This window comes from Streptomyces sp. bgisy130 (assembly GCF_057708345.1).
The window spans coordinates 1-187,517 of record NZ_JBYISA010000015.1; the positions used below are offsets into that span (position 1 = coordinate 1).

Here is a 187,517-nt window from a genome sequence, read left to right on the forward strand (position 1 = left end):
CCCCCCCCCCCCCCCCCCCCCCCCCCCCCCCCCCCCCCCCCCCCCCCCCCCCCCCCGCGTCCCATCGGAGTCAACGCTGGTGCCGGGCCAGCACCTTGGCCCGCACATCGGCGGGGTAGGCGTGCTCGAAATCGGAGGTCACCTGACGCTCTCCGGGTGCGGGGAGGAGCGCCTCGTGTACCACCTTGGTGCCATGTGCGGCATGCCGCTCTTCCTCGGTGTAGCAGGCGAGCAGCGGCAGGATCGGACCGCCTTCGAAGTAGACCTTGCGGTCCACGGGGTGGACCCGGGTGGCCAGTGCCCACATCAAGACATGCTCGTCGGCGGGATCGATGTCGGCGTCGAGCAGGAACACCTGCGGCAGGCAGTGGCCGAACCTGGCCGAGAAGAGGGTCTCGCCGACCCGGCGGGCGAACTCCTCAGGTGTGCTGCCGGGCAGTTGGTCGCGCCAGTCGGCGGGCACGGTCACCGCATACCAGTGGCCGGCGCTGTACATCGAGCCCCAGACGGTGGTGACCGGAAGGTCTGCTGCGCGCAGCGCGGCCACTGCGCCGACGGCCATGCCGATGGTCTGCGAGGTGTGGCACTCGTCGACGGGTGTGCCTTCCGCGACCAGGGGCCAGATCGGGTCGTCGCGGTAGGTGATCGCCTCCACGCTGTAAACCGGCTGGAGACTGGTTTCCGTCGGAATGTAGCCTGCGTATTCGCCGAACGGCCCCTCCACGCCGGATCGTTCGATGGAGAGATGGCCCTCGATGACGATCTCGGCACTGGCGGGGACCAGCAGATCCGACAGTTCGGCCTTGACCACCTTGAGCGGTTCATCGATCAGTGCGCCAATGTAGTCGGCCTCGTTGACATTGTCGGGCAGCGGGACACCGCCGATGAACGGAATGGCCGGGTCGCCGCCCTGCACCAGGGCGTACGGCATGGGCTTGCCGAGGTCGACCCACTGCTGCCAGACCTGGGCGATGTGCTGAGGGTGCAGGACCAGACCGGTCATGTGCTTGCCGTCGACCATCATGATCCGGGCGATGGACCAGTTGGTCCACGAACCGTCCGGGGTCTGGGCGATGATCACGCCGTAGGTGTTGGCGTAGCGGTTGCCGTCCCCGTGGTGCACGAACGGCACCGGGAAACGGGTCAGGTCCGCGTCGTCACCGAGCAGCACGTTCTGCTTGACCTCGGCCTCTTCGCGGCTGACTGACTTCGGCGGGATGCCGGGGCGGCTCCAGGTGGCGACCAGGTGGTCCACCACCTCTCGGCCGGTGGCCTCCGGCGGAAGGCCGATGCTCACCGCGACGCGGGCGAACGGCTTGTCCGGGGCGGCGCTCAGCGCGGCCGGCGAGCCGAGCAGGCGAAAGCCTTCCTCGACACCGCTCACCTTCTGAAACAGCGGTGCGGGAAGACGGCGCTCAACGCTGTAGCGCGTGTGCGCGGCGGCTTCCAGATTCCAGTCGACCTCCGTCTCGATGCGGTCGAGGTCGCCAAGGGCTTCCAGTACCGCAATGTGTTCGCGCAAATCCGAAGGGTGACGCATAGAGGGCTCCTCCCAAAGGTCGGCGGACGGGATGTCCGTGTACTGACTATCAGTGTACGCACAATGATTGCCCCGGGAAACCTGATGCGTGTCGGGCAGCGTGCGGATGCCGCATGTCAGCGCGCGGTAAGCGGCGCATCAGCCCGCCGGTGAAGCATTGCTCGTGTCCGCATCCAAGGAGCACGAGTACCGGGAGGCGGGGGAGATGAGTAACACGGTGAACACAGCACTTCGCGCGAGTGACGCGGTGAAGACAGCACTTCGCGTGGACGAGTCCGGGCTCGATGCCCTCCGCTGGGAGAGCGGCCCGGCGTCGCCCCCGGTACAGCGCGCTCCGGCCCAGCCGAGGCGGGCCTTGGATCACGCCGGGAAGACGGCTCCCCGGGCCGTGCTCGCCGTGCCCTCGCGCGAGCCGTTCGTGCGCACCTGCCGCGCCTTCGCGACGCAGGTGCTCAGCCGCTGGGGCGTTTCCGGAGCGGCGCGGGACTCCGCCGTGCTGGTCATCGACGAGCTCGCGGTCAATGCCGTCCAGCACGGCCACGCCGACACCACGGTTGTCCTGAGCCGGGTCGGGGACATCCTCTTGATCTCGGTCACCGACTCCGGGGCCGCGGTGCCCCATTCCAGGGACGGCACGGACAGCGATGAGCACGGGCGCGGTCTGGCGATCATCGATTTCCTCGTGGAGTGGACCGAGGTGCACCACACCACGGCAGGGCGTCAGGTGCGCGCGGGTCTGCGTCTCCAGCGGGACCTGTGACGGCCGGGTCGAGCCCGTCGACCGGCGGATACCGCTCGTCAGTCACATGTCAGTGCCACGTCAGCGCTTCCTCAGGCCGGTCCTGACGATGGGTGTATCAGGTCCCGCTCGCCCCGCACCGGTCTCCGGTGCGTCGGCGGGCCGCTGAACCGAGAGAGAGGTCGAATATGGCGGTAACTCCGGTCATTCTCAATCTGCGGCGCTGGATAAGCGACAACGTCGAGCACTTTCAGCCGCCTGTGGGAAACAGGGAGTTGTGGAAGGAGGGGTCCCAATTCATTTTCATGGTGTCCCGCGGTCCCAACTCGCGCAATGACTTCCACATCAGCCCGAGCGATGAAATCTTCTATCAGCTCACCGGCGACATCCGCGTCGACTATCGGGACGAGAACGGACACATGGAGAGTGTGACCGTCCGCGAGGGCGATGTCTTTCTGATGCCCGCGATGGTCCCGCACTGCCCGCTGCGGCCCGCCGGGACCTGGGGAGCGGTGATCCAGCGGGTGCGCACCGAGCAGGAGCCCGATTGCATCCTCTGGTACTGCAAAGGCTGCGGTGACCGGCTCAACGAGACATGGTTCGGGCTGTCGGACATCGAGGTCCAGGTCAAGGCCGCCATCGACCGGTTCAACGGCAGTGCGGAACTGCGGACCTGTGCGAACTGCGGCGCCGTACACGATGTCGCCGGGCCCTTCGTGATGCCTCGGAGTGCCGCAGCAGGCGGCCGTAGCCGGAAGGGAGAGCGTGGCGATGACGCGTAGTCAGGGAGGTCAGGGCGTCGTCGCCGACCAAGCGGTACCGCGTGGCAGGTATCCGCACGTCCGGCGGGCCGGCGACTTCGTCTTCGTCTCGGGAATCAGTTCACGACGTGCGGACAACACTCATATCGGCGCGGAGGCCGATGAGTTCGGCACGGTGCGGCTGGATATCCGCGCACAGACCCGCGCGGTGATCGAGAACATCGCACGGATCCTGGCCACCACCGGCTCGGGTCTCGGCGACATCGTCGATGTCACCAGTTTCCTCGTCAGCATGAATGACTTCGCCGGATACAACGAGACCTATGCGGAGTTCTTCGACTTCGACGGCCCCACGCGTACCACCGTGGCCGTCCATCAACTCCCGCACCCGCACCTCCTGATCGAGATGAAGGTCATCGCCTTCAGCCCGGCCGAGGGTTCGCGGTAACACAACTGGCTCATCAACGAAGGAGGATCGACCACATGGGTGCGCGCACTGCACAGGAGTACCTTGAGGGCCTCAATGACGGCAGAGAGGTCTGGCTCGGCGGGGAATCCGTAAAAGACGTCACTTCCCACCCCGCCCTGCGCCGCGGAGCGAGTTCGATCGGCGCCTGGCTCGACCGGCAGCACGAAGCGGAGCTGCGGGACGTTCTCACCTTTCCCTCACCCGAGTCCGGCGATCGCGTCGCCACGTCCTTTCTGCGCCCCGTGACCCAGGAAGACCTGGGCAAGCGTTCCGCGGCCTTTCTCGAAGCCGCACGGTGGAGCGGCGGAATGCTGGGGCGTACGCCGGACTATCTCAACTCGTCGTTCATGGCGCTGGCTTCCGCCTCGGAGTTCTTCACCGCGGTCAACCCCGAGTTCGGCCGGAATATCGAGGCGTACTTCCGCCATCTGCGGGAGAACGATGTCGTGCTCACCCACACCTTGGTCAATCCGTCGGTCAACCGACGGCTCACCGATCAGGGAATCCCCAGCGCACAGGTGGCCCTGCACATCGTCCGGCACACCGACCGCGGCATCGTGGTGCGTGGGGCGCGGCTCCTTGCCACGCTCGGTCCGCTGGCCGACGAGCTGGTGGTGTTCCCCTCCACCTCGCTCAAGGACGACCCGTCGTCGACCCGTTACGCCTTCGCGTTCGCCATACCCTGTGCCACCAGGGGCCTGCGTTTTCTGTGCCGGGACAGCTACGACACGGGCCGGCCGGTCTTCGACGCCCCGCTCTCCGCCCGGTTCGAGGAGATGGACGCTGTCGTCGTGTTCGACGATGTCGAGGTCCCCTGGGAGCGGATCTTCCTGCTGGAGGACCCGTCCTCGTGCAACGCGGTGCATTCCGCGACGAATTCACTGATCCACATGATGCACCAGGTCGTCTGCAAGAACATCGCGAAAGCCGAGTTCATGGTCGGGCTGCTGTGCGCGATGACCGGCGCCAATCAGCGTGACCGCGCCCCGCAGACACAGGCACAGATCGCCGAGGCGATGTGTGTGGTGGAAATGATGAAGGCCTGCCTGACCGCGAGCGAGGCCCACGCCAGGGCCGACGAGTGGGGCACGATGACGCCCGACCGGATGCCGCTGGACGCCGCCCGCAACGTCTTCCCGCAGCAGTACCAGCGGCTGGTCGAACTGGTCCAGCTCCTCGGCTCCAGTTCGCTGATGGCCACCCCCGCCCAGGCCGACCTGACCTCGGCGATCGCCGGTGACATCGACACCTACTTCGCGTTGGAGAACCTCGAATCCCCGCAGCGCATCGGGCTGTTCCGGCTCGCCCAGGACGCCGCCGTATCGGGCTTCGGCGCACGGCAGGCGCTCTACGAGCGCTTCTTCTTCGGCGCACCGGAACGGGTGGCGGGCATGCTGTTCCAGGCGTACGACAAGGAACCCCTCACCAAGAGGATCTTCGACTTCCTCGGCCGTCCGGACGGCCTCGCCGGCCTCACCGACGGTTCGGGACAGCGGGACACGGCATCGGAGGCCGATGATGGACGCTGACTCCTTCCGCCGGGCGCTGGGCAGCTTCCCCAGCGGCGTGACGATCGTGACCACCGCCGATGCGGACGGCGAGGCATGGGGCATCACGGTCAGCGCCTTCTGTTCGGTGTCCCTGTCGCCGCCACTGGTGCTGTTCTGCCCGGCGGTGTCCGCACGCTCCCACCACGTGTTGCGGCGGGCCGAGCGGTACGCGATCAACGTGCTGCGGCCCGAGCACCGCACGCTGGCCCTGCGGTGCGCGAAGGCCGGCGCCGACAAGTTCGCCCGGGCCGGATTCCGTACCGAGGGCGGAGTTCCCGTCCTGCCCAGCGCGCTGGCCAGCCTGGTCTGCCGGGCATCCGCCCGGTACGACGCCGGTGACCACAGCATCCTCGTCGGCGAGGTCGAAAGCGTCCGGGTGAGCGAGGGGCCGCCCCTGGTGTACTTCGACCGCGAGTTCCGCGAGCTGTCACCCGCGCCGCTCCTCGCACCACCCGGCATGGTCGACCGCTACCGCGACCGGCCGCTGTACGAAACGGACGGTGCCGACGGAAGCAATGCGGCGTGACAAAGTGGCCGCTGACCGGGGATGTTACCCTTCTCACATGCGAGTTCAGCTGCTCGGACGGCTGGAAGTGCGCGAGGCGGAACAGCTGGTTCCTCTTGAGGGGCCCCGGCAGCGGACCTTGCTGGCCCTGCTCGCGCTGCACAGCGGAATGGTGGTCTCGACCGACCGTATCCTCGCCGAGGTCTGGGATGAGGACGTGCCCTCGCACCCGGCGAACACGATCCAGGCTCAGATCTCGCGGCTCCGGGCGCTGCTGGGCAGCAAGCGGATCGCCACCGCAAGCGGCGGCTACACGCTGGACGTGGACCGCGAAGACGTAGACGTCTACCGGTTCGAGGCCCTGGTGGCGGCCGGACGCACGGCGCAGAAGTCCGGTGAGCCGGAGGCCGCTGCCGCCACCCTGTCCGAGGCGCTCGCCCTGTGGCGCGGGCCCGCCCTCGCCGACGTCCTGGACATGGACTTCGCCCGGACCGAAGCCGGTCGCCTCGACGAATTGCGGCTCATCGCCCTGGAGAGCCGCATCGAGGCAGACCTCGCCGTCGGCCGCCATGCCGAGGTCATCCCGGAGCTGTCCGCGCTCACCGAGGCACACCCGCTCCGGGAGCACTTCTTCGCCCTGCTCATGACCAGTCTCTACCGCGCCGGCCGCCAGGCCGAAGCCCTGCGGGTGTTCCGCAAGGCCCGCGCCCAGCTCGTCGACGAGCTGGGAGTCGACCCGAGCGAGGAACTTCAGCAGCTGGAGCAGCGGATCCTGATCCACGACGCGGGCCTGCTCGGACCCGCTTCCGCGCCGGTCCCCCAGGCAACGCCCGCGGCCTCGCGCGCCACGGGCAATCTGCGCACCCCCTTGACCAGCTTCGTCGGACGCCATGACCTCCTCGGCCAGGTGCGGCAGTTCATCCGTTCATGGCGGCTGGTCACCCTGACCGGGGCCGGCGGGACCGGGAAGACCCGCCTTGCCCTGGAAGCGGCCGGCGCCGCCGACCTGCCGCTGCCCGACGGCGTATGGGTGGTGGAGCTGGCCCCGGTCTCCGAACCGGACCGGGTCGCCGGCGCCATCCTTCAGGCTCTCGACGTCAGGTCGCAGCCGCCCCCCACCATGCAGGCGGCGCCCGCTCCGGGTACCGTCCGGCCCGCCGTCGACCGTCTGCGGCAGTACCTCCAGGAAAAGCAGCTGCTGCTGGTGCTGGACAACTGCGAACACCTCGTCGAGGCCGTCGCCGAGCTGGCGGAAGCGCTGCTGCGGGACTGCGGACGGCTGCGCATCGTCACCACCAGCCGGGAGCCGCTCGGCGTCCCCGGGGAGATGCAGCTGCCCGTACCGCCCATGCGCTACCCGGGTCCGGCCGAGCAGGACCCCGAGGCCATCGCCGGCCACGAAGCGGTGCAGCTCTTCGTGGAGCGTGCCCGGGCTGTCAGTCCCGGCTTCTGTCTGTCCGAAGGGAACGCCGTACAGGCCGGGGAGATCTGCCGTCGGCTGGACGGTATTCCGCTGGCGATCGAACTCGCCGCCGTCCGTACCAAAACGATGTCGCCCATGGAGATCACCCGCGACCTGGCCGACCGCTTCAGTCTGCTGACGGGCGGCTCCCGCACCGCGACAGCGCGCCACCGCACCCTGGCGGCGATGGTCGACTGGAGCTACGAGCTGCTGTCCGCGGCGGAGCGAGCGGTCTTCGACCGGCTGTCGGTGTTCTCGGGCGGTTTCACCGTGGACGCGGCAGCGGCCGTCTGCGCCGACCTGCCGGAGATGGCCGCGGCGGCCGTGCGGGACTGCCTCGACCGGCTGGTCAACAAGTCCCTGGTCACCGTTGAGGTGGGAAAGGGCGACCGCGCGCGTTACGAGATGCTGGAGACGATCCGGGAGTACGGCACCGCACGGCTGCACGCCACCGACGACTACGGAACGGTACGCGACCGGCACGCCGCGTACTTCCTCGCGGTCGGTGAAGAGGGCGGCAGACAGGTACGCGGGCCCGACCAGCCCGCATGGCTGGACACCCTGCAACAGGAGACGGGCAATCTCGATACCGCCCTGGACTGGCTGCTCGGACGAGGGGAGGCCGAGCCGGCGCAGCGGATGGCGGGCGCGCTCGCCTGGTACTGGTGGATCCGCGCCGAGCACCAGAGCGGTACCCGGCGGCTCCTCGCCGCTCTCGAGCTGGACGGCCGCGCATGCTCGCCCACCGTCCATGCGCTCGCGCTCGCCTGGGCGTCCCACCTCGCGCAGAACGCACACGACCTCGACGCCGCCGTACGCCTCGGCCGCAAGGCGCTGGACGTCGGGACCGCGGCCGGCAGCTCGGACTCCGATCTCGCCCTGGCCTCGGCCTTTCTGGCGCACGCGCTGATGCGCCAAGGGGAGCACGCCGAAGCCGCCCCTCATATCGCCCGCGCCTTCGACGGGCTGGACGAGGCCACCGACCATTGGGTACTGGCGAGTTCCTACCTCGTTGCCGGACTCGGTGCTTTCTGGCAGGGCGATGTCGAACGCGCCACGGAGCTGTTCACTCACGCCCTGACGCATTACCGCCGCAGCGGCGACCAGTGGGGAGTCCTGCGCGCCCTGTTCCGCCTCGGTGCGGTCAGCGAAAGCCGCGGCCGCTACCGTGAAGCGACGGCGCTCGCCGACGAGGGGCTCGGCCTGGCCCGGCACCTCGGGCTGGCCGAGATGGTCGCGGCACGGCTGGCCGACCTGGGGCGGCTGGCCATCCTCCGCGGCGAACCGGACGCCGCCCGTGACCTGTTGCACGAGTCGTTGAACACCGCTGCCTGGATCGGCGCCGAAGAGCCCGCCGCCAGTGCCCGCAACAGTCTTGGCATCCTCGTGCGTGCCGAGAAGGACCTGGAACGGGCCAGTGCCCTGCACACCAGCGCCCTGGAGTCCTATGAACGCATGGCCCTGTCCAGGGAAGCGGGGATGTCCCGGGTCTGCCTGGGCCTGGTGCTGGTCGACCTCGGCAAGACGGCGGAGGCACGGGAGTGCTTCGAGCGCGCCGTCGCCGCCGGCGAGTCGGTGCACGACCCGTGGCTGCTGACCATGGGCCTCGAAGCCCTGGCCGGGGCGGTCTGCCGGACCGAACGGCAGCGCGCCGCCGACCTGCTGGGCCGGGCACGGCAGATCCGCGAGGAGACGGGAATGCCCACTCCGACCTGGCTGGCCGACGACGTGAACCGCACCGCTAAGGCCGTGCAGAGCTCGGCGCCACCGTCACCGACGCCGAACCGAGCGACTCGACCACCGCACGCACCTGCGCCCCCGGACGCAGCGGAACCGCCGCGGTAGCACCGCCGGCGAGCACCACCCACCCCGCGCGCAGCGGCATCCCGGCCCGCCCGGTCAGCCGTGCCGCGGCCGCCAGCGAACGCCACGGGTCCCCGAGGATCGACGCGGTGGCCCCGACCTCGGCGGTCCGGCCGTCCACCTCCAGGAGCACGCCGAGGCAGTCCAGCGACGGCGGCACGGCCTGCCAGGCGCCGAGGACGAATCCGGCGGCGGACGCGTTGTCGGCCACCACATCCGCCAGCGTGAAGCGGAAGTCCGCATAGCGGGAGTCGATGATCTCCAGGGCGGGGGCGACGGCAGTCACCGCCGCGGTGATCGTCTCCGGCGGTGCGCCGGCAGGTATGTCACGTCCGATCAGGAACGCGACCTCGGGCTCGACCCGCGGATGGATGTAGTGGTCCGGTGCGATCCGGTCGCCTTCCGGGATCAGCATGGCGCTGGTCAGGCGTCCCCAGATGACCTCGTCCACGCCCATCTGCGCCATCTTCTGACGACTGGTGAAGCCCATCTTCACCCCCACCAGACGTTCGCCGCGGTCCAGCCGCCGGGCGACGGCCAGCTCCTGTACCGCGTAGGCGTCCGCGACACTCAGCGGAGCTGCTTGTGAGGGCTGCGAAGTGACCTCACCCCGCCGCGCCGCCTCGTCGAGCCGCGCGGCCAGCCTCTCCTCGGGAGTCAATCCACTCATGGCGACCTCTCAGGCGTCGTCTGCGGTGTGTGCCCAGCGTGCGCGGTCGCGCGCCAGTGCTTTCCCTTCGCGAACGCCGCCCGTACCGAACCGAGCCCGGAGACCTGTGCTTCGTAGACGGTCCCGGGCGCCACGCGGACCATGGGGCCGAGGGCACCGGAGAGCACCACATCGCCGGCGGCGAGCGGGTGGTCGGTCCTGGCCAGTCGGCGGGCGAGCCAGGTCACGGCGTTCACCGGGTGTCCCAGGCACACCGCGCCGGCTCCGACGGACAGGAGTTCGCCACCGGCCGTCAGGACCGCTCCGCTCTCCCGCAGATCCAGTCCCTCCAGACGCCGTGGAGTCCCGCCCAGAAGGAACAGGCCACTGGAGGCGTTGTCGGCGACCGTGTCGACGATCTCGATGTCCCAGGCGGCTATCCGCGAATCGACCACTTCGATCGCCGGCACCACATACGCGGTCGCCCGCAGCACATCGGCCGTCGTCGTCCACTCCTCGGCGAGGCCGCTTTCCAGGACGAAGGCGACCTCCACCTCGATACGCGGGTCGATCAACCCCGTGAGGTCGATTTCCTCGGCGTCGCACACCGCCATATCGCCGAACAGCACCCCGAAATCCGGTTGATCGACACCCATCTGCTGCTGAACTGCCGGTGAGGTCAGCCCGATCTTGCGGCCGACGAGCCGTCGTCCCTCGGACAGCGCGCGTCGCGTGTTCACTTCCTGAACCTCATACGCGGCCTCGACATCTCCAGCGCCCAGCAATGTGCGGATGGGTGCACAGGGCAGATTGCTCATACGCGCATTCCAGAGCCGTTGTGCCGCTTCCGCGATGCCGTCGCTTTCTACGCTCGGAAGCATGCTGAGGGCTCCTTTCGGGATTTCCTTGGCTTGCCCGGATTCACGGAACGGACGCCGGACAGCCACACCCTGCTCCCCGGCTCTGCTGCCGGCCTGACATGGCGCTGACACGGCGGCCCGACTGCGTGCCCGGGGGCGTCAGCCCGTCGTCAGGTGCACCTCAGCCGGCGGGCCGACCATTGTCGCCACTCTCGACGCGCACCAAGGCCACGGATGAATTCCGACAACGTGGTCGCGGACCCTCGTGTCAAGAGGAAGAAAGAAGAAGGAGGAGATGTGCACCAGTTGCTTCGCCTGAGTGATGAGGTCGAACAGGCCCTTCGGGAAGGACAGCCGGTGGTGGCATTGGAGACCACCGTCATCAACCACGGACCGCCGTACCCGGGAAATCTTGAATTGGCGTTCGCCATCGGCCAGGCGGTGCGCGAAGGGGGCGCCATACCCGCCACGATCGGTATTGCCGACGGGCACTTCGTGGTCGGGATGAGCGAAAGCGAACTTGAGCGGTTCGCCGGCACCGAGCACATTCCCAAGGCCACTACGCGGGACGTCGGGTTGATCCTGGCCTCCGGCGGCCTCGGGGCCACCACCGTGGCCTCTTCCCTGTTCATCGCCGACCACGCCGGGATTCCGGTGCTCTCGACCGGAGGCATCGGAGGAGTGCACCGCAACGCCTCGGTCTCCTTCGACATCTCCGCCGATCTACCGGAATTGACACGCCGTCAGGTCGCCGTGGTGTGTTCGGGTGCCAAGAACATTCTCGACGTGGGGCTCACGCTGGAATATCTGGAGACGCTGGGGGTGCCGGTCATCGGCTATCGGTGTGCCGACTTCCCGGCGTACTACTGCACCTCCAGCGGGTTCCCCAATCCGCAGCGGGCCGATGAGCTCACGACCTTGGCCGCGGCCATCGACCTGCACTGGGAGGCCGGGGCGACCGGATCGGTGGTCGTCACCTCGCCCATCGAAGCCGAGGACGCGCTGGACAGCGACCGCATCGAGCAGGCGGTCCAAGGCGCCGTGCAGGAAGCCGAACGCGACGGTGTGCACGGTGCAGCAATCACCCCGTACCTGCTGAAGGCCGTATCCGCGGCGACCCGGGGACGGAGTGCGGCGGCAAGCCGTGCGGTGCTGATCAGCACCGCGAAGCTGGCCGGACAGATGGCCCGCGCTCTCGCGGACCGCCAGGCAGCCGAGCGCGACTCCGGCCGTGCTCCGGGACCGGGACGGCAGGCCGGCCGGGCCGGCGACATATGGAAGCGAGTGAGACGATGACCAACCCCAGAACCAGCCCCGGCACCAGCTCCGGCGCCCGCCCGGGAACCAAGGCCGTTGTGGACCACCGCCGGCGACTCCGGCACACCGGCTCCGCCCGTACGGGAACGCTGATCACCAGCTGCCTGGCGGTGTGTCTCGCCCAGATCGCGCTGGCCATGCCCGCGACCCTGAACGGCCTGTTCCAGGAGAGTCTGCACCCGGTCGGGTCCCAACTCACCTGGATCTCCGACGCGTTCCTGTTGCCCGTGACGGTACTGGAGCTGACCTTCGGCGTACTGGGCGACCTCTTCGGCCGCAAGCGGCTGCTGGTCGGCGGCGCGGGACTGCTGGCCGTCGGCGAGGTGGTGGCGGCGACCGCCGGGGGTGTCCCCCAGTTGTGGGCGGGCCAGCTCCTCGGCGGCCTCGGCGCCGCGGCGCTGTTCCCCACCACGCTCGCCATGGTCGCGGCCGGCACCCACACACCGCGCGACCGGGCCCGGGGCATCGCGGTCTGGACCGCCTCGCTCTCCACCGGCGGCTTCGTCGCCCCCGTTCTCGGCGGCATCTCCGGAACCTACGGTTCGTGGAGGCTTTCCTTTGTGATCGTCGCCGCCTTGGGCGTGATCACCGCGCTGGTCTGCCGGCTGCTCGCCGAGGACTCCAGCTCGCCGGAGGGCCGCTCACTGGACCCGGGTGGCCAGATCACCATCCTCATTGGCCTGTTCGCCCTGCTCTACGCGGTGATCCAGGGGCCGACCGACGGCTGGGGCTCCCCGTTGGTGATCGGTGCCTTCGTCGTTGCCGCGGTGTTCCTCGTACTGTTCGTCTTCGCGGAGCACCGGGCCCGCACGCCGCTGCTGCGCCTCGACCTGTTCCGCAACCGCGCCTTCACCATCGTCTCGATCATCACCGTCGTCGGGATGTTCAGCTTCCTCGGCACCGCCTATGCGACCAGCATCCGCATCGGGGTGATCCAGCACCAGAGCCCCCTGCGGACCTCGGTGGCCTTTGTCCTGCTCGGCGGGTTCTCGCTGCTGCTCACTCCGCTCATCTCACGGCTGCTGGAGCGGGCGAACCCGCGCTGGCTGCTCTCCGGCGGCCTGCTGCTGATGGCCGCGGGCGACTTCTGGATGGCGACCCTGGACATACGGGAGACCTCACTCGGCGCGTACCTCGCCCCCCTGGGCCTGGCGGGCATCGGCTACGCGTTCAGCATCGCCTCGGTCACCGCCGTCGCCGTGAACACGGTGCCGATCCGGTACGCCGGTATGGCCAGCGCGTCGAACAGCCTGCTCCGGGACTTCGGTTTCACGCTCGGCCCGGCACTCATCGGCGCGGTCGCCCTCGGCCATGCCGCCTCGGCGTTCCAGTCCCACCTGTCGACCTCCTCGCTTGACCCGACGGCGAAGTCCGCTGCCGCAGAGGTGGCCCAGGCCGGCGGCCCGCTGGCGGTGAACTCGGTTCCGCCGGACTCTGCACCAGGCCAGGCGGTATCCCTTGCCCGGGACGCACTCGGCCAGGGCTACTCCCTCGGCTACGTGGTCTGCGGGACGGCCGCGTTGCTGTCGTGCCTGCTGGCCGTGTCGGCCCTGCGGGTGGCGGGAAGGCCACCCCGCACACCGGGGAATCGCCGGCGACGGACACCCCAGCGGCCCCGGCCCCGGGGCCGCTGTAGCCCAGTGGTGCGGGGCGGATAGCGCATCCAGCCGGGCAGCAGGCCATCCCCGCCACCGGGCGGCCCGGTGTCACTGGTCGCGGAGCGCAGCGCCTTGGTGCTGCCTGGTCAGCGCGCGGGGCAAGGCCGGCGAGGGTGCATGCGGCCACTGGCTCGGGGGATCTCGCAAGCGCTCATCCCGGTGCGAACGTTCGGCCGGCTTAAGCCACAGTCGACGCCGGGGCGGGCGTAGCGCTCCAGGGAGCGGACGGAGGCGTGGCGGGAGCGGGCCAGCAGCATCGGGGGGGAGGTGCCGTCCTCCGCGTCGTGCGTCAGGGCACTGTGACGGAGCCGGTGGAGCGTCCAGCCGTCCAGGTCCTCGATATCGTCGGGTGAGGTGAGGGGTTTGGCCAGCAGCCGAAAGACGGGCGGTTTCGCGCCTCGGCGGGCGGGTCCGGTCGGCGGCGGTTCGCCGGCGAGCATCCATCCCCACGTCGTGAGGGAGATCCGGTAGATCCGCGCGGAGGACTTCGCGATGCCCGCGCCGGTGAGGTACCGCTCGACCGCCGCGGTGTACGACGACGGCGGGGCGGACAGAGGTACGACCCGAGCGCGCGGCAACCGAAGTGCGCTTCCGCTCCCGAGTTCGGTCCCCCAGGTTCGATCGTCACGCCGTCCCGCCCTTCCAGCACGGCCGCAGTCAATGCGTACACCTCGCCCCGGCGGCCGGAATGGCCCGCCGCAGGTCGCGGTGATCACGGTAGGGGCTCTGCCGCAGTAAATCCGGTATTTACTGCGGTAGTTGTGAATACGTCTCCGCGATCGAGTAACCGCCCGAATGCGTTTCTACTGTGCGGACTTGAGGGGAGTGGACTGTCAGTGCCCGAGGCCAGCATGCTTACCTGGGTCATGCCCCAGATCCTCCGTCACGGGCAGGCACTCGGCGAGCAGGTCGACGACGTCGCGCCAGGCTCGCTGCGCGTGTTGTGGGTGGTAGCCGACGCCGGGGCGCACGGTGTGGTCGACCGGTGGGTGGTGGAAGGCGTGCAGGGCTCCGCCGTAGACCGCGAGGCGCCAGTCGACGCCCGCGGCCTGCATCTCGGCGGTGAACGCGTCCCGTTGCGCGGGCGGCATGATCGGGTCTTCCGACCCGACCCCGGCCCATACCGGGCAGCGGATGCGTGCCGCCTCGCCCGGTCGGCCCGTAGTCAGTGCGTTGACCGTCCCGATCGCGCGCAGGCTGACGCCGTCGCGCCCGAGTTCCAGCCCGATGGCGCCCCCGGTGCCGTAGCCGATGGCGGCGATCCGGTCGGGGTCGCTCCGCGGTTCGGCGCGCAACACGTCGAGCGCCGCATGGCCGATGCCCCGCATCCGGTCGGGATCAGCGAGCAGCGGCATGCAACGGGCCAGCATCTCCTCGGGGTCGTCCAGATAGCGCCCGCCGTGGAGGTCGAAGGCCAGCGCCACGTATCCCAGCTCGGCCAGGGCATCGGCCCGGCGGCGCTCGACGTCGCTGAGCCCCGTCCCCTCGGGCCCGATCAGGACCGCGGGCCGGCGGTCGGCACCGGCCGGGAGCGCGAGGTGCCCGATCATCGTCAAACCGTCGGCCGGATACTCGACCGTACGCGTCGTAATCGTCGTCATGAGACGGGACTGTAGTGATCGTCGAGCCCGGTCCGGCCGGTGTTCTGCTGCCGGCAGAACAGCGGGGGTATCCCTCTGAAATACGGCGAGGGCTCACGAGAACGGTCACAAACCCCGTCCCCACGGCAGCGCTATCGGATCACCTGCCCGGGCCACGGTGTTGGAGGCTGACCCTCGCAGCAGGATTCTGGGGTATACCGGCGCGCTCCCGTGAAGGGTGTCACCAGCTGGTTCCCTCACGGTTCAGGCGGCCTGGCCGAGGCCGGCGGCGGTCAGGTCCTGCTCGCGGAGCGGGGTGACGCCGACGTCGAGTTTCGGGTCGTACTCGTACGCCTCGGGCTGGATGCCGAGTTCGTGGGTGCTGCACTCGCCGAACCGGCTGATGTGTTCGGTCAAGTACGGCGAGATGTGCGCCAGGTCTTCCGGGTCGGACTCTGTCGGGAATCTTGAGGACGGACAGTCAACGATCGTGACGTTGCATCAGGCTTGTGGGAGCGTTCTGCCCATGTCCCCCAGGAGCCTGACATGTCCCTCCAGCCCCGTCCCGGAGTCGAGATCCCGGCGCTGACCGTGCGGGTCGCCCGGGCCGGCAGCCCCCACGGCACCACTGGAAGACCCCGGCTTCCACCACAGCGTGCGGTCCGACTTCCGCGACCGGCTCGCCGAGGGCGACCGCGCCGACCGGCTGCTGGGCCTGGCACTGACCCGGATCCGGCGGGCCGGCCTGCTCAAGGGGCGCGCCGCCAGCGCCAGTCGACCATTTCCATAAACCATGAATATAAAACTGCTATGCTTCGAGCATGAGTCGTCAAGACACCGCTCCTGGCGCGTCCGCCGCCATCGGGGCAGCCCTCTACGGCCTGGCCACCAGGGCCGCGAGACGCCTGCCCCGGGACATGAGCCTGACGTCCGCCGCCACCCTGGCCACCCTGGACCGGACCGGCCCGCGGCGCATCACCGATCTGGCCGCGGTCGAGGGCGTCACCCAGCCCGCGATGACCGCCCTGGTCCGGGTGATAGAGGAGTCCGGCCTGGTCGAGCGGCGGGGCGACGCGTCCGACAAGCGGGTCACGCTGGTGTGCCTGACCGAGGCCGGCGCCTCCTATGTCCGGACGCGGCGCCAGGCGGGCGTCCACGCGTTCGAGCGGTTGATCGGCGAGCTCACCGGCGACGAGGTCGAGGCGCTGGTGGCGGCCCTTCCGGCGCTGAAGCATCTGGCAGAGCTCGAAAGCCAGGACCGCGAAGGGCCGAAGCAGTGACCGGGCAGCCGGTCGGCGGGGTCGCGGTGAAGGCGTTCCCGGTGGCGCGTTCCGAGGCGCGGCTGCTGGTCCCCGCGCTGATGTTCATCGCTCTGGTCGTGGCGGCGGTCGCCAGCCTCGGGACGCCGCTCATCACCAGCGTGGCGACCTCGTTCCACGTCTCGCTCGGCAGCGCGCAGTGGACGCTGACCGTCGCGCTGCTCAGCGGCGCCGTCGCCACGCCGGTCCTGGGCCGGCTCGGAGCCGGCCCGCACCGGCGGGCCACGATCCTCGCCACGCTGGCGGTCGTCGTCGCCGGCGGCGCGCTCACCGTGCTGCCGCTGCCGTTCGCGTGGCTGCTGGCCGGCAGGGCGGCCCAGGGCGTCGGGCTCGGGCTGACGGCGCTGATGATGGGCGTGGCCCGGGACCACCTCTCCGAGGAGCGCAGCGCGGCCGTGATCGCCCTGATCTCGGTGATCTCGATCATCGGGGCAGGCGTCGGCTACCCGCTGGCCGCACTGCTCGCCGAGCTCGGCGGGGTACGGGCCGCCTACGGCCTCGGCCTGGTCGTCACCGCCGCCGCCCTCCTGACCGCGTGGCGCTCCATGCCCGAAGCCCCCGAAGGCCGCTCCGCCCACGTGGACGTGGCAGGCGCGGTCGTCCTGGCCGCTGCGCTGCTCCTGGTGCTGTTCCTCGCCGGCGAACGGAATCTGTGGAGCCGGCACCTCGCCGTGGCGGCGGGCCTCGCCGTCGTCGCGGTGGTGCTGCTCTGCGTCTGGACCTTCATCGAGCTGCGCAGCACGACGCCCCTGGTCGATGTGCGGGCGGTGCGGCACCCGGCGGTCGCCGGGGCGAACCTCGCCATGTTCGTCGGCGGGATCGGCATGTACCTCCTGCTCACGCTCATCACCCGGTACGCGCAGACGCCGCACGGCGCCGGCTACGGCTTCGGGCTGACGACCTTCGTCGCCGGGCTGGTCCTCATCCCGTTCTCGGTGCTGGGGTTCGTCGCCGGCAAGCTCACGCCGCGGGTCCGGACGCGGATCGCCGACCCCCTGCTCCTGGCCGGCAGCGCCGTCGTGGTCGGCGGCGGGTTCGCCCTGTTCGCGGCGGCCCGGTCGGACCTGGCCGAACTGTTCGCAGCGATGGGCGTGCTCGGCTTCGGCGTCGGCGGCTTCTCGGCCGCGATGCCCGGCGTCATCCTGGCCGTCACCCCCAAGAGCGAGACGTCGAGCGCCATGAGCTTCAACTACGTGGTCCGCAGCGTCGGGTACTCCCTGGGCAGCGCCATCGGCGGCCTGATCCTCGCCGCGGGCACCGGCCCCGGCCACCTCTTCCCCGACGACAGCGCCTACACCACCGCGGCGCTGGTCGGCATCGGCGCCATGGCGATCACGACGCTGACAAGCCTCGCTCTCGTCCGCCGACGCTCGTCCGAGACCAACCCGTAAGTCCCGTAAGTCAGATGCACGCATCCCAACACTGGAGGTTCCATGCCCAAGGGCTACTGGGTCAGCGTCTACCGCACCATTTCCGACCCTGAGAAGCTGGCTGCCTACAACAAGCTGGCCCGTCAGGCCGTCGAGCCCTGGGGCGGTCGGACCCTCGTCCGTGGCGGTCGGGTCGTGGCGTATGACGCCGGAATCGCCGAGCGCACCGTCCTGGTCGAGTTCGACAGCTTCGAGCAGGCCGTCGCGGCGCGCGAGAGTGCGGCCTACCAGGAGGCGCTGGTCGCCCTCTCCGACGGCGTCGAGCGCGACTTCCGCATCGTCGAAGGCCTCGACTGACCGAGGTCCCGTCGGATCTTCACTGAAGAGCAGCAGGATTCTGGGCTATACCGGCCCGCTCCCGTGAAGGGCGTCACCAGCTGGTTCCCTCACGGCTCAGGCAGCCTGGCCGAGGCCGGCGGCGGTCAGGTCCTGCTCGCGCAGCGGGGTGAAGTCGACGTCGAGTTCCGGGTCGTACGCCTCGGGCTGGATGCCGGGTTCGTGGGCAATGACACCGAGGTTGCCGAAGCCAATCCACTGGGAGAACCGGTTGAACGGCTCGACCTTGTTGGTCGCCGCGGTCACTCGTCGGCGAAGCGGCGCGTCCGAGAGGCAGCGCAGGAGCTGGACGGTGCGGATCACGCGGCCGACCTCGCGGAAGGCGGCGTAGGTGGCGTTCTTCCTCGACCCCGAGCGCAGGCGCTTGAGCAGTGTGGAGGAGGAGATGCTGAACATCACCACCAACGACACTGAGCCGAATGGCGACGGCCGACGGATGCTCAGGGCTTCAAGATCATCCCGTTGCCCCTTTGGCGCGTATCTCGGTCACACCCCGTCGACGCCCGACCAGGGAGGTGGGGCGGGGCAGACCCAGTGCACCGTCGGGCAGCCTCGTATCCGACCGGTCACTCGCCGCGCAGCCTCGGGGCGTTGACCGCCGGGTGTGGTGGCGTGCGCGCTGTGCCGTCGGGATCGCGAGCTCCGGCGGCGAGAACGCTCAGGCTTCATTCACTGAGAGGTCAACTTGGGGCGGGGTCCGGGGTGTTGTGCCGGGTGAACGCCCACAGGATGAGCCCGAGGGAGCTGAACGCGGCACCCAGTGCGCATACGGCGCCCCAGCCGGCCACCGCGTAGAGGGAGGTCGCGGCGAGGGCGCCAGTGGCGCTGCCGATCGAGTAGAAGACCATGTAGCCGCCGATCAGCCTGCTGCCCGCTTCCGGGTGCAGGGCATAGATCAGGGCCTGGTTGGTGACATGGACCGCCTGCACGGCGAGGTCGAGCAGGAGCACCCCGAGGACCAGGGCCCACAGCGAGCTGCGGGTGTAGGCCAGGGGCAGCCATGAGGCGGTGAGCAGGGTCAGGGCGATGCCGGTGGTGAGGCGGGAGAGTCCGCGGTCGTTCAGGCGGCCCGCCGTGGTCGCGGCCAGGGCGCCGGCGACACCGATCAGCCCCAGCGCCCCGATCGCGCTGTGGGGCAGGCGGTAAGGGGCTTCGCTGAGCGGCAGTGCGACGCTGCTCCACAGGGTGCTGAAGGCGGCGAAGATCAGCAGACCGAACAGGGCCCGGAGCCGCAGTAGTCGTTCCCGTGCGAACAGGGTGATCGTGGAGCGCAGAAGCTGTCCGTAGCGCAGGGGTGCCGGCGGAGCGGCGCTGTGACGGGGCAGTACTCGGTGCAGAACCAGGGCGAGGAGAGCGGTGACCGACGCCGAGGCGAGGTAGACGGAGCGCCAGCCCATGAGATCGGCCATGAGGCCGGATACGGTGCGGGCGAGCAGGATGCCGATGACCACGCCGCTGGTGACCAGACCCACGACCCGTCCACGCCCGTCGGGTGGGGCCAGTGAGGCCGCGAAGGCCACCAGCGTCTGCGTGACGACCGCGAGAAGCCCTGTCGCGGCCATGCCCGCGAGCAGGAGCGCCGCGGAGTGGGCGGCGGCCACCACGCCCAGCGCTGCCACCAGGAGCAGCAACTGGGCCACGATGAGCCGTCTGCGGTCGGTCGTGTCGCCCAGCGGCACGAGGAAGAAGAGCCCCAGCCCGTATCCGATATGAGTGAGGGTGACCACGCTGCCGACGAGTGCCGGGCTCATGGCGAGGTCGCGTCCCATGGTCACCAGGAGCGGCTGGGAGAAGTACACGTTGGCCACCGCCGCTCCACAGGCGATGGCGAACAGGATGACGACGCCACGGGGCAGGGCAGGCGCGGAACCTTCCCCGCTTCGGGCCTCGGGACGGGGCGGGCGGCACCGGCGCCGTGACACCGCCTCACCTGTGCCGGGACCGTGGCCGGGTCGGTTGCCGTGCATCGGCGGTTCCCCCTGAATCTGGTTTCATCTTGCTACTAATGGTGACGGGGGTGACCGTAGGGCTTTTGGTAGCATGTTGCAACCGTTTGATGGATGAGGGTGAGGGCGCCATGGTGACCAGGACGCGTTTCGACGACAGCGAATGTCCCGTCGCCCGGTCGGTGGACGCGATTGGCGACTGGTGGTCCCTGCTGATCGTGCGGGACGCCTTCGACGGAAGCCGTCGCTTCGGCGAGTTCCAGCGCAGCCTCGGCGTGGCCAAGAACATCCTCACCGCGCGCCTGCGCACCCTGGTGGCCGGCGGTGTCCTTGAATCCGTCCCCGCCTCGGACGGCAGTGCCTACCGCGAATACGTACTCACGTCGAAGGGCGAGGCGCTCTTCCCCGTCATCGTGGCGCTGCGGCAGTGGGGTGAACAGCACTTCTTCGCCCCCGGTGAAGCGCACTCCCAGTTGGTCGACCGTCGGCAGGGGCATCGCCTCCGCGCACTTGAAGTGCTGTCCGCGGACGGGCGACGACTGAACCCGGACGACACCACCGTCCATAAGATCTCCGCCCAGTGATCTGAGCCGCGAACCAATTCGATTGAGACGGGACAGCGACACACGCAGACATCCGCCGGAGACGCGATCCAGCGATGGCCACACCTGTTGCACTCGATGCGGTGCGCTGCACCGCCGCTGCCCGAAACCCGATCCAGGCCGGTCAGATTGGTCGTAAGTTCATGCCATGACGACGACCGTTGACAAGATGGACTACGAGTTCCGCACTGCCCGGCCTGAGGACACCGAGGCCATCGATGCACTCGATGGGTCCTTCACCACCCGCACCATCTTCCGCGTGGCCGTCACCGAAGACGGGTTCGCCCTCCAGGAAATCCCGGTGGACCCGCCCCTCCACAAAGTCTTCCCGGCGGAGGACACCGACGACGGCGACAGCCCTGCGGGCGAGGAGGATCCGAACAGCCGCACCTTTGTCGCCGTCGGCGCTGACGGTTGTCTGGCGGGCTTCGCCGCTGTCTCCTACGCTCCGTGGAACGGGCGGATGACCATCGAGGACATCGAAGTCGCTCCGGTCCATCGGGGCCAGGGCGTCGGCCGTGCCCTGGTGGGCCACGCCGCCGAGTTTGCCCGTGAGTGCGGTGCCAGGCACATCTGGTTGGAGGTCACCAACATCAACGCCCCAGCGATCCACGCCTACCGGCGTATGGGATTCAGCTTCTGCGGACTGGACATGGCGCTCTACGACGGCACACCCTCATCGGGCGAGCAAGCCCTGTACATGAGCATGTCTTGCCTCTGAGCCGCCGGCAGGCCGGTGACGGCAGGAGCCGATACGTCGCCCGGCGCGACCCTCGTACGTCCTCCACGCAGGTGTCCGTCGTACCGTGCGCTGTGTCGACCAACTCCTGCTCACCGATCACGTCCCGGTCCAGCTCGTGCTCCGGTCTGCTCCAGCCGCAGGAGCACACCGCGCGCAGTGCGGCCGCCCGCGGCCCGCGCGCGACCTGGCCGTCGTAGACGCTCCACTGCGACCGACCCGGCTGCCGAGCCGGTGCTGCCCGACGGGGTCGCCGGGCCGATGCCGGACCGGGACGCGGCGGTCGCGGGCCAACCGGGCACGAGGTCGACCTGCTTGGGAGTGGCCTTTAGGTGGATGAGGAGCTTGGTCTTCTGCGGACGGCAGACAACGCGAAGTTTCCACTATCGGGATTCGCCAGCCCGCAGGCCGCTCGGAGGGCTACCGTACGGACATACTGCGCTTATTGCTGCGGACACCTGAGGAGGAGTCCTGTGTCATCACCCTGTGACCCCAAGTACGCTCCCGCCGGCGACGTGGGCGCAGCGCTCATGATGATCGACTCTCGGCTCAAGGCCGTCTACGACAACAAAACCGATACCGACCTTGAACAGCAGCAAATGATCGACCAGTTCGCCGCGTCCCTGGGGCCTACGGGGGTCGATGCGCTGCTGGACGGCGCGTGCACGTTCATTTACATGTGCATGAAGTGGCTGCGGACGGCCTGCGAGGAACACGACAAGGACGTCATCGAGTACTCGGTGCCCGCCCTTGTGGCCACGATGCGCATGATGCCCAAGACCTTCCGTCCCGAGGTCATCCCCACCATGGCCGGCCTGCTCGTCGCCGCAGGCACCGGCCTGAGCCCCAACTTGTGGCGCGCGCAGTACGGACCCTGGACCGAGGCTGAGATGAATCCCCTGGAAGCTACGGCCGTCCTGCTCGCGGAGCACATCAACCGGATCGCCGGCGACCACGACTTCGCCACCCGCTTGATCACCGAAGCCCTCTCCAGCTCGGACTGAGGCCGACGTGCAACAGCTTCGCTGCTCAAAACCTGCTCCTGACCTCCGCACCTGAAGGAAAGAAGCTTCGCTCCCCTCCCCCACGCTCTCGTCGAGCAGGCCGCGCCCGTACTGCCGGATCGTCTCCAACCAGCGCGGCCGCACTGCTGGATGGTGAGTCCAGCGGCCGTCAGCCGGCAAAGGCAATCGATCTGGGCATGGCCAACCTCTGGCATAGGCTGCCTCAGCAGCTGTACCTGGAGCTGGCCAAACTGGGGAAAGACGGCCTGATCCAGGGCCGCGCCGTGGTCCACTGCACCCCGACACGCGATACGACCACGCCCACTCGCGCCGATGGCCCCGCAAGCGCTGTGCTTCGGTCTGCCATCACCACGCAGGTCGTGTGTGACTACCCCCGCGACCGTTCTTGACGAGCTGCGGCGGCTCGCCAGGCAGTCGGGCTGGTGCCGAACTCATCGCGGAACCAGCGGGAGAAGGTGCTGGGTGCGGAGAAGCCCAGCAGGGTGGCGACCTGGGTGAGGGGGCGGGTGTGGCTGCCGACGTACTGCTGGGCGAGCTGTGCGCGAAGGGAGTTGAGCAAGGAGGAGAAGGTCTCACCGGACCGCGCGAGGTGTCGATGGATGGTCTTGCGGTCGACGCCGAGGCTGTGGGCGACCTGGTGGAGAGAGCAGCGGCCGGTGGGGAGCAGGGCCTCGACCAGCTCGCGGACGCGGTCCACGTCGGCCGTGGGTCGGGGCGCCGCAATCGCCTCGAGGTACTGACGGGCGTAGGGGCGCAGCAGCGGGTCGGAGAGCTGGTTCGGAGCGTCGAGGTCGCTTGCGTACAGGACGATGCCATTGAGGTTCTGGCCGAACCGGACCGCGGGGCCCAGGACACGGTGGTGGGTGGTCGTATCCGTCGGTGCCTCATGGGCGAACAGCACGGAGACCGGTCGCCAACTGCTGCCGACGAGGTTTTGCAGGTAGCGGTGGATGGCGCCGACGAGCAGTTCGGTGGCCTGGCGTCGGCGCGGGGTGGGCAGGTTGAGGCCGAGCTCGATCGTGGCCAGGCCATTGGTCTCGGTGATCCGGCTGTGCAGCGCCTCGTTGTGCAGATGCTGGTTTTGCATGATCACGTCGAGCGCGCTGCGGACGTCCGGCTCCTCGCGGGCGACGAGGCCCACCGGCCCCAGGACCGAGAGCCTGCGGCTCTCCGCGAGCCGTAGACCGAAGTCGTCGTGGCCGGTTGCGGCGGCCGAGAGCTCCATCAGGTCGGCGGCGGCGGCCACCGGGATCCAGGTGTTCGGGACGGCCAGATCGGAGGCGTCCAGCCCCACCGAAGCGAGCAGCGCCGAGAGGTCGCCGTCCAACGAGCGCACCAACTCGACGTAGCCGGTGAGCACGGCGTTGCGGACGAGGAACTTCACGTCTGGTGTACCTCCCGGTCGGCACCCGAAGGACCACAGGCAGTGCCACAAACTGTCAAGCATTGTGCCACGTGAGGCAAAGCATCGGCGCTCTTGCCGCCCTAGTCTTCCGTCACTCGCAGCGACACAGGGCGTGAGCCCGGAGGTGGGCAGGTGGGCATGAGGAGATGGCCGGGGCACAGTGAGCCACCGCTGGTTTTGGACGCTTCGGGATCCGTCGCGCATCTCGTGTCGCGGCGCTACGCCTGGGGCGTGGCGCTGATGGTCGTCGCGCTGGCGGTGACCGACTACATCGACCGGCAGATCGTGGTGTCGACGTTCCCCTATCTGAAGAAGGAGTGGGGGCTGTCCGACACCGCTCTGGGGGCTCTGGTCACCACCGTGTCGGTCACGATCGCCGTCTTCGCGCTGCCGGCCGCGCGGCTGGCCGACCGCTGGGGCCGGGTGAAGACGATCGCCGCGATGGGCAGTGCGTGGAGCCTGGCCGCGCTGGCGTGCGCGGTTTCCGGGAACTACGCGCAGCTCTTCGCCGCCCGGTCGCTGCTGGGGGTGGGCGAGGCGGGCTACGGCCCGGCGGGAGCGGCGCTGCTTTCCGGCTACTTCCCGCAGCGACTGCGGGCGACCGTGCTGAGCGTCTTTCAGGCGGCGGGGCCGCTGGGTGCGGTGCTCGGGGTGCTGTTCGGTGGTGTGATGGCCGGGCAGTTCGGCTGGCGGGTGACGCTCGGCGCGTTCGGCGTGCCGGGGTTGCTGCTGGCGCTGGTCTTCCTGAAGGTGCGCGACTACCGCACTCCCGACGCGTCCGGCGGCAGAGCCGACTCCGGCGCGGGCGAGGGGCTGACGGTGGATCGGGCTCCTTCCGGGCAACAGGACCTGGCGGCCACGGTGCGCGAGCTGTTCCGATCGCGGACGGCCGTGTGGTGCTACCTCGGCGGTGCCCTCAACCTGGTGGTGCTGTCCACCCTCTACACCTGGCTGCCGAGCTACCTGGGTCGTGCCTACGGCCTGTCCTCGGCGCAGGCGGGCGTGAAGGCGGCGCTGTTCATACTGGCGGGATTCGTCGGCGCGATCGTCTTCGGCCACCTCGCGGACCGGTGCGCGGTCCGACGCCCGCGGCGCAGGCTGATGGTCCCGGCGGCGCTCGCCGCAGGCGCGTGGGGGCTGCTGTTCACCGCCTTCGGCGTGCTCGGGCCGGGCGCTGGGCAGTACGCGCTGATCGTGATCGCAGGGCTTCCCGTGGCTGCGGCGCTCGGCACCGCCCCGGCGGCCGTGATCGACGTGGTCCACCCGAGCGTGCGGGCCACGGCGGTCGGAATGGCGGCGCTGGTGCAGAACCTGTTCGGGCTGGCCGTCGGTCCGGTACTCACCGGACTGCTGTCGGACGCCTTCGGTCTGGGGCCGGCACTCGCGCTGATGCCGCTGTTCTGCCTCGCCGCGGGCGCCGCGTTCTGGCTCGGCTCGCGCAGCTACGAGAAGGACCTCGCCGCCGCGTCCGGCGGCGTCCCGGAGGCCACGCCTCCGGGCACCCACGAAAGGGAGTTGCGCGCATGACCATGCATGACCCCGCCACACCTGCCCCTGCGGCGGAGCGTCCGCCGACCCCGGTCGTGGACCGGATGCGGGCCCAGGGCGCCTGGAATCCGCTCTGGGACGGCATGCGGGAGATGGATCCCGCCTGGACCGAGCAGTTCATGGCCATGGCCATGCGGCCATGGACGAGCGGCGTGCTGGAACCGAAGTTCATCGAACTGCTCTGCATCGCCGTGGACGCCTCGGCCACGCACATGTACGGGCCCGGTGTGCGGCGTCACATCCGTGCCGCGCTGGATCTCGGCGCGACCCCCGAGGAGATTCTCACGGTCCTCCAACTGACCACGCTGGTGGGCGTCCACGCCTGCAACGTCGGCGTACCGCTCCTGGTGGAGGAGCTCGCCGCACGCGAGAAGCGTGCCGACACCCCCAACTGACCCCTCATCACCATCCCCTTCACCCTCGCACGGAGGCACGACATGCACTTCCTCGACGACTCGCTGCTGCCCGAGAACCAGGAGAAGCTGGTCATCCAGGTCGCCCCCTACGGGCCCGAGTGGCTGCCGGGCGACAGCGACGACATCCCGGTGACCATGGACGAGCAGATCCAGAAGGCCGTGGACTGCTACAACGCCGGCGCGCAACTGCTCCACATCCACGTACGCGAACTGGACGGCCACGGCTCGAAGCGGCTGTCGATGTTCAACGAGATGATCGGGCGGCTGCGCGAGGCCGTGCCGGAGATGATCCTTCAGGTCGGCGGTTCCATCTCGTTCGCCCCCGAGAAGGAGGGCGACGCGGCGAAGTGGCTGGACTGGGACACCCGTCACATGCTCGCCGAGCTCGACCCGAAGCCGGACCAGGTCACCATCGCGATCAACACCGTCCAGATGAACGTGGTCGAGCTGCTGGCCCAGGAGGACATCGCCGGCACCTCCCTGCAGAACCCGCTGCTCCACACGGCATACCGCGACCTGGTGAGCGAGGCGGGCCCCGCGTTCTACCTGGAGCACCTCAAGCGGCTGACCGCCAACGGCATCCAGCCCCACTTCATGCTCGCCAACCTGCCGCAGCTGGAAACCGTCGAGCGGCTGATCCGTGCCGGCATCTACACCGGCCCGGTCAACCTCAACTACGTCGCCATCGGCGGCGGTGCCTCCGCGGTTCACCCGGCCGACCTCGTCGAGTTCGCCCGCCGCGCCCCCGACGGCGCGGTGCTCACCATCGAGAGCATCATGCGCTCCACGCTTCCGATGAACACCATCGCCCTCGCGCTGGGCCTGCACGTCCGCGTCGGCATCGAGGACAACCTCTGGTCGCCGCGCAAGGAACGCTTCACCTCCGTCCAGCAGGTCGAACAGATCGTCCGCATCGCCGACGAACTCGGCCGGGACATCGCCACCCCGCAAGAGGCCAAGCGCCTCTACCGGATCGGCGAGTACTGGACCGGCGCCGACGAGACGCTGGACCACCTGGGCCTGCCGCCCAACCGCCGCCCCGGCCGGCGCGGCGTCCCGCTGCGCCACCCGGCTCCCTCGCCGGCCGACACGCTCGTCTGACGACCACGACCGACGCCGCACCACACGGCCGGGCCGCTTCCCCGCTCCCCTCGGAACGCGGCCCGACCGCACACCACGGACATCACGGACATCACGGAGGACCGATGCTGAACCTCGCCGTCATGCTGGAGCACAGCTCCCGGACCACGCCTGACCGCGACGCCGTGGTGTCCGGCGACCGCGCCCTCAGTTACGCCCAACTCGACGCCGCCGCCAACCAGGTGGCCAACCTGCTGGTCTCCCGCGGAATCCGGCGCGGTGAGAAGGTGGCGCTGTCGTGCCCCAACATCGCGGAATTCCCGGTCGTCTACTACGGGATCCTCAAGGCGGGCGCCGTCGTGGTCCCGCTGAACACCTTGCTCAAGAGTCGGGAGATCGCCTACCACCTCCAAGACGCGGATGTCCGCGCCTACTTCTGCTTCGAGGGCACCCCGCAGCTCCCGCTGGGCCGCGAGGGCTGGGACGGCTTCTCCCAAGCCGACGAGTGCCGGGAGTTCTTCCTCATCACCGCGGAGCCGGAGGCACTGCCGGCGGACGCCCGGCCACCGGTCCCGAACTCCCCGCAGACGCTTGCGGACGCCCTCGCCGGGCAGAGCACGGACTTCAGCACCCACGTCACCGGGCCGGAGGACACCGCTGTCCTCCTCTACACCTCCGGCACCACCGGACAGCCCAAGGGCGCGCAACTCACCCACAGCAACATGGCACTCAACGCGCTGACGTGCCATAAGCTCTTCGGCAAGGCCGAGCAGGACGTCCATCTGATCACCTTGCCGCTGTTCCATTCCTTCGGCCAGACCGTGCAGATGAACGCCGGGCTGGCCACCGGTGCGACCCTGATACTGATGCCGCGGTTCGACGCCCGCGGTGCACTGGCACTGATGCGCCGCCATCAGGTCACCTTCTTCGCCGGGGTGCCGACCATGTACGGGGCGCTGCTCGACCACCCCGCTCCCGAAGCCGACACCGAGGCCATCGCCGGACAGCTGCGCATCGCCGTCTCCGGCGGCGCGTCGCTGCCCGTCGAGCTCCACCGCCGGTTCGCACGCCGCTTCGGCATCACCCTTCGGGAGGGCTACGGCCTGTCGGAGACCAGCCCGGTGGCGACCTTCACCCCGCCGGACGCCGAGGCCAGGCCGGGTTCTATCGGCACGCCCGTGTGGGGCGTCCAGGTCGAACTCGTACGCCCCGACTGGACCCTGGTCGGGCCCGGCGAGGTCGGCGAGATCGCGATCCGCGGCCATAACGTCATGAGCGGCTACTTCCGCCGCCCCGAGGCCACCGCCGAGGTGATCCGCGACGGCTGGTTCCGCACCGGCGACCTGGCCCGCCGCGACGAGGACGGCTGGCTCTACATCGTCGACCGGGCCAAGGACATGATCATCCGTGGCGGTTTCAACGTCTACCCGCGCGAGATCGAGGAAGTGCTTCTCTCCCACCCGGCGGTCAGCATGGTCGCCGTTGTCGGAGTGCCCCACCCCAGCCACGGGGAGGAGGCCAAAGCCTACGTCGTCGCCGTACCGGGGACCCGGACCACCGAGGACGACCTCGTGGCCTGGTGCCGCGCCACCATGGCCGGCTACAAATACCCGCGCCTGGTCGAGTTCCGGCAGACCCTCCCCATGAACGCCACCGGCAAGATCCTCAAGCGCGAGCTGCGCACCCAGGCCGTGCCATAAAGGTCCGCGGCAACGGCGCATGCGCCTCCTGGCGCCGCCTAGCTGCTGCCGGCCCCGCGTCGCAGTTGCGCCGAAAGGTGGTGTTGCAGCGGCTGACCGACCGCCGCGAGGTCGTGGACAAAGGTGAGAGTGTCCTCGTCGGTCAGGGTGTAGCGGCGGCGGGTGGCGTTGACCTCCTTGGCGGTGGGGGTGAGAGCGACCTCATGGGTGGTGAGGTCGACCACTCCATCGCCTGCACGGCCGACCGAGATCTCCGCGATGCCGGTGGGCTGGGTGATCAATGCCTCCACCCGCCCATCGGGCTGTAGCCGCCACCAGCCGCTTTCCCGGGCCGACGGCCGCAGCGGGGCGTCGTCCGCATCGAGCAGCCAGGAGCGCGCCTCGTAGTGGAGGAAGGGACGCCCGTCGTGGCTGAAGGTGACCTCCTGCGCGTAAACGAACTCCTCGGCCAGTGTGGGGTATCCGCCACGGCCCCGGCCGACCCAGGTGCCCAGGAGCCCGATCACCGGCGCGAGCAGTGCGTGCGGCGCGGGTGCTTCGTCCGGCCGCAAGGCGTCGGGATACGGGTGCTTCGGGGCGTGGTCGAACATGATGTGCGCTCCTGGGTAGAGGCGGGTGCCGGGTGGCAGCCTAGGGGGTCGGTCCACCGGCGCCGGGCAGCGGAGGGCGCGCCACCTGGTGACTGTGCCCGGCCGCCCCCCCTACGCTCCCCCGTTGACGGCCGCCCGCTCCACCGCGCCGTCCTCGACGTGCCACTTCTTGAGGATCTTCGCGTATTCGCCGTTCCTAATGAGGCGGTCGAGAGCTTCCCGTACGGCGTCGCGCAGGGCTGTGTTGGTCTCGGCGACCGCTACACCGTAGAGAAGGGGTTCGAACTGCTCACCGCTGAGTTCGAGGGCCGTGCCGCCTGCGCGGGTCGCGGCGGTGTGGGCCGCGACCGGGAAGTCGTCGAGGCAGGCCGTGGACCGACCCTTGGCGACATCGCCGTAGACCTTCGCCGGTGAGTCGAACTCCCGGATCTTCAACTTCTTGGGGACCTGCCTGTTCAGCTGGTCCAGGAGGTCACGGGCGGCCGTGCCACGCTGGACGGCGACCGTCCTGCCGGACAGGTCTGCGGGGGCCTTGACGCCCTCCGGGTTGCCCTTGCGGACAACGAGCACCAGCCCGGCCTTGAAATAGTCGACCAGGTCGACGCCGCTGCCGGTCTTCGTGCCGTCCGTGCGCCCCTCCTGACGGCCCTTGGTGTCGGCCATCGCCGACATGACCAGGTCGAAGCGGTTCATGTGCAGACCGGTGAGGAGGGTGTCAAAAGTGGCGTTCACGAACTTGACGCGCAGGCCCAGTTCACGGCCGAGGGCGTTCGCGAGGTCGACGTCGAGACCGGCGGGCTTGCCGTTTCTGACGAACTCCATGGGCGGGTAGGCGATGTCCGAGCCGATGGTGACGATGCCCTTGTCGCGTATCTCCTTCGGCAACCGGCCGGAGGGGGTCCCGATGGCGGAAGGGTTCCCGCCCGGCTTGACGCCGCCGGACGGATTCCTGCCGCCGCCGGGCTTGCCCCCGGCGCCCGTGCTGCCGCCGTCCCCGCTGTCCGGCTGAAGCACCCAGGCCAGTGCCCCGCCACCGACTCCGACCCCGACGACGGACAGCGCGGCGAGCACACGGCGCCGGCTCGGGCCCGGGGACGCGGGCCGGCCAGGGGACACGGTCTGCCCAGGGGAGAGCGGAAACTGGCCCGGGGGGACGGCGTGCGGCCCCGGTGACGGAGCGGGGCCGTGGCGCTCCTGCGGCGGAGTGGCGAGGGCTGGGCCGTACCCGTCCGGAGACGAAGTGGCGAGGGCTGGACCGTACTGGCCCGGGGACGGAGTGGCGGGCTGCGGAGGCGCGGGAGTGCCCGCGGGCGGCGGCACGTCGTACGACGGCGGGGGCGGCGCGCCGTCCGCCGTCGTACGGGTCGGCAGTTGGTCGTCGGGGACGTCGGCGGGCACCCCGGCCGGGGGCCGCAGCGCGAACATGTCCGGGGACCTGGGGTCACTGAGCTGCGCGGACAGACGGCGCAGCTGTGAGGCGACGGGCTCCGGCAGCCAGTCGCCGTAGGGGCCCGGTGCGCCCACCCGCGCCATGAGAGCGGGCAGAGCGGGCCGCCGCTCCGGATCCTTCGCCAGGCAGGCCGACGCCAACTCCCGTAGGGCGTCCGTGAGTTCGTCGAGCCGGGGCTCCTCGTGCACGGTGCGGTACATGAGGACCTGCGGATCGGCGTTCCCGTAAGGGCCGCCACCCGTCGCTGCGTACACGATCACCCCGCCCAGCGCGAACACGTCCGCCGCGCCCGTGACCTTGGGACCGGTCATGACGAGTTGCTCCGGCGCCATGAACCCCGGGGTGCCGAGAGCGGTGCCGGTCGTCGTCAGGGCAGTGTCCGCGGCGGAGTGCGCGATGCCGAAGTCGATCACGCGCGGGCCCTCGGCGGTGAGCAGGATGTTCGACGGCTTGAGGTCGCGGTGCACCAGCCCGTGCGCGTGCACCGCTGTCAGGGCATGCAGCAGGCCGGCCGTCAGCAGCCGCACCGCGTGCTCGGGAAGCGGTCCGCAGTCGTGCACGGCATCGGTGAGCGAGACACCCGGCACGTACTCGGTCGCCATCCAGGGCACGTCGTCGTGCGGCGCGGCGTCGACCACCGGTGCCACGAACGGTCCGCCCACCTGCTGGGCCGCGGATACCTCACGGGCGAAACGCGCACGGAAGCCCCGGTCGTCGGCGAGTTCGGAGCGCGCGGTCTTCACCGCCACCGGCCGCCCGTCCGCCGCGCGGCCGAGATAGACCCGTCCCATACCGCCGCCACCGAGCAGCCCGATGATCCGGAACGGACCGATCTGCTGCGGATCGTGCTTCGCCAGCGGTCGCACCCATACCCCCACCCGTGCCAGCAGTTGTCCGACACCATTCTGCACGGCCCGAGTGCTCGGGCGGAGGCTGTTCGGCGGTGGTGCCGAGGGTGTTGTGGCGCCGGCGCCGGTGCGGTGGCGCCGGACGCCGGTGCGGTGGACACCCGCGGGCACACAACTGGGAGTTGGCCACCCGTCCGACTGCCGGACGGATGGCCGCACCGCGGTGAGGCCCACCCGCCCCAGGCAGGGGCGGGTGGGTACACCACTGCTACTCCTGGAGCTTTTCCTGAATCGCCGTCAGAGCGGCCGACACGTGCCCCTCCGTGTTCGTCTTGTCGACGCCGAGGCCGCTGAGCACACCCTCGCCGTTCTCCTGCTCCAGCAGCGCCAGCAACAGGTGCTCCGTACCTACGTAGTTGTGGCCCAGCCGCAGCGCCTCGCGGAAAGTGAGCTCCAGGGCCTTCTTCGCATGGGCGTCGAACGGCACGAGGGCGGGCAGGGGCTCGCTGGAGGGCTCCGGCAGCGCCCCGGCAGCCGCCTCCTTGACCGCCTCCAGCTGTATGCCCTGGGCGACGAGCACCCGTGCGGCCAGCCCCTCCGGGGCGTCGACCAGGCCGAGCACGAGATGCCCCGTGCCGATCTGCGCGTGACCCCCTTCCCGGGCCTTGTTCTGCGACGCGACGACGACACTCCTGGCCCGCGGAGTGAACCTGCCGAAGTCCTGGCTCATGTCGGACGCCGGCTCATCCTTCGTCACAAACCGCTTCTGGGCGGCCTGCCGCGTAACGCCCATGGACTTGCCGATCTCAGTCCATGAAGCGCCCGACCGGCGGGCCTGATCAACGAAGTGGCCGATGAGATGGTCGGCCACCTCTCCGAGATGGTCAGCGGCCACGACAGCACTCTGGAGCTGGTCCAGGGCATCGCCGTGCACCTTCTTGATCGCCTCGATGAGGTCGTCGAGACGGACGGGATTGTTCATCTGAGTCGAATCCACCATGAGGCAACCCTAGGTTGACAGTTGAGTGAGTGTCAACCCGCAGTTGACACTCGCGTCTTCACTCACGTCTTCACTCACGTCTTGGCGCGGCCGTCGTCACCGTGACCACCGACGCCCCACTCCCCGAGGACACCGAGCACGGGCACAGCCCGGCAGCCGGATATGTGCACCGACAGATGGAACACAATCGCGCCGCCCTCAGCCGCAGCCGCCTCGACATCACCCGGCGCCAGGCCCTCCCCCAGGTCCGGCCCCAGACTGCTTCTCGGTGATCAGGGCACGCGCGGCACGCCACGACCTCACCCTCGACCTCGAACGGAGCTATCCACTTGTAATCCACCTAGGCGCAACCTTCTGTACGGCCCGTCTGTCACATGCCCGAACAATCGATCATTCCCTGCACTTCTCGGAGACACTGTTGCGCGTAAGAACCATGGCAGCGATCGCTACCGTGACGGGCCTGGCCGCCGCGGGACTGACCCTGCCGCTCGCGGGGTCCGCCGCGGCCACCCCGACCACACGTGCCGACTTCAACGGCGACGGGTACGACGACGTTGCGGTCGGCCTGCCGAAGGCGACCGTCGACGGCAAGACCAAGGCCGGGTACGTAAATGTGCTGTGGGGCAGCGCGAACGGGCCTGCCAAGTCCACCGTCATCAGCCAGTCCTCCGCCGGGGTGCCGGGCACCTCTGAGGCGGGCGACCTGTTCGGTACGGCGGTCGCCATCGCCGACCTCAACGGCGACGGCTACGCCGACCTGGCGATCTCCGCCTCAGGCGAGTCCCTCACCAGTTCCAGCACCGAGCACCACGGCACCGTCACGGTCGTGTGGGGTTCCGCATCCGGCTTCACCAAGGGCGGCCTCACCGCCGCCAAGGGCGACTCGGAGTTCTCCCGGCTCGGCGGGAAGATCGCGGCCGGCGACTTCGACCACGACGGTGACCAGGACCTGGCCCTGACCGCCTCCGGTGAGGAGGGTGGCAGCACACGGCTGCGTCCGGGCCCGTTCACCTCTGGCTCGCCGACCAACACCCAGCTCATCGACGGGTACGCCTTCGGTGGCGCCCGCGCCCTGGCCACCGGCGACTTCGACGGCAACGGCACCGACGACCTGGCGGTGACCTTCAAGGGCACCGAAAGCTCCGGTACCCGTGTCTACAGCCGGACCTCGGGTGCCTGGTCGACCACGTGGAGCACCAGCGACTACGGCAGCGCGATCGCCACCGGCGACTTCGACGGGGACCACACCTCGGACCTGGCCATCGGCCTGGTCCAGCCCAACCCGGAGGCCGACGGCACCTTGTGCGAGGACCGCCTCGGCGGTGCGATCGCGGTGGCCTACGGCAAGGAGGGCACCACCCTGGGCGGCAACGTCGCGTGCACCACGCAGGCCTCGCCGTACGTCGGCGGTACCGCCGAGGCCGGGGACGACTTCGGCGCGTCCCTGTCGGTGGCCAACCTCGACCGGGACAACATCGATGAACTCATCGTCGGTGTCGGCCACGAAGCCGTCGGCTCGAAGACGAACGCGGGCTCGTACCTGTGGCTCGCCGCGAGCCACACCGGCGTGATGACCGGCCCCGCCTTCAGCCAGGACTCGGCCGGCGTGCCCGGCACCGCGGAAGCGGGCGACCTCTTCGGCGCGGCCGTCTCGGCCGGGGACTACAACGGCGACAACTACCCGGACATCGCCATCGGCGCCCCCGGCGAGAACAGCAAGTCGGGCGGCGTCTGGATCCACCCCTCCCGTGAGGAGGGCACCCCGCCCCCGATCACCTCGGTGACCCCTGCCGGTCTGGGGCTCAATGGCGCGGTCGAGCACGGCGGCGTACTGGGCCGCTAGACGTATCGGTCACGAGCGTAGTCAACACTCGCTCAGTCTTGAACATGGCGAAGACCTCCGGTGCGGTGGAGCTGTATAGGCTGCACTGCACCGGACGTCTTCGTAACTGGCCGCCGAAACCGCCACGTTCCTTCCTGGCTCACCCAGCTCCGACCACTCGCCGGTGAACCGGTGACGACGAACGGGGGGCTCTGGCTGTCAGGGTGCGGGCCGATCAGCGCACGGTTCCGTCCCACTGCCAGTCCGTGCGCGGGGGCAGGCCGGGAAGCGGGATGCGGCCCGTGCACCACAGCAGAGTGTCGGACGGGGCGTGCCCGGGCGGAGCGTCGGGGAAGAGTCGGGCGAGGACGGCGGTGCTGAGGTCGTCGGGCAGGGTCCAGGTCAGGCCGAGGGCGCGGGTGAGGTCGTAGGTGTGGACGGCCAGTTCGGTGATCCCCATGGCGGCGAAACCGGTGGCGTCGGAGTGGCCCCAGGGGTGCCAGGCACGTGCTTCGGCGGTCGTGTCGCGGACGGTGGAGGTAAGGAGGGATGCTGCGATGCGGAGGCCCTCCAGGCAGGCGGGGATGGGGGCTTGGGGGTCGAGTGAGGCGAAGAGGGTGATGTAGCGGTCGTCGGGGCGGGCGATGAGCAGGCCCGTGTAGCCCATCAGGCCGAGGGCGAGATGGTCGAGGGTCTGGCGGCAGGTCCAGTCGAGGGCGTGGGCGGGGCGTGACCAGTCCTGATCGGCTCCCTTGAGGAGCGTGGCCAGGCAGTCGTCGGTGGCAGCGGCCAGAAGGTCCGTCCATGGCACGGTGGTGGCGGGATCCATCGGGTCCGGCACGAGATGAGTAGTAGCTGCTGGTGTCACGGTCACTTGTCGTCCGCCGGCTTCTTCAGGATCTCGATGACGCTCGCGTAGCTGTCGGAGCCGTGGCCTGCGGCCTTGGTCCGTTCCATGGCGGACTTGAGGAGTTCGGGCAGGGCATTGTCGATGCCGCGGACCGCCGCCGCGTGGATGAGGTGGTCGATGGCCGCGATCTGCACGTCAACGGTGGCGTCGTCGCCCGGGTAGCGGCCGGCGTCCACCTGGGGCGCGTAGGTGGTCAGGAAGCCGGCCACGGCGGTCAGCCAGCGGACCGCGACCGGGGTGAAGGCCGTGGCCGGTGTCTTCTCCGCGCCGACCAGCGCGGTGCCGTGCAGCCAGCCGGTCATGGTGGACCACATCAGGCCGAGCAGGGCTGCGTCGTAGAGGGAAGCCAGGCCCGGGTCGGTGCCCAGGTGCAAGGGGTCCCCCAGGGTCGCCAAGGTCGGACGGTGGGCTTCGAAGACGGCGTGTGAACCGCTGTAGAGGAACATCATCTCGGGGCTGCCGACCCCCGGCGGGGTGGTCATGATCGCGCCGTCCAGGTAGTCGGCGGCGTGTGAGCGGGCCCATGCGGCGGCCTCGTGAGCCTGCTCCGGGGAACCGGAGGTGAGGTTGACCAGGACCTTGCCCGCGAGGGAGCCGGCGACCGGGTCGAGGACGTCATGCAGCACCTCGTAGTCCAGCACGCAAGCGATGGTCAGCGGACTCGCCGCGATCGCCTCCTCGGGTGTCGCGGCCAGGCGAGCCCCCCGGTCGACCAGCGACTTGGCCCTGTGTGCCGAGCGGTTCCACACGGTGGTCTCGTGGCCCCGCTCCAGCAATGCGGCGGCCAGCGCCGAGCCCATTGAGCCCAAGCCAATGACGGTTACTCCCGGGCGATCAGAATGCATGCCACAACTCCCTGTACGTCCGCCTGCGGCGGTTGGTCACCTAAGGACCAAGATCGCAGCGTGCGACGGCCGGGAACAGTGACGCTGGTGACAGCAACCACCAAATTCCTGCCATACCCTTCGAGGCATGAATCCTGGTTCCGTCGCCGTGGTCGTGGCCGAGGACATCGGCGTCCCCTCATGGGATCTGTACGAGTTGAGCATCCCCTGCACCGTCTTCGGCAAGCCGCAGCCGGACCTGGCCGACCCCTGGTACGACCTGCGGCTGTGCAGCACGGGCGATCATCAGCAGGACAGCTCTGCGAGCGGGGCCGGGCTGACGATGCGGACCCACTACGGACTCGATGACCTTGTCGGCGCCGACACGGTCATCGTGCCCTCGGTGCCCGACCCCTGCGTCGACGAGGGCAGACCGCTGCCGTCGGCACTGATCACGGCCCTGCGCCGCGCCTACGACGCAGGCGCCCGCATGGTCTCCCTGTGCACCGGCGCCTTCGCACTCGCCGAGGCGGGTCTGCTCGACGGACGACGCGCCACCGCCCATTGGATGCACACCGCTCAACTCGCCGAGCGCTACCCGAAGGTACAGGTCGACGACTCGGTGCTGTACGTGGACGACGGCGATGTCCTCACCAGCGCCGGGCTGACCGCCGGACTCGACCTCTGCCTCCACCTGGTGCGCCGCGACCTGGGCGCACACGTCGCCAATCAGCTGGCCCGCCGCATGGTGGTGCCCGCCCACCGGCCCGGCGGCCAGGCGCAGTTCATCGACCTGTCCGTACCCACCACCGACGACGCGAGCCTGGGGCCGGTCCTGGACTGGGCCCGTAAACACCTGGACCAACCCCTGACGGTCGAGGATCTGGCTCAACGCGCAGCGATCAGCCCGCGGACCCTCCACCGGCGACTCCAGGCAGCCACCGGGACCACTCCACTTCAGTGGCTCCTCAACCAGCGTCTGGCACGCGCTCAACACCTGCTGGAATCAACAGACTTGCCCATCGAGAAGATCAGTGAGCTCAGCGGCCTCGGCACGGCGAACAACCTCCGCCACCACTTCCTCAAACAGATCGGCGTGTCGCCCAGCAACTACCGACGGGCCTTCCCCCGGACAACGCCCCAGTCATCCCCCTCCCCGCTCAAGAGCCGGGACCAGGACGGAGAGGGCCGACAGCGGACTGACCGCGGCGCATCCGATACCCGGTGACGCCAAGGGCGACGGGACCGGACAATTAATCTCCCCGAAAACAATGATCCGAACCTGGAACACGCCCTAGATGCGGTTACCCCACAGCGAGGGATCGTTGACGTTCCGCTTGGTCACCATCGGAGCGAGGAGCTTGTCCTCAAGTAGTCCGTTGGGCAGCCGGACGATGGTGCTGCCATGGCCTGTCGGCCCTGGTGAGAAGGTCTCCCCCCGCATGGCCTTCTTGATGTAGCTCATGGCGTATTTCGCGTAGAGATCGACGGGCTGGGAGACGGTGGCGTCGATCTCTCCTTTGCGGATTGCGTCGAGTTCCTGCGGGATGCCGTCGTTGGCGACGATGGCGATGTGCCTGGGGTCGCCCACGGGGAACAGGGCGTTATGGCGTTTGAGGATCGACAGGGTCGGCACCAGATATGCGCCGCCTGCCTGAAGGTAGATGCCTTTGATATCCGGATTGGCGTTGTACAGCGCATCCAGGCCGGCCGCGGCCTTGCCGGCCTGCCAGTCAGCGGGAATGTCGAGCACCTTGATGCGGGGGTAGTTCTTGGCCATACAGGTGCTGAAGGAGTTCGTGCGCTCCCGGCCGTTGACCGACGCCATGTCACCCTGGATCTGTACGACCTTGCCGGTCTTGACTGCGTTGCCGAGGTAGCGGCATGCCTTCCGGCCAAAGGCACGGTTGTCCGCGCGGACCACCATGGCGACCTTGCCGCTGTCCGGTACGGAGTCCACCGCCACCACCGGAACTCCCTCCGCCTCAGCCGCGCGCAAGCCGGGCCGGATCGCCGCCGAATCCAGTGGCCCGACAACGAGGCCCTTGACGCGCTGGACCAGAAAGGTCTGGATATCGGAGATCTGCTTGTTGATGTCGGAATTGGAATTCACCGTGGGCAGCGCTTTGACGCCGTGCGCCTTTGCCTGTCGAGGGATGGCGGCATCGTAGGCTTGCCAGAACGGCGTGGTCGTCGGAAGGACTACACCGACTGCACCCACCCCCGCACTCGCGGTGGCCGTGGGACCCTCCTCGGACGCGGTGCCGCCGCCGCAGCCCGTTGCCGCAAGCCCGCAGATGAGGGCAAGGGCGGTCGCGGCAGTGGCCATGCGCCTCGTGAGGCCCCGCCGCACCTCTCGGGTCGAGGCATGCCGGCTGGGGGCACGGAGTGCCGATCGCCTCCAGAGTTCTCGCCCGTGATGTGTGCCCATATGGAGCCGCTTCTTCGGGAAGGACGTCTTGTCCTAATTTGCCATACTATCCACGGATCTTGCGGCACTGGAGAACTTGCGTGACATTCCAGTCCTGGACACACCGCCCCGAGGCAGTCGATCCTCGGGGGCGATGGCGAGAAGTCGTGCCGAGACGCGCACCGTCGAGATCCGTGAGGCGCTCGGTCCGCTCCCCCAGTCAAGGCTTAGGTGGTGGGTCGGTACTGGAAGAGGTAGGCGCCGGCGGGTCGGGTGTAGGTGATGCCGCGGCCACGTTTGCGGAGTTCCTCGCGCGTGGGGTGGGGTGACCGTCGGGGCTGGAGGTAGCGGTCGAGAGCCTGGGCGACCAGGCGGTAGCGCCCGTGGTCGCTGTGGAGGGCGGCGGTGAGGCGGTAGGCGGGGTCGAGTGCGGCCAGACCGGCGTCGGCGTGGCTGTTGTTGGCCAGGAGCCACCCGCCGGGGCGCAGGCACCGGGTGGCGTGTTCGGAGACGGGGCCCGCGTAAAGGGAGATGACCAGGTCCCAGCCTTCAGCGGGCAGGGTGGCGAGGGTGTGGGTGTAGTCGCCGGGGTGGAAAGTGATCCGTGGGTCCTGGGGGAATCGCTTGCGGTGCACGGCCAGTTGACGGGCGTGGTCCGGGTCGGCGAAGGCTCGGCGGGCGCGCGGGTCGGAGTCGAGGTAGGTGACGTCGGGCCAGACGAAGGAGGGAGCGAGGTCCAGGTAGCTGCCGGGGTAGAGGACACGTTGGGCGCCGGTGTGGGCGGCGACGGCCTCGTACATCGTGGTGCGGTCGCCGATGTGGTCGATGTAGTCGGCGAAGGCCGCGGTGATGGGGAGGGCGGGGCGGGGCATGGGGGGCTCCGGGTCTCGGTTGGTCAGTGCAGGCCGGCGAAGTGGATGGCGCCGGCGGCCGCGGCGCCGGCCGCCGCGGCCTCGATGGCGCCCCGTTCCCACTGGGTGGTCAGGTCTCCGGCGGCGTAGAGCCCGGGAACGCTGGTCCGGCGCGTCGCGTCGACGGTGACGAAGCCGTCGTCGTCCCGCACAAGTCCGAGTGTCGTGGTCAGGCGGCGGACGAGCGGGACCTGTTCCTGGGACGGGGGCCACAGCAGGGTCTGCCGTGCGATGCGGGTGCCGTCGGCGAGTTCCACGGTGTGCAGGTCGCCGTTGTGGTGGTGCAGTCGGGCGATGTCCCCCTGGACCAGATCGCTGCCCGCCTCCTGGAGGGTGCGGCGCACTTGGTCGGCGCGGTCCATGTCGAGCGGCGCGATGGCGATCACGTCGCCGGACCAGGCGCGGAACGCGGTGCCCGCCATGACGGCGTAGTCGGGGTCATCGGCGATCACAGCCCAGCTGCGGTCGGCGTTCTCCCGGCCGATGCAGAACGGGCAGTGGATGACGGTACGGCCCCAGCACTCCTCGAAGCCCTCGACGCCCTCGGGGTGCAGGTCGCGGACTCCGGTGGCCAGCAGCACGGTGCGCGCCCAGGCGGCCGTCCCGTCCGCCAGGCGTACCCGGAAGCCGCCCTCGGGGAGCGGAACGACATCATCGGCGGTGGTGCGGCGCAGCTCGGCGAGGCCGTAGTGGTTCAGCTCCCGCCACGCCCGGTCCCGCACCTCGGCGGGCGTCGCGCAGTCCAGGCCGATCATGCCGTGGGCGCCGCGGGACGCCTGGTTCCGGGGCGGGTACGGGGATTCCACGACCAGGGACCGGTGGCGGTAGCGGGTGAGGGCCTGGGCCGCGGTGAGTCCGGCGGGGCCGCCGCCGATGATCACGGTGTCGTACTCGGGGGTGCTCGTGCTCATCACTGTCTCCTGGGCAGTTTACGGAATGAATGACCGTCGGTCACACTACTGACCAGCGGTCATTCGCGCAGTTCTCTTCCCACGGAGGCACCCTGTGAGCCCGCGGAGGGCTCCCGCGACGAAGGACACGGCACGGACGCCGCGGTGCATGTATGGGCCCGCAGGCCGCATGGCATCCTCGACAAGGACAGCTGACCGGACACCGGTCACCGCCCTGCCAGGAGAACCCCGTGCCCGCCAAGACCGCGCCCACCGGCCGCTTCCAGCCGCCCGACGTCCGCCGCCGCCAGATCCTTGATGCGGTGGCCGCCCTGCTGCTGGAGAACGGCTACGAGGCGCTGACCATCAGCAAGGTCGCCGCGCGGGCCGGGGTCGCCAAAGGCACCGTCTACCTCTACTTCGCCTCCAAGCAGGAGCTGCTGACCGCGTTGCAGGCGGAGATGTGGGAGCGGATGGCCGAGCGGCCCGCCCGGCTGCTGGAGCGGTCGGGCCTGAGCTGGGCCGAGCGTCTGGACGGCCTGGTCGCCGCCTGGGTCGCCGCCGAGCGCGACCATCACGAGCTGTATCACCTGCTCTTCCATGAGCTGGGCACGGGCGGCGAGGAGCCCATGGGCGCGCGCAACGTCCTGGTGACCCTCCTCACCGAGGGCACCAAGGCCGGTGAATTCGACGTGAGCGAAGTGGAGTTGACCGCGGACTTCCTCACCCATGCCTACGCCGGGCCCTGCCACCACGGCTCCTCCGACGATGTCACCGTGGCAGTCCAGGCGCTGTTCCGCAGGGTCGTCGGCGCGCAGGCACCGTAGGAGCCATCAGTCCCGGTCGCCGGTGCAGATCCCATCCTCGCGGCCTGGCGCTGACGGAGGGATGGCAAGGGCGGACGGGTCGACATGCCCGTCGCCCCGTCCGCCCTTGCCGACATCCGCTCAGCCGCTGTGATTACTTCTTCGCGGGGGCCAGATCGGTTCCCTCAACCTGCTTGGCGAGGCGGGGGCGCTTCTTGATCAGGTCGGCGGCGATCGGGTCCTGGAAGTACTTCTTGTACAGCTTGACGTAGGTGCCGTCGTCGATCATCGCGTCGATCTGGGCGTCGATGTCCTTGAGGAGCTTCGGGTCGCCGTTCTTGCGCAGTGGGAAGGCGCTGCCTTGAAGGCTGTCCTGCTTGACAGCTATGCGTACGGGCTGCTTCTTGACGTATGCGTCGGCGTCGGCGCCGCCGAGGACGATCGCGTCGACGCCGCCGGAGAGCAGCTGGGAGATCAGCGCCGTCTGGTCCTTGAACTTCACGAGCTTCGCCTTGGGCATCTTCTGGGCGATGAAGGCTTCCTGGACCGCGCCGCTGACGACTCCGACCCTCTTCCCGTCGAAGTCCGAGAGGTGCGTCTCCTTGCCGCTCTTCTTGGTCACCACGGCGGTGAAGCCCCAGTAGTACGGGGTGGTGAAGGAGACCTGCTCGGCGCGCTCGGGAGTGGCGCCCACGCCGGCGACGCCGATGTCGTACTGCCCTGCGGACAGTCCGGCGAGGATGCCCTGGAGGTTCGTGGTCTTGTACTGGACCTTCATATCGAGGCGCTTGGCGACCTCGTTCATCAGGCCGACGGCGAATCCGGTGGGGTTGCCGGAGGCGTCGGTCATCGCGAAGGGCGGCTGCTCGGCCTGGGTGCCGGCAGTGATCACTCCGTTCCGGACCAGCTTGTACTTGGCGGTTGAGGCGTTCGCCGAGCTGCTGTCGCCGCCGCAGGCGGTGAGGGGGAACAGCAGGGTGGCCGCGGCGCCGGCGAGAAGTGATCTGCGCAGGGTGCTGTGCATGGGAGGGGGCTCCTGTACGGGGACGGCGTTCAGAGGACCTGGGAGAGGAACTGGCGCAGCCGGGGGTGGTCGGCGCGTTCGAAGATCCGGTCGGGGGTGTCGATCTCGGCGAGGCGGCCGTCGCACATGAAGGCGACGCGGTCGGCGGCCTCCCGGGCGAAGCCCATTTCGTGGGTGACGACGGCCATGGTCATGCCCGCCGATGCGAGATCCCGCATCACGGCGAGCACGTCCTTGACCAGTTCGGGGTCGAGCGCGGAGGTGGCCTCGTCGAAGAGCATCACCTCGGGCTCCATGGCGAGCGCGCGGGCGATGGCGACGCGCTGCTGCTGGCCGCCGGACAGCTGGGCGGGCCGCCGGTCGGCGAAGGCGGCGAGGCCGACCTCCGCCAGGCGGCGCAGCGCGCTCTGCCGGGCCTGCTCACGGTCCATGCCCCTGACCGCGGTCAGGGCGAGCGTGACGTTGCGCTCGACGCTCATGTGCGGGAAGAGGTTGAAGTGCTGGAAGACCATGCCGATGCGGGCGCGGGCGGCGTCGACGTCGGCGCGCGCGGCCGTCAGACAGGTCTCGCCGAGCCAGATCTCGCCGGAGTCGGGGGTCTCCAGGAGGTTGAGGCACTTCAGCAGAGTGGACTTGCCGGAGCCGGAAGGGCCGATCAGGCAGAGGGTCTCCCCGGCGCATACGTCGATGGTGATGTCGCGCAGCACGGTGTGGCTGCCGTAGCTCTTGCTGAGTCCGGTGACCCGCAGAGCGGCGGGGGTGGCCGGGGCTTTGGTCATGGCGGTCATGCCTGCACTCCTGCGGTGGCCGATGCGGGGGTCGGGGGGACGTCCGCGGCGGCGACGGCCGGCAGGTTGCCGTCCTTCGGGCCTTCGCGCAGCCGCTTGTCGAGATGGTTGACGAAGTACGTCAGCGGGATCGTCAGGCAGAGGTAGCACAGGCCGGCGGCGATCAGCGGGGAGGAGTTGTAGGTGCGGGCGACCTCCTCCTGCGCGATGAAGTACAGCTCGCGCTGCCCGGCGGCGAGGCCGAGCAGGTACACCAGCGAACTCTCCTTGATGTCCTTGACGAACTGGCCGGCCATCGCCGGCAGCACCCGCCGGATGCCCTGCGGCACCACGACCAGGCGCATCGCCTTGAGATAGCTCAGGCCGAGGCTGCGGGCCGCCTGGAGCTGGCCGGGATCGACGCTCTGGATGCCGGAGCGGAAGATCTCCGCGGTGTACGCGCCGGAGATGATGCCGATCGCCAGGATGGCGTAGCCGAACGGGTCGGTGCCGAAAAGGCGGATGCCGGCGGCAGGCAGGCCCACGCCGACCAGCATGACCGTGATGATCACGGGCAGGCCGCGGAAGATGTCAACGTACAGGCGGGCGGGGAGCCGTATCCACCAGCGGTTCGAGAGCAGCAACATCGCCGCCAGCAGGGCGATGACAATGCCGACGACGATCGCACCGGCCGCGATGGTGAGGGTGTTGAGCAGCCCCTCGGTGATCAGCCTGGGGAAGGTCCGGGCGATCAGATCCCAGTTGAAGAACGTGTTGACCAGGGCATTGGACGCCAGGTCCGGCGGGGACGAAGGGGCCATCACGACTCCTGACAGCGATCGGGGGCACAAGCGGGCACGGTTGCGTGGAACTCCTCGCGTACCGAGGTGAGGAATTCCGGGTCGCCGAGGAGGTCAAGGACCAGGGCGGCCAGGGCGGTCGCCATCGTTTCGGTCGTGGCGTGGGCTTCCGGCGTACGGGCTGCCTCGCGCATCTGCGCGGAATGCCCGGGAGTCCCGCGGGGGCAGATCTGCACGTACGGATGGATGACGGGCATTTTCACGGACACGTTACCGATGTCCGAGGAGCCTGCCGGATTCGCCGGGGACGGCGGTTCCAGTTCCAGGCCGAGGCCGGCGGCGTGGGCGGCGAGCCGGTCGGCCATCGTCATGTTGTTGTTGCGCTCGGTGTAGCGGGGCGCGGTCTCGGCGTGTTCGACCGTGGTGCCGGTGGCCAGTGCGGCGCCCTCGGCCGCGGCGAGCACCCGGACCAGCAGCTCGTCCAGGGCTGCGGAGGTGGCCTCGCGTACGTAGAGGTCCAGTTCGGCGCGCTCGGGCACGACATTGGGGGCGTCGCCTCCGTGCGTCACGATGCCGTGGACGCGGGCGGTCGGCGGGATGAACTGCCGCATCGAGTCCACCGCCGTGAGAAACAGCTGCGCGGCGGCGGCTGCGGAGCGACCGTCCCAGGGCGCCTTGGCGGCATGGGCGGCAACGCCGTGGAAGGACAGCCGCAGGTGGCTGGCGGCCAGCGCGTGCCGGGCCCGCAGGCTGCGGTCGGCCGGATGGAACATCACCGCCGCGTCCACGCCATCGAAGGCGCCGCGCTCCAGCATGAGGATCTTGCCTCCGCCGCCCTCCTCACCCGGGGTGCCGATCACCTTGAGCATCCCGGCGTGGCCGGGCCGGACGGCGACCGCGGCGAGAGCGGCGATCAGGCCACCGGCCGCGATGAGGTTGTGGCCGCAGCCGTGACCGATGCCGGGCAGCGCGTCGTACTCCAGCAGCACCGCGATCGTCGGGCCGTCCGCCGCACCCCGGTGGGTGGCGGTGAAGGCTGTCGGCAGGTCCGCGACTCCTTTGTCCACCTCGAAGCCCGCCGCGGCGAGCCGGTCGGTGAGCTGCTCGACGGCGTAATACTCCTCGAACCGGGTCTCCGGCATGGCGTGCAGCTTGAGACTCAGCTCCTTCAGCGCAGGCCGGTGCTCGCACACGGCGGCACGCAGATCGGGGACTGGGGAATGCATGGACGCTCCGAGTGGTGCGACGTTCTGGGGTTGCCGGAACGCTAGGAGCTGCCCGTACCGCTTCGACTATGGTTACCGCACTCGCGGTAAGCGACCGAGGTGCGGCCAGGGACAGGAGGCGGCGATGAGCGTGGTCCTGATGCTCGCCGGAGCGGCCCCGTCCAGCGTTGTCGTCGGCGCCTCGCCGGTGGCCGAACTGACGGCGGCGCTCCACGCCTACACAGAAGCCGAGCACCACCCCGCGACGATCCGCTGGGCCCGCAACCTGGACGCCGAAGGGCCTGGCAGCGGTGGCCCCGCCCGGGACGAGGGATCGGTCGCGGTCCTGCCCGCGGAGCTTCGGCAGCGGATCATGGGGTGGGCCCCGCTGTGGGCCTCCTATCGCGCCCGGTACCTGCTACCCCTGCGCGCGGCGGCGGACCGCCCCCTGGACGCCGAACTGGCCGATATCGCGGACCTGCCGCTCCCACGCTTCGCCGAGCTCACCGGCTATGCGGTGCGCGGCGGCAACTCCGGAGCCCCGCTGGACCGGGTGCTGCACGACTCCACGCAGCGGGACGACCTGCTGGCCGCCGCCGAGCTGCGCTCCACAGCCCGAGCCGAACTCGCCCGGCGGCTGCTCGACGCTCCGGACGAACTCCGCTCGGACCTGCTCGCCCTGCTGTCCCAGGCAGCCCAGGCCCTGGAGCCGGACCTGACGCGGGCGGCTCGTACCATCGCCACCCATGTGCCACGGCTCCGCGCGACCATCGAACGCAGCGGCCCCGGCGAGGCGTTGGCCGGACTGGACCCCTCGGCCTCATACCGCAGCGGGCCGCCCCGGGTGGTGTTCGACAAGTTCCACCACGGCATCGTCAACGTCGCCACCACGCGGCTGCTCGTCGTGCCCTCGGTCTTCGGCCGCCCCCACGTCCTGGTCAAGCACGAGCCGGGTCCGGTAGCCGTCATCCAGTACCCGCCGCTCACGGACGGCGCCGCACAGCCCAACTACGAAGATGTCCACCGCCGGCTCGAAGTCCTCCGCGACCCCGGCCGTCAGCGCATCGCCCGGGCCATCGCACGCGAACCCCTCACCCCCTCGGAACTGGCCACCCGCAGCGGCATGACCCTCCCCCAGGTCTCCCGCCACCTCGCCCGGCTGCGCCAGGCGGGCCTGGTGACGGTCGACCGCGCCGGCCGCCGCGCGTACTACCAACTGCGCCTGGAGCCGGTGCGCCGCATCGGCGACGATCTGCTCGCCGCCCTCTTCCGCTGACCTCAAGGCAAGGGGCACCGTGACCGCCACCGCGGACCGACGTCCACGACCCCGATGTCGCAGCGCGGGTGAGCGGCAGCCGTCCTCTACCGCGGTGTGGAACCGTGTCAGGCGCGGAGCAGGTAGCCGGAGAACCAGGTGGGGAAGGCCCGTCGCAGCGTGCTCGGTCCGGTCAAAGTGACCGCTCCTGAGCGCAGGAGCGGGGCCCATGAGATCTCGCCGAGCCAGTAGCGGGTCAGTGCCTCCAGGTCGGCATCCACCCGCAGGGCCACCTCGAAGCCGCCGTCATCGGTACACAGGTCGATCTGCGGCCGGGCAATGTGCAGGAAGTACGGCCCGCCGTCGGCTCCAAGGAAGCGCAGCTCGACGACGGTCCGCCGCTCCGGCAGGCGTTCGGTCACGGTACGGCGGCGGATGTCCCACACAAGGACATCGGGGTCAAGGTGTTCGGGCCGCAGGCCGCGCCGGTCCCACTCCATGGCCCAGCCGCCCAATTCCCGCACCACCGGCGCCAGATTCTCGCCTGCCTCGGTGAGCCGGTAGCCAGCGTCCTCCCGTGACACGATCCCGGCCTTCTCCAGGGTCTTCAGACGCGTCGACAGCATGGTCCGTGAGATGCGCGGCAGGCCCCGGCGGATGTCGTTGAAATGCCGCTCGCCCAGCAGCAGTTCCCGGACGACCAGCAGCGTCCACCGCTCACCCAGAACTTCCAGCGCGCGGGCGACCGCGCAGAACTGCCCGTATCCACTCATGCAGGCCACGGTAGCGGTCCAGAATCCGTACTTGTCGCGCAGCTGAAACGATCTAGCGTTACCGCCATGAGCAGCGAAAACACCGAAACCACCGCTCCTTCCGGCCTGGACTTCCTGCGTTCGATCATCGAGGGCCGTACGCCGCAGGCACCCATCTCGCACACACTCGGCTTCACGCTCGTCGGCGCCGAGCCCGGCCGGGCGGTCTTCGAGGGCGGCACCGGCGAGCACCTGTACAACCCGATGGGCACCGTGCACGGCGGTTACCTGACCACCCTGCTGGACTCGGCGCTCGGCTCCGCGGTCTTCAGCCGCCTGCCCGCCGGTACGGGCTACACGACCGCGCAGATCAACGTGCATCTCATCCGGCCGGTGACCGCCCGGACCGGAAAGCTCCGCGCGACCGGCACCGCCGTCCACGTCGGGCGCACACTCGGTACCGCCGAGGCTCAGGTGGTCGGCGTCGACGACGGGAAGGTGTACGCACACGCCACCACCACGTGCGCGATCTTCCCCATCAAGTGAGAGCGGCTCACGAGTGATGGCCTTGAGACAGCCCGATCCGTCGCCGACCACCGCCACATACCCCGGACTGCCGTGATCGGCGCCCGGGCTGGCCCATCGCCCACTACGACCCGCGGGAAGTCCTCGCGACCGCACGCCTGCGCCGCCTGCCCAGCCGTCCCGACGCCGCTCCGGTCGTACCCGGGCAGGCACTCGATACGCTCGCCGCGCTCCATGGCATGACCACGAACCCCGCGAAGGTCGCCGGCGAGCAAGCGTCGGCAGGGCGTATCGCGCCCGGCTACCGAGCCGACCTCACCGTGTTCGGCGCAGACCCGGTGCACGCCCCCGCGGACGAACTCGCCGACGCGCCCATCGCGCTGACCATGCTCGGCGGCAACGTCACCCACCGGGCCTGACACCAGCGGGAGTATCGGACCGGCGGTCTCGCGCAAGCCGGCTACCGGCCTGCGCGTGCGCGGAGTTCGACGGCGTCGAGGAGCAGTCCGAGCGTCGTCCCGAACTGGTCGTCCTCGTCGGCCTCGGCCAGGAACGGAGCCACCGCCGCCAGGTCCGGGTACCGGGCCGGGGAGACGGTCAGGTACTCGCGACGCCAGGCCATCCGGTCCCCTTCCAGGGATGCGCTGTCGAGCGCGGTGACAGCCGCCTCGTAGGACGCCAGCGCCATGGCGGTGTCCACCAGCGACCGGTAGTAGCGGGCGGCGTCGCGGTCCTCGAAGCCGGCCTGGCGCAGCGCGCCGATCACCACGTCCGCCCCGCGGAACTCCGCCGAGCGGCGGGAGACGCGGGTGGCGACGAGCACCGCGACCTGAGGGTGCGCCAAACACGCCGCGTGCACCCGGCTCGCCATCGACTCCAGCGTCTGCCGCCAGCCCGCGGACGGGACGAAGCCGTCCATCGCTTCCTCGATCAGCCGCTCGGCGAGCCCCAGCAGGATCTCGTCCTTGCCCGCGAAGTGCCTCAGTACCGCTGTGTGGTTGGCCCCCAGTTCGGTGCCCAGGCGACGCAGCGTCAACGCGTCGGCCCCCTCGCGCTCGATGATGGCGAGCGCGGTGTCCAGGATCAGTCCCTGGTTCAGCGACCTGGAAGGCGGACGGCCCCGCCGGGGCTTCGCCTCAGGCGCGGCCTTGGTCCCGGATTCCGTCATGGCGACCATCCTATCCATCCGCTGTCACCGCGGATTCCGGGACCACGAGCGAGCTGCTCAGCCGCTCGCCTCCAGGTGCGAGACGAGGCCGGTCAGCGCCCGTACCGTCTCGGCGTCCCGGTCGAAGTCATCCGCCGTGGGCCAGGCACTGGTCTTGACCACCACCACGTCGGCCTCCGGATCGACCCAGAGGAACTGCCCGTGGATGCCCACTCCGGTGAAGGCCCGCCGCGCGTCGCCCAGCGTCCACCACTGGTTGGCGTACCCGTAGTGCGGCGGGATGTCCGGCCCGAGCGCTCCGACCTCCAGATGTGCCAGGCCCGCGCCGCGGCTGCGCTCGACCCACGCCCGGGGCACGATCTGCTGCCATCGTGGAGTAGTTGAAGACCGTACCCGGCTTGGCGACGCTCGGCACCGTGCGGAGCACCTCCAGGAGCGACCCGTCGCCCATGACCGCGTGCTCGAAGCGCGAGATCGTTGCGTCCGGGTCAGTGTATTTCTCCACGAAAGCTGCGCCGCTGCTCATGTGCAGCAGATGCTCGATGGTGCGGTCGTCGTAGGCGGTGCCCGCCAGCTCCGGAAGGTAGGAGACCGCCGTGCGGTCCAGCGAGGCGATGGCTCCTTCCTCCAGCGCGATGCCGACGAGCATCGAGGTGACCGACTTGGTCAGGGAGAAGAGCTGGAAGCGGGCCTGCGGCGAGGCGAACCACCCCGGGTAGGACTCGTGCACCAGCAGTCCGCGGTGCAGGACCGCGAACCCGGTGGTGAAGGTGCGCTTGTGCAGGTCTGCCAGCGTGCGCCGCTCGCCGGCGTACTCGTAGGTCCACCCGTCGAGGGCTATAGGCGCGTAGCGCAGCGATCGCGGCTCCACCGCACTCGGCACGGTCTCGGTCGGCATCAAGGCCGAGGTATGCGTGAAGGTCCACTCGTTGAACGGCCGTGAGGTCGCGACCTCACCCTGATGTCGCCACAGCCACCTCGCCCCGACCGCGAGGCCCACGACTGCCGCACCCGCCGTCAGCGCGCGGCCCGTTCCTCCCATGGCATCTACCGCTTCGATCCTCCAGTGATCAGACGATCCATAATTTTGAACCTATGGTGACACCATTGGCGTGTCGGCGCGCAAACATCATCGGCGTTCCGCGCCGGCACACCGCGGAACTCGAGATCCCGTCAACGACGTTGACCTGGTCGGCGAACGCACCCGCCGCGCCCCCGGATCATCAACCGATTCACTGCTTGGGTGTGCTGTTCCAGCAGGGACGGTCGACGGAGGTCACGCGCGGAACCTGGCGATGATCCAGTCCAGAGCCCGGCGGAGCAGTCCGGCAGCGAGCGCCCAGGGGAAACGCGGCACGGCCGCGGTGTGAGCACCGGATGCGACCCGGTCCATGATCTTCCTGGCCCTGAGACGGGCGTCGATGAGGAACGGCCGCCTGTCCCCCAATTCCTCGTTGATCGCAATGTCGATATAGCCCGGCAGGATGGTGGTGACGGTGATCGCACTCGTCCATGTCTCGATGCGCAGCGACTGCAAGTAGGTCGACAGTCCGGCTTCGAGGCACAGGACGGTGCAGCACCGCGCAGACCGGCGGAGGCTGCCACCGAGGAGATACCAACGATCTGGCCGCCGCCCTGCTTGCGGAGGAGGGCGGTCGCAGCGTCGATGGCGGCCATCGCGCCGATGAGGTTGACCTCAGTGACAGCGCGGTGGTCCGCAAAGCGACCGGAGCCGCTGCTGTGCCGCGACGAGGACGGGACGGTCTTCTCGTACGAGGAGATGGGCCTCGCAACGCTGCGTGAGGTCGTCCACCGCGGCAGGCAGTCCACGGCGATGGTCTATGACCAGCTGCCCATCATCGACCATTTCCGCCGGCTGACCGACAACGTTCTGCTGTGCGTGATGGACAAGAAGGAAACCCCCACGGACTTCTCCTTCCACCTCACCCGCGTACCCGCGTGAGCAAACACTCCCGACGCGTTCCCCACCACACGACCATGATCGACGATCCCCAACTCGACGTTCTTACCGCCAACCATTCAGGAGCTCGCTAGCCCACCGGTACGTCTTTGCCGGTCAGCTGTGCCCGAATGCCGTTCTTCGTCACGGAGATGTCGCGCAGCCGAATGTCGCCCGGCAGGTTGTCCGGCAGCTGAGCGGCGAACTCCATCTGCTGCGCGACCTTCGGCTCCCGGAGCTTTTGCAGGCCCTGGATGAGCGAGGGATCGATGCCGGTGGGCTTGAGCAGCGAGGGATGGTCCACGAGCGTGTCCAGCACGCCGCCCTTCATCATCTGCTGCGGAAGGACGTGCTTCCCGGTCGCCTGTTGCAGCTCGCCCTTGTCCATCTTGTCGGCGACGGGTGCAGTGAGCTGCAAGCCACCGCCCTTGCCCGGTACGTACGTGAGCAGGCCGGGCACCACCACGCGCGTGTCCTGCACGGTCATGCGCAGGCCACGCTCCCCGGTGCGCTGCAACTGCGCGCGCCCCCGGACCTGGGCCCGCTTGTCGCCCACCGGCACGTCGCCGCCGGCCAGCACTGTGTTCTTCTCGGGGCCCGGCATCAAGTGGATCTGTGACGCGCCGACTTCGCGGTTCAGGTCCTTGAAGTCCAGCAGGATGTCGCCGCGCACCCGGCTCAGCACCGCACCCTTGACGGAGGACGGCAGGCTGCCGACGATCCGGATGTCGTCCACCGTCCCCTTCACCTGAGCGACGGAGACCGGCCCGGCGTCGACATCGGGGACGTTGACCTCGACATGGCCGATGTTGCCCGCGAGCACCTCCCCGATCAACGGGAAGCTGTCGATATGCACCTCGGGCTCGGCGCGCAGCTTCAGCGCCTTCTGCACCTGCTGCGCCGCCAGGTTCTCCGCGTAGAGCACGGCCCACCGGTCCCCGAGCGCAAGAAACGCAAGCACGACGGACAGCGCGACGACCACCTTCGCGGTCCTCCGCACGATCCGACGCGACGTGCGCCGGCCGGTGCTCGTGTTGTCGGTGCCGGCGCTCGCGTCCGTGCCGTTGTCGGTGACGGCGGTGTCAGCAGCGGTGGCGCTGCCGGGGCCTGTAACGGAGTCGGGGCCGGGTGCGTTGGCCTGGGTCGACGAGGTGTCCGGCTCTTCACTGCCATGAGCCGACGGCACATCCGGGCACTGGTTCTCCGCGGCGCGGCCGTCCTGGGCAGCACGGCTCGCCGGTACCCGCGCCTTGGAGTCTGCGGAAGGTTCGTTGGAGAGCATCACCACCATGCGACCACAGCCCAGGCACTCGAACCAAGTTGTGCGCGAGTTGAGGCAGGCTCTGGCTGGTGAAGCACCTCAACCTCACGATCAAGACGGTCAGCCGTCCCCGGGACTCCCCCGGGTTCATCGTTCTGCCCGCCGCTGGGTCGTCGAACGGACGCCGGCCCGGATGATGCACACCCGTGTCAGGCCCAGGCGATGGTCCGCCAGGGGCTTTCGGCGTGGGTGGTCAGCACTTGATGGGCGTGGAGCATCTCCGTGTACCAGTGCCCGAATTGCTCGTCGTCGAAGTGCAGGCAGCGCCCGAGGATGTAGCCGGCCGCGAATTCTTCCCAGGAGTTGTAGGTCATCTTGCTCAGACGTGAGACGTGCAATACGGCTTGTTCAGCCTCCGGGATATCCGTGAAGCGGGCGCCGATTCCCCAGCGGGCCATGCAGGAAGCCCGTCCGTAGTCCCACGCCAGCGCGGACCGCACGCGACTGTTGGCGGCAAGGATGCCGTCCGCGCGAAAACGGCCTTCGTAGCGCGTAATACGGCCGATCAGTTGCTTCACCCCGGCTACCTCGGCGTCGGAGACGGTCCCGCCTCCTTCGGCAGCACTGCGGCGTAACGCCTTTTCAGCCGTCTCCCGCCACAGTGCCGGATCGACGTGGCCCCCGAACTGCTGGGACAGGGAGCTGCGAACCTCCAGTACGAACTCCCACGGGCCCCTGACACCCCGGCCTTTGAGGAGGCCGTCCAGTGCACCTTGCCAGCTGCTTTGGTCGGTCACTCCCCACCACTGTTCCAGGCTTTTGCGCTCCAGGAAGTAGCCGTTGCCGTGGGTGCCCATGGCGTTCCACAGGGCTCCGTTGGTGACGTTCATCAGCGCCCCGCACCCAAGCCCGTGGGCGACGGGTCCCTGGAGCGGGGCACCCACCCACAGGGTTCGCAGAGTGCCACGCTGCACGTCCGACCCCTTCCCCCGGTCCGCATGCGCCTTCCACAACCCCGGATTGGGCGGGAAGTACGCCTCACACGGAGTGCCCGGATTGACTGCCAGCCATCGCTCATCGTTTCCCCACGATTCGGCGAAGTCGCCCAGGGAGATGAGGCCGAACACCGGATCGGGCGCGGGGGCCGGCAGGACCCCTTCGGTCAGGACAACTTCGCACCACCGGCCGACGACCGGGCTCCAATAGGACATCGGTGGACCCGTGTCAGGCCCATCGGCCTCCCACCGGGACAGCGAGATGAAGAGGTCGCAGTCGGCGAGCACATCGAAGTATCCGACCCAGTCACCGCGCGCTCTTGCCTCGTAAAGCCTTCGCTCGATCTCGGTCGGCGCTTGCCAGGCCGCTGAAGGCTGCGGCTGGGCCACGGCCGCTGGTGGGTTCCACATCGCCATGAACATGAACCTTACAAAGCGCACAGGAGCAATAACGCAGCGGGACAGCGTCGGCATGCGGACAAGGCTTCTCTGGCGCACGCCCGGCCACGCCTGCTTCTCAACGTGGGCGATGCTCGTTCCCCAGTCGCCGTGCGCAAGTTGAGGGGTAACGAGCGAACCAGGCCCCGGTCCGCGCGCTGGGGAGGCCGACAAGCTGAAGCCGTGACGGCCCGCCCCCGGCGCGAGCCGCCCGAAGGCTCCCCGTCGCGTACGGCGACCGTCACGACAATGCTCTCCGCTCAGGCAGAGGTGAGTCGCGCTCTTTCGTCCTCGACATGGTCGATGGCGAGCGCCGACGTCGCAGGTCGCGGAGTGCCACCGATTCTCTGACTCGGGTCGCTGGGGCCTGTCCCGTGGTCCGCTACAGGCGCGGGGTGCGCGCCTCGATCCGGTGGTCGAAGGCGGCACCGCCGACGCCGACCGTGGTCACCCCACCGTCGACGTTGAGAACGGCCCCGTTGACGTAGGACGCGGCCGGCGACAGCAGCCAGTCGATCGCCTCGGCGACTTCCTCCGGGTCGCCCGGCCGCCTGGCAGGGGTCAGCCGGTTCGCCTCCTCATATGCCGCCTCGGCACCGCCCTCCAGCCCCGCCTCCGCCGCGAACCGCGCCATCCGCTGGTCGGCCATCTCCGTACGCACCCAGCCCGGACACACTGCGTTGGCCCGCAGCCCCTGCGGCCCGTAGTCGACGGCGAGGGAGCGGCAGAGGTGGAGCAAAGCAGCCTTGGACGTCGCGTAGGCGGCGTTGCCGGCGCTGTTGCGCAGCGCGGCGACCGAGGCGACCGCGACCACCGCGCCGCGGGCCGCCAGCAAATGCGGCAGCGCGGCACGCAGCAGCAGGAACGGGCCGGTGAGGTTGGTCCGCATCAGCTCTTCCCAGTCCTCGACCGAGGTGTCGCCGACCGCGCCGCCCCGCCCGATGCCGGCGTTGAGCACCACACCGTCGAGTCTCCCGTACGCCGTCACCGTCGTCTCGACGAGCTCGCGCACGGCCTCAGGGTCAGCGGCGTCGGAAGGGTGGGCCAGCGCTCCGGTCTCCTCGGCCACCCGGCGCAGTGGCTCGGGCCGCCGCCCGGAGATCACGACTTGGTGCCCGGCCGTGCACAGCAACCGGGCAGTGGCAGCCCCGATTCCCGTTCCCCCGCCCGTCACCAGGACAACACGCTGCTCTGACATGGTCGTTCGCCTCCGAAGGTGGTCAGCTTCCGGTTCCCCGCGCCGAGCATACGAAGCGCCGGCACCGCCGGGCCGACCGGGTGCCGCTCCCGTCGGCACCGCGGCCGGATGCGGGGCGAGGAACGACCGCGGGCCAAGGGCAGCGGCGAACAAAGCGGCGATGAAGCGATGGAAAGGTGTGATGGGTGTGATGGGTGTGACGATGGAGGCTTGTGGCGGAAGTACGCCGCAACGAGACGGCCCTCCTCGTTCTGACGCCTTTCTCCGCGGCGTCGGACCTGCTCGGGTCACCGGCCGGCCACGGCCGCAGAGCTGGCAATCGATGTGCTGAACCCGTCCGGCAAGCATCAAGGTTTGATCGTCAACACCTGATCCACCGAGCGTCGCGGGGTCCTGGGGCCCTGTGGGCCGTACCCCAGGCGCAGGATCATGTGCACGTAACCGGTGCCGGACTGCGGGTCGCGCAGGATCCATCGCAGGTCCGGCCATTCGACGGGCTGCGTGGCGAAGGAGCTGGCGAGCCCTTGGAGGGTGGCCAGGAGCAGGACACGCTCCAATGCCTGGCCGGCGCGTAGCCAGTCGGCCGGGGTATCGCCCATGGTGCTGAGCGCTGCCAGTTGGGGGTGTTTCTCGAAGTCGGCGTAGGCGCGGTCGGGCACGGTGCCCCGGCCGGCGAAGTCCCTGACGGGGGCCGAGCCGGTGCGCTTGCGGGGTCCGAAGGCGTAGTCCGGGATGCCGTCATCGGCGGCTGGTTCGGCCGCGGTGTCGTGGGTCCAGCGGCGCTGTTCGGCATCGCGGCCGTCGTCCATCCGGTTGTAGCCCTCGGCGTGCATGATCAGATCCAGCACGGTCTCACGGTGCGGGGTGGTGAGGAAGCTCAGCTGTGCCCCTTCTCGGGCCGCGGTCTCGGCGAGGGCGGCGCGGATGTTTTCCGGGATCTGGCGTTCCGTGAAGGGTGAGCGGCTGGTGTGACGGTCGCGGATGGCGGGATGGAGGCCGGGGAGGGACTCGTCCATGTGCTCATGAGGGTCGTCCAGTCGCACGGCGGCCAGGAGTGCCGGGGCGTGCGCGTCGGGGAGGAGGGTCGTGGAGGTGCGATGGCCGGCGTGAGATGCGGTCACTCGCAGGTTCAGCAGCGCGGCTCCGCAGCCCAGGTGCAGGCCTCGGGTCGTGGGGTCGGCGTGCGGCATCGCGCGCTCGAGGTCGGCGGAGAGCGTGAACGTGCGGCTGCCGCGGGCGTAGCTGAAGTGCCAGGGCTGGGCGTTGTGCATGGACGGCGCCATGACGGCATCGGCGACGAGCGTCTTCACCAGCGTGTCGTCGAGGGTCTGGGTGAACACCGGGGCCTCCAGGACGGGGCGGACGGCGGATCGGTGGGCTCCTTCAGCCTTGCGGGGCCGAGCTGATCGCGTCAGGGGCCATAGGTCCCTTGCCGCAGGCCACTCGGGCCTTTCGGGCCTGCCGGCGGGCCGAGGGGCTCGTGCCGGGACAGCCCCTGCTCCGACCAGATCCTCGCGGACAACGCGGTGAGTGCCGTGCCGGTACTCGACAGCCTCGGCAGGCCGGCTGGGATCGTCTCGGAGGCGGACCTGCTGCGGAAGGCGGCTGACCAGCCCGATCTCTCCGGCAGGACGCCGTTGCCCCACCTCGAGGCGTGGGAGCAGAGCACCCTCATGAAGGAGCTCATCACGGTCGGTCCGGACGTACCTGCCGGAACCTCCCCGTGACCTCCCTGGAGAAGCCCGCGTAGGGCGTAGCCACTCTTGCTCTGCTCTCTGCGTCGTGCGACCAGGTCGGCCTCCTCGGCACGGTGCTCGGCGCTCCGTTCTCCGAGTGGCGATGAGTGCGCCGGCCGGGTGATCGTCGCCGCGTGCCCCGGTGCGGAAACCGTCCGGTTCGAGCGCGACAGAAACACTGGCGAGCGGTCTGACGAGGGGAGCAGCCATGAGCATCATCGGGACCCGGAACCTGGAGATCTTCTGCCGACCGCTGCCGGGCCGCCGATCGTCCTCAAGCAGTAGCCGATCCCCCAGGCCGCCCTCATTTCTCTGCCTTGAAGGAGTGTCATGAAGACCAACAGCAAGAACGAGTTCAAGTTCGTCGTCACCGGCGTGGACCTCACTGAGGAGCAGCAGGAACATGTCAGCCGGGCGATCGCACAGGCCGGCGCGCTGGCGCTGGGCGGCCTCGTGCCGCGCGATGCCGTGGGGGTGCGGCTGCACCCGAGGATCCGCTGGTACGGCAGGCCGATTGACGGCGTGATCGAGGAGCTCCAGGAGTTCGCCTTCTCGGAGGCTGGGATCGCCCGATGAGTCGCGGTGGGGCGGCCGGGGCGGAGCCTTGCTCCGGCCCACCGCGAGCCTGTCCGAGTGCGTCGTGTGCGCCTGGTGTCTCCCTGCTCGGTGTGATGACTGATGCCGGGCGACTGGCCTATCTCCCCGTGCCGGTGACCGTCGACCAGAAGTTCGCCGACCAGCTGGAAGCATCCGGCAGACCGGAGAGCCGTTACCGGTTCACCGGGCCGTGTGTTGAGGGCGGTTGCCCTCAGTGGACAGGCAGCGCCTGTGACGTCATCGACCATCTTCTGGACGAACCGGACGAGGCCGAGCGAGCCCGCCTCCGACCGGCGACGGCGGACACGGACCGATCGCTCCCGACCTGCGGTATCCGCCGTGACTGCCGCTGGTTCTCGCAGCGGGGCGCCGCAGCATGCGCGGCCTGTCCGGCGATCGTGGCGGATGTTGGTGGCACAGCGACGTACCAATCCATCCACAACCGAGGCGCTGTCACCTCGCTGTGATCCTCGGGGAGCCGGGCCCAGTGACTTCCTGTGGGCCCGGCTCCGTGGGGCGAGTAATTCGGATGCCCGATGCTCCGGGCGGCATGTGACACGGCCGTCTGGCGCGGTGAAGGGCACCGCGTGGAGCAGAACGTGGCACGCACCGGCAGGCGGTTACGGCTCGACCGGGACCGGCTTCTCGGCACGCAGGTCGCTGACGAAGCCGCCGTTGACCACGCGCATCCAGTAGGAGTGTGTGCGGGCCGCGGGGGGAATGTCGGGGTGACGCTCCAGTTTGCGGTCCATGGAGGTGGCGCCGGCCTGGACGTTGCGTTGGAACGTGTAGGGATGCCACAGGCCGAGCTCGCTGGAGTAGAAAGGCTTGCGCTCCATCAGGATGACCTGGTCCGGGTTGCCCTGCGCGGGCTTCCACGTGACGCGTACGGTTGCCGCGTCGAGGCGGTCGACAGACGTCAGCGCCGGTGCCTTCGGGATCACCGAAGAGGCGGCGGGCTTGAGGTCGTTGCTGTGGATCATCCGCGGTACGGACGGATCGTAGTGCTCCGGGTGGTCCAGCTTGCCGGTGACACGGAGCGCGGAGGGGGCCTGGCCCCGCTCGCCCGCACACGCGTCGACCTGGACGACCTTGCGCCAGTCGTCGGAGATCCTCACGTCCTCCTCCTTCTGGGGCGTCAGCTCGCGGACGCCTCCGCCGAAGACCCCGCTCACGGTGTAGGCGTAGCGGGAGTCGTCGGAGCGGACCACCTGGTAGCTGCACCCGTCCACGGCCGCGGCGCGCGCGTTGATCGCCGGCCGGAGCGACGGTGCGTCGCCGGTGGGTCCGGCGGCGGGGGCCGGCGGGGCCGCTGTGGCGACGCCTGCGCCCGAGGCGAGGGCACCGAGACTCAGCGCGCATGTGGCGATGGCGGCAGCTATACGAGAGGTCATGCATCCTCCGGTGACGTCCAGCGGCTCACGGGGAGCCGGAGAGCAGATGACGTGCTGGGGCGGGCCGGGCCGACTGTGTGGCCTGAGCACCGATACGTCTGCGACACGGGATGCCTCGGACATTGGGCCGGCCCTGATCGGAACCCACCGATCAGGGCCGGACGCTACCGGCAATTGACGGTCAATAAGAAGCCAAGGCATGGCAAAGCGAAGGTTTTGCGTCACCTTTCTTCGGCGGACGCCGGTTGGACGGCCCGGCAGGCCGACCACCAGAGGACCGGAGCCCGACGGCACTCGACCAGGTGACGGTCGTCATGGGCTGTCGAACCGTGCTGCCAGATCCTCGGGGAGGGCATCCCGGTTCGCCCGGTTCACTTGCACGAGTTCGATGTCGGCGCGCCGCTTGAGCGCGTCGGTGAACGGGTCGCTCTTCACGTGGACCGTGGCGACGATGTCGATCTCGGACGTGAACAGGCACCGGACCACATCCTGGAACGCGGTGCATGCCAGTTCCATCCGCCCGAGCTCGTCGATCAGCACGAGCTCTCCACGAGCCGGATCCACTGACCTGAGCGGTGGCAGCGCGAGCCGCTCCATGACGCCCAGGTCGACGCCGTACCGGCCCACCCGCGGCGGACCTGGAAGGTCGACATGGGCGAGGACGGCCCGTAGACCGCTGTCCACGGTTTCCAGCGCGAACCCGGTCCGGGCGCTGCCTTGCCGGATCTCTTCCGTGGTGAAGCCCACGGCCCTGCGGTTGAGCAGCGCGGCAAGCCGGCGGACAACGGTCGATTTGCCCACTCCGGGGCGTCCCTCAAGCAGGATCCTGGTCGGCATCTTGTGCTCCGTATCGGGTGCTTCGTACAGGATTCCCGGCGCGCTGATCGGCGTACGCGGCCAATCGGGTGTTCTGTCCGCCTGGACCGGTGCCGGCCGGTCCGATCGGGGTACAGCCGCGCGCATGACGGGAATTGAGCTGAGAAGTGCGGCGTTCCACGACCACGCGGAGATCCCTCGGCGCCACAGCGGGGAGGGCAGCGATGTCTCACCGCCGCTGACCTGGTCGGCGGTGCCGGACGATGCGTCGGAGTTGGTGCTGCTCTGCGAGGACCCGGACGCGCCGGGCGGGTCGTTCCTGCACTGGCTGGTCACGGGTATCGATCCGGGGAGTTCCGGTGTGGCGGAGGGAGAGTCACCTCACGGCGGCCAGGAATGGCCCAACGGATTCGGCCGGGTGGGCTGGGGCGGTCCGATGCCTCCGCCAGGGCATGGGGTGCACCGCTACTTCTTCCGCCTGTGGGCCGTTTCGGAGCCGCCTACCCTGCATGGCAAGCCTACGGTCGACGCTGTGCATCGTGCCGTGAGGGGCCAGGAGTTGGCGAGCGGCACGCTCGTGGGCACTTACCAACGTTGACCACCGTTGCGGGCGAAGCGGCGCGCCAACCCGGCACGCCGTTTCGTCGCCCTCGTGGGCGATGTGCGGGCTTGCCTTCGTAGTGGTGGTGCAGGCGGCGGCATCCGACGACGCCGGGGCCTGCTGATCGCGGTGCTGACGAGAGCGCTCGGAGTCGCTGCTGTCGGTGCCGGCCGCTGAGGTCACCGGCGGTCCGGTGAAGAGCGCCCCTACCCGTCAGTCCTACCGAGTCGCTCCTGGGGGAAGAGCGGCGCAGGTATCAACGCAGCAAATGCGATCTGAGCCATGACCTGCCACACGATTTCGGGCGGGCCGACGTACAGGAAGGGCCAAGCACAGAGGATCAGCGGGAGGGCAAGCAGCACACGGAACAGGACCACGCCCATGCGCTTGTGGACCGATACCGCTATAACCGCGATGAGCAGGGTGGGAATGCCTATGATCGGCAGCACGTCCAGCCCCAGCGTCATGCTCTCCAGGAACCTGTCTTCGTGCCGCTCCGTCTGCGAGATAGCCACCCAGGCTGCGGTGTGGATGAGCACATACAGGAGCACGCACCACCCGATCCGCCCCAGAACGGGCCCCAGCCTCTGGGCGTCTCCCTGCTGCACTGCCATCCCCCCACGACCCAAGCCCCTGAATTTGAACGCATTCAACGTAGCCCATGGGGTTCGCCGGCAAGGCGAACGCGTCGGGGTCCGCAACGGCCACCGGCCGGGCATCGGCAGCGCGCCCCGGCTTCCCCTGATTCCGCGCCGCCGCTGAGAATCACGTGTCCGGCGAAACCCCGAACTTGGCAGGCCGGAGCCAAGAAATCGTCATGCCCTAGTTGTTCTGTGAAGGCACCGCTGCCTGCTGCATCAGCACATCGACCCGCGTGGCCAACTGGTGCAGTTGCGGGCACTCGTAGAAGGAGTTCAGCGGGACGTCGACGCCGAAGCCGGCCATGACGGCGTCTCGGACCCGAGGTATGGTCAGGGAATCGCCGCCGAGCGCGAAGAAGTCGGCGTCCTGGCCCGGCGGCTGGACGTCGAGGATCTGCGACCAGATGAGGGCCAGCTGCCTCTCGGTTGCACTGCCCACGGCGGCATCGATCCGGCCGGGTTCCCCGGCTTCGAACAGCACGGCGGGCAGCCGCTTCCGATCGATCTTTCCGGACGTCGTCAGCGGCATCTGGTCGAGCACGACGAAACGCGCCGGCACCATGTTCCGCGGCAGCCGTTGCGCGAGCGTGGCCTTGAGCTGGTCCGGCGACACCGCGGCACCGGCGCTGAGTTGGACGTAGGCCACCAACTGGGATCGTCCCTCGTCGATTTCCCGCTCCACGACCCCGGCGTGCACGATGCCCGCCACGTCCAGCAGGGCGGCCTCGACCTCGCCCAGTTCCACCCGCACCCCGCGAATCTTGATCTGGTGGTCGACCCGCCGGTGGAAGACCAGCTCGCCCTTGGCCGTCCTGCGGGCCAGATCTCCCGTCCGGTAGATCCGGACCCCGGGTTCGCCGTGCGGGTCGGGGAAGAAAGCCGCGGCGGTCAACTCAGGGTTGTTGAGGTACCCGGGTGCCAGGAACTGACTGCGCACCCACACCTCGCCGAGCTCGCCATCGGCCACCTCGTCGCCGTCGGCGGTGCGCAACACGACCTCCCGTCCCGGCAGGGCACGGCCGACCGGGACCGTCGACGCGTGCTCGTCCTCCGGGGTGACCAGGTGGAAGGTGGCCAGGATGTTCTCGGTCTGGCCGTACATGTTGTAGAGGTCGGCCCGCGGGAAGGTGGCGCGCAACTTCGCCACCAGCGCCGGCCGCAGTTCCTCGCCGGAGACGGTGAGCACCCGCACGTGGTCGAGCGCACCCGCGCCGGTGCTGTCCACGGCGTCGGCGAGCGCGCGGTAGAGGCTGGGCGCGGTCACCAGGTGAGTCAGCTCATGGCGGCGAATCCACTCGGCGACCGCGTGCACGTCCGACTTGACCTCGGACGGTGGCATCACCAGGGTTGCGCCGCTGCGGACCACGGAGAAGATCTCCACGCAGGCCGCGTCGTAGGTGAACTGCGCCCACTGGAGCTGCCTCGCACCCTGTGAGAGGCCGACCTGGTCGGCGTACCACTCGGTGAGCTGGTCGATGTTGCTCCGCGTCAGGACGATCCCCTTGGGAGTACCTGTCGAGCCGGAGGTGTAGACCACCGTCGCGGTGTCCGCGGGCAGCGTCGCCGCACCGCGGTCGCGGCTGATGCGCTCGATGTATGCCTCCGAGGAGTCGCCGATACGCAACAGACCCAGGTTCAGCTCTGCCAGATCAGCGACCAGCCGCTTGCCTCCCTGACTGCTGTCGGTCAACAGGTACCTGGCTCCGCAGTCGCGGACCATCTTTCGGTTCCTTGCGGCCGGCTGGCCGCTGTCCAGCCACACGAAGGCGGCGCCGGCCTCCAGCGTGGCGAAGATCGCGGCGACCGCGTCCGGTCCGTGCTCGATGCTGATCACCACGGCGTCGTGGGGTCGCAGGCCGATGCAGAACAACACGTCCGAGTACTGGGTGACGCGGCGGCGCAGGTCGCCGTAGGTGCACACGCCATCGGCCGTGATGATCGCTGTGCGCTCGTCGTCCTCGCGGATCCTGCTCAGGGGAGCCAGGAGGTTGGGGGTGTTCGGGTGCACGCTATTGCCCTTCAGTCTGACGGGCCGGATGGTTGTTCCGGCACCGCGCTGTGTCCGATCGAAGGAGTTCGGTGACGGTGTCGCTCAGGCCGGCGGCGTGCGCCGAGGCGATCAAGTGCGGCGCCGGCAGTTCGTCCATGGTGAAGACCGACTCCGTGTGCTGCTGCCATTGCGCCATGTCCGCCGCGCCGATCGTGCTGTCACCGGTTCCCACGATCGCGTGCACCGGGCACCTGAGCGGGGGCCGCTCGACATCCGGCAACTGGCGCAACAGCTCGAGGTCGGCCCAGACAGTGTCGAGCACGACGTCGCGGAGTTCGGCGCACTCGAGGATCTCCTGGGCGCCCGGGTCGGTGCGGAGCAGCAGATCGGGCACCTGCTCGCGGGAGATCGCGGGAAACGGCCTGAGCAGATGCGGTGGGGCGGCGGACAGCACCACCAGTGCCAGTGCGGGTCGGTCGGGTTCGAGTTGCCTGGCAACCTCGGCCGCGAGCAGACCACCGAAACTCTGTCCCAGCAACGCCATCGGCACATCAGGATCGGCGGCTGACCGGAGCGCGTCCGCGATCTGGGCAACCAGTTCCTTCAGGCCGGTCACGGCCGGCTCGCGGTAGCGGACGAACCGGCCGGGCAGTTGGGTCGCCCACAACTCCGTGTCCGGCGGAAGCGCGGTGCTCAGCGCGGAAAATGACGCCGCCGAACCGCCCGCGTGCGCGAAGCACACCAGCCGGAACCGCGGCGCCCGCCTCGGATGAGGTATCCAGAACCACGAACTTCTCGCGTCGGGGTGCATGAACAAGCACATCTCCCGGAATTGTTTGGCCACCGTCCATCGAACCCGATGACAACGGGAAAGTGGCCTCAAATTATGGCGGGACCTCGTTGCGGTCAAGCGAACTGGAAGATCGTGCTGCCGGCGGTTGTAATTTCGTCTATTCAAGCGGACACGAAAGATCGGCCCCTGTTGGCCCTTGGACTCAGGCTGTTGACGAGCGACGATCTGTGTTCATAGCTTACTTTCGCTTGGGTGCCTGCCGACTGAGGAGAATTCCCCGGTATGAACGACATGGATGAATCCGAGATATCTGCGGGAACGCTGGTCGAAGTCCTGAGAAGGCGTTCAGCCGAATCTCCGGACGACATGTTCTACGCATTCCTTTCCGGAGATGCGGAAGTCGCGGAGCAGGCGAGTTACGCGGAACTCGACCGCTCGGCCCGTGCACGCGCCGCAATGCTCCAGCAACGCGGTCTCGCCGGCGGCAACGTGGTGCTTGCCCACCCGTACGGCCTTGAGTTCGTCAACGCCTTCGCCGGCTGCCTGTACGCGGGCGTTGCCGCCGCACCTGTGAAGATGCCGCGGGGCCAACGCGACCTCGACCGGCTCCGTCGTGTCGCCGACGCGGCCGGGACGCGGATCGTACTGACCACCGGGCAGGCGTGCCGGGAACTCCGCACACGTTTTCCCGACGCGCCCGAGTTGCAGGACCTGGTCCTGATCGAAACGGACGGCATCTCGGATGCGCTGGCCGGCCAATGGACCGCGCCGGACATCGACCGGCAGCACACCGCGATGCTCCAGTTCACTTCCGGATCAACCGGGCGACCAAAAGGCGTGATGGTCTCCCATCGCAACTTCATCGCAGAGGCCGAACTCATGGGCCGGACCTGGCCCGTGCACGACGACGGGGTGGTGCTCTCCTGGGTCCCGTTCCACCACGACCTCGGTCTGGTGTACAGCGTTGTCGCCCCGTGGGTCCTCGGTGTTCCGGCGTATCTGATGTCACCGGCGTTGTTCGTCAGGCGTCCTCGGCGGCTGCTGGACGCCATATCCCGGTTCAGGGCCACGCACATCTGCGGTCCCAACTTCAGCTTCGAACTGTGCTTGCGCGATGCGGCGGATGACCTGGACCAGCTGGACCTGTCCAGCGTGCGGGTGGCGCTCAATGGTGCCGAACTGGTGCGCGAATACACCGTGCGGCGCTTTACCGAGAGGTTCAAGTCCGCCGGGTTCGATCCGACGGCGATGTGTGCGGCCTACGGACTCGCCGAGTCAACCCTCGTGGTCTGCGGCTCGCGGGACGATGAACACCCCAAGGTCCAGTGGCTGTCCACGCCGGCGCTGCACAACGGTGCCGTCACCGCGGCAGCTCAGGACGATCCCGCTGCCACGCCGATCGTGAGCTGCGGGGCGCCGCTCCCGGGCGTCACCCTCCGCATCGTCGATCCGGTCACCCTGCGCGAGCTGGCCGACGAGGAGATCGGCGAGTTGTGGGTGCAGGGTTCATGCGTCGCGAAGGGCTATTGGAACCGGCCGGACGCTACCCGGGAGACGTTCCAGGGTCGCATCGCCGGACAGGAGAGCGACGGCGAGTTCCTGCGCACCGGCGACTTGGCGTTCCGGCACGACGGGGAGTTGTACCTCACCGGCCGGTTGAAAGACCTGATCATCTTGGATGGGCAGAACTACCACCCGGAGGACATCGAGTCCATCGTCGAGGATTGCGATCCCTCGCTGGCCACCGTGTCGTGCGCCGCCTTCGCCGTCGAGCGGGATGGCACGGAGCAGGCGGCGGTGGTCGTCGAGATCACCGCGCGCACACTGGCCGAGACGACGGCCGACAGGTTCGCCGAACGCGTCCGGGACGTGGTCTGGGACCGATGCCAACTGCCGGTCGCCGAGGTGGCGGTGGTCCGCAGGGGAACACTGGCCAAGACCTCAAGCGGCAAGATCCAGCGCTCGGAAAACCGGCGCCTGCTGGAAACCGGTGGCCTCGACGGGCAGATCCTGGCTCGTCTGCGCGCCGAAGTGAGCCGGCCGGTGCAGGGCACACATGAGGCGCCGCCGGCCACTCCGGCAAGTCTGGTCCGACCGATGGTACGGCTGACGCTGTCCCGGATCGTTGGCATCCCCGCCGAGCAGATCGCCGACGACCGACCGTTTGCGCACTACGGGCTCACCTCCCTGGGCGCGCAGCAACTCGCCGCCGCGGTCGAGGCGGTCGTCGGCCGGTCGATCGACGTCACCCTGGTGCTCAACCACCCCACCGTCGAGGAGTTCACCGAGGCGCTGGGCCGTGCGGAAGAGGTGGTGTAGGCAATGGCCCCGAAGGCAGCTGCCCGCGATGACCGTGACATCGCCATCATTGGCACGGCCTGTCGCTTCCCTGGCGCAGCGAATACCGCCGAGGACCTCCTGCGGCTTTCGCTCGATGGTGTCGACGCGGTCACCGAGGTGCCGGACTCCCGGCGGCTCGGCGACCTCTACTCGCCCGACCCGACCGAGCCGGGCCGGATCAGCACCCGCTGGCTCGGCTGCGTCGACGGGATCGACCGGTTCGACGCGGAGTTCTTCGGCATCACGGCGCGGGAAGCCGAACAGATGGATCCCCAGCAGCGGATTCTGCTGGAGACGGCGTACGAGGCGTTGGAGCTGGCCGGAGTGCCGCCGACGAGCCGCCAACTGGCCGCCGGCGGGGTGTTCGTCGGCGTCAGCGGCAGCGACTACGGCCGGTTGCTCGGTCAGCAGCTGACCGAGCTCGGTGGGCATTTCGTCACCGGGCATGCGAACTCCATCGTGGCCAACCGGCTGTCGTATCTGCTGGACATGGGCGGCCCCAGCATGGCCGTGGACACCGCCTGTTCGTCCTCCCTGGTGGCCGTGCACCTCGCGGTGCGTGCGTTGCGCGAAGGGGACTGCTCGCTGGCACTGGCCGCCGGCGTGAACCTGATACTCGCGGCCGACAACTGGGTGTCCGTGTCCAAGGCCGGCATGATGTCCCCGACCGGGCGCTGCCGTTCCTTCGGTGCGGGGGCCGACGGTTTCGTCCGCGCGGACGGCTGCGGCGTACTGGTGCTCAAGACGCTGGACCGGGCTCAGCGGGACGGCGACGAGATCCACGCGGTGATCCGGGGCAGCGCGATCAACCAGGACGGGGCCAGCAACGGGCTGACCGCGCCCAACGGCCCGGCTCAAGAGGCGGTCATCCGTGCCGCGTTGGCCGATGCCAGGGTGCGGCCCGAACACGTCGGCTATGTGGAAGCGCACGGGTCCGGCACACCCCTCGGCGATCCGATCGAGTTCGGCGCGCTCGCCTCGACGTACGGGAAGGTGCCTGCGGGAAGCCCTTCCTGCTACGTGGGCTCGGTGAAATCCCACATCGGGCACACCGAGTCCGCGGCGGGAATGGCCGGCATCATCCGGCTCGTTGCCTCCCTGCGCGCCGGGTCCATTCCGGGTTCTCTGCACACCGAAGAACTCAACCCCCGACTGGCGGCGAACAAGACGCGGCTCGCGGTCGCCCAACAGACCGTGCGGTGGCCCGACGGATCTGAACGTCGGATGGGTGCGGTCAGCTCGTTCGGGTTCGGCGGCACGAACGCCCATGTGGTCGTCCAGCAGGCAGAACCGGTGTCCCCCCGGCCGGCGACGCCCGCGCCGGCGACACTGGTGCTGCCGCTGTCGGCCAAGAGCGAGCAGCCCCTGCGGGAGTTGGCGGGACGGTACCTGTCCCTGCTGTCCGAGGATGACGGTGCGACAGCAGCGGACCTGTGCTACAGCGCCTCCGCGCGCCGCGGCCACCACCCGGTGCGTATCGCGTTCAGCGGCCGGGACCGCGACGAGTTGCGTCAGTCGGTGGAATCGTTCCTGGCCGACGGAGGGGCGCCCGACACGGTGGAGGGAGCGGTCTGGCGCGACACCGTCTTCGTTTTCCCCGGGCTGGGGCGGCAGACCACCGGGCTCAGTGCTGCCCTCCTCTCGGAGCCGACCATGGTCGAGCACCTTCACCGCTGTTCCGACGCGTTCGCCCCGCTGTTGGGGGTGTCCCTGTTCGAGTTGCTGAGCCGGGGCGGCCCTGAGGTCAATGAGGTAGCGCTGACCCGAACGGACATCGGGCAGGCTCTGCACTTCACCGTGCAGAGCGGGCTGGCCGGCCTGTGGTCGTCGTTCGGCCTGCGGCCGGCGGCCGTGATCGGGCACAGCGCGGGGGAACCGGCCGCCGCGTATGTGTCCGGCATGCTGGACTTCGACGCCGCGGTGGCGTTGGTCGCCGCCCGCGGGTCGGTCATGCAGCACGCCGCCGCCGATCGTCGCATGGTGGCGGTCTCCGCTGCGCCGCAGGAGATCGGCGACCTGCTCACGCGCTGCCCGGAAGACGTCGTGCTGGCGGTGGACAACGGGCCGAGCAATGTCACCCTGTCCGGTCCGACCGAGTCGATCGAGCAACTGGCCGCCCAGCTGGAGGCGGACGGCTACCGGGCCCGACTGCTGTCGATACGGTTCGGCTCCCATCACCCCGATCTCGCACCTGTGGGCGAGGAACTCGCGCGCCGCGGGGTCGGCGCCGCGACCGGTCCCGGCTCCCTCCCGCTGTTCTCCTCGATCACCGGCGCTCTGCTCGACCGCGCGCAGATGGACCCGGAGCACTGGGGCCGGGGCGTGGTCAACCCGGTGCGGTTCCGGTCCGCCGTGCAGCAGGCCGCCACCGCGGGGTTCACCAGCTTCCTCGAGATCAGTCCACAACAGTCACTGCTCGGCCCGGTGCACACCAGCGCGGCCGCCGCCGGCGTGCGGGCGAGCGTGTTGCACGCGCTCGGTGAGGAAGGTGACGGCACCGCGAGCGCGCGGGCCGTGTTGCCCGAGTTGTACATGCGCCGCGCTGCCCTCGACTGGCAGACGGTGTACCAGGGCGGGCGTTTCCTGCCCGGCACGCCGACCTATCCCTGGCAGCGCGTACGCCACTGGGCACTGGACGGCCGGACTCCCACCGGCATCGAGCCACCGCAGGAACCAAGGAAGAGGAGCAAGATGCCGGCATCACAGGAACAGGCCCTGGCCGAGGTGGCCAACGAAGTGGCCACGATCCTGAAGCACCCGAGGGAACAGATCACGCAGCAGTCCTTCTTCCTCGAACTGGGCGCGGACAGCATCCTGTTGCTCCAACTCGTCAACACGTTGAACAAGCGTCATGGCACGTCGTTCAAGGCGACCGACCTGTTCGAGAAGTACCAGTCCGTCGGTGATCTCGCGGCCGCGCTCGCGGAGTCCGGTGCCTTCTCCGAGGAGGCCGCCGGTGAGCCCGAAGCCCCGGCCGCACCGGTTCAGCAGGTGACGGCGCCGGCCGGGCCCGTCGGCCTCGACGCACCGCTTCAGCAGGTGACTGTGCCGGCCGCGTCCACCGGCCTCGACGCCGTGGTGCGCAATCAACTAGCGATCATGCAGCAACAACTGACCCTGCTCGGCGGCTCGCCGGCCGGCCATGTCCAGGCCACCACGCCCGCCAAGGAGCCGGCACCGCAACGCACCGCACCCGCAACCCCCGCGTCCAACGCGCCCGCGGCTCCCAGGTCGACCGCTCCGGCCACGGCCGGCACACGGCTCAGCGACCGGCAGAAGTCCTATGTGGACTCTCTGGTGCGGCGCATGGAGGAACGCAGCCCGCAGTCGAAGAAGCTGGCCGGCCTGCACCGCAACCGCATGGTGGAGAGCCGTCCATGGGGGAACTTCCGGCCCGAGCTGAAGGAGCTCAACTTCCCCATCGTCATCGACCGGGGCCGGGGAGCGCACTTCTGGGACCCCGACGGCAGCGAGTACATCGACTACTGCGTCGGCTTCGGCGTGCACCTGCTGGGCCACAACCCGCAGATCGTCCAGGACGCGATCGCCGAACAGCTGCCGCGCTCGTTCACACTGGGGCCTCAGGTGGAACTCACCTACCGGGTCGCCGAGACGTTCTGCCGGATCACCGGGCACGACCGGGTCTCCTTCTGCAACACCGGCTCGGAAGCGGTGATGGGCGCGGTGCGCCTTGCCCGGCTCGGGACCGGCCGGCGGAAGGTTGCCTACTTCGAGAAGTCCTACCACGGCATCACCGACGGGATGCTCGGACGGCGTGGTGAGGAACTCGGCAGCGTGAGCCCGATGGTGGACGGGGTGTCGCCCGGCGCACTGGACGACGTGGTCATCCTGCCCTACAACGACCAGGCCGCACTGGACTACCTCGCCGCCAACAGCCATGAGATCGCCGCGGTGGTCTGCGAACCGATCCAGGCGCGCAACCCGGTGGGGCAGCCGGCCGAGTTCCTGCGCACACTGCGCCGGCTGACCCAGGACACCGGCACGGTACTGATCTTCGACGAGATGATCACCGGGTTCCGCATGCACATCCGCGGCGCACAGGGGCTGTTCGGGATCATGCCGGACCTGGCGACCTACGGAAAAGTGCTCGGCGGCGGTCTTCCGGTGGCGGCGATCGCCGGCAAGCAGGCCCTGATGGACGGGCTCGACGGTGGCAGCTGGGGCTACGGCGACCAGAGCGCTCCGACCGCGGAGACCACGTTCTTCGGAGGCACCTTCCAGAAGCATCCGCTGGCGATGGCGGCGGCCAACGCCACCCTGGAGTACCTGGAAAAGCACGAGGACACCGTCTACCCCGAGCTGAACGACAGGACCGCGCGGGTGGTCGGTGCGCTGTCCGACCTGTTCGTCCAGCACGATGTGCCCTACTCGCTGGCATCCATCGGCTCACTGTGGCGGTTCCAGTACCGCGGAATGTCCAACCTGTACCACCCGCTGCCGTTGGAGATGCTCTACCACAGCCTGCTGGCGGACGGCATCTACATGTGGGAGGGCAGGACGTTCTTCATGTCCGCCGCCCACACCGACAGCGACGCCGAGCGCCTGATCGATGCGGTGGACCGCGGTCTGCACGACTTGCGGGAGGCGGAGTTCCTGGACGGTGCCGCCACCGCGCCCCCGGTGCGGTCGGCTGACCGCTGGCCGATGTCCGCCCAGCAGCGAGAGGTGTGGGACATCAGCCGGCAGCTCGAGCCGGAATCGGCGGTCTACAACGAGACCGCGGTGCTGGAGCTCACCGGCGAACTGGACCTGCCGGCACTGGATTCCGCGTTGGCCGCGGTGCGGCAACGGCACCCGGCACTGCGCGCGGTCTGCTCCTCCGACGGACGCGACCTGGTCGTGGCCGGCGGCGCCGAGTGCACGACACCTGTACACACGGTGTCCCCGGAGGACGATCCACAGGCCGCGATCGACGAGTACGCCAACACACCGTTCGATCTCACAACGGGGCCGCTGTTCCGTCCCACCGTGCTGCGGCATTCCGACACCCACCACCACCTGCTGGTCTCAGCCCACCACATGGTGTTCGACGGCACCTCCATGGTCGCCGTACTCAACGACCTCGCCGACGGCTACACGCGCGCCACAAAGGGGCTGGCCCCGGTGACGATGCGGGGCGGACGGACACAGCCCGCAGCCACGGAATTGCCGGCCGGTGAGCGAAAGGCGGCGCTCGACTACTGGCAGCAGCGTCTGGACACCCCTCCCGCACTGGCGTGGGCCGACCCGGACCGCCCGGCGAACGCTCCGGCGACCCGGCAGGCGTTCCACTTCGACTCGGACCTGTGGGCGGCATTGGTGAAACGGTGCGCGCAACTGCGCTGCACACCGTTCATGGCGGTCTTCAGCGCCTTCACCGCGGCGCTGCACGAGGTGGCCGGACACGACGACCTGGTGGTCAGCACCCCGGTCGATCAGTGCCGGGGCGAGGCGGAACAGGGACTGGTCGGGCACTTCGTCAGCTACGTCCCGGTGCGCAGCCAACGCACCGGCACCGACTTCTCCGCGCACCGCAAGCGGTTCAGCCAACAGCTCGGCGAGGACCTGGCCCACGGGACCCTGCCGCTGGAAAGCATCCTTGGCGAACTCTCCGACCGGGCGAAGCTCGATGATCCTTGGCCGGCCCGCCAGCAGTTCACCTCCGTGGTGTTCAACCTCAACCGCCCGATGCCCACGCCGAAGATGGGCGGCCTGGACGTCCAGGTGAGCCTGCCGTCCACCGTGGAAGCGATGTTCGACCTGCTCTTCGACGTCGTCCCGATGGACGACAAGGTGTTCGTGGAGATCGTGCACCGCGACCGGATACCCGCGAAGGACGTCGCGCTGCTCTGGACACGTTGGCTCGAACTGATACGTGAGACCGCACATGCCGATGGAGAGTCCTGAATGCCCGGGCAAGGCCACGAGTCCATCGCCGGCCTGCTGCACTCGGCGTGGGAACGGAATCCCGATGCGGTGGCGGTGCGCACGCCGGACCGGCAGCTCACCTATCGTGAGCTGCTCGGCAAGGCCGGTGCGGTCGCCGAGCGACTGGACGCCTTGGCGGTACCGGTCGACGAACCCGTTGGCCTGCTGCTGCGGCGCACGCCCGAACTGATCGCGGCACTGCTCGGCGTGCTGCTGTCCGGCCGGACCTATCTGCCGTTGGACGCCGCCCACCCCACGGACCGCATCGCCTTCCTGCTGGCGGATTCGGGTGCGCGGCGAGTGCTGGTCGACGAGGACTGTGCCGGCTCAGTGCCACCAGGGCCGTGGACGCTGGTGGACGCCGATGCGTGCATGGCCAACCACCGCGAGGGTGAACTGCCTTTCCGCGCAACGGTTCCGGGGGCGACCGCTCTGGTCATCTACACCTCGGGCACCACCGGCGCGCCGAAGGGGTGCTGGATCACCCACCGGAGCCTGGACAACTTCGTGGGCTGGACCGTCCGCCACTGTCCTCGGGAGACATTCGAGTGCAGCGTCGCGGCAACCTCGCTCTGCTTTGACTTCCACGTCGCCGAGATCCTGCCGGCACTGGCCGTCGGCGGTTCGGTGCTGGTGCTGAACCATCACGTGGAGGTGGCGGACCTGCCGGCGCATGTGCGGCCGACGCAGATCAACGGGGTGCCCAGCGTGCTGAGCGACGTGCTGCGCGACCGGCCGCTGCCGAGCAGCGTGCAGCTGGTCACCCTGGGCGGCGAAGCAGTGCCGCCCAGCCTGGTCGCCAGGCTGCTCGACAGCGGCGTGCCCCTCGTGCGCAATGTGTACGGACCGACCGAAACCACCGTGGTCGCCACATCCGCCTACCTCACCGGTGCCGACACCGATCGGACCGTCTCGCTCGGGGAACCCGTTTCCGGGGCGGAGATCTACCTGGTCGACGACGCCTTCCAGCAGGTTCCCGAGGGGGCCGTAGGTGAACTGGTGATCGGCGGCATCGGCGTCAGCAACGGCTATCCCCGGCTGGCCGCCCTGACCGCCAGCAGGTTCGTCGCCGACCCCTTCTCCGGAAACCCCGGCCGTCGGGTGTACCGCAGCGGGGACCACGCGCGGCGCACCGAAGACGGCCGGCTGGAGTTCGTGGGACGGCGTGACCACCAGGTCAAGATCCGCGGCGTGCGGATCGAACTCAGCGAGATCGAGCAGGTGCTGATGAGTCATCAGCTGGTGTCGGCAGCCGCGGTGGCGGTCGCCGGTACCGAACCGGCGCAATACCTGCTGGCCTACATTTGGCCCGCCGACCACGGGAGCCCGCCGACGGTCGCCGAACTGAGCGCGCACGTCGAGGCCAAGCTGCCCAGCGCGTTACGCCCGGCCCACTATGCCTTGCTCGACGACCTTCCCCTCACCACGAACGGGAAGATCGACCGCTCACGGCTGCCACGTGAACCACGGTTGCTCTCCGACGGCGACCACGGGGCCCCCGAAGTCGCGAACGAAGAGGTCGCGCTGCTGGAAGGGCGGCTGGCCGAGATCTGGGCGAGCACGCTGAAAGTCCGGGCGGTGCGACGCGACGACAACATCTACGCCCTGGGCGGCAGCTCCATGGCACTGATCAGGATCAGGAAGTCGATCGGCGCCGAGTTGGGGCTGGACGTACCGATGCCGATCCTCCTCGGCTGCCCGACCGTGGCCGAGCTCGCCGCTGAGCTGCTCGACGAGTTCCTGCTCACCCGGACATGACGCAGGAAGGAGTGATGAGAGTGAACTGTTTCGACGATCCGAACGGCCAGTTCCTGGTGTTGGTGAACGACGAGAGGCAGCACTCGCTCTGGCCGGGCCTCAAGGGCGTGCCAGCCGGTTGGCAGGTGGTCCAGGGCCCGGACACGCGCGGCGACTGCCTGGCCTACATCGAGGAGAACTGGACGGATCCGCGGGCCAAGAGCCTCATCGAGTCGACCTCGCGACGGGGTGACTGATGACCACCTCGGACCGCACAGCTGTGCTCGCCGGGCTCGGTACCTGCCTTCCCGTGGGGGAAGAGGACAACGCGGCACTGTCCGAGCGCCTGGACACCAGCGATTCCTGGATACGCGAGAGAACAGGCATCGCCGCACGGCGGATCGCCGGCCCCGACGTATCGATGCGCGACTTGGCCGTCGCCGCGGGCGAGAACGCCCTCAAGTCGGCCGGTCTCACCGAGGTCGATGCGGTGGTGGTGGCGACATCGACCCCCGATCGTCCCATACCCGCCGCCGGGCCAGAGGTCGCCAACAACCTCGGGCTTGGTTCTGTGCCCGCCTTCGACGTGTCCGCCGCGTGCTCCGGCTTCCTCTACGCGTTGGCGGTGTCGGCCGGCCTGATCGGGACCGGCCTGGCCGGCGACGTCCTCGTGGTGGCCTCGGAGACGTACTCAAGGGCCGTCGATCCGGCGGACCGCGCCACCAGGGTTCTGTTCGGCGATGGCGCCGGAGCGGCGGTGCTGAGAAGCGGCCGGCGCGACGAGCCGGGGGCGGTGCTCGCCGTGGACTGGGGAAGCGAGGGAACGGGCCGCGACCTGATCCATCGGCCCGAGGGGCAGGGCGGCTACCTCTCAATGGCCGGCAGACGGGTCTACCTCAAAGCGATCGAGCACATGACGAGCTCAACGTTGCGAGTGCTCGACCAGTGCGGCTGGACGATCGGCGAAGTCGACGCCCTCGTCCCGCACCAGGCCAACATGCGGATCATCCGGGCTGTGGCGCAGCAGCTGTCGCTGCCCGAAGACAAGGCGGTGTGCGCGTTGGAGCGGACCGGGAACACCGCGGGCGCATCGATTCCGCTCGCCCTGGCCCACGGGCAGTCGAACGGGACGATCAGAGCTGGTGATCGCACGGTGCTCACGGCCTTCGGCGCCGGGCTCGCCTGGGCATCGGCGGCACTGGTGTGGCCGGAGATCAACACAGTCGAATCGGAACTGTAAGCGGAACCGTAAGAGGAGAGACGCCACCATGATGTACGACTACCTGCGCAACCTGCTCGAAGAGACTTTCCGGGTCAGCGGCGAGATCGCGCCGGACAAGAGCTTCGAGGACCTCGACCTCGACTCACTGACCACAGCCGAGATCTGTGCCGCCCTGGAGACGGACCTCAAGGTGACCATCGACGACGAGGAAGTGAACCAGCAGACCACCATGGGCAAGTTGGCTGACCTGTTGCACCACAAGGGCGCTGCCCTCTCCCGATGACCCTTGCGGGTGCCGAGGCAGGAGGTGGAGGCCCCGGTGCTGTGGCACATCGGCGCTGCATCAGCAGCAGCGCTACAGCCCTGAGAAAGAGGCGCAGGCATGACCGTCCGAACCGAAGCAACGGTCGACACCTCTTCGGTGTCGAGCGCTGGGTTCACACGCTTCTGGCTGGGCCAGACACTCTCCCAGTTCGGCACCCGCATCGGCACAATGGGTATGCCGGTCATCGCTGTTGACGTCTTGGAAGCCAGCAACACGCAGGTGGGCATCCTGGGCGCCGTATCCACCCTGAGTTTTCTGCTGGTCGGTCTTCCCGCCGGCGCCTGGGTCGATCGCTGGCTCAAGCGCCGGACGATGATGCTGGCGGCCCTCATACGCTCACTGGTCGTCCTCGCAATCCCGTGGTTGTGGTTCACCGGTAATCTCGAGATCTGGCACCTCTACGCGGTTGCCTCGCTCGTCGGTCTGGTGACGGTTTTCTTCGATGTGGCCTACCAGTCGTATGTGCCCATCCTGGTACCCGCCGGTGATGTCGGAAGAGCCAACGCCCGGCTGGAGGCCACCTCGCAGCTTGCGACCACCGGCGGACCAGCACTGAGTGGACTGTTCATGCGGGTGGTCAGCGCTCCCGTCCTCATGCTTGGGGATGCGCTTTCCTACCTCATCAGCTTCGGCTGTCTGGCATCGATCAAGGACTCGGAGGCCCAGCAGCGGCGGGAAGCCGGGCCCCGGCGGGCCCTGGCCACAGAGATCGGCGAAGGGCTCCGCTTTGTGCGTGACCAGCCTGTCATCAGACGGCTCGTCGTGGCGATGGGGTTCTCCAACCTCTTCATGTGCATGGTCTCGACGCTGATGCCCCTCTTGGTACTGCGCACCATCGGCCTCGACGCCTTCATGCTCGGGGTGGTGATGACGTGCGGATCGATCGGCGGCGTGCTGGGGGCCGGTCTGGCTCCGATGCTGCGGCGCCGTCTGTCCGACGGAACCGTGATCGCGGGCGGTCTCCTCGCAGCGGGAGTGTTCGTCATGGTCACTCCGGTTGCCGGCTCGATCTCGGGTGATCACAGAAATCTGGGCACCGCGCTGCTGATGATTGCCGAGTTCTGCATGACGGCGGCAGCGCTGGTCTACAACGTTACGCAGGTCAGCCTTCGCCAGAGACTGTGCCCCAAGCATCTCCTCGGCAGGATGAATGCCTCCATCAGATGTGTCGTATGGGGCAGCACCCCCATCTCCGCCTTTCTGGCAGGTTGGTTGTCCTCGCTGATGGGCGTGGTACCCACGCTGTGGATCGGGGGTATCGGATCCCTCCTTACCGCGCTGCCCATCCTCGGCATAGGACGACTCATTCCGGCGGACCAGCATGCGTAAGCAGTGATTCCCCGGCCCGGAGCGGGAGTTGAACACTCGGGCCACCCACCTGCGACGCGCACGCGATCGCTGAGCCGTCCCGATTGAACGGCACAAGCATGAAGAGCAAAGAAGGGATTGCGAATGGAAGGCGGGCCGCCCACATGAAGACAACGACCACTGGCGCAATTTCAGGCACAGGCAGGGGCGACAGCCCAGACACCGGCGTTTGGTTGCGGCGATACCAGATCGCACCGGCTCCCCGTGCCCGTCTCATCTGCTTCCCGCACGCGGGCGGCTCGGCCTCGTACTTCGTGCCTGTCTCCAGGCGGCTGTCGCCGGAACTCGACGTCCTGGCGGTCCAGTACCCCGGCCGTCAGGACCGTCGCCACGAGCCGTGCATGGAGGACATCGGGGCAATCGCCGACGGCATCATCCCCGAACTGCTTCCGCTTGCGGACCGGCCCCTCGCCCTGTTCGGCCACAGTATGGGAGCGGCGGTCGCCTTTGAGACCGTGCGGCGGTTGGAGGAGAGGGGGGTTACACCCGCGGTTCTTTTCGCATCCAGCCGGCCTTCCCCCTCGTTCGTCCGCGACGAGGGCCTGCACCGGTCCGGCGACCGGGCCCTCATCGCCGAAATGCAGCGTCTGGACGCCACCGACGCAAGGTTGCTCGAAGACCCAGAGCTCCTGGAGATGATCCTCCCCATCCTTCGTGGCGACTACAAAGCGGTGGAGACATACCGCTGCCGACCGCCGCACGCCGCCGTCGACTGCTCGGTAGTGGCACTGCTCGGCGACGATGATCCCCAGGCGCCCCACGAGGAATGCCTGCGCTGGAAGGAGCACACCCGTGGCCGCTTCGACATGCACGTCTTCGAGGGGGGCCACTTCTACCTCAACACCCACGCCGAGTCCGTCATCCGCATCATCGCGGAGCGCCTCCGCTAGCGGGCTCGGGGACGTGTCGCAGGCGTGGGACCCACTTGGATGTATCGAGGTAACGATCACTCCGCTGATCTGGGGTTTTTGCGCTGGTTGGCATTGAAGCGCGCTTTCTTCTGACGATTCCCGCACGTGTTCATGTCGCACCATTTGCGGGTGCGGCTTTGGCTGGTGTCGAAGAAGGCAGCTTGGCAGGTTGGTGACGCACACAAGGCCAATCTTCCGTCTCGTTCGCCGGCGATGATGCTGATCGCGTCGGCGGCGATCACGCTGAGGGCATCTTCCACACAGGAAGCCGAGCTGAGCCGCCATCGCCGCTTACCCTCGGGCGTCAGAATCGCCGCGGCCCGACCCTGAACGCTGCGGTCATTGATGACTTGGACAGCGGATACAGGGAGAGCCTCCTGGACCGCGGCCGCTGTCGCAGCGGCGTGAATCGACTCCCTCAGCTCCCGGGCGAGGTCGAGCTGGGCAGTGGTGCAGGAGTCCACGGCGAGACCGCTCACTGCCAGCCAGTCGACGAGCCGCTGCGGCGTGGGAAGCCGCTCCACCGCGTCGCCATGACGCTCCGACAGAGTCCCCGTGAAGCTGGTCGTTAGCACGTTGCCGAGGCGGAAGTCAGGGAATCCAGCACGCATGGAACCACCTTAGCCGGTTGCAGCATGGCTCGTGGAACTGCTAGAACCGCCTTAGCCGGTTCCACGATGGCCAGGAGGTCTCATGCCCCGTCCAACCAGCGACGTGCAAGCATTTGAAGCCCACGCAACTGACACTGACCTCGACGATCTGCGCGCGCGACTGGCCGCGGCGCGGCTACCGGAGGCCGAGACGGTCCATCGCGCCGGGCCCGACCCTCGCCGATGGGACCAGGGCGTTCCTCTCGCCGACCTCGTCGATGTCGTGAACTACTGGCGCACCGGGTACAACTGGCGGTCGTTCGAAGAGCGTCTCAACCAGATCGGCCAGTTCCGCACGACCATTGATGATCTGGGAATCCACTTCCTGCACCGCCGATCCGCGCGCGCAGATGCCACTCCTCTGCTCCTGACGCACGGGTGGCCAGACAGCATTGCTCGGTTCATCGATGTAGTGGACGAGCTGGCAGATCCGAAGGATGCAGACGCGCCGGCGTTCCACGTCGTGGTCCCGTCGCTACCGGGCTTCGGTTACAGCGACAAGCCGGCCACCACCGGATGGGGAACCGAAAAGATCGCGGCCGCATGGGTGGAACTGATGGGAAGGCTCGGCTACAGCAAGTTCGCCGCCCACGGCGGGGACTGGGGAGGCGCACGTTCTCGGCATCCACACCACGTTCGCGGAGGGACCACCCGGGTTGACGACGGACGGGCTGACGGCGGTCGAGCGCAAGTGGACTGAGGAAACCCGCGATTTCTGGAGTTACCGCGCGGCGTACGCGAAGCAGCAGGCGACCCGGCCGCAGACCATCGGCTACTCGCTCGTCGACTCACCGGTCGGCCTTCTTGCCTGGATCCTCGACAAGTTCGCCGAGTGGTCAGACACCCAGGACAGCCCGTTCGAGACGATCTCCAGAGACCGCGTTCTTGACAACGTCACCCTGTATTGGCTGACACGGACCGGCGCATCGTCGGCCCGCATCTACTACGAAAGCCACAACTCGCTGGACCCCGAACTTCGGGTCGACGTCCCGTCAGCAATCACTATGTATCCCCGCGACGTCGAGAAGTGTCCGCGCCCCTGGGCACAGGAGCGGTACCGGCAGATCGTCCGATGGGGGTCGCCCGAAACCGGGGGACATTTCCCGTCGTTGGAGGTTCCCGAGTACTTCGTCAAAGATCTGCAAGAGGGCCTCGCGGCAGTGCTGGCCGCTAATCGGTGAATGCGGCTCGGCGACTCGGCATTCGTTCACTGCCTGATCCGGCTCAAGGCGTTGCCCGACGGCTTCCAGACCGAGCTCATCGAGACGGCAGAACGCGGTCAGACAGGGCGCGGCGAAGATAGTGCGGAGCATGTCGAGGTCTTTCAGATGGGCGAGCCAACCAAACAAGCTCCGGAGACACGATCTAGACTTCTCCAGGGGCCAGTTGCGCATCGTCGAGCACGATGAACGGGTCTCGCACGACCGCACGGACGATCGCTTGGAACTCTTCGATCAATGCGCGCATCGTGCCTTCCTCGAACACCTCCGGCGAGTAGACGAGCACTCCGTCGAGCTTGCCCGGGCCGGTGACGGCAATCTTCATCTCCAGGTCGAACCTGACCGTCATGTCGGGAATCAGGTATGCGGAGGTGCGCAACCCGGCGAATGCCGGCATGTCATCGTCGGTGACACCGAGGAAGGCACCCATGTGGGAATTGGTGTTCTGGAGCTCAAAGAGGATCCCGATATCCGCGGGCCTCTCCCCCGGACTTTCCGTCCGTAGGCGGCCAAGCGCGTCACTCAGAGTCGCTTCCTGGTTGGCGAACGCACCCAGCACCGCGGTGCGGACATCACCCAGCAGGTCGACGAACCGGGGTTTGCCCGGTACCCGTGACCGAATGGCGAGCAGGTTCACCAGGTTGATGATCAAGCGCTCGCGTTCGGCCGAGGTGCGCCCCGAGACGGGGGTTCCCACCGTGATGTCCTCGCGCCCGGTGCGGCGGCGGAGCAAGGCGTGGAAGACCGCGACGACCGTCATGAAGCCACTGGCCCCGTGCGTACGTCCGACCTCCATCAGCCGCGTCCCGATCGGGGCCGGTACGGAGAAGAAGAGCGGGGCGCCCGATCCGGTCGGCACGGCCGGCCGTGGTCGGTCGAGGGGAAGTTCGCAGGGCAGTGCGCCGGCGAGTCGGTCCGACCAGTACGCGGTCTGCTTCTCCATGTGCCCGCTGTCGATGACCGACTGTTCCGCGGCGGCGAGTTCGGCATAGCCGTATTCAAGCGGCGGGAGCAATCGGTCAGGGTCGCTGCCATGGCATGCGGCCAGGTAGCCGATCTCCAGCTCTCGGAAGAACTGTGCCACCGACCAGTCATCGAAGACGACGTGATGACCGACGACCAGCAGGACGTGATCATCCTCTGCCATCCCGACCAGTGCGATCCGAACGACCTCGCTGGCCAGATCGAACCGCCGCCGCGAGAACTCGACCGAAAACTCCGCCAACCGGGCCTCCGCCCCGTCGGTGCCGGTCAGATCAACTCGCTCAACGGTGAATGAGTCCAACTCCCGGATTACACAGGACAACTGCCCATCATCGTCCAGACGTAACGCACAGCGGAGCGACTCATGTCGGGAGATGATTCCACGGATCGCTTTGAGCATGGCCTGCTCATCAAGATCTCCCAGGATTCGCAGTCCGGTCGGAACGTGATACACACTCTCCGCAGCCATTTCCTCGGCAATCCAGAGGCGCTGCTGCCCCTGGATGGGAGTCGTCCACACTGGCGACATAGAGCTTCTCCTATCCGATTTCTTGACGTGGCCGACCGGGTTTTCGATGTGGCCGACAGCTGGAATCGACCGAACGAGCGGGAGAGGGAGAGGCAAGACCGAGGCGGAACGCGACAAGCGCGATCTCCACCCGGTTGCGCACCCCGAGCTTGCCGATGATCTTGGATACGCACGCCTTCACCGTGCTCTCCGAGACCGCGAGCCGTCGCGCGATCTCCCGGTTGAACAGCCCCTTGGCGATGCCCTTGAAGACCTGGAGTTCCCGGTCGTTGAGCATGCTCAGCTCTTTGGGCAGATTGCTGGGGTCGTAACCCGGTAACAGGGTGAACCTGGTGAACACCCGGCTGGTCACCGACCCGGCGAGGAAGGCGTCGCCGGAAGCCACCGAACGCAACGCCGTCGACCACGACCACGCCGGAGAGTTCTTGAGGATGTAGCCGCGTGCTCCCGCGCGCACAGCTCGCAGCAGCAACTCGTCGCTGTGCTCCTCGGTGATGATGATTACGCCGGCCAGCGAGGCCGACGACCGTTCGAGCAGTTTCCGGCAGAAGTCCAGGCCACCGAATGGTGGTAACGCCGAGTCCACCATCACCACGTGGGGCTGCACACTGCTGATGATGTCGAGTGCTTCCGGGCCGTTCTCGGCATCGCCGACAACCGATACTTCCTGCTCCCTGCCGAGCACCACCCTGATTCCGGCACGAGCGAACTCCTGATGGTCGACGACGACCACTCTGATGCGCTGGCTGGTCACGGCCGACTAATCAGCTGAGACTCGTCCGGCACGACCGATCGCTGTCGCAGGCCACCGTCACCAACTGACCGGCAGGAACACCAGGATCGGTCACTGCACCGGATGGACGCCGTAGAGAGTCCCTGCCACTCAGCATCTCCCACAATGCTGAAGGCACTATTGGCCGGATCAAGCCTTCGAACGAACCAGATTCCTTCCTGGGCGCCCGACATCGGCCTGAGTTTTTCTTCATGAACTAACATGGAATCAACCTTCGGCACAGACCCGGGTCGTGGCACACACGAGGAAATGTCGAGGCGCACGCTGGGGAGTTGGGGGGAAGAAAAGTTGACACGGAGTGAACGGAACTCGAACGTGGGGGTTGCATTGGCGTCATCAGCTCGCCTGACGCGGCGTGACCCCAAGGACCACTACCCTGCCGACAGTGAACCCGACCCTCGACAGCACATCAACTAGCCGACTACTCAGGCACCTTGACAGCAGGCTCGCTCGGGAGGCGACCGGCAGAACTCCGCCGAAAGGTCGCGTCCGTACGGCATGCAGCCCCCTTCACCGGAGAGCTCCGCCGCAATCTCCGGCACGTCCGCCCGAGAACGTGCCGGCAGGATGCACGACGGGTAAGTCGCTAAATAGTTGGTACATACAGGTACGCTAAGGTAGATCACTCATAGCGTCAATCATTCAATGTCGGCGTCAGCCGAGACATTTGCGACCGTTCGCCAGCAGCCGCCGTCACTTTCGGCAGGTCAGACGTTCCCTGATCCTGCCGTCCCAGCAGCATGCCGCGCCCGTGCTGGTGCCCCGCGACAGGTCGCCTCCCGGACGGCCAGAACCGCCCAGTGCGGCATCGCGCAGAACCGCTTGCGGGGCTGGAGCGCGAGCGCCGGACCCTTACTCCACCGCATACAGCAGGTTGTACTCAGCACCTTCCGCCGTGAAGCGCAGGCTGCGCTCACCAGGCGTATCCGTGATCCACTGCTCCCCGGGCCTGCCATCCCCGGCTGATCCGCCGACCTCCCCGAGAGAGACGGCTATCGTTCCCGTGAAGTCGCAGTCGTACTTGACGGTGTACATCCGGTCTCCCCGCACCGTCCCATTCCACACAGTGCCACGGTTCTGGACAACAAGCCTCGGTTCGTCGGAACCGCTCCAGCCCTCAGTCGTGACGCACTTGAGCTTCTCCAGATAGAGCTTGGCCATACCGTCCCCTGTGAAGGATCCTTCTCGACACTTCACATCCTGGCGAGCCGCAATAAACGATCACTAAACGATGCACGCGGCATTCTCCGCCAGGGCGACACCCCGGCCGGGAGGGCAGGCATCACTGTAGCCCTCGTCAGAGCAGTGCGTCCCGAAACCACCAACCCCAAGGCTGACCCGCCACGCCAACAACGCCGGCGATACCAGCAGCGGCAGGTGGTTGCTCGCCCGCACCTCAAGGCCCGGTCCGGGCGGCCGCCACCAGAACCCGCGGCACACCGGCCGCTGCCTCTCGCCCGGCCGGCCGGTGAGCCGTGGTCGCTCGCCCCACCCGCCTTGAGCGGAGCCCGCCAAGCACCACCACGCACCCTTCGGCACGTCAGGTCCGCGGCCGGGCCTGCAGCGGGCAGGACCGCAAGCGGAACGGCAGGCCGTGCGGCAGACTGTGCCCCGCGGCCCCGACCGGCGGGTCGGCCAGGGAAGGGGACGTATCTCTTGCGTGTCGTAGGTGTGGACATCGGCTCGGTGAAAACACCGTCCAAGTTCGCCTGGGCCGCCGTCGACTCCTTGGAGCCTGCCGCGGTCGTCTGCGGCGACGACCCGGAGGGTGCCGTGCAGGCTCTGTCGCAGTCTCTGGCCCATGAGGGACGCGCGGTCCTGGCCGTGGAAGCACCGATGGCCATCCCTGTCCCCGCTGCGAACAGCGACGCGTGGCGCGTGCTGGGCCGTGCCCGCAGCGGGGAGGGCAACCGGCCGTGGTCGGCCGCTGCGGGCGCCGGAGCGCTGGCCACCGGGGTCGCCCAGACCGCATGGATGCTCTCCCGCCTGCATACCCTCGCGCCGGAATCGAGCGCGACCACCCAGCCTGCGCGGTTCGCCGCCGGGCAGGCCCGCCTCCTGCTCGCCGAGGCCTTCGTCTCGGGCACCGGCAAACCTGTCCCGGTGGCGGCCGGTCAGCATGCCGCCGACGCCGAAGCCGCCGCCCGCGCGACGCTGGCCTACCTGACCGACGGCCCGGACGGCTTTCCACACGTCACTTGCGCACCGCAGCGCGCCCTCAATCTCCTCGCCGTGCTTGCCGCTTGGGCCGGCATGCCGGTGCCCGGTGATGAACTGCACCTGAACGTGATGGTCGTTCGTACAAAGCCGGTCGTCTGAACCGCCGTAGGGCGGCTTCGCCCTGAGACCTACACCCCAACCCTCATCCCCACAGGCAACGGGCCGAGCCGGGCCGGCTGGTACCTGCGACTGTCCCACGGAGCCCGGAGAGAGGCGAGATTCGGTTCGCATCTGGGACCAGACCTTTCCCGGCGGTGGGCAGTAGGTGCAATTGGGCGAGCTCGGCGGCTGGATTCTGCGTCCGGCCGATGCTGCCGCCGCCGGGCCCCCGCTTGCTAAATGATGATCGGGTTCGCTTCCACGACGCAGCCCGATCCGATCACCACGAGCGTCTCCACCGGCACGGTGTCGAGGATCTTGCCGAAAAAGGCGACCGAGTCGGTGCAGTACAGCTGGGTCCGAGCGGTTTCGCTGGCACGGAGCACGACCGGGCCGTCCTTGGGGTAGGGGTGTTTCTCGGAGTACGGGTCGGTCCGTACTGCCTCGTCGCAGCCCAGGCCGAGCCCGGTGGCTTCCGGCAGCCCCAGCTGCTTCGCCACCTCGTTGATCTTGTCGACGGGATAGCCGAGCGGGGGGTGTTTGAGATCGACCGTGCCCAGCGAGCATGCCCGTGCCGGGGTGTCCCCAGGGGCTGCCTCGGCAGGTGAGGCTAAGGCGATGGTGGCCAGGACGACGGAGGCGACAGCAAGAGTCCTCTTCATGTTCCTGATGGTTGCCCGTACTCGGCCAACAGGGGAGGTCTTCAATGCTTAAGCGCGAAACCTCCGCACTTCCTCTGTTTGCGCGCGCCCCAGTCGTTCAGCGAACGATGGTGGATCCGCGCCACACTGGAGCTGGTGGCGACGACGGATGCGAAATCCGGTGTGCCGAAGAAGCGGCGGCTCTGCGAGTACGCACCTTGTGCCGCGACGGGGCACCCGGCTCGCACACTGCGGTGATGAAGCACAACGGACCAGGACGAACCTCGCCCCAACGGTGGTCGGCGCCCTGTGACAACGAAGCTTGAGCAGTGTCAGCGAAGGCTGAGCGGCCAGTTCACTTCTGTGGCGGTTATCGGGCGGGTCCGACGACGGTCGCCCTACCACTCTTGATCTCAATTCCCGAACGGACCGGCATCGAACTGAGCGTCAATTGCCTGACCTGCACGGTTTGCGCGTCCTTGGTGTGCCAACGTCGAGGCCGGCAGGAGTGGCCAGGCGAAGGGGCGGACGGCAGTGGGATTACGCAAGGGCAGGTGGGGAATGGCGCTCACCGCAGTCGTGGCGGCGGCTGCGGGGGTCGTGCTGCTCGGACCCGGTGCCGCGGGGCCCGAGGCCGGTCCGAAGGCGACGTTCGCACTCCGCTCCCATGAGCCGCAGGTGGTCGTGGGTGATTACGATGCGCCAGAGCCGCTCCTGACGCCCGCGTTCAAGAACACCGGGCCCGAATCGGCCTCCCGCGGCATCGTCCTGCGGGTGTCGGTCACCAACGCGGCGATTGCCGACACCGCCCCCTCACACCGCAACTGCTACTACTCGGACGACTACCGCACAGCGTTCTGCGAGTTCCCGGATGCCGTGCCCGTGGGAGCTGCGTTCGAGACGACCGAGCCGGTCACGGAGCGCATCGACGCCCGGTACCACGAGCTCGAAGCGGCATACACATACGCCATATGGCCGTTGGACAGTCCTTCACCGCACACCCCGGACTACAAGAAGCACTACCACCGGGGCGCGGGTGACGCACTCGGCCTGAAGCCAACGACCCTCAGCACCGGCAAGCGCGGCGGTGAACTGCGCTTCCGCTGGGAGGCGTTGGAAGGGCCGGCGGACTGGTCGGTCAGCCCCCTCACGATCCGCGGCAGGATCGGTGAAGAGGTCGAGGTGGACGTCCCGCAGCCCCGGAGCACACCGCAGCCGGGCCCGATACGGATGCGCATCGAACTCCCGCCTGGCACCACACTGGCCAAACTCACACAGGAGGTGCGGGCATCAAAGCCCTCCGAAGTGGACTACTGCTCGCGGGATGACAAGGACGGGCACGTCTACTGCACCAACGTCAACTGGAACGTCCTACGGGTGCGGATCGACCGTCGGGCCGACGGCGGCGAGGGGCGGATCTCGGTGCCCGAGCCGTTCAACGGGGACACCGACCCGGGCAACAACTCCGCCCCGATCAAGGTGGAGGTCACCGGCACCGCATAGCCGGCCCACGCCATGCCACTGGAATCCGGTGGGGTGGGCGGAGCCGGCGCTGGAGGTGCAGTGTTCGGTTTCGCGTCCCCTCATCAGTTCCGCTCGTCGGTTCCCCTCATCGGCTCCACTCATCGATCCCACCGAGCCAGTGCAGGTTTGTCGCTCCTCACGTGAGCGGCTCTTGGGCCAACAGGCGCTGTTCACCGGTAAATTGACCCTCCATGCCAGAAACCCGCCCATCTGCCCCGTCATCTTCCCTGCCACCGTCTACCGCGCCTCACAGTGGGGCCTGGATCCCACACGGCTTCCAGCTCGATCCGCACTCCCACGCCGAGGGCCAGCTGGTGTACGCGGCCGCCGGGGCGCTGGCCACCACGACCGAGCGTGGAACCTGGGTCGCTCCCGCTCACCGCGTGACGTGGACGCCGCCAGGGTTCGAGCATGCGCACCGCTGCTACGGCACCACCGACGCCCGCCTTGTCACGGTCCCGGTCGACCTGTGCGGCGAGCTGGTGACACATCCCAGCGTGTTCGCGGTGGGCCCCCTGCTGCGCGAGGCCCTGCTGGCGCTGACCGGCACAGCGATGGAGTGCGGCTGGTCCAACCCGTCAAGTTTTATCGACGTCTTCACCGAGATCGTCGGCCAAACCCCTGGCCGCTACCAGGACGAGCTGCGCAACCGCAGAAGTTGACCGAGGGCGATCCGCCGGGCGCAACCGGCACTGCCCGCTGACACGTTGGCGGGTTTCCGGTATCCCCTGTCTCCATCCCGGTTGGTGGCGAGCGCTGCCGCGCCCACAGTGGTGAAGCAGGCCGCACTCTCCGTGTGGCACGGCAGCCGTGCCTCTGCAGCACGGCCCGTTGTCCCCTTCGCCGAAAGGCACGCGACACACATGGTTGAGACAGCCGAGAACACTACCGTCGTCATCGTCGGCGCCGGGGTGGCCGGGCTCACGCTCGGCAACTTCCTCCTGCGCAGAGACATCAGCTGCATCATCGTGGAGAAGCACAGCCGCGCATACGTGGAGACGCGGCAGCGTGCGGGGACCGTCGACAGCCGCGGGGTACGGATGTTCCGCGAGTGGGGGCTCGATGACGTCGTGAAGGACGCCTCCTCCCTGAAGGACATCACCGTCGGCACCTGGATCGACGGCGTGATGTACCCCATCGGGTTCCAAGACGACGACACCGACACCGTCTTCTGCCCCCAGCAGGTCCTCGTCCGCAACCTCACCGACGCCTTCCTGAAGGCCGGCGGCGACCTGCGCTTCAAAGCCCTCGACGTCGATCTGGAAGACATCGACAGCGAGTGCCCCACGGTGCGCTACCGCAGCCCTGACGGCTCGGCCACCACCGTCACCTGCGACTTCGTCGCCGGCTGCAAGCCCGCTTCGGCACTGACGTGCCCACCGGCCGCATCGTCGACAAGCGGATCGTGCCGCTGCGGTCCGTGGTATTCAGCCCGATGAGATACGGCCGCCTCTACCTGCTCGGCGACTCGGCCCACATCGTCCCGCCGATGAGCGCCAAGGGCATCCACCTCGCCCCCCCCCGCCCAGAAGCCACTCCGCATGCGCTGAGACATACGCATGCCACCACGATGGGGGAAGGCGAAAAGCAGGGCCGGGACGCGAACGGTGCGCGTCCCGGCCCGCGGCCTTTCCGGTCCTGCGGATGCCTCAGCGCTGCGGGTCGATTCCCACGGAGTAGAGCACCTTTCCGTCGATGTCACGCAGCCGTACGGTCATGACCTCGGACGAGCCGTCGATGTCGACCTCGCCGAAGTACTGGTAGCCGTACGCCGGGTTGTTGTGCGCCTCGTCCGGGGCGAGGGACTGGAAGCGCACCTGGGGGCCGAACGTGCCGTCGAGCCTGTTGGGCTGGTTGGCGACGATGGCGTTGAGCGGTCCGGAGACGAACTCCCAGAACGGCGTGAAGTCCTGGAAGGCCGCCTTGTCCGGGTCGTAGTAGTGGGCGGCGGTGTAGTGCACGTCCGCGGTGAGCCAGACGGTGTTGGCGATGTGCCGGCGGTGGATGAAGGACAGCACCCGGGCGATCTCCCCTTCGCGGCCCAGCGGAGCGCCGCTGTCGCCCTGCGCTATCGCCTCCAGGGCAGCGCCGTCCGGCACCACGAGCGCCAGCGGCATGTCTGCTGCGATCACCTTCCAGGTCGCCCGCGAGGCCGTCAGCTCGCGCTCGAGCCATGCGACCTGCTTCGCGCCCAGGATCCCGCTGTCCGTGGCGGGTCCGGTGTTCGCGCTGTTGGCGTCGCGGTAGGTACGCATGTCGAGGACGAAGACGTCGAGAAGCGGCCCGTACCGGATGACCCGGTGGACACGGCCGTCGCCGCTGGGGCCCGTCTCGATCGGCAGGTACTCGAAGAGCGCCTGCCGGGCGCGGGCAGCAAGGACGTCCACCCGCCGCTCGGTGTAGCGGGTGTCGGTGAGCACTTCGCCCGGATACCAGTTGTTGAGGACCTCGTGGTCGTCCCACTGGTTGATCTGCGGGACGGCCGCGGCGAAGGCACGGAGGTTCTCGTCCATGAGGTTGTACTTGTGCTGGCCGCGGAACTCGGCCAGGGTCTCGGCGACCTTGGACTTCTCCGGGGTCACCAGATTGCGCCAGACGCGGCCGTCCGGGAGGGTCCGGGTCTCGGGGATCACGCCGTCGGCGTACCAGAAGTCGCCGCTGCACAGGAAGAAGTCCGGGTCGCGCTCCGCCATGGCCCGGAAGATGCGGTAGCCGCCGGCGTCCGGGTTGATGCCCCAGCCCTGGCCCGCCAGATCGGCGGACCAGACGAAGCGCACGTCGTCGCCGTTCGCGGGCGCCGTGTGCAGCCGGCCGGTCGCGGGCTCGCCCACGAGCGAGGCGTCGCCGGGGTCGGTGAGCCGCACCCGGTAGTGGACGTCGCTCCCGGCGGGCAGCCCGGACAGCTTGACCTTGCCCGTGAAGTCGGTCTCGGCCGTGAGGACGGGGCCGGGCACGGTCACCGAACGCGCGAAGTCGGGTCGGGTGCTTATCTCGACCGCCATCCGGGCGGGCCGGTCGGCCCGGGTCCAGACGACGCCGCCGTGCGCGGTGACGTCGCCGGTCTGCACGCCATGGGTGAGGGCGGGGCGCCCGCTCCGTACGAGCGTCGGCGCGGCGAAAGCGGGTGTGGCGCTCGCGAGGGCGGTGGGCAGGGCGGCTCCGGCACCCAACAAAAGGCCGGATCGCAGGAGTTGGCGTCGCTGGATTGCCATGGTCAGTGCTCCCTGGGTGGCTCGACGGCACGCATGTCTGCACGACTCGGCATGTCTACTCACCCGCGGGAGCCGGCACCCCTCGGCTCGGTGAATGGGCGGGGGCGCCGGGCCTAATTAACCCAAGTCACACGAAGAAACGGACAGCGACTGCTGAAACATCCTCTTAGAGGCCCTCAGGCCGGTCAGAGCCCTGACCGGAGGGTGCGGCGTCGGCAATATCCGCGCGGCCCACGGCCACCCGCAGCGTCAGGGCCGCCGCGGATCCCGCCACCAGGCCGCAGGTCAGGGCGGCCGGGACACCGTTACCGATGGTGGCGGACAGATGCAGCAGGTCCCAGTGCAGGGCCGAGCCCGCCCCGTCCACCGCCACCCGCAGCAGCTGGCTCGCCAGCAGTCCGAGGACGGTTGCGCAGACCGCGCCGGTCGCCATCGCGGGGACCGTGGCTCGGGTGAGCAGTCCGGGCAGTCGTCGCAGTGTCCACCACACCACGGCGAGCAGCAGTACGTCGCCGGCGCGATACAGGAGCCAGTCACCGAGCGGCGTGCCCCCCGGGCCCGCCCAAGCGCCGAGCAGCAGCCACTGGCGCAGGAGGTCGCCCGGTTCGGCGAACAGCCCGATGTCCGGGGAGACGCTCTGGAGGGCGGCGGCGACCGGCTGGTACGAGAGGACCACCAGGGACAGGGCGATCACGGCGGTTCCAGTGGTGGCGGCCAGGCGGGCGGCGCGGGCGGGGACGGCCTCGTGCGGCAGCGGACCGGCCCCCTTGGCAGCGACCCGCGCTATGGCCACCGTCACGGCCGCCGCGACCAGCGCGGTCACCACCAGGACCTGCCGACCGGAGGAGATGATGCTCGCCAGCTGAGGCAGGAAGCGATAACTGCCGTGTCCTCCCGAGGCGATCAGCCACGGCGCGGAGACGGTCACCGCCAGGGTCCCGGCCACCAGGCCCCAGGCCCATACTGCGAGCAGTGCGGCCGGCATCCGGCCGTGAACCGGCGGCAGCCTGCGGACCAGGAGCAGTGCCCCGGGTATGAAGAAAGCGAAGACCGCGCCGAACCGGATCTGTAGCGCGGTGGTGTACAGCGCAAGGTAGTTGGCACCGGCGGTCCCGGCTGCGTCCCCGGTCCCGCCGGAAACCTCGGTGCCGAGCTGAAGCGAGGCCGGAGGGTCGTACGACCAGGGGGCGAGCCAGCGCTCCAGTTCGGCGGCGGCCTGGCCGTCGAGCATGCCGGTGGCACCCGGCAGGTGCAGTGCGTGCGCGCTTGCCCCCGCCCACCACAGAAGGGCCGTGAAGAGCAGCCCTCCAGCTATTGCCGGTAACACTGCACGCCGGTATGTCATGACTTCCCCCGCCTTGGTCACGCATCCCCTGAAGACCTTTGCTCACGGGAGATTACGGGACGTTGATCACATACAGATCACGGCAGAGCAGGGAATGCACCATCCCCAAGGCAGCGGCGCATTGCCTATTGGTCGTTGTCCGCGAGCACCGCCATGGGCCTCGTGCGCGGGCGTCCGACCGGGGGCCGGCACCCGCAGGGCATCGGCGTGGCATCCCAGCAGGATCCGGGCGCCGGCCACAGCCGGGCTACAGTCGAAATGACATCCGGCCGAAGATCACAGAAGAGGCTGCGGACAACTGTCCGCGCCCGCTGTGAGCAGCAAGAAGGCACTGCGAGCTGCGCTGTTCGTCGGACGCGGAGGCCCACCGCGAAGCCTCGATCGGCGCCTTCGCACTGCGCGCCGACTGTCGTCGAGTCACATCCCTCTGGAGGAGATCCTCATGGACTACTTCGACCTCGGGACCCTCACCCGGCCCGTTTCGACACGTTCGCCGGAAGCACAGCTCTGGTTCGACCGTGGTCTCGTATGGAGCTACGCGTTCAACCACGACGAGGCGGTCGCCTGCTTCAAAGCGGCGGCGGCAGCGGATCCCGGCTGCGCCATGGCGTACTGGGGCATCGCGTACGCCCTGGGCCCCAACTACAACAAGCCCTGGGATTTCTTCGACGAGTCCGATCTACAGCGCACGGTGGAACGGGCGCATGCCGCCGTCGAGCGGGCCCATGCGCTGTGTGACGGGGCCACGCCGACCGAGCGCGCGCTCATCGAGGCGCTGCGCGAGCGCTACCCCGCCTCGCAGGCCGTGGAGGACTGTTCCGTCTGGAACGAGCCCTATGCCGAGGCCATGCGCACCGTGTACGAACTCGCACCCGACGACCTGGACGTCGCCACCCTCTACGCGGACGCGTTGCTGAACCTCACCCCGTGGCAGCTGTGGGACCTGCGCACGGGCGAGCCCGCCGCCGGCGCGCGCACGCTGGAGGCGAAGGCCGTCCTCGACCGCGCGTTGCTGACCGCGACCAGCAGTGATCATCCGGGCACGCTCCACATGTACATCCACCTGATGGAGATGTCGCCAACGCCGGAGAAGGCTCTTGCGGTCGCCGACCGACTGCGGGGACTGGTCCCGGACGGGGGCCACCTGCAGCACATGCCCTCACATCTCGACGTGCTGTGCGGGGACTACCGACGAGTCGTGTCGGGCAACAGCGACGCGATCAGGGCGGACGAGCGGTATCTGCGGCGAGCCGGCGCGATGAACTTCTACACCCTGTACCGCTCGCACAACTACCACTTCAAGATCTACGGCGCGATGTTCCTCGGCCAGTCCAGGACGGCACTGGAGACGGCCGCGCAACTCGAGGCGTCCATCCCCGAAGACCTGCTGCGCGTGGAGAGCCCGCCCATGGCCGACTGGCTGGAGGGCTTCCTCGCCATGCGGGTGCACGTACTGATCCGCTTCGGCCGATGGACGGACATCCTCGCGCTGCCGATGCCCGCCGACCCGGAGCTGTACTGCGTCACCACGGCGATGCTGCACTACGCGCGCGCAGTGGCGTACTCGGCCACGGGGGCGACCGACGAGGCCGAGGCCGAACGAGAACTGTTCCGCCGCACGGCCGAACGGGTTCCCGAGACGCGGATGCTGTTCAACAACACGTGCCGGGACATCCTGGCGATCGCCTCCGCCATGCTCGACGGCGAACTCGCCTACCGCAAGGGCGAGTACGACGCGGCGTTCGCCTCCCTGGAGCGCTCCATCGAGCTCGACGACAACCTGCCCTACGACGAACCGTGGGGCTGGATGCAGCCGACCCGCCACGCCTACGGGGCGCTCCTGCTGGAACAGGGCCGGGTCGAAGAGGCCGAGGCCGTCTACCGGGCCGACCTCGGACTCGACAGCACCCTGCCCAGGCCCTTGCAGCATCCAGGAAACGTCTGGGCCCTCCACGGCTTCCACGAATGCCTCGTGCAGCTCGGCAAGACGGGGGAAGCCCACATCGTCGCCCAGCAACTCACCGTGGCCACCGCGCTCGCGGACGTCCCCGTCGAGGCGTCGTGCTTCTGCCGCCTCGACACCGCAGGCGCGAAGGGCGGCTGCACCTCCGACTGAGCCCGTGACCGCGCGAACTGATGCCGTGTCACGGATCCCTCAGTACCCGCGCTGCTCCACAGTCCCGTCGCCCGAACCGGCCACCAGGCGGTCCGCGCGGGCTCATGGCACCACAGCGTCCGCCACTCCGACGCACAGGACGAGGCCCCCCGAGGAGATGGCCCCGACGATCACCAGCGGCTGCTCCCCACCGGGATCAGCATCACAGCGCCGGGCCGAACAGTCGCTTCGTGTTAGCCTCACATGTTTGGACGGTCGTGACGGCCGGCGATTCCGTCCGTGCTGTCCCCTTGTTCGTCGGCTGCTCATTCCTGCCGGGCCTTCCTCGGTACGTTCCCCATGCGGAAGGCTCGTCATGACCCACCCCGACCCCCTCGGCACCTCGCACGGCAACCTCGCCCGGCCGGTGTCCGGCACCCCGGCGGTGTCCCCGGTCGCCTCCTTCGCCGACCTGGAACTGCCGGCCGAGGTGCTGCGCACGCTCACCGAGCTCGGGGTGCGCGAGCCCTTCCCGATCCAGGCAGCCACGCTGCCCCACGCCCTCGCAGGACGCGACATCCTGGGGCGCGGGCGCACGGGATCGGGCAAGACGCTCGCCTTCGGCCTGCCGCTGCTCGTACGGACGGCCGGACGGCGCGCGGAGCCGAAGCAGCCCCTCGCCCTGATCCTGGCGCCCACCCGGGAGCTGGCCCAACAGGTAACCGAGGCGCTCGCGCCGTATGCTGACGCGCTCCGGCTGCGGATGGCCACGGTCGTCGGCGGTATGTCGATCGGCCGGCAGGCCGCTGCGCTGCGCGACGGAGCCGAGGTCGTCGTCGCCACCCCTGGCCGCCTCCACGACCTCATCGAGCGCCGGGCCTGCCGCCTGGGACGGGTACGGATCACCGTCCTCGACGAGGCCGATCAGATGTGCGACCTGGGCTTCCTGCCGCAGGTCACCGAGGCGCTCGACCAGGTGCCCCGCGACGGCCAGCGGATGCTGTTCTCGGCCACCCTGGACCACGACGTCGATCACCTGGTCCACCGCTACCTCCACGACCCCGTCGTCCACTCGGTCGACCCGTCCGCGGGCGCGGTCACGACGATGGACCACCATGTGCTGGTCGTCCACGGCCCCGACCGGTACGCCGTCACGACGGAGATCGCCGCCCGCGACGGCCGCGTACTGCTGTTCCTGGACACCAAGCACGCGGTCGACCAGCTCACCCGGCATCTGCGGGCCAGCGGAGTACACGCCGCGGCCCTGCACAGCGGCAAGTCCCAACCGCAGCGCACACGGACCCTTGCACAGTTCAAGAACGGCCAGATCAGTGTCCTGGTGGCGACCAATGTCGCGGCCCGTGGTCTGCACATCGACGACCTCGATCTCGTGGTGAACGTCGACCCGCCCACCGACCCCAAGGACTATGTGCACCGCGCGGGCCGCACCGCCCGGGCCGGTGAGTCCGGCAGCGTCGTCACGCTGGTCCTGTCGAGTCAGCGCCGTGAGATGAGCCGGCTGATGGCCGAGGCCGGCATCGAGCCGGTGATCACCAAGGTGCGCTCGGGTGAGGCGGAACTGACCCGGATCACCGGGGCCAAGGCCCCCTCCGGCACCCCGCTCGACGGTGGGCCCGCCGCGCCCCGGGCCAAGAACACCAACGCCCCCTTCCGCGGCCTGGGCACCAGCAAGGACGCCTCCCGCGGCACCGGTGGCAAGTCCCGCAAGGCCAACGAGGCCCGTAAGCTCGCCGAGGCCCGTAAGGCGGCCCGGGTCCGCCGCGGCAACTGAGAGCCGCCGCCCTGGCAGGCAAGGAGTCTGCGCACACCCGCAGGTGTCAGGCCTTCGCGGAACCCGGTGTGGGCGGTGCGTTGCATGTGGCGAGATGGTCCTGCAAGAGGGCATGCCGGAATTGGTAGGCGGGGCCTGCCTGGCGCAGGATGCCGAGGCGGTGGGCGTCGTGAAGGAAGGCTTGAAGACGGAAGGGAAGCCGGCCTCGGAGGGCAAGCCAGGCGCGTGCGACCGTGTAGTACAGCCAGGAAGTGGCCAGCAGCCCCAGCAGGACTCCGCTCAGAGCGGGAACGTAGGCCATGGTCTCCGCCCATCCCCACAGAGCGCTCAGGATGTCCTCGACGGTTTCACCTACCTGGTAGGGCGAATGAGATGCGCCGACGAAGAAGATGACGAAGGTAATGGCGGCATAGCCACCCAGCAGCAGGCTCAGGTGTCGGTCGGCTCTCAGGGTGGTCGCGGGGGTGGCGGAGTCGTCGTCGGCGAGGGGAGCACGCGCCCAGCGCAGCACCGCCAGGCCGAGGCCGGGAACGATTCCGAGGACCAGTCCTTGTACGTACGCGGGGCGGTAGAAGACTCCCATTCGGGTGTCTTCGGGGTTGAGCAGACTGTAAATGCTGATGAGGCCGCCGATCAGGAGACTGAAAGCGATGGCCAGGAGCGGGGCGATCGCCAGGGAGCGCAGGAGCCGGCGTCCGCCACCGCGGAGCGTCGCCCGTTGGGGCGCCTTGGGCGGGTACGGCAGGCCGACGCAGAACAGCACCACGGAGTAGGCGAACGCCGGAAGCGGCATGTCGTTGTACACATACGGCAGCACCTGTGCCGCGGGCACACCGTAGATCAGCGCGTCGAGGCCGACGAGGACCCCGGCAACAAAGCCGACGATCACCCCGAGGCAAACAGCGGACAGCGCAGGGCGCGCCCGGCGCACCAGGGCATCGGCGAGTACGACCAGGACCAGGGACATCAGGGCGGCGGTGAGCGCCGTGGTCATGGCGACGCCCGCGCGACCTGCAAGGTCGAAGCTCTCCCCTGGCGCCCATTGGCCGGCCACGGCGAGCGTTGCCGCAGCCTCCCCGACCAGGGCCAGGACCGCCGCCCCGGCGGCCACCAGACAGGCACGGGGCCAGGTATTGGCCAAGCTCGGAAGCGCCTGATAGAGGCGCCACCAGGCCAGTTCATAGGTGTTCTGCCGGTGGAGCTGCTGCGCGATGCAGGTGAGCCAGCGCTGAGCCTGCTCCGGTTTCCAGCGGTGGACCGGTCGGCTGCTGGAAACCATGGGGTCCTGCCGTGCGGCGCGGGAGACCAGAACGGGGACAAGTGCGCCCAGGAGATGCCGCTCGATGGATTGCGTGTCCGCGAAGCGTTCCGGGTCGGTGAGTTCGGCCGGATCGGCCGCGCCCGTGGCGTACACGGACCGGGTCAGGGCGACCATCAGCGGGCTGGCCAGGGCGGTCGCTGCGGGACAGTCCGGCTGCTGCCGAAGGCGCTCGGCGAGCCGCCCCCAACGATCCTGGCCCAGGCCGGGCGGGGTGGACATGCGCAGGTAGGTGACGGCGTCCTGGGCCGGCACGGGGTCCGGTTCGATGACCACAGCCGCGGTGAGCACGTCACTGGCAGCGACCGCCTGCACGTATGCCGCCGTGCGGCAGGTCAGTACGAGGGGTCCGCCGCCTGCCAGCACGTCGTTGACGGCGGCCAGCGCCAGGGCGCGGCCCGGCTCGGGCAGCTCGTCCAGGCCGTCGAGAATCGGAAGGATCCGCTGCGAGGCGACCAGGTCTTCGATCGCGCTCGGCCCGTGTACAGCGGCATCGCACAGCGCAGGGTAATCGGCGGCCAGCTGCTGCCGCACCCACTGCGACAGGGACATCCGCTCTGGTTCGAAAGAGGACAAGGGCAGCAGTACGGGGACCGGCTCGTGAAGGCCGCGGGTACGTGCGAGCGCCAGGGTCAACTGCACCGCCAGCATGGTCTTTCCGGATCCTGCCGACCCGAGCACGACCATTCGGCGCCGTGGCAGCGCACGGAACGCTGCCGCAAGCCCTTGTGGATCGTCCGTACGGCAGCTGAACGGGCCACCGGTCAATCTCTGGTGATCTGCCCCTAAGCGCGGGCAGTCCCGCCACCGGACCGGCAGGGGAACGGGGTCATCCAGCCGACGCAGCGCGGCCTCACGTGCCCATTGCTGCTCCACCAGCCGTGCCAGGGTGCCCGCTGCCTCGTCGGCCTGTCCGGTCGTGGAGTGGCCCTGGCGCGCGCGGTCCGCCCACTTCCACAGCCCCGCCAGCAGGCTGCACGCGCCCAGCACCGAGGCGAGGTTCCCGGCATAGGCCACACCGCCCCATGCCCAGGCCACCCCCAGCACCACGGCGACCACCCCGACCAGGCATGCGGCGACCAGCCCCCGCTGTCGTTCACCCACTACCTGCTCCCATTCAGTCGACGCCCCGTTGACGGTAGGGACTGCCTGATCGCCGCCACATGGCCCCGTCAGATGACACTGTGGCACCCACAGCGATACGAGAGTGGGAGCGAAGCATCCGCTGAGTTCGTGCGGACCTCAAATGGGTGCAGCTCCCGAGTCGGCGCCGTGATGCTGTCGCACGTGCTCCGCGGAGGCGAATGGGCAGCCCCCCGTCGGCCAGGCCGGTGACGCAGAATGCACGGTGCGGTACGTCGTGGAATAACAGCACCATGACACAGACTCCAACGGCCACGGCCGCGGAAATCAAGATCAGCTTTTCCGGGGACGAGGTCCAGAAGGCCGCCCGTGCGCTCGGTCTCAAGGCCGGTGAAGGCCGCAGTCGCACCATCCACTTCTGGGACAGCCCCGAGAAGGGTGGCGACGGCATCTCGCTGCCCTTCCTCGACCGCGGGGTCATCATCCGCCTGCGTATGGACAACGCGGATCACGGGTCCAAGCGCGACACAGACATGACGGTCAAGCTGCGACCGTGCCCCCCGCTGCCACACGACTGGCAGAAGAACCGCAAGAATGAGGACGAGGACTGGGAGTTCACGATCGAGGAGGACCGGACCGGTCCCGCCTTCACGCCGGTGCTGTCCGCGTCACTACAGGCCGACCGGAAGGCCACGGAAAAGCTCATCGAGTCGGCGCTCAGCCCCGGGCACGGAGCCCTGGACCACCTCCTCACCAAGCCGCACCGCGACCTCCTGAAAGACGCCGTCGGGTTGAAGAAGGGCGACCTCACGGATCTGCGGGCGCTCGGCCCGGTGCACGCCGTCAAGTGGAAGCAGGAGTGGGACATGCTGCCCCATCCCGTGGCCATCGAGGAGTGGACTACCAGGGACCTGCGCTTCCTTGAGGTCTCGGTACGCATGAGCACGGACGAAGCGGCCGAGGCCGAGAAGCTGCTCGAACGGGCGCTGCGAAAGCGCGATATCGAACCGCCGCGATCCGGCGAGACCAAGACCCGGGCCGTGATGACCGCCCTCGCCCGCAACCCCGGGCTCTGACGAGGCGGCGCCGGAAGAGTGCGGTTTCCTGGGTGGCAGCTCAGCCGGCGGTGTCCGCTATCTCCCGGCTGCGGCCTGCCCACTGGATCACGTACGGCATGGTGAGACCGGCTGCGACGAACACACCACCCATCACGAGCCAGCCGGGCGCACCCCAGGTCACGCAGAGCAGGCCCAGCAGGCTCGGTGCGGCCACGTAGCACAGGCCCATGCCCATGCCGAACACTCCGGAGTACTGGCCCTGAGCGTGTGCGGGAGCCAGCCGGAACCGCAGCTCCAGCGACCCGGCCGCGTGCCACAGTGAGCCCACCGTATGAATGGCGACGCCGATCATCATGATCGTCACCGCGACCCAGCCGGGTACTCCGGAGGCTGTTGCGATGACCGCCATACCGACCAGGAATGCCAGCCCGGCGCGGCGGGTGGCCCGGCCGGCGACCGTGCCGCCCTTGACCCGGCGGCTGGTCCGGATCTGTAGGAACACCACCAGCACGGTGTTGACGGCGATCGCCAGACCGACGAACCACCGCGGTGCGTCCGTGTGCAGGACCACCCACAGCGGCAGGGCGTAGGACAGCACCTCGCTCTGGATCCACATGATGCCGTCGAGTACGACGAACGCCACGTAGGGCTTGTCCTTGAGCGCGATCCACCGGCCTTCCTCGTGCGGGGACGGCAGGGGTTCGAGCTTGGGCAGCCTGACCAGGACGGCGGCACTGCCGAGGAATGTCAGCGCGTTGGCGAAGATGAGGGCGCGGTAGGCGAAGCCGCTGTCGATCTGAAGCACCGCACCGGCCGTCAGCGCGCCGAACGTGCTGGCGAGCATGGCCACCGATCGCAGGTAGGAGCGGAACTTCGGCACCTCGTCACCGCCGAAGCGGCGGATCATCGGGCCGCGTGCCGCACCGCCGGACGAGCCGGCGAGGTCCGTCACGGCCACAGCCAGCACGAACGACCATAACGAGTGGGCGAACAGCAATGACGTCATGGCAAGGGCCTGGATCAACAGAGTGAGCAGAAAGATGCCCTTCGGGCCGCGGCGGTCGGCGAGATGCCCTACCGGGATGCCGGCGACCAGACCAACCACCGCCGCGACACTGAGGCCGAGGCCGACCTGCCCGATGGACAGGTGGATCACCCGCAGGCCGTACAGCGGCACGGTCGCCAGGAAGGCTGCGGTGCCGAGCTGGTTGACGAAGCCCGCGAGGGCCAACTCCCGTTGGGGGCCGGACTCCAGTAGCAGTCCTCGCCGCACTGGCCAGGATCGGCGTGCGTCGCCGTTTTCCCCAGGGGTGCTGTTGGTTGACGTGGTGGGGGCTTGATACACCCTGTTCTCCAATGTCTGTCGATCGTGTCGTGCCGAGATCAGGGATGTGGGCGTGTGCAGCCGGTGTGCCACATGCCTCCGCTGCGAGGGTCGCGAGGGGCGAGCCGAGCGTTGAGGGGCTGAGCGAACGCGGATGTTCCTTCCCAACACCCCCCGCACCGGGCCGGTTTGAGGTGCGGCAGGCGTGGAGTATGCCCAGGTGAGAAGCCTGATGAGAAGGCACCTGATGTTGGGGGAATGTCACAGCGAAAACGGGAATCTGTGCGCCGCACGCCCGGTTATGGGTAGTGGTGCTCCGCTCTCACTCGGTCAGATCCCCCTGTTGAGCATGATCAGAACGAGGAGACCTCCGGGTGTAGTGAAGATGCTTGCGTTCGCGTGCACACCTCCGTCTGAGCATGACGGACGCCTTCACCGTGCTGCGCCGGGGCGGACGGCGCCTGATTCAGGATGCTCCCCTTGGCGCGGTGGGGCGTTCTCCACTGCCCAGGTAGCGATCTGGGTGCGGGTGTGGAAGCCGAGTACGGCGAGCAGGCGATGTACGTGTCCTTCCACCGTGCGTGCGGACAACACCAGCTCGGCGGCGATCTGTTTGTCGGTGAGACCTTGGGCGAGCAGCTCGATCACCTGCCGTTGCCGTCGGGTCAGGGGCGTTGGTGGGTGCTCGGGCCGCTGGGAGGTCGGCGGAGTGGGGGGCTCGCCGAGTGCGTACTCGGTCGCCTCGTCGAGTGTGAGCTTGGCTCCCGTCGTCACGGCGGTGGCGTAGACGGTATCGCCGAGGGAGCCGCGCAGTCGGGCCTCGCATTCGGTGTGGTGGTGGAGGAGACGGCCGAGGCCGGGCAGTGCGATGCCGGCCGACAGCCAGGCCGTTTGGGCGGCGCCTAGGAGGGCGGCGGCCCTTTCAGCGCGTCCGTCCTGCGCTGTGGCCCAGGCCAGGACCTCAAGGCACTGGGCCGCGCCGAGGAGATTGCGGCCTGATCGGACGAGGCGCAGCCCGTCTTGGAGCGGGGGGATCGCGCGCTGGGTGTCCCCGCAGAGCCAGTGCTGGAGCCCGAGGAGCCACAGCGCGTAGGAGCGGGACCATCGTGCGTCGTGGGCGTCGCACAGGGCCAGGCACCGTTCCGCCATCGCGGAGGCGCGCGGGTCGCGGGTCAGGCAGTAGGAAAGGGCAAGGAGGAAGAGGGCTGTCCACTCGGCCCACAGGTCCGCGGTGGCGCGGTGGCGGTCGTAGGCCTCCTCCAGCAGGTAGGCCGCTGCGGGGAAGTCTTCTTGGAAGAGTGCTGTCAGGCCGGCGAACTGCATGGCGTGGGCCAGGGATTCCGCATCGCCCAGCCGCTTCGTAAGGTCCTGGCATTCGTCCAGCCGGGACTTCGCGGTGGAGGTATCGCCGAGGAGTAGGGCCAGCCAGCCGTCGACACACAGGGCTCTGGCTCTGGCCGGGGTCGGTTCGGTGTCCCGTGCGAGGGCTTGGCCGAGCCAGCGGCGTTGTTCATCCAGGATGCCCGCGCCCAGCGCGTTGCCCCACCAGGAGTTGGCCAGGACGAGCCCCGCGCCCACTTCGTGCGGTGTGTTCAGGCAGAACTCCAGGGCCGCGCGGATGTTGGTGCGCTCCAGGTACAGACGGGCGGACCAGGTCTCTTGGCGTGCGCTGAACCAATCGGCTTCCGCGCGGGCGGCAAGCTCCTGGTAGTGATCGCGGTGCCGACGCCGTACGGCCGCCTCCTCCCCGCCCAGGCGCAGGAGATCGCGGCCATATTCACGGATCGTCTCCAGCATGCGGTAGCGCCCCAGGCCGCGCCGGCTCTCCATGGTCAGCACTGATTTGTCCACCAACTCCGAGATGACGACGAGGACTTGCTCGCGGGCCAGCTCCTCGCCCGCACAGACCGCTTCGGCCGCTTCCAGGTCGAAGCCGCCGCAGAAGACGGAGAGGCGTGCCCACCCCCACTGCTCTTGGGGAGTGCAGAGGTCGAAGCTGCAATCGATCGCCGCGCGCAGCGTTTGCTGACGCGCCGGGGCGGCACGACTTCCCTGATTCAGCAACGCCAGCCGGTCGTCCAAAAGCGTGAGGAGCTGCTGAGGACACAGCGCCCGCAACCGGGCCGCCGCCAGTTCGATGGCGAGCGGGATGCCGTCCAGACGGTGGCAGATACCGGCGACGGCCAGGCGATCGTCCTCACTGAGTGTGAAATCGCCGAGGACGGCCGAGGCCCGCTCCACGAACAGCTGCACCGCCGCATACCGCATCATGGCCTTCGGCGGCGGCGGCCGGTCAGGGTCCGGTGTCGACAGCGGCGGGACGGTCAGCAGGGACTCGGCGTCGATTCCGAGTGACTGCCGGCTGGTCACCAGTACCCTCAGGCCGGGCGCTGCGGCGAGCAGCGTGCGGACCAGGCCCGCACTGGCGTCGAGCAGGTGCTCGCAGTTGTCCAGCACCAGCAGCAGCTGCTTGTCCGCGAGGTGATCGACCAGCACCGTGAGGGGCGGCAAGGCCGAGTGGTGGTCGAGGCGCAGCGTGGCCAGCACCGTCTGTGCGAGCAGTGCGTCGTCCTTCACCGGCCCCAGGTCCACCATCCACGCTCCGTCGCGAAAGGAGCGCCGAACGTCGCGAGCCACCCGTAGCGCCAGGCGTGTCTTGCCGATTCCTCCCGCGCCCGTCAACGTCAACAGTCTGCTTCGAGTGAGCAATGTCCGTGCCTGCGACATCTCGTGTTGCCGCCCGACGAAGGTGGTGACTTCCGCCGGTATCCTCCCGGCGTCCCGTCTTGAACCTGCCATGGGACTCGTCCCGTCTTCCTGACTTGTACTCGTGACCCGAGCGCCGTACCGGATCAGATGTCGAGGTCGAGGTCGGTGACCGGGTAGGCGACGCAGGAGTGGGTGTAGCCGAACCGCTCGTCGGACATGCGCAGTTGGGCTTCCTCGGCGGTGTGGACGGTGCCCTTGAGGACGCGGACGCGGCACAGGCCGCACTCGCCGGAGCGGCAGGCCGCTTCCGGGCGGACGCCCTGGTCCTCCAGCGCGTCCAGCAGGGGCCGCCCGCGGCGGGTGCGGAACGACGTGCCACCGGCGGTGACGGTGACCTCGGAGTCGGGGTCCGCGGCGGCCGGCCAGTGGGACTGGCGGGTGGGGTCGGCGGGAGCGCCGTTGGCCTCGAAGCGGATCCGGCGGCGGGGGTGGCCGAGCCCTTCCAGCTGCCGCAGCGCGTACGGGTACAGGGCCTGTGGGCCGCAGACGTAGACCATACGGCCGTCGAGCGGGCCGGCGAGGGTCTTGATCAGCGCGGCGGTGAGCAGGCCGGTGGGCCCGGCCCACCCGATTCCGGGCTCGGTCATGACGTGGTCGACGCGGATGTTCGGGTAGTTGGCGGCGAGGGCGTCGAGTTCCTCGTGGAAGATCACGTCATCCGGTGTGCGAGAGCCGTAGATCAGGTGGAAGCGGCGGTCCAGTCCGTGGTCGACGATGTCGCGGATCATGCTCATGGCCGGTACGACGCCGGAGCCGCCGGCGAGGAACACGAGGTCGTCGCCGTGGAAGAGCGGGTTGTGGTGGAAGGTGCCCATCGGCCCGGTTGTGGTGAGGGTGTGGCCCGCCGCGAGGGTGTCGATGAGGTGGTTGCTGATCCGCCCGCCGGGTACCCGGCGCACCGTCAGGTCCCAGTGGCCGGGGCTCGCCGGGCTGGAGGACAGGGCGTACGGGCGGTTGGTGTGGCCTGCGAACACGCCCACGTACTGCCCGGCCAGGAACGGCGGCAGGTCCGCGCCGTCGGGACGGCGCAGCCGGAAGGTGGCCGAGCTGACGGTCTCGGTGATGACGTCGGAGACGGTGAGCGTAAGCCGTCGGGGACGGTACGACGCGATAGTGCGCCGTGTCTCGGCAGCGTGGTCGGCGGTGTCCGCGGGCCGGCTGTCGATGTCGGCCTGGACGTCGGTGTAGCCCTCGAAGAGCGGGGCAAGGCGGTGGGGCACGGCAGACTCCCTGTCGGATCGTGTGGTCAGGCGGCCTGGTGGCGCAGCAGGCCGCGGGCGACCCGGTGACCGGATTGCAGCGACGTCTGGAAGCCGCCCATTCCGGCCCACGAGCCGGCCAGGTGGAGGCCGGGGACATGGGTCTCGCGTTCGCTGTTGCGGAAGAGCCAGTTCTCGGTGCGGTCCTGGTCGTAGCCGTAGATCGCGCCGCCGGGATGCCCGAGGTAGCGGGACAGGGTCATCGGGGTGGCGACGTCGACCTCCTCGATGGCGTCGCGGATGCCGGGCGTGACCACCTCGACGCGGTCCAGCAGCGTCTCGGCATAGGCGAATTTGGTACGGGCGTACTCGCCGGGCGGGACCTTCTCCCAGGCGTCCGCGTACTGGAGGGTCATGAGGCTGACGTGGGTGGCGCCTGAGGGGGCGAAGCCGATCGGGGCGATGTCGTAGGAGGAGACGCAGATCCCGCGGGCCGGCTCCAGGGTGTGCCAGGAGGCCCGCATGCGGTCGTTGTCCAGGTCGGCGTTGACGAAGGTGGTGCTGGTGGTGAAGCCGAGCTCGGCGGGTGTGGCGTCCAGCCCCATGTGCAGGATGAAGCCCGATACGCCGATGCGGCGGGTGGCGAGATCGTCCCGTACGGCTGTGGGAACGGCGTCGCCGAGCATGGCGTACGTCACCGGTATCGAGGCGTTGGAGATGACGTTTCGCGCGGAGATCTCCTGGCCGTCGTCGAGGCGCACACCGACGGCGCGTCCCCGCTCGGTCAGGATCGCCTCGACCGCCGTGTTGAAGCGGACCTCGCCGCCCGCCCTGAGGAACGAGTCGAGAAACGCGCTGGACATGGCCTGCGAGCCGCCCCTGATGTGCCATGGCTTGAACTCGAAGTAGGCGAACAGCATCAGCGCCAGGTCCTGGAAGGCGACTCGGGAGGGCGGCTGTCCGAGGTAGGGCCAGTAGGCGGCGAGGGCCGACTTGAGCCGGGGGTCGTCGAAGTGGTCGTCCAGCACCTCGCCGTACGGCCGCAGCCCCTGGCGGAAGTAGTCGGGGTCGATCTGCTCGGCCGGCAGGCCGCGCATGGCGGCGATCTGCCAGATCGTGGTGTCCTTCAGGAGCTGGAAAAACCGCTCGACGCCCGCGCGGTTGCCCGGGAAGGCATCGCTCAGCGCGTCCACGGCGGCCGTCCAGTCCGCGGGCAACGTCACGTCGTACTCGCCGGGCACCACGGCCCGGTAGAGGTCGTGCTCCTGGACGAAGTCGAGGTGGTCGATGACGCCCAGGTCCTCGAACAGGCCCCGCAGGGAGAACTCCTGGCCCTCCACGCCGACCCCCGAGAGCTGGTGCAGGGCCACCTCCATCTCGTAGCGGCCCCGCCGGAAGGAGGTGGCGCAGCCGCCGGGGATGTTGTGGCGCTCCACCAGCAGCGTGCGCAGTCCCGCGCGCTGGAGGGTGGCGGCGGCAGTCAGGCCGGCGTTGCCGGCCCCGATGACCACGGCGTCGACGTCACTCATGGCCGGCCGCCTCTCGCGCGATTCCGTCGAACCCGGCCGGCAGGCCGGCGCCGGCGCCCACGTCGCGCGCCTCGCCGGCCTTGCGGAAGGGGTACACAAAGATCACCTCGCATAAACAACGAGTTGAATAGGTGCATCGCAGACTAGGGTCGCGGGCGCACCCCGTCCAGATCTAGTCACTTTTTTTACTAATCAACCACTGCTAGTTTGGGGGGCATGGCTCTACGTAACGCGGTGATGGCCGCTCTCCTGGAGGGCGAGGCGTCCGGATACGACCTCGCGAAGGGCTTCGACGCCTCGGTTGCCAACTTCTGGATGGCCACCCCCCAGCAGCTCTACCGGGAACTGGAGCGCATGGAGGCCGACGGGCTCATCACCGCCCGCGTCGTGGAACAGGAGCGCCGCCCCAACAAGCGGCTGTTCTCCCTGACCGAGGCCGGATTCGAGGCGGTGCGGGCCTACACCGCCGAGCCCCCCAAGCCGACAGCCATCAGGGACGAGCTGATGGTCAAGATTCAGTGCGTCGACGCAGGTGACATCAGGGCCGTACGATCCATGATCGCCGAACGCACGGAGCGGTCCACTGCCAAGCTGGCCCGCTATGAGCGGCTACAGAAGCGCCTGCTGGACGGCCGCACCGAGGAGGATTTCTTCGCGACCGCCGAGCGCATCGGCCCCTACCTCACCTTGTTGCGGGGAATGAGCTTGGAACAGGACAACCTCCGGTGGGGCACGCTCGCATTGAAGCGACTGGAACAGCGCGCTTCGGCCTCCACCGATGGCTGAGGATCCGGCCAACTCCCGTCCCATTGCACCGATTTGGCCGCGTGGCCTGCTGCTAGTCGCCCAGCTCGCCAGTCACTGGGGGACCCGTCATTCCCGTGAGGGGAAGGTCATTTGGGCGGAACAGCCCCTCCCGGCAGGCCGGAGCCCCGGGCTCTGACTATGAGGAAAGCTGCTCCACCAAGGGCTTCTCGAAGTCGCCTGCTAATCGTCGATGCACTTGGGGTACTTCGAGCCCCGGTTGCAGTCGTGGTAGTCGTACTTGCTGACCCGGAACTTCTGCTCCTTGCCCTCCTTTGTGGGGTCGACGACCAAGTAGAACTTCTTCCCGTCCTTGGTCTTTTCGGTGACCCGGCCTTCAGGGCCTTGGCCGAAGTCCTGTGCGCACCCGGCAAGTGCGAGGGCGGCGACTGTCGCGAGGACGGGGATGAGGGTGAGGCGACGCATGTCATGCTCCGATCAGCTTTGAGACGGGGGAAGTCTAGGTGGCCGGCTGACTGGTGGAGCAGGCCGGGTGATCCCGGTCGGCCATGGACGGGGACGTGCTCGGCTCACAACAGCCGGGCGGGCGGGCACCTTCCGCGTCGCTCCGGGAGGACGGATAGCCTGGGCCCGTCAGCGAAGATCGCACAAGGGTGAAGCACATGGCAGACATCATGGAGACGGCGGCGCGGAAGGTCTTCGAGCGCTACGACCTCGACGGGGACGGCCTGGTCACCGCGGACGAATACCGGAAGGTCGTGGCGGAGTTGGAGGGCTCGGAGATCACCGAGTCGCAGGCCCAGGAGCTGATCGACTCGCTCGACACCAACGGCGACCACCAGATGTCCTTCGAGGAGTTCTGGGCAGCCATGAAGGGCTGACACTGCGGGCGGAACACCACAATGGATGGGCGCAGCAATCTGCTGCGCCCATCCATGCGAACGCCTCAGCTGCTGACCGGCTCGGTCGGCGGTGTGACGTCCCGGCCGGCGGCGGACTGTTGGGCGGTGGCCGGTGAGGGCTCCTCGGCGGGAAGTCGCAGGAAGAGGGCGAGGACCGCGCTGAGGACGTAGAGGATCACGAAGATCCACATGACGCCGGCGACGCCGAGCGGGCCGATGGCCAGACCGACGATGGCCGGGTGCGGGACCGGTGGGGGCGTTGAGCGATCAGGGGAGCCTGAGCAGTCGGGGGAGCCGGTGACAGTGCCGACGCGGGGATGATCCAGATGGGGCTCCGGCCGCCGAGCGGTGTTGTGTATCCGGTGGGTATCAGTGAGCGCTTGAGTGTCCATCGAATCGGTGGGCCGCCCCCGCCGAAGCCGTCGCCGCGTTCGGAGCCTGCCGTATGGTTCCGTTCAGGTCGCCGGCTGTGTGTGCAGCCGGCTGATGCCTGGGCCATCCGAACAGGAGTCATCCCCCGTGTCCTCATCCGCCCCGGCCGGGGTTTCTCCGCCTGCCGTTCGTGTGTTGCTGGTGGAGGACGACGACCTGATGCGGCGGTCGTTCACCGTCGCTCTGGAGCGTTACGGGTTTGTGGTGAGGGCCGCCGACGACGGGCTCACGGGGCTTGAGCTCTTCCGCGAGGAGAGCTTCGACCTGCTGATCTTGGACGTGATGCTGCCCGGTCTGGACGGGATCGGCCTGTGCCGCAAGGTCCGGGAGGCCAGCTTGGTGCCGGTCTTGATGATGTCCGCTCGCGGTGACGGGCTCGATGTGGTCGCCGGTCTGGAGGCCGGAGCGGACGACTACGTGGTCAAGCCCGTGGAGACGTACGTGCTGGTGGCGCGCATCCGCTCGCTGCTGCGGCGGGCGACCTACGCGCCCGCCCCGGGACCCGGGCGCGGCGCGGGCGAGGAACGGCCGTCCGAGGGAGATGTGCTGGTCTTCGGGGACCTGAGCGTCGACACCGCCGGCATGGAGGTGTTCGTCTCCGGAAGCCCGGTGGCGCTGACCCCGACCGAACTGAAGCTGCTGCTGGAGTTCGCCGCCCACCCGGGCGTCGTGCTGGAGCGCCACACCCTGCTGCGCAACGTATGGGAGTACGGCTGGGACGGCGACAGCCGGGTGGTGGACCTGTGTGTACAGCGGCTGCGCAAGAAGCTGGGGCGGGAGCGGATCGAGACGGTCCGCGGCTTCGGCTACAAGCTCAGGCGCTGAGGCCGGTGGTTCGCTTCCGCCGGCTGCGGCCGGACCTCACCTCCCTGCGCTGGAAGATCGCCGCGCTGGCCGCGGTCACGGCGTGCCTGGTCGTGGCGGCGGTGGGCGTGCTGGTGCACCTGTGGACCGCGGACAGCATCCGCGACCGGGCCGAAGCGGAAGCCTTCAACGGGGTCTACTCGGCCATGGACGTCTACCGGCGTACCGGCACCCTGGCGGACGGCGCCGAGCTCGATCCGGCCGGCCTGCCCGCCGCACTGCGTGACCCGGCCGACGGCGACCGGCACACGGCCTACGACGAGCGCGTCGACGGAAATATGGGGCCGAGCGTGTGGGCCGCCATGCGGACCGGCGGCCCGGGCAGCCCGGTCCTCGCCGTCCAGGTCAACATGAGCGGCGAGTTCTACGACCTGCGCCGACTCGACATGACCATGACGCTGGCCTCACTGGTCACGCTCACGGCGGCCGCGCCCCTGGCCGTCTACGGGGCCGGGCTGCTCGCCCGCAGGCTGCGGCGGGTCTCCGAGACCGCGGGCCGGATCTCCGCCGGGGACCTCGACGCCCGGACCGGTCCCACCAAGGGCCGCGACGAGGTGGCCGACATCGCCGCCACCGTCGATCTCATGGCCGACAGTCTCGGCCAACGGCTGCGTACCGAGCGGCAGTTCACCGCGGACGTGGCCCACGAGCTGCGCACCCCCGTCGGCGGTCTGCTGGCCGCCGTCGACCTGTTGCCGCCGGGTGAGACGGAGGATCTGCTCCGTGCCCGGGTGCGTGATCTGCGCGGCCTGGTCGAGGACCTCCTGGAGATCTCCCGCCTGGACGCCGGGGCCGAACAGCCCGTCCGCGCCCGGGTGCCGCTCGGCGCCGTCGTCTCCGAGGCGGTGGCGCGCACCGGCCTCGACACCGAGGTCGCCGTCGCCGATGGGCAGGGCGCAGGGGACGCCACGACCGTGGAGACCGACCCGCGCCGCCTGGAGCGGATCGTCAGCAACCTCGTGGTCAACGCCCACCGGCACGGGGAGGCCCCGGTCGGGGTCACCGTCGAGGGCCGTACGGTCGTCGTGCGCGACCATGGCCCCGGTTTTCCGGCGGATCTGCTGCGCCACGGTCCGCGCCGGTTCCACACGGGGGCCACCGAGCGCGGCACGGGCCATGGCCTGGGCCTGACCATCGCCCTGGGACAGGCCCGGCTTCTCGGCGCCGAGCTGCGTCTGGACAACGCCCCGGAGGGCGGCGCCATCGCCACCCTGCGCCTGCCGGACTGACCGCCCGGCGCCCACGCCCTACCGAACTGCTACGAAGCAGCGCGGGCGCCGATACACGGTGGCTCAGGCGCCGATACGTTCCCCGGACACCCTTCGGAGTGCACCTTTCCGCACCCGAAGAGGAGTCCGCAGTGACCACCGCCCCCCGCTTCCCGACCACGCTGCACACGACGCCCGGGCACGCGGCCGAAACCACCGATCTGACGAAGGTCTTCGGCAGCGGTGACACCCGGGTCACCGCCCTGGACCGGGTCAGCATCGGCTTCCGGGAGGGCGAATTCACCGCGATCATGGGCCCGTCCGGCTGTGGCAAGTCCACCCTGATGCACTGCGCCGCCGGGCTCGACGCCCCCACCTCCGGCTCCGTGCGCATCGGCACCACCGAACTGAACTCGCTGGGCGACCGGCAGCTCACCCAGCTGCGCCGCGACCGCATCGGCTTCATCTTCCAGGCGTTCAACCTGCTGCCGACGCTGACCGCGCTGGAGAACATCACGCTGCCGCTGAGCATCGCCGGACGCCGGCCCGACCAGCAGTGGCTGGACCGCGTGGTCGCCATGGTCGGCCTCGCCAAGCGCCTCGGCCACCGCCCCGCGCAGCTGTCCGGCGGGCAGCAGCAGCGCGTCGCGGTCGCCCGCGCCCTGGCCTCCCGCCCCGCGATCATCTTCGGCGACGAGCCCACCGGCAATCTCGACTCCCGCGCCGGGGCCGAGGTCCTCGGCTTTCTGCGCGACTCGGTACGGGAGCTGGGCCAGACCGTGGTCATGGTCACCCACGACCCCGTCGCCGCCGGATACGCCGACCGCGTGGTCTTCCTCTCCGACGGCCGCCTGGTCGACGAGATCGCACACCCCACCCCGGACCGGGTCCTCGGCGTCATGAAGATCTTCGACGCCCACTCACGCACCAGCTGATCCGCACCTGCGCCCCACGCTCTCGTCCCTCCACGTCCCTGAAAGCTCCTCATGCTGAGTACAGCCCTGCGCAACGTCCTGGCGCACAAAGCGCGTCTGCTGATGACCGTCCTCGCCGTCTGCCTGGGTGTCGCGTTCGTCTCCGGCACTCTCGTCTTCGCGGACTCGACCGCCGCCGCCTACCAGGCCGCCGCGTCCAGGAACTTCACCGACATCGCGGTCAGCGTCACCGCGACCGACCCCCCGCCCGGCACCTCTGCGGATGAGCCGAGCCCCCTCACCGACACGCTCGCGCGGAAGCTCACGAACGTGCCCGGCGTCGCCGCCGTACGGCCGTCGGTCGACGGCAGCGCCGCCCTGAACGCGGCGGACGGAACCCCGCTGCGCGTCAAGCCGGGCGCGAACCAGGCCGCCGCCTACATACCGGGCAGCAAAGGCAAGGACCCCCGCTATCCGCTGATCGAGGGCCACGCCCCGGCCAAGAGCAGCGAGATCGCCGTCGACCGGGGCACCGCCGCCGCAGGCCACTACCGGCTCGGCGACACAATCACGCTGGCCACCGACGGCCCGGCCATGACCAAACACCTCGTCGGCATCGTCACCACCACAGACACCCGGGTCACCGCCGGCGGCACCCTCACCCTGTTCGACCAGGCCACCGCAGAGCGCCTGTTCGCCACCCCGGGCCACTTCACCAGCATCGACGTGTCCGCCACTCCCGGCGCCGACGAGTCCGCGCTGACGCAGCAGGTCACCGCGATGCTCCCGGCCGGGGCCGAGGCCACCTCTGGCACCGCCCAGGCCGCCCAGCAGGCCCTCTACGTCGGCACTCTGACCCGCGGCTACACGAAGATGCCGATGGTCTTCGCCGCGGTCGCGCTGTTCATCGGCTCGTTCCTGATCATCAACACCTTCACCATGCTCGTCGCCCGGCGCACCCGTGAGATCGCTCTGCTGCGGGCGATCGGCGCGACGCGCCGTCAGGTGGTGCGCACGCTCCTCGCCGAAGCCTTCCTGGTCGGCCTCGCCGCCTCCGTGGCCGGTTTCCTCGTCGGCCTCGGCATCGCCCAGGTCCTGCCGGGTCTGCTGAGCAGTGGCGGGAACCAATTGCCCCAAGGCGCGCTGGTGATCGGCGCCCGCCCGATCGCGGCGGCCCTGTTCGTCGGGATCGGCGTGACCGTCATCGCCGCCTGGCTGCCGTCCCGCAGGGCCGCGAAGATCGCCCCGGTCGAGGCCCTTCGCTCGGCCGTACAGCCCGCCCCCCGCTCCCGCGTGCGCCCCATCGCCGGGGCGGCCCTGCTCGCCCTCAGCGTCGGCACGCTGGCCTCGCTCGCCGCCACCGCGAAGGACGCCTCCGAGCAGAACCTCAACAACGCCATGCTCGGCTGCGGCTTCCTCGTCATCGGCCTGATCATGGTCGCGCCCGTGCTCGCGCCCCCGGTGCTCCGGCTGACCGGACGCGTCACCCGCCGGTTCGGCGTCACCGGCCAACTCGCCCAGCTGAACGCGCTCCGCGACCCGCGCCGCACCGCCGCGACCGCCGCAACGCTGTTGATCAGCACCGCCCTGGTCAGCGGCCTCGCCATCATCGGCAACTCCACCGGGCAGGCCCTCGACCACCAGGCCGCGGCCGGTCTCAGCGCCGACTACGTGATCAGCACCAGCGACACCATGACCGGCATCGACCCGACGGCCGTACAGCGCGTGACCCGAGCGCCGGGTGTACGGACCGCCGGCGCCGTCGCGGACTCGACCGTGTCCATCGGCGGCCACGTCCAGGAGATCTCCGGTGTCGACCCGGCCACCGTCAACCAGGTCATGAAGCTCCACTTCCTCAGCGGCTCCGACACCCGCCTCGGACCGGGCCGGATCGCCGTCTCCAGCAGCCTCGCCCGGCAGCACCGGCTGACCACCGGCAGCCGGATCAAGATCAGCATTGGCAAGAACCAGACCCCCAAACTCCACACCGTCGTGGGCATCTACCAGGACAACCCCACCGCCCGCGACGCGCTGGGCTCGCGCACCGAAGTCCAGCAGGACGGCTTCCTGCCCCACTCCGTGCAGCGCATCCTCGTCCGCGCCGACGACGCGGCCGGGCACGATCTGCGCACCGCCGTCGGCAACAGCCCCCTGCTCAAGGTGCAGAACCGCGCCGAGCTGGTACGCGAGGCCGCCGGCACCATGAGCAACCTGCTCACCCTGATGTACGGGCTCCTCGCCATCGGCGCCGTCATCTCCTCGCTCGGCATCGTGAACACCCTGGCCATGTCGGTCGCCGAACGCACCCGCGAGATCGGCGTACTGCGCGTCCTCGGCATGGACCGCGCCGGCATCCGCCGGATGATCCGCCTGGAAGCCGTGACCGTCGCCGCGTTCGGCACCCTCCTCGGCCTGGCAGGCGGAGTGTTCGGCGCCTGGGCGGCCGGCGCACTCGCCAACGGCGCGATGGCGGAGTACTCCCTGGCACTGCCCTGGGGGACGCTCCTCCTCGTATGCCTGCTGTCCCTCACGACCGGCGCGCTCGCCGCCGCCGTCCCGGCCCGCCGGGCAGCCGCCCTGAGCCCGCTGGAAGCCGTCGCGGAGGCGTGAGGGGTCACCTCGCACCTTCCACGGGATCTCACCGCGGTCGCGGGCCATCGCAGGGGCGGCCCCGCTGCTCCGCCGTTGACACACCGCCAAGTCACGCCCCTATCAGACGTGTTGGCGGTGGCCGAGCACGCCGGCCGCAGGCTCTGTGCCGAGGTGGTGTTCAGGCTGCGCCGGCCCGCCCCGCGGTCAGGTCGAGTGCGATGTCGGTGATCATGTCCTCTTGGCCGCCGACCATCTTCCGGCGACCGACCTCGACCAGGATGGCGCGGGTGTCCAGGCCGTACCGGGCGGCGGCGGCCTCGGCGTGACGCAGGAAGCTGGAGTAGACGCCGGCGTAGCCGAGGGTGAGAGTCTCGCGGTCGACCCGGACCTCGCGGTCCTGTAGGGGGCGTACGAGGTCGTCGGCGGCGTCCATGAGCGGGAACAGGTCGCAGCCGTGCTCCCAGCCCATGAGGTCGGCGACGGCAATGAACGCCTCCAGGGGGCAGTTGCCGGCTCCCGCGCCCTGCCCGGCGAGCGAGGCGTCGACGCGTACGGCGCCGTTCTCCACGGCGGCGACGGTGTTGGCCACGCCCAGGGCGAGGTTGTGGTGGGCGTGGATGCCCAGCTCGGTGGCCGGGTCGAGGAGGTCGCGGTAGGCGCGGAAGCGGTCGCGGACGCCGTCCATCGTGAGGCGGCCGCCGGAGTCGGTGACGTAGACGCAGTGCGCGCCGTAGGACTCCATCAGCTGGGCCTGGCGGGCGAGTTCGGCGGGCTCGGCCATGTGGGACATCATCAGGAACCCGGCGACGTCCATGCCCAGTGCGCGGGCGGCGGCGATGTGCTGGGCGGAGATGTCGGCCTCGGTGCAGTGGGTGGCGATGCGCACCGAGCGGATCCCGAGGGCGTGGGCCTGCTTCAGGTCGTGCAGCGTGCCGATGCCGGGGAGCAGGAGTGTGGTGGGCACGGCCCGGTCGGCGGCGTCCGTGACCGCCTCGATCCACTCCCAGTCGGTGTGGGCGCCGATGCCGTAGTTGATGCTGGAGCCGGCCAGTCCGTCGCCGTGGGCGATCTCGATGGCGGCGACCCCGGCGGAGTCCAGGGCGGCGGCGACGGCACGGGCCTGCTCGACGGTGTAGCGGTGCCGCACGGCGTGCATGCCGTCCCGCAGGGTCACGTCCTGGATGTACAGCGCGGCCGGGACGGTTTCCTGGCCCGGCCGGGCGTCTGCGGTGGTGTCGGTGCTCATCGTGCGACCCCCTCGGTGGAGCGGTGTGCGGCCATGCGCTCGGCGGTGCGCAGCGCGGCCGAGGTCATGATGTCGAGGTTCCCGGCGTACGCGGGCAGGTAGTGCGCGGCGCCCTCGACCTCCAGGAAGACGGAGACGCGCAGGGCGTCACCCGCGGCGCCCCCGGGCAGCAGCCCGCGCAGCGGGTCATCCGCGCTCACTCGCGCGTACTGCACCCTCTGCTTGAGCCGGTAGCCGGGGACGTACGCCTGGACCCGGTCGACCATGTCCTCCACGGAGGCGGTGATCTCTTCGGTGGCGCAGTCGTGCACCAGGCAGTGCACGGTGTCCCGCATGATCAGCGGGGGCTCGGCCGGGTTCAGGACGATGATCGCCTTGCCCCGTGCGGCCCCGCCGACCTGCTCGATGGCGGACGCGGTGGTCTCGGTGAACTCGTCGATGTTCGCGCGGGTACCGGGGCCGGCGGAGCGTGCGGCGATGGAGGCGACGATCTCGCCGTAGTGGACCGGGGTCACCGCCGCTATCGCGGCGACCATCGGGATCGTGGCCTGGCCGCCGCAGGTGACCATGTTGACGTTGGGCGCGTCGAGGTGGCCGTCGCCGTTGACCGGCGGGACCACGTACGGGCCGATGGCGGCCGGGGTGAGGTCGATGAGCGTACGGCCCAGCGGGCGCAGTACGTCCTCGTGGTGGCGGTGCGCGCCGGCCGAGGTGGCATCGAAAACGATCTCCACGTCGGCGAACTCGTCCATGGCCACCAGGCCCTCGACGCCCTCGTGCGTGGTGGCGACCTTCAGGCGGCGGGCGCGGGCCAGACCGTCGGAGGCCGGGTCGATGCCTGCCATGGTGGAGATCTCCAGGCTCTCCGACAGCCGCAGCACCTTGATCATCAGGTCGGTGCCGATGTTCCCCGAGCCGATAACAGCGACCTTGGTACGGGAGTGGTGTGCCCTGCTCATCGGTTGTTCCCTTCTGTCGCGAACCCGACCCGCACCGACCCGAGGTCCGGGATGCGGGCTTCGAACACATCTCCCGGCGCCGCGGGAACCATCGGCCCCAGCGCGCCCGTCAGCACGACGTCGCCCGCCCTTAGCGGATCGCCCCTCGTGGCGAGCGCCGAGGCCAGCCAGGTGGCCGCGTTGAGCGGGCTGCCGAGGCAGTCGACGCCGGTGCCCGCCGAGACCTGCTCGCCGTTGCGGGTCATCGTCATCGTCAGCGCGCGCACATCGAGCCGGGTGAGCGGGACGGGGGTGCCGCCGAGGACGTACAGGCCACTGGAGGCGTTGTCGGCGACGGTGTCCACGAGGGAGATTTCCCAGAACGCCACCCGGCTGTCCACGATCTCCAGGGCGGGCAGCGCGAACTCGGTGGCCCGCAGCACGTCGGCGACGGTACAGACCTCGTACGGCAGGTCGGCCCCGAGGATCAGCGCGACCTCGGCCTCCACCTTCGGCTGGAGCAACCGGCCGGCGGGCACCTGGCCGCCCTCGGGGACCGCCATGTCCGCGAACAGGGCGCCGAAGTCGGGCTGATCCACGCCGAGTTGCCGCTGCACGGCCGGCGAGGTCAGGCCGATCTTGCGGCCGGTGATCCGGCGCCCCCCGGCCAGGGCCCGCCGCACATTGAGCTGCTGGACGGCGTAGGCGGACTCGATGTCGCCTTCGTCGAACAGCGCGCGCACCGGCGCGCAGGGGGTCAGGGTGCGGGCGGCCTCGGCCAGCGAGTCGGCGGCCCGGACCACGGCCGGGTGGGGGTCGCCGCGCCGGGCGGAATCGGGCGGGGACGGCATGGCGCAACCTCCGGAGAGTGACGGGGACTTCGGGCCCCTCGATGGCCTCGGTGATGCCCCTGGTATAGACAGAGCTGCCCCGGCGGGGCAAAGTTCGTTCCGTGACACGGAACAATGAGTCGGGCAACATGCTGGACAAGGCGGCGCATATCCTTGAGTGCTTCGCTCCGGGCACAGAGTCGTACCGCCTCTCGGAACTTGCGCGGCGCACCGGGCTGCCCAAGCCGACCGTGCACCGGCTGACGGCGGACCTGGTCCGCCTCGGCTGGTTGGAACGCTCGGGAACCCGCTACCGGCTGGGTGCCAAGCTCTTCGAACTCGGCTCCCGGGTGCCGCGCAGACGCGATCTGCGGGAGGTGGCGCTGCCCTTCCTCCAGGACCTGTTCGAGGCCACCCGTGAGACCGTTCACCTCGGCGTCCGCGAGGGCCTGGAGGTGGTCTACCTCGAACGCATCCATGGCCACGACGCACTGCGGCTGCCCTCCCGTATCGGTGGGAGCCTGCCGCTGAGCTGCACCGCCGTGGGCAAGGCTCTGCTCGCCTTCTCGGGCGCCGAACTGACCGAGGAACTGCTGTCCCGGCCGCTGCCGAGCCTCACGCCCCGCTCCCTCACCGACCCGGTGCTGCTGCGCGCGGCGCTGGAGAAGACCCAGGTGGCCGGGCTCGCCTACGAGGAGGAAGAGGCCGCGGAAGGGGTGAGTTGCATCGCGGCCCCCGTCTTCGCGGGCGGCGTGACCGTGGCCGCGCTGTCGGTCGCAGTGCCGCGGGAGCGCTTCAGCGCCGCCCGGCTCGCGCCTGCGGTGCGTACGGCCGCTCTCGGGCTGTCCCGGGTGCTGCGCGAGGGCCGGACGGAGGACGGGGCACGGCTCGGTTAGTGTCGTGCCGTGGAGATCCCCCGCCTGTTCGACGGCCGGCTCAAGCTGCGTCACCTGCTGCTCATGGACGCGCTCTCCCGGCAGGGATCGGTGGTGGGCGCGGCCGCGGAGCTGCATGTGACACAGCCCGCCGCCACCCGGAGTCTGCACGAGCTGGAGGACATCCTCGGCGTGCCGTTGTTCGAGCGCGGCCCCCGGGGAGTCAGCGCCACCGTCTTCGGCGAGGCGTTCACCCGGCACGCGCGCGCCGTCCTGGCCCAGCTCACCCAGGCGGGCCGCCATGTCGTGGAACTGGCCGAGGCCGATCGCGGAACCGTCGTGGTCGGCACTCACCTGGCCGGCTCGAACATCCTGCTGCCGCGTGCCGTTGCCGCGCTGAAGCGGGACCATCCCCTGCTCACCGTGGTGGTGCGCGAAGCGTCCCCGGAGGAACTGCTGCGGGACCTGGAGGCCGGACGGATCGACCTGATCGTCGGCCGGCTGACCGCGCCCTCCGGCGAGGGACTGATCCGGCGCCCGCTCTACGACGAGTACGTCGGCCTGGTCGTCCGCGCGGGCCATCCGCTGACCGAACGGCCCGGCGCCGAGTTGGCGGACACCCTCGGTTTCCCCTGGATCCTGCCCGGACAGCAGACCACGCTCCGTCGCGAGGTGGAGGAACTCTTCGCCCGGCAGGGGCTCGGATTGCCGCAGAACCGCGTGGAGGCCACCTCCTTCCTTGTGGTGCGTCAACTGCTGCTGGACACCGACGTGGTGGCCGTGCTGCCCGCGTTGATCGTGCAGGACGACAGCAGGCTGGCCCGGCTTCCGGTGCCGCTGGAGCCGGTCGGCCACCGGGTCGGGGTGACCCTGTCGGCGGACCGCGCTCTCAACCCCTCGGCGCAGGCACTGATACGGAGCCTGGAGGAGGCTGCGGAGTCGATGACGGACGGTCCCCGTACCCGTGCGGAGCGGGCCGGGGACCGGGACCGCGGCGGGGATCAAAGCCCCAGGTAGCGTTCCGCGTTACCGCGAGTGATCTTCTGCCGTGCCTCCTCGGTGAGGAAACCGCTCTTGCGCACCACTTGGCCCACCGGGCGCTCGCCCAGCGGATAGGGGTAGTCGCTGCCCACCATGACGTGGTCCTCGCCGACGGTGTCCACCAGGAGCCGCAGCGCGCGCTCGTCGAAGACGACCGAGTCCACGGAGAACCGGCCCAGGTAGTGCGAGGGCGGGTACTGCGAGGTACCGATGATGTCGTTGCGTCCGTGCCAGGCGTTCTCCATGCGGCCCGCCCAGAAGGCGAACGACCCGCCGCCGTGCGCGAAGCAGATCTTCAGCCGCTCGTCGATGCGGTCGAAGACACCCCCCAGGATCAGCGCCAGGATCGACAGATGGGTCTCCGCCGGCATCGCCGTCAGCCACCGCGCCATCCACCGGTCCAGGCGGGGCGAGGTGTCCATGTCCCAGGGATGGACGAACACCGGCACGTCCAGTGACGCGCAGTGCTGGAGGAAGGTCACGACCCCCTCGCTGTCCAGGTCCTGGTCGCCGACGTGGTTGCCGATCTCCACGCCCCGGTGACCGGCCGCGACGGCCCGCTCCAATTCACGGCAGGCGGCGTCCGGGTCCTGGAGCGGCACCTGGCAGAAGGGGATCAGCCGGTCCGGCGCAGGAGCGGTGATCTCCAGAGCCAGGTCGTTGAAAATCCGGGCGATCTTCGCGGCCTCGGCGCCGCTGCGGCCGTAGGAGAAGAAGGCCGGGGTCGGGGAGACCACCTGGGTGCACACGCCGTCCGCGTCCATGTCCCGCAGCCGCGCCTTCGCATCCCAGCATTCCGCCTGGATGCGGCGGAATTCCGAGGACCCGGTCATGATCACGGCCTCGGCCTCGGACTCGATCCGCAGCCAGGGCGCGTCGGGACCGCCCACGGCCGACAAGTCGGGCCAGCCCCGCGGCACATGGTGGGTGTGGACGTCGATCACGTCTGCCACCGGTCAGCCCTTCCCGGGGTGCAGGGTTCCGCACGCGGGGCACGCGCGGGCCTGCTCGTCGCCGTAGAACTCCTCGAACACCGGCGGCAGATCGGCCACGATGTCGCGGACCTGGAGCTCCACCTCGTGCACGGTCGCGGAGCAGGACGGGCAGAACCACAGGAATTTCTCCAGCGTTCCCTCCTCACGGACCCGCTCGATCACCAGGCCGATGGAGTCGGGGTCGGGGCGCTGTGGGGAGTGCGGCACATTGCCCGGCAGCAGCCACGCCTGCCCCTCCTTGATGTGCACGGTCCGCGGGCCCTCGCCGGTCATCAGGTCGACATGCATGTTCCCCTTGATCTGATAGAACCACTCCTCGTACGGGTCCAGGTGAAAGTCGGTGCGCTGGTTGGGGCCACCGAGGATCTGGACGATGAAGTCCTTGCCGAGCGACATGGTCCGGTTGTTCACCGGCGGCTTCAGCAGGTGCGCGTGGGCGTCGATCCAGCCCTGGAAGTCGATGACCTCGGGAATGTCGGTCACGGTGTCCTACCTTCTTCTTGGGTTTGATCGGTCATTCGTAAGATCGATGGGCCCAGGGGTTCCGGGTATGGCTGTCACGGTGTCGCCGCTGGAGGTGGCCGGCAGGTGGGCCACGGCCTGGATCTCGATGAGCAGGTGGGGGTGGGGAAGTTGGTGGACGGCGACGGTGGTCCTGGCCGGGCCGTTCTCGTCGAAGTACCGGCCGTAGACCTCGTTGTAGCCTCCGAAGTCGTTCATGGAGACCAGGTAGGCGGTCACCTGGACGACGTCGGCGAGGCTGCCGCCCGCGTCGGCGAGGATGTCGGCGATGTTCTCGATGACGGCGCGGGTCTGCGCCCGGATGTCGAGATCGGGCGTGCCCATCTCGTCCGTCGTGACGCCGACGAAGGAGTTGTCGGGGCGGCGGGAGCTGGTACCGGAGACGAACACGAGGTCACCGGCGCGGCGGAAGTGCGGGAAGCGACCGCGTGGCGTCGCCTTCCCCGGGACAATACGTGCCTGGTCCATCACACGCTCCGCACACTGACCCGGCCGAGACCGGTGATCTCGCATGCGGTCACCCCGGGAGTCAGCGGGATCGCCGCGGTGGCCGCGCCCGCCAGCACGACATCGCCCGCCCGCAGCGGAATGCGCCGCCGCCGGGCCATGACGAGCAGCGCACGCAGTGCGTTCAACGGTCCGTCCAGGATGGCTGCGGTGGAGCCCAGGATCTCGCCGCTCTCACCGTGCAGCCGTACGGGGAGGTCGGACACGTCCTGGACGGGCTGCCACGCGCCTATGGCGTAGCCCGCCGCGGACGTGTTGTCCGCGACGACGTCCTCGTAGGTGAAGCGGAAGTCCCGGTAGCGGGAGTCGATGATCTCCAGCGCGGGGGCCACGGCGTCCACACAGGCGGCGATGTCGGTGCCGGGGGCGTCCGTGTCCACGTCCCGGGCGAGCCGGAAGGCGACCTCCGGCTCCACCTTCGGGTGGATGAACCGGGCCAGTTCGACCTCGCCGCCGTCGGCCACGCACATGGCGTCGGTCAGCCGGCCAACGATGATCTCCGAAACCCCCATCTGCGCCATTTTGGCCTTGCTGGTGAAGCCCAGCTTGACGCCGGTGGCTCCCTCGCCGCGCGCCGCACGCCGGGCGAGGAGCGCGGCCTGGACGGCGTAGGCGTCGTCGATGTCCAGGGTGTGTGTGCCGGCGAGGCTCGGGGTGTCGGCCACGAACGTCTGGGCGTCGTCGAGCCGGGTGGCCAGGGCGCCGATCGTCTCCTCGGTGATCATCGGTTACCTCCTTCGGCGGGCGCCTTCACAGGTGCACGCACACATTGGTCGGTTCGGTGTAGAAGTGCAGGGACGAGGCGCCGCCCTCCCGGCCGAGGCCGGAAAGGCCGACACCGCCGAAGGGCGAGCGCAGGTCCCGCAGGAACCAGGTGTTGACCCAGGCCATGCCCACATTCATCGCCTGTGCCACGCGGTGGCCGCGCCGCAGGTCGCGGGTCCACACGGAGGCGGCGAGACCGTACTCCGTGTCGTTGGCCAGCGCGATGGCCTCCTCCTCCGTGTCGAAGGGGATCAGCGCGGCGACAGGTCCGAAGATCTCCTCACGCACCGGCCGGTCGGCGTTGGTCAGGCCCGTCCACAGCGTCGGTTCGAGCCACGAGCCGCCGTCCAGCTCGGCGCCGAGGCTGGGCGTGTTCCCGCCGATGAGGGTTTTGGCATCCAGCTGTTCGGCAAGATCCAGGTACGCCCGCACCTTCTCACGGTGCGTCTGCGAGATCAGCGGCCCGGTAGTGGTGGCCGCCTCCAGCGGGCTGCCCAGGCGCAGCGCCCGCGCCCGCTCGACCAGCCCGTCGGCGATGTCGGCGAAGACCGACCGCTGGACGTAGACCCGCTCGGTGCACAGGCACACCTGGCCGGTGTTGGCGAACACCGACCGGGTCAAGCCGTCCAGGGTCTCCTCCAGGGCAGCGTCCTCGAAGACGACCGCGGCGTTCTTGCCGCCCAGTTCGAAGGAGACCGGGTGCACGCGCGGCGCCACCGTCTTCATCACCCGGGCGCCGGTCGCCGACGAACCGGTGAAGGTGACACCGTCGATCCCCGGATGCGTGGTGACGAACTCCCCCGCCGAGCCGCCGCCGAACCCGTGCACGACGTTGTAGGCGCCCGCCGGGAGCCCCGCCTCGGCGAGCACCTCGGCGAGCAGGGTCGCCGTACCGGGCGTCTCCTCACTGGGCTTGACGACGACGGTGTTGCCGCAGGCCAGCGCCGGGGCCACCTTCCACGTGAGCAGCAGCAGCGGCAGGTTCCACGGCACGATGACCGCGACCACGCCGAGCGGCTTGCGTACGGCGTAGTTGAGGGCGTGACGTCCGCCGGGCAGGTCGGTCAGGAAGGACTCCTGGCCGGCGGCGGCGACCACATCGGCGAAGGTCCGGAAGTTGGCCACGGCTCGCGCCACGTCCAGGTCGCGGGCCAGGGTGACGGGCTTGCCGGTGTCGGCCACCTCGGCGGCCACGAACTCCTCGCACCGCGCCTCGATCAGATCCGCCGCCCTGCGCAGCACGTCGGTCCGCTCCCGGACCGCGATCACCGACCAGGTGTCCAGCGCCTTGCGCGCCGCTGTGACGGCCCGGTCCACCAAAGGAGCGTCGGCCTCGTGGACAAGCGCGTGCACGCGGCCGGTGGCCGGGTCGATTGCGTCGAAGCAGTGGCCGTCGGGGTCGATGAATCGCCCGTCGACGAAATTGCGGATCCACCGCGGAATCTGTGCCGTCATGGCTCCCACCCTGGGATCGCGCAGCCATGACTGACAAATGAGCTTTTCGGTTACCGCTATGCCCACTTCGGTATGTGCCTCCGGGATGCGCTCTCGCCCACCGCCGCCAGTGCCCCGCTTCCCCGCAGGTCAGGACGTGGCGACAGGGTCCACAAGGTCCGGGACGAACCGCGCCGAACAGGCTGCCGACGACCTGGATCAGGTGCCGGACATACCTGAACCGCTATAGCGGCGGCGCGAACCGGCATTTGTCGTCTCTGACCACGGGGCCCAGGATCCACCGATAACGCGGGGCCTGCCCGCCGTCCCCCAGCAAATGAGGTCCTCCCATGAGCGACGCGGAACGTCCCACGGGCGCGAGCAGAACAGCGCTTGCCACCCTCCTTGGCACCACCTTGGAGTGGTACGACTTCTTCCTCTACGGCACGGCCGCCGCCCTGGTCTTCGACAAGCAGTTCTTCCCGTCCCTGAGCCCGGCGGCCGGCACGCTCGCCGCCTTCAGCACCCTCGCGGTGGGCTTCGTGGCCCGTCCGCTCGGCGGCCTGGTCTTCGGGCACTTCGGCGACCGCCTCGGACGCCGCTCCACGCTGGTGGTCTCGCTGCTGCTGATGGGCGTGGGCTCCACCCTCATCGGACTCGTGCCGGGCTACGGCACCATCGGCCTGTGGGCCCCGGCGCTGCTGGTCGTACTGCGCGTCGTCCAGGGCATCGGCCTGGGCGGTGAGGGCGCCGGGGCCACTTTGCTGTCGATGGAACACGCCCCCGAGGGACGTCGGAACCTGTACGCGGGCTTCCCCCAGATGGGCACGCCGGCCGGTCTGGTGCTGGCGAACCTCGTCTTCCTGGCCACGAACTCCCTGGCCGGGCACGCCACTTTCCTCGCCTGGGCCTGGCGCATCCCGTTCCTGCTGAGCTTCGTCCTCGTCGGGGTCGGCTTGGTCGTGCGGCTGCGCGTCACCGAATCGCCGTCCTTCAACCGGGCCCGCGAACACGACGAGGTGGTCAGCTTCCCGCTCGCCGACGCGCTGAAGACCGGACTGCCCCGACTGGGCCTGACCCTGCTCGCGGTGCTCGCGAACTCCGCGGTCGCCTACGTCTTCATGGTCTTCACGCTGTCCTACGGCACCCAACACCGCGGCTATGACCAGCAGTTCCTCGTACTCGGGGTGACCGGCGCCGCAGTACTGTGGTTCGCCTCCATCCCGGTGTGGACGAGGCTTGCCGACCTCAAAGGCCGACGCACCCTCTTCATCGGGGGATCCGTGGCCATCCTCCTCTGGTGCGCGGTGTTCTTCCCGCTGCTCGACACCGGAGACAGCGCCATGGCCCTGCTCGCACTCGCCGGTATGGGCCTGATCATCCCGGTGACCCACTGCGTCCAGGGCGCCATCATCGCCGACACCTTCCCCGTGCGGGTGCGCTACTCAGGTACCTCCCTGATCCTCCAGGCAGGTGCGGTGCTCGGCGGCGGCCTGGCGCCCGTGATCTCCAGCGCCCTCCTCGGAACGAGCAACTCCTCGGCGGGTGTGACCTGTTACCTGGTGGGGATCTGCGCACTCAGCCTCGTCGGCGCGGTGGCGCTGTTCCGGGTGGTCCCTGAGACCTCGACCGCTCAGGCCGTTCAGGCCGTTCTCAAGCCCGAACTCGCAGGTGAAGCATGAACACCCGCTCCGTGATCCGCAGCGGCCCTATCCGATTCGCCACCGCGGAACGCTTCGCCCTGCCCCGCCCCGTGTCCGGAGCGGACACCCCATCCATCGGCCGGATCTGTCCACAGCCGCCGTCCCGGCTCGACACGGTGATGGGCCCGCCCCGCGACCTTCGCCCGCACCGGCGACCCGGGCCCACTGCCCGCACCGCTCACCGCGCTCACCGGCTGAGACTTGTGGGCCTGCGCGCGAGGGCGGCCGCTCACCGACCGCCTCGGCGCCATGCTCCCGACCTGGATCGACTGCTCTCGAAACCAGCCAACTGCCCGGCCTCACCGGCTTCGCATGCCGTTGCCATCACCTCCCATGAAAGCTCTTTGCGCGTGCCGTCGTCCGGATGATGAGGTGGCGCGATGACCAACCACGACGAGGTGGCGGCTGGCCGACCGTTGACTCTGGCTTGGGTAAGCCGGCATCTGGAGGCCGGCGAACGGATCGTCAGAACCGAGGCGCTGCATGGTGGCATCACCGCCGAAGTGCGGAGGCTGACCATCGGCGCGCGGGACGGCGGAACCCGCCACCTGGTGCTGCGGAGTTTCGTCGACCCGTTCGCTGTGGGGCAGGCCGAGGACTGGCTGAAGAGGGAGGCCGGCGCCCTGACCCTGCTGGTGGGGACCCGCGTGCCGGCGCCTGGACTGGTCGCGGTTGATCCCACCGCCGCGCATTGCGAGTATCCGTCGCTCCTGATGACGCATCTGGGGGGCCGGACGGTCTTCGACGATGAGGGATTGGAGACACGCGTTCCTCTGTTGGCCCGTCAACTCGTGGCAATCCATGCGTTGCGCCCCTTCCCCAAGCTCTCGACTTCGCTCGAGCAGGGGAGAGCCCATTGGCGGCCCAGGGAGTATGTGGCGTTGACGACCGCCGATACCGTCGTGACTCCGAAGGGCGCCGACGCGGCGGTATGGGCCGCGGCGATCGACGTGATCCGCAGGCCCGCGCCGCCGTATGAAGGGCGGTTCCTGCACCGGGACTTCCAACCCGGCAACGTGCTGTTCGACGTGCCGCCCCCAGGGTCGGCAGCTGCCCGGATCACCGGCGTCGTTGACTGGGCAGCGGCCTCCTGGGGCCCGGCGGATCTCGATGTGGCGCACTGCTCGACCAATCTCGCGCTGCTGCACGGCTCGGCGTGGGGTCTGCGGTTTGCTGAGGCGTATGAGGAGGCCGGCGGGGTGCTGGCCGCGGCCCCGCGCGAGCGGCTGTACTGGCGGGTGCGCGACGCGCTGGCAATCTCAGAAGAAGTGCAGCAGGTGGCACAGCCGTGGCGGAAAGCAGGGAGAACAGATCTGACGACGCGGGCTGTGGAGGAGCGGCTGGATGCCTATGTCACCGCCCTGATGGACGCGCTGGGCTGAGCCAAAGCAACCCGGAGCGCGGGCCGGCGGTGAGCGCCGGGTCCAGCTGCCGATTCCGGAGCGGAGCCGTCCGATTGAGCTCCTGCTGGAGAGCGCGAATCCGCAACTCGACAGCACTGCTGGACGGCGACAGGCGGCACACTGCCCACCGTGGATGGGAGCGTTCTGCGCCCAGGACGACGCCCTGCGCCCGCGCCTCATCCTGGCACGCCGGCTCCCCCGAGGGCATCTGCCAGCTGACCCGCCGACAGGCCGTCGTGCCTGCATCCCACCCGGCTTCAAGGTCGATTGTCAGTGGTGGGTGAGAAGGTAGGAACATCAAGTCGGAAAACACGGGGAGCAGTTATGTCCGGAACCCAGAACTACATCAATCACGTTGCTCTTGTACTGGATGCCAGTTCGTCCATGTCACATCTGAGCCGCAAGGTCGTCGAAGTCGCCGACCAGCAGATTGCCTATCTGGCCCGCCGGTCGAAGGAACTGGACCAGGAAACCCGCGTGACGGTGTATGTCTTCGCGGACAAGGTGGAGTGCGTCATCTACGACAAGGACGTGCTGCGGATGCCGTCTTTGAAGAAGCTCTACCGAGTCGGTGGAATGACGGCTCTGTTGGCGGCCACTCTCAAGTCGCAGCGGGAACTGGCGCAGACCGCTCAACTCTACGGCGACCACAGCTTCCTGACGTTCGTTCTGACTGATGGGCAGGAGAACGCAAGTCATCGCTGCCGGGATTCCGCTGCCAAGGATCCGCGTGAACTGGTGCAGGCCGTGTCCAAGATGATCGCGACGCAGGAGGACAACTGGACGCTGGCCGTCCTCGTGCCGGACCAGATGGGCAAGCGCGAGGCCATGCAGTGCGGCTTCCCCAAGGACAACATCGCCATTTGGGACGCCACGAGCACACAGGGACTGGAAGAGGCCGGACAGGTCATCCAGCAGGCAACCGAAAACTTCATGATGGGCCGCACCCAGGGCATCAGGGGATCGCGGGCGGTGTTCTCCACAGGCGCCGAAGCCGTCAACAAGGACACCATAAAGGCAGCCGGACTCACCCCGGTGAACCCGTCGGAATACCAGCTGATTCCGGTAGCTCGCGATGCCGCGATCCGGGACTGGGTCACCGAATGCGGACACACCTACCGAACCGGCTGCGCTTTCTACCAGCTGAGCAAGTCGGAGAAAATCCAGGCACGAAAGCAGATCGCGGTACTGGAGAAGAAAACCGACCGGGTCTACACCGGGCCGCAGGCCCGAGCCCTCCTTGGCCTGCCCGACCAGGAAATCCGCATCAAGCCCGACCACAACGACGACTTCACCATCTTCGTGCAAAGCACCAGCGTAAACCGGAAGCTCGTACCGCACACACGACTGCTCCTCATGATCTGACACTCGGAATGCCCCGCCCCGCCGGTCTCCGACTGGCGGGGCACTCTTCACATCCGACACACCACATCCAAGCCCGTCTGGCCTGGATCAGCACGCCGTTCCCGAACGGCCTCCGCGCGGGAGAGCTCAGCAGCACCCGGACACCAAGTCCGCCCAACTCGTCGCCCGGGGTACGGTCTTGAGGTGATCTACCTGATTGGGGGCCCGCCGCGGGTGGGCAAGAGCACCCTCGCGTGGATGCTGCTGGACCGGGCCGGCCTGCCGGGGTGTCCGACCGATGCTCTGGTGTCGATGCTTCAGCGCGCTGCACCCGAGCACGGGGTACGGCACGGTACGCATCCGGACAAGGCAGTGCCCGCCCAGCCGTTCCTCATCGAGTTCATCCGGGCAGCTGCGGAGGCTCTCGACGACTCCGACCCCGAAGACGGCTATGTGATCGAGGGCGACATCGTCACACCGACCGCCGCCACGGCCGCTGCCGGTCTCGGGGTACCTCTGGCCGCTGTCTTCCTCGGAAATACGAAACTGACCCCCGAAAACCTGCGGGCCGCCCCGGACTGGCTCGAGGGGGCCGATGACGCCACCTACCAGGAGATCGCCGCGTGGGTCCGCGACCGGAGCACTGCCCTGCGTGAAGCATGTGCGCTCAGCGGCCACATCTACGTCGAATTGGGCACCGGCACCGGCACCGGCTACACGCAGGGCCTTGAGCGGGCGTACTCCACACTGGTCGAGAGAATCTGACGGTCCGGCGGTGGCATCATCCGGTCGCCGTCAGCCCGTCCTGGCCGGGGTGGTTTTCCTGGCACGCCAGGGGGGTGGTGACCCAGCCGCCTTCCAGTAGGGCGAACAATTCGCGCATGGTCCTGGACGGGTCTTTGCCTGCGCGGGCGATGCTGGGGGCTTCCAGGGTGAAGCGTGCCAGGCCGGTGACGGCGGGGGCGTCCGGGGTGAGTCCGGTGGCGTCGGCGAGGGTGGCGGTCAGGGTTCTCTCGTGGCGCAACCACATGCGCCGGGCGTAATCCCGCAAGGCGGGGGTGGACTCGACGAGGACAAAGGTGGGGTCGTCGGTCGGCACGGCGGTACGGGTGCGCACCATGTGGTCGCGCAGGGCGTGCAGTACGGACTGGCCGGGGGCTCGGTCGCGCACGGCGGCGACCAGGGCGTTCTCGACGTCCGCGTCCAGGTCGAAGACGAGGGCCTCTTTGCTGGGGAAGTGCTTGAAGAGCGTGCTCAGCGAGACGTCGGCCGCCTCCGCCACCTCGCGTACGCCGACGTTGTCGAAGCCGCGCTCGGTGAACAGCCGCACAGCGGCATCCGACAATGCCTGCCTGGTTTGGGCCTTCTTGCGCTCGCGGCGCCCTGTCTTCGTCTCGGCCATCCCCCCACCTTACCTCCTTGAGGGGATTCGATCACAAAGGAGATCGGATCAAAAGTCGGAGCAGTTGTACTTTTGAGGCTGCTGTGTTTCTGTAGGCGAGTGCTCCTGACTGACTGGCAGTTAGCTGCCGGCCCCTGGGTGCGCGTCCCCACACCCGAAACGACCGATCTGCCATGCACCCCGGCCCAGTGGCCCACCGTCCTGGCCGTCCTACCTGCCGCACTGGCCTGGCTCCTGCCCGAAGCGCGCCGAAGAAGAACCTGCGCCGCACACATGCGCCTTGACCCAATTCGCGGGGCGTCACCAACGGCACCAGCACCAGCACCAGCACCAGCACCAACCCTGTCTTCATCCGTAGAGCGGAGCGTGATCCTCATGTCCACCACCCCTCGTATCGCGATCGTCGGCGCCGGTCTTGGCGGCCTCGTCTGCGCCGGCGTTCTCCAGCAGCACGGCGTGCCGGTCACGGTCTTCGAGCGTGAGAGTGACCCCCACTCCCGCTCGCAGGGCGGCACCCTCGATATCCACGAAGACACCGGGCAGGTCGCTCTGCGCGCTGCCGGGCTGTTCGACCAGTTTCTCGCCCTGTCCCGGCCCGAAAGCCAGGAGTGGCGCCTGTACGACCGCCACGCGACCCTGATACGTCACGACCAGGCCGGCGAGGGCGATGTGAGCAGGCCCGAGATCGACCGCGGCCAGCTGCGCACGCTCCTGCTGGACTCCCTCGCCCCCGGCACGGTCCGCTGGAACCGGCCCGTAAACGCCGTCACCCCGCTCCCCCACGGCACCGCACGCGTGCATCACCACGACCGCACCACCGAGGACTTCGACCTGGTCATCGGTGCCGACGGAGCCTGGTCCCGGGTGCGCCCCGCGCTCTCCGACGGCCGGCCCTCCTACGCCGGTGTCACGATGGTGGAGGCCCACTTCGACGACGTCGACCGGCGTCACCCCGGCATCGCCCACCTGGTCGGCCGCGGCACCATGTCGGCCAAGGCGGGCGGCCGAAGCCTGGTGATGCAGCGCAACAGCAAGGGACACGTCCGCGTCTACATCACCTTCCGCGGCCCCCAGGACTGGCACACCGGCCTCGACCTCGCAGACACCGAAGCAGTACGCGCCCGCCTCCTCGCCCAGTACCAGGGTTGGCACGAGAACCTGCTGGACATCCTGCGCGACAACGAGGGCGGGTTCATCAACCGACCCATGTTCGTCCTTCCCGTCCCCCACTCCTGGCAGCGCGTCCCCGGCATCACGCTGCTCGGCGACGCCGCCCACCTGATGCCGCCCGCCGGCGTCGGCGCCAACCTCGCCCTGCTCGACGGCGCCGAACTCGCCCAAGCTGTGATCGAGCAGCCCACCATCGACGAGGCCCTCGACGCCTACGAAAGCGTCATGCTGCCCCGCGCCCTCGACAACGCGAAGACCGCCCAACAGATGCTCGCCACGCTCATGCCCGACACCGACACCGATGACGCCGCGTTTCCCGACCCCCTCTGGCCAGCCGACCCCCTCCCCGACTCCCCCACCTCTCACACCAGCTGAAGCGCCCCACGCCGACGAACCCAAAGGCTGCGCCGCAACTGTGAGCCGGCCTCAGGCTGAGCGAGCCCCCTGGGTACCGATCTTGTGCTCAGAGGTAGGGGCTCCAGCGGCCCAAGCGGGCCATCAGCTTTCGCGCTCCTTCCTCGTTCAGCCGGCCAGGAGCACGCCCACCGCGCCCATATGGGAGGAGCCGGACTCCTCCGTCGTCCACGTCTCCCGCTTGCCCATGGCGCCCTCCAGGCGCTGCACCTCTGCCTGGGTGCGCCCCGGACCGAGCGCTGACAACGACGATGCCGCGGCGAGACGGACCGGTTACCGCATTCGGCAACTAGGTGACGGCGTCCAGGCTGAGCGCGACGGCCCACTGGCGCAGACACGTGGGACGGTGCTATCCGCCGAACGCGTAGGGGGCGAATCCGCCCACCTCGGGCGTTGCCCGGAACACGGCGCCCGCGGCGGGTTCCGGGTCTGTCAGCCCGAAACGCGAAGTGGTGATGTAGAGCTGGGAGTGGTCCGGGCCCGCGAAAGTGCAGGCCGTGACCTGCTTGGCCGGCACCGCTATCTCGGCGTCGGGTCGTCCTGTGCGGTCGAAGTGCACCAGCAGCCCGGAGCCGAACAAGGCCAGCCAGACGCCGTCGGCCAGGTCCACGGCGATGCCGTCCGGGAATCCCGAGCCGGCGACGTCCGCGAACGGCCGGCGCTCCGCGATGCCGCCGTCCGGGCCGAGTTCGAGGATGTCGACCCTGCCGGTCAGGCTGTCGACGTAGTAGCCGCGTGCGCCATCGTGGGTCCAGGCCAGCCCGTTCGAGCAGCCGATGCCCGCGATCGCCTTGACGGCGCCTCCGGTGGGATCGAAGCGCCATAGCGCGCCGGCCCCCGGAGCAAGGTCGTAGGCCATGGAGCCGCACCAGAACCGGCCCTGGGGATCGCAGGCCCCGTCGTTCATGCGCACGTCCGGGGCGGTCCAGCAGGTCACCGTTTCGGTCACGGTGAACCCGTCGTCAAGGAGGCAGAAGCCGCGTTCCAGACCGGCCACGAATCCGCCGTCGCGGCGCGGCCGAAGAGCGGCGACCACCTCGCCGAGATGCTCGCGACGCGTCTCCGTGCCGCTGTCATCGATCAGGACCACATCGCCGGCCAGCATGTCCAGCACCGCCAGTCCATGGCCGCCGAGCCAGACCGGGCCTTCGCCGTGATAGGTCAGCGGCCTGGTGAACTGTGCGGCTTCGAGGGACTTCATGCTCCCTCGCCGATCGGCTCGTCGGTGAGCACACCGTCCACACGGCGCAGGATCCGGTCCGGATTGGCATTGCGGAGCCCCCGCGGCAGAGCGTCGTCAGGGACGTTCTGATAGGCGGTGGTCCGGAGGAAGCGGCTGATGGCACCGGTGCCCACCGACGTGTAGCGGGCATCGCTGGTCGCGGGGTACGGACCGCCGTGGAACTGCGCCCAGGTGACGGCGACCCCGGTCGGCCAGTCGTCCACCAGCACCCGCCCCGCGCGCTCGGCGAGCGCCGTCACCAGCCCCGCGACGTCCTCGCCGGCGCCGCGCTGCACCGTCCCGGTGAGCGAACCGGGGAGCACCCGGATCGCTGCTTCGAGCTCGGACTCGGACTCGTAGGTGACCAGTACGGTGCTCGGTCCGAAATGTTCCGCGGCGATGGTGTCAGGGGCCGCGATCAGCGCCTTCGCGGTGGTCGATGTGACGGTAGCCGCCTCGAACGCTCCGTCGCCGCCAGGCTGCTGTCCGGTCGCGACCAGGCCGATCTCGCCGCGGGCGAGGAAGTTGCGCATCGCGATGCGGTGACGGTCGCGGATGTCATGGCTGAGCATCACGCAGGCTGGACGATCGGCGAGTATCGCGGCGAGCCGCTGCGTGATGCCGCTGCCGGCCGGGAGCAGGATCAGTCCGGGCTTGGTGCAGAACTGTCCGGTGCCGAGGAGGAACGAGTCGGCCAGCCCCGCCGTGATCGAGTCGGCGCGCTCTTGGCTGGCACGCGCCGTCACGATGACCGGGTTGACGCTGCCCATCTCTGCGAAGAACGGGATGGGGTTCGGACGCCGGCAGGCCAGGTCGGCCAGGGCCCGGCCGCCGGCGACGGAGCCGGTGAACGCGCCCGCCGATACCCGGCCGTCGCTGAGCGCGGTCCGGCCGACGTCGAAGCCCCGGATGGTGGCGAAGGCACCGGACGGCACGCGCTGCGCGACCAGCGTGTCCCTGATGACTTCGGCAACCGCTTCGGAGAGCAGTGGGTGCCCGGGATGGGTTTTGACGATGACCGGGCAGCCCGCGGCCCACGCGCTCGCGGTGTCCCCGCCGGCCACGCTGAACGCGAACGGGAAGTTGCTCGCGGCGAAGACCAGCACGACGCCGATTCCGCTGCGGAGGGATCGCAGGTCTGGGCGAGGCCCCGGCAGCCACGACCCGTCCTGGCGGTCGATGGTTGGCTCGAACGGCCGGCCCGTCTCGGCGTGCTCCGCCAGGAACCGCAGCTGCGTGGTGGTGCGGACGACCTCGCCGGTCAGCCGGACGTCGGGCAACCCGGTCTCGCGCCCGGCCAGCCGCACCAGTTCGGCGGAGCGGCTGTCGAGTGCGTCGGCGACGGCCCGGATCCATCGGCCGCGCTCCGCGGCGCTCATGGCGCGCAGGACGGGAACCGCCGCCGAGGCGGCGGCCAGAGCGTCTTCGAGCTCCCGCGGCGTGGTCTCGTCCATCGCCGCCAGTACCTCGCCGTTCACGGGGTTGACACTGGTCAAGGTCATGTGAGCAACCCTTCGAACACGTTCCGGTTGTCGGTCATGACGTTGGACAGGCCCCCGACTTGGTCGATGGTGACAGTGGCTCGGTCCCCGGGCCGCAGCCCCTGGCCGAGCGGAGGCACAATGCCGGTTCCGGTGCTCAGCACGACGCCGTCAGGGAACTGCTCGCCCCGGAACAGCCAGGTGACGAGTTCGCCGTAGCCGCGTCGCATGGCGGAAGTCCTGGTCTCGCCGGAGAACACGACCTCCGGGCCCCGGTGCACGGTCATGGTGATGAGCAGGTCCTCGGGTGTGTCGATGGTCCACCACGGCACGATCGCGGTGGACAGCAGACAACTGCCGGGGAAGACCTTCGCCTGCGGCAGATAGATCGGGTTCACCGCCTCGACGCTGCGCGAGGTGAGGTCGTTGCACACGAGCGCGCCCACGATCTCCGCGTGCCGGTTCAGGACGAGCGCCAGTTCCGGTTCGCCCACCGAGTCGGTACAGTCCGGGCGCAGTCCACCGGGATCTCCGTCGGTGAGCACCCGCCAGGCGGCGGACTTGAAGAACAGCTCCGGCCGGTCGGCGTCGTACACATCGTGGTAGACCTTCTCGAAGCCGGACTCTTCGGCGCGGGCGCTGCGCGAGCGCTGGTAGGTGACTCCGGCACCCCATACCTCGGTGCGGCCATCGACCGGCGCCAGCAGCGCGACATCAGCGGGATCGACTCGGTGCCCGGTCGACATGGCGTCCTCCACGGCCCGCCGGATGTCGGCGACCTTGTGCTGAAGCGCCTCCGCCATGGTGGGAAACGGGAGTTCGCTGAGGTGGTCACCACCGTGCAGGCCGACCTTCGTCGTCCCGTCCGACGCGCGCCAACGAACAAGCTTCATCATGACTCCTTGTCTCACGAATGCGATGCTCGGGCGCCGTCGAGCCGGCTGATCCGCCGTCGGGTCGCACCGTCCTCGCGCAGCCCCGTCGCGAGGTGCAGGCCCAGCCCCGGCTCGTCGGACAGGACCGCCTTCCCCTCGCGGATCTGCGGCAGTCCCGTCACCACTCGGGGGTACCACGTCCGCAGGTACGCGCGGACGGTCTCCTGGAACAGGGCGTTGGGCTGCGCCATCGACAGGTGGAAGCACGCGGCCAGGGTGACCGGACCCGTGCAGTCGTGCGGGGCGATGGGTACGGCGAAGGCTTCCGCGACGCTCGCGACCTTGCGGGCCTCGGTGATCCCGCCGGTCCACTGCACGTCCAGCGTCGCGTAGGAGATCTTGCCCTGCTGTAGCAAGGGCAGAAATCCGCGGCGGCCCAGCGCCGTCTCACCGAGCGCGATGGGTACGGCGACTTCCTCGCACAGGGCACCGATCGCGTCGATCGCGTTCGACCGGATCGGGTCCTCGACCCAGAAGGGCTGGTACGGCTCCAGCGCACGGCAGATCTCGACCGCGGCCCGGCGCGACCACAGGCCGTGCAGTTCGATCATCAGGTCCATGTCCATGCCCACGGCCTCGCGGATCTCGCCGACGATGGCCAGGGCCGCATGCAGGTCCTTCGGGCGGATCCGGGTGCCCGCCGAGGCTTCGGCGGCCTGGTCGAAGGGCCAGATCTTCATGCCGCGCAGACCCTCTGCGTAGAGTTCCTTGGCCAGGGCGGCGGGCTTGGTGAGGAAGGCGCGCAGGTCCTCGTACTCGCCGGCGTCCGAGTCTCCCCAGTTGGACGAGGTCTGGAGTGAGGTCTCTTGGATGTAGTCGGGGCCGGCGCAGGTGTTGTAGACACCGATGGTGTCCTGGACCGGGCCGCCGAGCAGCTGGGCGACCGGCCTGCCGGTCCGCTTGCCCAACAGGTCCCAGAGAGCCATGTCCACTGCGCCGTTCCCGCGGACCTCCACGCCGCCGCCCTGGAATCCGACATACGGGGCGAGCAGCCCGGCAACCGCCTCCGGCGCCGGATCCTCCAGGCCGAGGAGCAGCGGTGCGACATGGCTGTGCAGGTATGCCTCGACCGCGGCCGACTGGAGGAAGGAGTCGCCGAGGCCGGTCGTGCCGTCGTCGGTGTGCAGGACGACGATGCACAGGTTGTTCTGGAACTGGGGTCGCAGGGTTTCCAACGCTACGATGCGCATGCGGGTCACATGCCTTTCCGTTGAGTCGCTGTCAGGGCGTTGGCAGCCCCTCCGGGGAGGGACGGGGCAGGACGGACCGGCAGGCTGTGCCTGCGTGGGGCTGGTTCGCGGGATCCGCGCCGCCGACGGGCCATCCCTCCCGCGGTCAGACGACCTTCGCCTCGCGTGCGCTCACCGCAGTGATGTTGGAGGAGTCGACCACTTCCGCACCGGTGTCGTAGGTGAAGGAGGGGTAGCCGGGGTCCATCTGCTGGGCCAGCAGCGCCGCGGCGACCCACCCCTGGGCCCAGGGGTTCTGGCCGATCGTGTAGTCGATGCTGCCGTTCTTGATCCCGGCCAGCACCGGGGCCGTCATGTCGAATCCGCCGTTGGCGAACTTCCCGACGAGGTTCTTGCTCGTGGCCCAGGTGGCGACGAACTGGCACTCGAAGGCGGTACCGGCCCACCCCACCACGGATTCGGGGTCACGGCTGTAGCGGCCGTCGATCTTCGAGACCGCCCCGGCCTCGTCCGTGCCGACTATCAGGTCCTCAGTGGTGAACTTCGTCCCGTGGGCGTCGTTGTAGTCGGACACTGCCTGCCGGATGCCCTTCCCGCGCTGTTCCAGGGCCGAGTTGCCTGCCTGGATCTTGCCGATGACGATCACGCCGCTCTTGCGCTTGGTGCGCCTGGCGATGTGCTTGAGGACCTGCTTCCCGGCGGTGACCCCGGCGGGCACGAAGTCCTGCCCGACGAAGCCGACGCCGAGCTTCTCGTAGTCGGCACTGGCGACGTTCGACAGGATGAGCGGAATGCCGGCCGTCTGGGCTGCCTTGATGACGCCGTCGTAGGACGTGTCGTCGATGCGGGTGAAGATGAGGCCGTCAGGGTTGGCGTTGACCGCGTTCTGCATCATGTTGACGACGGTCGACTGGTCGAAGGTGGCCGGGCCGATGAACTGGGTCTGCCACCCCATCGCCTTGCCGAAGGCGGTGAAGCCCTTCTGGACCGGCGGGAAGAAGCTGTTCTTCTCATGGACGACGAAGATGACCTTCTTGCCCTTCTGCGCTCCCCCGTTGCCGCTGCCGGCCGATGCCGACGAGGACTTGCACGACGAGAGTGCGCCGGCGGCGAGGACGGTGAGGCTGCTGCCGAGGATGCCCCTGCGGCTGAATCTGCCGGACTGACCTGCCGAGGTGGAATCAGACATTTTACTCATCTCACTTCTTCGGGGAAGGGCTGTCCCCGCGACGGGACAGAAACGGTGGAAGGGATAGAGAGGTGAGAAGGATGAGAGGGATGGAGCAGGGTGCCCGCGTCGCGGTGACGGATCGTTCCGAGGCGCTCGGCAGTATGGTGAGGAGGCGGTGGCGCGGTCAGCGCATCGCCTTCTGACGGGTCGCGATCAGCCTGTTGACCAGGACCGCGGCGAGGATCAGGGCACCGGTGGCCACCTGCTGCCAGTTGCCGTCGACACCGAGCAGCACCAGGGCGTTGACGATGAGGCCGGCGACCAGCGCCCCGAAAAGCGTCCCGGTCACGCTGCCCACGCCGCCGCTGAGGCTTGCCCCGCCGACCACGACCGCGGCGATCACGTTCAGTTCGAAGCCGTTTCCGGTCAGCGGATTGGCACTGCCGAGCCAGCCGACGAGGATGATCGCTGCCAGGCCGCACAGTGCGCCGGTCAGGCAGAAGCACAGAATCTTCATGCGGTTCGCGCGGATGCCGGCGTTGACGGCAGCCTTCACGTTGCCGCCGGTGGCATAGATGTCGAAGCCGACCTTGGTCCGGCTCAGCATCCAGCCGAAGGCCAGCATGATGGCGGCCATCCAGACCGTCTGCACCGCCAGCGATCCGACTGCGCTGTCTCCGACGAGGCCGTGGTACTGCTTGCTGACGGCGGCCACGATCGGCTCACCGCCGGTGAGCAGCAGGGCGAAGCCGCGCAGGATCGCCAGTCCGGCCAGCGTCACGACGAACGAAGGGACCTGGAAGACCGTTGTCACCAGGCCCTGGACGAGCCCGATGGCGGCGCCGAGGGCTATGACGACCGCGGCCGCCAGGCCGGCCGGCATCGACCATTCGGTCAGGCCGTAGGCCATCACGACGGACAGTAGTCCGTACTGGGAGCCGACCGACAGGTCGATCTCGCCAGCGATGACGACCAGTGTCATGCCGGTGCCGATGATGCCGATGAAGGCGATCTGCTGGGCCACCGAGAGCAGGTTCTGGCTCGTCAGGAACTTGTCCACGAACAGCGCGCAGAAAAGGAAGATCGCGGCGGTGGCCACCAGCACGCCGAACTCGTGGGCGCCGAAGAGCCGGCGCATGATCCCCACTCCGGCGTCCCGGTCCCGTCTCTCGACGGCGGGTACGATGGCGGTCATTGGGCGCCCCTCTGGACGGTAGCGGACGGCACGGAATCGGCCGGTGCCGGGGACGTGCCGAGGACGTGGGAAACGGCCTCGGCGGCGGTGTCGCCGAGGATGAGCCCGACGATGTCGGCTGCGCTCGTGGAGTGCACATCGCGGACGCCCTGTACCTGGCCGGCGCGCATCACGACCACGCGATCGGCTACCGCGAGCACATGGTCGACGTTGTGGCTGACCACGACAACCGCGGTTCCGCGTTGACTGAGATCCGTGATCAGCTTCAGGACGTTCGCCTGCTGCTCAGGGCCCAACGCGGCGGTCGGTTCGTCGAGCAGGACGACCTTGCCGCCCTGGTGGACAGCGCGGGCGATGGCGATGCACTGCCGCTGCCCGCCGGAGAGTCCGCCGACCGGCATGCGCACGGAGGGTATCCGGATGCTGAGCTCGTCAAGGACGGCGCGGGCCTCGCGGCGCATCCGGCCGCGGTCCACGACGAGTCCGCGCCGGGGTTCCTGGCCGAGGAACACGTTCGTCGCCACGTCCCGCTGGTCCACCAGGGCCAGGTCCTGGTAGACGACGGAGATCCCGTGCGCGGCGGCGTCCCGCGGGCTGCGCATCGACAGCGGCTGACCGGCCATGGTGAGGGTGCCCGAGTCGGGGCGTACCGCTCCGCAGAGCACCTTCATCAGGGTCGACTTGCCGGCGCCGTTGTCCCCCATGAGGCCGATGACTTCGCCCTCGGCAATGGTCAGGCTGACTCCGCGCAATGCTTCGACGCCGCCGAATCTCTTGCGGATGTCTGCTACTTCGAGCACAGGCATCTGCCTCGGTTCCTCTCGGTCGGGTTCCGGAGCGGCTGTTCAGTCGCCCTGGTCGGGGAGATGTGAGATGTATAGGTTCAGTACCTCGGCGAGGTCCGGGGTGCTGGTCGCGCGCCGGGTGAGGACGTCGGTGAGCTCGGCGTCCAGGTCCGGCCCGTAGTAGTGCTGGGCCAGTTCGATGTGCTCGGTCATCGCGGCGCGGGCCGCGTCCGGGTCCTGGTCGGCGATCGCCTTCAGGATCACGTCGTGCAGCGGGACCGCGACCCCGCGCACTGCCCGGTCGGTCAGGCTGCGGAGCACGACGCCGTGCGTCAGGGGCCGGATCGACCCGAACATCAACTGGATCACCGGGTTCCGCGAGGCCACGGCGATCGACTCGTGGAAGGCGACGTCCAGGTCGGCCGTTGCGGCGAGCGACTTCTCCTGGTCGAAGGCCGCAAGGATGCGGCGCATGTTGGTGAGGTCTTCCTCCGTGCGGTTCTGCGCAGCGAGCGCCGCGGTCTGGGCCTCCAGCATCACGCGGGCCACCACCAGATCCCGGGCTGTCACTCCGCCGCGGCGGGCCAGCAGCGTTGCGTCTCCGCCGTCGCTGCTCGGGCGGAGATCGCGGACATAGCTGCCGCGGCCCGCGGCGACGGTGATCAAGCCTCTCTCCTGGAGCGCCCGCAGAGCCTCCCGGATGACGGGGCGGCTCACTTGGTACTCCTGGGTCAGCAGCCGCTCCGAGGGGAGCCGCGTACCTACGGCCCATTCTCCGGAGAGCAGCCGAGCTTCCATCGCGGCTGCGACGTCCGCACCCGATGGCGGAGTGTTGTTTGAACTGGTAAGACCGGTCATGCCGAAACATATACTCGCCCGGTCCAGCAGCGTCAAGGGCCCTTCGAGAGTTCCCTCACCCAACCCGGCGCCACAGCTCCGGGTGCCGTCTGGTCCACAACAATGCGGAGGTTGATATGGAAGCGGCTTCGAATGAGGGCCCCTGGGGCCTGGCCGGACGCCGGGTCGTCCTCACCGGCGCGCTCGGCGGGATCGGGCAGGTGATCGCCGCGGCGTTCCGGGAGGCAGGCGCGCGCGTCCTGCTGACAGACCTGCCGGACGCGCGCGCAGCCGCCGAGGCGCTGACCGCGGCAGGCTTCGACCAGAGCACCTACGCAGGCTGTGACCTCGCGTCGGCGGACGACGTTCGAGCGCTCTTCGACCGGGCGTCAGCGGCGTTCGGCGGTCCGGCGGACATCGTATGCGTGCATGCCGGGGTCGTCGGTTCACATCCCGTCGTCGGCTACCCCGTCGAGGACTTCGACGAACTGATGTCGGTGAACCTGCGCGGCTCGTTCCTCGTCGCCTCGGAGGCCGCGCGGCGCTGGCTCGCGGTCGATGCGCCAGGAACCCTGGTCTTCACCACGAGTTGGGTGCAGGACGTGCCCTGGCCCGAGATCGGCCCCTACTCGGCGAGCAAGGCCGCAGTGCGGTCGCTGATGCGGACATTCGCCCGCGAGCTCGCCCCGCAGGGCATCCGCAGCAACGCCGTGGCGCCCGGAATCGTCGGTGTCGGCATGGCCAGACGCCAATGGGACTCCGATCCCGCGTATCGGTCCCGCGCACAGCGCGCGATCCCGCTCGGCCGGCTCCAGACGCCGCAGTCGGTTGCCGACGCGGTGCTCTTCCTGGCCTCGCCGCTGTCCGCGTATATGACGGGCGCGACGCTGCTGGTCGACGGTGGGGCGAGCCTGTACCCGATGGACGAATGAAGCATCTGGTCTTACCGGTTCAACCAATGTACGCTCGCGAAACGTCGAGAGCATTCCCTCTGGGACCGCGAGCGCTCGTGCCGAGACGGTGCCGGTTCGTCCCGTTCCCCCGCGCATGCGAGCCGGTCCGCCTCACCGCCGCCCCGTGATCGCCGATCCCTGTCGAAAGGTTTCACGCGATGCTCGCCGCCCGATGGCACGACCGTGACGACATCCGCATCGAGGACGTTGCGCTGCGAGAACCCCGCCATGACGAAGTGCTGGTCAAAGTCCACTGGTGCGGCATCTGCGGCACCGACCTGGAGGAGTACCGTGCCGGGCCGCTCATCATCCCGACCGGCGAGCCGCACCCGCTGAGCGGACGGATGGCACCACTGACGCTCGGACATGAGATCGTCGGCGAGGTCGTCCGGGCCTCCCCCGACGGAAGCGGCCCCGCAGTGGGGACTTACGTGGTTCCGGACGTGGTGAACGGCTGCGGAGAGTGCTGGTGGTGCCTCCGCCACGAAGAGGGCCTGTGTCCGAGCGTCTGCGTTCCGGGCCAGCAGGACGACGGGGGCCTGGCGGAGTTCATGATCGCGAAAGCCCGGACCTGCGTTCCGGTCCCGGCCGGTTTGCCGATGGAGACCGCCGTCCTCGCCGAACCCGCTGCCGTGGCGGTCCGCGCGGTCCGCAAGGTGCCCGAGATCATCGGCGCCGTCGCTCTGGTCATAGGCGGCGGGACGATCGGCCAGCTCACCGCGCAGGCCGCACTGGCCGCGGGTGCCGCGCAATGCTGGCTGGTCGATCCGTCCGACTACCGGCGCCGGTTCGCGCAGGCCCACTCCGCGGTGCAGGCCTGCGCGCCCGACGAGCTCGACGCCCTCGTGGCCGGCCTCGGTGCACCAGGCATTGATGTCGTGTTCGAATGCAGCGGCGCCGCCGGACAGTTGACGCGGTCATTCGAGCTCGTGCGACCGGGCGGCGTCGTCGTGGCCGTGGGACTCGGCACCGGAACGCAGCCCATCCCGCTCCCGGCCCTCGTCCTCGGCGAGCGCCGGCTCATCGGCTCCGCAGCCCATCTGTGGGACGCCGACGTCGCCCAGGCGGTGCGGATGCTGGCCGACGGACGGCTCGACGCCGTCGGCCTGGTCACGCACCGGATCCCGCTGCATGAGCTGGTGACCGTCGCACTTCCCCTGCTCTCACAGCCGGATCCCGAGGTCCTGAAGATCGCCATCGACTGCCGCCGTATGCCCGACGTCCACCAGCGCGGCGAAGACACGCTCTCGCGCGCCGTCGACGGCTCACCTCCGCGGCCGGATCCGGCCGTCGCCTTCATTCCTCGCCGGCGGGCAGCAAGTTAGCCCCGAGAGTTCGCCGAGCACGCCGGCGATCTCCGTGGACAGTTCCCGCAGCGGCGACAGCGCGTAGGGCATGGCGGCGGAGTGCTCCCGGCAACGCTCCTGCTCGACGCTGCGCATGCCCTCGGCCGCACGGCTTCGTGCACTTCCGGCGCCCGGTACCACGTACTCGGAAAGGAGCGGAGGGGCTGGGGGACTGTGCGGACGCGAAGGACCGGAAACCCGTTCAGGGCACGGGAGTTGATCCATCACGGCCAGGCCGGCTCGCAGGCCTCGCACGCTGCGACTCCCCCACCCGGCACCACCACCGCCCCGCTGCGGACGGCCTCGAAACGGCCGGCGAGCTCTGCGGCGGCAGCAGCGGTCGGGACGTGCCGACAACCATTGAATCTCCTGACGCGACCGTTGACAGCCAGTATGCGTAGTTGTAGGACTGGTCTGACCAGTTCAGCCAAGCCGTTTTCGCCTTGAGGCACGCGGGCGGATCGGGAGCACCAGGGCTCAGAGCGAAACCCACAGGAGGGTTCATCGTGAACCAGCGGCAACCTGACCCAGGCTCAGACTCAGCCAGACGCAGAGAAGTCTCGCGCCGGGCATTCCTCACCGTCACCGCCGGCGCCTCAGCCGGGGTCGCCCTCGGTTCCGTGGCGGCCACACCCGCCGCGGCCGTCGCGGGGACCACCTATTACGTCGCCAAGAAGGGGACCACCTATTACGTCGCCAAGAATGGGAGTGACAGCGCGGCCGGGACGAGTGCCGCACCACTTCTGACGATCAACGCCGCGGCCAAGAAGGCCCAGCCCGGCGACACCGTCCTGGTCCGCAGCGGGACCTATCGGGAAGAGGTCATCCTTCCGCGGGGCGGCACCAGCGACACCGCGCGAATCACCTACGCGGCCGACGCCCGGGCTTCGGTGAAGGTGACCGGCTCGGATGCATTCACGACGTGGACCAGGGTCTCCGGTGACGTCTGGCAGCTCAAGATCGCGAACTCGAAGTTCAAAGGGTTCAACCCGTACGCGGAACAGGTGCATGGTGACTGGTTCGAGGGCTACGGGCGAGTGCATCGCCTGGGAATGGTGTACCTCGGCGGTGCCTGGCTGCCGCAAGCGACGAGCCTCGGCGAGGTGAGCTCGAACACGAGCGCGTCTTGGTGGTCAGCCGTGGACGGCCTCGTGGAAGGGACCGCACCGACGTACAAGCCGAGCTACAGCTCGACTGGCAACACGACCATCACCGCAAGGTTCCCCAACGTCGACCCCAACCAGGGGACGGTCGAGGTCGGCATGCGCGGCACGGTGTTCAAGCCCGCCGCGACCAACTACAACTACATCACGATCCGCGGCTTCAACCTGCGGAATGCCGCGACGAACTGGGCTGCACCGACCATGGGGCAGTGGGGCCTCGTGAGTGCGTACTGGTGCAAGGGCTGGATCATCGAAGACAATAAGATCGCCTACTCCAGGTGCTGTGGCATCGCCCTGGGAAAGTACTCAGACAAGTACGACGGCCTTCGCGGCTCGACGAAGGGCTACTACCGCACGATCTCTGACGCGCAGACTTCAGGCGGTTGGTCGTTTGCGAACATCGGCAGCCACATCGTCCGGAACAACACGATCCACCACTGCGGACAGACCGGCATCGTGGGCTCACTCGGCGCGATCGGCAGCACGATCAAGGGCAACGAGATCTACCACAGCTGCTCCCAAGGGATATGGGCCGGAGCGGAAATGGCCGGCATCAAGCTCCATGCCGCCATCGATACCGTCATCACCGAAAACCACATCTACAACACCGGCGCCAGTGCTGGGATCTGGCTGGACTGGATGGCGCAAGGCACCCGGGTCACGAAGAATCTCCTTCATGACAACTCCGAATTCGACATCCTTGCCGAGGTTAACCACGGTCCGCTCTTCCTCGCAAACAACGTCATGTTGTCACCCGCAGCGCTTTGGTGCGAGTCGGATGGGCTGGCCTGGGCGCACAACCTCGTGACCGGGACCCTGCGCGCGAACGCGGACACGCGAAAGTCGCCGTACATGACGCCGCACACCACGACAACGGTCAACACGGTGGATGTCCCGCTCGGCGCTCAGCAGTGGATCAACAACATCCTCGGCAGCTCGGCCAACCTCTCGGCCTGGGATTCCGCGAGCGCGTCCTACCCGATTGCGATGAAGTCGAACGTCTTCACCAAGGGTGCGGTTGAATCGGCGAAGGAACAGGGCAGAGTGGACGCTACTGCGGTGTCATACGCGCCCCTGCTCACGAAGGGGTTGGACGGTTGGTACCTCAAGGTGCCGCGTAACGAGTCGTGGCGAAATGGTCAAGCACTCGTGAGCACCACATCACTCGCCAAAGCGCCAACCCCCAATCAAAGGTTTACGAATCCCGACGGATCGAATATGTCGGTATCGGAAGACTTCCTCGGGGCGCAACGAACCAACAGTGTTCCATTCCCCGGCCCGTTCGAAAACGCCGGCGGTACGGACCCGATCAAGGTGTGGTCGAAGGTCGTGCCGACCACCGACGCCTGGGGGCGGCCACCGAATCCAAACGGCCCGGCCGCTGCGACCGACGCCGACGGCAAGATCAGCGTCTACCTCCGCGGCACCGACAACCAGCTGTACCAAAAGGCCTTCGACGGCACCTCATGGAACGCATGGGCTGCGTTGGGCGGACCAACCTACAACGGCCTCGCCGACGCCCCAGCCGTGACGATGACCGCCGGCCGCACCAACGTCTTCGTCCGCGGCACCGACAACCAGCTGTGGCAGAACACTTGGACCACCGCAGGCTGGGGAGGCTGGACCGCACTCGGTGGAGGCCTTAACGACACCCCCGGCGCGGCGACCGACGCCAACGGCAAGATCAACGTCTTCGTCCGCGGCACCGACAACCGGCTGTACCAAAAGGCTTTCGACGGCACCTCATGGGCCGCATGGGCTGACGGACCAAGTGGCAAGACCTTCACCGGCGCCCCCGCGGTGACGATGACCGCCGGCCGCACCAACGTCTTCGTCCGCGGCACCGACAACCAGCTGTGGCAGAACACTTGGACCACCGCAGGCTGGGGAGGCTGGACCGCACTCGGAGGGGGCCTTAACGACACCCCCGGCGCGGCGACCGACGCCGACGGCAAGATCAACGTCTTCGTCCGCGGCACCGACAACCAGCTGTACCAAAAGACTTTCGACGGCACCTCATGGAACGCATGGGCTGCGTTGGGCGGGCCAACCTACAACGGCTTCACCGGCGCCCCCGCCGTGACGATGACCGCCGGCCGCACCAACGTCTTCGTCCGCGGCACCGACAAGCAACTGTGGCAGAACACTTGGACCACCGCAGGCTGGGGAGGCTGGACCGCACTCGGCGGCGTGTTCGGATAACCGCCGCCTATCCGTAGGCGTCACGACTCACAGTGGAGGTCTTGGACTGACCAGCCATTGGCTGCGGCTGGACGGCCACCCCACCCCGCAAGCCCGGAACGAGATCATCGTGTTCCGGGCCCAGCGGCTCGGGACACGGCCGGCATGACCCTTCGGCGCACCGGCACCTGGCGGGCGGTGCGCCGAAGCATTGCCGTTCCCGGTAGTGGCCCCAGGCTGCGTACGGACTCCTTGCGCTGACAGGCCACTCGGCGTCAGCCAGTCCGCCTGCTGAGCAGGACCAGAAGAACGAACGACCTGATCGAAGAGGCACGGCGCCCAGGTTCTGTCTCTTTGGTCGGCGTCGTGGGGCGTCGTGCAGGTCCCGTCGGCGTAATCATCAAGGCGCCTGACTGCTGGACCGGCGGATGCCCGAATGCAGGCTGCTGACCGTGGAAGTGCGGGCCAGGCCAAAGCGTCGGCTTCAGCGGTGGGTTCGGCTGTGCGCCCTCGGGCGGTGCGCAGAACGGAACAAGGCGCCGGATCCGTCCACTCACGCCCCGCTGGTGCACTCAGGGCACAACCCCCGATAGGTCACCTCGGCGGCCAGGACGGTGAAGCCGAAGCGTTCGTGGGTCGGGAGGGCGGAGAGGGGGTCGTCGGTGGGGTGGACGTCTCGGATGGTGCCGCAGTGGGAGCAGACCAGGTGCTGGTGGGGGCGGTGGGCGTTCGGGTCGTAGCGCTTGGCGCGGGCGTCCGTGGCGACCTCGAGCACCTCGCCGAGGGAGACCAGTTCGCCGAGGGTGTTGTAGACGGTCGCGCGCGAGATTTCCGGCAGTCGTGCGGTTGCGCGTACGAGCACTTCGTCCGCGGTGAGGTGGATGTGCTCGCCGTCGAGTACCTCGGCGACCACCCGGCGCTGGGCGGTCATCCGCCAGCCGCGTCCGCGGAGCCGGTCCAGCAGGTCACTCATGCCCACCAGCCTAACTGTGCGTCGTTGGATGAACGATTCCGTACGGATCTGACTGTTGTATTGACTTGGACTTGGTCCATCGTAAGATCGGCTCCGGCGACAGCCAAGGGTCAGGACAACAGCAGGGACACGCCCCGTGATGCACGAAACGGGTCCGCTCACCACCGCATCCGGTGCCCTGGTCGCGGACAGTCAGAACAGCGCTCAGGTCGGCGTCGGTGACGCGCTGCCGCTCCGCGGCCGTACCGGCCTGATCCGCCGTCGCGCCGCGCAGGCCCTGCATACCGCCGGATATGCCGGGTGTGCCGCCCTCCGCCGAGCCGCCGCGTAGATCGCGTATGAGGCTCCGTGCAAGCGCTCACCGCGGCGGGAATCGTCCGCCACCATCGCCTACCACCCACGCCACGAGGCCGCTCCACAGCGGGCCCGTGCCCGGCCGTTGACCGTACGCAGTTCCTGAGCAATGTGATCCGCCCAGCCCGGAAGGATTCCCATGTCTGAGAACCACGACGCCATCGTCACCGACCCCGAGCCCGAGGAGGCCGGCGGCTGTCCGGTCGCCCATGGGCGCGCGCTCCACCCGACGCAGGGCGGTGGAAACCGCCAGTGGTGGCCGGAGCGGCTCAACCTCAAGATCCTTGCCAAGAACCCTGCGGTGGCGAACCCGCTGGGCGAGGAGTTCGATTACGCCGAGGCGTTCAGGAGCCTGGACCTGCCGGCCGTGAAGCGGGACCTCGCCGAGGTGCTGACCACCTCCCAGGACTGGTGGCCGGCCGACTTCGGTCACTACGGCCCGTTCATCATCCGGATGGCCTGGCACAGCGCGGGCACCTACCGCATCAGCGACGGCCGCGGCGGTGCCGGAGCCGGCCAGCAGCGCTTCGCCCCGCTCAACAGCTGGCCGGACAACGCCAACCTCGACAAGGCCCGCCGTCTGCTGTGGCCGGTCAAGAAGAAGTACGGCCAGAGCCTGTCGTGGGCCGACCTGATGATCCTGGCCGGCAATGTCGCGCTGGAGACGATGGGCTTCCAGACCTTCGGTTTCGGCGGCGGCCGGGAGGACGTCTGGGAGCCGGAGGAGGACGTCTACTGGGGTCCCGAGACCACCTGGCTCGACGACCGGCGCTACAGCGGTGACCGGCAGCTGGAGAACCCGCTCGGCGCGGTCCAGATGGGTCTGATCTACGTCAACCCGGAAGGCCCGAACGGCACGCCCGACCCGCTCGCCGCGGCCCGCGACATCCGTGAGACGTTCCGCCGGATGGCGATGAACGACGAGGAGACCGTCGCCCTCGTCGCCGGTGGCCACACCTTCGGCAAGACGCACGGCGCAGGCCCCGCCGAGCACGTCGGCCCCGACCCGGAGGCCGCCTCGCTCGAGGAGCAGGGCCTGGGCTGGACGAACACCTTCGGCACCGGCAAGGGCGGCGACGCCATCACCAGCGGCCTCGAAGGCATCTGGACGAACACCCCGACAGCCTGGGACAACAGCTTCTTCGAGATCCTCTTCGGCTACGAATGGGAACTGTTCAAGAGCCCGGCGGGCGCGCACCAGTGGCGGCCCAAGGACGGCGGCGGAGCCGGCACCGTCCCCGACGCCCACGATCCCGCCAAGCAGCACGCCCCCACGATGCTGACCACCGACCTCGCGCTGCGGACCGACCCGGCCTACGAGCAGATCTCACGTCGCTTCCTGGCGAACCCCGATGAGTTCGCCGATGCCTTCGCCCGTGCCTGGTACAAGCTCACCCACCGCGACATGGGCCCGGCCGTCCGCTACCTCGGCCCCGAGGTCCCCGCCGAGACACTGCTGTGGCAGGACCCGCTGCCCGCCGTGACGCACCCCCTCGTCGGTGCCGAGGACATCGCGGCCCTCAAGGGCCAGATCCTGGCCTCGGACCTGTCGGTGTCCCAGCTGGTGTCCGCCGCCTGGGCGTCGGCCTCGACCTTCCGCGGCAGTGACAAGCGCGGCGGCGCCAACGGTGCACGCCTCCGGCTCCAGCCGCAGAACGGCTGGGAGGCCAACGACCCCGACCAGCTGGCCGCGGTCCTGCGCACCCTGGAAGGCATCCAGCAGTCCTTCAACAGCTCCCACCAGGGCGTCGTCCAGATTTCCCTCGCCGACCTGATCGTGCTCGCCGGCGGCGCGGCCATCGAGCAGGCGTCCAAGAGCGCCGGCCTCGATATCGAGGTCCCGTTCACCCCGGGCCGTACCGACGCGTCCCAGGACCAGACCGATGTGGAGTCCTTCACGGCTCTGGAACCCGCCGCGGACGGCTTCCGGAACTACGTCGCCAAGGGCAACCGCCTGCCCGCCGAACACCTTCTGCTGGACAAGGCCAATCTGCTGACCCTCAGCGCCCCCGAGATGACCGTTCTCATCGGCGGCCTGCGCGTCCTGGGCGCCAACCACCAGCAGTCCTCGCTCGGGGTTTTCACCACCGCCCCCGAGACCCTGACCAACGACTTCTTCGTCAACCTTCTCGATCTGAACACGACGTGGAAGGCGACCTCCGAAGACTCCAGCACCTTTGAAGGCCGCGACGCCGCCACCGGCGCGGTCAAGTGGACCGGCACCCGCGCCGACCTCGTCTTCGGCTCCAACTCCGAACTCCGCGCCCTCGCCGAGGTCTACGGCAGCGATGACGCCAAGGAGAAGTTCGTGCACGACTTCGTCGCGGCATGGAGCAAGGTGATGGACCTGGACCGCTTTGACCTGGTCTGAGGGTGATGTCCGGGCCGGGCGGTACGCACCGCACCGGCCGGCCCGGACGCCCCGGCCGGGGAACCTCCGGCGCCTGACCCGCCGCCCAGCGATCAGCGGCACTGGGCAACCCCGGTGCGACATGGCACGATCTCGTGAGTGACCAGCAAAGCCGACCCGGAGCAGCACCGGCGCGATCTCGCGCGGCTGCGCCGGGTCCGTGACCGGATCGACCGTGAGTACGCGCAGCCGCTCGACGTCGAGGCCCTTGCGCGCGGTGTGAACATGTCAGCCGGACATCTCAGCCGCCAGTTCAAGCGCGCCTACGGCGAGTCGCCCTACGGCTACCTCATGACACGCCGCATCGAACGCGCGATGGCGCTGCTGCGGCGCGGCGACCTGAGCGTCACCGACGTCTGCTTCACCGTCGGCTGCTCCTCACTGGGCACCTTCAGCAGCCGCTTCACCGAACTGGTCGGCGTGCCGCCCAGCGTCTACCGGCGCGAGGCCGCGCAGGCGACCGCGGGTATGCCGTCCTGCGTGGCGAAGCAGATCACCAGACCGATCAGGAATCGAGAAGCGCCGGCCCCGCCCCGGCTCTAGCGTGACTGCCATGGACATCACCATTCACGCAAGCTTCCTCCCGCACGACGACCCGGACGCCGCCCTCGGCTTCTACCGCGACACCCTCGGCTTCGAGGTCCGCAACGATGTCGGCTACCAGGGGATGCGCTGGATCACCGTCGGCCCCGCCGACCAGCCCGGCACCTCCATCGTGCTGACCCCGCCGGCCGCCGATCCCGGCGTCACCGACGAGGAACGCCGCACGATCACCGAGATGATGGCCAAGGGCACCTACGGCGCCATCCTGCTGGCCACCCCCGACCTCGACGACACCTTCACACGACTGCAAGCCGGCGACACCGAGATCGTCCAGGAACCCACCCAGCAGCCCTACGGCATCCGCGACTGCGCCGTCCGCGACCCCGCGGGCAACCTCATCCGGATCCAGGAGCGGCCCGAAGTCGGCTCGTCGGGCGGGCGCTGACTGGCCCCTACAAGCCCGGGGTGGGCACGGAGGACGTAGCCGTGGGCGGCGGCACCGACTCCCCCACCCCGGCGCCGGGCCCGCCCCCGCCGACCCCCAAAACCTCCACCAGCCGCAACAGAAGAACCGCTCACCACCCCTGCAAGGCCCCGGCCCCGCACCGCAATCCGAGCCCGCCGACAACCACCGCCGCAGCGGCCCCGCGTAACAGATGGAGACACGATGAGCATGGCCCCGAGGACGGACGCGCAGTCGCCTGCGGCCCACGTCGCCGACCGCCACGATCTGATCCGCGTGCACGGCGCGCGGGTGAACAACCTCAGGGACGTCAGCATCGAGATCCCGAAGCGCCGGCTGACGGTGTTCACGGGTGTCTCCGGCTCGGGCAAGAGCTCGCTGGTGTTCCATACGATCGCCGCGGAGTCGCAGCGGCTGATCAACGAGACGTACAGCGCGTTCGTGCAGGGCTTCATGCCGACGCTGGCGCGGCCCGAGGTCGACGTCCTCGAAGGGCTGACCACGGCCATCATCGTCGACCAGCAGCGGATGGGTGCCGACCCCCGATCCACGGTCGGCACCGCCACCGACGCCAACGCCATGCTGCGCATCCTCTTCAGCAGGCTCGGAAAGCCACACATCGGCCCGCCCAGCGCCTACGCCTTCAACGTCCCCTCGGTCCGGGCGAGCGGTGCGATCACCGTCGAGCGCGGTGCCAAGAAGGCGGTGAAGGCGACCTTCTCCCGCACCGGTGGCATGTGTGTGCGGTGCGAGGGCCGGGGCACGGTCTCCGACATCGATCTGACCCAGCTCTACGACGACTCCAAGTCGCTCGCCGAGGGCGCGTTCACCATTCCCGGCTGGAAGTCCGACAGCTTCTGGACCGTGCGGGTCTACGCCGAGTCGGGTCTCCTCGACCCGGACAAGCCGATCCGCAAGTTCACCAAGAAGGAGATGCAGGACTTCCTCTACCGGGAGCCGACCAAGGTGAAGGTCGAGGGGGTGAACCTCACCTATGAGGGGCTGATCCCCAAGATCCAGAAGTCGTTCCTGTCCAAGGACAAGGAGGCGATGCAGCCGCACATCCGGGCGTTCGTGGAGCGGGCGGTCACCTTCGCCACCTGCCCCGAGTGCGAGGGCACCAGGCTCAGCGAGGGGGCACGGTCCTCGAAGATCAAGCGGATCAGCATCGCGGACGCCTGCGCGATGGAGATCAGAGACCTGGCCACATGGGTCGGCGGCCTTTCCGAGCCCTCGGTGGCACCACTGCTCACGACGCTGCATCAGACCCTTGAGTCGTTCGTCGAGATCGGCCTCGGCTATCTCTCGCTCGACCGGGCGGCGGGCACGCTCTCCGGCGGCGAGGCGCAGCGCGTCAAGATGATCCGCCACCTCGGCTCCTCGCTCACCGACACCACCTATGTCTTCGACGAGCCCACCGCGGGCCTGCACCCCCATGACATCCAGCGGATGAACGACCTGCTGCTGCGGCTGCGGGACAAGGGCAACACGGTGCTCGTCGTGGAACACAAGCCGCAGACGATCGCGATCGCCGACCATGTCGTCGACCTCGGCCCCGGTGCCGGTACGGCGGGCGGCACCGTCTGTTTTGAAGGCAGCGTCGAGGGGCTGCGGGTCGGCGGCACCATCACCGGCCGCCATCTCGACGACCGGGCCGGCCTCAAGGAGACGGTGCGGACGCCCACCGGCACGCTGGAGATCCGCGGCGCGACCGCGCACAACCTGCGCAATGTCGACGTGGACGTCCCGCTCGGAGTGCTCTGCGTGGTCACCGGTGTGGCGGGCTCCGGCAAGAGCTCGCTGCTCCACGGTTCCCTCCCGTCCTCGGCAGGGGTGGTGTCGGTGGACCAGGCTCCGATCCGTGGCTCGCGACGGAGCAACCCGGCGACGTACACCGGGGTGCTCGACCCGATCCGCAAAGCGTTCGCCAAGGTCAACGGAGTGAAGCCGGGACTGTTCAGCGCCAACTCCGAGGGCGCCTGCCCCACCTGCAACGGCGCCGGCGTCATCTACACCGACCTGGCGATGATGGCCGGTGTCGCCACCACCTGCGAGGACTGCGAAGGGAAGCGGTTCCAGGCAGCGGTGCTGGAGTACCGTCTCGGCGGCCGAGACATCAGCGAGGTGCTGGCGATGTCGGTGGCCGAGGCCGAGGAGTTCTTCGGTGACGGCGAGGCGGGCACACCGGCGGCCCACCGGATCCTGAAGCGGCTCGACGACGTCGGGCTCGGCTACCTCCACCTCGGCCAGCCGCTCACCACGCTGTCCGGCGGCGAGCGGCAGCGGCTCAAGCTGGCCACCCACATGGCCGAGAAGGGCGGCGTCTACGTGCTCGATGAGCCGACCTCCGGCCTGCATCTCGCCGATGTCGAGCAGCTGCTGGGTCTGCTCGACCGGCTCGTCGACTCCGGCAAGTCGGTGCTCGTCATCGAGCACCACCAGGCGGTCATGGCACACGCCGACTGGATCATCGACCTCGGCCCCGGCGCCGGCCACGACGGCGGCCAGATCGTCTTCGAGGGCACCCCCGCCGACCTCGTCGCCGCCCGCTCCACCCTCACCGGCGAGCACCTGGCGACTTACGTCGGCAGCTGACCGGGGCCCCGGCGGCTCTCACGTCAGCACGGCGCCGCGGCGCACTGAGGCCCAGCCATGAGGGTGGGCCTCAGTGCGCAGACTTCATGATCATCAAGTGCTCGGGATCCGGGACCGTCACGAAGCCGACCTTGGCGTAGACCTCGTGGGCATCGAGGGTGGCCAGCAGCGTCCGCTTGAGTTTGTAGGGCGCCAGGTGGTCACGGACCGCGGCAGCGAGCCAGGTGCCAAGACCCTTGCCACGGTGCGTGGGGGCGACATAGACATCGCAGAGCCAGGCGAACGTCGCCAGGTCGGTGACCACACGTGCGTAGGCGACCTGGGCGCCGCCGGCGTCGTAGAGGCCGAAGTTGAGCGATCCCCGGATGGACTGTTCCACCGTTTCACGGCTGCGGCCCAGAGCCCAGAACGCGTCGGTCGAAAGCCAGTGGTGCACCAGGTCGATATCGAGCCGGTCCGGGTCGGTGGCGACCTCGTAGCCGTCTTCCCTGCGAGTGATCATGCTCGTGGATGGTAGAGCGGAAAGGGGCCGCGCAGCCAGCGGTTTTGCGGCCTGCGGAGGGTGTGCCGGCGGGATGCCGGTGCGGTGCCGGTCATGGTTTGCGTCGGTTCAGCGGCCGACGGCTTTGCGGAGCTGCTCCTTGTTCATGTGGGAACGGCCGTCGATGTTCTTCTTCTTGGCCTCTTCATAGAGCTGGTCCTTGGTGGGTCCCTGGGGCCCCTTGTGGGAGCGCTCACCGCCACGCTGTGGGGCGGATTTCGGGTCTCGGAGGGAGGTCCTGCTCGCCGACCTCGCCTCGCCGGAACGGGCCCGTTCCTTGTTGACGGTGCGCGCGGCGATCTCCTTCGCCCGCTTCTGGGAGGTGCCCCGCTCCTCGGCCTGTTCCTTGATGTGCTCGTACTGCCGCTCACGTTTCTTGCTCGAACCCGCAGGCATGATGCAGCCTCTCGTTCGCCGTCTGCTGGATGTCGTCTCCACGGCCGGGCGGATCCATGCGCCGCGGCCATGCAACTACCAGTTCACGCCCAAAGGGCGCGGCGCGCGACATCAGAGCCGACCGGTTCCACAATCCGGGCGGCTCCTGGCTTTGCCCGGGGCGGCGTGGGTCGAGAGCACTACAACGCAGCCTTCTGGACGGCTTGCTACATGACAACCGACTCGACGAGCTTCGCCATGGCCTCCACGGCCGTCTGTTCATCGTGCCCCTTGGCGACGATGACGATCTCCTTGCCGTGACTCATCTCCAGCATCTGGAGGCTGAACAGGCTCTTCGCGCTGGCTTCCTTGCCATCGACCAGGAACCTGATGTCCGAGACGTAGCCCTTTGCTTCCTGCGCGATCCGCGACGCCGGGCGCACCCGCAAGCCGCCCGGCGAAGCGATGGTCACGGTCGTCTCCGCCATGAACTGACTCCTCAAACCGACAGCCGCGTGGGCCGGCGGCGCGATCCGGTCTCCCCCGGTCCGGGCGCACGCCGCGTCCGGAGGATGGTCGCCCACCGGGCTCACCCTGGTACGGAGTCGACGGTAGAGCAACTCCGGTGCGGCTGTGCGAGGTTCCGTTGAAAAGGCAAGGAGAAGGGCTGGCAGGTTCTCCTTGTCCGCGAAGACGGTTCAGACGTTGTCGGCGAGGTCGGAATGACCTTGGATGCGTGCGCAATGAGCGCAGCAGAAGAACTTGCCGCCGGCTTGGAGGCCGTGGCCGAGCATGCGGCAGCCGCAGTTGTCACAGATGGGCGCGAGCCGGTGAGCGGCGCATTCGAAGCTGTCGAAGGTGTGCACCGCACCCGCCGCGTGGACCTCGAAGGCCATCTCGTAGTCGTTTCCGCAGACCTCACAAACAGCCATCACGCACTCCTTCATTGACTGACTCCGACGGCTCCCGCGCGAAGGCGGCTTTCCCATCACCTCATGGGGCCGGGCTCCCTGCCCGCCGCGGGAGCCAGATGGCGCAGTGCGGGCACCGGATGCGGACGGTGGTCAGTTCGACGGCCCCGAACGCGGAGGACGGCGGTCAGTTCGCCGTCAGGACTTCGCGGGCCGCCCGTTCGCCGGAGCGCACCGCGCCTTCCATCAGGCCGTGCATCAAGGTCGCCGATTCCGTGCCCGCCCAGTGGATCCGGCCCACGGGCTCGCGCAGCGCGCTGCCGTAATTGGTGAGGGCGCCCGGCGGGAAGTGGGCGACCATGCCACCCAGCGACCAGGGTTGCTCGGACCAGTCGGTCTCCAGATACGCGGTGGGACGGCGCGCCTCCGGTCCGAAACGTGCGGCGAGCGCGTCCAGCCAGATGTCCCGCCGCTCCTTGGGATCCAGACGGCCCAGCCGTACGGCCCCGGCCCCGAACGCGTAACTGCTCAGCACACCCGGCTCCCCCGAACGGGGTGTCTGGTCGATGGTGATCGGCACGGGCGACTGCGGCGCGAGCGTCTGGCCCGACAGCTTCTGGCCCCGCCAAAACGGCTCGGCGTACTGCGTGTGCACCCGGATGATCGCCCCGGGCACCAGGCGTTGCCGCAGGTGGCTGTGGTCGGCGGGCAACGGCGGATCGTAGGAGATCCGGCCGGCGAGCACGGGCGGAGTGGCCACGATGACCCGTCGTGCCCGTACGGCAAAGGCGTCGGAGGCGACCTCTACGTCGAACGTGTTCTGGACGATCCGACGGACCGGGCTGGACAGATGGACCGCCGCGCCCAGGCGCGCGGCCATCCGCCGGGCCAGTTCGGGGGCTCCGCCGTCCACGAGGTGGGATTCCGTCTTGCGGGTGTCGGTGTAGTAGCCAAAGCCGCTGCTCCCGCCGCCGCGTGCCAGGACGAGCGCGCCCAGCAGTGAGACTTCCGCCGGGTCGGCGCAGAACAGCAGATCCATCGTCGACTTGAGGAGGGTGTGGGCGGTGGCCGAGGGCACGTTGAGCGGGTGGGAGAGCCACTGCCCGAGCGTGCGGGCATCCCAGGCCCGTGCGCGCGGCGCCTGCCAGGGAGCGTCCTTCGGAAGCCGCCGCGCCATCAGGTTCAGGCGCAGGAACGCCCACCCGAGGCTGGCGAGTGCCGCCGGGCCGGTCTTGGGGATGCCGCGGTGACGGCGGTTGCGCCCGTCGAGGCAGACCAGGTGATCGCCGTCGTCATACTGCGGGTAGACCTCGAGCCCCAGCTCGCGGCAGAGCTGGAACATCCGTTCCTGCCCCTTTCCCAGCCAGGTCCCGCCCGCGGACACCACCGTGCCGTCGGGCAGCTCCCGGTTCCACACCCGTCCGCCCACCCGGTCCCTGGCCTCGAGCACCACGACTTCACGCCCGGCCTCGACGAGCTGCCGCGCGGCCGCCAGCCCCGCGAACCCGGCACCCACGACGCACACGTCCGCTGTCACCTGTTCCATGACCTACCTCCACACAGCAGCCTCGCTTGCCGGGGCCCGCGGCGCCCGGTGGGTGACTCGGCCGGGCGGCGCCGGGGGCTGGTCGGGTGAGGTGCGGGGTCGGGGGCCTTGGGCCAGGGGGCTCAGTGAGGAGGTCCAGTGCGGCTCGGTGGGGTCCGGTGGGGCCCGGTGGACGGACAAGGTGACCCACCACCCCCACCGCTACGGCTCAAGGAGAATCCTCACCCCGCCGTTGCGCTCGATCGCCTGCTCGCTGTACAGGAGCGGGAAGTACTCCCCCGCGCTCCACTTGTCGTGGAGGTCGCTGTAGTGCTTGCTGCGCTGGTCGCCGGACTGGCCCGGGGCGTTGATGACGCGTGAGTTGTCCCATCCGCCGACGTCGATGGCCATCTTGAAGGTGGCGCCGACGACTTCCGCGTACGGATACTCGGGGTAGTGGAAGTACGAGGCGGAGACCGTGTCGAAGGTGCCGCCTCTCTCGGTGGGGCCCACGTTCGGGCCGCCGAGCGGGTGGATGAAGACGTGGATGTGCATCGCGCCCCACCGCCACGCGGTCTCGTCGGCGCCGAGTTTCGAGGCGACCTCGGTGTAGGCCTTCGGGAGCGTGCCGAGCAGCAGTTCGTCCCGCTTTCGCGTGCCGTTGGCGCCGAACCAGTCGTCGGGGCGGACGAATGAGTCGTTCATGAGGCGCAGATCGAGATCGATACTGAAGCCCACCAGCTGATCGGCGGCCGGCTTCGGCAGTAGGAGCTGGGCCCACGCGGGATACAGGAACCGCATGACCCAGGTCTCGAACAGGGCCGCTGCCGCCGAGTCCTTATCGGCGACGCCGTCATAACCGGACAGCAGCCGCAGCGCCTTGGCGGTCGTCGGGTCGGTCGAACTCAGCTTCTTCACATACGGCAGGAACTGCCGGGCCACTCCCGACTTCACATCGTTCTGGAGCGCCAAGGTGTCAGCGAGGGAGGTGCGTCGCTGCTGGGAAAGGACCTCGTGGATCCGGTCCTTCCGGTGGGCCGGCTGCCACTCGTATGTGGGCGTCGGATAGCCGGCGGGGAAGTTGTACTCATTGGCCGAGACGAAGAAGCCCGACCGCGGATTGTGCGAGGTGGGCAGCTGGGCGTTCTTGTAGAAACCGTCCCATTCGAAACGCCCGTCACCGGGCACCGGAAGCCGGCCGTCATACCCTCGGCCGATGCGCTTCGGAAGGATCGCTCCGGGAACCCAGCCGATGTCGCCCTTGGTATCGGCGTAGACCAGATTCGAGCCGGGAGTCTTCCATGTGCTGATCGCCTCGACGAACTCGCGCGAGCTCTCGGCTCGCTGGTAGTTGAGGCTGCCGAGATAGGGCGAGGTGCCCGGTTCCGTCCAGACGGTGCGCACCGCGTAGGCCCTGTGGTTCTTTTCGTCCATCTTGACGACCGGGCCGTGCCGGGTGAACGAGAGCTGAGCCTGGCGGGGTTGGGCGCCGGCCACCGGTATTTCTTCGGTGACGGTGGTCAGCTTTTCCCAGCCGTCGCGGTAGCGGTATCTGCTGTGGTCGTGCGGATCGAGCTCGTAGACGTAGAGATCCGCCTGGTCGGCGGGGAGATTGGTGAGACCGAACGCGACATTGCCGTTGTGGCCCATGCTGATGCCGGGATTCCACGGTTCACCGGCACCGATGATGTTCAGCCCGGGAGCGCTGAGATGGGCGATATAGCGGTTGGCGGGCAGTGTGTAGTCCTCCCGGTGTGGATCGCCCGCGAGGATCGGCCGGCCGGTCGCCGTACGCGTCGGTGCCACTGCCCAGGCATTGCTGCCGGTCGCGGTCTCCCGCAGGGCGTTCTGCCCCTCCGACATTCTGCGTAAGGTGCCGTTCGCGAACACCATGGGAGACGTGGCCAGGCTGTAGACCCCGAGGACATCGGCGGGAATGAGGTCCAGATCGAGTCCCTCGGGCACCTGTACCGTGTGCTCGGGCTCCAGCTTGCGGAAGTAGTCGCTCGCCTTGTTCCCTCCGACGCTCATCAGCCGGGCACGGGCGACCTGCGAACTGAGGTTGTTCCCGATTCCGTGGGTACGGATGCGCACCACGTCCTCCGGACTCCAACGCGCGGGCCGGTAGCCCAGCTTCTGGAATTCGGTTGGCATGGCGTCGGGGTGGTCAGCGAGCCAGTCGAGGTAGCCGTTGATCCCGGCGACGAAGCGCGTTGCCGCCTCGCGTGCCTCAGGACCGTAACTCGCCCACTCCGCCGCTATCTCGCCGCGGTAGAGAAACAGCCGCGCGGCCCTGTCCTGTTCGACGTAGGAGGCTCCCAGCACCTCGCTGAAACGGCCCAGACCCCGCCGCCGCCAGGTGTCGATCTGGAAAAGCCGCTCCCGGGCGACATTGAAGCCCTGTGCCTGGAACAGATCACCGACGTTGTCGGCAAAAATGTGCGGCACACCCCAGACATCAACCGTCATCCGCACCGGCCGCTTCAGCCCGGGCACGGAATATCTCTGTCCCTCGTCCTCCTTCCACCGCGTACCCAATGGCTGGGCGGCCGCCGTACCGGTCGGCAGCGTGCCGGTCAGCGCGGCAGCAGCGCCGACAATCCCGGTACCCAGCAGGGCCCGGCGGGAAGGAGGACGTGACATGGCATTCCTCGAAACGAGTTCGGCGAACGGTCAGTGACCCGCGGCGGCATCACGCACAAGGACGTCGCCCTTCCTCCGAGGATTCGAGTTCCTCCGAGGAGTCGCGGCCGATGCCCCCGCATGGGAAAGCTATCTGGGCCCCCAGCGCCATCACACCCGTAACCGCCCCCTAATCTCCGGGGGTTCTTCCACCCCCTAAGGGTTGTCCGGTAACGGCTGCTCTCGGTGTCACGATCTTGCCGTGCCTGGTCTCATCACGGCATCGGAGCCATCCGGGATGGCCCCGTGCACCGAGCTGAGCCCGCGGCAGTTAGTCGAAGAACTAAGGGAGGCAGTTCCCCACCCCTCCGGCTCGGAGCATGCTCAGTCGATACAGAACTCGTTGCCCTCGATGTCCAGCATCGGGATGCACGAATCCTCGCCGTCATACAGCGTCTGCACATGTACCGCGCCGAGCGGGACCAGTCGTGCGCATTCGGCCTCAAGTGCGGCGAGGCGCTCCTTCCCCACGAGTCCGGTGCCGACCCGCACATCAAGATGCACCCGGTTCTTGGCGGCCTTCCCTTCGGGGACGCGCTGGAAGTACAGACGCGGGCCCACACCTGAGGGATCACTGCAAGCGAACCATGAATCCCGCTGCTCAGGTGGCTGCGAGCACTTGAAATCGTCCCAAGTGGCAAACCCCTCCGGTGGCGGCGGTACGACGTACCCCAACACCTCGCACCAGAAGCGAGCGAGGCGCTCAGGTTCTGCGCAGTCAAAGGTGACTTGGAACTTTTTGATCGCTGACATCGGCGCAACATACCAGGGCGCTTCTGCCTCCCCCCGGTGATCCACAGGATCCAGTCAGTCCTGGCCAACCACCCTCATGTCAAAGGCCCGATCCGGAGGACCCGGACGACGAGGCTCCGTACGGCGCGGACTTCGGCATACGGATGCGGTGCCCGCGCAATGTGGCCGCGTTGGCGAGGAACCCGGCCGCTCTCTCGGGGGTGGCGACCGACCTCGACTGACCGGACCGCCACCGCGCTGCGCCGGGCCGGCTGGACCGTGACGCCCGCGGACCGGCCGGGCCCGCCGCTCAGATACCTTCCGGGACCTGCCGCGGCGACAGCGCGTGCAGCAGCCCCGTGGCCGGCAGGTCCGGGTGGAGATAGACATGTTCGCGGCGCAGCTCGACCGCGGCGGCGAGTCTGCCGAAGGTCCGGGCGGCGGCCTCCGGGTCGCCGGCCAGGTACTCGGCCTGGCCGAGGAGGCCGAGGTGGAGGGGCAGGCGGAAGTGGGTCCGGGAGCGGCCCAGTTCAGCGAGGGCGGTGCGCATCTGGGCGAGGCCGTCCTCCGCATGACCGGAGTGGGTCCGGGCCCAGCCCTCGGGGAGGCTGAGCATCGCCTTCCAGTAGAGCAACCCGTGGTCCTCGGCCAGGCCGGTGCCCTCGGTGCCGGACCGCCCGGCGGTGTCCACGTCGCCCTCCCACGCCGCGATGACCGCGTCCACGTAGAGGGCGAAGGCCCGGTCGGAGGGCCGGCTGTCGAACTCGGTCAGAAGCAGCAGTTCGCGGCGGCGCTCGGCGGCGGCGGTGCGGTCGCCGAGGAGCCAGTGGGTGAACGCGTCGTAGGAGCGGCACGAGACCCGGGGGTCGTGCTGGAAGGTGCGGGCGAGCGTGAGCGCCTGGTGCGCGAAGCGGTCCGCCGTCGCCACGCCCTCCTCCAGCTTCGCCAGCGCCTCGGGCAGCCGGCCCCGGACGTGCAGGACGATGCCCGAGCCGTAGGCGGCGCCGAGCAGGGCGACCGGATCGCCGGTTCGTCGGCCGATCTGGCGCAGCAGCCCCGAGTACCGCAGGGATCCGTCGTACCGGCCGGTGACCAGCTGCGCCGCGCACAGGGCCCAGAGCACCGAGGGGTCCTCGGGGGCGGCGAGCGCGGTGCCGAGCGCCCGGCCCCGGTTGAGCGCGGCCTCCGCCTCGGCCGCGCCGTAGCCGCGGGTCGTCGCCAGCACCTGGCCGAGCTGGATGTGCAACCGCTGTTCCAGGCGCAGCGTCTCCTGGTCATCGGGCGGGAGGGCGCCTACCAGGTGCACGGCCCGGCGCAGCCAGATCTCCACCTGCTCGTAGGCGAGTTGGTGTTCGGCGTCCTCGGCCGCGCGCAGCAGGCGGGGCAGCAGCCGGTCGGCCGGGAGCTCGGACCGGCCGTGCCAGGAGTGGTGGGCGAGGCGCTCGGCCTCCGCTCCCCCGGCTTCGTCTCCCGGGCGCCGGGTGGCCAGCGCCTCGGCGACCCTGGCGTGCAGCCGGTGGCGTGCCTGCCGGTCCAGTTCGTCGGTGAGGGTCTCCCGCACCAGCGCATGGGCGAAGTGCAGGCGGTCGGGGCGGTGCGGGTCCTCGGCCAGCAGTCCCGCTGCGATCGCCGCCTCCAGGGCGGCGCCGACGGGCTCGTCGGGCCCGGCCGTGCGCGCCAGGAGGCGGGTGTCGACCTCTATGCCGATAACGGCGCACAGGTGCAGCACGCGGAGGACCGGTTCGGGCAGGGCCGTGAATCGCTGTCGCAGCGCGTCCCGGACCCCGGAGGGAACGCTCGCGAGGAGCACTTCGGTGGCCCCCGGTTCGTGCAGCCGGCGGACATCGCCGAGCAGGGTCAGCAGCTGTGTGACGAAGTACGGGTTGCCGCCGCTGCGCTCGTGGAGCACCTTGACGACATCGGAGCCGACCCCGGGCCCGGCCTGGGCCTCGACGAGGGAGGCGATGGCCTGCCGGGAGAGTCCGCCCAGCCGCAGGGTCTCGGTGCGGGGCCCGCGCAGCACCTCCGAGAGTGCCCGGCGCAGGGACGCGTCGGACTCCATCTCGGGCTGACGGGTCGTCAGCACGATGCTCAGCGGACGGTCGTGGCGCCGGGTGACGAGCAGCCTGAGCAGATCCAGCGAGGCGGCGTCGGCCCAGTGCAGATCCTCCAGGAGCAGCACCAGCGGGCGGGCGGCGGCCAGTTGCAGCAGGACCTCGCAGACCGCGTCATGGGTGAGGAAGCGGGCATGGCCCCAGTCGCCGTCGGGCTCCGACCGCTCGACGGTGCCGGCCGGATGGCGCGGCATCACCGGGGCCAGTAGCGCTTCGAGCGGTGCGCAGGCGGCACGGAAGGCGTCCGGACGGGTGACCGACAGCCCGCGCAGGACCTGGGCCCAGAGCCAGTACGGCGGTACGCCCTCCCCCGGGAAGCAGTGGCTCCACACCACGTCGGGAGCGTCGCCGGACGCGTTCAGGGACGTGGCGAGCTCGGTCAGCAAGCGGGTCTTGCCGACCCCGGCGGGGCCGAGGACGCAGGCGACATGCCCGTGTCCGTCGCGGGCCGCGGCGGCGGCCCGGGTCACCAGGCGCAGTTCGCGGGCGCGGCCGGCGAACAGGGACGGCCCCGCGGACTCCGTCGTGTCGGCGCCCGCACCGGGCGGGGCCGGCCGCTCGGCTACGTCCGGGGTGGGCTCGGGCGGAGACACCGCCACGGCAGGCCGGGCGGCAGGGTGCGCGGCCGGTTCGGCGGCCGGGCCGTCGTCGAGTTCCTGCCGGAGGATGGCGGTTTCCTGCCGCAGGATGACGGTTTCCTGCCGGAGGATGGCGGTGCGTATCCGCTGGAGTTCGGCCGCGGTGTCGACGCCGAACTCCTCCGCGAGATGGCTGCGGGTCCGTTCGTACAGCTCCAGCGCCTCGGCCTGCCTGCCCAGTTGCGACAGGGCCGTCATCAGGTGACCGATGAGCCGTTCCCGGGCGGGGTGACGGCGTGCCTCCTGCGCCAGTCCGGCCGCCACCTCTTCGGCCGCGCCGAGGACGAGCCGGGCCTCTGCGCCGGTCTCGACGGCCGTGAGCCGTAACTGTTCGAGCCGGGCGCGCTCGTCCAGGAGCACCGGGTGGGCGGAGAACTCCGTGTACGGGGAGCCCTGCCACAGGGCGAGCGCCTCGGCGATCCGGTCGCGGGCCGCCGTCGCGTCCCGCCGCCCCAGCAGCCGGCGTCCCTCCGTGACCAGGTGCTCGAAGCGGTGCGCGTCGCTCTGCTCCGGGGCCAGGCCCAGTACGTAGCCGGGCGTGCGGTGGCGCACCAAGGACGGTTCGCCCGGCCCCTTCGCGACGTCCAGTGCCCGGCGCAGATGGGAGACATGGCTCTGGAGCGCGCCCACCGGCCGGCGGGGCGGCTCGTCCCGCCAGAGTTCCTCGATGAGCACGTCGGTGGGGACGACCCGGCCCAGCCGGATGAGCAGCAGGGCGAGCACGGCCCGGCGGCGGGGCGGACCGAGCGGCAGGTCCCGTCCGTCGTGCCGCGCCGTCATAGGCCCCAGCACGCGAAGAAGAGGTCCGGAGGCTTCCGCTGGCGGGTGCGGGCCAGGCAGGGGAGCTGCGGACATCAGGAGCCTCAATCGTTCTCACACGTGCTGGCCACGGTCTGCGGCCCGAAAGGGGACGATGTCGTCCCGAAAACGTGATCTTGGCACAGTCGGCGGGCTCCCTCCAGTCGTCGAAATCAGCCATCGGCAAGGTTCCGGCAAGGAGCACACAGCCCTCGGCAAGGGCAGGTCAGCGGCCGGAGCAGGATGCCGCAAGGGCGACACCGCAGGATGGATCCGCGGGACCTCATGCCGATGACCCCTACCGAGCGGAAACTTCATGCACGGACAGGGCAACACCCTTCTCGCCTCACCTCCTTGCCCGGTACCTGCCGATGCCCCCGCCCTGCCCGTGACATCCCGTCAGGGCAACTGCCTCCCGGGAGGCGGCGCATGACCGGCGCGGCATCCCCGTCCGCACCGCTGCGCCTCGTGGTGGGCATCACCGGCGCGACCGGCGCTGTGCTGGGCGTACGGCTGCTGGAGCGGCTGCGGGATCACGGCGGGGTCGAGGTGCATCTGGTCATGAGCCGCTGGGCTCGCAGCACGCTGGAATGGGAGACCTCTCGCCACGCCCGGGAGGTGGCCGCGCTCGCGGACGTCACTTACCCCCCGGAGGACCTGGGCGCGGCCATCTCCTCCGACGCCTTCCCCGTGCACGGCATGGCGATCATCCCGTGCAGCATGACGACGCTGGCCCTGATCCGCGCCGGCTGCACGGACGGCCTGATCTCCCGCGCGGCCGGCATCACGCTCCGGCAGCGCCGCAAGCTGGTCCTGGTGCCCCGTAAGACGCCGTTGAACGACATCCATCTGGAGAACATGCTGGCGCTCTCCCGGAGGGGCGCGGTTATCCAGCCGCCGATGCCGGCCTTCTCCCAGCGCCCGCAGACCGTCGACGACCTCGTCGGCCACACGGTGGACCGGGTGCTCGATCAGTTCGGCCTCGAAGCCCCCAGGGTCCGCCACAGGCCGGGCCTGCGTGCGGCGCCCCAGGCGGCGTCCTTCCGGTAAGCGGTGACGCGGTCAGCGTACGGACAGTCCTCCGCTGCCCCCGGGGACCGAGGGAATGTAGTGGTCGATCACACCCGCGTGCTGGTCGGCCCGGCCGGCCCGGTGCGAGTCGGGGTGATCGAGTCGCGGCCGGCGCCCGTGCAGCAGGAAAGACGTGGCACGGAAGGCCACACGACTGAGGGTGGCTTTCATCGGTCCTCCGTTCGAAGTAGTGCGTATGGCGAGCATACGAAACGCCGCCCGCGCGCAGGGGAAATCTCAGCCAGACCTGAGCATCCGGTTTCGCCTGGGCACCAACGGCCTTGGCAGGAAGCGCTGTTGGATCCGGTGCACGGCGCCTCGGGGCATTAAACGAATGGTGCCCGGCGCATACGGCGAGGAGTATGGCCACCATGGCCAAGGAGATCCGGCGGCAGCTGCAAGAGGCCGCCGAGAAACATCAGTTCACGCGTCTCGTGCGCGCCCTTCCGGACAGTGACGAGCTGGAGGGGTTCGTGATCGAGGCGACCCCCTCATGGACGCTGATCGCGGAGTGCGGCCGTCTCGCCCTGGACGGTTTCGTGGCGCTCAGAACCCGCGACATCGTGCAGGTCCAGCGCCGGGGCTCGCGCGATCTCACGGCGCGCTGGCTACAGCGGCACGGCCCCTGGCCGCCCCCGGAGCCGCGTGGCGAACTCGCACTGACGGACGTCCGGTCCCTGGTGGAGTCGGTGAGCAGGCATTACCACCTGATAGCGGTCTTCGAAGAGGATCTGAACCCCGGCGCGGTGTACATCGGCGCACCGGTCCGCAGGGGAAAGAAGCGGCTCAAGCTGCTGGAGGTCAACCCGAGAGCCCGCTGGGCCGCCACACCGTCGTCCTTCCACTACGACGACATCACCCGTATCGACTTCGATGACCGGTACAACACCGTCCTGCACGCCCTGGCCGGGCCGCCGCAGCAGTAGCGCGAGTCGGGCAGCGGCCATGACGCGTCAGATCGGCGGGAGCCTCGCTGCCGGCCCTGTATGCGGCCGCAACTCCGGCCCTGCGCATGGGGGTTGACCCGTTCCCCCCTGCCCTCACCCCTTGCTCATGCGCACCGTGTCGCCCGTCGGACCGCCCGCGAGGACTTCGATGCGGGCTCCGGTGGCCGGGTCGGTGAAGGTCTGGCCGGGGGTGTGAGCGGCCAGGTCCAATGGGGTGCAGCCAGTGGGCGGATCGGTGGCCGGGTGGGCATTGATGATCCTTATCGGGCCCTCGCCGGTCAGGGTGGCGGAATCGACCTTGTAGAGCAGGACGCCGGTGGAGCAGGCGGCCTGGTCGTTGCCCTCGGCGCGGCGGGATTCGGCGACATAGGCCGTGGTCTCGCCGGTGCGCAGTACGGCGATCTTGGTTCCGCCGGGGCGCTCCACCGGGGAGAGCCGCACCGAACGGCGTCCGGTCCGCGGCAGGCAGGCGACCTGGGCGTCGCGGGTCCAGCCGAGCTTCCACGAGTGCCAGCCGAGGTACTGCGGCGCGGGGCCGGCGATGTTGCCCATGACGTCCCAGCCGCCGGCGTATTGGTGGGTGGCGCCGGTGAAGGAGTACAGATCGGGGAGGCCGAAGGTGTGGCCGGTCTCGTGGGCGGCGACCTTGTGCCCCCAACGCCACATGTCCTGACCGAAGGTGACGGCCCATTTGATGCGGCGGCCGTCGGCGGTGACGCCGGGTGTGGCGGGGTCGTAGAGGTAGGTCGGGGAGAAGGAGATCGCGGCTGCCGCCTTCGCGGGGACGACGTAGACCATGTCGTACCGGGAGAGGTCCGCGAAGGGGTCGGCGGCGGTGATCGCGTCGCGCAGGTACTTCTCGTGGGCCTCGAAGGTGAGGCCGCGGGTGAAGCCGTACGAGGTGGAGTCCGCAGGCATCCGGATCCAGCGGTGCAGTGAGCGGAGGGCGAGCCGGGAGCGGCCGTAGCTGGCGCGGCTCATCCAGGCGGCGGCCGGGGCGAGGTGGGCGGCGTAGGCGTCCGTCGAATCGGTGGCCGGGGCGTCGGGGAAGTCCACGAAGAGGGTCAGCACACGGTGGACGCCGCCGGCGCGCTGGAACCGGGTGCGGTCGGTGTCGTGGCCCTCGTCGGTCCAGCCGGTCTTGCCGGGGAGCGCACAATCCGCGGCGGGCGCAGGTGAGTTGGGGTGGGTGGCGGCGGTCGCGGTGGCCGGGGGCGCGAGGCCGGCGAGGAGGGCGAAGGCCGCGGCGAGGGGGCGCAGGCGGGTCGGCAGGGCGGGCATGGCTCTCCCATCGGAGGCAGTGGCAGGAGAAGGAGTGGTGGGCGCGGACGGGCGTGCGGGGTTACGCGCGGCCCGCGGCCAGGTCCATCAGGCGGGCCAGTACCCGGCCCCCGGAGGCGGTGACGCCGTCGTGCTCCCACTCATTGGTGACCCAGACGCGGGTGGCGCCGACCTCGCGCGCGGTGCGCAGGGAGAGTTCCGCGTCGACATACATGTCGTCGTGGTAGACGATCGCGGCGAGGGGGACCCGGTTGGCGGCGAGGCGCCGGGGGTCGTACAGCGGGGGCCAGTCGGTACGTGCGGCCAGCAGCTGGGCAGCGCCCTCGAAGGGTCGCAGGCCGGTGATCTCCCGGAACATCCAGGGGTAGATCATTTCTCCGGTGAGGAGGAGGGGGTCCGCCTCCTCGTCGAACTCCGCGAAGCCGTCGAGTGCCCGGGCGGCTGCCCAGCCTGTCGGGCCGGTGCCCTGCCCGTAGAGCGTCTCCTGAAGCACGGCGTACAGCGGATTGTCGGTGAAGCCGGTCAGGTTGCGCACCTGGTGGAGGAAGGTGTCGGTCAACTCGCCGTCGGCGTCCAGGGATTCGTCGAGCAGCCAGTGGAGTCGTTCGAAGCCGTCGCCCATGCCGAGGGCGAGGCCGAGGGTGCGCAGCCGGTGGGTGGTGAGGCGGTCCCCGTCGGGCAGCCGCACCTCGGTGGCCGTGAGGAGATCGGCGATCCGGCGGAGGCGGCGGGCGTCGTCGGGGTAGCGGGCGTAGAAGTCGAGGACGCGGTCCCGCACCCGTGGGTAAGTGCGGGCGTAGACCTCGTCGGCGGTGGCGGTCAGGCCGGGCAGACCACCGGCCACGTAGCAGGCCCGGAGGCCCTCGGGTGCCCGGGAGAGGTAGGTGAGGGTGAGGAAGCCGCCGTAGCTCTGGCCGAGGGTCTCCCAGGGTTCGTCCTGACAGAGTTCACGGCGGATCAGTTCGGCGTCGGCCACTATCGAGTCGGCGCGGAAGTGGCCCAGATATGCGGCGAGTTGGTCGGGGGAAGTGAACCGGGCGGCGGCTCGGGCGGTGACGGGGGTGGAACGGCCGGTGCCGCGCTGGTCGAGCAGGAGCACCCGGTGGGTCTGGAGTGCCTGGTCCAGCCAGCCGGGTGAACCGGCCGACGGGCGGGGGGACTTGCCGCCCGGACCGCCTTGCAGAAAGAGCAGCCAGGGCAGCCGCTCGCCCGCGCGGGCCGGGTCGACGACCTCGCGGGCGAAGACCTGTATGTGTTCCCCGTCGGGGGCGGAGTGGTCCAGGGGGACGGTGAAGACGTGATCGATGGTGGTGCAGGCGGGGTTCATGGGTCCCTTCCACGGCCCGGGGGCAGTATGAAGTGTGACATTGCATGAAACGGTTGGGAGGGCGGACGGCGTCGCTGTCCGCCGTGGGGCAGGGCCCACAGCCACCCGGCCCGCTACGAGCCGGATTTCGCCGCGGTCCCGCTCCTGGCCCAGAGCGAGCGGACATGGCCGAGGTGCTTGGCCATGCACTTCTCGGCGCGCTTCGCCTCGCCCGCCAGCATCAGGTCGAGGAGTTCGAGGTGTTCCTCGGCCGACGGGATCAGCTCGCCTCGCTCGTCCAGGGCGGTGAGTCCGTAGAGCCGTGAGCGCTTGCGCAGGTCTCCGACGGTCTCGACGAGGCGGTCATTGCCGCTGAGGGCGAGCAGTTCGAGGTGGAACTGCCGGTCGGCCTCCAGGTAGCCGATGAGGTCGTGGTCGCGTGCCGCGCGCACGATCTCCTCGGCGACCGGCCGCAGCGCCGCCAAGTCCGCGCGGGCGGCGGAGCGGGTGATCCGGCCGATCATGGGGATCTCGATGAGCGCGCGGATCTCGGTGTACTGGTCGAGGTCACGCTCATTGACTTCGGTGACCCGGAAGCCCTTGTTGCGGACGGGCTCCACCAGGCCCTCGCGCGCCAGGTCGAGCATCGCCTCGCGCACCGGCGTGGCCGAGATCCCGAAGTCCTCGGCCAGGACCGGCGCGGAGTAGACCTCCCCCGGCCGCAGTTCACCGGAGATCAGGGCGGCTCGCAGGGCGTGGGCGACCTGGTCGCGCAGCCGCTCCCGGGTGGCGTTGAGATCGCGGTGCTTCAGGTGCCCCATGGCGGCGTTGATCCCTTCCTGGCGGAGCGGATCACCAGCATACAATTTCACATTGTTCCCACGGTGGAGAGGGTGTACGTACGGCTGGAGGTGTAGAAGTCCAGGGCGGCGCGGCCCTGTTCCCGCGGTCCGTGGCCGGATTCCTTGGCGCCGCCGAACGGCAGATGGAAGTCGACTCCGGTGGACGGGGTATTGACTCTGATCATTCCGGTGTCGAGCTGGTCGAGCCCGTGCAGGACCGGGTCCAGACCGGCCGAGTGGACCGAGGTGACCAGGCCGTACGGGACGGAGTTGGTGATCCGGACCGCGTGGGCCAGATCGTCGGCGGGCAGCAGCGCCGCGACCGGCCCGAAGACCTCCTCACGCAGCAGCTGGTGCCCCGGGGGTACCTGCTCGACCAGCGTCGGGGCCGCGTACCAGCCGGGGTGGCCGGGTGCGGTTCCGCCCGCGAGGACCGAGAGGCCGTCCCGGGCGCGGGTGACCCGGTCGCGGGCCTCCTCGTTGATGAGGGGCCCGCACACGGTGGCGGGGTCGGCCGGGTCACCGACCGGCACCGCACGCAGGGCTTCCGTGAGCGCTTCCCGCAGGGGGCCGAGGGCCGGTCCGACCGCGATCACGCGACGGGTGGCGGTGCACTTCTGGCCCGCGTATCCGGCGATCGCGGCGGCGATATGGCGCGCGGCCTGCTCGATGTCCGCGTCCGGCAGGACCAGGGCCGCGTTCAGACCGCCCATCTCGGCCTGGACCGGGATGCCCCGGGCCGTGGCGGCCTGCACGACCGTGCGGCCGACGGTCGTCGAGCCGGTGAAGGAGACGATATCGGCGACGGAGACGAGTGCGTTGCCCTCGGTCGCCCCGCCGGGCAGCACGGTGCACACCCCGGCCGGCAGGGCCTGTCCGACGAGGGCGGCGAGGCGCCGGGCGCAGGCCGTCGCCTCGGGGGCGGGCTTGAGGACCACCGTGTTGCCCGCGGCGAGTGCCGGGGCCGCCTTCCAGCTCGGAATGGCGAACGGGAAGTTCCAGGGGGTGAGGAGTCCGGCGACGCCGTACGGACGGCGGCGGGTCAGCAGCAGCCCCGGGCCGACGGCGGTTTCGTGCACGCCGCCGAGGGGTTCGTAGGGGGCCTGGGCGTAGTAACGCCAGATCGCGACGCTTCTGGTGATCTCGGCGCGCGCCTCGGTGAGCGGTTTGCCCACTTCGCGTACGGCGAGCGCGGCCAGTTCGTCCGCGGCGGCCTCCAGGGCGGTGGCGACCGCGCCCAGGGCGGCCGAGCGGGCGGCGGCACCGTCGGCCAGCCAGCCGGGCTGGGCCGCGCGGGCCCGCTCGACCGCATCCGCCGCGGCGAAGGCTCCGGGGGCCGGAACCGATACCAGCACATCGGACGGATCGGCCGGATTGCGGGAGGTGACGGAAGAGACGGCGGTGGTCACAGGAGGAAGCCTCCGGGGAAGGGGTCGTCCGGGTCGAGGAAGTACTGGGCGGTGCCGGTGATCCAGGCGCGGCCGGTGACGGTCGGCACCACGGCGGGCCGCCCGCCGACCTCGGTCTCGGCGACCAGCCGGCCGGTGAAGCGGGTGCCGATGAAGGACTCGTTGACGAAGTCACGGTCCAGGGGCAGTTCGCCGCGGGCGTGCAGCTGCGCCATCCGCGCCGAGGTGCCGGTGCCGCAGGGCGAGCGGTCGAACCAGCCCGGGTGGATCGCCATCGCATGCCGCGCGTGCTGGGCGTCCGAGCCGGGAGCGGCCAGATAGACATGCTTGACCCCGGCGATCCCCGGTTGCTCGGGGTGCACCGGCCGGTCCGGCGAGGCGTTGATCGCCGCCATGACGGCCAGCCCGGCGGCCAGCAGATCGTCCTTGCGGGCACGGTCGAACGGCAGCCCCAGCGCGTCGAGTTCGACGAAGGCGTAGAAGTTGCCGCCGAAGGCGAGGTCGTAGGTGACCCTCCCGTAGCCCGGGACCTCCACGGTCCGGTCCAGGCCGGCGCAGAAGGCGGGCACATTGGTGAGGGTGACCGACTTCGCCACCCCGTCCGCCACGTGGACGTCGACGGCGACCAGACCGGCCGGGGTGTCCAGCCGCACCGGGGTGACCGGCTCGGTCACCGGCACCATGCCCGACTCGACGAGGACGGTGGCGACCCCGATGGTGCCGTGCCCGCACATCGGCAGCAGGCCGGAGACCTCGATGTAGAGGACGCCGTAGTCGGCGTCGGGTCGGGTGGGCGGCTGGAGGATGGCGCCGCTCATGGCGGAGTGCCCGCGCGGCTCGTACATCAGGAGCGTCCTGAGATGGTCGAGGTGCTCGATGAAGTGGAGTCTGCGCTCGGCCATGGTGGCGCCGGGGAGCACCCCGACGCCACCGGTGATCACGCGGGTGGGCATGCCCTCGGTGTGCGAATCGACGGCGTGGAAGACATGACGCGTACGCACCATGGGTCCTTTCGAAGCGGCACGGATGCGGTCAGTGGTGTCCGGCGGCGACGGCCTTCTCGGTGGCGGCCCGGACTTCGGCCTCGATCTCCCCCGTGAGCGGGGAGCGCGGCGGACGGGCGGGGCCGCCGTGGCGGCCGACGAGATCCATGGACAGCTTGATGCACTGGACGAACTCCGTCTTCGAGTCCCAGCGCAGCAGCGGGTGCAGGGACTTGTAGAGCGGCAGGGCGGTGTCCAGGTCACCGGCGACGGCGGCGTGGTAGAGCGCGGCGCAGGTGGCGGGGAAGGCGTTGGGGTAGCCGGCGACCCAGCCGACCGCACCGGCCACCGCGAGTTCGAGCAGGACATCGTCCGCGCCGATCAACAGGTCCAGGTCCGGGGCCAGTTCGGCGATCTCGTAGGCGCGCCGCACATCGCCGGAGAATTCCTTGACCGCGACGATGCTGCCGTCCTGGTGCAGCCGGGCCAGCAGCCCGGGCGTCAGATCCACCTTGGTGTCGAGGGGGTTGTTGTACGCGACGACCGGCACCCCTGCCTTGGCGGCCTCGGCGTAGTGGGCACGGACGGCCGGTTCGTCGGCGCGGTAGGCGTTCGGGGGCAGCAGGAGCACCGAGCCGCAGCCCGCCTCGGCCGCCTGCTCCGCCCAGCGCCGGGACTCGGCACTGCCATAGGCGGCGACGCCGGGCATCACCCGCGCGCCGTCGCCCGCCGCTTCGACCGCGGTGCGCACCACGCGGGCCCGCTCCTCGTCGGTGAGGGTCTGGTACTCGCCGAGCGAGCCGTTCGGTACGACGCCGTCGCAGCCCTGCTCGATCAGCCAGCGGACGTGCTCGGCGTAGGCGTCGTGGTCGACGGACAGGTCGTCGCGCAGCGGCAGCGCCGTGGCGACCATGATTCCGCGCCAGGGGCGGGTGCTGTTCCAGGTGAGGGTGGTCATGTCGATGAACCCTTCTGTAGCGTGTGACATTTTATTGAGTGGTTCGTGGCCGCCACAAGGGCGACCGGCGGGTCAGTCGTCGACGGCCGGGGCGGTGTCCGGCCGGCGTGCGGTGGCGTCGTCGGACGAGGCGAGTGCCGAGAGCGGGACGGGCACCGCGAACGGGCGGTGCTCGGTGGGTGGTTCCGCCGCACCGTCGCCTGCCGCCAGGCACGCCGCCGCCGTTCCGCACATCCGCCCCTGGCACCAGCCCATACCGGCCCGGGTCAGGAGTTTGACGGTGCGGGCGTCACGGGCACCGAGGTCGGTGACGGCCTCGCGGATCGTTCCGGCGGTCACTTCCTCGCAGCGGCAGACCTCCGTGTCGTCGGTCAGCCAGCCCGTCCAGCCCGCGGCCGGTGCATGACCGGCGGCCATCGCCTCGGCGAAGGCCCGCATCCGGTCCCGCCGACGCCGCAGCGCCCGTACGCGCCCTTCGCCGACGGGCCGACCGTGGAGTCGGGCGGCTGCCGCGAGCCCGGCCAGCTCCCCTTCCGCGCGGGCGAGCGGGGCGCCGCCCACTCCCCCGGTCTCCCCCGCCGCCCACAGCCCGCGTACGGAGGTCTCCTGAAGGGCGTCCAGGGCCAGGGCCGAGGTGCCGTCCGCGGTGCGGCGGGTGGCGCAGCCGAGTGCGGTGGCCAGTTCGATCTGCGGGACCAGGCCGTGTCCCACCGCGAGCGCGTCGCACGCGATCCGCCGGCCCGTCCCCCGTACGGGCCGCCAGTCGCGGTCGAGCCGGGTGACGGTGACGGCCGCCACCCGGTCGGTGCCGTGCACCTCGGTGACCGCACTGCGGGTGCGCAGCCGGACCCGGTGTCGCAGCAGGGCGGCCCCGTGGACCGCCGCCTCGATGAGCTTGTGCGGATTGGCGGCCAGCGCACCGGGGTGCCGTGCATACCCCAGATAGCCGGACGCCTCGATCACGGCGGGGACCTGCGCGCCGGCGGCGGCCAGCGACGAGGCGACCGCGAGCAGCAGGGGTCCGCTGCCCGCCACGACGATCCGCTTGCCGGGCAGCACCAGACCGGACTTGAGCATGGCCTGTGCTCCCCCGGCGCCCACGACTCCCGGCACGGTCCAGCCGGGAAAGGGGAGTTGGCGTTCATAGGCGCCGGTCGCGAGCAGGACCGTACGGGCCCGCACCCGCACCGTTTGCTCCCCGGCGCCGTCGGGCCCGGTGGCGGCGTGTACCGCCCACAGGTCGCCGTCCTCCTTCGTGACGGCCCAGACATGATGCCCGGACAGGTGACGGATGCCGCTGCGCTCCAGGCGCCGGCGCAGCGCGGCGAAGGCGGCCCAGTCATGGTGCAGCGCCTCGGGCCGGGCCGCGCCGGCGGCCGGCGCCGGATGCCGGTAGAACTGCCCGCCGGTCTGCGGTGCGGCGTCCAACAGGGCGACGGACAGGCCGAGTTCGGCTGCCGTGACGGCGCCGGCGAGACCGGCCGGGCCCGCGCCGATCACCGCGAGGTCGTACGGGTCAGACGCCGATGCGGGCATGGCCGTGTCCCTCCTGGGTGGTGATCACGTCGCCGGGGTGTGCGGGCACCAGACAGGCCCGGCGGTTGGGCTCCCCGTTGATGGTGGCCAGGCAGTCGTAGCACTGCCCGATGCCGCAGAAGGCACCTCGCGGGCGACCGGTGGTGCGGGTGGTGCGCCAGGCGAGGATGCCGGCGGACCACAGGGCCGCGGCGACGGACTGGCCGGGCAGGGCGGGGACCGGACGGCCGTCCATCGTGATCTCGAACGATGCGCCGGGGTTCGCCCCTGCCAGTTCGGCGGGGGTACGGGCCACTGCGGGCCTCCTTTCGTAGCGGACGGTCAGACGGCGGCTTCGAAGCGATCGGGGGCGAACGGGCCCGGATCCAGGGGCAGTTCGGCCCCGCTCAGGGACCGCGCGATGAGCAGCCCGGTGGCGGGGGCGAGCCCGATACCCGCGCCTTCGTGACCGCAGGCGTGCAGCAGACCGGGCACCCGCGGATCGGGGCCGATGGCGGGCAGATGGTCGGGCAGGTACGGGCGGAACCCCACATACGTCCGCATCGCGCGGACCCCGGCGAGCACCGGGAAGAGTGCGGTGGCCTGGGCCGCCAGACGGCGCAGGACCTCGGTCGACATTGTCCGGTCGAAGCCGACCCGTTCCCGGCTGGCGCCGATCAGGACGGGACCGGCCGCGGTCCCCTCGACCACCGCCGAGGTCTGGAGTGCCGCCGAGCCGCTGGCGACGTCGGCCACATAGTCGGCCGCGTACACCTTGCGCCGCACCACCCTCGGCAGCGGTTCCGTGACGAGCACAAAGCCGCGGCGCGGCAGCACCGGGAGTGCGACGCCCGCGCGCCGGGCGAACTCGCCGCCCCAGGTGCCCGCCGCATTGACCACGTACGGGGCAGACACCTCGCCGGCCGCCGTGCGCACCCCCCGCACCGCTCCGTCCGCCGTGGTCAGCAGGCCGGTGACGTCCGCACCGAGCCGCAGGCGCACCCGGTCGCCGCCGGCGCGCAGCAGATGGGCGGCGGCCAGCGCCGGCATCACCTGGGCGTCCTGCGGGTAGTGAAAGCCCCCTGCCAGGCCGGGAGTCAGATGCGGTTCCAGCTCCCGCAACCGGTCCGCGGGAATCTCGTCCGCCCGCACCCCGGCCGTTCGCTGTCCGGCCGCGAAGTCGCGCAGGGCCCGCATCCCGGTCTCGTCGGCGGCGACCACGAGGCCGCCCTTGGGCTCGTACTCGATCTGCGGCGGGAGCAGTTCCGCCAGCTCCTGCCACAACCCGGTGGACAGCAGCGCGAGATCGAGTTCGGGTCCGGGCTCCTTGTCGGAGACCAGGAGGTTGCCCTCACCGGCGCCCGTGGTGCCGCCCGCGACGGGGCCGCGGTCGAGCACGGTGACGGAGAGGCCGGCGCGGGCCGCGTAGTAGGCACAGGCCGCGCCGACCACGCCCGCGCCGACGACGATGACATCCGAGCTTCTTCTCGTGGGCACGTCAGTAATATTTCACATTGCACTGACGCTGCCAAGGGTGACGCGTGATCCGGTCGCAACTCCCCCCGGGCCGGCGCCCGTCGTCGCGTCCGGATTCTTCACGACTCCCCGGACGCGGGTAAGTAACGGACGCGCCAACCGGACCGAGGCGCCACTGCGGCGGATCGCGGCACCGGGAGAGCCACGAAGGCCGCCCGGCACTTCCCGAGGCGGCCGGAACACGGTGGTGCCCCGGCTCCGCGCACGGGAGCCGGGGCACCGCTCCGTCAGTTCACCGTCTGGACAGTGGTTCCGGACGACGGCGCAAAGCTGACGTCACCGTTGTAGTTGCCGGTGACCAAGTGGGTCCCCTTCTGGAGCGGATTGAAGCTCGCACTGGCCGTGCCCCCGACGAGAGGCACGGTCAGGGGGCTGCGTCCCGTGATGGCGAGGGTGACGGTTCCGGTGGGCGTGCCCGTTGCGGGGGCCACGGGAACCACGGTCGCGGTGACCGTGACCCGGTCTCCCGTCGTGGAGGGGTTGGGCGTGGAGACCACCGTGGTGGAGGTCGAGGCGCGGGTGACGGTCTGGGTGTCGGTGCCGGTGGAGCCGTTGAAGCTGGCGTCCCCGCCGTAGGTGGCCGTGATCGTGAACGGGCTGCCGGTGGTGGTCGTGTAGGGGTGGGTGACGGTGGCGACGCCGCCGGAGAGAGTCGCCGTGGCGGTGCTGGTGCCGTCACCGAAACTGAAGGTGACCGTGCCGGTCGGCGTACCGGCCGCGGAAGAGACCGTCGCCCGGACGGTCACCGTCCCGCCGGACACCGAGGGGTCGGGAGTGGAGGTCACCGTGGTGGTGCTCGCGTTCTTGGTGAGCGTCTGGGTGTCATTGCCGGAGGAGGCCGCGAAGTTGGCGTCCCCGTTGTAGGTGGCCGTGACGGCGAAGGGGCTGCCGGACCTGGTGGCGTAGGTGTGGGTGAGGGTCGCGGTGCCGCCCGAGAGGGTGGCGGTGCCCGCGCTGGTGCCATCGCCGAAACTGAAGGTGACCGTACCCGTCGGCGTACCCGCCCCCGGCGCCACCGCCGACACCGTCGCCGTCAACGTCACCGCCTGCCCCGCCACCGACGGATCCGGCGAAGAAACCACCGCCGTCGTCGTCGCCGCCCGGCCCACCGTCTGCACATCACTGCCGCTCGATGACGTGAAACCGGCATCCCCGTTGTAGGTCGCCGTGACGGAGAAGGGGCTGCCGGTCGTGGTGGTGTAGGCGTGGGCGACGGTCGCGATGCCGTCGGAGAGCGAGGTGGTGGTGGAGGGGGTGCCGTCGCCGAAGCTGAAGGTGACCGTACCGGTGGGGACGGCGGCCCCGGGCACCACGGAGGCGACGGTGGCCGTGAGGGTGGTGGGCTGGCCGACGACCGTGGGATCGGGCGAGGAGAACACCGCCGTGGTGGTGGCCGCCTTGCCGACGGTCTGGGTATCACTCCCGCTCGACGAGGCAAAGTTCGCATCCCCGTCATACATCGCGGTAATCGCGAACGGACTGCCCGCAGTACTGCCATAAGCGTGCGTCACCACCGCCAGACCATTGCTGACCGGCGCCGTCAACGTCGGACTGCCGTCACCGAAGTTGAACGTGACCGTACCCGACGGCGCACCCGCCCCCGGCGCAACCGACGCCACCGAAGCCGTCACCGTGGTCAACTGACCCACCACCGTGGGATCGGGCGAAGACGCCACGGCCGTGGTGGTGGCCGCCTTACCGACGGTCTGGGTATCACTCCCGCTCGACGAGGCAAAGTTCGCATCCCCGTCATACATCGCAGTGATCGCGAACGGACTGCCCGCAGTACTGCCATAAGCGTGCGTCACCACCGCCAGGCCCTCACTGACGGGCGCGGTCAACGTCGGACTGCCGTCACCGAAACTGAACGTGACCGTACCCGACGGCGCACCCGCCCCCGGCGCAACCGACGCCACCGAAGCCGTCACGGTGGTCAACTGACCCACCACCGTGGGATCGGGCGAGGACACCACCGACGTCGTCGTCGCGGACCTGCCCACCGTCTGGGTGTCACCTCCGCTCGACGAGGAGAAGCTGTGGTTCCCCTCGTAGAGCGCGGTCACCGTGTAGGGGCCGCCCGCGGCCGTGTAGGCGTGGGTGACCCGGGCGACGCCGTCGGAGAGCGAGGTCTGTGTGGGCGGAGTGCCGTCCCCGAAGTCGAAGGTGACCGCGCCGGTCGGCACCCCGGCTCCCGGTGCGACCGGTGTGACGGTCGCGGTGAGGGTCACCGGCTGGCCGACCACGGACGGGTCCGGCGCGCTGACCACGGTGGTCAGCGTCGACGCCGGATCCACCGTCTGACTGTCCGTGCCCGAGGAGGAGCTGAAGTTGGCGTCCCCGCTGTAGCGCGCGGTCACGGTGTACGGGCTGCCCGTCGCGGTGGTGTAGGCGTGGGTGACGCCGGCGACCCCGCCGGAGAGCGAGGCCGTGACGGCCGCCGTTCCGTCGCCGAAGGTGAAGGTGACCGTTCCGGTCGGCACCCCGGCGCCGGGCGGGGTCGGGGCCACGGTCGCGGTGAAGGTCACCGGCCGGCCCGTCACCGAGGGGTCCGGGGAGGAGCTCACGGTCGTCACCGTGGTCGCGGCGCTGATCGCCACCGTGTGGACCTCGGTGACGGTGGCGGGGGCGAAGTCGTCGTCACCCTGGTAGGTGGCGGTGACTGTGTAGGGGCTGCCGGTCGAATCCGTGTAGGCGTGCGTCACGGTCGCCACATCGGAGATGACCGGTGCGGTGACGGGCGGGGTGCCGTCGCCGAAGTCGAAGGTGACGGTCCCGGTGGGGGTGCCCGCGCCCGGGGGAACCGCGGAGATCAGCGCGGTGAAGGTGACCTCCTGTCCGGCCACGGACGGGTCCGGGGTGGAGAACAGGGACAGGGCGGCGGATGCCTGGCCGACGGTCTGGCTGTCGGTGCCGGTGGAGGGGTCGAAGTCGATGTCCCCGCTGTAGTTGGCCGTGACGGTGTACGGGCCGGGAGAGGTGTCGGTCCAGGTGTGCGTCACGGTGGCCACGCCGGCGGTGAGCGTGGCGGTGACGGAGGGGCTGCCGTCACCGAAGTCGAAGGTGACGGTGCCGGTGGGGGTGCCGGCCCCGGGCGCGGCCGCGGAGACCGTCGCGGTGAGGTCCACCGCCTGGCCCGTCACGGAGGGATCGGGCGAGGAGGTCACGGCCGTGGTGGTCGCGGCGGGGTCGACGGTCTGCATGCCGGTGCCCGTGGAGGGGCTGAAGTCGGCGTCCCCGTTGTAGCCGGCGGTGAGCGCGTACGGGCTGCCGGAGGTGCTCGCCCAGGCGTGTGTGACGGTGGCGGTGCCGTCCGTCACGGGTGCGGTGACGGACGGGGTGCCGTCACCGAAGTCGAAGGTGACCGTGCCGGTGGGGGTGCCGGCCCCCGGCGCGGCCGCGGAGACGGTCGCGGTGAGGTCCACCGGCTGGCCCGTCACCGCGGGATCCGGCGACGAGCTGACCACGGTCGCCGACAACGACGGCTGCACGGTGTGTGTTTCGGTCCCCACGGACGCGGTGAACCGGTCGTCGTCGCCGCTGTAGGTGGCGTGGACCGTGTACGGGCTGCCCGTGGCGCTCGGGTACGTGTGCACGGCGCTCGCCACGCCACCCGCTGCGGCGACGGTGACGGGCGCGCTGCCGTCGCCGAAGTCGAAGGTCACCGTCCCCGTCGGCGCGGCGTCCCCCATGCTGTCGGACAGCACCCTCGCGAGGAACGTCACCGGCTGGCCCGTGACCGAGGGTTCCGGCAGTCCGCTGACGGTGGTGGTGGTCATAGCCGGGCCGACGGTCTGTGTGCCGGTACCGGTGGAGGGGCTGAAGTCGGCGTCCCCGCTGTAGACGGCCGTGACGGTGTACGGGCTGCCGGACGTCCCGTCCCAGGCATGGGTGAGGGTGGCGGTGCCGTCCGTCAGGGGTGCGGTGAGGGGCGCGGTGCCGTCACCGAAGTCGAAGGTGACGTTTCCGGTGGGGGTGCCGGCTCCCGGTGCGACGGCGGAGACCGTCGCGGTGAGGTCCACCGGCCGGCCCGTCACCGAGGGCGCCGGCAGTGCGCTGACGGCCGTGGTGGTCTCGGCCGGGGCGATCGTCTGCGTGCCGGTACCGGTGGACGGGGTGAAGTCGGTGTCCCCGCCGTAGTCGGCCGTGATGGTGTACGGGCTGCCGGAGGTACCGGCCCAGGTGTGTGTCGTCGTGGCGCCCCCGGAGGTGACCGGCACCGTGCTGGGTGACGTGCCGTCACCGAAGTCGAAGGTGACCGTGCCGGTCGGTGTCCCGTCCCCGGGCGCGGCGGCCGAGAGGGTCGCGGTGACGGTCACCGGCTGGCCGGTCACCGCCGGATCGGGCAGCGAGTTGACCACCGTCGTGGACGCGGCCTGGCCGACGGACTGTGCGGTCGTGCCGCTGGAGGCGGTGAAGTCGGTGCCCCCGCCATAGGTGGCGGTGACGGTGTACGGGCTGCCGGACGGGCTGGGGTAGGCGTGTACGGCCGTGGCCACCCCGGCGACGACGGGTTGCGCGGACGAGTCCGTGCCGTCCCCGAAGTCGAAGATCACTGTTCCGCTCGGCGCACCCGCGCCCGGCTCCACCGGGGCGACGATCGCCGTGAAGGTGACCGGCTGGCCGACGACGGACGGGTCCGGTGCGGAGGTCACCGTGGTGGTCGTGGCGTCCGGCAGGACGGTCTGGGTGGCCGTGGCCACCGAGCCGGTGAAGTCATCGCTGCTGTTGTAGGTGGCGGTGATCGTGTACGGGCTGTGGAGGCTGCTGGTGTAGGTGTGCATGAGCGTGACGGCTCCGCCGACCAGGGAGAGCGTGGCGGGCGGGGTGTCATCGCCGAAGTCGACGGTGACCGTGCCGGTCGGAGTGCCGGCACCCGGCGGGACCGGGGCGACCGTCGCGGTGAGGGTCACCGGCTGCCCCACGACCGCGGGTTGCGGACCGGAGGTCACCGCCATGGTGGTCGCGGCCGCGTACAGGGACTGGGAACCGGTGCCCGTGGCCGGGCTGAAGTCCGCGTCGCCGCTGTAGGTGGCGGAGACCGTGTACGGGCTGCCGGCCGTGGTGGTGTACGCATGAGTGACCGTCACCGTGCCGCCCACTGCGGTGGCGGTGACGGTCGGGGTGCCGTCGCCGAAGTCGAAGGTGACCGTCCCGGTCGGCGTGCCCACCGCCGGGGCGTCCGCCGTGAGGTTCGCGGTGAGGGTCACCGGCTGGCCGACCGCGGAAGGGTCCTCCGACGAGAGGACGGCGACGGACACCGTCCCCGGGTTCACGGTCTGGGTGTCGGTGTCCGTGGACGGTGCGAAGTCCGCATCGTCGTTGTAGGTGGCGGTGGCCTGATACGGGCTGCCCGAGGTGTGGGGGTAGGCGTGTACGGCGGTCGCCGTGCCGTCGGTGAGGGGCGCCCGGACGGTCGGGGTGCCGTCGCCGAAGTCGAAGGTGACCGTCCCGGTCGGGGTGCCGGCTCCCGCGTCCGTCGAGGTGACGGTCGCGGTGAAGGTGACGTCCTGGCCGGTCACGGACGGGTCCGGGGCGGACTCCAGCACCGTCGACGTGGCTGCCCGTACGACCGTCTGGGTGTCGAATCCGGCCGAGCCCGCGAAGTTCCCGTCCCCGCTGTAGACCGCGGAGATCGTGCTGGAGACGGCGGCCGCGGTATAGGTGTGGGTGGCCGTCGCCGTATCGCCGGTGAGCGGGACCGTCACGGTCGCGGCGCCGTCGCCGAAGTCGAAGGTCACCGTGCCGGTCGGGGTGCCCGCGGCGGGCGGCACGGGCGCGACCGTCGCGGTGACGGTCACCAACTGGCCGACGATGGACGGGTCCGGAGCGGAGCTCACCGTCGTCGAGGTGCCCGACACACTGGTCTCCACGCCCTGCGCGACCGTCCCGGTGGAGGCGGCGAAGTCGGCGTCCCCGCTGTAGGTCGCGGTGACCGTGTAGGGGCTGCCGGCGGTGCTGGTGTAGGTGTGCGAGACCATGGCCACGCCGTGGGAGACCGGTGCGCTGGTGGGCGTGCTGCCGTCCCCGAAGTCGAAGGTGACCGTCCCGGTCGGGGTGCCGGCGCCCGGCGGCACCGGGACCACCCGCGCGATCAGCGTGACACTCTCGCCGGCCGCCGAGGGAACCCGCGAGGAGGTCACCGTGGTGCTGGTCTCGGCCGGGTCGACGGCATGGACGATGGTGTCCTCGGACGCGGCGTAGTTGGCATCACCGAGGTAGACCGCGGTGATCGTGTAGGGGCTGCCGGACACGCTGGTGTAGGGGTGGGTGACGGTCACCGTGCCGTTCACCAACTGGGCGGTGAGGACCGGGGTCCCGTCGCCGAAGTCGAAGGTGACCGGCCCGGTCGGGATGCCCGAGGCGGGTGCGGTGGGGGTCACGGTGACGGTCACCGACTCCCCCGTCACGGACGGGTCGGGTTCGGCGGTGACCGTGGTGGTGGTCGCGGCCTGCTCCACGGTGTGCGTAGCGATGCCGACGGAGTCGGTGAAGTTGGTGTCCCCGCTGTAGGTGACGGTGACCGGGAACGGGTTGAGGGGCGCGGTGGCGTAGGCGTGGGTGAGGGTGGCGGTGCCGGCCGTGAGGGGTGTGGTGACGGGTGCGGTGCCGTCACCGAAGTCGAAGGTGACCGTCCCGGTCGGGGTGCCCGCGGCCGGCGGGGCGGCCGTGACGGTCGCGGTGAAGGTGACCGGCTGGCCGGTGACCGACGGTTCCGGCGAGGTCGTCACCGTAGTCGTGGACACCGCTTGGGCGACCGACTGGCTGTCCGCCCCCGAGGAGGGGTTGAAGTTGTCGTCACCGCTGTAGGTCGCGGCGACCGTGTACGGGCTCTCCGCCACCTCCGGATTGGCGTGGGTGACCGTCGCCGTACCGCCCTCGACGGGTGCCGTGACGGGCGGGCTGCCGTCGCCGAACTCGAATGTCACGGTTCCCGTGGGCGCGCCGGCCGCCGGGGCCTCGGGGGAGATCTGCGCGACGAAGGTCGTCAACTGCCCCACCGTGGACGGGTCGGGTACGGAGGCCACGGCGGTGGTGGTGTCGGCCGGCTGAACGGTCTGGGTGTCGGTACCGAGTGAGGTGGTGAAGTCCGGGTCACCGTTGTAGGTGGCAGTGACCGTGTACGGCAGTTCGGCCGCGTCGGCGTAGGCGTGGGTGATCTCGGCGGTGCCCGCGGTGAGGAACTCGGTGTCCAGCGGTGTGCCGTCACCGAAGTCGAAGGTGACCGTCCCGGTCGGGGTACCGGCGCCTGGCGCTAGCGCGGTGACCGTGGCACTGAACGTCACCAGCTCCCCCACCGTCGACGGATCCGGCGCCGAGACCACGGCGAGCGCGGTAGCGGCCGGCTGAACGCTCTGGGTGTCGGTGCCGAGCGAGGTCGTGAAATCCGCGTCCCCGTCGTAAGTGGCGGTGACCGTATAGGGGTTGTCCGCCGCAGCGGTGTAGACGTGGCCGGTGGTGGCGGTGCCGGCCGTGAGCGGCGTGCTGACGGGGGCGCTGCCGTCGCCGAAGTCGAAGGTGACCGTCCCGGTCGGGGTCCCGGCGCCGGGCGCGAGCGCGCTGACCGTCGCACTGAAGGTCACCAACTCCCCCACCGTCGACGGATCCGGCGCCGAGACCACCGCCGTCGACGACCCGCTCGCTCCCACCGCCTGGGTGCCGGTCCCCGTGGAGGGTTCGAGGTTCCCGTCGCCTTGGTAGGTGGCGGTGACCGTGTAGGGACTGCCCGCCGTACCGGCGAAGCCATGGCTGGTGGCGGCGGTGCCGCCGGTGAGCGGGACGTCGACGGTCGGGGTGCCGTCGCCGAAGTCGAAGGTGACCGTGCCGGTCGGGACGGCAACTCCGGGCGGGACGACGATGACCGTGGCGGTCACGGCCACCGGCTGCCCGGCCACGGAGGGGTTGGGTGCCAGGTCCACCGCGGTGTGGGTGGCCGCCTGCTGCACGGTCTGGCTGTCCGTCCCCGTGGAGGGCGTGAAGTTGTCGTCGCCGCTGTAGGTGGCGGTGACCGCGTAGGGCAGTCCGGCGGCGTCCGCATAGGCGTGGATCGCGGTCGCGGAGCCACCGTCCATCGGCACGGTGACGGGTGCGGTGCTGTCGCCGAAGTCGAAGGTCACCGTGCCCGTCGGCGCGCCGGCTCCCGGCGGGGTGGGAGCGACCCGTGCGACAAAGGTGACCGGCTGGCCCACCAGGGACGGTTCGGGCCCAGCCGTCACCGTGGTGGTGGTCGGTGCCTCCTCGACGGCCTGGGTGTCCGTCCCGGTGGCAGGCATGAAGTAGAGATCGCCGCTGTAGTTGGCGGTGACGGCGTAGGGGGTGGCCGATGGGCCGGTGTAGGCGTGCTCCACGGTGGCCGTGCCGTCCGTCAGGGACGCCGTCACCTGCGCGGTTCCGTCACCGAAGTCGAAGGTGACGGTGCCGGACGGGGTACCCGTCGTGGACGGGACGCCCTCCACTTCGGCGGTGAAGGTCACCGGCTGGCCCACGAGGGAGGGATCCGGCGTGGAGGTGACGGTCATCGCCGCCGGCGCCTTGTAGTCGAAGGCGTCGGGGAACGTCACACTGCCCCCGGGGGTGGTGACGACGATGTCGGCGGGGCCGGGGACGCCCGCGGGTGTCACCACGACGAGCACGTTGTCGGAGTACGCGCGGAAGGACCGTACGGGGACGCCGCCGATGGTGACCGCGCTGACGCGGGCGAGGCCGCTGCCGGTCAGTACGACGGTGGTGCCGCCCGCGATCGGCCCGGTGTCCGGGCTGACGCCGGTGACATGAGCCACCGCCGCATAGGTGTAGAGCAGCCGGTTGCTCACCCCGCCGAGGGTGGTGACATACACGGGGACGGTGCCGGGGCCCGCGGCAGGCGGAACGGTGACACTGACCTGCCGGTCGGAGAGCGCCGTGGGGAAGGCGACGGCGTCGCCGAAGTGGACGAGGAGCGCGGTGCTCAGGTTGGCGCCGGTGAGAACGACGGTGTTGCCCCCGCCGATCGGTCCCGTGGAGGGGACGATGGCCGCCAGGCTGGGCCAGGTGATGTAGTAGAAGTAGCCGACCCGGGCCGATCCGCCAGGCGTGGTGACCGTGATCGGGACCACCCCTTGCCCCGCGGGAGTCACCGCGACGATGGTCGAGTCGTCGAGCACGGTGAAACTCGCCGCCCGGCGCGAACCGAAGGTCACGGCCGTGGCGTGGGTGAAGTTGCGCCCGATGATGGTCACCAGGGTGCCGCCGCTGGAGGAGCCCTGGTCGGGGAAGACACCGGAGAACCGATTGCGCGCCGCCAACAGGCCCGGACCGGCCGCGGCATCGAGTCTCCCCCAACTCGCCCCGTGGACCGATCTGTTGCGCAGCCCGGTGAGCGCACCCAGCAGGGCGGCGCTGTCCCTGGGCACCGCCAGATCCGTGCCGTCGACCACGGTGCGGACGACCGGGCCGCCGGCATCGCCCCGTCCCAGGAGTGGGACCGGCGTGCCGAGGGTGGGGACGACCCGGTGGGACAGCGGGTCGATGACGGCGAGGCAGTTCCCGCCGCGGTCGGTGACGAGGGCGAGCCCGCAGGGGCGTTCCGGAGTCAGCATGACGGTGTCACCGCCGATGCCGCGCCCCGGGTGGCCGGGTCAACGGGGCATTCTCCACAGGGCAGTTGGGGGAAGGGAGCGTACCGGCCCGGCGGGGCCACCGTTCGGAGAGCGATGGCGCGGACGGGGCACACAGCGCGGGCAGCAGGCATGACGGCTCCAGGGCCAACTTGCGGGCTCGCCGCACCATGAGACGCCCGCGTACGCGCGCCGACATGGCCGGTCCTGCACATCCCCAACGGGGGAGCGCTCGAACGGCACCGTCATCACACCGGTGCTCCGAAACAGGCAGGGCGCCTTCCACTCCCCCGGAAAGGATGGGCGGCCCACCGGAATCGGACGGATTCAGTAACCCATCCCGGTGAGGTGCAGGCAACACAGCGGGACCGAGCTCACCCGAACGGGCGAGCGGAACCCGGTCACCGGTGAACCGCCCCCGGCCGGGCACCCCGGTGCGGCGGTGCCCGGCCTCGCCGTCAGCTCTCCCGGCTCAGCCCGTAAAGGCGCGCAGGAACTCGTTCGTCTTCTTCCCCAGGCTCGAACAGGTCGCCACCGCCTTGAGGTTGGCGCCTCCCGGGCAGGGCTTGTCGCGGGTGACCGACCACATCGACAGCCGGCCGAGCCCCTTCTCCTCGGCGAACTTCTTGAGCTCCGCCGCGTCATCGGGCCGGAAGACCTCGACCTTGACGTCGTTCACGCCGATCATCGGGGTGACCGCGACGCTCTTCCACGCCGTGGCCTCGTCCCGGATGCCCAGCGCCCCCTTGATCTGCTTCTGGGTGGCGGTGGCGGCCGCGATGGCGTATTTGCCCATGTCACCGTCGTAGTAGGTGCCGTAGTCCATGGCCATGATGTTCACGGTGGAGATCCGGGCACCGTTCTTCTTGGCGCTCTTCAGCACCGCGACGGCGTGCCGGTTCAGGCCGGAGGGAAGCACCGGGAGGGTGACGGAGACGTCCAGTTCTGCGTGCTGCTGAAGTCGGGCGATGGCCTGTGCGCGGAGGTCGTTGGCCTTGGTGTCCGTGAGCGCGGGGCCCTCGATATCGAAGTCGACCTTGGTCAGGTGGTAGGCGTCGATGACCTTGCGGTACGCGTCCACCAGCTTGTCCACCGAGCCGCAGACCCTGGCCAGTTCATTGCCGCTCTGTCCGCCGAAGGAGATCCGTACATCGCCGCCCTGGGCGCGCAGTGCGTCCGCCTGCCGCGCCACCGGGTTGGCGCCGAGTGTCTGCCTGCCGCCCCACTTGGGCACACAGCCGCCGCCCGGCGAGACGAACGCCAGGCTGTACTCCTTCACCCCGGTCTCCTCGGCTCCCTTGACCAGATCGAAGGAGGGCTTGAGTGAGGTGTCCACATATGGCGAGAACCCGGCGGTCTTCGGCGTGGGGGCGGGGCTGCTCGGCTTCGCGGAGGGGGTTACCGGGTCCGGGCGCTCGGGCTTTGCCGGCTCCTCGGACGAGCAGCCGGCGAGCAGGGCCGCCGCTGTCATGGCCGTCGCCGCGGCGATTGCGGTGGGCCTCCGCATGCGGCTCCGCCGGGAAGCGTGTGCGTCTGCGGGGTGCGTCATCATCGGGCTGCCTCCAACGGTGGGGGGTGGGCGGTGCTGTTCGGACCGGCGGCACGGGGCGGGACGGGCGGAAGACTCCGTCTGCCACGGGCCTGGTCCGGGGGCCTCGGGCGGTGTGTGCGGGAGGGGAGGACCCGGCGCAGCAGCCCACACGGCACGCGCGACATCAGCACGTCAGCAGGTAAGGTCGGCCCGTTTGTCATGGCCGCCATCGTGCCATTTGGTGCGGGGAGGGTGGGTGCGGGCCCGGCAGCCTGCCGTATGGGGCAGCTCACATCATGCGCGGGAACTCGTGCCGCGGTTCATCCGCCTCCCTGAGCGGTACCGGCAGCGGGCCGGGCCACCTCCGCTACGAGCCGGGAGCCCCGCGTGCCCACTGAACAACGTCTCGCACCGAGCGAAGCACCGGACTCCCCGGACACCCCGGACACCACCGGCTCCGGGGAGGAGCGTGCGGTACGGCGTACCGGGTGGGCCGCGCTCCGTCCGCTGGTGTTGCGTCTGCACTTCTACGCCGGGGTGCTGATCGCGCCCTTCCTGCTCGTCGCCGCGGTCACCGGGCTGCTGTACGCCGGTGCCTTCCAGGCGGAGAAGGTCATTTACGCGCAGGAACTGAGCGTGCCGGTAGGTAAGGCCGAGCGGCCACTGTCACAGCAGGTCGCCGACGCCCGCAAGACACATCCCGAGGGCAAGCTCGCCGCCGTACGCCCGGCCCCGCGCCCGGGCGACACCACCCGGGTCCTGCTCTCCGACGTACCGGGCGTCTCCGCCGACCACCAGCTCGCCGTCTTCGTCGACCCCTACACCGGGAACGTCCGAGGGGCTCTGGAGACGTACGGTTCCACGGGCGCGCTGCCCCTGCGCACCTGGCTCGACGCCCTCCACCGCGACCTGCACCTGGGCGAGACCGGCCGGCTCTACAGCGAACTGGCCGCCAGCTGGCTGTGGGTGGTCGCCGGGGGTGGAGTGGCGCTGTGGATCGGCCGGAAGCGCCGGAACCGCCGGCTGCGGGCGCTCGCCCTGCCGGACCGCACCGCCACCGGCCGCCGCCGGACCCTTTCCTGGCACGGTGCGGTCGGCCTGTGGGCCGCGGCCGGCCTGGTCTTCCTCTCGGCGACCGGTCTGACCTGGTCCGCGTACGCCGGGGCGAACATCGGCGAACTCCGGGAGTCCCTGGGACAGGCGACCCCGACCGTCTCGACGGCCGTGACCGAGCACCACGCCGGACATGGCGGCTCCGCAGGCATGCCCGGGATGCCCGACATGCCGGGGAGGGGTGACGCGAAGGGAAACCGCTCGAGCGGATCCGCGCCTGCGGACGTCGGCATCGACAAGGTGCTCCGAACGGCCCGCACCCAGGGCCTCACGAACCCCGTCGAGATCGGCCTGCCGACAGAGAAGGGCACCGCCTACGTCGTCAAGCAGGTGCAGCGCAGCTGGCCCGAGAAGCAGGACGCGATCGCCGTGGACCCGGCGACGGGCAAGGTCACCGATGTCTCACGCTTCGCCGACCACCCCGTCCTGGCCAAGCTCACCCGCTACGGCATCGACCTGCACACCGGCACCCTTTTCGGCCTCGCCAACCAGATCGCGCTGGCCGCGCTCGCCCTCGCCCTGATCTTCCTGATTCTCTGGGGCTACCGGATGTGGTGGCAGCGCCGTCCCACCCGCGACCGCGCACTGTCCTTCGGGCGTCCCGTTCCGCGCGGCGGGTGGCGGCAGGTACCCTTGCCCGTGCTCATTCCGCTGGTGTTGGCCGTAGGGGTGGTGGGCCGGCTGGTGCCCTTGCTCGGCATTTCGCTGGTCGCGTTCCTGATTGTGGACATCGCTCTCGGCGCGCTCGGCCGCCGTCGCCGCGTACCGGCCACGACTGCCGGCTGACGGGCTTCGCCGCTCGGCCTCGGCATCACCGTGGCCGTCGCGGGTCATAAGGCCAGGTCAGGCGTCCCGCATCTCCGCCAGCCGGAACGGCCCCGCCGCGCCGGGACCGAACATCACCGGCAGGTTGCGGCCCAGCGGTACGACGACGAGCGGCTCGTCGCGGTACTCCCGGAGGAATTTCTCCAGGGGCTCCCAGATCAGGCTCCGATACCCGGACTCGGTCCGCTGATGCTCAAAGGAGAGGGTCAGCGCGGAGTCCATCACGGTGACACTCACCGCATCGACCTCCAGCCACTCTCCACCGATCCAGGCCTCAAGCCTTACGTATGACATGCCGCAAGAGTGCCCCGCGCCACACCCGCCTCGCAAACCGCACCACGCCCCTGGCGACAAACGCCGCCCGGCCACCACCGTGCCGCGCCGTCGCCCGCCGCGCAGTGCGTCCTCGCAGGTCGGCCCCGGGGCACCCGGTCGCGCCGGTGCCACTTGAGGCAGGCGCGGCGGGTGCTACCACCCGCCGCGCCCGTGGGTCACCGCCGGCGCTCGTCCGCGACGCACCAGGGTTCGGCGAGTTCGCCCAGGACACGGGCCGCCGGTGCCGGGTCGACCAGCCACTTCAGGTGGCTTCCCGCCAGAGTGTGGACGTCGTACGGGTTGTCCGGCGTCAGCGCGTTGCCCTCGCGGATCAGCCGGTCCTGTAGGGCGAGCGGCAGGCTCGTGTCGTCGGCCAGCCGCACGAAGGTCTTCGGAATGCGGCCCCAGGTCGCGGCCTGCGCGCGGTCGGCGGAGGTGCCGACGTCCAGGTTCTCGTCGGGCTGGAAGGTGTTCAGGAAGGTCAGGAACTCCTCGTCGGTGCCGTCGGCGAGGAAGGCCGCCTTGAACGCCGCGAGGGCGGCCGGGTCCGCGGTGCGGAAGTTGATGCGCAGCAGGCCGAGTTCGGCCGGGTTCCCGGCCAGCGCTATCGCCAGGGAAGCGGCGTCGACCGTGGCCATCTCCGGCTCGGCGTAGTAGTCGTTGACGTCGAGCTCGACCGGGCACCAGGCCGAGACATAGACGATGCGGTCGATCAGGTCCGGCCGTGCGTTGGCCGCGGCGGTGGCCGTGACGCCGCCGCGGCTGTGGGAGACGAGGATCACCGGCCCGTTCTCCTTGGCCCGCTCCAGGACTCCGATCAGGTGCGCGGCGTTGTCGGCGAGCGTGACGCCCTTGATCGAGCCGGGCGTGGTGGCGAGCTCTTCGAGATTCTGCGGCGCCTGGTAGGCACGCGCGTAGGTTGCCCCGAATCCGTGGCCGGGCAGGTCGACGGCGACCGAACGGTGTCCGAGGAGGCCGAGTTCGGCCTGGAGCGGTGCGAAGGAGAAGGAGTTCGCGAAGGCTCCATGAACCAGTACGAAGGTCGGTTGCATCTTGTTCTTACTCACTTTCTTGCCACCGAGGCTCCCGCCCGCACACACCGCGCTCTTCCCGGCGCCACAGGCCACCTCGCGGCCGAGGAACGGGCCGTCGTCCTGCGCACCGCCCGCGCCGCAGGGACGTTTCGTGCGTGGCAGGCGCCACGCGGCCAAGCGCGGAGTCTCGAGCGCAGCGCGCGGACGGTTGCCCGGTATCCGAGGGTTCACAGTACTCAACGGAAGATCATCCGCACTACCGGTTTGCGCCCCTGGCGGCGAAATCGGTCGTCATGAGAGCCAAGCGAGGTCTGTCCTGCGACACTTGCCACTGATCACAGCGCGGCCGACGCCGGTGACATCGACGCCCATCTGAAGCTCAACCGCATGGACGACGCTGACGACAGCTGAGGCAGCTGGCCACGGCGCAACAGACCGATCTCGCGGTCGCCTGGAAGTACCGGGGGCGGGGCTACGGCCGCGTCATGGACGGTGGCGGCTGGCGCAAGGTCGACGCCTTCATCGTCGAGACCCGGCTTGAGAGGGATCACTTCGTCATCACAAGCAGGCGCTGTAATTTCACGAAGGCGGTCAACGCCGGGGACACGAACGCCGACTGCGCCAGCCCGTACGCCCTGGGGCGAACCCACTACACCGGTGACGGTCGCATCTACGTCGACATCGACGATGACGGCCGCGGCGGCACCTGGTACGACCTCGAAGGCTCAAAGCCGATCGGTGGCTGACCTGTCGTAACTGTTATCAGGCGCCCCGCTACTGCCAAGGCC

General features: G+C 69.5%; 158 protein-coding genes and 3 pseudogenes. 72 read left to right on the top strand and 89 right to left on the bottom strand.

The window, feature by feature from the left end:
• Positions 1–70: 70 nt before the first annotated feature.
• Complete coding sequence (locus AC3EUV_RS20520; protein ID WP_435603529.1) at positions 71–1,522, bottom strand: UbiD family decarboxylase; 1,452 nt, start codon at positions 1,520–1,522, stop codon at positions 71–73.
• Positions 1,523–1,757: 235 nt separating this feature from the next.
• Here AC3EUV_RS20520 and AC3EUV_RS20525 point away from each other — a divergent pair, with 235 nt between their 5' ends.
• From AC3EUV_RS20525 to AC3EUV_RS20550, 6 genes are all read left to right on the top strand, one after another.
• Positions 1,758–2,300 (top strand): ATP-binding protein, encoded by a 543-nt coding sequence (locus tag AC3EUV_RS20525; protein ID WP_432143375.1) that lies wholly within the window; start codon positions 1,758–1,760, stop codon positions 2,298–2,300.
• Between the two features lie 167 nt (positions 2,301–2,467).
• Complete coding sequence (nbaC, locus tag AC3EUV_RS20530; RefSeq protein ID WP_435603530.1) at positions 2,468–3,061, top strand: 3-hydroxyanthranilate 3,4-dioxygenase; 594 nt, start codon at positions 2,468–2,470, stop codon at positions 3,059–3,061.
• Positions 3,051–3,488 carry a RidA family protein gene (locus AC3EUV_RS20535; protein WP_435603531.1) on the top strand — a complete coding sequence of 146 codons (438 nt, stop codon included), beginning with the start codon at positions 3,051–3,053 and terminating at the stop codon, positions 3,486–3,488. The genes nbaC and AC3EUV_RS20535 overlap by 11 nt, the downstream gene beginning before the upstream one ends.
• 35 nt (positions 3,489–3,523) lie before the next feature.
• Entirely contained in the window at positions 3,524–5,038 is a 1,515-nt protein-coding gene (gene hpaB / locus AC3EUV_RS20540) for a 4-hydroxyphenylacetate 3-monooxygenase, oxygenase component (protein ID WP_432143378.1), read from the top strand.
• On the top strand, positions 5,028–5,585 hold the full coding sequence (locus AC3EUV_RS20545; RefSeq protein WP_432143379.1) for a flavin reductase family protein: 558 nt from the start codon (positions 5,028–5,030) through the stop codon (positions 5,583–5,585). The genes hpaB and AC3EUV_RS20545 overlap by 11 nt, the downstream gene beginning before the upstream one ends.
• A gap of 37 nt (positions 5,586–5,622) precedes the next feature.
• Complete coding sequence (locus tag AC3EUV_RS20550; protein WP_435603532.1) at positions 5,623–8,871, top strand: AfsR/SARP family transcriptional regulator; 3,249 nt, start codon at positions 5,623–5,625, stop codon at positions 8,869–8,871.
• Here AC3EUV_RS20550 and AC3EUV_RS20555 read toward each other — a convergent pair.
• Both AC3EUV_RS20555 and AC3EUV_RS20560 read right to left on the bottom strand, forming a co-directional pair.
• Complete coding sequence (locus AC3EUV_RS20555) at positions 8,768–9,559, bottom strand: 2-keto-4-pentenoate hydratase (protein ID WP_435603533.1); 792 nt, start codon at positions 9,557–9,559, stop codon at positions 8,768–8,770. The two genes, AC3EUV_RS20550 and AC3EUV_RS20555, sit on opposite strands and share 104 nt — an antisense overlap.
• Positions 9,556–10,419 (bottom strand): 2-keto-4-pentenoate hydratase, encoded by an 864-nt coding sequence (locus tag AC3EUV_RS20560; RefSeq protein WP_435603534.1) that lies wholly within the window; start codon positions 10,417–10,419, stop codon positions 9,556–9,558. Before AC3EUV_RS20560 ends, AC3EUV_RS20555 begins: the two co-directional genes overlap by 4 nt.
• 276 nt (positions 10,420–10,695) lie before the next feature.
• Between AC3EUV_RS20560 and AC3EUV_RS20565 the strand changes: the two genes are divergently transcribed.
• Together AC3EUV_RS20565 and AC3EUV_RS20570 are read left to right on the top strand one after the other, a co-directional pair.
• Positions 10,696–11,694 carry a pseudouridine-5'-phosphate glycosidase gene (locus tag AC3EUV_RS20565; protein ID WP_432143382.1) on the top strand — a complete coding sequence of 333 codons (999 nt, stop codon included), beginning with the start codon at positions 10,696–10,698 and terminating at the stop codon, positions 11,692–11,694.
• A complete protein-coding gene (locus tag AC3EUV_RS20570) occupies positions 11,691–13,373 on the top strand; it encodes an MFS transporter (RefSeq protein ID WP_435603535.1) in 1,683 nt (560 codons plus the stop codon). The genes AC3EUV_RS20565 and AC3EUV_RS20570 overlap by 4 nt, the downstream gene beginning before the upstream one ends.
• Positions 13,374–13,459: 86 nt before the next feature.
• Here the strand turns inward: AC3EUV_RS20570 and AC3EUV_RS20575 are convergent, their stop codons facing one another.
• The 3 genes from AC3EUV_RS20575 to AC3EUV_RS20585 form a co-directional block, all read right to left on the bottom strand.
• Positions 13,460–13,951: a site-specific integrase gene (locus AC3EUV_RS20575; RefSeq protein WP_435603536.1), complete on the bottom strand. Its 492-nt coding sequence runs from the start codon at positions 13,949–13,951 to the stop codon at positions 13,460–13,462.
• A 255-nt stretch (positions 13,952–14,206) separates the two neighbouring features.
• Positions 14,207–14,974, bottom strand: a complete 768-nt coding sequence (locus AC3EUV_RS20580) for a dienelactone hydrolase family protein (protein WP_435603537.1) — start codon at positions 14,972–14,974, stop codon at positions 14,207–14,209.
• A gap of 243 nt (positions 14,975–15,217) precedes the next feature.
• Complete coding sequence (locus AC3EUV_RS20585) at positions 15,218–15,370, bottom strand: hypothetical protein (RefSeq protein WP_435603538.1); 153 nt, start codon at positions 15,368–15,370, stop codon at positions 15,218–15,220.
• A gap of 238 nt (positions 15,371–15,608) precedes the next feature.
• Between AC3EUV_RS20585 and AC3EUV_RS20590 the strand changes: the two genes are divergently transcribed.
• The 4 genes from AC3EUV_RS20590 (at position 15,609) to AC3EUV_RS20605 (ending at position 17,999) form a co-directional block, all read left to right on the top strand.
• Positions 15,609–15,743, top strand: a complete 135-nt coding sequence (locus AC3EUV_RS20590) for a hypothetical protein (protein WP_435603539.1) — start codon at positions 15,609–15,611, stop codon at positions 15,741–15,743.
• 127 nt (positions 15,744–15,870) lie between these two features.
• Positions 15,871–16,233 carry a MarR family winged helix-turn-helix transcriptional regulator gene (locus AC3EUV_RS20595; RefSeq protein WP_435603600.1) on the top strand — a complete coding sequence of 121 codons (363 nt, stop codon included), beginning with the start codon at positions 15,871–15,873 and terminating at the stop codon, positions 16,231–16,233.
• Positions 16,230–17,663, top strand: a complete 1,434-nt coding sequence (locus AC3EUV_RS20600) for an MFS transporter (RefSeq protein ID WP_435603540.1) — start codon at positions 16,230–16,232, stop codon at positions 17,661–17,663. Before AC3EUV_RS20595 ends, AC3EUV_RS20600 begins: the two co-directional genes overlap by 4 nt.
• A gap of 42 nt (positions 17,664–17,705) precedes the next feature.
• The gene (locus AC3EUV_RS20605; protein WP_432143388.1) at positions 17,706–17,999 is read left to right on the top strand and encodes a DUF1330 domain-containing protein; all 294 of its coding nucleotides are present in this window, start codon (positions 17,706–17,708) and stop codon (positions 17,997–17,999) included.
• 96 nt (positions 18,000–18,095) lie between these two features.
• On the opposite strand, the gene AC3EUV_RS20610 is transcribed toward AC3EUV_RS20605, so the two are convergent.
• Positions 18,096–18,434, bottom strand: coding sequence for a Tn3 family transposase (locus AC3EUV_RS20610; protein ID WP_435603601.1), 339 nt, complete (start codon positions 18,432–18,434; stop codon positions 18,096–18,098).
• A 284-nt stretch (positions 18,435–18,718) separates the two neighbouring features.
• Positions 18,719–20,005 carry an MFS transporter gene (locus AC3EUV_RS20615; protein WP_432143389.1) on the bottom strand — a complete coding sequence of 429 codons (1,287 nt, stop codon included), beginning with the start codon at positions 20,003–20,005 and terminating at the stop codon, positions 18,719–18,721.
• A gap of 110 nt (positions 20,006–20,115) precedes the next feature.
• Between AC3EUV_RS20615 and AC3EUV_RS20620 the strand changes: the two genes are divergently transcribed.
• The 3 genes from AC3EUV_RS20620 (at position 20,116) to AC3EUV_RS20630 (ending at position 22,329) form a co-directional block, all read left to right on the top strand.
• Positions 20,116–20,568 carry a winged helix-turn-helix transcriptional regulator gene (locus AC3EUV_RS20620; protein WP_432143390.1) on the top strand — a complete coding sequence of 151 codons (453 nt, stop codon included), beginning with the start codon at positions 20,116–20,118 and terminating at the stop codon, positions 20,566–20,568.
• A gap of 187 nt (positions 20,569–20,755) precedes the next feature.
• Entirely contained in the window at positions 20,756–21,307 is a 552-nt protein-coding gene (locus tag AC3EUV_RS20625; RefSeq protein ID WP_432143391.1) for a GNAT family N-acetyltransferase, read from the top strand.
• A 491-nt stretch (positions 21,308–21,798) separates the two neighbouring features.
• Positions 21,799–22,329, top strand: coding sequence for a hypothetical protein (locus AC3EUV_RS20630; protein WP_432143392.1), 531 nt, complete (start codon positions 21,799–21,801; stop codon positions 22,327–22,329).
• A gap of 388 nt (positions 22,330–22,717) precedes the next feature.
• Here AC3EUV_RS20630 and AC3EUV_RS20635 read toward each other — a convergent pair whose 3' ends face one another.
• Positions 22,718–23,734: an AraC family transcriptional regulator gene (locus AC3EUV_RS20635; protein WP_435603541.1), complete on the bottom strand. Its 1,017-nt coding sequence runs from the start codon at positions 23,732–23,734 to the stop codon at positions 22,718–22,720.
• Between the two features lie 198 nt (positions 23,735–23,932).
• Between AC3EUV_RS20635 and AC3EUV_RS20640 the strand changes: the two genes are divergently transcribed.
• From AC3EUV_RS20640 to AC3EUV_RS20655, 4 genes are all read left to right on the top strand, one after another.
• Positions 23,933–25,282, top strand: a complete 1,350-nt coding sequence (locus AC3EUV_RS20640; RefSeq protein ID WP_435603542.1) for an MFS transporter — start codon at positions 23,933–23,935, stop codon at positions 25,280–25,282.
• On the top strand, positions 25,279–25,698 hold the full coding sequence (locus AC3EUV_RS20645) for a carboxymuconolactone decarboxylase family protein (RefSeq protein WP_435603543.1): 420 nt from the start codon (positions 25,279–25,281) through the stop codon (positions 25,696–25,698). The genes AC3EUV_RS20640 and AC3EUV_RS20645 overlap by 4 nt, the downstream gene beginning before the upstream one ends.
• Positions 25,699–25,740: 42 nt before the next feature.
• Positions 25,741–26,820 carry a beta-keto acid cleavage family enzyme gene (locus AC3EUV_RS20650; RefSeq protein ID WP_435603544.1) on the top strand — a complete coding sequence of 360 codons (1,080 nt, stop codon included), beginning with the start codon at positions 25,741–25,743 and terminating at the stop codon, positions 26,818–26,820.
• 104 nt (positions 26,821–26,924) lie between these two features.
• A complete protein-coding gene (locus AC3EUV_RS20655; RefSeq protein WP_435603545.1) occupies positions 26,925–28,499 on the top strand; it encodes a long-chain-fatty-acid--CoA ligase in 1,575 nt (524 codons plus the stop codon).
• 38 nt (positions 28,500–28,537) lie between these two features.
• On the opposite strand, the gene AC3EUV_RS20660 is transcribed toward AC3EUV_RS20655, so the two are convergent.
• The 3 genes from AC3EUV_RS20660 to AC3EUV_RS20670 form a co-directional block, all read right to left on the bottom strand.
• Entirely contained in the window at positions 28,538–29,089 is a 552-nt protein-coding gene (locus tag AC3EUV_RS20660) for a nitrobindin family protein (RefSeq protein WP_432143398.1), read from the bottom strand.
• Positions 29,090–29,200: 111 nt separating this feature from the next.
• Positions 29,201–31,450: a bifunctional serine/threonine-protein kinase/transporter substrate-binding domain-containing protein gene (locus tag AC3EUV_RS20665; protein ID WP_435603546.1), complete on the bottom strand. Its 2,250-nt coding sequence runs from the start codon at positions 31,448–31,450 to the stop codon at positions 29,201–29,203.
• Between the two features lie 205 nt (positions 31,451–31,655).
• Positions 31,656–32,387 (bottom strand): Clp protease N-terminal domain-containing protein, encoded by a 732-nt coding sequence (locus AC3EUV_RS20670; protein WP_432143400.1) that lies wholly within the window; start codon positions 32,385–32,387, stop codon positions 31,656–31,658.
• A 433-nt stretch (positions 32,388–32,820) separates the two neighbouring features.
• Here AC3EUV_RS20670 and AC3EUV_RS20675 point away from each other — a divergent pair, with 433 nt between their 5' ends.
• The gene (locus tag AC3EUV_RS20675) at positions 32,821–34,230 is read left to right on the top strand and encodes an FG-GAP-like repeat-containing protein (RefSeq protein ID WP_435603547.1); all 1,410 of its coding nucleotides are present in this window, start codon (positions 32,821–32,823) and stop codon (positions 34,228–34,230) included.
• 214 nt (positions 34,231–34,444) lie between these two features.
• Here the strand turns inward: AC3EUV_RS20675 and AC3EUV_RS20680 are convergent, their stop codons facing one another.
• Complete coding sequence (locus tag AC3EUV_RS20680; RefSeq protein WP_488187981.1) at positions 34,445–35,083, bottom strand: maleylpyruvate isomerase N-terminal domain-containing protein; 639 nt, start codon at positions 35,081–35,083, stop codon at positions 34,445–34,447.
• Positions 35,080–35,964 (bottom strand): NAD(P)-dependent oxidoreductase, encoded by an 885-nt coding sequence (locus AC3EUV_RS20685; RefSeq protein WP_435603548.1) that lies wholly within the window; start codon positions 35,962–35,964, stop codon positions 35,080–35,082. Before AC3EUV_RS20685 ends, AC3EUV_RS20680 begins: the two co-directional genes overlap by 4 nt.
• A gap of 148 nt (positions 35,965–36,112) precedes the next feature.
• On the opposite strand from AC3EUV_RS20685, the gene AC3EUV_RS20690 reads away from it, so the two are divergent.
• Positions 36,113–37,171: a GlxA family transcriptional regulator gene (locus AC3EUV_RS20690; protein WP_435603602.1), complete on the top strand. Its 1,059-nt coding sequence runs from the start codon at positions 36,113–36,115 to the stop codon at positions 37,169–37,171.
• Between the two features lie 66 nt (positions 37,172–37,237).
• Here the strand turns inward: AC3EUV_RS20690 and AC3EUV_RS20695 are convergent, their stop codons facing one another.
• From AC3EUV_RS20695 to AC3EUV_RS20705, 3 genes are all read right to left on the bottom strand, one after another.
• Positions 37,238–38,272: a sugar ABC transporter substrate-binding protein gene (locus tag AC3EUV_RS20695; RefSeq protein WP_435603549.1), complete on the bottom strand. Its 1,035-nt coding sequence runs from the start codon at positions 38,270–38,272 to the stop codon at positions 37,238–37,240.
• 308 nt (positions 38,273–38,580) lie between these two features.
• Entirely contained in the window at positions 38,581–39,225 is a 645-nt protein-coding gene (locus AC3EUV_RS20700) for an O-methyltransferase (protein ID WP_435603550.1), read from the bottom strand.
• A gap of 23 nt (positions 39,226–39,248) precedes the next feature.
• Entirely contained in the window at positions 39,249–40,175 is a 927-nt protein-coding gene (locus tag AC3EUV_RS20705) for an NAD(P)/FAD-dependent oxidoreductase (RefSeq protein WP_435603551.1), read from the bottom strand.
• A gap of 230 nt (positions 40,176–40,405) precedes the next feature.
• Between AC3EUV_RS20705 and AC3EUV_RS20710 the strand changes: the two genes are divergently transcribed.
• Positions 40,406–40,981 (top strand): TetR/AcrR family transcriptional regulator, encoded by a 576-nt coding sequence (locus tag AC3EUV_RS20710; protein ID WP_435603552.1) that lies wholly within the window; start codon positions 40,406–40,408, stop codon positions 40,979–40,981.
• 133 nt (positions 40,982–41,114) lie between these two features.
• Here the strand turns inward: AC3EUV_RS20710 and AC3EUV_RS20715 are convergent, their stop codons facing one another.
• From AC3EUV_RS20715 to AC3EUV_RS20730, 4 genes are read right to left on the bottom strand one after another with little or no spacing between them, the layout of a single operon-like run.
• Positions 41,115–41,984 (bottom strand): substrate-binding periplasmic protein, encoded by an 870-nt coding sequence (locus tag AC3EUV_RS20715; protein ID WP_432143407.1) that lies wholly within the window; start codon positions 41,982–41,984, stop codon positions 41,115–41,117.
• A 29-nt stretch (positions 41,985–42,013) separates the two neighbouring features.
• A complete protein-coding gene (locus AC3EUV_RS20720; protein ID WP_435603553.1) occupies positions 42,014–42,772 on the bottom strand; it encodes an amino acid ABC transporter ATP-binding protein in 759 nt (252 codons plus the stop codon).
• Entirely contained in the window at positions 42,769–43,572 is an 804-nt protein-coding gene (locus AC3EUV_RS20725; protein ID WP_432143409.1) for an amino acid ABC transporter permease, read from the bottom strand. Before AC3EUV_RS20725 ends, AC3EUV_RS20720 begins: the two co-directional genes overlap by 4 nt.
• Positions 43,572–44,777: an amidohydrolase gene (locus AC3EUV_RS20730; protein ID WP_435603554.1), complete on the bottom strand. Its 1,206-nt coding sequence runs from the start codon at positions 44,775–44,777 to the stop codon at positions 43,572–43,574. The genes AC3EUV_RS20725 and AC3EUV_RS20730 overlap by 1 nt, the downstream gene beginning before the upstream one ends.
• Positions 44,778–44,901: 124 nt before the next feature.
• Here AC3EUV_RS20730 and AC3EUV_RS20735 point away from each other — a divergent pair, with 124 nt between their 5' ends.
• Positions 44,902–46,032: an ArsR/SmtB family transcription factor gene (locus AC3EUV_RS20735; RefSeq protein ID WP_432143411.1), complete on the top strand. Its 1,131-nt coding sequence runs from the start codon at positions 44,902–44,904 to the stop codon at positions 46,030–46,032.
• Between the two features lie 107 nt (positions 46,033–46,139).
• Here the strand turns inward: AC3EUV_RS20735 and AC3EUV_RS20740 are convergent, their stop codons facing one another.
• Positions 46,140–46,784 (bottom strand): winged helix-turn-helix transcriptional regulator, encoded by a 645-nt coding sequence (locus AC3EUV_RS20740; protein ID WP_432143412.1) that lies wholly within the window; start codon positions 46,782–46,784, stop codon positions 46,140–46,142.
• A 66-nt stretch (positions 46,785–46,850) separates the two neighbouring features.
• Here AC3EUV_RS20740 and AC3EUV_RS20745 point away from each other — a divergent pair, with 66 nt between their 5' ends.
• Both AC3EUV_RS20745 and AC3EUV_RS20750 read left to right on the top strand, forming a co-directional pair.
• Positions 46,851–47,309, top strand: coding sequence for a PaaI family thioesterase (locus AC3EUV_RS20745; protein WP_432143413.1), 459 nt, complete (start codon positions 46,851–46,853; stop codon positions 47,307–47,309).
• Between the two features lie 95 nt (positions 47,310–47,404).
• Positions 47,405–47,707, top strand: a complete 303-nt coding sequence (locus AC3EUV_RS20750) for an amidohydrolase family protein (protein WP_435603603.1) — start codon at positions 47,405–47,407, stop codon at positions 47,705–47,707.
• Between the two features lie 41 nt (positions 47,708–47,748).
• Here AC3EUV_RS20750 and AC3EUV_RS20755 read toward each other — a convergent pair whose 3' ends face one another.
• From AC3EUV_RS20755 to AC3EUV_RS20770, 4 genes and pseudogenes are all read right to left on the bottom strand, one after another.
• Complete coding sequence (locus AC3EUV_RS20755) at positions 47,749–48,456, bottom strand: TetR/AcrR family transcriptional regulator (RefSeq protein ID WP_435603555.1); 708 nt, start codon at positions 48,454–48,456, stop codon at positions 47,749–47,751.
• Between the two features lie 127 nt (positions 48,457–48,583).
• Entirely contained in the window at positions 48,584–49,354 is a 771-nt protein-coding gene (locus AC3EUV_RS20760) for a serine hydrolase domain-containing protein (RefSeq protein ID WP_432143416.1), read from the bottom strand.
• 378 nt (positions 49,355–49,732) lie between these two features.
• Positions 49,733–49,993 (bottom strand): SDR family oxidoreductase, encoded by a 261-nt coding sequence (locus AC3EUV_RS20765; RefSeq protein WP_435603607.1) that lies wholly within the window; start codon positions 49,991–49,993, stop codon positions 49,733–49,735.
• A gap of 77 nt (positions 49,994–50,070) precedes the next feature.
• A pseudogene (locus AC3EUV_RS20770) lies at positions 50,071–50,133 on the bottom strand (hypothetical protein); the annotation flags it as partial.
• Positions 50,134–50,155: 22 nt separating this feature from the next.
• Here AC3EUV_RS20770 and AC3EUV_RS20775 point away from each other — a divergent pair.
• On the top strand, positions 50,156–50,419 hold the full coding sequence (locus tag AC3EUV_RS20775) for a DUF4334 domain-containing protein (protein ID WP_435603556.1): 264 nt from the start codon (positions 50,156–50,158) through the stop codon (positions 50,417–50,419).
• 88 nt (positions 50,420–50,507) lie between these two features.
• Here the strand turns inward: AC3EUV_RS20775 and AC3EUV_RS20780 are convergent, their stop codons facing one another.
• Positions 50,508–51,707 carry an LmeA family phospholipid-binding protein gene (locus AC3EUV_RS20780; protein ID WP_432143418.1) on the bottom strand — a complete coding sequence of 400 codons (1,200 nt, stop codon included), beginning with the start codon at positions 51,705–51,707 and terminating at the stop codon, positions 50,508–50,510.
• A 53-nt stretch (positions 51,708–51,760) separates the two neighbouring features.
• Between AC3EUV_RS20780 and AC3EUV_RS20785 the strand changes: the two are divergent.
• Positions 51,761–51,897, top strand: a pseudogene (locus AC3EUV_RS20785) (IS5-like element IS4811 family transposase); the annotation flags it as partial.
• Here AC3EUV_RS20785 and AC3EUV_RS20790 read toward each other — a convergent pair.
• The 3 genes from AC3EUV_RS20790 to AC3EUV_RS20800 all read right to left on the bottom strand — a co-directional run bounded on the left by AC3EUV_RS20790 (position 51,887) and on the right by AC3EUV_RS20800 (position 55,648).
• Positions 51,887–53,146 carry a DUF1266 domain-containing protein gene (locus AC3EUV_RS20790; RefSeq protein ID WP_432143419.1) on the bottom strand — a complete coding sequence of 420 codons (1,260 nt, stop codon included), beginning with the start codon at positions 53,144–53,146 and terminating at the stop codon, positions 51,887–51,889. The pseudogene AC3EUV_RS20785 and the gene AC3EUV_RS20790 overlap by 11 nt on opposite strands.
• A 346-nt stretch (positions 53,147–53,492) precedes the next feature.
• On the bottom strand, positions 53,493–54,308 hold the full coding sequence (locus tag AC3EUV_RS20795) for an SDR family NAD(P)-dependent oxidoreductase (RefSeq protein ID WP_432143420.1): 816 nt from the start codon (positions 54,306–54,308) through the stop codon (positions 53,493–53,495).
• A 347-nt stretch (positions 54,309–54,655) separates the two neighbouring features.
• Entirely contained in the window at positions 54,656–55,648 is a 993-nt protein-coding gene (locus tag AC3EUV_RS20800) for an Acg family FMN-binding oxidoreductase (RefSeq protein ID WP_435603557.1), read from the bottom strand.
• Between the two features lie 168 nt (positions 55,649–55,816).
• On the opposite strand from AC3EUV_RS20800, the gene AC3EUV_RS20805 reads away from it, so the two are divergent.
• The gene (locus tag AC3EUV_RS20805; RefSeq protein WP_432143508.1) at positions 55,817–56,035 is read left to right on the top strand and encodes a CBS domain-containing protein; all 219 of its coding nucleotides are present in this window, start codon (positions 55,817–55,819) and stop codon (positions 56,033–56,035) included.
• Positions 56,036–56,374: 339 nt separating this feature from the next.
• On the top strand, positions 56,375–56,620 hold the full coding sequence (locus AC3EUV_RS20810) for a hypothetical protein (protein WP_432143422.1): 246 nt from the start codon (positions 56,375–56,377) through the stop codon (positions 56,618–56,620).
• 641 nt (positions 56,621–57,261) lie between these two features.
• On the opposite strand, the gene AC3EUV_RS20815 is transcribed toward AC3EUV_RS20810, so the two are convergent.
• Complete coding sequence (locus tag AC3EUV_RS20815; RefSeq protein WP_435603558.1) at positions 57,262–58,035, bottom strand: hypothetical protein; 774 nt, start codon at positions 58,033–58,035, stop codon at positions 57,262–57,264.
• 312 nt (positions 58,036–58,347) lie between these two features.
• Entirely contained in the window at positions 58,348–58,998 is a 651-nt protein-coding gene (locus AC3EUV_RS20820; protein ID WP_435603559.1) for a nucleoside-triphosphatase, read from the bottom strand.
• Here AC3EUV_RS20820 and AC3EUV_RS20825 point away from each other — a divergent pair.
• Positions 58,997–59,449: a YbhB/YbcL family Raf kinase inhibitor-like protein gene (locus AC3EUV_RS20825; RefSeq protein WP_435603560.1), complete on the top strand. Its 453-nt coding sequence runs from the start codon at positions 58,997–58,999 to the stop codon at positions 59,447–59,449. The two genes, AC3EUV_RS20820 and AC3EUV_RS20825, sit on opposite strands and share 2 nt — an antisense overlap.
• Positions 59,450–59,658: 209 nt before the next feature.
• Here AC3EUV_RS20825 and AC3EUV_RS20830 read toward each other — a convergent pair whose 3' ends face one another.
• The 3 genes from AC3EUV_RS20830 to AC3EUV_RS20840 form a co-directional block, all read right to left on the bottom strand.
• The gene (locus AC3EUV_RS20830) at positions 59,659–59,991 is read right to left on the bottom strand and encodes a hypothetical protein (RefSeq protein ID WP_432143426.1); all 333 of its coding nucleotides are present in this window, start codon (positions 59,989–59,991) and stop codon (positions 59,659–59,661) included.
• A gap of 283 nt (positions 59,992–60,274) precedes the next feature.
• Entirely contained in the window at positions 60,275–62,101 is a 1,827-nt protein-coding gene (locus AC3EUV_RS20835) for a non-ribosomal peptide synthetase (protein ID WP_435603561.1), read from the bottom strand.
• A gap of 1 nt (position 62,102) precedes the next feature.
• The gene (locus AC3EUV_RS20840) at positions 62,103–62,894 is read right to left on the bottom strand and encodes a thioesterase II family protein (RefSeq protein WP_488187982.1); all 792 of its coding nucleotides are present in this window, start codon (positions 62,892–62,894) and stop codon (positions 62,103–62,105) included.
• 264 nt (positions 62,895–63,158) lie between these two features.
• Between AC3EUV_RS20840 and AC3EUV_RS20845 the strand changes: the two genes are divergently transcribed.
• The 8 genes from AC3EUV_RS20845 to AC3EUV_RS20880 all read left to right on the top strand — a co-directional run bounded on the left by AC3EUV_RS20845 (position 63,159) and on the right by AC3EUV_RS20880 (position 76,686).
• Positions 63,159–65,195, top strand: a complete 2,037-nt coding sequence (locus AC3EUV_RS20845; protein WP_435603562.1) for an AMP-binding protein — start codon at positions 63,159–63,161, stop codon at positions 65,193–65,195.
• A 3-nt stretch (positions 65,196–65,198) separates the two neighbouring features.
• A complete protein-coding gene (locus AC3EUV_RS20850; RefSeq protein WP_435603563.1) occupies positions 65,199–71,123 on the top strand; it encodes an aminotransferase class III-fold pyridoxal phosphate-dependent enzyme in 5,925 nt (1,974 codons plus the stop codon).
• Positions 71,124–72,902 (top strand): non-ribosomal peptide synthetase, encoded by a 1,779-nt coding sequence (locus AC3EUV_RS20855; protein ID WP_435603564.1) that lies wholly within the window; start codon positions 71,124–71,126, stop codon positions 72,900–72,902.
• Positions 72,903–72,916: 14 nt separating this feature from the next.
• Entirely contained in the window at positions 72,917–73,138 is a 222-nt protein-coding gene (locus AC3EUV_RS20860; RefSeq protein ID WP_432143431.1) for an MbtH family protein, read from the top strand.
• Complete coding sequence (locus tag AC3EUV_RS20865; RefSeq protein ID WP_432143432.1) at positions 73,138–74,121, top strand: beta-ketoacyl-ACP synthase III; 984 nt, start codon at positions 73,138–73,140, stop codon at positions 74,119–74,121. The genes AC3EUV_RS20860 and AC3EUV_RS20865 overlap by 1 nt, the downstream gene beginning before the upstream one ends.
• A gap of 28 nt (positions 74,122–74,149) precedes the next feature.
• Complete coding sequence (locus tag AC3EUV_RS20870) at positions 74,150–74,386, top strand: acyl carrier protein (protein ID WP_432143433.1); 237 nt, start codon at positions 74,150–74,152, stop codon at positions 74,384–74,386.
• A 99-nt stretch (positions 74,387–74,485) separates the two neighbouring features.
• On the top strand, positions 74,486–75,757 hold the full coding sequence (locus tag AC3EUV_RS20875) for an MFS transporter (protein WP_432143434.1): 1,272 nt from the start codon (positions 74,486–74,488) through the stop codon (positions 75,755–75,757).
• A 143-nt stretch (positions 75,758–75,900) separates the two neighbouring features.
• A complete protein-coding gene (locus tag AC3EUV_RS20880; RefSeq protein ID WP_432143435.1) occupies positions 75,901–76,686 on the top strand; it encodes a thioesterase II family protein in 786 nt (261 codons plus the stop codon).
• A 56-nt stretch (positions 76,687–76,742) separates the two neighbouring features.
• Here the strand turns inward: AC3EUV_RS20880 and AC3EUV_RS20885 are convergent, their stop codons facing one another.
• Entirely contained in the window at positions 76,743–77,318 is a 576-nt protein-coding gene (locus tag AC3EUV_RS20885; protein ID WP_432143436.1) for a CGNR zinc finger domain-containing protein, read from the bottom strand.
• Between the two features lie 82 nt (positions 77,319–77,400).
• Between AC3EUV_RS20885 and AC3EUV_RS20890 the strand changes: the two are divergent.
• Positions 77,401–78,538 (top strand): annotated as a pseudogene (locus tag AC3EUV_RS20890) (epoxide hydrolase family protein).
• A 184-nt stretch (positions 78,539–78,722) separates the two neighbouring features.
• Here the strand turns inward: AC3EUV_RS20890 and AC3EUV_RS20895 are convergent.
• The 3 genes from AC3EUV_RS20895 to AC3EUV_RS20905 form a co-directional block, all read right to left on the bottom strand.
• Positions 78,723–80,090 (bottom strand): condensation domain-containing protein, encoded by a 1,368-nt coding sequence (locus tag AC3EUV_RS20895; RefSeq protein ID WP_432143438.1) that lies wholly within the window; start codon positions 80,088–80,090, stop codon positions 78,723–78,725.
• A gap of 10 nt (positions 80,091–80,100) precedes the next feature.
• Positions 80,101–80,844: a response regulator gene (locus AC3EUV_RS20900; RefSeq protein WP_432143439.1), complete on the bottom strand. Its 744-nt coding sequence runs from the start codon at positions 80,842–80,844 to the stop codon at positions 80,101–80,103.
• 891 nt (positions 80,845–81,735) lie between these two features.
• On the bottom strand, positions 81,736–82,044 hold the full coding sequence (locus tag AC3EUV_RS20905; protein WP_432143440.1) for a hypothetical protein: 309 nt from the start codon (positions 82,042–82,044) through the stop codon (positions 81,736–81,738).
• 510 nt (positions 82,045–82,554) lie between these two features.
• Between AC3EUV_RS20905 and AC3EUV_RS20910 the strand changes: the two genes are divergently transcribed.
• Complete coding sequence (locus AC3EUV_RS20910; protein ID WP_435603565.1) at positions 82,555–83,202, top strand: hypothetical protein; 648 nt, start codon at positions 82,555–82,557, stop codon at positions 83,200–83,202.
• 236 nt (positions 83,203–83,438) lie between these two features.
• On the opposite strand, the gene AC3EUV_RS20915 is transcribed toward AC3EUV_RS20910, so the two are convergent.
• A complete protein-coding gene (locus AC3EUV_RS20915; RefSeq protein WP_432143442.1) occupies positions 83,439–83,864 on the bottom strand; it encodes a hypothetical protein in 426 nt (141 codons plus the stop codon).
• A 540-nt stretch (positions 83,865–84,404) separates the two neighbouring features.
• Between AC3EUV_RS20915 and AC3EUV_RS20920 the strand changes: the two genes are divergently transcribed.
• The 4 genes from AC3EUV_RS20920 to AC3EUV_RS20935 all read left to right on the top strand — a co-directional run bounded on the left by AC3EUV_RS20920 (position 84,405) and on the right by AC3EUV_RS20935 (position 87,087).
• Positions 84,405–85,346, top strand: coding sequence for a hypothetical protein (locus AC3EUV_RS20920; RefSeq protein ID WP_432143443.1), 942 nt, complete (start codon positions 84,405–84,407; stop codon positions 85,344–85,346).
• A gap of 212 nt (positions 85,347–85,558) precedes the next feature.
• Complete coding sequence (locus tag AC3EUV_RS20925) at positions 85,559–86,029, top strand: AraC family transcriptional regulator (protein ID WP_432143444.1); 471 nt, start codon at positions 85,559–85,561, stop codon at positions 86,027–86,029.
• A gap of 201 nt (positions 86,030–86,230) precedes the next feature.
• Positions 86,231–86,806 carry an FAD-dependent monooxygenase gene (locus AC3EUV_RS20930; RefSeq protein ID WP_432143445.1) on the top strand — a complete coding sequence of 192 codons (576 nt, stop codon included), beginning with the start codon at positions 86,231–86,233 and terminating at the stop codon, positions 86,804–86,806.
• Positions 86,740–87,087 (top strand): FAD-dependent monooxygenase, encoded by a 348-nt coding sequence (locus AC3EUV_RS20935; RefSeq protein WP_435603566.1) that lies wholly within the window; start codon positions 86,740–86,742, stop codon positions 87,085–87,087. Before AC3EUV_RS20930 ends, AC3EUV_RS20935 begins: the two co-directional genes overlap by 67 nt.
• Here AC3EUV_RS20935 and AC3EUV_RS20940 read toward each other — a convergent pair.
• Both AC3EUV_RS20940 and AC3EUV_RS20945 read right to left on the bottom strand, forming a co-directional pair.
• The gene (locus tag AC3EUV_RS20940; RefSeq protein WP_432143447.1) at positions 87,017–88,579 is read right to left on the bottom strand and encodes an alkaline phosphatase D family protein; all 1,563 of its coding nucleotides are present in this window, start codon (positions 88,577–88,579) and stop codon (positions 87,017–87,019) included. The genes AC3EUV_RS20935 and AC3EUV_RS20940 overlap by 71 nt on opposite strands.
• Positions 88,580–88,745: 166 nt before the next feature.
• On the bottom strand, positions 88,746–89,924 hold the full coding sequence (locus AC3EUV_RS20945; RefSeq protein WP_435603567.1) for a hypothetical protein: 1,179 nt from the start codon (positions 89,922–89,924) through the stop codon (positions 88,746–88,748).
• A 442-nt stretch (positions 89,925–90,366) separates the two neighbouring features.
• Between AC3EUV_RS20945 and AC3EUV_RS20950 the strand changes: the two genes are divergently transcribed.
• Positions 90,367–92,040 carry a tetratricopeptide repeat protein gene (locus AC3EUV_RS20950; RefSeq protein ID WP_435603568.1) on the top strand — a complete coding sequence of 558 codons (1,674 nt, stop codon included), beginning with the start codon at positions 90,367–90,369 and terminating at the stop codon, positions 92,038–92,040.
• Positions 92,041–92,395: 355 nt separating this feature from the next.
• Positions 92,396–93,811 carry a DEAD/DEAH box helicase gene (locus AC3EUV_RS20955; RefSeq protein WP_435603569.1) on the top strand — a complete coding sequence of 472 codons (1,416 nt, stop codon included), beginning with the start codon at positions 92,396–92,398 and terminating at the stop codon, positions 93,809–93,811.
• Between the two features lie 46 nt (positions 93,812–93,857).
• On the opposite strand, the gene AC3EUV_RS20960 is transcribed toward AC3EUV_RS20955, so the two are convergent.
• On the bottom strand, positions 93,858–96,233 hold the full coding sequence (locus AC3EUV_RS20960; RefSeq protein WP_435603570.1) for an NACHT domain-containing protein: 2,376 nt from the start codon (positions 96,231–96,233) through the stop codon (positions 93,858–93,860).
• A 272-nt stretch (positions 96,234–96,505) separates the two neighbouring features.
• Here AC3EUV_RS20960 and AC3EUV_RS20965 point away from each other — a divergent pair, with 272 nt between their 5' ends.
• Positions 96,506–97,288 (top strand): hypothetical protein, encoded by a 783-nt coding sequence (locus AC3EUV_RS20965; protein WP_435603571.1) that lies wholly within the window; start codon positions 96,506–96,508, stop codon positions 97,286–97,288.
• A gap of 40 nt (positions 97,289–97,328) precedes the next feature.
• Here the strand turns inward: AC3EUV_RS20965 and AC3EUV_RS20970 are convergent, their stop codons facing one another.
• The 4 genes from AC3EUV_RS20970 to AC3EUV_RS20985 all read right to left on the bottom strand — a co-directional run bounded on the left by AC3EUV_RS20970 (position 97,329) and on the right by AC3EUV_RS20985 (position 104,091).
• Complete coding sequence (locus AC3EUV_RS20970) at positions 97,329–98,543, bottom strand: MFS transporter (protein WP_435603572.1); 1,215 nt, start codon at positions 98,541–98,543, stop codon at positions 97,329–97,331.
• A 483-nt stretch (positions 98,544–99,026) separates the two neighbouring features.
• Positions 99,027–101,393: an ATP-binding protein gene (locus AC3EUV_RS20975; protein ID WP_488187883.1), complete on the bottom strand. Its 2,367-nt coding sequence runs from the start codon at positions 101,391–101,393 to the stop codon at positions 99,027–99,029.
• A gap of 53 nt (positions 101,394–101,446) precedes the next feature.
• Positions 101,447–102,583: a 2Fe-2S iron-sulfur cluster-binding protein gene (locus tag AC3EUV_RS20980; protein WP_432143455.1), complete on the bottom strand. Its 1,137-nt coding sequence runs from the start codon at positions 102,581–102,583 to the stop codon at positions 101,447–101,449.
• A 26-nt stretch (positions 102,584–102,609) separates the two neighbouring features.
• Complete coding sequence (locus AC3EUV_RS20985; RefSeq protein WP_432143456.1) at positions 102,610–104,091, bottom strand: phytoene desaturase family protein; 1,482 nt, start codon at positions 104,089–104,091, stop codon at positions 102,610–102,612.
• A gap of 216 nt (positions 104,092–104,307) precedes the next feature.
• On the opposite strand from AC3EUV_RS20985, the gene AC3EUV_RS20990 reads away from it, so the two are divergent.
• Positions 104,308–104,877 (top strand): PadR family transcriptional regulator, encoded by a 570-nt coding sequence (locus AC3EUV_RS20990; protein ID WP_432143457.1) that lies wholly within the window; start codon positions 104,308–104,310, stop codon positions 104,875–104,877.
• A 201-nt stretch (positions 104,878–105,078) separates the two neighbouring features.
• Here AC3EUV_RS20990 and AC3EUV_RS20995 read toward each other — a convergent pair whose 3' ends face one another.
• On the bottom strand, positions 105,079–105,321 hold the full coding sequence (locus tag AC3EUV_RS20995; protein WP_432143458.1) for a hypothetical protein: 243 nt from the start codon (positions 105,319–105,321) through the stop codon (positions 105,079–105,081).
• A gap of 197 nt (positions 105,322–105,518) precedes the next feature.
• Between AC3EUV_RS20995 and AC3EUV_RS21000 the strand changes: the two genes are divergently transcribed.
• Complete coding sequence (locus tag AC3EUV_RS21000; protein ID WP_432143459.1) at positions 105,519–105,737, top strand: EF-hand domain-containing protein; 219 nt, start codon at positions 105,519–105,521, stop codon at positions 105,735–105,737.
• Between the two features lie 65 nt (positions 105,738–105,802).
• Here the strand turns inward: AC3EUV_RS21000 and AC3EUV_RS21005 are convergent, their stop codons facing one another.
• On the bottom strand, positions 105,803–105,949 hold the full coding sequence (locus tag AC3EUV_RS21005; protein ID WP_435603573.1) for a hypothetical protein: 147 nt from the start codon (positions 105,947–105,949) through the stop codon (positions 105,803–105,805).
• Positions 105,950–106,277: 328 nt separating this feature from the next.
• On the opposite strand from AC3EUV_RS21005, the gene cseB reads away from it, so the two are divergent.
• The 4 genes from cseB to AC3EUV_RS21025 all read left to right on the top strand — a co-directional run bounded on the left by cseB (position 106,278) and on the right by AC3EUV_RS21025 (position 111,786).
• Positions 106,278–107,015, top strand: coding sequence for a two-component system response regulator CseB (cseB, locus tag AC3EUV_RS21010; RefSeq protein ID WP_435603574.1), 738 nt, complete (start codon positions 106,278–106,280; stop codon positions 107,013–107,015).
• A gap of 5 nt (positions 107,016–107,020) precedes the next feature.
• Positions 107,021–108,283, top strand: a complete 1,263-nt coding sequence (locus AC3EUV_RS21015; protein WP_435603575.1) for a sensor histidine kinase — start codon at positions 107,021–107,023, stop codon at positions 108,281–108,283.
• 131 nt (positions 108,284–108,414) lie between these two features.
• The gene (locus tag AC3EUV_RS21020; RefSeq protein ID WP_435603576.1) at positions 108,415–109,197 is read left to right on the top strand and encodes an ABC transporter ATP-binding protein; all 783 of its coding nucleotides are present in this window, start codon (positions 108,415–108,417) and stop codon (positions 109,195–109,197) included.
• Between the two features lie 51 nt (positions 109,198–109,248).
• Positions 109,249–111,786 carry an ABC transporter permease gene (locus AC3EUV_RS21025; protein WP_435603577.1) on the top strand — a complete coding sequence of 846 codons (2,538 nt, stop codon included), beginning with the start codon at positions 109,249–109,251 and terminating at the stop codon, positions 111,784–111,786.
• A gap of 160 nt (positions 111,787–111,946) precedes the next feature.
• Here AC3EUV_RS21025 and dmpG read toward each other — a convergent pair whose 3' ends face one another.
• The 3 genes from dmpG to AC3EUV_RS21040 are packed head-to-tail and all read right to left on the bottom strand — an operon-like array spanning position 111,947 to position 114,803.
• Positions 111,947–113,014: a 4-hydroxy-2-oxovalerate aldolase gene (gene dmpG, locus AC3EUV_RS21030; protein WP_432143465.1), complete on the bottom strand. Its 1,068-nt coding sequence runs from the start codon at positions 113,012–113,014 to the stop codon at positions 111,947–111,949.
• A complete protein-coding gene (locus AC3EUV_RS21035; protein WP_432143466.1) occupies positions 113,011–113,973 on the bottom strand; it encodes an acetaldehyde dehydrogenase (acetylating) in 963 nt (320 codons plus the stop codon). Before AC3EUV_RS21035 ends, dmpG begins: the two co-directional genes overlap by 4 nt.
• Positions 113,970–114,803 (bottom strand): 2-keto-4-pentenoate hydratase, encoded by an 834-nt coding sequence (locus AC3EUV_RS21040; RefSeq protein ID WP_432143467.1) that lies wholly within the window; start codon positions 114,801–114,803, stop codon positions 113,970–113,972. Before AC3EUV_RS21040 ends, AC3EUV_RS21035 begins: the two co-directional genes overlap by 4 nt.
• Before the next feature lie 128 nt (positions 114,804–114,931).
• On the opposite strand from AC3EUV_RS21040, the gene AC3EUV_RS21045 reads away from it, so the two are divergent.
• Complete coding sequence (locus AC3EUV_RS21045; RefSeq protein ID WP_435603605.1) at positions 114,932–115,678, top strand: IclR family transcriptional regulator; 747 nt, start codon at positions 114,932–114,934, stop codon at positions 115,676–115,678.
• Positions 115,679–115,687: 9 nt separating this feature from the next.
• The gene (locus tag AC3EUV_RS21050) at positions 115,688–116,674 is read left to right on the top strand and encodes a LysR substrate-binding domain-containing protein (protein WP_432143468.1); all 987 of its coding nucleotides are present in this window, start codon (positions 115,688–115,690) and stop codon (positions 116,672–116,674) included.
• On the opposite strand, the gene AC3EUV_RS21055 is transcribed toward AC3EUV_RS21050, so the two are convergent.
• The 5 genes from AC3EUV_RS21055 to AC3EUV_RS21075 are packed head-to-tail and all read right to left on the bottom strand — an operon-like array spanning position 116,659 to position 120,942.
• Positions 116,659–117,651 carry an amidohydrolase family protein gene (locus AC3EUV_RS21055; protein ID WP_432143469.1) on the bottom strand — a complete coding sequence of 331 codons (993 nt, stop codon included), beginning with the start codon at positions 117,649–117,651 and terminating at the stop codon, positions 116,659–116,661. The two genes, AC3EUV_RS21050 and AC3EUV_RS21055, sit on opposite strands and share 16 nt — an antisense overlap.
• 3 nt (positions 117,652–117,654) lie before the next feature.
• Positions 117,655–118,176 carry a 3-hydroxyanthranilate 3,4-dioxygenase gene (locus AC3EUV_RS21060; RefSeq protein WP_432143470.1) on the bottom strand — a complete coding sequence of 174 codons (522 nt, stop codon included), beginning with the start codon at positions 118,174–118,176 and terminating at the stop codon, positions 117,655–117,657.
• Positions 118,177–118,182: 6 nt separating this feature from the next.
• On the bottom strand, positions 118,183–118,683 hold the full coding sequence (locus AC3EUV_RS21065; RefSeq protein WP_435603578.1) for a RidA family protein: 501 nt from the start codon (positions 118,681–118,683) through the stop codon (positions 118,183–118,185).
• On the bottom strand, positions 118,683–119,447 hold the full coding sequence (locus AC3EUV_RS21070; RefSeq protein ID WP_435603579.1) for a 2-keto-4-pentenoate hydratase: 765 nt from the start codon (positions 119,445–119,447) through the stop codon (positions 118,683–118,685). The genes AC3EUV_RS21065 and AC3EUV_RS21070 overlap by 1 nt, the downstream gene beginning before the upstream one ends.
• A 25-nt stretch (positions 119,448–119,472) precedes the next feature.
• Positions 119,473–120,942, bottom strand: coding sequence for a 2-hydroxymuconic semialdehyde dehydrogenase (locus AC3EUV_RS21075; protein ID WP_432143473.1), 1,470 nt, complete (start codon positions 120,940–120,942; stop codon positions 119,473–119,475).
• A gap of 329 nt (positions 120,943–121,271) precedes the next feature.
• On the opposite strand from AC3EUV_RS21075, the gene AC3EUV_RS21080 reads away from it, so the two are divergent.
• The 4 genes from AC3EUV_RS21080 to AC3EUV_RS21095 all read left to right on the top strand — a co-directional run bounded on the left by AC3EUV_RS21080 (position 121,272) and on the right by AC3EUV_RS21095 (position 126,136).
• A complete protein-coding gene (locus tag AC3EUV_RS21080; protein WP_435603580.1) occupies positions 121,272–122,603 on the top strand; it encodes an MFS transporter in 1,332 nt (443 codons plus the stop codon).
• A 401-nt stretch (positions 122,604–123,004) separates the two neighbouring features.
• Positions 123,005–124,006, top strand: coding sequence for a phosphotransferase family protein (locus tag AC3EUV_RS21085; RefSeq protein ID WP_432143475.1), 1,002 nt, complete (start codon positions 123,005–123,007; stop codon positions 124,004–124,006).
• A 345-nt stretch (positions 124,007–124,351) separates the two neighbouring features.
• Complete coding sequence (locus AC3EUV_RS21090; RefSeq protein ID WP_432143476.1) at positions 124,352–125,392, top strand: vWA domain-containing protein; 1,041 nt, start codon at positions 124,352–124,354, stop codon at positions 125,390–125,392.
• A 183-nt stretch (positions 125,393–125,575) separates the two neighbouring features.
• The gene (locus AC3EUV_RS21095; RefSeq protein WP_432143477.1) at positions 125,576–126,136 is read left to right on the top strand and encodes a hypothetical protein; all 561 of its coding nucleotides are present in this window, start codon (positions 125,576–125,578) and stop codon (positions 126,134–126,136) included.
• A gap of 16 nt (positions 126,137–126,152) precedes the next feature.
• Here the strand turns inward: AC3EUV_RS21095 and AC3EUV_RS21100 are convergent, their stop codons facing one another.
• Positions 126,153–126,773 carry a TetR/AcrR family transcriptional regulator gene (locus AC3EUV_RS21100; protein ID WP_432143478.1) on the bottom strand — a complete coding sequence of 207 codons (621 nt, stop codon included), beginning with the start codon at positions 126,771–126,773 and terminating at the stop codon, positions 126,153–126,155.
• A gap of 375 nt (positions 126,774–127,148) precedes the next feature.
• On the opposite strand from AC3EUV_RS21100, the gene AC3EUV_RS21105 reads away from it, so the two are divergent.
• Entirely contained in the window at positions 127,149–128,318 is a 1,170-nt protein-coding gene (locus AC3EUV_RS21105) for an FAD-dependent oxidoreductase (RefSeq protein ID WP_432143479.1), read from the top strand.
• Positions 128,319–128,706: 388 nt separating this feature from the next.
• Here AC3EUV_RS21105 and AC3EUV_RS21110 read toward each other — a convergent pair whose 3' ends face one another.
• The 8 genes from AC3EUV_RS21110 to AC3EUV_RS21145 all read right to left on the bottom strand — a co-directional run bounded on the left by AC3EUV_RS21110 (position 128,707) and on the right by AC3EUV_RS21145 (position 137,194).
• On the bottom strand, positions 128,707–129,558 hold the full coding sequence (locus tag AC3EUV_RS21110; protein ID WP_432143480.1) for an SMP-30/gluconolactonase/LRE family protein: 852 nt from the start codon (positions 129,556–129,558) through the stop codon (positions 128,707–128,709).
• Positions 129,555–131,081 carry an aldehyde dehydrogenase family protein gene (locus AC3EUV_RS21115; RefSeq protein WP_432143481.1) on the bottom strand — a complete coding sequence of 509 codons (1,527 nt, stop codon included), beginning with the start codon at positions 131,079–131,081 and terminating at the stop codon, positions 129,555–129,557. Before AC3EUV_RS21115 ends, AC3EUV_RS21110 begins: the two co-directional genes overlap by 4 nt.
• A complete protein-coding gene (locus tag AC3EUV_RS21120; protein WP_435603581.1) occupies positions 131,078–131,953 on the bottom strand; it encodes a fumarylacetoacetate hydrolase family protein in 876 nt (291 codons plus the stop codon). Before AC3EUV_RS21120 ends, AC3EUV_RS21115 begins: the two co-directional genes overlap by 4 nt.
• 14 nt (positions 131,954–131,967) lie before the next feature.
• The gene (locus AC3EUV_RS21125; RefSeq protein ID WP_432143483.1) at positions 131,968–133,185 is read right to left on the bottom strand and encodes a mandelate racemase/muconate lactonizing enzyme family protein; all 1,218 of its coding nucleotides are present in this window, start codon (positions 133,183–133,185) and stop codon (positions 131,968–131,970) included.
• 145 nt (positions 133,186–133,330) lie between these two features.
• Complete coding sequence (locus AC3EUV_RS21130; RefSeq protein ID WP_435603582.1) at positions 133,331–134,374, bottom strand: substrate-binding domain-containing protein; 1,044 nt, start codon at positions 134,372–134,374, stop codon at positions 133,331–133,333.
• Between the two features lie 166 nt (positions 134,375–134,540).
• Positions 134,541–135,551 (bottom strand): ABC transporter permease, encoded by a 1,011-nt coding sequence (locus AC3EUV_RS21135; protein WP_435603583.1) that lies wholly within the window; start codon positions 135,549–135,551, stop codon positions 134,541–134,543.
• Positions 135,548–136,357, bottom strand: coding sequence for an ATP-binding cassette domain-containing protein (locus AC3EUV_RS21140; protein WP_432143486.1), 810 nt, complete (start codon positions 136,355–136,357; stop codon positions 135,548–135,550). Before AC3EUV_RS21140 ends, AC3EUV_RS21135 begins: the two co-directional genes overlap by 4 nt.
• 39 nt (positions 136,358–136,396) lie before the next feature.
• Positions 136,397–137,194, bottom strand: coding sequence for a FadR/GntR family transcriptional regulator (locus tag AC3EUV_RS21145; protein ID WP_432143487.1), 798 nt, complete (start codon positions 137,192–137,194; stop codon positions 136,397–136,399).
• A gap of 116 nt (positions 137,195–137,310) precedes the next feature.
• On the opposite strand from AC3EUV_RS21145, the gene AC3EUV_RS21150 reads away from it, so the two are divergent.
• The 3 genes from AC3EUV_RS21150 to AC3EUV_RS21160 all read left to right on the top strand — a co-directional run bounded on the left by AC3EUV_RS21150 (position 137,311) and on the right by AC3EUV_RS21160 (position 142,837).
• On the top strand, positions 137,311–138,105 hold the full coding sequence (locus AC3EUV_RS21150; protein WP_432143488.1) for an SDR family NAD(P)-dependent oxidoreductase: 795 nt from the start codon (positions 137,311–137,313) through the stop codon (positions 138,103–138,105).
• 179 nt (positions 138,106–138,284) lie between these two features.
• On the top strand, positions 138,285–139,451 hold the full coding sequence (locus tag AC3EUV_RS21155; protein ID WP_435603584.1) for an alcohol dehydrogenase catalytic domain-containing protein: 1,167 nt from the start codon (positions 138,285–138,287) through the stop codon (positions 139,449–139,451).
• 641 nt (positions 139,452–140,092) lie between these two features.
• Positions 140,093–142,837, top strand: a complete 2,745-nt coding sequence (locus AC3EUV_RS21160; protein WP_435603585.1) for a DUF8189 domain-containing protein — start codon at positions 140,093–140,095, stop codon at positions 142,835–142,837.
• Positions 142,838–143,369: 532 nt separating this feature from the next.
• On the opposite strand, the gene AC3EUV_RS21165 is transcribed toward AC3EUV_RS21160, so the two are convergent.
• On the bottom strand, positions 143,370–143,789 hold the full coding sequence (locus tag AC3EUV_RS21165) for a Fur family transcriptional regulator (protein WP_432143491.1): 420 nt from the start codon (positions 143,787–143,789) through the stop codon (positions 143,370–143,372).
• Between the two features lie 136 nt (positions 143,790–143,925).
• On the opposite strand from AC3EUV_RS21165, the gene AC3EUV_RS21170 reads away from it, so the two are divergent.
• The 5 genes from AC3EUV_RS21170 (at position 143,926) to AC3EUV_RS21190 (ending at position 150,154) form a co-directional block, all read left to right on the top strand.
• On the top strand, positions 143,926–144,120 hold the full coding sequence (locus AC3EUV_RS21170; RefSeq protein ID WP_435603586.1) for a hypothetical protein: 195 nt from the start codon (positions 143,926–143,928) through the stop codon (positions 144,118–144,120).
• Between the two features lie 162 nt (positions 144,121–144,282).
• Complete coding sequence (gene katG / locus AC3EUV_RS21175; protein ID WP_435603587.1) at positions 144,283–146,514, top strand: catalase/peroxidase HPI; 2,232 nt, start codon at positions 144,283–144,285, stop codon at positions 146,512–146,514.
• A gap of 138 nt (positions 146,515–146,652) precedes the next feature.
• Positions 146,653–147,096: a helix-turn-helix transcriptional regulator gene (locus tag AC3EUV_RS21180; RefSeq protein WP_432143494.1), complete on the top strand. Its 444-nt coding sequence runs from the start codon at positions 146,653–146,655 to the stop codon at positions 147,094–147,096.
• A gap of 10 nt (positions 147,097–147,106) precedes the next feature.
• Entirely contained in the window at positions 147,107–147,541 is a 435-nt protein-coding gene (locus AC3EUV_RS21185; protein WP_432143495.1) for a VOC family protein, read from the top strand.
• 222 nt (positions 147,542–147,763) lie between these two features.
• On the top strand, positions 147,764–150,154 hold the full coding sequence (locus AC3EUV_RS21190; protein WP_435603588.1) for an ATP-binding cassette domain-containing protein: 2,391 nt from the start codon (positions 147,764–147,766) through the stop codon (positions 150,152–150,154).
• A 70-nt stretch (positions 150,155–150,224) separates the two neighbouring features.
• Here AC3EUV_RS21190 and AC3EUV_RS21195 read toward each other — a convergent pair whose 3' ends face one another.
• The 8 genes from AC3EUV_RS21195 to AC3EUV_RS21230 form a co-directional block, all read right to left on the bottom strand.
• On the bottom strand, positions 150,225–150,656 hold the full coding sequence (locus tag AC3EUV_RS21195; RefSeq protein ID WP_432143497.1) for a GNAT family N-acetyltransferase: 432 nt from the start codon (positions 150,654–150,656) through the stop codon (positions 150,225–150,227).
• Positions 150,657–150,764: 108 nt separating this feature from the next.
• A complete protein-coding gene (locus tag AC3EUV_RS21200; protein ID WP_432143498.1) occupies positions 150,765–151,091 on the bottom strand; it encodes a plasmid stabilization protein in 327 nt (108 codons plus the stop codon).
• 206 nt (positions 151,092–151,297) lie between these two features.
• On the bottom strand, positions 151,298–151,558 hold the full coding sequence (locus tag AC3EUV_RS21205; protein WP_432143499.1) for an HPr family phosphocarrier protein: 261 nt from the start codon (positions 151,556–151,558) through the stop codon (positions 151,298–151,300).
• Positions 151,559–151,768: 210 nt separating this feature from the next.
• Complete coding sequence (locus AC3EUV_RS21210; protein ID WP_432143500.1) at positions 151,769–152,002, bottom strand: hypothetical protein; 234 nt, start codon at positions 152,000–152,002, stop codon at positions 151,769–151,771.
• Positions 152,003–152,168: 166 nt separating this feature from the next.
• Positions 152,169–153,527 (bottom strand): flavin monoamine oxidase family protein, encoded by a 1,359-nt coding sequence (locus AC3EUV_RS21215; protein WP_432143501.1) that lies wholly within the window; start codon positions 153,525–153,527, stop codon positions 152,169–152,171.
• 201 nt (positions 153,528–153,728) lie between these two features.
• On the bottom strand, positions 153,729–156,149 hold the full coding sequence (locus AC3EUV_RS21220) for a penicillin acylase family protein (protein WP_435603589.1): 2,421 nt from the start codon (positions 156,147–156,149) through the stop codon (positions 153,729–153,731).
• 363 nt (positions 156,150–156,512) lie between these two features.
• A complete protein-coding gene (locus AC3EUV_RS21225) occupies positions 156,513–156,941 on the bottom strand; it encodes a VOC family protein (protein ID WP_432143503.1) in 429 nt (142 codons plus the stop codon).
• Between the two features lie 289 nt (positions 156,942–157,230).
• Entirely contained in the window at positions 157,231–160,452 is a 3,222-nt protein-coding gene (locus tag AC3EUV_RS21230; protein ID WP_435603590.1) for an ATP-binding protein, read from the bottom strand.
• 477 nt (positions 160,453–160,929) lie between these two features.
• On the opposite strand from AC3EUV_RS21230, the gene AC3EUV_RS21235 reads away from it, so the two are divergent.
• Positions 160,930–161,520 carry a UbiX family flavin prenyltransferase gene (locus AC3EUV_RS21235; RefSeq protein WP_432142446.1) on the top strand — a complete coding sequence of 197 codons (591 nt, stop codon included), beginning with the start codon at positions 160,930–160,932 and terminating at the stop codon, positions 161,518–161,520.
• 12 nt (positions 161,521–161,532) lie between these two features.
• On the opposite strand, the gene AC3EUV_RS21240 is transcribed toward AC3EUV_RS21235, so the two are convergent.
• Entirely contained in the window at positions 161,533–161,712 is a 180-nt protein-coding gene (locus tag AC3EUV_RS21240) for a hypothetical protein (protein WP_432142297.1), read from the bottom strand.
• 200 nt (positions 161,713–161,912) lie between these two features.
• Between AC3EUV_RS21240 and AC3EUV_RS21245 the strand changes: the two genes are divergently transcribed.
• Positions 161,913–162,467: a hypothetical protein gene (locus tag AC3EUV_RS21245; RefSeq protein WP_435603591.1), complete on the top strand. Its 555-nt coding sequence runs from the start codon at positions 161,913–161,915 to the stop codon at positions 162,465–162,467.
• A gap of 114 nt (positions 162,468–162,581) precedes the next feature.
• Here the strand turns inward: AC3EUV_RS21245 and AC3EUV_RS21250 are convergent, their stop codons facing one another.
• From AC3EUV_RS21250 to AC3EUV_RS21300, 11 genes are all read right to left on the bottom strand, one after another.
• Complete coding sequence (locus tag AC3EUV_RS21250; RefSeq protein WP_435603592.1) at positions 162,582–163,769, bottom strand: M6 family metalloprotease domain-containing protein; 1,188 nt, start codon at positions 163,767–163,769, stop codon at positions 162,582–162,584.
• A gap of 61 nt (positions 163,770–163,830) precedes the next feature.
• Positions 163,831–165,096 carry an alpha/beta fold hydrolase gene (locus AC3EUV_RS21255; RefSeq protein WP_435603593.1) on the bottom strand — a complete coding sequence of 422 codons (1,266 nt, stop codon included), beginning with the start codon at positions 165,094–165,096 and terminating at the stop codon, positions 163,831–163,833.
• A gap of 113 nt (positions 165,097–165,209) precedes the next feature.
• Positions 165,210–165,896: a GntR family transcriptional regulator gene (locus AC3EUV_RS21260; RefSeq protein WP_435603594.1), complete on the bottom strand. Its 687-nt coding sequence runs from the start codon at positions 165,894–165,896 to the stop codon at positions 165,210–165,212.
• A 47-nt stretch (positions 165,897–165,943) separates the two neighbouring features.
• Positions 165,944–167,326, bottom strand: coding sequence for an aldehyde dehydrogenase family protein (locus AC3EUV_RS21265; RefSeq protein ID WP_435603595.1), 1,383 nt, complete (start codon positions 167,324–167,326; stop codon positions 165,944–165,946).
• The gene (locus tag AC3EUV_RS21270; protein WP_435603606.1) at positions 167,323–168,327 is read right to left on the bottom strand and encodes a proline racemase family protein; all 1,005 of its coding nucleotides are present in this window, start codon (positions 168,325–168,327) and stop codon (positions 167,323–167,325) included. The genes AC3EUV_RS21265 and AC3EUV_RS21270 overlap by 4 nt, the downstream gene beginning before the upstream one ends.
• A gap of 31 nt (positions 168,328–168,358) precedes the next feature.
• Entirely contained in the window at positions 168,359–169,267 is a 909-nt protein-coding gene (locus AC3EUV_RS21275; protein WP_432142303.1) for a dihydrodipicolinate synthase family protein, read from the bottom strand.
• A 72-nt stretch (positions 169,268–169,339) separates the two neighbouring features.
• Entirely contained in the window at positions 169,340–170,803 is a 1,464-nt protein-coding gene (locus AC3EUV_RS21280) for an FAD-dependent oxidoreductase (RefSeq protein WP_435603596.1), read from the bottom strand.
• The gene (locus AC3EUV_RS21285; protein WP_387234847.1) at positions 170,784–171,098 is read right to left on the bottom strand and encodes a (2Fe-2S)-binding protein; all 315 of its coding nucleotides are present in this window, start codon (positions 171,096–171,098) and stop codon (positions 170,784–170,786) included. Before AC3EUV_RS21285 ends, AC3EUV_RS21280 begins: the two co-directional genes overlap by 20 nt.
• Positions 171,099–171,124: 26 nt before the next feature.
• Positions 171,125–172,279 (bottom strand): NAD(P)/FAD-dependent oxidoreductase, encoded by a 1,155-nt coding sequence (locus AC3EUV_RS21290; protein WP_432142306.1) that lies wholly within the window; start codon positions 172,277–172,279, stop codon positions 171,125–171,127.
• Positions 172,280–172,545: 266 nt separating this feature from the next.
• Complete coding sequence (locus AC3EUV_RS21295) at positions 172,546–181,893, bottom strand: Ig-like domain repeat protein (RefSeq protein ID WP_435603597.1); 9,348 nt, start codon at positions 181,891–181,893, stop codon at positions 172,546–172,548.
• Positions 181,894–182,383: 490 nt separating this feature from the next.
• Positions 182,384–183,418 carry a chitinase gene (locus tag AC3EUV_RS21300; protein WP_432142308.1) on the bottom strand — a complete coding sequence of 345 codons (1,035 nt, stop codon included), beginning with the start codon at positions 183,416–183,418 and terminating at the stop codon, positions 182,384–182,386.
• A gap of 411 nt (positions 183,419–183,829) precedes the next feature.
• Between AC3EUV_RS21300 and AC3EUV_RS21305 the strand changes: the two genes are divergently transcribed.
• Complete coding sequence (locus AC3EUV_RS21305) at positions 183,830–185,341, top strand: PepSY-associated TM helix domain-containing protein (RefSeq protein ID WP_435603598.1); 1,512 nt, start codon at positions 183,830–183,832, stop codon at positions 185,339–185,341.
• A gap of 57 nt (positions 185,342–185,398) precedes the next feature.
• On the opposite strand, the gene AC3EUV_RS21310 is transcribed toward AC3EUV_RS21305, so the two are convergent.
• Entirely contained in the window at positions 185,399–185,674 is a 276-nt protein-coding gene (locus AC3EUV_RS21310) for a hypothetical protein (protein ID WP_042158621.1), read from the bottom strand.
• Positions 185,675–185,871: 197 nt separating this feature from the next.
• The gene (locus AC3EUV_RS21315; protein WP_432142310.1) at positions 185,872–186,747 is read right to left on the bottom strand and encodes an alpha/beta hydrolase; all 876 of its coding nucleotides are present in this window, start codon (positions 186,745–186,747) and stop codon (positions 185,872–185,874) included.
• A 467-nt stretch (positions 186,748–187,214) separates the two neighbouring features.
• Here AC3EUV_RS21315 and AC3EUV_RS21320 point away from each other — a divergent pair, with 467 nt between their 5' ends.
• A complete protein-coding gene (locus tag AC3EUV_RS21320; protein WP_435603599.1) occupies positions 187,215–187,475 on the top strand; it encodes a hypothetical protein in 261 nt (86 codons plus the stop codon).
• The last annotated feature ends 42 nt before the right edge of the window (positions 187,476–187,517 follow it).

Coding starts and splice junctions, on each gene's coding strand:
- AC3EUV_RS20625 (WP_432143391.1), top strand. CDS start 20,756: ATGGACTACGAGTTCCGCACTGCCCGGCCTGAGGACACCGAGGCCATC.
- AC3EUV_RS21200 (WP_432143498.1), bottom strand. CDS start 151,091: ATGCCTGCGGGTTCGAGCAAGAAACGTGAGCGGCAGTACGAGCACATC.
- AC3EUV_RS20815 (WP_435603558.1), bottom strand. CDS start 58,035: ATGACCTCTCGTATAGCTGCCGCCATCGCCACATGCGCGCTGAGTCTC.
- AC3EUV_RS20790 (WP_432143419.1), bottom strand. CDS start 53,146: ATGCCGACGCTGTCCCGCTGCGTTATTGCTCCTGTGCGCTTTGTAAGG.
- AC3EUV_RS20550 (WP_435603532.1), top strand. CDS start 5,623: ATGCGAGTTCAGCTGCTCGGACGGCTGGAAGTGCGCGAGGCGGAACAG.
- AC3EUV_RS20570 (WP_435603535.1), top strand. CDS start 11,691: ATGACCAACCCCAGAACCAGCCCCGGCACCAGCTCCGGCGCCCGCCCG.
- AC3EUV_RS20655 (WP_435603545.1), top strand. CDS start 26,925: ATGCTGAACCTCGCCGTCATGCTGGAGCACAGCTCCCGGACCACGCCT.
- AC3EUV_RS21220 (WP_435603589.1), bottom strand. CDS start 156,149: ATGTCACGTCCTCCTTCCCGCCGGGCCCTGCTGGGTACCGGGATTGTC.
- AC3EUV_RS21080 (WP_435603580.1), top strand. CDS start 121,272: ATGAGCGACGCGGAACGTCCCACGGGCGCGAGCAGAACAGCGCTTGCC.
- AC3EUV_RS20730 (WP_435603554.1), bottom strand. CDS start 44,777: ATGCATTCCCCAGTCCCCGATCTGCGTGCCGCCGTGTGCGAGCACCGG.
- AC3EUV_RS20865 (WP_432143432.1), top strand. CDS start 73,138: ATGACCACCTCGGACCGCACAGCTGTGCTCGCCGGGCTCGGTACCTGC.
- AC3EUV_RS20740 (WP_432143412.1), bottom strand. CDS start 46,784: ATGAGTGGATACGGGCAGTTCTGCGCGGTCGCCCGCGCGCTGGAAGTT.
- AC3EUV_RS21185 (WP_432143495.1), top strand. CDS start 147,107: ATGGACATCACCATTCACGCAAGCTTCCTCCCGCACGACGACCCGGAC.
- AC3EUV_RS20975 (WP_488187883.1), bottom strand. CDS start 101,393: ATGGCAGGTTCAAGACGGGACGCCGGGAGGATACCGGCGGAAGTCACC.
- AC3EUV_RS20645 (WP_435603543.1), top strand. CDS start 25,279: ATGACCATGCATGACCCCGCCACACCTGCCCCTGCGGCGGAGCGTCCG.
- AC3EUV_RS20810 (WP_432143422.1), top strand. CDS start 56,375: ATGAAGACCAACAGCAAGAACGAGTTCAAGTTCGTCGTCACCGGCGTG.
- AC3EUV_RS21165 (WP_432143491.1), bottom strand. CDS start 143,789: ATGAGTGACCTGCTGGACCGGCTCCGCGGACGCGGCTGGCGGATGACC.
- AC3EUV_RS21130 (WP_435603582.1), bottom strand. CDS start 134,374: ATGTCTGATTCCACCTCGGCAGGTCAGTCCGGCAGATTCAGCCGCAGG.
- AC3EUV_RS21195 (WP_432143497.1), bottom strand. CDS start 150,656: ATGATCACTCGCAGGGAAGACGGCTACGAGGTCGCCACCGACCCGGAC.
- AC3EUV_RS20695 (WP_435603549.1), bottom strand. CDS start 38,272: ATGGCCACTGCCGCGACCGCCCTTGCCCTCATCTGCGGGCTTGCGGCA.
- AC3EUV_RS21210 (WP_432143500.1), bottom strand. CDS start 152,002: ATGGCTGTTTGTGAGGTCTGCGGAAACGACTACGAGATGGCCTTCGAG.
- AC3EUV_RS20905 (WP_432143440.1), bottom strand. CDS start 82,044: ATGGCCAAGCTCTATCTGGAGAAGCTCAAGTGCGTCACGACTGAGGGC.
- hpaB (WP_432143378.1), top strand. CDS start 3,524: ATGGGTGCGCGCACTGCACAGGAGTACCTTGAGGGCCTCAATGACGGC.
- AC3EUV_RS20735 (WP_432143411.1), top strand. CDS start 44,902: ATGAGCGTGGTCCTGATGCTCGCCGGAGCGGCCCCGTCCAGCGTTGTC.
- AC3EUV_RS20545 (WP_432143379.1), top strand. CDS start 5,028: ATGGACGCTGACTCCTTCCGCCGGGCGCTGGGCAGCTTCCCCAGCGGC.
- AC3EUV_RS21045 (WP_435603605.1), top strand. CDS start 114,932: ATGCTGGACAAGGCGGCGCATATCCTTGAGTGCTTCGCTCCGGGCACA.
- AC3EUV_RS21120 (WP_435603581.1), bottom strand. CDS start 131,953: ATGAAGCTTGTTCGTTGGCGCGCGTCGGACGGGACGACGAAGGTCGGC.
- AC3EUV_RS20885 (WP_432143436.1), bottom strand. CDS start 77,318: ATGCGTGCTGGATTCCCTGACTTCCGCCTCGGCAACGTGCTAACGACC.
- AC3EUV_RS20845 (WP_435603562.1), top strand. CDS start 63,159: ATGAACGACATGGATGAATCCGAGATATCTGCGGGAACGCTGGTCGAA.
- AC3EUV_RS20965 (WP_435603571.1), top strand. CDS start 96,506: ATGACACAGACTCCAACGGCCACGGCCGCGGAAATCAAGATCAGCTTT.
- AC3EUV_RS21110 (WP_432143480.1), bottom strand. CDS start 129,558: ATGAAGTCCCTCGAAGCCGCACAGTTCACCAGGCCGCTGACCTATCAC.
- AC3EUV_RS20705 (WP_435603551.1), bottom strand. CDS start 40,175: ATGAGCACGAGCACCCCCGAGTACGACACCGTGATCATCGGCGGCGGC.
- AC3EUV_RS20855 (WP_435603564.1), top strand. CDS start 71,124: ATGCCCGGGCAAGGCCACGAGTCCATCGCCGGCCTGCTGCACTCGGCG.
- AC3EUV_RS21090 (WP_432143476.1), top strand. CDS start 124,352: ATGTCCGGAACCCAGAACTACATCAATCACGTTGCTCTTGTACTGGAT.
- AC3EUV_RS21300 (WP_432142308.1), bottom strand. CDS start 183,418: ATGCGGAGGCCCACCGCAATCGCCGCGGCGACGGCCATGACAGCGGCG.
- AC3EUV_RS21125 (WP_432143483.1), bottom strand. CDS start 133,185: ATGCGCATCGTAGCGTTGGAAACCCTGCGACCCCAGTTCCAGAACAAC.
- AC3EUV_RS21040 (WP_432143467.1), bottom strand. CDS start 114,803: ATGCCGTCCCCGCCCGATTCCGCCCGGCGCGGCGACCCCCACCCGGCC.
- AC3EUV_RS20670 (WP_432143400.1), bottom strand. CDS start 32,387: ATGGTGGATTCGACTCAGATGAACAATCCCGTCCGTCTCGACGACCTC.
- AC3EUV_RS20925 (WP_432143444.1), top strand. CDS start 85,559: ATGCCAGAAACCCGCCCATCTGCCCCGTCATCTTCCCTGCCACCGTCT.
- AC3EUV_RS21250 (WP_435603592.1), bottom strand. CDS start 163,769: ATGCCCGCCCTGCCGACCCGCCTGCGCCCCCTCGCCGCGGCCTTCGCC.
- AC3EUV_RS20995 (WP_432143458.1), bottom strand. CDS start 105,321: ATGCGTCGCCTCACCCTCATCCCCGTCCTCGCGACAGTCGCCGCCCTC.
- AC3EUV_RS20895 (WP_432143438.1), bottom strand. CDS start 80,090: ATGTCGCCAGTGTGGACGACTCCCATCCAGGGGCAGCAGCGCCTCTGG.
- AC3EUV_RS21320 (WP_435603599.1), top strand. CDS start 187,215: ATGGACGGTGGCGGCTGGCGCAAGGTCGACGCCTTCATCGTCGAGACC.
- AC3EUV_RS21155 (WP_435603584.1), top strand. CDS start 138,285: ATGCTCGCCGCCCGATGGCACGACCGTGACGACATCCGCATCGAGGAC.
- AC3EUV_RS21190 (WP_435603588.1), top strand. CDS start 147,764: ATGAGCATGGCCCCGAGGACGGACGCGCAGTCGCCTGCGGCCCACGTC.
- AC3EUV_RS20595 (WP_435603600.1), top strand. CDS start 15,871: ATGAGCCTGACGTCCGCCGCCACCCTGGCCACCCTGGACCGGACCGGC.
- AC3EUV_RS21005 (WP_435603573.1), bottom strand. CDS start 105,949: ATGTGGATCTTCGTGATCCTCTACGTCCTCAGCGCGGTCCTCGCCCTC.
- AC3EUV_RS20615 (WP_432143389.1), bottom strand. CDS start 20,005: ATGCACGGCAACCGACCCGGCCACGGTCCCGGCACAGGTGAGGCGGTG.
- AC3EUV_RS21035 (WP_432143466.1), bottom strand. CDS start 113,973: ATGAGCAGGGCACACCACTCCCGTACCAAGGTCGCTGTTATCGGCTCG.
- AC3EUV_RS21215 (WP_432143501.1), bottom strand. CDS start 153,527: ATGGAACAGGTGACAGCGGACGTGTGCGTCGTGGGTGCCGGGTTCGCG.
- AC3EUV_RS21275 (WP_432142303.1), bottom strand. CDS start 169,267: ATGACCACCCTCACCTGGAACAGCACCCGCCCCTGGCGCGGAATCATG.
- AC3EUV_RS20720 (WP_435603553.1), bottom strand. CDS start 42,772: ATGACCGCCATGACCAAAGCCCCGGCCACCCCCGCCGCTCTGCGGGTC.
- AC3EUV_RS20620 (WP_432143390.1), top strand. CDS start 20,116: ATGGTGACCAGGACGCGTTTCGACGACAGCGAATGTCCCGTCGCCCGG.
- AC3EUV_RS20650 (WP_435603544.1), top strand. CDS start 25,741: ATGCACTTCCTCGACGACTCGCTGCTGCCCGAGAACCAGGAGAAGCTG.
- AC3EUV_RS20715 (WP_432143407.1), bottom strand. CDS start 41,984: ATGCACAGCACCCTGCGCAGATCACTTCTCGCCGGCGCCGCGGCCACC.
- AC3EUV_RS21315 (WP_432142310.1), bottom strand. CDS start 186,747: ATGCAACCGACCTTCGTACTGGTTCATGGAGCCTTCGCGAACTCCTTC.
- AC3EUV_RS20610 (WP_435603601.1), bottom strand. CDS start 18,434: ATGTTCAGCATCTCCTCCTCCACACTGCTCAAGCGCCTGCGCTCGGGG.
- AC3EUV_RS20870 (WP_432143433.1), top strand. CDS start 74,150: ATGATGTACGACTACCTGCGCAACCTGCTCGAAGAGACTTTCCGGGTC.
- AC3EUV_RS21310 (WP_042158621.1), bottom strand. CDS start 185,674: ATGTCATACGTAAGGCTTGAGGCCTGGATCGGTGGAGAGTGGCTGGAG.
- AC3EUV_RS20755 (WP_435603555.1), bottom strand. CDS start 48,456: ATGACGGAATCCGGGACCAAGGCCGCGCCTGAGGCGAAGCCCCGGCGG.
- AC3EUV_RS20700 (WP_435603550.1), bottom strand. CDS start 39,225: ATGCCCCGCCCCGCCCTCCCCATCACCGCGGCCTTCGCCGACTACATC.
- AC3EUV_RS20725 (WP_432143409.1), bottom strand. CDS start 43,572: ATGGCCCCTTCGTCCCCGCCGGACCTGGCGTCCAATGCCCTGGTCAAC.
- AC3EUV_RS20940 (WP_432143447.1), bottom strand. CDS start 88,579: ATGGCAATCCAGCGACGCCAACTCCTGCGATCCGGCCTTTTGTTGGGT.
- AC3EUV_RS20555 (WP_435603533.1), bottom strand. CDS start 9,559: ATGAGTGGATTGACTCCCGAGGAGAGGCTGGCCGCGCGGCTCGACGAG.
- AC3EUV_RS21135 (WP_435603583.1), bottom strand. CDS start 135,551: ATGACCGCCATCGTACCCGCCGTCGAGAGACGGGACCGGGACGCCGGA.
- AC3EUV_RS20685 (WP_435603548.1), bottom strand. CDS start 35,964: ATGCATTCTGATCGCCCGGGAGTAACCGTCATTGGCTTGGGCTCAATG.
- nbaC (WP_435603530.1), top strand. CDS start 2,468: ATGGCGGTAACTCCGGTCATTCTCAATCTGCGGCGCTGGATAAGCGAC.
- AC3EUV_RS20930 (WP_432143445.1), top strand. CDS start 86,231: ATGGTTGAGACAGCCGAGAACACTACCGTCGTCATCGTCGGCGCCGGG.
- AC3EUV_RS20580 (WP_435603537.1), bottom strand. CDS start 14,974: ATGACGACGATTACGACGCGTACGGTCGAGTATCCGGCCGACGGTTTG.
- AC3EUV_RS20780 (WP_432143418.1), bottom strand. CDS start 51,707: ATGGTGGTGATGCTCTCCAACGAACCTTCCGCAGACTCCAAGGCGCGG.
- AC3EUV_RS20745 (WP_432143413.1), top strand. CDS start 46,851: ATGAGCAGCGAAAACACCGAAACCACCGCTCCTTCCGGCCTGGACTTC.
- AC3EUV_RS21105 (WP_432143479.1), top strand. CDS start 127,149: ATGTCCACCACCCCTCGTATCGCGATCGTCGGCGCCGGTCTTGGCGGC.
- AC3EUV_RS20875 (WP_432143434.1), top strand. CDS start 74,486: ATGACCGTCCGAACCGAAGCAACGGTCGACACCTCTTCGGTGTCGAGC.
- AC3EUV_RS21085 (WP_432143475.1), top strand. CDS start 123,005: ATGACCAACCACGACGAGGTGGCGGCTGGCCGACCGTTGACTCTGGCT.
- AC3EUV_RS21000 (WP_432143459.1), top strand. CDS start 105,519: ATGGCAGACATCATGGAGACGGCGGCGCGGAAGGTCTTCGAGCGCTAC.
- AC3EUV_RS21255 (WP_435603593.1), bottom strand. CDS start 165,096: ATGAACCCCGCCTGCACCACCATCGATCACGTCTTCACCGTCCCCCTG.
- AC3EUV_RS21295 (WP_435603597.1), bottom strand. CDS start 181,893: ATGCTGACTCCGGAACGCCCCTGCGGGCTCGCCCTCGTCACCGACCGC.
- AC3EUV_RS21240 (WP_432142297.1), bottom strand. CDS start 161,712: ATGAAAGCCACCCTCAGTCGTGTGGCCTTCCGTGCCACGTCTTTCCTG.
- AC3EUV_RS20920 (WP_432143443.1), top strand. CDS start 84,405: ATGGCGCTCACCGCAGTCGTGGCGGCGGCTGCGGGGGTCGTGCTGCTC.
- AC3EUV_RS20850 (WP_435603563.1), top strand. CDS start 65,199: ATGGCCCCGAAGGCAGCTGCCCGCGATGACCGTGACATCGCCATCATT.
- AC3EUV_RS21025 (WP_435603577.1), top strand. CDS start 109,249: ATGCTGAGTACAGCCCTGCGCAACGTCCTGGCGCACAAAGCGCGTCTG.
- AC3EUV_RS21230 (WP_435603590.1), bottom strand. CDS start 160,452: ATGACGGCGCGGCACGACGGACGGGACCTGCCGCTCGGTCCGCCCCGC.
- AC3EUV_RS20840 (WP_488187982.1), bottom strand. CDS start 62,894: ATGCACCCCGACGCGAGAAGTTCGTGGTTCTGGATACCTCATCCGAGG.
- AC3EUV_RS20760 (WP_432143416.1), bottom strand. CDS start 49,354: ATGCCGACCGAGACCGTGCCGAGTGCGGTGGAGCCGCGATCGCTGCGC.
- AC3EUV_RS21205 (WP_432143499.1), bottom strand. CDS start 151,558: ATGGCGGAGACGACCGTGACCATCGCTTCGCCGGGCGGCTTGCGGGTG.
- AC3EUV_RS20985 (WP_432143456.1), bottom strand. CDS start 104,091: ATGAGTGACGTCGACGCCGTGGTCATCGGGGCCGGCAACGCCGGCCTG.
- AC3EUV_RS20825 (WP_435603560.1), top strand. CDS start 58,997: ATGACGGGAATTGAGCTGAGAAGTGCGGCGTTCCACGACCACGCGGAG.
- AC3EUV_RS21225 (WP_432143503.1), bottom strand. CDS start 156,941: ATGTCAGCGATCAAAAAGTTCCAAGTCACCTTTGACTGCGCAGAACCT.
- AC3EUV_RS20795 (WP_432143420.1), bottom strand. CDS start 54,308: ATGTCAGAGCAGCGTGTTGTCCTGGTGACGGGCGGGGGAACGGGAATC.
- AC3EUV_RS21280 (WP_435603596.1), bottom strand. CDS start 170,803: ATGCCCGCATCGGCGTCTGACCCGTACGACCTCGCGGTGATCGGCGCG.
- AC3EUV_RS20820 (WP_435603559.1), bottom strand. CDS start 58,998: ATGCGCGCGGCTGTACCCCGATCGGACCGGCCGGCACCGGTCCAGGCG.
- dmpG (WP_432143465.1), bottom strand. CDS start 113,014: ATGAGCACCGACACCACCGCAGACGCCCGGCCGGGCCAGGAAACCGTC.
- AC3EUV_RS21245 (WP_435603591.1), top strand. CDS start 161,913: ATGGCCAAGGAGATCCGGCGGCAGCTGCAAGAGGCCGCCGAGAAACAT.
- AC3EUV_RS20945 (WP_435603567.1), bottom strand. CDS start 89,924: ATGACATACCGGCGTGCAGTGTTACCGGCAATAGCTGGAGGGCTGCTC.
- AC3EUV_RS20660 (WP_432143398.1), bottom strand. CDS start 29,089: ATGTTCGACCACGCCCCGAAGCACCCGTATCCCGACGCCTTGCGGCCG.
- AC3EUV_RS20950 (WP_435603568.1), top strand. CDS start 90,367: ATGGACTACTTCGACCTCGGGACCCTCACCCGGCCCGTTTCGACACGT.
- AC3EUV_RS21100 (WP_432143478.1), bottom strand. CDS start 126,773: ATGGCCGAGACGAAGACAGGGCGCCGCGAGCGCAAGAAGGCCCAAACC.
- AC3EUV_RS21115 (WP_432143481.1), bottom strand. CDS start 131,081: ATGACCTTGACCAGTGTCAACCCCGTGAACGGCGAGGTACTGGCGGCG.
- katG (WP_435603587.1), top strand. CDS start 144,283: ATGTCTGAGAACCACGACGCCATCGTCACCGACCCCGAGCCCGAGGAG.
- AC3EUV_RS20560 (WP_435603534.1), bottom strand. CDS start 10,419: ATGCTTCCGAGCGTAGAAAGCGACGGCATCGCGGAAGCGGCACAACGG.
- AC3EUV_RS21140 (WP_432143486.1), bottom strand. CDS start 136,357: ATGCCTGTGCTCGAAGTAGCAGACATCCGCAAGAGATTCGGCGGCGTC.
- AC3EUV_RS20915 (WP_432143442.1), bottom strand. CDS start 83,864: ATGAAGAGGACTCTTGCTGTCGCCTCCGTCGTCCTGGCCACCATCGCC.
- AC3EUV_RS21260 (WP_435603594.1), bottom strand. CDS start 165,896: ATGGGGCACCTGAAGCACCGCGATCTCAACGCCACCCGGGAGCGGCTG.
- AC3EUV_RS21075 (WP_432143473.1), bottom strand. CDS start 120,942: ATGACGGCACAGATTCCGCGGTGGATCCGCAATTTCGTCGACGGGCGA.
- AC3EUV_RS20860 (WP_432143431.1), top strand. CDS start 72,917: ATGAGAGTGAACTGTTTCGACGATCCGAACGGCCAGTTCCTGGTGTTG.
- AC3EUV_RS20605 (WP_432143388.1), top strand. CDS start 17,706: ATGCCCAAGGGCTACTGGGTCAGCGTCTACCGCACCATTTCCGACCCT.
- AC3EUV_RS20675 (WP_435603547.1), top strand. CDS start 32,821: ATGGCAGCGATCGCTACCGTGACGGGCCTGGCCGCCGCGGGACTGACC.
- AC3EUV_RS20955 (WP_435603569.1), top strand. CDS start 92,396: ATGACCCACCCCGACCCCCTCGGCACCTCGCACGGCAACCTCGCCCGG.
- AC3EUV_RS21145 (WP_432143487.1), bottom strand. CDS start 137,194: ATGACCGGTCTTACCAGTTCAAACAACACTCCGCCATCGGGTGCGGAC.
- AC3EUV_RS20880 (WP_432143435.1), top strand. CDS start 75,901: ATGAAGACAACGACCACTGGCGCAATTTCAGGCACAGGCAGGGGCGAC.
- AC3EUV_RS21150 (WP_432143488.1), top strand. CDS start 137,311: ATGGAAGCGGCTTCGAATGAGGGCCCCTGGGGCCTGGCCGGACGCCGG.
- AC3EUV_RS20990 (WP_432143457.1), top strand. CDS start 104,308: ATGGCTCTACGTAACGCGGTGATGGCCGCTCTCCTGGAGGGCGAGGCG.
- AC3EUV_RS21065 (WP_435603578.1), bottom strand. CDS start 118,683: ATGGACCAGGCACGTATTGTCCCGGGGAAGGCGACGCCACGCGGTCGC.
- AC3EUV_RS20535 (WP_435603531.1), top strand. CDS start 3,051: ATGACGCGTAGTCAGGGAGGTCAGGGCGTCGTCGCCGACCAAGCGGTA.
- AC3EUV_RS21070 (WP_435603579.1), bottom strand. CDS start 119,447: ATGATCACCGAGGAGACGATCGGCGCCCTGGCCACCCGGCTCGACGAC.